The following is a 230,686-nucleotide window of genomic DNA, read 5'->3' as shown; positions in this document are numbered from 1 at the left end:
AGGTCTCGCGCCGGAGCAGCCCGCCCCGGAGTCGAGCCCGACCACCCAGCCCCAGCCGCGACCGGAACCCGAGAAGGAGTCCGGTAGCTGGTGGGAGAACCTCTTCGGTGGAGGAGACAGATGATCTCGCGGAAGGTACGGCTCCAGATCGTCGCGTTCCTCGCCATCGCCCTGGTCGGCGTCGGCTACACCAGCGCCCGCTACGCCGGGCTGGACCGGCTGTTCGGCTCGCGCGGCTATGTCGTGACGATGCAGCTGGCCGACACCGGTGGCGTCTTCGACAACGCCGAGGTGACCTACCGCGGCGTTCCCGTCGGGCGGGTCGGCACCATGCGGCTGACCCACGACGGCGTGGAGGTGCCGCTGGACATCGACTCCGGCACGCGCATCCCCGCCGACGTGGAGGCGGTCGTCGCGCTGCGCTCGGCGGTCGGCGAGCAGTACGTCGACCTGCGGCCCAGGACCGACCGCGGTCCCTACCTGCGGGACGGCTCGGTGATCGCCCAGGAGCGGACCCAGACGCCGCTGCCGGTCGAGCACCTGATGACCAACCTGGACTCGTTCTCCAAGTCGGTGCCGACCGATTCGCTGCGCACCGTCGTCAACGAGCTCGGCACCGCCTTCCGGGACAACGGCGGCAACCTCCAGCGCGTCATCGACACCACCCGCGAGTTCACGACCGCCGCGCAGCAGCACCTGCCGCAGACCAAGCAGCTGCTGGCCGACGGCAAGACGGTGCTGGCGACGCAGAACGAGCAGGGTTCGTCGATCCGCTCCTTCAGCCAGGACCTGCGGCTGCTCTCCGAGCAGTTGCAGCGCTCCGACGGCGACCTGCGCTCGGTGATCCAGCACGCACCCCCGGCTGCCGCGCAGGTCAGCGGCCTGATCCGGGAGAACGACCAGCTCGGGCCGCTGCTGGCGAACCTGACCAGCACCTCGCAGCTGATCTCGGCCCACGTGGACGGCGTCGAGCAGCTCATGACGCTCTACCCGGCCGTGGTCACCGCCAGCAACTCGGTGATGCCCGGTGACGGCCGGGCCCACTTCGGCCTGGTGCTCAACGTTTTCGACCCGCTACCCTGCACCGCCGGTTACGAGTCCACGCAGCGGCGGCCGGGCAACGACATGACGCCGGTGCCGCTGAACACCCAGGCGTACTGCGCCGAGCCGCCGGGCAGCGACACCTCGGTGCGCGGCGCGCAGAACGCGCCGGGGCAGTAGGACGCCGACGAACCGCAAGCAACCGAGAGGAGGAGCGATGGTCATCGAGAATCCGCGGCGCAACCCCCGGTGGGGGGTGGTCGCGGCGTCGGCCGCGCTCGCCGTGTCCGTCATCTCGGCGGGGTTCTTCGGCGTGTCGTGGGCGAGCGTGGCGAACAGCGGCTCGCTGGAGGCCGCCCGCGAGCGCGACGCCGCGCTGGAGGCGGGCAGGCAGGCGGTGGTCAACTTCAACACGCTCGACTTCCGCGACGTCCAGCACGGCCTGGACCTGTGGGTGGACAGCTCGACCGGTCCGCTGCGCGACCAGATCCAGGCCGGCCGCCAGGCCAACGCCGCCAAGATCTCCGAGGCCAGGACGGTGACCGACGGCAAGGTGCTCGACGCCGCGCTCACCGAGCTCGACCCGCAGGCGGGCAAGGCGCGGATGATCGCGGTCGTGGAGGTCACGGTCGCGCCGGAGAACCAGCCCCCCGCGGTCAAGCGCAACCGCTACCAGGCCGAGCTGGCCCGCGACGGCGACCGGTGGAAGCTCAGCAACCTCGGCACCGTGGCGGTCGGCTGACGCGCGCGGCGCGTGCCACCGCAGTTCTAGGAGTGACCCAGTGCCCAATCCCCGCCAGCCCGCAAGCCCCCGAGCCCGCCCCCGCGTCGCCGGGCTCCGCAGGCGCGCCACCGAGAACGGCAGGACCGGCACCGGTGGGCGGTCCGCCGTGGAGGTCGAGGAGACGCCTGAGCGCGTCGAGCCGACCGGGACGGCCGTAGAACCGGAGTCGACCGGGACGGCAGAAGCCCCCGAGTCGACCGAGCCGACCGAGCAGGCGGAGCCGGCTGAGTCCGCGCAGGAAGTCGTCGTGGAGAACGGCGTGGTCGGCGTCGCGCCGGTGCGGTCCGCCGAGCCCGACGATGTCGAGCCCGACGACGCCGCGTCCGACGATGCGTCTGAGGAAGTCGAGTCGGCTGACGCGCAGTCCGCCGACACCCGGCCTACCGAGGAGAAGGCCGAGCGCGCCGCGCAGGAGCCGGTGACCGAGCGGGTGCGCCACGAGCCGCGGACGGAGGCCATCCCGCGTCCGCACGAAGAAGGCACCAACCGCGGCAACCGCGTGCTCATCACCGCACTGCTGGTCGCGACCGCCGTGTTCGCCGTCGTCGCGCTGTTCTTCGGGTTGCAGGTGCGGTCGTTGCAGGAGACCGGGCCCGCCGCCAACGACGCGCTGACCGACGGCCCGGCGACCAGCGAGATCAACGGCCAGGTGACCGACGCCGTGGCGAAGGTCTTCTCCTACGACTTCGCCGACACCGCCAAGACCGAGCGGGCCGCCAACGAGGTCCTCACCGGCCAGGCGGTCGACGAGTACAACCGGCTGTTCGCCACCGTCAAGCAGCAGGCGCCGCTGCAGAAGCTGGTCGTCACCACCACCGTCAAGGCCAGCGGGGTCACCCGGCTGCAGGGCGACCGCGCCGAGGTGCTGCTGTTCGTCGACCAGCAGGCCGTGCGCACCGACAGCGGGCAGACCAACGTCGGTCCGGCGCAGATCGTGGTCGGCGTGGAGAAGCACGGCGACCGCTGGAAGATCAACAAGATCACGCAGCGCTGACGTGACGGCCCGGTGCCCGCCGCACCGGGCCATCGCGGGTGCGATCAGGGGCCGACGTGCACGTGACCGGCCCAGCGGTCGGGCGAGTCCGGGTAGTACTCGCGCAGCCGGCGAGCGCTGTCGTGCAGGGCGTGGGCGCAGTGGTCGGTGGCCGTCGCGTCCTGCCCGAACGCGGTCTCGTAGACGTCGGCGACCGCCTCCACGGCGCTGTCCTCGTCGACCTCCCACAGCGTCCCGACGACGTGGGTGAACCCGGTGAAGGCCAGCGTCGCCGCCAGCGACACCGCCGCCGCCGACGGGGTGTCGGCCGCACTCGCGCACTGGCCCAGGAAGCAGAACTCGGCCTGCTCGAGCGGGAGCTGGCCGATCTCGACCACGCCCAGCGGGCGGTGCGGCGCCTCCCGATCCAGGACCAGTCCCGCCGCGGGCTGCGACGGGTACTGCGTGCTCGGCTCGCACACGTGCAGCCACGGGTGCTGCGGCAGCAGCCGGAGCAGGTCGGTGGGGCTGGTGCTCTCCGTCGACACCACAGCAGCGGTCGGCCAGTACCGCGCCAGCACCTGGTTCTGCCGAGGCAGCTCGCGGCCGACCTGCTCGGCCGAGCCCGCTGCCAGCAGCGGCTTGCCGCCTTCGGGGTGCGGACGCCGCTTGGCGCGGATCAGGCAGCTCAGCGTCGGGGTGTAGGAGGAGATCACGCGATCCAGCGCGCTGTCGCCGGAGCGCCCGGTGGCGGCGTGCACCGGCAGGAACGCCGCCGCGCCCATCACGTTCCACCACATCCGCGGCCAGCGCTGGCCCGCGCCGGGCGAGCCCAGGTAGCCCATCCGGTCCAGGACCGGGCGCGTGATGTTCTGCCACAGCCAGTCCAGGGCCTCGGCCAGCGGCTCGGGGTCCTGGTCCTGGACCGCGGCCAGGGCGTTGGCCGCCTGCGTCGCGGCGAAGTCCGGCGTCGCCTTGGACAGCGGCACGGTCAGCACCCGCCCGCCGAAGACGATCAGCGCGTCGGAGCGGTAGCGGCTGAGGTTGACCAGCACCACCGCGCCCTCGTCGGCCGCCTGCGCGAGCTCGCCGAAGGGCAGCGGCCGCAGGTGGTTCTCGTGGCCGGGGATCGCGCGCACCTCGTCGACCAGCGCCGCCCACGCGGTGGTGAGCCTGCCCAGGTCGGCGTCGACCAGGCCGGCCAGCGCGGGCTCCTCGTCCGGCCGGTCCAGCAGCCTGCGCAGCCGCACCGCCTCGTCGGCCAGGTCGGGGTGGTGGCGGTGCAACTCGCCCAGCTCGCCACCGGTGGGCAGGAAGTCGGCCAGGACCGCCGACCGGCCGTGCTCCAGCAGCTCCACCGCGCGCTCGGGTTCGCCGTTCTCCAGCGCGCACGCCGCCGCGTCCGCGGTGATCAACGCCCAGCGCTGCTGGATGCCGGGTGAGGCGACCACCCGCTTGCCCCGGGTGACCAGCGGCAGCAGCTCCAGCGCCATGCTGAAGGACTCCAGCGCCTCGGCCCAGCGCTGCGCCTGCGCGGCGAGCCGGCCGCACAGGCTGGCCGCGCGAAGCCGCTGGTCGGCGGGCGCGGTGGCCTGCGCCGCCGCCTCGGTGAGGATCCGCCTCGCCCATCGGTAGAGCTTGCGGCGGCCCGAACGCTGGTGCAGCGTCTGCAGCGCCCGGCCCAGGTGCGTGGCGACGGCCGCCCGCGCGGGCGCGTCCTCGGGCATCGCCGACAGCGCCCGGTCGAAGTGGTCGACGGCGGCCTCCAGGTCGCGGGTCCGGGAGGTCTGGCGGAAGCGGTGCATGGTGACCAGCCCGAGCAGCGTCAGCGCGGTGTGCTGCGGCCTGCTCTCCTGCGGCGCGAGCTCGGCGGCCTCCCGCGCGACCTCCTCGGCGCGGTCCAGGTCGGCCAGGTCCGGGCTGTGCTCGTAGCGGGTCACCAGCGTCGTGGCCAGCGAGTTGAGCACCGCGTAGCGCTTGGCCGAGTCCCCGGCCGCGTCCGCGGCGGCCTCGCAGGCGGTGACCGCGGCGTCGATCACCGGCGCCTCGGCTCCGTGCAGGAAGTGCCTGCGCAGCAGGGCCCCGTAGCCGGCGAGCGCGACCGCGCGGTCCGGGTCGTCGCCCGAGATGCCGCGCACCGCCGGGGTGATCGGCCGCAGCACCCGGCGCAGCTGGCTGGGCTCACCGGTGCAGTCGACGTGCTCGATGACGGTCGCGGCGAGGTTCCAGATCGCCTTGCCCAGCAGCGGGTGGCTCGCGTCGAGCACCCCGAGCACGCCGATCAGCTCGTTGATCGCGGCGTTGAGGTCGGCCAGGTCGCCGTTGTGCTGGAACCGCAGCCGCTGCGCGTTGGCCAGGTGGCACAGCGCGGTGCGGCGCGGGTCGCTGTCGGCCATCGCCCCGGCGCCGGTGCTCAGGTGCGTGATGCCCTCGTCCAGGTCCTCGATCGCCCCGGCCCGCTCGTAGCGGCGCAGCAGCGCCGAGCCGAGGTTGATCAGCAGCTCCGGAGCGGACTCGCCGCCCGCGCTGCTGCGGACCGCCTCGCGGAAGACGTTGATCGACTCGTCGTCGGACTTCGGGTCGCCGGCCAGCCGGGCGTGCAGCTTGAGCGCGTTGCCGAGGCGCACCAGCGCCATGCCCCGGCGCTGGTCGCGGCGCGGGGTCTGCTCGACCGCCTCGCGTGCCACCCGGATGCTCTCGGCGGCGCCCTCGGCGTCGCCGCTGCGGCCGGCCTGGTCGGCCAGCGCCAGCGCGAGGTTGCAGCGGTAGAGCACCAGGTCGGGGTCGTCGTCGCGGGCGGTCGACGTGGCCGAGCGGTAGTAGGCCACGGCGTCCTCGAGGTCGGCGCGGTCACCGGTGCGCAGGTGGGTGAGCTGGGCCGCGCTTCCCAGGTTGTTGAGCACGCCCGCACGCGCCGGATCGCTCTTGTGCAGTGCGCTCGCGGTGGTGCGGAAGACGTCGGTGACCCATGGCAGCGCATCGAAGTCCAGCGTCGCGACGATGCGGTTCATCTCGGCGATGGCCGCGGCGTAGCGCTGCTCGGGCGTCCTGGGCTGCTCGGGCGGCTGCTGCGCGGCCTGCGGGGGCGGCTGCTGCGGACCGGTGGATGGGTTCGAGAACCAGGTGGAACCGGAGTCGGTCCCGCTCTGCGATCCGGTGTGCCCGCCTGCCCAGCGCTGCAGCCCGCGAAACCTGTCGCTCTGCCGGTCTGCATCGTCCGTCATCGGCCTTTTCTCCCGTGGGGTTCTCGCGCGCGTGCCAGCCGCTGGCGTGGCGAGGTCGTTTCACGTTACTGGCGTTCGCTTGTGGCGAGTAGCCCGTTCGGACCACACGCGACTGCGCGGGGCCCGGCCCGGCCTCGTCGCCGGCGGCGGCCAGATCATGTCCGCCGCCAGCCTTCCTACCAGGTCGCGGCCACCACCACGCGCGCCTCGTCGGATCGGCGTCCGGATCGGCCGGGGTCGCAACAAGCGTCCCGGACATCGTCGTAGTGGGTACCGCCAGTTGGACGATCCGTCTCGCGAGGCGGGATCCGAGCGGACCGCGCGTCCTGTCCCGCCGGATGCCCGCCGAGGCCCGCTCCGACGTCGTACGGAGCCGCGCGCGGCCGCAGGCGCATCCCGTGACCGGCATCCGTGCACGCGTTCGCTCTGCGAACGCAAGATCGAATGCCTCGCTTCGCGCCGGATTACCAAGATCGAATACCGGTGAATCGTTTCCGGAACGAGCCCGAACCCCACGTGTTGAGATGAACACGAATGGTGACCGAACGGTGCGTTTTTGGGAAATTGCGGCCCTGCGGGGCGAACGTGGCGAATGGGGAATACGCTGGACGCCGCGCGCGTTGTGATCCCCGTCGCGGGGCCGCCGCGCCCGCGGGCGGGTTCCCGCGCGCCCGTTCCGGGCGTGTCGCAGCAAACTGAACAGCGTCTGAAGCTACCGCCGGGTAGTGCCCTGACCAGCCAAGATGTCGCTGAACTTGATCACGTGCGGTGATCGTGTCTTGCGCCACGAGGGTGATCGAAGCGTGATCTCTTGACTGCGGGCCCGCTCGGGTTCACTCTGGTCGTCGACACGGGGCTGGATCGCCGTCGGCGGGTCCCCCTTGAGAGCTGGCGTCATTCCGGCTAGACTGCTACTTTGCGCTGCCCTCTTTCCGTCTACCCCGCATGGGGGTCGTAGGATCGTGGGCGCCATTGCACCCTTGACAGCCGTGTTAGCGGGCCGGGGTCGGCAGTCGAGCCGCCGGACCTCTTCGCTTTCTGATGCGACTGTAGCCAGTTCAGAGTCCCGGAAGGACGCATCTTGGCAGTCTCCCGCGCGACCAAGGTCTCTGCAGCTTCCAACATGATGTCGGGGATCCCTGGGGCACCCAAGCGGGTCTCGTTCGCCAACATCCGCGAGCCGTTGGAAGTACCCGATCTGCTCGATCTGCAGGTCCAGTCCTTCGAATGGCTCGTCGGTGACGAGACCTGGTTCCAGCGCCGGGTCGACGCCGGCGACGAGAACCCCGTGGGCGGCCTCGAAGAGGTCCTGAGCGAGATCTCCCCCATCGAGGACTTCTCCGGATCGATGTCGCTGTCTTTCTCCGACCCACGCTTCGACGAGGTCAAGGCCTCCGTCGAGGAGTGCAAGGACAAGGACATGACCTACGCGGCCCCGCTGTTCGTCACGGCGGAGTTCACCAACCACACCACCGGCGAGATCAAGAGCCAGACGGTGTTCATGGGTGACTTCCCGGTCATGACCGACAAGGGCACCTTCATCATCAACGGCACCGAGCGGGTCGTGGTCTCCCAGCTCGTGCGTTCGCCCGGTGTCTACTTCGACCAGTCCGTCGACAAGACCACCGACAAGGACGTCTACAGCGTCAAGATCATCCCCAGTCGCGGTGCGTGGCTGGAGTTCGACGTCGACAAGCGCGACACCGTCGGCGTCCGCATCGACCGCAAGCGCCGCCAGCCGGTCACCGTGCTGCTCAAGGCCCTGGGCTGGACCGCCGAGGCCATCCGCGAGCGCTTCGGCTTCTCCGAGACGCTGATGGCGACCCTGGAGAAGGACCACACCGCCGGCCAGGACGAGGCGCTGCTGGACATCTACCGCAAGCTGCGCCCGGGCGAGCCGCCGACCAAGGAGAGCGCGCAGACCCTCCTGGAGAACCTGTTCTTCAAGGAGAAGCGCTACGACCTGGCCCGGGTCGGCCGCTACAAGGTCAACAAGAAGCTCGGCCTCGACCTGCCGTTCGAGTCGGGCGTGCTGACCGAAGAGGACATCGTCACCACGATCGAGTACCTGGTCCGCCTGCACGCGGGCGAGGCCGAGATGCCCGACCGCGGCCAGGGCGGCGACGCGACCATCCCGGTCGAGGTCGACGACATCGACCACTTCGGCAACCGCCGCCTGCGCACGGTGGGCGAGCTGATCCAGAACCAGGTCCGGGTCGGCCTCTCCCGCATGGAGCGGGTCGTCCGCGAGCGGATGACCACCCAGGACGTCGAGGCGATCACGCCGCAGACCCTGATCAACATCCGCCCCGTGGTGGCCGCGATCAAGGAGTTCTTCGGCACCTCGCAGCTCTCGCAGTTCATGGACCAGACCAACCCGATCGCGGGCCTGACGCACAAGCGCCGGCTCTCCGCGCTCGGCCCGGGCGGTCTGTCCCGTGAGCGCGCGGGCATGGAGGTCCGCGACGTGCACCCGTCGCACTACGGCCGGATGTGCCCGATCGAGACGCCGGAAGGCCCGAACATCGGTCTGATCGGCTCGCTGGCGACCTTCGCGCGGGTCAACCCGTTCGGCTTCATCGAGACGCCGTACCGCAAGGTCGTCGACGGCCGGGTCACCGACCAGATCGACTACCTGACCGCCGACGAGGAGGACCGCTTCGTCAAGGCCCAGGCCAACACCCCGATCGACGACGAGGGCAACTTCCTCGCCGATCGGGTGCTGGGCAGGCGGAAGGGCGGCGAGGTCGAGCTGCTGGCTCCGACCGAGATCGACTACATGGACGTCTCGCCGCGGCAGATGGTCTCCGCCGCGACCGCGATGATCCCGTTCCTGGAGCACGACGACGCCAACCGCGCCCTGATGGGTGCGAACATGCAGCGCCAGGCGGTGCCGCTGCTGCGCAGCGAGGCCCCGCTGGTCGGCACCGGCATGGAGCTGCGCGCCGCGGTCGACGCCGGTGACGTGGTCACCGCCGAGAAGGCCGGTGTCATCGAGGAGCTGTGCGCCGACTACATCACGGTCATGGCCGACGACGGCACCCGCCGGACCTACCGCCTGCAGAAGTTCAGCCGGTCCAACCACGGCACCTGCACCAACCAGAAGCCGATCGTCAACGAGGGCGACCGGGTCGAGGCCGGGCAGGTCATCGCCGACGGTCCGTGCACCCAGAACGGTGAGATGGCGCTGGGCAAGAACCTGCGCGTGGCCATCATGCCGTGGGAGGGGCACAACTACGAGGACGCGATCATCCTGTCCCAGCGCCTGGTGCAGGACGACGTGCTCACCTCGATCCACATCGAGGAGCACGAGGTCGACGCCCGCGACACCAAGCTGGGCGCCGAGGAGATCACCCGGGACATCCCGAACGTCTCCGAGGACGTGCTGGCCGACCTCGACGAGCGCGGCATCATCCGCATCGGCGCCGAGGTCCAGGGCGGCGACATCCTGGTCGGCAAGGTCACCCCGAAGGGCGAGACCGAGCTGACCCCGGAGGAGCGGCTGCTGCGGGCGATCTTCGGCGAGAAGGCCCGCGAGGTGCGCGACACCTCGCTGAAGGTGCCGCACGGCGAGACCGGCAAGGTCATCGGCGTCCGCGTGTTCAACCGCGAGGACGACGACGAGCTGCCCCCGGGCGTCAACGAGCTGGTGCGGGTCTACGTCGCGCAGAAGCGCAAGATCCAGGACGGCGACAAGCTCGCCGGCCGCCACGGCAACAAGGGCGTCATCGGCAAGATCCTCCCCGCCGAGGACATGCCGTTCACCGAGGACGGCACCCCGGTCGACATCATCCTCAACACCCACGGTGTGCCGCGACGGATGAACATCGGCCAGATCCTGGAGACCCACCTCGGGTGGATCGCCTCCCAGGGCTGGTCGATCGACGGCGACCCCGAGTGGGCCAAGCGCCTGCCCGAGGAGCTCTACGACGTCGATCCCGGCACCAACACCGCGAGCCCCGTCTTCGACGGTGCCCGCGAGGAGGAGATCACCGGGTTGCTGGCCTCGACCAAGCCCAACCGCGACGGCGAGCGGATGGTCAAGGCCAACGGCAAGGCCCAGCTGTTCGACGGGCGCAGCGGCGAGCCGTACCCGTACCCGGTGGCTGTCGGGTACATGTACATCCTCAAGCTGTCGCACCTGGTGGACGACAAGATCCACGCCCGGTCGACCGGTCCGTACTCGATGATCACCCAGCAGCCGCTGGGTGGTAAGGCGCAGTTCGGTGGCCAGCGCTTCGGTGAGATGGAGTGCTGGGCCATGCAGGCCTACGGCGCCGCGTACACGCTGCAGGAGCTGCTGACGATCAAGTCCGACGACGTGGTCGGCCGCGTCAAGGTCTACGAGGCGATCGTCAAGGGCGAGAACATCCCCGAGCCGGGCATCCCGGAGTCGTTCAAGGTGTTGCTCAAGGAGCTGCAGTCGCTGTGCCTGAACGTCGAGGTGCTCTCCAGCGACGGTGCCGCGATCGAGATGCGCGACGGTGACGACGAGGACCTGGAGCGTGCCGCGGCCAACCTCGGCATCAACCTGTCCCGCAACGAGTCGCCCTCCGTGGACGACGTCGTCCAATGACCTCGCCGCCGGTCCGCGTAGCCGAACTGCGCGGACCGGCGTCCGACCCAACCTGGCACCTGCTGCCGCCCGCCGGCAGCACCTTCCGACAAAGGGAGAAGACCCGACGTGCTTGACGTCAACTTCTTCGATGAACTCCGCATCGGCCTCGCCACGGCCGACGACATCCGCCAGTGGTCGTACGGCGAGGTCAAGAAGCCCGAAACGATCAACTACCGCACCCTGAAGCCGGAGAAGGACGGGCTCTTCTGCGAGAAGATCTTCGGTCCGACCCGCGACTGGGAATGCTACTGCGGCAAGTACAAGCGGGTGCGCTTCAAGGGCATCATCTGCGAGCGCTGCGGTGTCGAGGTCACCCGCGCCAAGGTGCGCCGTGAGCGGATGGGCCACATCGAGCTCGCCGCCTCGGTGACCCACATCTGGTACTTCAAGGGCGTCCCGAGCCGGCTGGGCTACCTGCTCGACTTGGCCCCGAAGGACCTCGAGAAGATCATCTACTTCGCCGCCTACGTGATCACCTCGGTGAACACCGAGATGCGGCACAACGAGATGTCGACCCTCGAGGCCGAGATCGGTGTCGAGCGCAAGCAGATCGCCGACCAGCGCGACGCGGACCTCGAGGCCCGCGCCCAGAAGCTGGAAGCCGACCTGGCCGAGCTGGAGCAGGAGGGCGCCAAGAGCGACGTCCGCCGCAAGGTCAAGGAGGGCGGCGAGCGCGAGATGCGCCAGCTGCGCGACCGCGCGCAGCGCGAGCTCGACAAGCTCGACGAGATCTGGGAGACCTTCACCAAGCTGGAGCCCCGCCAGCTCATCGCCGACGAGCTGCTCTACCGCGAGCTCTACGACCGCTTCGGCGAGTACTTCACCGGCGGCATGGGCGCGGAGTCCATCCAGGCGCTGCTGCAGGACTTCGACATCAACGCCGAGGCCGACCAGCTGCGCGAGACGATCCGCTCGGGCAAGGGCCAGAAGAAGCTGCGCGCGCTCAAGCGGCTGAAGGTCGTCGCGGCGTTCCAGGCCACCGGCAACAACCCGAGCGGCATGGTGCTCAACTGCGTGCCGGTCATCCCGCCGGACCTGCGTCCGATGGTGCAGCTCGACGGTGGCCGCTTCGCGACCTCCGACCTCAACGACCTGTACCGCCGGGTCATCAACCGCAACAACCGCCTCAAGAGGCTGATCGACCTCGGCGCGCCCGAGATCATCGTCAACAACGAGAAGCGGATGCTGCAGGAGTCCGTCGACGCGCTGTTCGACAACGGCCGTCGCGGGCGTCCGGTGACCGGCCCGGGCAACCGGCCGCTGAAGTCGCTGTCCGACCTGCTCAAGGGCAAGCAGGGCCGGTTCCGCCAGAACCTGCTGGGCAAGCGCGTCGACTACTCCGGCCGTTCGGTCATCGTCGTCGGCCCGCAGCTCAAGCTGCACCAGTGCGGCCTGCCGAAGGAGATGGCGGTCGAGCTGTTCAAGCCGTTCGTCATGAAGCGGCTGGTCGACCTCAACCACGCGCAGAACATCAAGTCCGCCAAGCGGATGGTGGAGCGCCAGCGCCCCCAGGTGTGGGACGTGCTGGAAGAGGTCATCGCCGAGCACCCGGTGCTGCTCAACCGTGCTCCGACGCTGCACCGCCTGGGCATCCAGGCCTTCGAGCCGCAGCTGGTCGAGGGCAAGGCGATCCAGCTGCACCCGCTGGTCTGCGAGGCCTTCAACGCCGACTTCGACGGTGACCAGATGGCGGTGCACCTGCCGCTGTCGGCCGAGGCGCAGGCCGAGGCCCGCATCCTGATGCTGTCCAGCAACAACATCCTGTCGCCGGCCTCCGGCCGGCCGCTGGCGATGCCGCGTCTGGACATGGTCACCGGCCTGTACCACCTGACCCGTCAGCTGGACGGCGCCAAGGGCGAGGGCCAGTCCTTCTCCTCGGTCGGCGAGGCGATCATGGCCTTCGACCGCGGCGGGCTGGACCTGCAGGCCAAGGTCAAGATCCGGGTCCGCGACCTGGTGCCCAACGCCGAGCAGCGCCCGGAGGACTGGGAGCCCGGTCAGCCCTGGCTGGCCGAGACGACCCTGGGCCGGGTGTGGTTCAACGAACTGCTGCCCGAGGACTACCCGTTCGTCAACGACCTGCTGCCGAAGAAGCGGCAGGCGGCGATCGTCAACGACCTCGCCGAGCGGTACCCGATGGTCACCGTCGCCCAGACGCTGGACAAGCTCAAGGACGCCGGTTTCCACTGGGCCACCCGTTCCGGTGTGACCGTGTCGATCTCCGACGTGGTCGTGCCGCCGAACAAGACCGAGATCCTCGACGGCTACGAGGCCAAGGCCGACCAGGTCGAGAAGCGCTACCGCCGCGGTGCGCTGTCGTACCAGGAGCGCAACGCCGAGCTGGTCAAGGTCTGGACGGCGGCCAAGGACGAGGTCGCCGAGGCCATGGAGGCGAACTTCCCCGAGGACAACTCGATCAGCATGATCGTCAAGTCCGGGGCCGCCGGTAACATGACCCAGGTCGTCCAGCTGGCCGGTATGCGTGGTCTGGTGTCGAACCCGAAGGGTGAGTACATCCCGCGCCCGATCAAGGCGAACTTCCGCGAGGGCCTGTCGGTGCTGGAGTACTTCATCTCCAACCACGGTGCCCGCAAGGGTCTGGCCGACACCGCGCTGCGGACCGCCGACTCGGGTTACCTGACCCGTCGTCTGGTGGACGTCTCGCAGGACGTCATCGTCCGCGAGACCGACTGCGGCACCGAGCGCGGCATCCGGATGCCGATCGCGGAGAAGCTGCCCGACGGCAAGCTGCTGCGCGACGCGCACGTGGAGACCAGCGTCTACGCCCGGACCACCGCCGAGGACGTCACCGACTCCGACGGCAACGTGGTGCTGGCCCGCGGTTCGGACCTGGGCGACCCGGCGATCGAGAAGCTGCTCGCCGCCGGTGTCACCAAGGTCAAGGTCCGCAGCGTCCTGACCTGCGAGTCCGGCGTCGGCGTCTGCGCGGTCTGCTACGGCCGTTCGATGGCCACCGGCAAGCTGGTGGACGTCGGCGAGGCCGTCGGCATCGTCGCCGCCCAGTCGATCGGTGAGCCGGGCACGCAGCTGACGATGCGTACCTTCCACCAGGGCGGTGTCGCCGGTGACGACATCACCACCGGTCTGCCGCGTGTGCAGGAGCTGTTCGAAGCCCGGGTCCCGAAGGGCAAGGCGCCGATCGCCGACGCCCCCGGCCGGATCCGGATGGAGGACAACGACCGGTACTGGAAGATCACGATCATCCCGGACGACGGCAGCGAGGAGATCGTCTACGACAAGCTGTCCAAGCGGCAGCGGCTCGCGGCGATCTCGGTCGACGGCACCGAGCGGCAGATCACCGACGGCGACCACGTCGACGTCGGCCAGCAGTTGCTGGAAGGTGCGGTCGACCCGCACGAGGTGCTGCGGGTCATGGGCCCCCGCGAGGCGCAGCTCCACCTGGTCCGCGAGGTCCAGGAGGTCTACCGCTCGCAGGGTGTGGGCATCCACGACAAGCACGTCGAGGTGATCGTCCGGCAGATGCTGCGGCGGGTCATCATCATCGACTCCGGTGCGACCGAGTTCCTGCCCGGCTCGCCGGTCGAGCGCTCGCAGTTCGAGGGCGAGAACCGGCGCGTGGTGGCCGAGGGCGGCGACCCGGCGTCCGGCCGTCCGGTGCTGATGGGCATCACCAAGGCGTCGCTGGCCACCGAGTCGTGGCTGTCGGCGGCCTCCTTCCAGGAGACGACCAGGATCCTCACCAACGCCGCGATCGAGGGCGCGAGCGACAAGCTGGTCGGCCTGAAGGAGAACGTGATCATCGGCAAGCTGATCCCGGCCGGTACGGGCATCAACCGCTACCGCAACATCCAGGTGCAGCCGACGGAGGAGGCGCGGGCCGCGGCCTACGCGATCCCGTCCTACGACGACGGCTACTACACCCCGGATGTCTTCGGTACCGGCACCGGTGCCGCGGTTCCGCTGGACGACTACGACTTCGGCCGCGACTACCGCTGAAGTTGACGTCACGGCCTGATCCCGGGCCTGCCCGGGATCAGGCCACGAGCCTCAGGGCCCCTGTCCGACTCCTCCGGACAGGGGCCCTTCGGCGTTCCGGGGACCGCGGCCAGGTCGCCCGAACCCCTGTCCGGCGGTGAAAAAGCCCGTGGGGCCTCCCGGCGTCCGCGACCGGAAGGCCCCACGGGCCTTTTTGTTGCTGGGTCAGCCCTCGAGCTCGGCCAGGGCCTTGCGGACCCGCTCGACCTCGGCCTCCAGCTCGGCGAGCTTGGCCTCGTGCTGTTCGCGGGCAGCGCTGATCACGCCGTCGATCGCCTCGGAGATCTCCGAGTGCAGCTCGGCGGCGGCCTTGGACACCGCGGCGGCCGGCACCTGCAGGCCCTGCACGACGCGCTTGCCCTGGTGCATCAGGTCGGCCTGCCACTCACCTTCGGCGGTGCCGGTCACCGTCAGCGTCAGCTCGACCGTGCGGGTCTTCTTGGCGGTGCTCTGCTTGCGGGCACGCGGCTTCTTCGGCGCGGAGTCGGCGGCCTCGGTCGCCGGAGCCTGGCTCGACTCCGAGCCGGCCTCGGCGGAGGACGCCGTCGAGGTGGCCTCGGCGGCGTCCTGCGACTGCTCGGTCCCCGCGGTCTGCTCCTGACCTGTTTCCTGTTCGCTCAACGTTTCTCCCTCGATGTCACCGGCGCGGCTCAGAATAGAACAGGTGTTCCCTGATCCGGTGGTCGCGGCGAGTCAAGATACTGGGCGTCCCCGATGGTGGTGCCGCCAGGGAACGCGTTCAACAGGCGCGGACCGGCGCCCACGTCCGACCCGCATGCGGAAATCCCTGATCATCGCGCTCCCGGCCGTACTATCCATCAGCGAGAGCACCGATGATCGAGGTGAGTCATGGCGTTCCCGACAGCAGAATGCGAGGCCGCTTTCTCCGCGGTGTACGACTCGGTACTCGCCCGGTGGCCCGACGACGTGGAGGCGCTCGACGTCCCGACGCCCTACGGCAGCACCCGGGTCCACGCGTGCGGCGACGGCCCGCCGCTGTTCCTGCTGCACGGTGCCGGGACGACGTCGATGGTGTGGTTCGCCAACGTCGGGGAGCTCAGCCGCAGCCACCGCGTCTACGCCGTCGACCAGATCGGCGACGCCGGCCGCAGCGTCCACGACGGCCGCCCGATCACGGCGCTGGCCGACTTGATGGCGTGGCTCGACGCGGTGCTGGACCACCTGGAGGTCGACCAGGCCCGCATGTGCGGGCACTCCTACGGGGCGTGGATCGCGCTGCACTACGCGCTGCACTCGTCCAGAGTGGACCGGCTCGCGCTGCTGGACCCGACGGCGTGCTTCGCCCGCTGGAAGCTCTCCTACCTGCTGCGCGCCGTCCCGATGCTGCGGCCGAACGCGAAGCGGACCCGCGACTTCCTGCGCTGGGAGACCGGCGGGGCGCCGATGGACCCGGCGTGCCTGGAGATCCAGGCGCTGGCGGCGTCGTTCCTCGGCGCGAAGGTGGTCATCAAGCCGAACCCGAAGCCCGCCGAGCTGTCGGTGCCGACGCTGGTGCTGGTCGCCGAGAACAGCAAGGCCCACGACATCCGCAAGCTCATCGCCCGCGCCCGCCGGATCGTGCCGCACGTGGAAACCGGGGTGCTGCCCGGTGTCAGCCACCACGGCGTGCCCACCGGCAACGCCACCGACGTCAACCGCAGGCTCCTGCGGTTCTTCGGCAAGCCCGCGCCGGTGACGGCCGCGACGGACGAGTCCTAGTGGCAGTGCCGGTGGGGCGGTCATGCCGGGCGGCGGTGCTGCCGCCCGGCATGACCGCCGCGATCTCGGTGTGACGTCGCCGGGATCGCTGCTGCGACCGGTGGTTCGTCGCGCCGCGGGTTCGGGCTAGCGGTCCAGGACCTCCATGAGCACGTCCAGCCCGGGCCGGAAGGCGTCGTCGGCCGGGGCGGCATATCCGATCACCACACCCTTCGGATGCTCGCCCCGCGTCGCCCAGCACGGTCCCAGCAGGTCGAAGTCGACCGAGCGCTTCCGGGCCCTGGCCAGCACCTCCTGCTCCGTCGGCCCCTCCGGGTCGAGCCGGAGGGTCAGGTGCAAACCGGCATCGATGGCCGCCGGATACGGCGAGTGGCGCAGCCGCAGCCCGTCGAGCGCTTCGAGCAGCCGTTCCCGCCGCCACCGGTAGGTCGCCCGCGACCGGCGCACGTGCTGGTCGTAGGCACCGGAGCGGATCAGCTCGGCCAGCGTGAGCTGTTCGAGCATCGGCGCGTGCAGTCCGCCGTGGCGCTTGTGCGTCCGCACCCGCTCCACCAGGTGCGGCGGCAGCACCAGCCAGGCCAGCCGCAGCGCGGGCGCGAGCGTCTTGCTCGCGGTGCCCGCGTACGCGACGTGGTTGGGCGCCATGCCCTGCAGCGACCCGACCGGCTGCCGGTCGAACCGGAACTCGCCGTCGTAGTCGTCCTCGACGACCAGCCGCTCGCCGGTCTTCGCGCCGCGCACGAGTTCGGTGCGGCGGGCCGACTCCATGGTGGTGCCGAGCGGGAACTGGTGCGCGGGCGTGACCACCACGGCGTCGCCGCGCAGCGCCGAGACGTCGATGCCGCCTTCGTCGACGGGCACGCCCCGCACGGTGAGCCCGAGGCTGGCCGGGATGGCGCGCAGCTGCGGCAGCGACGGGTCCTCGAAGTCGATCGCGCCCCGGCCCATGTCCTGAAGGGCCTTGCTGAGCAGCCACAACGCCTGGCTGTAGCCGTTGCATATGACGATGCGGTCCGGTGTGGTCACCACCGCCCGCACTCGGCCCAGGTAGTCGGCGAGCGCCTCCCGCAGTGAGGGATGTCCCTGGACGTCGCCGTAGTCGAGGTCGCCGGGGGAGGCGTCGCGCATGGCGCGCCTGCCTGCGGCGAGCCAGTCGCGGCGCGGGAACGCGCTCAGGTTCGGCCTGCCGGGGCGGAAGTCCCAGTGCGGGACCGACGAGTCCGCGGTCGGTGGCACGTCCTCAACCTCGTCCGGGTCGCCCAACCGGGCCGCCACGGTCGTCGGCGCACCCTGCCTGGACAGCAGGAACCCTTCGACGACGAGTTGTTCGTAAGCGCGGGTGACCGTGCCGCGCGCGATGCCGAAGTCCTGGGCGAGGGCGCGCGTCGAAGGGACCCGGCTGCCCGCCGGGAGCCTTCCGGCGCGGATCGCCGTGCGCAGCGCGGCCGCGAGCCCGCGGCTGTCCGCGCGGCCGTCCCAGTCCAGGTGCAGGTCGAGCTCGGGACTGGACCGCGACATCCTCACGGGACCGGACCATACCCAAGCCCGGTGCAACCGGCGTCGTTCGCGCGAGCAGCCGGCACGGCCGCGCTCGCGGGTGATGCCGGACCGCGTGTTCGTGGTGTCGCCCGCGGTTGTCCCCCGCTCCTGCCGTCGAGGTTCGTCGTTCCTGCCTCCGTGGCTCGTCGTTGTTGCCGCGCCGCGTGTCCCGTCTCCACCTCCGGCGCGTTCTCCGTCTCCGTCCTGCGAGTTGTTTCTCGCTTCGCCCGCTCGGCGTTGCTCCGAACGGGGGTGACCACGGATACATCGCCAATTCGGGGAAGCCGCAGGGCATCGGTGATCGGGTTGGTAGCGTTCTCTGCCGCAACCGGAGTTCGCGACGACGGAAGAGCGTGGGGCATGTTCGGGGACACCAGCGCGACCGAGCGCATGGTCCGGGAGTGGCAGGAACGGGCCACCGAACGTGCCGAGAAGTTCAACCGCATGAGCGAGCAGGTCGAGCAGATCTCGGTCACCGAGTCCTCCCGCGACGGCACCGTCGAGCTCACCGTCGCCTCCAACGGCATCCTGACCGGGATCCACATCGCCGAGAGCGCCTCCGCGCGCCCGATGTCGCAGCTGTCCTCCGAGATCATGCACACCCTGCGGGTCGCCCAGTCACGCATCCCGGAGCTCATGGAGCGGGCGGTCGCCGACACCGTCGGCTCTGACGACTCCGCGGGACAGCACATCGTCGGCCGGCTCAGGGCGCGGTTCCCCGAACCCCCCGAGGAAGACCAGGACGACCAGGTGCGCTCGCGGCGCACGGGAGTCCAGGAGATGGACTACCGCGTCGAGGACGACTACGAGCCGCCGTCGCGGCCCGCGCCGCCGCGCCAGGCGCCCGGGCATGCCCCGTCGCGACCGCCCCAGCGCAGGCGGCCGGACGACGACTTCGACGAGGACTACGGAAGCGGTTCGTTCCTGCGCTGATCTTTCGCATTCGGGGGGAGGCCGTCGTGGCCGATGAGATGAACGTCGTCATCGAGGGACTGCGTTCCCACGCGTCCAAGGTGGACGGTGTGGTGGACCGGCTGAACACGGCTGTCGACGCCTCGCGGGAAGTCACGCTGAACAACGACGCCTACGGGATCCTCTGCCAGCCCTTCGCCCTCATGATCGAGTCGGTGGAGCAGAACGGCGTCGAGACGTTGCGCAAGGCTGTCGACGCGATGCGGGAGGTCGCCGACAACGTCCGCGCCACCGCCGAGGAGTACCAGGCCGTCGACGACGACAACTCCAGCATGCTCGGCGAGCTGGGCCGATGACCGACAACCCGCTCGTCGTCACCGAGAGCACCCTGCCCAAGGACCCCAACGCGACCCCGGACGGCTTCAAGGGCGTCGGGATCCTGGAGTTCTACCACGACGTCAGCAGCCTCAACGACGGCTCCAGCTGGGTGGAGTCGGGCTTCGCCTGGGGCGGCATGGTGATGGAGGGCGTCAGCCTCGCCGTCGACCCCGTCGGCACCCTGCTCTCCTACGGGCTGTCCTGGCTCATCGAGCACGTGGAACCCCTGAAGGAGGCGCTGGACTGGTTCGCAGGCGACCCCGACGGTGTCAAGGCGTACGGGGCCACCTGGACGAAGGTCTCCGAGGCGGTCGGCGAGGCCGCCGCCTCCTACGCCGCCGCGACGGCGGCCGACACCGCGGGGTGGACGGGCGCGGCCGGTGACGCCTACCGCGCGCACGCCGCGGAGAAGGGCCGGGCACTCACCGCGGCCTCGGAGCTGGCGGGCACCATCAGCACCGTCGTGACGATCATGGGCGAGGTCGTCTCGTTCGTCCGGGAGTTCGTGCGCGACCTGGTGGCCGACTGCATCTCCCGGCTGATCACCTACGCGCTCGAGGCGCTCCTGCCGCCGATCGCGTCGCTGGCGTGGGTGGTCCCGCAGGCGGTCGCGTTCATCGGCAAGACCGTCGCCAAGATCGCCGACATCGTGCAGAAGCTGATCAAGACGATCAGCAACGTGGCACCGAAGCTGGCCCGCATGGCCGAGGTGTTCGGCGAGGTCATGAAGGCCCTCGGCAAGCTGACCAAGCCGGTCGCCGACAAGGTGGGCGCCGCCGCCCAGTGGGCGGGCAAGGCCGCCGACAAGGTCGACGTCCCCGGCAGGATGGCCGACAAGCTCGCCGAGAAGTCCTGGGGCAAGGTCGACGACGTCCTCGGCACCGACATCGTCGGCAAGCACCAGGCGAAGTTCGGTGGCCCGGACGCCCCCGGCGGCGACGGCGGGGACGGCGATGGCGACGGCGGCGGCGGTGCCGGGGGTGGCAACGGCGCGGGTAGCGGTGCCGGTGCCGGGGACGGCGCGGGTGGCGGCGCTACGGACGGCGGCGGTGCGGACGGTGCCGGGGATGGCGGCGGCCCGGACGGTGGTAGTGCTGCGGGCGCGGCCGACGCACCGGGCACGGGGGCGGGTCCTGCCTCCGGGGCGGGCCATGGTCCGGATTCAGGTGTTGGTTCGGGGTCGGGTGATTCACCGCAATCCGGTGATTCGCCGCGATCCGGTGGAGATCCGGGGACCGGTGATCGTCCGGGGGCCGGTGATGGTCCGGGGTCGGGCAATGGCAACGGCGCCGCCCACCCCGGCGGAGACTCGCCATCCTCGACGAACTCGTTCGGACGCGACACCGGCGGAGCGTCGAGCACCCCGGACAGCCCGAGCAGCGGCTCCGCCCCGGAAGCCCCAGGACGGAGTTCGACCCCCGACGGTCAGGGCACGGCGTCGGCTCCGGACGCTGGTCAGCCCGCCCGCTCCGCCCCAGAAACTCCGAGTGCGACCGCGTCCTCCGAAGGCCCGCGCTCATTCGGCGACTCCTCGCCCGGTACGGGGTCGTCTCCAGCCGCCGCTGCCTCACCAGGCTCCGGTTCCTCTCCCGATTCCGGTTCTTCCCCTGCGTTCGGTTCGTCGCCGAGCCCTGGTTCGTTCCCTGATTCCGGTTCGTCCCCGGCCTCTGGCCCTTCCCCGCACTCCGGCGCATCGCCGAGCGCTGGGTCTGCTCCAACCGCTGGAGCCGCTCCTTCAGGCGCGGACGTTCCCCGGCGACCAGAAGGCCCCGCCGCCACAACGGCGTCCAATGTGGACGCTCCAGCCCGGCCCGATCTCGGCTCTTCCGCACCCCCGCCATCCGCGCCGCGCACCGACCAGCCCGCCGGTCCCGCGTCAGGCAGCGCGATGGGCGGCGCTCCTGCGGGAGGTCCGGCGGGAGGCGCACCCTCGGCCGGTGGCGCACCTCCGGCCGGACGCGGATCACGCCCCGGCACCGGTGGCGGCTGGACCGGGACGCCGGGAAGCCCCGGCGCAGCCGGGCGCGCCCCGGCGGGCCCGGACAGCCCCCGCGGGCGCGGGCCGGAACGGCCCGGCGCGCCCGCGGGACCGCGGGCAGGCGCAACGCCGTCCCGGCCGCAGGCCGGCCCGGACGCGCAGCGTCCGCACCCGCCGCGGCGCGGCGGGGCGCCGGAGGCGCCGGGCGTCCCCGTGCAGCGGGGGGACGCCCCCGGCCGGAGGCCGGCGGGGCCGGGCCGGGGGCCGGAGGCCCCGGAGGGGCCGCGCGCGGAGGCGCCGCGGCCACAGACGCCCGGCCACCGCCCCGACGGCCCACGCCCGGACTTCCACCGCCCCGGCGGCCCGGTTCCGAACTCACCTCGCCCGGACGCCCCGCGCCCTAACACTCCCCACCCGAACGGGCCCCGCCCGGACGCCCCGCGTCCCGAAGCCTCCCGCCCAGGTGCACCGCGTCCGGATGGCACACGCCCTGAGGCCCTCCGGCCGGGTACCCCGCAGGCCAATGCCCCGCGCCCCGACGCTCCGCGTCCTGATGCGCCGCGCCCGGGCGCCCCTCGCACCGATGCCTCGCGGCCTGATGGGCCTCACCCGAACCGCCCCGAGGGCTTACGCCCGGACGGTCCCCGCTCGGACGGGCCCCGCCCCGAAGTCATCCGCCCGGATGGTCCCCGCCCCGACGCTTCGCGTCCTGATGCCCCCCGCCTCGACGGCCCCCGCCCCGATGCCCCGCGCCCGGACGGCCCCCACCCCGCCGTTTCCCGGCCCGATGCCCCCAACCGGCGGGTCACCGCAGAGCCCGACCAGAACCGATGGGCGTGGGCGGGTATCAAGCCGAACGACTTCGGCCACATCAAGGGTCAGGGCGAACCGCACTGGGGTCCCGGCTGGCAGCGGAGGATGGCCGAAGACGCCAAGATCCGCGCCGAGTCGCTCGGCTACCACCGGCCCCCGGCCGCCGACACCCCCCAGTCCCCGGCCCCGATGCCCGAGCCGGAGGCGCCGCAGCGTTCCACGACGGAGTCGATGGCGGCCGAGGAGCCGCCGGACAACCCGTGGCACCACGAATACGCCCGGCACCTGGGGCACACCCGGCCGCCGAAGCTGCCCGACGACCTCAAGGCGAAGCTGGGCGACGACCGCTTCGACATCCAGCTGAACCAGGCCGGGTTGTCGCTGATCCGCAAGTACGACACCGCGGTGCCCGACGTACGTGCGCAGCGGGTCGGCACCGCGATGCCGGACCCGAAGCGGTTCACCGTCGAGGTGCACGGCAGCCCGACCGGCGTGAAGTTCGGCGGTCACGACCTCAGCGCCAAGGAGCTAGCCGAGGTCATCAGGGCTTCGCCCGGCTACAAGCAGGGCGAGCCGATCCGGTTGCTGTCGTGCCGGACGGGTTCCGACACACCCGACGGCAGCCCGAACTTCGCCGAGCAGCTCTCGAAGGAACTCGGCGTCGAGGTGCTGGCCCCCAAGACCGACGCGTGGGTCGACAACTACGGCAACATGTACGCCAGCGGGGACAGGGCGTCCTTCGACGTCGACTCCTCCGGCGCGCCGCAACCGCACTTCGACGATCCCGGCCAGTGGGTCAGCCACAGCCCCGACGGCACCAAAGCCGTCCACGACAGCCCCTTCCCACCGGGCCACGACCCGCAATGGGTCAAACACGGCGCCCAAGCCCAAGACGCCGTCCGCCGCGGTATCCCTCCCGACCACCCGCAGGCCCCGAAGGAGTTCCAGCACCCAGGCGGCCCGCGCTTCTCGGGCTTCCACTCCCGAAAAGACGCCTACGGCACCGACATCCCCGGACACATCTCGCCGACCGGCGACTTCGTGCCCCACGCCCACATCGACGCCTACGGCAGGTGGCACCCGCACGGCCAGGTCGACGCCCAGGGCCGCTGGGTCCCCGGCCACGTCGAGCCCAACGGCCGCCTGGTCCCCAACGGCCATTTCGACGACCGCGGCCGCTGGATCGCCCACGGCCGGACCGACGACGCGGGCCGCTGGGTCCCGGTCCACTTCGACGGAAACCAGTACCACGACCTGGGCCGTTTCCACCCCCAAACGAACCGGTGGGAGTGGTTCAACCCGCCAGCCCCACCCGGCAACACCCCAGCGGCTACACCCGGCAATGCCCCAGGGGCCGCACCAGGCAACGCCCCAGCGGCACCCGGCACTTCGTCCGCACCAGCAGGCAACGCGCAAGCCGGGCCCGGCGCCTCGCCCGCACCACCCGGCCACACGCCTGCCGCTCCCTCGCGCCCGAACCAGCCCACGGGCACGCCCGCGCCGAACGCAGCCCCGCCGCGCGCCGCAGCTCCAGCGGTCGGACCGCACTCCAACACGCGCCCGCCCGGCGACACCCCACCATCAACGCAGCCCCCTCGCAGCCAGGCGCCGCCCGAGCCCGGTTGGCAGACTGCCGGGGCACCACCGCGCGCTCCGCAGACGCCGCAACCGCCGGCCGTCCCGCCAGCACGAGAACCAGCTCCGAAACCAGCCGACGCCCAGCCGGCTCCCAGCTCGCCCCAAGCGCCTGCTCCGCCGCGCACTCAGCCCCATCCGGGCGATTCGCCGACTGGTCGACAACCTGTCGACCCGCGAGTGCCTCGACCTTCGCCGGCGGCCTCTCCGGATGCCGCACCTGTCGGCCGACCCGTCGAAGAGCCACCGGCTGTCCGCCGCTTCACCGACGCCGCTGGTCATGAAGCTCCCGCGCAGGACGCGAAGGTTGGAGTCAGCGGGACGAAGCCCGACCGGGACGGTGCGGTGGATGCTCAGCCGCTCTCGCCCAAGGACGCCAACCTCGACGCGACGGAACACGCTCCGGGCGGACCCCAGCGTGTGGACCGTGACGGGGAGACGGATGCTCCATCAGGCTCGGATGCGGAACGGGGCACCGAAGACGCCGCCGATCAGTCGAGGGCGGTACAGGACGCCGACACCGATGGCCCCGACGGTGTTCGGGACACCTCCGCCGGTGATGCTCCTGATCGACTGGACGACGGCTCCCACTCGGACGCGACCACGACAGCCGAGCCGGAAAGGCGAACGCTGCTGGAGCGTCTGGGCGACGTCGATGCCGAAGAGATCGAAGCGGAACGCCTCCGGGAGCTGGCCAAGGCAGAAGAGGTGGCCGGCGCGGACGGCGCTGTTCCGCGTGGCGAGGGTGAGCTCTCACGTGTCGCCACTGCTGAGGACGCGGCCGCTTTCGAACGGCTCTGCACGGCAAGACCGGATTTGTTCGTCCCGGCGGCCCCCGACGAACTCGTCCGAGCCCGAGTTGCCCATCCGGACAGGCTGCGCGGGGTCTCGGACGAGGAGATCTCGGCCCTGCTGACCTACACCTACGACCACGGCAGTTGTTACGCGCTGAACAAGTCGATGCGCGAAGGAACGCCTGACAGGGAAGAGATGGAGCCTTATCGCAGGCTTCTGACTTCCGCGCTGAACAAGATCAGAGCCAACGACGAGGCGATGGGTGTACCTGCCACTCAGCTAGTGGAGAGAAAGATCTCGGTTTCCCCGGAAAGCATGGCCGGATTCCGCGAGAAGTACGGAAATTCCGGCGCAACAGTGCGCGAGGAAGCGTTCATGAGTGGCACCGAGGTGGAAAGCAGGCATGTGCCAGACGGGCACCGGGAAGGCGAGGACTACCTCGTCACCATGCAGGTGTGGAACGGGACGAACGTCAACATAGCCAGTCTTTCCCGGCTGCCCGGCGAGGGGGAAGTGCTGCGAATCGGTGACGGGGAGTTCCGTGTGGCGCGGTACGAGGAGAACGGGCTGAAGGTCAACGTCGTGCTCGAAGAGGTAGGTCAGGCAGCTGCTCCTGGGATCTCCCCTGCGGCCGCTGTCCCTACCGCCGATCACGGCACATCCACGGCGCCCCGCAGGTCCAGTAAAATCGAACAGTTGTTGGGTTAGGTCGGCGATATGAAGACCGGATTGCTTTGGTCTCCGTCCGAGGTGGGGTACGCATGATGTCTGCCAATGAGCCGACCGGTGCCGATAGGCCGACGAGAGCCGGTGGCGCGGAAGTGGAAATCGTCGAGTTGACGCCCGACGAGGTGCAGTTCATCGAAGCGTGGCGCATGCACTGGCGGCAAGGGATCAGTTCCAACTCCGCGGCCACCGAAGTCTTCAACGACATAGCGCGGAAAGCACTCGGTGAGAGCTTCGTCCGCAACAACGCGCCGCCGCCACGCGGTACGACGGGGTTTCTCGGCCGGCACCGCGTCGTACCGCGATACGAGGCAGCCAGCTGCGCGGAGATCGCCAGGAACCTACCTGGCGCGGTGCTCGGCGGCATGGTCGGTGACGCGCTCGGCGCTCCAGTGGAATTCGAGTCGCTGGAGAGAATCCCTGCCGATTACGGGCGAAAAGACGGGACCGCGCCGGCGGTTCTGAACATACCGGCAGGCAGGATCACCGACGACAGCCAGATGGCTCTGTTCGTGCTGGAGAGCATGATCATGGCCAGGGTGCGGCTGCGGCGTTCGGAGAACGAGCACCTGGTGCACCCGCGGTTGGAGATGCAGATCGCACTCGCGCAGTGGCTGAGCACGCAGGGCGCGCCGTGGCCTGCTGTGCTGCCCGCATCGATGCGGCAGAACGCGGTGAAGCACTTCGGAACGTTGGTCGATGTTGCCGAGGTGCACGCGCTGCGCTCCACGGACGCGGTCAATCTCCAGGCGTTGCAGAGCTTCGCATGCTCGACCGAGGACCAGCCCGAGCGCGGCCTGAGCACATTCACATCACCGCTGAACAACGAGCAGGGTTGTGGTGGTCTGGGCCGTGCCGCGATGGTCGCCATCTGGACCGACGTGCCGGAGCGCGCGTTCAAGCTCGGCGCGACGGCTTCGCTGATCACGCACGGCCACCCCGACGGCTACCTACCAGGAGGCGTGTTCGCGGTACTCGCCCAGCACCTCCTGCACGAGCGCCCGTTCGAGGAGGCCCTGGACGCTGCTTCGCACCAGCTCTCCCGTTGGCAGGGCCACGAGTCCACCAGCGACGCCCTGCAGCGCGCGGTGGAGCTCGCGCGGAACGGAAACGTCACGCCGGAGACGCTGGACGAGCGTTTCGGTGCGTCGCACCGAGCGCCCGACGTGCTGGGCGTCGCGGTGGCATCCGCGCTGGCCCACCCGCACAGCTTCGAGGACGCCGTGCTCACCGCGGTCAGGCACTCCGGCAACAGCGCTACCGCCGGGGCGGTGTGCGGCACGTTGATGGGGCTCAAGCTCGGGCGGGACGCGCTCCCGGACCGTTTCCTCGCTGACCTGGAGCTGAGGTACACGGCGGAGAGCCTGGTAGACAAGGTTCTCGAGGAGTTCTGCACGCCCGCGCCTCCGGATACCGAGGAATGGACGAGCCGCTACCTGGTGGCGTTGTGAACACCCGCCACCGTCCGACGACAGGACTTTCGTCATGAACGAGCCGAGGGCGCGGCTGCCCCTGGACGCGACCGAGCGGGCCGTGCTGGCGCACTGGCGCTCGATCCAGGGAACGCCCGAAGCACAGACGATCCTCCTCGAAGGCCGTGTGTCCGCTCCGGCGACACGTTTGGATCCGGCACCCGATCTGCGGGCCAAGCGGCTGGATGCCGACGAACGCGCAGCGCTCGCAGAATGGCGGCGCAGGCGCGACGACGTGCGTGCGCAGACCTTCGGCGAGGCCATGCTCTTGCACCGCTTCGAGAACCAGGGCGAGGGGCAGCCGAACGCGGCGGTCAGCCTGGCCAAGACACTTCGCCCGGAACAGCCGTCGGTCTTCCAGCGGACGTGGTCGACGCCTCGGCGCATTCCAGTCCACGCGGTCGGACTGCTGCTCGGCGGGGCGGTCGGGAATGCCTTCGGTGCCACAAGGCTTCGCGGAGGGACATGGGCGGGGGAAGGCCTGAGCGGCACTACAGCGGCCTTCCGCCTGAGCTGTTTCCTCGCCGAAGCGCTCCTCCGCGCGCACGCGCGTCTCCGCCGTAGTGGCGTGGACGCCGTATCCGAGGAAATAGGGCATGCGTTGAGCGTCTGGCGGGCGTTCGAAGATGGTGCGGAGCCGCCTCTCGATGCCCGGAACGTCAGCTGGCTCGCGCGAGAGTTGCCGCGGAGTTCCGCTGACGGACCATCGGCATCCACACCGGGTGGTGCCTCCGCGCTGGTATCGCACGCCACGCTGTCGTTCTGGTGGGGCGGCCTGGGCGCCACTCCCGCGGAAAGCGACCAAGCGCCACTCGCGGACCTGGTGACTGGCATGGTGCTGCGGGGCGGCGGCGACTCGCCGTCGGCTGTGTCGGCTGCAGCGTTGGCGACGCTCCTGCGCGAATCGATGTTCGATGCGCCCGAACTCGCTCTGAGCGAGGCCGAGCGCCATGTTGCGGCTCTTCCCGAAGGCTCTCTGGTGGCGGGCGCCCTGCGCCGGGTCCGGGAACTGCGCGACGGCTGCCGCGCGGGAAACGCCACCCACCGGGACGCGGTGGCGGAACTGGGCGGCTTCGGCGAGGTCGTGGGAGCGCTGGCGATCGGCGTGTTCGCGGCACTGACCTCGTCATCCTGGCAGGAAGCTCTGTCCCTGGCTACCGACTGGGACGGCGACGTGGCCGGCGCCGGTGCGATCTGCGGCTTCGTCAAAGGCGTTCAGGAGGGCCCAGGCCGCATCGGAGAAGACTTGGTCGGAAGTCTTGACGTCGGCGAGCAAGTCCTTCGGCTGGGGCTGGACGCTGCCGAGGAGTTCGGCTCGATGCCGGCGAACTCACCTGAGTGGTTCGCCCGGTATCCGGTTCTCCCGAAGCACCGGACGACCGGAGCGGGTGCTCCACGGGAAGGAGGACAGACCGCCGGTCGGACAACGCGGGGAACGGAGCAGAGCACTGTGGGGACGTCGGATGTCAACATGAACGCGGTCGAACGGGCCATCGCGGACTTCGCTGCCGAAGAAGCACCGGTGTCGCGGGTGTACGAGGAGTTCCTCCGGACACCGATGCTGCTGGTCACCTCGCCGGAATCGTCGGACCCGGTGTTCTTCCACATCAAGGACCAGGAGAAGGAGCAGATCTGGGTCTGCACCCGGGCGGAGGCCGTGCCGGACTTCGCGCCCGGTACGCGGGTTGCGATCGGCTACCAGCTGCTCCCGCTGCTCGGCGGACGCAACGTGCACATCGCCACGCCCGGCGACCAGAACGATCTGATGCTGATCGGGGAGCGAGCGGTGCTGCACTCCCTGCCGGAGCTCACCGACGAGTTCCGCGAAGAGGCTCGACGCCACCCAGGGTCGTGGCTGCCGGTCCCGGACGTGATGTTCCGGTCCTCGCCCGGGGCGGAGCTCGGTGAGCACGCGTTCGTCGGCCAGTTCTGGGTCGACGAGTCCGGCGAGCTGTCCGGTGACTACCGGCCGAACCCGACGTACATGCCGTCTCCGGTCACGCTCGGCTTTCCCGAGCCGGCTTCCCCTCTGGAGCGGGCACTGCACCTGAAGTACACCGGCTACGCGTCGGAGTCGGAACTTGCATCCGTGGTCGCCCGTACCGAGTTCGCGCTCGTGGTCGACGAGGACGGCAGCGTGCCCACGACTACCTCCAGCGGAGAAGATCGGCCAGTGGCCATCGCCGCCTCGGCGGCCAAGTACGTACCGGACATCGGGAAGAACGCGGTCCGGGTCAGGGCGGAATCCCTGCGCTCGTTGCTCCAGGAGGTCGACCTGGTCTTCGACGCCGGTACGGCGCACCAGGTCCGGCTTCCCGGGGCAGCGCTGATCGACGCACTCGACGCAGGACCCGAAAGCGAAGGTGCCGAGCCGGCGCGAGAAGCGCAGCCCCAGCAAGCCGGTGCACCCTCGCCGCAGCCGCAGCCGCAGCCGCAGCCACCGCGCCCGGAGCCGAACGCGCACGAGCGGTTCCTCGGGAGCATGCTCGCCGGGGCGATGGGGGACGCGCTGGGATATGCGATCGAGTTCAACGACATCGAGATGATCCGGCGGCACCACGGGCCGGCGGGGGTGACCGGGCCGGTGTTGCGGGACGGGCTGGCGCACATCTCCGACGACACCCAGATGATGCTTTTCACGCTGGAGGGGCTGATCCGGGCGCATGTGGCGCGGCGGATCAAGCCGGTCGACAGCGATCCGGTGCCCGAGGTGCAGCACGCCTACCAGCGCTGGTACCACACGCAGAACCAGCCGTGGGAGCGGGCGGCCGGCCCCTACGCGCGGCACCTGGCGCAGCCGGACGGGTGGCTGATCACCAACCGCGAGCTGTTCAGCCCGCGGGCGCCGGGCAACACCTGCATGTCGGCGCTGGCGAACTTCGCGCAGACGCACCAGCACGCCACCCCGCGGCACCGGATCAACGACTCCAAGGGCTGCGGCGGCGTCATGCGCGCCGCTCCGGTGGCTGTGTGGTCCAACGACCCGGCCGAGGTGTTCAAGGCCGCCGTCGACACCGCCGCCCTGACCCACAGCCACCCCAGCGGGTTCCTCTCCGCCGGTGTGCTCGCCGTCGTCGTGCACCAGCTGATCCGCTCCGTGCCGCTGGCCGACAGCGTGCGCGTCGCCCGGGATCTGCTGGTCCGCTGGCCCGAGCACGAAGAGCAGCTCCGCGCGCTGGACGCGGCCGTGGACCTGGGCGCCAGGGGCCCGGTGTCGCCGGAGGAGCTGAAGCAGACCCTCGGCGAGGGCTGGGTCGGCGAGGAGGCGCTCGCGATCGGGCTCTACGCCGTCATGGCCACCGGCGATCTGCCGAGCGCACTCCTCTTGTCGGTGAACCACTCGGGGGACTCCGACTCCACCGGCATCGTGTGCGGCAACATTGCGGGGGCGATCTACGGAAACCAGGCCATTCCGCCGGAGTGGCTTGAAAAGCTGGAACTGCACGACGTGATCCACACCCTGGCGCGGGACGCGCTGGCCGAGTTCAGCCCCGGTCCGCCGACCGACCCGGCGTGGAGCAGGCGTTACCCCGCTTGGTGACCCGACAGGAGACATGCCGATGACCGACGCTCGACCGGCCGGGTCCGAACCACCGCGGCTCACCTGGGCCGACCGCTTCCGCGGCGCGATGCTCGGTGGCGCCGTCGGCGACGCGCTCGGCGCCGGGGTCCGCGAGATGTCGACCGGCGAGATCCAGGGCTGGTTCGGCCCGCGGGGCGTCACCGAGTTCATCCCCGTCTTCGGGCGGCGGGGCGCGGTCAGCGACGTCACGCAGCTGAACGTGTTCACCCTCGACGCGCTGCTGCGCGCCAAGGCCGCCGACCCGGCCGGGTCGGCGCAGCCGCCGACGCCGCACGTGCTGGCGAACTACCTGCGGTGGCTGTTCACCCAGGGCGTGCCGTGGGAGTACGCGATGTCGGCGTACGTGCGGTCCGAACCCGAACCGACCGGGTGGCTGCTGCAGCGCCAGGAGCTCTACTCCACCCGCAACCCCGCGGGCAACGCGATGGCGCTGCTGGGGCGGATGGCGATGCGCTCGCCCTACGGTCCCGACGGCATGCTGTACCCGCCGGCGACGAACCCGGGCCTGATCGACACCGCGGCCTGGGCGGCACCGGCGATGGTGTGGTCGGACTCCCCGCAGCTGGTGTACTCGGTGGCGGCCGGCATCACGACGCTGTTCACCACCGGCGTGGACGCCCAGCACGCCGCCGGGATGCACAGCGACATCCTCGCGCAGCTCATCCGCGGTGTGCCGCTGTGGGACGCCGCCGCCGAGGCCGACGGCAAGCGCCTCGGCGTGGCCTACCCGGCGGCCTGGATGCCCGCCGACGTCCGCCGCACCGTGCACGCGGCGATGTTCGCCGGCACCCGCGGCCGCAGGCCGGAGCCGGGCCAGCTGGACATCGAGTTCGACACCGCCAACAAGCCGGGCGAGCTCGGGATCGCGCTTGCCTCGGTCGGCTGCACCTCGGACTTCGCCGACGCGGTGCGGGTCGCTGTCAACCAGTCCGCCGACAGCTCGGTCACCGGCGCGCTCGCCGGGCAGCTCGCGGGTGCGCTGTACGGGCCGGAGGCGATCCCCGCCCACTGGCTCGAGCAGCTCGACCTGCGCGACATCATCGAGCAGCTGTGCGCGGACGCCTCGGAGGCGTTCGCGCCGCCGCCGATGCCCAGGTGGGCGCAGCGCTACGTCGACGAGCGCAGCCCCGGTTACGGCAGTCCGCTCGAACTGACCGCCTCGATGCCCGCGGTGGACGCCGAAGCCGCGGTCGAGACGACGATGGTGCTGCCTCCCATCGGTTCCGACGACGTCGTGCCGGCCGCCGACACCGCTGACGGGGCATCTGGCCGGTTCACCGACCCGGCGGACGAGCCGTCGTGGCGGCGGGACGCTGCGCCCGAGCCCGGGCTGGGCGGTACCGCCTTCGCTCCGGAGGAGCGGCGGGTCGGCTTCGACCCCGACCGGGAGGACTGGCAGGTCGATGCGGCCGCCGCCCCCGGGGACTGGCAGGCCGGTGCGGACTTCGGGGTCGAGGCTGCGAACCCGCCGGACGGGCAGGCCTTCGCCTCGGACGACCGGCAGCCCGGCGAAACCGCCGACCGCGAAGACCCGCGGGTCGGAGTGGTCGGTGACTGGGAAGAGCCGCACGCTGGTGCGACGGCCGTCCGCGAGGACTTCGAGCCCGCGAGCGTTTGGCAGCCGCCCGCGGTACCGGAGCCCTTCGCCGAGGCGCCGTCCGGCGGCGACCGGAACGCGGAGGCGCGGACCGGGTTCGACCCGCAGCCGGTGACCGGCGCGTTCCGCGACTGGACGCCGCAGGACACGGGTGCCGAGGGCGCCGGGGTGCCCACCTTCCCGGAGCCGGAACCGCGGATCCCGGAGCCGGGCGACCACGAGCCGCGGTCCTTCCTGCCGCCGGAGCCGGAACCTCGGACGCGCGCGGAAACCGCGGAGGCGTCGGCCGGAGACTTCGACGAGGAACTGGCGGACGCCGTGCGCGCACACGGCGAAGACCCGCACGGATACGAAGCAGCGACGGCCGCCGCTCCCGCCGACGGCTTCGGCGAAGAAGAGGACGGCGAGCACGGCGTGGAGGAGTCCGCCGCCGACGCTCAGGACGGCCCCGACGTCGTCGACGACGAACCGTCGCTCGCGGATGAACCGCGTGCCGATGAGCTGCGCGCGGATGAACCGCTCGCGGATGAACCGCGTGCCGATGAGCTGCGCGCGGATGAACCGCTCGCGGACGAACCGCGCGTGGATGAGCTGCGCGTGGATGAACCGGTCGTGGCCGAACCGCGCACCTTCGAGCCGGTCGCGGACGAGCCGGACGCGGCCCGGTCCGCCGCCGAGTACGCGCCCGTCGAGGAGCCGGTCGTCGAGGAACCGGTCGCCGAGGACCCCGCCGACTGGAAGTCGGCGGCCGAGGTCGGGGCGTTCCCGGCGGCGGTCGGCGCCGAAGCGTCCGCTCCGGAGGTCGCCGACGGCCCGTCCGATGCCGAGCGGCACGTCGCGGCTGTCACGGCCTACGCGGCATCGGACGTCGCCGAGGACGAGGCGGAGGACACCGCGGACGACGACCTGAACGACGTCGAAGACGACACCGCCGCCTCGGATGCGGCACCGTCGTCGGTCGCCGAGCCAACCCCGGCACCCGCGGACGAAACGCGCGAGCCGGCTGCACCGGAACCGGCGGCAGCCGCGCACGCCGAGCCGCCGGCCCGCGTCGAAGCCGACCAAGCTCCGGCCGAACCGCAGGTCGCAGCCGAGAACGGCACCGCTCCGGCGATCGCCTCCGGCGGCCACGCCAAGCCGGAGGCCCCCGAGTACGTCGCGCCGTCGCTGACCGAGCGCGTGCTGGGCTGTTTCCTCGGCGGCGCGCTCGGCGACTCGTTCGGCTCCGACCTGGAGTTCGTCTCCGCCGACGAGATCACCGCGCGGTTCGGCCCGCAGGGGCCCCGCGGGCTGCGCGCCGCCTACGGCGTGCGGGGTGCCATCACCGACGACACGCAGATGACCCTGTTCACCGCCGAGGGCCTGATCCGGGGCAGCGTCGCCCAGCGCACGCTGGGCGCCGACGACCCGCTGCCCGAGGTGCAGCTCGCGTACCAGCGCTGGCTGCACACCCAGGGCGTGGCGTGGAAGTCCGCGGCGGGCCCGTTCATCGCCGAGCACCCGGCGCCGGACGGCTGGCTCGTCGAGGTCCCCGGCCTGTTCAGCACCCGCGGGCCGGGCAAGACGGTGTTCCGCGCGCTCGCCGGTTTCGGGGACGGGAGGCCCGCGGGTTCGTTCACCGAGAAGATCAACGACTCGAAGGGCTGCGGCGGGGTCATGCGGGCCGCTCCGGTCGCGCTGTACTCGGCTTCGCCTGCCGAGGTGTTCGAGCTGGCCGCCCGCACCGCCGCGCTGACCCACAGCCACCCCGCAGGCTTCCACTCCGCCGGCGCGCTGGCGGTGATCGTCCAGCAGGCGCTGCTGGGCAGGAGCCTGGACGACGGCGTGTGGCTGGCCCTGCAGGTGCTGGAGACCTGGGAGGACCACGACGAGACCACCGCGATGCTCAAGCTCGCGGTGGAGCTGGCCGAGCGCGGGGTGCCGACCCCGCGGCAGCTGGAGGAGGTCCTCGGCGGCGGCTGGGTCGGCGAGGAGGCGCTGGGCATCGCGGTCTGCGCCGCGCTGGTCGGCGGCGACGACGTCGAGCTGGCGCTGCGGGTCGCCGCGCACCACTCCGGTGACAGCGACTCGACGGCCGCGATCTGCGGCAACATCGTCGGCGCGCTGCTCGGCGTCGGCGCGCTGCCGGTGGACTGGCTGGCCGACCTGGAGCTGCGCGACGTCGTGGAGCAGATCGCGCTGGACTGCGTCGCCGAGTTCGGCGTCGGCGCCTTCCAGCCCGACGCCGACGAGTCGGCCCGGCCCGCCGACGAGGACTGGAGCGAGCGCTACCCGGTCCGCCCGCCGCGGTCGGCCCGGCCCGCCACCCCGTCGGCGGCTGGCGAGTTCCCGACCCGCCGCATGCGCGCGGTGAAGCTGGACGAGCCGGGTCAGCAGCGGTCGCCGGAGCCGGTCGCGGATTTCCCCGCGCCGAAGCCCGCGCCCCGGCGGATCAACGGCGTGATGCCGCGGGCGACGAGGCTGGAGGGGGACGACGAGTGATCACCGGTACGCCGGACTGGGCCACGTGGGGCTCGGTCGACGGGCAGCTGCGCAGGCTGGAGGCGGTCCCGGGCGCCGGGCTCCGCGCTGACGGCGAGCCCGTCGAGCCCGAGCGCGTCGAGCGGGCCTTCGTCGACCACCTCCCGGTGCCCGCTTCGCGCTGCCCGACGTTCCCGCAGCCCGCGGGCTACGGGCCGGCCACCGAGCCGGTGCTGCGCGTCGACGTCGAGGCCGAGCTCGTGGGCGCGCTCCGCCGCCTCGCGCCGGAGGGCTGGCAGCGCCTGTCGCTGTCCTGCGCGGCGTTGGGAGAGCGGATCGCGGTGAGCGCGACCGCCGTCGTCGGTGGTGCGGAGCTGTCGTGGATCGCTCCGTTCGAGGTGGTCGAGTGGCTGCGGCGGCACCGCGCCCTCACCTACACCCCCGGCGCGGGTGCGTGGAGCAACCTCGGCATCGAGGTCGCCGACGGCGGCGAACCCGCGTTCACCCCGGACCACGAGCCGCCGCGGTGGCCGCGCGAGACCGGCGACGAGCGCGAGTACTTCGACGAGCTGCGGCACCTGCCGCGCACCGGCGCGCCCGAGTGGCTGCTCGCCCCGGCGATCCGCTACCACCGCGAGCAGCTGGTGTCGGCGGCGGAGCTGCCCGGGCCCGTCCGGATGGCACCGCTGTTCGACGGCAGGGACGCCGAAGGGCGCCCGCAGGTCTTCCGGCCGGTGGTCACCGCCTCGGAGAAGGCGATGCTGGCCGAGTACCTGTGGAACGGCCACGTCGTGCTGTCGGCGCACAGCACCTCCGAGGACGAGGTCGACCCCTCCCGCCCGCCGGAGGTGCCCAAGGTGTTCTGCACCGACGGCGTCTGGGCGTGGCCGCTGTCGATGGCCCACTACCTGGAGCACCACGACATCAGCCCGCCCGCCGAGTTCCTCGACCACATCCGCCGCCACGCCCACCGCGTTCCCGGCAGCGTCGCCGCGCACGCGGTCGACCAGGCCAAGGCGCTGGTCCTGGGTACCGACGCCTACTCGATCGACGGCGGCTACACCGAGAACACCGTCGAGCTGATCCGCAAGCGGATCGCCAGCCTGGGTGTCTCCCGGCGCTTCTACAGCACCGACGGTCCGCTGGAGGGCGGCTGGAGCATGGTGCGCGAGGCCGACGGGTGGTGGTCGGTGTACTGCGTGGACGAGGGCCGCCGCAAGGACGAGTCGCGCTTCCCGATCGTCGCCGAGGCCGGCGCGCACCTGATCGGCTGCCTGACGCTGACCCTGGAGCGCTTCCTGCGCACGCCGGAGGAGGAGCTGGCCGACTACGAGTGCATGATCCGGCCGAGCGAGGTCGACCCGCCGCTGACCGCCTTCGACCGCAAGACGGTCTTCACGCTCCCCGCGGGCGCCGAGGTGGACCGCTTCGGGCCGTCCGAGGGCAACACCGTCTTCGTGGCGGGCACCACGCTGCCGCAGCGGTCGATGCCCGCGCACGCCCCGCCCGGCGAGTACCGCAGGTTCCGGGTGACCACCGGGTTCGAGGTGGTCTCGGCCGTCATCCGGCCGGACCACGGTCAGGTCGGCGGCGGCACCGCCTACTTCCTTCCGCTGCCGGTCGACGACCTGGTGCGGGACGGCTGGCTCGCCCCGGTGTGACGTCCCGGAGCCCTGCGCGGGCGGTGCGGTGATCACGGGTACGCCGCGCTGCTACCGTGCGCGTATGGGTGGGGTGACCCGCGAACTCGACTACGACGGGTCCCCGGTCGTCGTGCTCGACGTCGTCGGGCTGCCGTCGGCGGACGTGATCGCGGCGGGCGTCGCCGTCGTCGCCGCGGGTCCGGGCGACGAGCCTCGCCCGTTGCGGGACGACTGCGGCCCGGTGGTCCGCCGGCCGGGCAGTGGCTCGGCGCGGCCAAGTGGCTCGTGGTCTGGACCGAGCCGTAGTGGTGCGAACGCGCAGCGTGGCCGGTGATGCGACTTTCGGGCGCAGTGCCGCTCGACGCCTCGGTGTGGCGCGCCGCAGTGGGTACAGTGGCGGCTCGGACACGACGAGCCCGGCAACCGGCGACGTCGAAGGAGCGCCGGAGTGATCGGGCAGGTCATGGGTACCCCCGTTTTGACCCTCTCAGAACGGGGCGGGTATCTTTGTTTATCGGACCCGAGACCGATCGGGTCGATCCGCATGCCCGTGCGTGACAGGTGACTGCGTGCAGCTCCATCGCGGTTCGCAGTCCCGGACACCGACGCGGGCGGCGGAACTCCTCCTGACAGCCCACTGGGGTCATTCCCGTTGGGACGCCATCAGCGCCGCAAGGCCGAGGAGCGGGCGACACGCCCGACCTCGTGGTGCGGGGGAGTCCCAAGTACACAGTGCCGCAGGTGCTCGACGCCAGGGGCACTGTGCGTCAAGCGGAGCTCGGACGAGCGGCGCTTGGCCGAGTACCCAGAAGACGCGAACGCTGACAGAAAGCCGGTCCATGCCCACCATCCAGCAGCTGGTCCGTAAGGGCCGCCAGGACAAGGTCGCGAAGACCAAGACCGCGGCGCTCAAGGGGAGCCCGCAGCGGCGTGGCGTGTGCACCCGCGTGTACACCACCACCCCGAAGAAGCCCAACTCGGCACTGCGCAAGGTCGCTCGTGTCAAGCTCACCAGCGGCATCGAGGTCACGGCCTACATCCCGGGTGAGGGGCACAACCTGCAGGAGCACTCGATCGTGCTCGTTCGTGGCGGCCGTGTGAAGGACCTCCCCGGCGTGCGCTACAAGATCATCCGCGGTTCCGCTGACACCCAGGGTGTGAAGAACCGCAAGCAGGCTCGTAGCCGGTACGGCGCGAAGAAGGAGAAGAGCTGATGCCCCGCAAGGGTCCGGCCCCGAAGCGGCCGCTGCACGCCGATCCCGTGTACAGCTCACCGCTGGTGACCCAGCTGGTGAACAAGGTGCTGGTGGACGGAAAGCGTTCGCTGGCCGAGCGCATCGTGTACGCGGCGCTGGAAGGCTGCCGGGACAAGACCGGCACCGACCCGGTGGTCACGCTCAAGCGTGCGCTGGACAACGTCAAGCCGACCCTGGAGGTCCGCAGCCGCCGCGTCGGTGGCGCGACCTACCAGGTGCCGATCGAGGTCCGTGCCGGCCGTTCCACCACCCTTGCGCTGCGTTGGCTCGTCACCTACTCGCGGCAGCGTCGTGAGAAGACCATGGTCGAGCGCCTCATGAACGAGCTCCTGGACGCGAGCAACGGGCTCGGCGCAAGCGTCAAGAAGCGCGAAGACACGCACAAGATGGCGGAGTCCAACAAGGCCTTCGCGCACTACCGCTGGTGACGTCGGGTCGGCTCTTGCCCGCCTCGGCCCACCGCTTCGACAGCTGAATCCGCTGTAGGAACGGGGAAGAATCTCGTGGCACGCGACGTGCTGACAGACCTGACCAAGGTCCGCAACATCGGCATCATGGCCCACATCGACGCGGGCAAGACCACCACGACCGAGCGGATCCTCTACTACACGGGGATCACGTACAAGATCGGCGAGGTGCACGACGGCGCCGCGACGATGGACTGGATGGAAGAGGAGCAGAAGCGGGGTATCACCATCACCTCGGCTGCTACCACGACCTTCTGGGGCGACAACCAGATCAACATCATCGACACCCCCGGGCACGTCGACTTCACCGTCGAGGTGGAGCGGTCGCTGCGGGTGCTCGACGGTGCGGTCGCCGTGTTCGACGGCAAGGAGGGTGTCGAGCCGCAGTCCGAGCAGGTCTGGCGCCAGGCGGACAAGTACGAGGTCCCGCGCATCTGCTTCGTCAACAAGATGGACAAGCTGGGTGCGGACTTCTACTACACGGTGCGGACCATCGAGGAGCGGCTCGCCGCCAAGCCGCTGGTGCTCCAGCTCCCGATCGGCTCCGAGTCCGACTTCCAGGGCGTCGTCGACCTGGTGCGGATGAAGGCGCTGACCTGGCGCGGTGAGGTCAAGAAGGGCGAGGACTACGCGGTCGAGGACATCCCGGCCGAGCTCGCCGACGAGGCCGCCAAGTACCGCGAGCAGCTCGTCGAGGCGGTCGCCGAGACCGACGAGGCCCTGATGGAGGCCTACTTCGGTGGCGAGGAGCTGACCGAGGAGCAGATCAAGAACGGCATCCGCAAGCTCACGATCAACCGGGAGGCCTTCCCGGTGCTGTGCGGTACCGCCTTCAAGAACAAGGGTGTCCAGCCGATGCTGGACGCGGTGGTCGACTACCTCCCCTCGCCGCTGGACGTGCCGCCGGTGCAGGGCCTGCTGCCCGACGGCGAGACCGCCGCCGAGCGCAAGCCCAGCACGCAGGAGCCGTTCGCGGCGCTGGTCTCCAAGATCTCCGTGCACCCGTTCTTCGGCAAGCTCACCTACGTCCGGGTCTACTCGGGCAAGGTCTCCTCGGGCACCCAGGTCATCAACTCGACCAAGGAGCGCAAGGAGCGCATCGGGAAGATGTTCCAGATGCACTCCAACAAGGAGAACCCGGTCGACGAGATCCAGGCGGGTCACATCTACGCGGTGATCGGCCTCAAGGACACCACCACCGGTGACACGCTCTGCGACCCCCAGAACCCGATCGTTCTGGAGTCGATGACCTTCCCGGCGCCGGTCATCGAGGTGGCCATCGAGCCGAAGACGAAGGCCGACCAGGAGAAGCTGTCCACGGCGATCCAGAAGCTCGCCGAGGAGGACCCGACGTTCCAGGTCAAGCTGGACGACGAGACCGGTCAGACCATCATCAAGGGCATGGGCGAGCTGCACCTCGAGGTGCTCGTCAACCGGATGAAGTCCGACTTCAAGGTCGAGGCGAACATCGGTAAGCCCCAGGTGGCCTACCGCGAGACGATTCGCAAGACCGTCGAGAAGTACGAGTACACGCACAAGAAGCAGACCGGTGGTTCGGGTCAGTTCGCCCGGGTCATCATCTCGCTCGAGCCGATCGAGCAGAGCGCCGACAGTGCGACGTACGAGTTCGAGAACAAGGTCACCGGTGGTCGTGTGCCGCGGGAGTACATCCCGTCGGTCGACCAGGGTGCGCAGGACGCCATGCAGTACGGCGTGCTGGCCGGCTACCCGCTGGTGGGCATCAAGGTGACCCTGCTGGACGGCCAGTACCACGAGGTCGACTCCTCGGAAATGGCCTTCAAGATCGCCGGTTCGATCGCCATGAAGGAGGCCGCCGCCAAGGCGTCCCCCGCGCTGCTCGAGCCGATCATGGCCGTCGAGGTGACCACCCCTGAGGACTACATGGGTGACGTCATCGGCGACCTGAACTCCCGTCGTGGCCACATCCAGGCCATGGAGGAGCGCAGCGGTGTCCGCGTCGTCAAGGCCCAGGTCCCGCTGTCGGAGATGTTCGGGTATGTCGGCGACCTGCGCTCCAAGACGCAGGGTCGTGCGAACTACTCGATGGTGTTCGACTCCTACGCCGAGGTTCCCGCGAACGTGGCTAAGGAGATCATCGCGAAGGCGACCGGGGAGTAATCCCCAGTTCGGCGGCGGGTGGCCGGACTCCTGCGGGAGCGCCGGCCACCGGTCACCAACCCGACAGGACTCCGCCTGGCACAACAAGTCGTACGGCGGAAAGTTAACAAGTCCAGGAGGACAATCCAGTGGCGAAGGCGAAGTTCGAGAGGGACAAGCCGCACGTCAACATCGGGACCATCGGTCACGTTGACCACGGCAAGACCACGCTCACCGCGGCGATCACCAAGGTGCTGCACGACAAGCACCCCGAGCTGAACCCCTTCACGCCGTTCGACGAGATCGACAAGGCGCCGGAGGAGAAGCAGCGCGGCATCACGATCCAGATCGCGCACGTCGAGTACCAGACCGAGAAGCGTCACTACGCGCACGTCGACGCCCCCGGTCACGCCGACTACGTCAAGAACATGATCACCGGTGCGGCCCAGATGGACGGCGCCATCCTGGTGGTCGCGGCGACCGACGGCCCGATGCCGCAGACCCGGGAGCACGTGCTGCTGGCCCGCCAGGTCGGCGTCCCCTACATCCTGGTCGCGCTGAACAAGGCCGACATGGTCGACGACGAGGAGATCATCGAGCTCGTCGAGATGGAGGTCCGCGAGCTGCTGTCGGCTCAGGAGTTCCCCGGCGACGACGTCCCGGTCGTCCGCGTCTCCGCGCTGAAGGCGCTGGAGGGCGACGCCGAGTGGGGCGACAAGATCATGGAGCTGCTGGACGCGGTCGACGAGAACGTTCCGGACCCGGAGCGCGAGACCGACAAACCGTTCCTGATGCCGATCGAGGATGTCTTCTCCATCACCGGTCGTGGCACCGTGGTGACCGGGCGCATCGAGCGCGGCGTCATCAACGTGAACGAAGAGGTCGAGATGGTCGGCATCAAGGAGAAGCCGCTCAAGACCACCGTCACGGGTGTCGAGATGTTCCGCAAGCTGCTCGACCAGGGCCAGGCCGGTGACAACGTCGGTCTGCTCATCCGCGGCATCAAGCGCGAAGAAGTCGAGCGCGGCATGGTCGTCGTGAAGCCCGGCACCACCACCCCGCACACCGAGTTCGAGGCGCAGGTCTACATCCTGTCCAAGGACGAGGGTGGTCGGCACACGCCGTTCTTCAACAACTACCGCCCGCAGTTCTACTTCCGCACCACCGACGTGACCGGTGTGGTGACCCTCCCGGAGGGCACCGAGATGGTCATGCCGGGCGACAACACCGAGATGTCGGTGCAGCTCATCCAGCCGATCGCGATGGACGAAGGTCTGCGCTTCGCGATCCGCGAGGGTGGCCGCACGGTCGGCGCGGGTCGCGTCACCAAGATCCACAAGTGATCCGGTAGAGGGCCTGCCTCTCCTCGCGAGGGGCAGGCCCTCTGCGGTTTCCCCGGGAACCGAGATCGAATTCCCGGTGAACCCACCCCCGATTTGGGTTGACATACGGCGTGTGTCATCCTGTATGGGTTGCTCGTTCGGAGCGGTCGGATTTCGGGCGCACGCCCGGCTTCAATCCGGCCGCTTCGCTACGAACAGCCTCGCGCCCTTGGTTCGGACCAGGACCGGTTCTTCCGGGCCTGCGCGTGGCCGCCGTGGAGGCGGCCTGCCGATCAGGGTGGCAAGAGAAGGTGTACGGGCCGAGAGGCCCATCCCACCGGCACAGTTCGGCGGGACCGGTATGTGGTCAACAAGGCGACACGCCCGACCGCGTGTACCGGGCACCAAACACCTGAACAGGGGCGGACCGAGGGCTGTGACCCACCCTGCCGGACACCCGGCATCCGGGGGCGCTCACACGGCTGAGGCCGCGCAGGGCACCAACGCCCAACGGGGGCGGTGAACCCGCTCCCTGCATGCAACCGCGGCACGAGACTAGAGGAACGGCAAGCCACTATGGCGGGACAGAAGATCCGCATCCGGCTCAAGGCCTACGACCACGAGGCGATCGACGCGTCCGCGCGCAAGATCGTCGAGACCGTGACGCGCACCGGCGCTCGGGTCGTCGGGCCGGTGCCGCTGCCCACTGAGAAGAACGTCTACTGCGTCATCCGCTCCCCGCACAAGTACAAGGACTCGCGGGAGCACTTCGAGATGCGGACGCACAAGCGGCTCATCGACATCCTCGAACCGACGCCGAAGACGGTGGACGCGCTCATGCGCATCGACCTGCCAGCCAGCGTCGACGTGAACATCCAGTAGGCGGAGAGACGAGACCCATGTCTGACAGGCAGATCAAGGGGATTCTGGGCACCAAGCTCGGCATGACCCAGGTCTTCGACGACCAGAACCGGGTGGTTCCGGTGACGGTCGTGCAGGCCGGGCCGAACGTGGTCACCCAGATTCGCACCCCGGAGAAGGACGGCTACTCGGCCGTGCAGCTGGCGTTCGGCGCCATCGACCCGCGCAAGGTGAACAAGCCGCGCACCGGCCACTTCACCAAGGCAGGCGTCACTCCGCGCCGCCACGTCGTCGAGCTGCGCACCGCCGACGCCGGCGAGTACGAGGTCGGCCAGGAAGTCACCGCCGAGGTCTTCGAGGCCGGCACGGTGGTCGACGTGGTCGGCACCAGCAAGGGCAAGGGCTTCGCGGGCACCATGAAGCGCCACGGCTTCCGCGGCCAGGGCGCGAGCCACGGTACGCAGGCCGTGCACCGCAAGCCGGGCTCCATCGGTGGCTGCGCCACCCCGGGCCGCGTGTTCAAGGGCATGCGGATGTCCGGCCGGATGGGCTCCGACCGCGTCACCACCCAGAACCTCAAGGTCCACCGGGTGGAGGGCGAGTCCGGCCTGCTGCTGATCAAGGGCGCCATCCCCGGCCCGAAGGGCGGACTGGTGCTGGTGAAGAGTCCCGCGAAGGGTGGTGCGTGATGAGCGTGACGCTGGACGTCCGTACCCCGGACGGCAAGACCGACGGCACCGTCGAGCTGCCCGCCGAGATCTTCGACGTGCAGGCCAACATCGCGTTGATGCACCAGGTCGTGGTCGCTCAGCTCGCGGCGGGCCGGCAGGGCACGCACGCGACCAAGACCCGCGGCCAGGTCTCCGGTGGTGGCAAGAAGCCGTACCGGCAGAAGGGCACCGGTAACGCCCGGCAGGGCTCGATCCGCGCCCCGCAGTTCACCGGCGGTGGCACCGTCCACGGGCCGCAGCCGCGCGACTACTCGCAGCGGACCCCCAAGAAGATGAAGGTCGCCGCGCTCCGCGGTGCCCTGTCCGACCGCGTCCGCGCGGGCCAGCTGCACGTGGTCAGCCACGTCGTCGGTGGCGAGCAGCCGTCGACCAAGCAGGCCAGGACCGCGGTGCGGACCTGGACCGAGGCCAAGCGCGTCCTGGTGGTGCTCAACAAGTCGGAGGAGACCTCCTGGCTGAGCCTGCGAAACCTGCAGAACGTCCACCTGATCGACCCGTCCCAGCTGAACACCTACGACGTCCTGGTCAACGACGACGTCGTGTTCACCAAGGCGGCGTTCGAGCGCTTCGTCGCCGGCCCGGCCAAGGGCAAGACGGCCAAGGCGGCGGCTACCTCTGGTGAGGCTGAGGAGGCGAACCAGTGATCCCCGACCCGCGAGACATCATCCTTGCGCCGGTGATCTCCGAGAAGTCCTACGGGCTGCTCGAGGAGAACCAGTACACGTTCCTGGTCCGCCCGGGCTCGAACAAGACCGAGATCAAGATCGCGGTCGAGAAGATCTTCGGCGTGAAGGTCACCAACGTCAACACGATCAACCGCCAGGGCAAGCGCAAGCGCACCCGCACCGGGTACGGCAAGCGCAAGGACACCAAGCGGGCGATCGTAACGCTCTCCCCGGAGAGCAAGCCGATCGAAATCTTCGGCGGACCGGCCGCCTGACCGGCGCTGATTAGGACGAGGTTGCGTTAAAGATGGGCATTCGCAAGCACAAGCCGACGACGCCAGGGCGTCGCGGCTCCAGCGTGTCCGACTTCGCCGAGATCACGCGGTCGGAGCCGGAGAAGTCGCTGCTGCGCCCCCTGCACGGCCGGGGCGGTCGCAACGCACACGGCAAGATCACCACGCGGCACAAGGGCGGCGGCCACAAGCGGGCCTACCGCCTGATCGACTTCCGCCGCAACGACAAGGACGGTGTGCCGGCCAAGGTCGCGCACATCGAGTACGACCCGAACCGCAGCGCCCGGATCGCGCTGCTGCACTACGCGGACGGCGAGAAGCGCTACATCATCGCCCCGAACAACGTGCGGCAGGGCGACCGGATCGAGAGCGGTGCCCGCGCCGACATCAAGCCGGGCAACAACCTGCCGCTGCGCAACATCCCCACCGGCACCGTGGTGCACGCGATCGAGCTGCGCCCCGGCGGCGGGGCCAAGATCGCGCGCTCGGCGGGTGCCAGGGTCCAGCTGGTGGCCAAGGACGGCCCGTACGCCCAGCTCCGGATGCCCTCGGGCGAGATCCGGAACGTGGACGCGCGCTGCCGTGCCACGGTCGGCGAGGTCGGCAACTCCGAGCACGCCAACATCAACTGGGGCAAGGCCGGCCGGATGCGGTGGAAGGGCAAGCGCCCGACCGTCCGCGGTGTCGTGATGAACCCGGTGGACCACCCGCACGGTGGTGGTGAGGGCAAGACCTCCGGTGGTCGTCACCCGGTCAACCCGAAGGGCAAGCCGGAGGGTCGCACCCGCCGCAACAAGCCCAGTGACAAGCTCATCGTCCGCCGTCGCCGCACCGGCAAGAAGCGCTGAGCAGGGAGGTAGGAGAACATGCCACGCAGCCTGAAGAAGGGCCCGTTCGTGGACGACCACCTGCTCAAGAAGGTGGACGCGCTGAACGAGTCGGGCAAGAAGACCGTGATCAAGACCTGGTCCCGCCGGTCGACGATCATTCCGGACATGCTCGGGCACACCTTCGCGGTCCACGACGGCCGCAAGCACATCCCGGTGTTTGTCAACGAGTCGATGGTCGGGCACAAGCTCGGCGAATTCGCCCCGACCCGCACCTTCAAGGGTCACGTCAAGGACGACCGGAAGTCGCGCCGCCGCTGAGCGGGTCTGTGACACGAACGAACAGCAGCAAGGGGTAGCAGGATGACAGCCCGTATCGACGACACTGCCGCGGAGGAGAACCCGCGCGCAGTGGCGCGGGCCCGCTTCGTCCGCGTGACGCCGATGAAGGCCCGTCGCGTGGTGGAGCTCATCAAGGGCCGTAGCGCCAGCGAAGCCCTGGCCGTGCTCCAGTTCGCGCCGCAGGCCGCCAGCGGTCCGGTGTCGAAGGTGCTCGCCAGTGCGGTCGCCAACGCGGAGAACAACCTCTCGCTCGACCCCGACACCCTCTGGGTGCACCGGGCCTACGTCGACGAGGGTCCGACGCTGAAGCGCTTCCGGCCGCGCGCGCAGGGTCGCGCGTACCGGATCCGCAAGCGGACCAGCCACATCACGGTCGAGGTCGAGTCGCGTCCGAAGAAGGTGGCCAGCAAGTCCAAGAGCCAGAAGGGGAGTGCCCGGTAGTGGGTCAGAAGATCAACCCGCACGGCTTCCGTCTCGGCATCACCACGGACTGGAAGTCCCGCTGGTACGCCGACAAGCAGTACTCGGAATACGTCGCGGAGGACGTCAAGATCCGCCGTCGGCTCTCTCGCGGTATGGAGCGCGCAGGGATCTCCAAGGTGGAGATCGAGCGCACCCGCGAGCGGGTCCGGGTGGACATCCACACCGCCAGGCCGGGCATCGTCATCGGCCGTCGCGGTGCCGAGGCGGACCGCATCCGCGGTTCGCTGGAGAAGCTGACCGGCAAGCAGGTCCAGCTCAACATCCTCGAGGTCAAGAACGCCGAGGCGGATGCTCAGCTGGTCGCCCAGGGCGTCGCCGAGCAGCTCTCGAACCGGGTGTCGTTCCGGCGCGCGATGCGCAAGGCCATCCAGTCGGCCATGCGCTCGCCGCAGGTCAAGGGCATCCGGGTGCAGTGCGGTGGCCGTCTCGGCGGTGCCGAGATGTCCCGGTCGGAGTTCTACCGAGAGGGCCGGGTCCCGCTGCACACGCTGCGCGCGGACATCGACTACGGCTTCTTCGAGGCCCGCACGACCTTCGGCCGCATCGGCGTGAAGGTGTGGATCTACAAGGGCGAGCTCGTCGGTGGCCTGAAGCAGAAGCAGCAGGAGTCCGAGGTGCGCCCGCCCCGCGGTGAGCGCGGCGAGCGCGGTGGCCGTCCCGAGCGCGGCGGCCGTCGCCGTTCGGGTGCCTCCGGCACCACCGGCTCCGGTGGCACCGAGGCCGGTCGCGCCGCGGCGGACAAGTCCAAGGGCTCCGCGCAGAGTCCCGAGCAGGCGCAGACCTCCGGCGACGTGGCCTCGGCCAACGCCCCGCAGGTCGCCGAGCCTCGGGCCGATGAGAAGACGGAGGGCTGAGACGTGCTGGTCCCACGCAGGGTGAAGTGGCGCAAGAGCCACGCGCCGAAGCGGAAGGGCTTCGCCAAGGGCGGCACCCGGATCAACTTCGGTGAGTACGGCATTCAGGCGATCGAGCACGGCTACGTGACCAACCGTCAGATCGAGTCGGCCCGTATCGCCATCACCCGGCACGTCAAGCGTGGCGGCAAGGTGTGGATCAACATCTTCCCGGACCGCCCGCTGACCAAGAAGCCGGCCGAAACCCGTCAGGGTTCCGGTAAGGGCTCCCCGGAGTCCTGGGTCGCCAACGTCAAGCCCGGTCGCGTCATGTTCGAGCTGAACTTCCCGAACGAGAAGACCGCGATCGAGGCACTGACCCGTGCGGCGCACAAGCTCCCGATGAAGTGCAAGATCGTGTCCCGAGAGGCTGGTGACTTCTGATGGCAGCGGGCGTCACCGCCACCGAGCTGCGCGAGCTGGCCGACGACGAGCTCGTGCAGAAGCTGAAGGAATCGAAGGAAGAGCTGTTCAACCTCCGGTTCCAGATGGCGACCGGGCAGTTGGAGAACAACCGCCGGCTGCGCGTCGTTCGCCGGGACATCGCCCGGATCTACACCATCATGCGTGAGCGCGAACTGGGCCTGACGGTTTCTCCCGAAGGCGCTGAGGAGGGCGCGGCATGAGTGACGGAGGACAGGGCGTGACCCGCAACACCCGCAAGGTCCGCGAGGGCTACGTCGTCTCGGACAAGATGGACAAGACGATCGTGGTCTCGCTCGAGGACCGCAAGAAGCACGCCCTCTACGGCAAGGTCATGCGCCGCAACACCAAGGTGAAGGCGCACGACGAGGCCAACACGGCGGGCGTCGGCGACCGGGTCCTCCTGATGGAGACCCGCCCGCTGTCGGCGAGCAAGCGCTGGCGGCTGGTCGAGGTCGTCGAGAAGGCCAAGTAAGTCGGTCGCGGTCGGCCGGCCGTTGGAGGGTTCCGCGGCCGGCCGAATCGCGTGCCGGTTGACCGCGCGCGTCGGGTCGGAAATCCGTCGCGCCAGAGTGCATCCGGGCGGGCGTCCGGATGCTTAGGGTCAGGAGTAAGAAGTGATCCAGCAGGAGTCGCGACTTCGCGTCGCCGACAACAGTGGGGCCAAGGAGATCCTGACGATCCGGGTTCTCGGTGGCTCCGGTCGGCGCTACGCGGGTATCGGGGACATCATCGTGGCGACCGTCAAGGACGCCATTCCCGGTGCCAACGTCAAGAAGGGCGAAGTGGTCAAGGCCGTCATCGTCCGCCAGAAGAAGGAAAAGCGTCGTGCGGATGGTTCCTACATCCGGTTCGACGAGAACGCTGCCGTGCTGATCAAGCCGAGCGGCGAGCCGCGTGGGACCCGCATCTTCGGGCCCGTCGGCCGCGAGCTGCGTGACAAGAAGTACATGAAGATCATCTCGCTCGCGCCGGAGGTGCTGTGATGAAGGTGAAGAAGGGTGACACCGTCGTTGTCATCTCCGGCAAGGACAAGGGCGCCAAGGGCAAGGTGATCCAGGCCTTCCCGCAGCGCGACAAGGTCCTGGTCGAAGGCGTGAACCGGATCAAGAAGCACACCAAGGTCTCCCGGACCGAGCGTGGTGCGCAGTCCGGCGGCATCGTCACGCAGGAAGCGCCCATCCACGTCAGCAACGTGATGGTGGTGGACTCCGACGGCCAGCCCACGCGCGTCGGCTACCGCATCGGTGAAGACGGCAAGAAGGTTCGCATCTCTCGCCGCAACGGTAAGGACATCTGATCATGACCACGACTGAGAAGATCGTCCCCCGGCTGAAGACCCGCTACCGCGACGAGATCCGCCAGGCCCTGAACGAGGAGTTCCACTACTCCAACGCCATGCAGGTGCCCGGCGTGGTCAAGGTCGTGGTCAACATGGGTGTTGGCGACGCCGCACGGGACAGCAAGCTGATCGAGGGCGCGGTTCGCGACCTGGCGACCATCACGGGTCAGAAGCCGGAGATCCGCAAGGCCCGCAAGTCCATCGCGCAGTTCAAGCTGCGCGAGGGCATGCCGATCGGGGCCCGCGTGACGCTGCGCGGCGACCGGATGTGGGAGTTCATCGACCGGCTGGTCACCATCGCGCTGCCGCGCATCCGTGACTTCCGGGGGCTGTCGGGCAAGCAGTTCGACGGCAAGGGCAACTACACCTTCGGTCTCAACGAGCAGTCGATGTTCCACGAGATCGACCCCGACTCGATCGACCGTCCGCGCGGCATGGACATCACCGTCGTTACTACGGCCAACACCGATGAGGAAGGCCGGGTGCTGCTGCGCCGGCTGGGCTTCCCGTTCAAGGAGAACTGAGCCGATGGCCAAGAAGGCGTTGATCAACAAGGCCGCCGCCAAGCCGAAGTTCAAGGTCCGGGGCTACACCCGGTGCCAGCGCTGCGGTCGTCCGCGGTCGGTGTTCCGCAAGTTCGGCCTCTGCCGCGTGTGCTTCCGCGAGATGGCGCACGCCGGCGAGCTGCCGGGCGTGAGCAAGAGCTCCTGGTGACGTCCCGCCCGACGGGGATTCGGCTGCTGCCGGTACCCTCGTCGGGCGTCACCTGGGCGTTCGCCCCTGCGCTGAGGACGCTCGCGCTCGCACGCGAAGAGAACGGCCTGCCGCTGCGGCAGGCGATGACCCCCTAATTCGTCCAGGCCGGGGTCCAGACGGTGCCTCCTGGCACGTGTCGGGACCCGCAGGAACCAGACGAGAAAGGTTGAGAAGGTCACCATGACGATGACCGATCCCATCGCAGACATGCTCACTCGTCTGCGCAACGGCAACTCGGCATACCACGACGAGGTCGTGATGCCGCACTCGAAGCTGAAGGCGAACATCGCCGAGATCCTCAAGCGCGAGGGTTACGTGTCGGGCTACCGCACGGAGCAGGGCGAGAAGGGCCAGAACCTGGTCGTCGAGCTCAAGTACGGCCCGAACCGCGAGCGGAGCATCGCCGGCCTGCGCCGCGTCTCCAAGCCCGGTCTCCGGGTCTACGCCAAGTCCACCAACCTGCCGAAGGTGCTGGGCGGACTGGGCATCGCGATCATTTCGACCTCCGGCGGTCTGCTGACCGACCGGCAGGCCATCAAGCAAGGCGTGGGCGGGGAAGTCCTCGCCTACGCGTGGTAAGGGAGGAGGAACGGCCATGTCGCGCATTGGAAAGCTGCCGATCACCGTCCCCTCCGGCGTCGAGGTGACGATCGACGGCCAGGACGTGACGGTCAAGGGCCCCAAGGGCTCCCTGGTGCAGCGGATCGCGGAACCGATCACCGTCGAGAAGGACGACGACGGTGCCATCCTGGTCAAGCGGCCCGACGACGAGCGCAACAGCCGCTCGCTGCACGGACTGTCCCGCAGCCTGGTGAACAACATGGTGGTCGGCGTCAGCCAGGGCTACCAGAAGGACCTCGAGATCCACGGCGTGGGTTACCGCGTGCAGCAGAAGGGCTCGAACCTCGAGTTCGCCCTCGGCTACAGCCACCCGGTCGTCGTCGAGCCGCCGGAGGGCATCGAGTTCGCCACCGACGGTCCCACCAAGCTGTCGGTCAAGGGGATTGACAAGCAGCTGGTCGGCGAGATCGCCGCCAGGATCCGCAAGCTGCGCCGCCCCGACCCGTACAAGGGCAAGGGTGTCCGCTACGCGGGCGAGAACATCCGCCGCAAGGTCGGAAAGACGGGTAAGTGACCATGAGCGAGACCACCACAGCTACCAAGCGCAAGCCAGTGGGCAAGGGCATCTCGGGCGTGCGTCGGACCGCCCGGGCCAACCGCCACTTCCGCCTCCGCAAGAAGGTCAGCGGCACCCCGGCCCGCCCGCGGCTGGTCGTCACCCGGTCCACGCGGCACATCGTCGCGCAGGTCATCGACGACGTCGCCGGCCACACGCTGGCCTCGGCCTCCACGCTGGAAGCCGACCTGCGTTCGTTCGACGGCGACAAGAAGGCCAAGGCCGCCAAGGTCGGCGAGCTGGTCGCCGCCCGTGCCAAGGAGGCCGGCATCGCCGCGGTCGTCTTCGACCGGGGCGGCAACGCCTACCACGGTCGGGTGGCCGCGCTGGCCGACGCCGCTCGTGACGGCGGTCTGGAGTTCTGAGATGCGTAAGACAGCGAACGGAAGGGACGCCTGATGCCTGGACGCACTCGGCGTGACGGCGGTTCGGAGTCCGGCGGCAAGGACCGCCGGGACCGCCGCGACGGTGGCCGTGGCGGGGCGGCCCAAGAGAAGACCCCGCAGTTCGAGCGAGTCGTGACCATCAACCGGGTCGCGAAGGTCGTCAAGGGCGGTCGGCGCTTCAGCTTCACCGCTCTGGTCGTCGTCGGCGACGGCGACGGCATGGTCGGTGTCGGCTACGGCAAGGCCAAGGAAGTTCCGGCGGCGATCGCCAAGGGTGTCGAGGAAGCGAAGAAGAACTTCTTCCGCGTTCCCCGGCTCGGCGGCACGATCACCCACCCGGTGCAGGGCGAGGACGCCGCGGGCGTCGTGCTGCTGCGTCCGGCCAGCGCCGGTACCGGTGTCATCGCCGGTGGCCCGGTGCGCGCGGTGCTGGAGTGCGCGGGTGTGCACGACGTGCTGAGCAAGTCGCTGGGCAGTGACAACCCGATCAACATCGTGCACGCGACCGTCGCGGCGCTGAAGCAGCTTCAGCGTCCCGAGGAGGTCGCGGCGCGTCGTGGCCTGCCGCTGGAGGACGTCGCACCGGCGTTCATGCTGCGGGCCCGGGCCGGGCAGGGGGCGTGACGATGGGACAGCTGAAGATCACGCAGCACAAGGGTCTGGTCGGCGCCAAGCAGAACCAGAAGGACTCGATGCGGACCCTGGGCCTGCGCAAGATCCGCCAGTCGGTCGTCCGTCCGGACACCCCTGACGTGCGTGGCCTGGTCAACGTCGTTCACCACCTGGTGACGGTCGAGGAGGTCGACTGAGCATGGTCATCAAGATTCACGACCTGCGTCCGGCCCCTGGCTCCAAGCGCGACAAGATCCGTGTCGGTCGCGGTGAGGGCTCCAAGGGCAAGACCGCCGGTCGCGGTACCAAGGGCACCAAGGCCCGCAAGAACGTCTCCCCTCGTTTCGAGGGTGGGCAGATGCCGATCCACATGCGGTTGCCGAAGCTGCGCGGTTTCAAGAACCGCTTCCGCACCGAGTTCCACGGCGTGAACGTCGGCAAGCTCGCCGCCGCGTTCCCGCAGGGTGGCACCGTCGGCATCGACGAGCTGATCTCCGCCGGCCTCGCCAACAAGGGCGAGCTGGTCAAGATCCTCGGCGACGGGGACCTCGAGGGCGTCAAGCTGGAGGTGACCGCGCACGCGTTCACCGGCAGCGCCCAGGAGAAGATCACCGCCGCCGGTGGTTCGGTCACCAAGCTGGACCGCTGACAGCGCCATAGCCGGTGAGGGCCGGTCGACCTCCGGGTCGGCCGGCCCTCGTCGTTTCCGGGGACGGTGTCGCGTCTGCCGATGGAATCGGGTGCCGGGAGGCGGCCGCGCGGGGTGCGCTTATCGCATCTCCCGTGACGGAGTGCTTCTCGAACCTCCGATCACAACCGAGTGCGCTTCTTGAATCTTTCGCCGCGGATCGAGCCGCTCGTCGCAGAGCGCTTTTCGGGTCTCTTGTCGGTAAGCCTTTCGGGTCGGTGGAGCACAGCCTTTCGGCGGTGGTGGGCGCGTCCGTTGGCGGCGCGGGTCAGCGCTCTTCGCCGTGGTCGCCAGCCGCTGTTCGGCGCAGCGGCTTCCGCTGCGGGGCCTCGGTCGAAGGTGCCAGGGGACACCTCCGCATTCAGTTTGGGAGCGCTCCCATTCGTCGGTGTTCCGGGCGGTCCGCGCTTCGTACGTTGATCGTGCCGCCCGTCACAGGACGGCGTCAGCTGACGAGGGAGCCACGGACATGCGACATCGACGAACAGGGCGCGCCGCCCTGGCGGCAGCGGCCGTGCTGGCCGCGACGATCTCCGGCACGGCCACGGGTGTCGCCGCGCCGACAGGCGGGGCGGCCGCTGGCAGCGCGGCAGAGGCGGGGCAGCCCGGCTCCGCGGGAACCGCGGCCGCGCCGTCGGCAACCGGCCAGGCGGGCTCCGCGCAGGCCGCACCCGGGCAGCACTGCTCCTACGACCTGCGCACCGCGGAGCGGCACTGCTTCGCCTCCCAGGACCAGGCGGTGACGGCGGCCCGCGCCAGGTCGGGCGAGGTCATCCAGGCCACGCTGTTCGACAACCGCGACTACGGCGGCGCCAGCTTCACCGTCTACGGCGAGTCGCTGTGCAAGAAGGACGGTGTCGTCAACTACCAGCTCGACCTGCCCGACGACTGGAAGAACCGGGTCTCCTCGGTGCAGCCGTGGGGCAACTGCTGGATCTGGCTCTACCCGGAGCCGGGTCTGGGCGGCGACCGCGACGGGCCGTTCGACGAGAACACCCCGCACGTCGGCGACCTGATGGACGACCGCACCCAGTCGATCGGCCTGAGCTGAAGGAGGTCCGCGCATGCGCGCACGAGTTTCCCTGGCCCTGCTCGCATCGGCGGTCGCGACCGGTGCGCTGGTGTTCCCGTTGCCCGCAACAGCCGCGCAGGCGGGCGTCGCCGAGGACGGCCCGACGGTCCGCGAGCTGCTGGAGAAGTGCGACAACGGCACCGACAGCTGCGTCTTCCACCCGAAGGGCGAGCCGGAGTACTTCACCGGTGAGGCCCACCAGGTCGGCGACCCGGTCTACAACTGCACCTCCAGCCAGCAGCGGTCGTCGGTGAACTGGTCCGACACGACCTCGCAGAGCAACAGCGTCGGGCTCTCCATGACGACCGAGGCCGGTTTCGGCAAGGTCTTCGCGGTCTCCTACGAGCAGACCTTCGAGCACAAGTGGGAGGAGTCGCACACGGAGGCGCAGACGACCTTCGTCGACACCAACCCGAACCAGGTCGGCTGGGTGCAGCGGGCGCCGCAGATGCAGAAGGTCAAGGGCACTTACGAGCTGCACTTCCCGGACAAGTTCCACGACCACTACATCTGGTACGTCGACCTGGAGGTGACCGGCCCGGCGCCGGACTCGTCCTCGGCGGTCAGCCAGCACACCCGCGACATGAGCGAGGAAGAGCAGGCCAACTGCCCGTAGCGGCCGCGCGAACCGCGTTCGGCGCGCCTGCGGGCCGCCGGGAGAGGGAGTCCCGCGATGAGACACGGTGTCACGACCGCGCTCGGGTCGGCGGTGGCGATCGGGCTGCTGCTCGTCCCGCCCGCCCAGGCCGACGACGGGCCGACGGCCCGCGAGCTGCTGGAGAAGTGCGACAACGGCACCGACAGCTGCGTCTTCCACCCGAAGGGTGAGCCCGAGTACTTCCAGAACACCTCGGAGCAGGTCGGGAACCCGGTGTTCAACTGCACCGACCTGCCGCAGACGATGTCGGTGTCGTGGTCGGACACGACCGCCGAGAGCAACAGCCTCGGCCTGTCGATGGCCACCAGCTTCGGCGAGGTCTTCAAGGTGACCTTCAAGGCCACCTACGGCCACGAGTGGCGCGAAGAGCACACCGAGGGCCAGACGACCTTCATCGAGGTCAAGCCGGGCGAGGTCGGCCGCGTGTACCACGGCGCGATGATGCAGAAGGTCAAGGGCACCTACGAGCTGCACTTCCAGGACAAGTTCCACGACCACTACATCTGGTACGTCGACATGGACGCGACCGGACCGGCCGACGAGCAGGGCGGCACCGTCACGCAGTCGACGCAGCCGATGACCGACGAGGAGCGCGAGGCCAACTGCGGCTGAGCGCTCGTGCGGTGCTCCGCGCGAGGCCGGTGGCCCCCGGCCGGTCTCGCGCGGAGCCGTGCGGTTGGGGGCGATCTCGCTTGGAGCCGTGCCGCCGGGTCGGTCTCGCGTGGAAATGCTGCCGGGGGCCGGCCGCGTGCGAAGACATGCCGCCGGGGTCGGCCTCGCGTGGAGATGCCGCCGGGTCGGCCGCGTGCGGTGCCGTGCGGCAGGGATCGACCCGTAGCCCGATGGTGTGCTGAACGCCGTTGCCGGCGGTGCGCTCGACGCGGGTCGCCACGGCGCGATAGCGACCGTCCGTGGTCGGCACCGAGGGCTTCGCATGCGCTCCGCTACCGGGCGAGGGCGACGCCCGATCCAGCGGAAACACAAGCGCCGCATGTGAAAAATGGCAACCGGTGCGGTCGTGCGGTTTCGCCGCAGCGCATTTCGCTGAGGGCGAATCGATGATCAGTGGTGAGCCCTCGGTCGCTGCCTGTGTCCACCGCGCGGCCTGCTAGAGTCGCGCCGTAGCGCCGCGTCCGACGCGTCGCTGCGTGTGAGTTTCCCGCCGTGCCGGCTGCTGGAAGCCGGCCATCGTCCCTGGCCGGTCCCGACCGGCTCGCGTACAGGAGGTTCGCGTGCTCGGCGCCTTCCGCTCGGCTCTGGCGACGCCGGACCTGCGGCGAAAGATCCTGTTCACACTGGGCATGGTCGTGCTGTACCGGCTCGGCGCCACGATCCCCTCCCCCGGGGTGTCGTACCCGAACATCCAGCAGTGCATCGTCCAGCTCCAGGGCAGCGGCAGCCAGAGCGTCTACTCCCTGCTGAACCTCTTCAGCGGTGGTGCGCTCCTGCAGCTGTCGGTGCTCTCGCTGGGCATCATGCCCTACATCACCGCGAGCATCATCATCCAGCTCCTGCAGGTGGTGATCCCGCGCTTCGAGCAGCTCAAGAAGGAAGGCCAGTCCGGCCAGGCGAAGCTGACGCAGTACACCCGGTACCTGGCGATCGCGCTCGCGGTCCTGCAGGCCACCGGTGTCGTGGCGCTCGCCGTCCGCGGCCAGCTGTTCCAGGGCTGCTCGGTCCCGGTGATCCCGGACGACTCGGTGCTCAACCTGATCGTCATCGTCATCGTGATGACCGCAGGCGCGGCCCTGCTGATGTGGATGGGCGAGCTGATCACCGAGCGCGGCATCGGCAACGGCATGTCGCTGCTGATCTTCACCTCGATCGCGGCCCGCGTCCCGGCCGAGGGCGGCAACATCCTCAACTCGCACGGCGGGCTGGTCTTCTCGGTCGTCTGCGCCTTCGCCGTCGCGATCATCGCGACCGTGGTCTTCATCGAGCAGGCCCAGCGCCGCATCCCGGTGCAGTACGCCAAGCGCATGATCGGCCGCCGGATGTACGGCGGGACCTCGACCTACCTGCCGCTGAAGGTCAACCAGGCCGGTGTCATCCCGGTGATCTTCGGTTCCTCGCTGCTGTACCTGCCGCAGCTGCTGGGCCAGCTGGCCGGCAACCAGAACACCTGGTGGGCGCAGTTCATCCAGACCTACATCGTCGACCCGGCGAGCTGGGTGCACATCCTGCTGTACATGGCGATGATCGTCTTCTTCGCCTACTTCTACGTCTCGATCACGTTCAACCCCGAGGAGCGGGCGGACGAGATGAAGAAGTTCGGCGGGTTCATCCCCGGCATCCGGCCGGGGCGGCCCACCGCCGAGTACCTCAACTTCGTGCTCTCCCGGATCACGCTGCCGGGCTCGCTCTACCTGGGCATCATCGCGATCCTGCCGAACTTCTTCCTCGGCATCACCGGTGGTCAGGGCCAGAACCAGAACTTCCCGTTCGGCGGCACCGCGGTGCTGATCATGGTCAACGTCGGCCTGGACACCGTGAAGCAGATCGAGAGCCAGCTCACGCAGCGCAGCTACGAGGGCTTCCTCCGCTAGACTGGACGGTCGGTGCGGATCGGCCCCGGCCCGGCGAGTCCTCCGGCGGAGGTCCCGGAGACCCGGGACGGAGGTCCCGTTCGGCCGCCCGGCTTCCTTGCGTAAGGTGAGCTGGATCGTGATGCCGGTCGCGCGGCCGGCGAACGCCCTGTGACGGATACCGCCAGCGCTCGGCGAAGGTGGCGCGAGGCCACCAGATTGATTCGGAGGCAGACCCTTGGTGCGATTGGTTCTCGTGGGCCCGCCCGGTGCGGGCAAGGGCACCCAAGCGGCCGTGCTCAGCGAGCAGCTCTCGGTGCCGCACATCTCCAGCGGCGACCTGTTCCGGTACCACATCGGCAACAACACCCCGCTGGGAGAAGAGGCCAAGCGCTACCTCGACGCGGGTGAGCTGGTTCCGGACGAGATCACCAACGAGATGGTGCTGGAGCGGCTGGCCGAGCCCGACGCCGCCGAGGGTTTCCTGCTGGACGGTTTCCCCCGCAACACCGCGCAGGCCGACGTGCTGGCGCGCTCCCTCGCCGAGAAGGGCACCGAGCTGACCGCGGTGCTGGAGTTCGACGTGCCGGAGGAGGAGTTGGTCAAGCGCCTGCTCGGGCGCGGCCGGGCCGACGACACCGAGGACGTCATCCGGCGCAGGCTGCAGGTCTACGGCTCGGAGACCGCTCCGCTGCTGAACTACTACCGGGACAAGCTGATCCGGATCGACGCCGTCGGCTCGGTCGAGGACATCACCGAGCGCGCGCTCAAGGCGCTGCGCACGCCGGCCTGAGCCGGAGGGGACTCGCGTGTTGCGGAGAGGGAAGGGCATCGAGCTCAAGTCCACCGGCGAGATCCAGGCGATGCGTGCGGCGGGTCTGGTCGTCGCCCGCGCGCTGGCGGCGGTGACCGCGAAGGCGCAGCCCGGCGTGAGCACCGGTGAGCTGGACGCGGTCGCCGAACAGGTCATCAGGGACGCGGGAGCGGTGCCTTCCTTCAAGGGCTACCAGGGTTTCCCGGCGTCGATCTGCGCGTCGCTGAACGAGCGGGTCGTCCACGGCATCCCGTCGCGCCACGAGGTGCTGGCCGAGGGCGACCTGCTCTCGGTCGACTGCGGGGCGATCCTGGACGGCTGGCACGGCGACTCCGCGGTGACCATCGGCGTCGGCCCGATCAGCGAGCGCGACCAGAAGCTCTCCGACGCGACCCGCGAGTCGATGTGGGCCGGGATCGAGCAGGTGCGGGCGGGCAACCGGCTCAGCGACATCTCGCACGCGGTGGAAAGCTCGGCGCGGGCTTCGGCGGCGGCCGACGGCATCGACTACGGGATCATCGAGGAGTACGGCGGCCACGGCATCGGCAGCGAGATGCACATGGCCCCGTTCCTGCCGAACCTCGGCAAGCCGGGCAGGGGCCCGAAGCTGAAGGTCGGGATGGCCATCGCGGTGGAGCCGATGCTGACGCTGGGCTCGGCCGACACGGTGGAGCTCGACGACGAGTGGACCGTCGTGACCACCGACGGCTCGCGGGCGTCGCACTGGGAGCACACCGTCGCCATCACCGAGGACGGTCCCTGGGTGCTCACCCAGCCCGAAGACTGATCACCGCCCGGGGGCTGAGGCTTCCGTGCTGCTGGACGCACGGGTCTGTTGGCGTCTTCCGGGACTGGTGAGACTGCTGTGGTTCTCGGGGCTGCTGGGTCATCGCAAGCTTCAGGCCCTTCGGGGGCGCTCGTGATCGCTCCTCACGCGGGTTCGCCCCCCGCGTCCGGCTCGATCCGAGGCCGGCGGCACACGTAGACGCGGCTGGGCGGCACGTTGCGCCACACCGCGCTGCGCGGCATCACCTCGTCGAACGTCTCGTGCAGGGCTCCGACGAACTCGCGGGTCGCTGCTCGCCACAGCGTCGTCAGGTAGGTGACCGTGGTGAACACGCCGTCGGGGTTGAGCGCCGCGGCGGCTTCGGACAGGAGTTCCCGCTGCTTCGCCGGGGGCAGCAGGGTCCAGGGGATGCTGCTGATGACGGCGTCGGCCTTCGAGACGCCCACGGCGCTCAGCAGCTCCCGCAGCCTCGCCGCGTCGCCCTCGACGACCTCCAGCCACGGCTTCGCCTGGCGCAGGTAGCGCACCATCGCGGGGTCGATCTCCACCGCCAGGTGCCGCCCGCGCTCGGGCAGCCGGGCCCTGATCTCGCCGCTGAGGGCGCCGGTGCCGGGACCGAGCTCGACCACGACCGGCGCGCCGGTGGTGGGCACCACGGTCGCGACCGCGGCCGCGACGTGGTGCGAGGTCGGCAGCACCGCGCCGACCACCCCGGGCCGGTGCAGGGCGCGTGAGAGGAACGTGCGGTACTCGTGGAGCTTGGCGCGCGTGCTCACGGGTGCTCCTGCCTGTCGGCTCGGGAATGCGACCGACCGTAGCCGCTCCCCGGTGCGCCCATGGTGCAGCTCGCCCGATGTGTCCGCCGGACTTCACCGGATCGTTCCGCGTCGTTGGGGTGCCCGAACGAAGGACGCCCCCGCCGGATGGCGGGGGCGCCTCGTAGGTGCGTGCGTCAGACCAGCGGCCTGCGGCAGAGGTAGTGCAGGATCGGCGGGAAGTTCTTCCACGTGGTGTGGGTGAGCACCTCGTCGAAGGTCTCGGCCAGCCGGACCCGGAACCTGCGCCCGCCCGCCGTGCGGTCGGCGGGCAGGTAGGTCAGCGCGGTGAACGCGGCGTGCGGGGCCATGGCCTCGGTGACCTGCTTGAGGATGTGGTCCTGGACGTCGTCGTCCAGCAGCGACCACGGGATGCTGCTGACGACCGCGTCGACCTTTCCGATCCCGCGCTGGTCGAGGATGGAGAGCAGATCGCCCGCGTCGCCGTGCACGACCTCCATCCACGGCTTGTGCTCGCGCAGGTGTTCGACCATGTCGGCGCCGAGCTCGATGCCGATGTGGCGGGCGCCCGTGGGCAGCCGGTCGTGGATGCCGTTGCTCAGCGAGCCCGTGCCCGGGCCGAGCTCGAGGACGACCGGCTCGCCGGTGGTCGGCACCACCTGGCCGACGGTGGCCGCCACCGCGGACGACGTGGGCGTGGCTGCGCCGACCATGCGGGGGTTGCGGAGCGCGGTCGCGAAGAAGGTGCGGTACTCGTCGAGCATCGTCGCCGCTCCGGCCACGGCCTTGTCGTAAAGGGCTTTCGGCGAGTCCGGGCTGCTTTGGTCGTGGTGGGCGGTCACGTTTCTCCTCGTTGGATTGGCAGTGCGGCCCCGCGAGCGAAGCGATCTCGAAGGTAATGAGCGGCTGATCGGCCCCGCAACCGCCGAGCCGGTCCGGATGGGGTGGTCGCAGACCCCCGCCCGGGCGAACTGCCTGCGCAGTCGGCCTGCCCCGATGTGGAGGCGGTTCCACCGGCCGCGTACAGTGGAGCAACGGCGCACTGGCTGCGTCGGTTCGTTGTGCCTGTGCTCACAGAGGCCGCGCTGATCGGACCGGGTCCTCGTCGACCCGGCCGGACGGGTGATCGCCTTCTCGTGGCACGTTACCCCGGCTCCTCGAACCGAGGTAGTGGTGTGTCCGCCGCGGTACCCGGGAGACCGGGGCTCGCGGTGCGACAAGGAATTGTCGACAAACCGTCACCGTCACGAAACGCGGAGGACATGGGCAAGAAAGACGGGGCCATTGAGGTCGAGGGTCGCGTGATCGAGCCGCTCCCCAACGCGATGTTCCGCGTCGAGTTGGAGAACGGGCACAAGGTCCTCGCACACATCAGTGGCAAGATGCGTCAGCACTACATCCGCATCCTGCCCGAGGACCGGGTCGTTGTGGAGCTCTCGCCCTACGACCTTTCCCGTGGGCGCATCGTCTACCGCTACAAGTGACCTCCACGGTGTCCGGGAGACCGGACACGCGTCCGAGCAGGAGAGCACGACCGTGAAGGTCCAGCCGAGTGTGAAGCGAATCTGCGACAAGTGCCAGGTCATCCGCCGCCACGGGCGCGTCCTGGTCATCTGCGACAACCAGCGCCACAAGCAGCGCCAGGGCTGATCGCGGATCGCGGTGCCAGGCACCGCGAACGCAGGCACAAGTGAAGGAACTCCCTTTCGACCTGCCCGTTCAAGAGCGAGCGGGCCGACCCCCGGGCTCCAGGCCGGGGCTGCGCACCCGATGCGCAGATGGTGAGGGAGCAGACCTGGAGCGACAACGAAGGAGACCTGCCAGATGGCACGGCTCGCCGGCGTCGACCTCCCCCGCGAGAAGCGGATGGAGATCGCGCTGACCTACATCTACGGCATCGGCCGTACCCGCTCGAAGGAGATCCTGCGGGCGACGGACATCTCGTTCGACGTTCGCCCGAAGGACCTCGACGACGACCAGCTCGCGAAGCTGCGCGAGGCGCTCGAGAACTACCGGCTCGAGGGTGACCTCCGCCGCGAGGTCCAGGCCGACATCCGCCGGAAGATCGAGATCGGGTGCTACCAGGGGCTGCGGCACCGCCGCCACCTCCCGGTGCACGGGCAGCGGACCAAGACCAACGCCCGCACCCGCAAGGGCCCGAAGAAGACGGTCGCCGGCAAGAAGAAGGCCGGGAAGAAGTAAGCCTCGCTAGGAGACCACGACAGATATGCCACCCAAGTCTCGCGCCGGCGCCGTCAAGAAGGTGCGGCGCAAGGAAAAGAAGAACGTCGCTCACGGCCAGGCGCACATCAAGAGCACGTTCAACAACACCATCGTCTCGATCACCGACCCCACCGGTGCGGTGATCAGCTGGGCCTCCGCCGGCCACGTCGGGTTCAAGGGCTCCCGCAAGTCCACCCCGTTCGCCGCGCAGATGGCCGCCGAGAACGCCGCCCGCAAGGCTGCTGAGCACGGCATGAAGAAGGTCGACGTCTTCGTCAAGGGCCCGGGCTCGGGCCGTGAGACGGCGATCCGCTCGCTGCAGGCCGCCGGTCTCGAGGTCGGCACGATCCAGGACGTGACCCCGCAGCCGCACAACGGCTGCCGCCCGCCCAAGCGGCGCCGGGTCTGATCGCGGGAAGGGAGAGATAGAAGATGGCTCGTTACACCGGTCCCGCGACCCGCAAGTCCCGCCGTCTGAAGGTCGACCTCGTCGGGGGCGACCAGGCGTTCGAGCGCCGGCCGTACCCGCCCGGCCAGCACGGCCGCGCGCGGATCAAGGAAACCGAGTACCTGCTGCAGCTCCAGGAGAAGCAGAAGGCGAAGTTCACCTACGGCGTGCTGGAGCGGCAGTTCCGCTCGTACTACGAGGAGGCCAACCGGCGTCCCGGCAAGACGGGTGACAACCTCCTGCAGGTGCTGGAGTGCCGGCTGGACAACGTCGTCTACCGGGCGGGCCTGGCCCGCACCCGGCGGATGGCCCGCCAGCTGGTCAGCCACGGCCACTTCACGGTCAACGGCAAGAAGGTGAACATCCCCAGCTACCAGGTGTCGAAGTGGGACATCATCGACGTCAAGCAGAAGTCGCTGGGCACCACTCCGTTCATCATCGCCAAGGAGACCATCGGCGAGCGCCCGGTCCCGGCCTGGCTGCAGGTCGTGCCCTCGAACCTGCGGATCCTGGTGCACCAGCGCCCGGAGCGCGCGCAGATCGACACCCCGGTCACCGAGCAGCTCATCGTCGAGCTCTACTCGAAGTGACGCCTTCCGCCGGCGGCCACCACGTGGTCGCCGGCGGTGGCAGTCGCGGTGGTGGTGGGCCGATACCACCGCCACCGGCCCGCTTCGAGCGGGCACGCGTCCCATCGGCGTCAAATAGCGGGCGCCGTGAGGAAAGGAAACTCAAGTGCTCATCTCCCAGCGACCTTCACTGGCCGAAGAGGCAGTCGCCGAGACCCGTTCCCGGTTCGTCATCGAGCCGCTGGAGCCGGGCTTCGGCTACACCCTCGGCAACTCGCTCCGGCGCACCCTGCTCTCGTCGATCCCGGGTGCGGCGGTCACCAGCCTGCGCATCGACGGTGTGCTGCACGAGTTCACCACGATCCCGGGCGTGAAGGAGGACGTCACCGACGTCATCCTGAACCTCAAGGAGCTGGTCGTCAGCTCCGAGGAGGACGAGCCGGTCACGATGTACCTGCGCAAGCAGGGCCCCGGTGAGGTCACCGCGGCCGACATCGTGCCGCCCGCCGGTGTCACGGTGCACAACCCCGATCTGCACATCGCCACCCTCAACGGGAAGGGCAAGCTGGAGATCGAGCTGGTCGTGGAGCGTGGTCGCGGCTACGTCCCGGCGGTGCAGAACAAGCAGACCGGTGCCGAGATCGGCCGCATCCCGGTCGACTCGATCTACTCGCCGGTGCTGAAGGTGACCTACAAGGTCGAGGCGACCCGTGTCGAGCAGCGGACGGACTTCGACAAGCTGATCCTCGACGTGGAGACCAAGCCGTCGATCACGCCGCGCGACGCGGTGGCCTCGGCGGGGCGGACCCTGGTGGAGCTGTTCGGGCTCGCGCGCGAGCTCAACGTCGACGCCGAGGGCATCGAGATCGGTCCGTCGCCCGCCGAGGCGGACACCATCGCGGCCTACGCGATGCCGATCGAGGACCTCGACCTGACGGTGCGCTCCTACAACTGCCTCAAGCGGGAGGGCATCCACACCGTCGGCGAGCTGGTCTCGCGCAGCGAGGCCGACCTGCTGGACATCCGCAACTTCGGTGCGAAGTCCATCGACGAGGTCAAGCTGAAGCTGGTCGGACTGGGCCTGTCGCTCAAGGACAGCCCGCCCGGGTTCGACCCGTCCGCCGCCGCGGCGGAGTACCCGTCCGAGGGTTGGGCCTCGGAGACCGAGACCGTCGGTGGTCTCGGCCGGGTCGAGGACAACGGCTACGACGACGGCCAGGACTACGCGGAGACAGAGCAGCTGTAGCTGTTTCGCGCGGTGAGGGGAACCGATCCGCGCCTTGAGAGGAGCAACCGATGCCCACCCCGACCAAGGGAGCGCGTCTCGGCGGGTCGCCGTCGCACGAGCGGCTGATGCTGGCCAACCTGGCCACCTCGCTGTTCGAGCACGGGAAGATCACCACGACCGAGGCGAAGGCGAAACGGCTGCGGCCGCTCGCCGAGCGTCTGATCACCAAAGCCAAGAAGGGCGACCTGCACAACCGTCGCGAGGTCATGAAGACCATCCGCGACAAGGACGTCGTGCACAAGCTCTTCGCCGAGATCGGTCCGCACTTCGCCGACCGCAACGGTGGCTACACCCGGATCGTCAAGGCGATGCCGCGTCGTGGTGACAACGCCAAGATGGCCGTGATCGCGCTGGTGACCGAGAAGACCGTCACCGCCGAGGCCGAGGCGGCCCGCGGCACCAAGTTCGCCAAGGACGAGAAGGCCAAGGCGGAGGCCACCGAGGCCAAGGCCGAGGAGACCACCGAGACCACCGAGTCGACCGAGGCCGAGTCCACCGAGGCTCCGGCCGAGGAGGCCAAGGCCGAGGACACTGCCGCGGAGAAGAAGGACGAGTCCTGATCCCTGCGCGCAGCGACGCCGTGGACGAGCCCGCCGCTCCCTCCGGGGAGGGCGGGCTCGTCCGTCTGCGTCTGGAGGTCTCCTACGACGGCACCGACTTCTTCGGCTGGGCCAAGCAGCCCGACCGCCGCACGGTGCAGGGGCTGCTGGAGGACGCGCTGCGCAAGCAGCCCCCGGGCCGTTCGGTGCCGCGCTCGGTCGTCGTGGCGGGGCGCACCGACACCGGGGTGCACGCGACGGGACAGGTCGTCCACGTCGACGTCGTGCCTTCGGCTCCGGACGAGGGCGGGCGGTTGCCGCTCGACGAGCACGGGATCCCCGATCTGGACCGGATGCGCCACCGCTGGAACCGGATCCTGCCCGGTGACGTGCGGGTGCTCGGCGCACGGGTGGCTCCGGCGGGGTTCGACGCGCGGTTCTCGGCAATGCGCAGGCACTACCGCTACCAGGTCTCCGACGCGCCTTGGGGTGTGGACCCGTTGCGGCGCCGGGACACCCTGTCCTGGAACCGTCCGCTCGACGTGGACGCGTTGAACGCCGCTTCCGAGGACCTGCTGGGGCTCAACGACTTCGCCGCGTTCTGCAAGCAGCGCGAGGGCGCGACCACCGTGCGGGAGTTGCAGCGCTTCTCGTGGGAGCGCGCCGAACCGCACCTGCTGGTGGCGCGGGTCAGCGCCGACGCCTTCTGCCACTCCATGGTCCGCAGCCTGGTCGGCGCGCTGCTCATGGTCGGCGACGGCCGCCGCTCGCGGACCTGGCCGGCCGAGGCGCTGCGCGCGGCCGAGCGCACCAGCACCGTGGCGCCCGCGCACGGGCTGACCCTCGTCGGCGTCGACTACCCGTCCGACGAAGAGCTCGCCGACCGTGCCGCCCGCACACGCGCCGTGCGCACCCTCGGGCTCGGCGGATAGCCGAAACCGTTTCGGGTCGTCTGCGGCCAGCTCAGCGCCGGCACGGGCGTGCTGATCGCCGCGGAGTGAGTAGAAGTGCTCACCGCGAAACCCGCGCTCCGATGTTGTACTGGCGGGGATGGGTTTCCTCCCCACAGCTGAAGCTGGGGGAATCCCTTCCGCCTCGCAGCGGAAGCTTCCTGCTTCATCGCCGGTTGCCTCCCCGGTTAAGGCGAGGGACGCAGAAAACGCCCGGAGGTCTTACACCCGCTCCACAGGCCACGTCCCACACCCCGTGGGAACACCGGAAGGGCTTGATCAGCATAGCGCCGAGAGGAGGCAGGCGGCTCGTCAACATGCCCAAGGGCAAGGTTCTCCGCCGCCAACAAATCCCATGAACGAAACGCATCGTCTGTCGCCGGAACAACGTGCACGGCTGGAGCGGCTGGCCGACCGGGGTGTGCTGACCCGCGAGCAGGTGGCGGCCGTTCTCGAGGAACTCGACTCCCCGCGCGCGGCGCCGGAGAGCACCGGGAGCGGGCTTTGGGAGGTGCTCGGCTACATCGGCGGCGCGCTCGTGCTCGGCGGGGCATCCTTGCTGGTGGGCATGTCCTGGGAGGACCTCACCCGCCCGGCTCGCGTCGGTCTGCTCGTCGCGGCGACGCTGGCGCTGGCCGCGGCCGGTCTGGTCATCGCCGGTGGACCGCGCGGTGCGCGCGCGTTCGCCGCCCAGCCGGCGTCACCGCGCGGCCGGATCGTGGGAGTGCTGTTCGCGCTCGGGGCCTGCACGGCGGCGCTGGCGGTCGGCAGCGGCGTGGACGCCTACGAGTCGCTGGCCGCCACGGCGACGGGCCTGCTGGTCGCGCTGCTCGGCTACGCCGTGGTGCGGGGGCTGCCGCTGCTGGTGGTGGCCGTCGGCTTCAGCGTCGGCGTGGTGGTCTCCGCGGGCGAGGAGTGGTTCAGCGAGTCGACGCCGCTGATGACGACGGCGCTGGTGGCGCTGGGCGCGGTGTGGACGGCGCTCGCCGCCACCGGTGCGCTGCGGCACCGCCAGACCGCGCTGGGGGCCGGCGTGGTGATCGCCCTCGCCGGGTCGCAGTACCCGCTGACCTCCGAGCAGCCGTGGTGGGGCTACGGGCTGACGCTGCTGATCGCGCTCGGCTGCTTCGCCGCCTACCTGGCCGAACGCGCCGCCGTCCTGCTCGTGCTGGGCGTGGTCGGCGTGACGGTGTCGGTGCCGGAGGCGGTGTGGGACTGGACGGGTGGCGCGCTCAGCGGCCCGCTCGTGGTGCTGCTGGTCGGCGTCGTCTTCCTGGCCGCCGGCGGCATCGGGCTGCGGCTGCGCCGGAACCCGCCGCCGCTGAAGTCCTGAGTGGACGCACGAAGCCCCGGACCGCGGAGGTCCGGGGCTTCGTCGGTTCCGCGCCCGCTCAGTCGCCGCGGCGGATGGGGCCCAGGATGGCCTGCTCCTTCTCGCGGGTCACCAGCTGGATCGGCGCCCAGGCCATGTTGCCCAGCGCGATGATGGTGTCGTCCTTGAGCTGGGTGAGCTGCTGCACCTGCGGCGGCTGGAGGAACCAGATGCGCTGCGCGAGCTGCGCCTGGTTCAGCGGGAGCCGTTGCAGCAGCACCAGGTCCGCCGCGTTGGCCGCGGTGCCGCTGCCGACCTGCGGGTGCAGGTACGGCAGCACGTACATCGTCGTCTGCCACGCCGCGCGGGGCGGGAACAGCTCCTGCGGGACCGCACCGCCGTCGTGGATCACCAGCAGCGGGGCGTCCTCGCTGGCCCTGGGCAGGTCGAACGGGCTGAGCCTGCGGATCTGTGCCAGCGGCACCGGTTTGCCGTCGGGGGTCTGGCCCGCCGCGCGCTCGAGCACCTTCCACGCCGCGGGGCGCCCGGTGGCCACCACGACCCACGCGCCGGTGGCCATCGCGCGCAGCGCGATCTGGCGGGCCAGGTACAGGCCGCCGACGGTGACCATGCGGGTCGGCTGCGGGCGCAGGATCGAGGCCGCGACCGCCTTGCCCGTCGGGTCCGAACCGATGACCATGCCGCCGCGGTCGCCGGAAGGGCTGACCGCGTCGAGGGTCTCGGGGGTGACCAGGAACTGCGGTGCCGCGCCGCTGTTGCCCGGGGTGTCGATGGTCCTGGTTCGGCTCATGCCGCACCTCCCAGCGGCACCGTCGCGGCGTAGCCGGCGAGCTGCATGCCGCGCAGCGGGGTCAGGGTCAGCCCGAGGCGGCCGCTGATCGACTTGAGCCGGTCGTCGGCGGCGTTGAGCTCGCTGGGCGTGCGGGCGCTGACCCGCACCAGCCCGCGCAGGCCGACCTCGCCGTCCTCGCCGGCCGGGGAGATCGACAGCGCGATGCTGGTCGACAGCGCCCGGATGCCGGTGAGCGCGTTGAGGCTGCCGCTCATCTGGCCCGGCCAGCTGGTGATGGCATAGCTGGAGTGGCCGACACCACCCGCGGTGACGCCGTCCCAGCGCTCCTTGAGTCCGACAGGGCGCTGCGAGCCGAGAACCGACTGCAGCTCCGCCGAGGCCACACCGGCCTGCAGCAGCTCGTCGGGGTCCAGCGGGTGGGTCGGGATCCCCTGCCGCTCCAGCGCGTTCCGCACGCGCGAGAGCGCACCGATCAGCGCGCGCTGGGCGCCGAGGACACCGCCGCCGCGCTCGCCGATGGCCTTGGCGCAGCGCTGCGGGTCCAGCCGGACCGCGACCCACGTGGTCCGCCGCGCCGCGGCGGCCAGCGGGCCGAGGACCTCCAGATAGGAGTTCAGCGCGGGGGAGCTCGACGGCAGCGACGCGCTGCCGGGGTAGCAGTGCCAGATGACCTGGATCGCGTCGAGCACCACGCCGCGGTCCTCCAGGCACGGTGCGAGCACGCCCAGCGGCAGGTTCGGCGCGGAACCGACCGGGTTGAGCAGCGAGGGGGTCGGCTCCACCGCGAGCACCGCGGTCCACTTGCCGTTGTGCCAGGCCATGCCGACCGGGTTGCGGTCGTGGTCCTGGCTGCGGGCGATCACCAGGTCCTCGACGACCAGCCGCAGCAGCGCGACGCGGTGGTTCTCGTCAGGACCGATGATCCCGTCGCCGTCCTTGTCCTCCGCGGGTTCCAGGACGTCGACCGTCAGCGGGTGCGACACCCTGGTGTGGCCGCGCGAGCGGTACTCGAAGACCAGGCCGACCCACTGGGTGAACCAGCGGCCCCGGCGGCGCAGCAGCGCGATGATCAGCGCGAGCGCGGCCACCCCGGCCGAGACCGGCCACAGCGTCTGGTTGATCAGCACGAGGATCAGGCCGATGGCCAGGCCGACCTCGATGAGCACGATGTTGGCCACCGGAATGGCCCCGAGGGTCGCGCCGTTGGTGCGGCGTCGCGCGCGGATGCGCGTGCGCTGCGCACTGGCGGGCCCGGAGGCTTTCGGCTGGGCCGGATGTTGTGTGGTCACGGACATCCGTTCGGTCTCTCCCCCTCGCAGGTAAGTGCGGCACGCGGCAGGCGTGGGTCACTGTCTGGCGCAGCCGCGTGAAGAGAATACTGATGGAGTCGGCGGAACCGTACCCATTCGGTGCCTCTGTGCGGCTAGCATGCCGAACCGTACCTCGGACGGGAGAGCTGTAGGCGAAGAATGGCATCAACACCCACAACCAAGTCACAGGTCCAGGCATATCGGTTCGTGCTGCGCCGAATGGAATCGGCGCTGGTGCGCAAGGACGCGGTGATGCTGCACGATCCGATGGGCTCCCACAAGAGGGCCACGGTGGTCGGTGCCGTCCTCGCGTGCATCGGTTTGATCGGGTTTCTCGTTTGGGGGCTGTTCGCGGGCAAGGGCACCGTGCCGGAACCCGGCTCGATCGTGATCGCGAAGGAAAGCGGAAGTGTCTTCGTCGTTACCGCCGACGACAAGGCGCAGAAACGGCTGATCCCGATGCTGAACATGGCGTCGGCGCGGCTGCTGGTGATGGCGCAGGGCGGCGGTCAGGGCGGCGCGGTGACGCCGACCACGGTCAAGGAATCGGCGCTGGCGGAGTTCCCCCGCGGTCCGAGGACGGGAATCGTCAACGCGCCGACGTACCTGCCCGCGGCGAACAACGGCGCGATGCCCGCGTGGGCGGTCTGCGACGTCGGCCAGGTCAAGGACACCCTGAACTCGGCCGAGATCGAGCGCTCCGCCAAGGTCGAGACCGTCGTGATCGGTGGTGACAACCACCACGGCACGCCGCTGGATCCGGAGCAGTCCCTCTACGTCAAGGACCAGTCCTCCGGCAAGAGCTACCTGGTGTACCGGGTGGAGAACCTGCCGGGCAAGCAGCGCACCCAGGCGGTCAAGTCGGAGATCGACCGCACCGACTCGGTGGTCGCCGACATCTACCGCCTGCGCGGCAAGACGCCGCGCACGATCAGCACCAACATGCTCAACGCGATCCCGAACGCGCCGGGCGTGCCGGTCATGAGGGTGCCGAGCGTGCCGGGCGCCGGAACGCCGATCGACTACATGCAGGGCAAGGAGGTCGGCGACGTCGTCAAGCGGACCATCCCGAACCAGCCCAACGAGTACTTCGTGCTGATGCAGAACGGGAAGCAGCGGATCAGCGCCGGTGCCGCCGGTGTCCTGCACGCTTCCCGCGAGAGCAGCAAGGAGATCCCGGACATGACCGGTGCCGTCACCGACGCGCCGGACGCTCCGAAGCAGCAGGAGATCAACGTCTCGGGCTACCCGATGGCGGTGCCGACCCCGCTGGGCTTCCAGCAGGCCGACACGTCCTGCCTGAGCTGGGAGAACATCAACGGTGAGCACCACATCACCGTCACCACCAACAAGGGCACGCCCGCGGTGAAGCCCGCCGTGAAGCTGGCCCAGTACGACGGTTCCGGCCCGAAGGTGGACTACTTCTTCATGCCGGCGGGCAAGGCCGCGGTGGTGCGCGGGACGGCCAACGAGTCCGGTGCGGGCAGCGGCCCGATCTCGCTGGTGTCCGACCAGGGCGTCACCTACGGCATCAAGGACGTGGCGACCGCGCAGGCGCTGGGTGTGATCGGCACCGCGCTCGACATCAAGGACGCCCCGTCGTGGCTGCTCCGCGGCATCCCGCCGACGCTGCCCAGCGGTGACTTCCTCGACCCGGCGCAGGCGAGCTTCGTCTACGACTCGATCCCGGTGCCGCCGGGTGCGGTCAACCGCCCGCCGCCGCAGAAGAACCAGCAGCAGAGCGGGGCCACCACCGCAGGCAGCTGACACCGCGGACGGGGTGCGAGCACCCCGTCCGCCACGCCGGGGAACCGAACCGGCCCTGACAACGTCCGAGGGAACAGCGAATCCGCCCGCAGCACCTTCCCGGTGCTGCGGGCGGAGCCGCATAATCAGCGACTGACGTGGGAGGTGCCGGGATGCCGGGGATCCAGGTCGACACCGAGTGGTTGACGCGGTATTCGGACGAGGTGCGCGCGGCCGGGGAGGACGTCGCCGAGGCCCGGGCCGGACTCGACGCGGCGGACCTGGAGCCGGAGGCGTTCGGCGAGCTGGGCCGCCGGGCCGGGGCGGTGGACTCCTACCAGCGGCTGGCCACGCTCCTCAAGGACCAGACGCACCGCGCGGCGGAGGTGCTGACCGGCGCGGGTGACGAGCTGCGCCAGGTCGTGGACTTCCACACCGGCGGCGACGACGACAACGCCAGGGACATCGCGCGGAAGCAGGAGTGGTGACCATGCCGAGCGCACGGCGGATCGCCGCGGAGGTCTCGCAGCACCTCGAGTACCTGACCAGGGTCGCGGCCGAACTCGACGCGCCGGAACCCGTTCACGAGCGCTTCGAGGAGGCGGTCGGGCGCGTCGACGCCCTCCGCGAGGCCGCGCGGGTCTGGCACCGGACCGCCGACCGCGTGGAGAAGTCCGCGCAGGGCGTGGCGGGCAAGCTCGGCGGCATCGACAAGTCGTGGCAGGGCGCCGACGCCGACGCCTTCCTGGCCCACATGCGGGAAACCGGACTGGCGGGCAACGACATCGTCGACGCGATGCGCGCGCTGGCAGAGGCCCTCGACCACACCGCCGACGCCGTCGAGGCGCTCGTCGAGGACATCGGGCAGACCGTCACCGACACCGCCGACGCGGTGTCGCAGGCGCTCGTCGTCCCGGTCGACGGCGAACAGCGGGCCCGCAGGCACCTGGAGGACCTGGAAGGCCCGGCGGGTGAGCTGTTCTCGGCGGTCGAGGACGTCTTCGGCGCCTTCGCCCGGTTCTGCGACGAGCTCCAGTCCGGCCGCGAGATCGGCGAGCTTCAGTTCGACAAGCGGATGCCCGCCCAGAACTGGCAGTCCTCCGTTCCCGAGCCGCCCGCACCGCCCGCGGCCGCGCCTGCGCCTCCCGCGCCGGCCGCGCCCGAGGGCGCGGGCGCCGGCGCCGGTGGGGGCACCGGTGGCGGCGGAGCGAGCGCCGCAGGCGCGGCGTCCGCCGCCGGGGGCGTCGGGGGCGGAGCCCCCGACCTGTCGCCGGGCGGCAGCTCCGGCGCGGCGGAGCCGTCGGCGACGCCGCCCGCCGTCGCGGCGAGCGCGGGCGCCGCCGCAGGCGGGGCCGCGGCCGCCGCGGGCGGCGGGATGGCCGGCGGCATGATGCCGATGGGCATGATGGGCGGCGCGATGGGCGCGCAGGGCGGCGCGCAGGAGCGCCAGAACAAGTCGCGGCTCAAGAGCAGCTCGGAGGAGCTGTTCGGCGCCCCGCAGTCGGCACCGCCCGCGGTGTACGGCGAGGACCCCGACAACGCCAAGCAGTCCGAGGACAAGCCCGCGAAGCCGAAGCCGCTCCCCAAGCCCCCGATGCCACCCAAGCGCGGGTCGGCAGGTGTCGGGGACGCCCCGCCCCCGAAGATCTGAAGTTCTGTCTTCGGGCTCATCTCGCGCGGCGGCGCGGGTGGCAGAACCTCAGACGCCCAGGCTCTGAGACGACGAGAAGGCCCGGGACCCTCCACATCGGAGAGTCCCGGGCCTTCTATTTTTCATGCCGATGTTAAAAGGCCCGGTGCCGGTCCTACGTGGACCGGCACCGGGCCTTCGCCGTACGTGGCGCTACTCGCGCCGCGACTTGGTCTTTGCCGCCGCCTCGGCCTGCCGCAGGCGGACGTTGCGCACCGCGTTCACCAGGAAAGCGGTGAAGATCACCGCGGCGACACCGCCGACCGAGCCGCCGAGGGCGACCAGCAGGGCGGGGTAGTCCTTCTGCGGGATCACATCCGCGCTGAGGCGGGTCGGCTTCATCGGCGCCGGCAGCTTGCCGTGCTCGGGCGGCACGATGTCACCCAGCGCCGCCATGAAGTCGATCATGCCGTAGCCGACGATGTCGTTGCGGCCGTTGTTGCCACCCGGGTGCATCGCGGTCGCCTTGATCCGGTCCATGATCTGACCGGCGCTGAGCGGGGTGCCCGCCTTCTCGTACTTCTCCTTGATCAGCACGGCGAGTCCGGAGACGTACGGAGTGGCGAAGCTGGTGCCCTGGATGGGCTGCATCTGCCCGTCCGCGCCCGCCGCGATCTGGCTGGCGAGGCCGCTGCCGCCGCTCCCCGGGTCGAGCGAGATCAGGTTCTCGCCCGGCGCCGCGACGTCAACCCACGGACCGGGAACGGTGAACTCGGACGGCTGGCCTTCCTGCCCGACGGAGCCGACGGTCAGCACGTACTCGTCGAACCAGGCGGGCAGCACCGCGGTGGTCGGGCTGCCCGAAGGGTTCTTCTGGCAGGCGCCATCGGCGTTGCCGGCTGCGGCGACCACGACGACGCCGCGGTCGAAGGCGTTCTTGACCGCCTGGTACAGGCGGTTGTTGTGCTCGTCCGCCGGGTTGCTGGCCTGGGCGATGGTCTGGCACGACGACTGCGAGATGTTGATAACGCTGGCGCCGCTGTTCGTGGCTTGCGTGATCGCCTGCGCCATCGTCTGGGTGTCGCCGACGGTCTTCTTCTCCGCCTTGTTCTGGAAGAGCTTCGAAGACTGCCGGATCGACATGATCTGCGCTTCGGGAGCGACCCCGATGAGACCGGTGCTGTCGTCCCGATGCGCCGCGATGATGCCCGCGACGATCGTGCCGTGCCCGTCGCAGTCGAAGTTTGCTCCCCTGCCGTCCGGGACCGCGCTCCCGCCATTACCCGTGAGGGAGAGCCTCGGGTGCTGGTTCACCCCCGTGTCGATCACCGCGACGGTCTTGCCGGAGCCCGTCAGACCCTGCTCGTGCGCCTGCTCGAAGCCCAGGGCGAGCTGGCTCCACGGCTTCTCCTCGATCGTGGAGTCCCCGGTGTTGGCCTGCATGCACCCCTGGGTCTGCTCGAACCCCGGCTGCGGGGAGAGCGGTCCGCCGACGGTGTTCGTCGGACGCAGCGGTGGCGGGCCGACGAACGGCTGCGCGGAGGCGGCGGGCATCGCGGGTCCGAAGACCGCGATGCCCACCACCGCCGACAGCGCCAAGGTGCGCCGCACGCTCCTGCGGCGCGTCAAGCTGGAGCGCATCACGCCGCCCCTCAGAAGAAGTTCAGGTTGAGGTCGCGAACCGCCATGTAGAGGTCCATCACGCCGAAGGCCAGCGGCAGCACCAGCGCGATCAGCACCGCTTCCAGGATGTCGACCATGCGGCGCTGGACCGGCGAGAACCTGCGGTTCGGGAACACCACGCCGAAGACCAGCGCCAGCACGCCGAGCAGCAGCAGCGGCGGGAAGACCCACGCGACCCACAGCGGCGACAGCGCCACCTGCACGATCAGGCCGATGCCCACGCCCAGGGCGGCGAGCAGACCGCACAGCAGCAGGGCGATGGCCTGGCTGCCGTTGGCGTAGTTGCGGCCGCGCAGCAGCAGCACCGCCGAGACGACCGCGGACATCAGCGGACCCCAGACCGCGGGGCCTGCGGCCGACAGGATCGCACCGATGGCGGCGGTCAGGCCGCAGCCGATGATCAGGCCGGTCATGTAGCGGTGGGCCAGACCGGTCTGGCGCTCGATCTGCCGGTAGTCCGGGAAGCCCTGGTCCTCCTTCAGGTCCTCGGCGCTGCCGGGAACGTGCGGGAGCGGGAGCTTGGCGAGCTGGATCGTGATCCGCGGCAGCAGCGAGATGCCCGCGAGACCGACCGCGGCCGCACCGGCGGCGATGCCCGCGGCGTGCGTCTCGGCACGGGGGACCAGCGTCGCGATGACGAAGGCGATGGTGCCGAAGGCCGACACCGTGGCGGCGGCGATGAAGGTGACGATGCCCGCGCCGATCACCATGATCGAGATCGCGGCGAAGATCAGCACCAGCGCGCTGGCCAGCAGCAGCCTCGGCGCCAGCGACGAGCCCGGCACGATGTTGAAGCCGCCGACGAAGGCCATCGGCAGCCCGCCGGCCGCCGCGATCACGGTGCCGGTCGTGGACGCCCCGTAGGCACGGGTGACCATCGAGCCGACACCGGTCGCCAGGATCGCCACCGCGACGCCGACGACCGCCGCGACGATCTGGTAGACCATCGCCAGCGTGCTGTCGAGCTCAGGGTGCAGCATTCCCGCGGGACCGGCGACGCCGATCGCGGCCGCCGCGGCGACCAGGCCCAGCACGCCGGAGATGTGGCCGAGCTTCTGCGCGGTCTCCTTCGTCCACGGGCGGTAGCTGCCCGGTTCGGCCTCGGCCAGCGCGTCGACGACGTCGTCGTACAACGGCGGCGGGGGGTTGTCCGACCTGCGACGGAGCTGCAGCATGTCGCCGTCGACGATGCCCAGCGACGCCAGCGTCTGGCTGGGGTCGAGCTCGTCGCCGCTGAGTTTGGCCAGGCACCAGCCGCCGTGCCGCGAACCGCCGTCCGGAGTGGCCTCGCGGGCCATTTCCAGCAGCATCGGTAGCAGGTCAGCCACCGAGACGTCTGCGGGCAGCGCCAGGTCGATGCGAGTTGTCGGCGCCACCACTGTCACGCGGCTGAACACCGTGGTCCCGGTCGCCACTTGGGCCCCCTACTCCCTTGGTCCTTGCATTGCAGTATCCGTCCTGTCGGCTCGATCCAGCCGTGGCCTGCATCAAACCAAGCCCGGGGTTTTCCTCGAAACCCGCCCGCCCGGCCGGAGAGCGCCCCTAGTATGGCCGCACCGACCACGGCCGGGTGATGGGTTTGGTCCAAGAAGTGCCAACTAGTTGGTATCTGATTGGTCACGTCTGAGGTCCGATCTCCGGCGACCCCGCTGCCGTCGGCCTCGCTGGCAGTACAGAATGCTGCCTGCGAGCAAAGCATTTCGGGCAATGTCGAACACGGAAAGGGTGCTGCGTCCGGTGAGCACGCTGCAGTTCAAGCGCACGCCACGCCTGGCCGCTCCGAGGCCACCGGGCGGAGAGGTGCACCTCGAACCGCCGCCGGAGATCCCGCGGACCATCCCCGGCAACGTCATTCAGAAGGTTCTTCCGGGCGTCATGATCGTCGCGTCGCTCGGGATGATGGTCTTCATGCTCCAGCGGGCAAAAGACAACCCGATGATGATGATGATGCCGATGATGATGCTCATCTCGACATTCGGGATGATGGCGGGCGGGGGCAAGGACGGCGGCCAGAAGAAGGCCGAGATGAACGAGGACCGCAAGGATTACCTGCGGTACCTCGGCCAGATGCGCGACCGCGCGCGGGAGGCCGCCGAGGAGCAGCGGCTGGCACGCGAGTGGGTGCACCCGGACCCGCAGACGCTGTGGTCGATCGCCGCGGGCAGCCGCCGGATGTGGGAGCGGCGCGGCAACGACAACGACTTCTGCCAGGTGCGCGTCGGCCGCGGCTCGCAGCGGCTGGAGACCCGGCTGGTGCCGCCGCAGACCGGACCGGTCGACGAGCTGGAGCCGATCACGACGCTGGCGCTGCGCCGTTTCGTGCGCGCGCACTCGCTGGTGGCCGGGCTGCCGATCGCGATCTCGCTGCGCGGTTTCGCCGCCGTGGGCCTGCAGGGCGACCGGGAGCTGACCCGGGCCCTGGCTCGCGCCATGATCTGCCAGCTCGCGACGTTCCACACGCCCGACGACGTGATCATCGCGGTCGCCAGCAGCGGGCGCGCCCGCCGCGAGTGGGACTGGGTCAAGTGGCTGCCGCACGCCCAGCACCCCACCGAGACCGACGGCATCGGCCAGATGCGGCTGATGGCCGGTTCGCTGCGCGCGATCGAGGAGATGCTCTCCGAGCAGCTCGCCGACCGCCCGCGCTTCCAGCGCAACGCAGCCCCGCCGGACGGCCAGCCGCACGTGGTGATCCTGATCGACGACGCCGAGATCAGTCGCGAGGAGGCGCTGATCGTCGAAGGCGGCATGGCCGGTGTGACCATGATCGACCTGTCCGACGTGCTCGGCCAGATCACCGCGCGCCGCGGCATGCGCATGGTCGTCGAGGAGGACCGCATCGGTGCCCGCGGCGGCAGCGGTGTCGAGTGGTTCGGCGAGCCGGACACGCTGAGCATGGAGCAGGCCACCTCGCTGGCCCGTTCGCTGTCGCCGTACCGGGTCGCGGGCGGTCCCGCGGTGGAGGCCGACAGCGGCGGCTACGAGCCGCTGACCACGCCGCTGAACTACATCGAGCAGCTCGGCCTGGCCGGTGACGCGGTCACCTTCGACATCCACGAGGCGTGGCGTCCCCGGTCGAGGGACGACCTGTACCGGGTGGCGATCGGCCCCGGCGAGTACGGCGAGATCGTGCACCTGGACATCAAGGAGACCGCCTCCGGCGGCATGGGCCCGCACGGCCTGTGCATCGGTGCGACCGGTTCCGGTAAGTCCGAGTTCCTGCGCACCATCGTGCTCGGCCTGATCGCCACGCACTCGTCGTCGATGCTCAACTTCGTGCTCGTCGACTTCAAGGGTGGTGCGACGTTCAACGGGTTCGACGACGCGCCGCACGTGTCGGCCAACATCTCCAACCTCGGTGACGACTCCACCCTGATCGACCGCATGCAGGACGCGCTGGCCGGTGAGATGAACCGCCGCCAGGAGGTGCTGCAGGCCGCGGGCGCCAAGAACGTCTGGGACTACCGCAAGCAGGGCGAGGCCGGTGACGAGAAGGCGCAGGAACCGCTGCCCGCGCTGTTCGTCGTCATCGACGAGTTCGGCGAGCTGCTGGCCAAGAAGCCGGAGTTCGCCGACCTGTTCAACGAGATCGGCCGGCTGGGCCGTTCGCTGCAGGTCCACCTGCTGCTGGCGTCGCAGCGGCTGGAGGAGGGCAAGCTGCGCGGCCTGGACGCGCACCTGTCCTACCGGATCGGTCTGAAGACCTTCAACGCCGCGGAGTCCCGCGCCGCGATCGGCATCCCCGACGCCGCGGACCTGCCCGCGACCGGTGGTCACGGGTACCTCAAGCACCCCAACGGCATGGACCGCTTCCGCGCCGCCTACGTGTCGGGTTACCTGCACCAGACGACCGGTCGCAAGCCCGCGGGCGCGGCGGCCTCGCCGGTGACCGGTGAGAAGCAGCCGCGCGTCTTCATCCCGGACTACATCGAGAAGCCGCCGGAGCCGGAGAAGCCGGCGGTCGAGGAGGTCAAGGAGGAGCCGCAGGACGAGCTGGCCCCCACCGACTTCCAGGTCATCATCCGCAAGACCATCAACGCGGGTCCGCCGCCGCACCAGGTGTGGCTGCCCCCGCTGGACGCACCGCCCACCCTGGACACGCTGCTGCCGCCGTTGCAGGCCACCGACGACCGTGGTTACACGGCGGCGGGCTTCGCGGGCAGCGGCAGGCTGCAGGTGCCGGTGGGTCTGGTCGACGTGCCGTTCCACCAGCGGCAGGACTACTACATGCTGGACCTGGGCGGCGCGAACGGGCACGGCGCGGTCGTCGGCCGTCCGCAGTCGGGCAAGTCCAACGTGCTGCGCACGCTGGTCGCGTCGATGGCCCTGACCCACACTCCGCAGGAGGTGCAGTTCTACTGCATCGACCTCGGTGGTGGTTCGCTGGCTTCGCTGAAGAACCTGCCGCACGTCGGTGGCTTCGGCGGTCGCCGCGACCCCGACACGGTCCGCCGGACGGTGTCGGAGCTCAAGGGACTGATGGCCGAGCGCGAAGGCCGCTTCCAGGCCCAGGGCATCGACGGCATCAGCGACTTCCGCAACCGCAAGCGGCGCGGCGACATCAGCGACGACCCCTACGGCGACGTCTTCCTGCTCATCGACGGCTGGGCGGCGTTCCGGCAGGAGTTCGAGACGCTGGAGCAGGACGTGCTGAACCTCGCCTCGCAGGGTCTGGCGTTCGGCATCCACGTGTTCGTCTCGGCCAACCGCTGGGCGGAGATCCGCCCCGCGCTCAAGGACCTGCTGGGCACCCGGATGGAGCTGCGGCTCGGTGACCACACCGAGTCCGAGATCCACCGCAAGATCGCGGCCAACGTGCCCGAGGGCCGCCCCGGCCGCGGTCTGCACCCGTCGGAGCTGCATTTCCTTGCGGCGGTGCCGCGCGTGGACAGCGAGAACATCGGGGACCGCGTCAACGTGGAGCTTGCCGCCGCCACCGAGGAGCGCAGGCCCGCCCGCGCCGGGTGGGAGCTCTACAACGACGACCTCGCCGACGGCGTCAGCGACCTGGTCAACCGGGTCAAGAGCTCCTGGAAGGGCCGTCCGGCCCCGCAGGTTCGCCTGCTGCCGGACCTGCTGCCCTACGAGCAGCTGCCGACGCCGGAGCAGCAGCCCCGGCCGAAGCTGGTGCCGATCGGCATCAACGAGGAGGGCCTGCACCCGGTCTACCTGGACTTCCAGCAGGAACCGCACTTCTACGCCTTCGGCGAGCGGGAAGCGGGCAAGACGGCGCTGCTGCGCACGATCGTCCGAGGCATCACCACCCGCTACACCCCGAAGGAAGCGCTCATCCTGCTGGTCGACTACCGGCGGACCATGCTGGGCTTCCTCAACAGCCACCTGCTGGAGTACTCGGTGGGTGCCGACCAGCTCAAGAGCAACGTCAAGGACGTCGTCAACGCGCTGAAAAAGCGGCTGCCGGGTCCCGACGTCACGCAGCAGCAGCTGCGCGACCGCTCCTGGTGGACGGGTCCGGAGCTGTTCGTCGTGGTCGACGACTACGACCTGGTCGCCCCGCAGGGCAACAACCCGCTGGCACCGCTGGCGGACTTCGTCCCGCAGGCGTCCGACGTCGGTCTGCACTTCGTCATCGCACGCAACTCCGGTGGTGCGAACCGCGCGCTGTACGAGCCGATCATCGGCAAGATGCGCGAGGCCTCGGCGCCGGGTCTGGCGATGAGCGCGAACAAGGACGACGGCCAGCTCGTCGGCAACATCAAGTCGCGGCAGCTGCCGCCGGGCCGCGGCACGCTGGTCAGCCGCTCGCTCAAGGGCGGTCCGCAGATGATCCAGACGGCCTTCCTCAGGCCGGAGTGATCCTCGGCTAACGCGCTGAAGCCCTCCCTCGTCTTCGGACGGGGGAGGGCTTCGCTTTTGCGAGGCGTCAGCGGATGTCGCGGTGCCAGGTGAGCGCGATCGGTTCGAGGTCGGTCGGGTTTGCCAGGTCGTAGGGGCGCCATCGCTCGGGGAACGCGTACTCCGAGCGCCTGACGCTCAGCCGCTCGCCGGGGTCCCTCACCTCGCCCGCGCTGTTCAGGACCGGGGTCATGCGCTGGAACGAGTAGGCGGGAAGCGTCGTCGCGGGATCGATGTAGTAGGTGACCTCGACGCCGCTCGCCGCCGCGCCGCCGTTGCTGTAGGGGTAGGTCAGCGGACTGATTCCCGCTGCTTGCAGGGCCCACTGGAAGAGCATCATGCCGGTGTACCCGCGGTCGCGGGTGCGAAGCGGCGTCACTTTGACGGGCAAACGCACGTAGGACTTGCCGTCGTGCCGGAACAGCGTCGGCTTGCCGACCGAGATCGGATCGCCGAACTCCCCGCGCAGGTACCGGAGGTAGCGGTCGGCCTGTTTCGCGCTGAGGCCGCCGGGAGCGATTCCGTCGCCTGAGCCCACCTTGATGAGTTCCGGTATGCAGGACCCCGGCGGGCGTCCGCTCCACGTCCCCGTGTACTCGCTCCACCGGTGCCCTTCCCCGTCGACGCAGCGGCTTTGCGCATGGAGCACCTGGACTCCATCCACCACTTCGTAGTCGGTATCGGCCTCGGTGACGCGGTTGTGCTCGTAGTCGACGCGGGTCTGCCGAACGGTGTGGCCGAGACGTTCGGCGTCCTCGAACCACTGGGGATTCGAGTAGTGTTCGGTGGTGACCTGGTGAACGGGCCGCATGAGCTGGTTGCGCAACATCGCCTCGTAGAGCGCGTCCGGGTCTGTCGCGGCCAGCACTGCCTCGTTGATCTCCATGCCCGGCTTGAAACCTGCCTTCTCGTCGAACGCCGCGGTGCTCCGGCTCGCGGTGCTCAGCCATGCGGCGGATATGGCGCTGATCGTGATCGCGGCTCCGGCCAGAACCAGCGCGACGCCCACCGCCGCCCTGCGACGGCGCGGTTTCCGCACGGCGTAAGGCGGCGGCACATGTGGAAATGACACTCGAACCCCAGTGGTGGTTTCCCCGACGTTCCTGTGTTGGGTGGTGGCCGGGCCCGGGTCGGGGAAGCCGTGCCCGGCCACCGTTCGGTTCGGCGCTGGGGGAGGGCGGCGCCGGACCGGGTCTCACTCCCTCGCGGAGAGGGCTTTCCAGCAGGCAGCGCAGGTCGTTTCGCAGATCCAGTCCATCTCGCTGCGGTCGTGGAGCTGAGCGGCGTCGGCTTCGGCCCTGCAGTAGGCGGTGGCCTTCGCGTCGCCGGCGAGCTTCAGCGCTGCCACGGGAAACGCGTGCCGACCCGCGCCGGGTATGGGCCGCCAGACGAAGGTCAGTGTCACGGTGTCTCCTCGGGTTGGCGATGTGGCAAGTCTTGCCGAATGATCTGCAAGTCATCAATTACCTGATCGAGGGAGATCAACAGAGGTGTCGGTGGTCCGTAAGCTGTCCTCATGTCAGACACGCCGAGGGCACGTGCGTTGGCAAAGGAGCTTCGGGCGGCCCGGGAGGCGGCTGGTCTGACCCTGCGTGAACTGGGCAACCGCCTGGGATGGTCGGAATCGAAGGTCAGCCGGTTGGAGACTGCGCGGCGCGGGCTCAAAGTGGAGCCGGTGACCGCGATCCTGGACACGCTCGGCGTGACGGGGATCGATCGCGACCGACTTCTGAAGATGACGCGCGAGATCCACGAACCGGCGTGGTGGGAGCTTGGTCGACACCTTCCAGCGCAGCTAACGGCACTGATCGATGCCGAACAGCGTGCGACGCGCATTACCAGTGTCGCGCTCAACACGATTCCGGGCCTGCTTCAGACGAGGCCGTACACACGGGAGATCATGCAAGCTGGTGGGGTCGATGCCCAGGACATCGACGACCACGTTTCGATCCGCCAGGTGCGGCAAGGCGTTCTGAGCAAGGTAGACCCGGCTGAGCTGTGGTCTTTCATTGACGAGACTGCGTTGCTGCGGCCGGTGGGAGGGCCACGAGTGATGGCCGAACAGCTCCGGCGGGTCCTTGCGGCGAGCGAGGAGCCCAACGTGACAGTGCAGGTTCTACCGCTCGCGGTCGGCGCGCACGCGGGGTTGAGCGGTACCTTCGTGCTTTTCGAGTTCATCAAGGCCAGGCCAGTGGTCTTCCTCGAAGCCAGGAGTTCTGGTGCGTTCCTGGACGAACCCGACGACGTGAGCCTCTTCCTCGATGCCGTGGATCGCCTCGGCAAACATGCCCTGGCTCCGGGTGCTTCCCGCGAGATACTGAGCGGGTACATCAAGCGGTACGAGAGCGAGGCAACATGACCGGCGAGTTATCCGGATGGCGGAAGTCGAGCTATAGCGGTGCTCAGGCCGACTGCGTCGAGGTCGGCTCCGCTCCAGGTTTCGTCGGGGTACGTGATACGAAGGACCGCGACGGCGGGACGCTGGTCTTCCAGCGCCGTAAGTGGGCTTCGTTCGTGGCCGCGATGCGCGATCAGCGCTGGTGACTGCGCTGTCCGGGTGATTTGAGTGAGATGTTCGGGATCGGGGTCCGCGCCCCCAAGGCTCTCGGTAGTCTCCACGGCGGTGATCTACGGAGGGGTTGATCACCGCCGATCACGGTCGTGGAGGGGGCTCCGTTGACAACGGGGATGGAGGGCTTCGCCCAGCAGGCAGGGGCGTTGGCGGGCCAGGCGCAGGGCCTGCGGGCAGCAGTGGACTCGGGCCACCTGGTCATGGACCCGGAAGCCGCCGAGCGCGTCGCCAAGGTCTACGACGACAAGGCGGACAAGGTACGGACGAAGGTGGCCCGTGCCCAAGAGTTGATTGTCAACGGTGCCTACGGTGACTGCTTCATCGGACGTTCGATGGAGAAGAAGTTCAACGAGAAAGTCCGCGGCACTGAGGGCGACCCAGATGCAGGCTTGATCCAGATTCTCCGAAAGATGGAGACGATCTTGCGGAATATGGCTCAAGCCTATAGGGATTCCGCCAAGGAGATGCGGAACACAGACGAAGAGAGCGCCCGGAATCTGGGACGGAAAATCTGATCTGATGGTGGGTATGCGTACAACACGAACCACGGTCGCCGCCGTGCTCGCTTCTGCGGGTCTTCTGCTCGCTGGGTGCGGTGGACCAAGCGCCGGGCCGACTCCTACCAGTGAAGGGCCGAAAGAGCCCGGATTGGCGAACTTCGACCCGTGCACGGCCTTGAGCGCTGAGCAGTTGCAGGCGCAAGGTGTCGAAGCTCCGGGGGCGCCGGTGGACCAGGGAGTCGGGGAAGTCGGTTGCGACTTCGACAGTGAGGACCTGGTTCTTACGCTCCTCAAGGCCGACGGGCGGGATCTGTCCTATTGGGAAGGACGTCGGAACAACTTCGACAAGTTCGAGAACAACCAGGTGGCGTCCAGGCGGGGGATCAGCGGGGTCGCTGCCGGTGGAATGGGGCAGGGAGTGTGTCGTCAGATCGTCGAAGCTGGCGGTGGCTCTGTTATCGCCCAGGTCACCTACAGCTCCGACCAGATCCAGGGCAACGACCCGTGCGCGAAGGCTCTTGAGATCGCGCAGCAGATCGAGCCGAAGCTGCCGAAGTAAGTAACGCCGGAGGGGGAGGAAGGCGTGGACAACCCGTTCAAGGCTGTTGCCGATGGTGCCTACGACATGTACCAGTCGTTCACCGGCGGCAACACGCGTGCGCAGCAGGCGGACATCGTCGCGCAGAAAGCTGCGCTTGCCGCCGCTGAGAAGGGGCGGGCAGACCTCGCCGCCAAGCAGCGGGGTCTGGAAGTCGCGGGCACCGATCCGGCGTCGATCCAGCAGCACGACAACTGGAAGGAATGGGATCACCAGCGGTTGGCGACCCAGCTCAAGGAGTCGTTGAAGCCCGACGACATCCAGGCGTCCGGCCGCGCGTGGGCGAAGCTCGGCGAGGAGATCGCCGAGGTCTTCGCCGACCTGGACAAACAGGCCCGTGACGCCGCTGGTGACGGGATGCGGGGTCAGGCGGCGGATGCCGGGCTCAACGCCGCACAGCCGTTGCAGCAGTGGGGGCAGTCCTTCGGCGACTCGGTGCGGATGACCGGGCTCAAGGTGCAGGAAGCCGGGCTCGCCGCCGAGCAGACCAAGGCGTCGATCCAGCCGCCGAACGAGGGCGGGACCGCGCGGTCGCTGCTGGCCGGCGGCATGGGCGGGATGACCGGCGGCGGCTTCGCCATGATGGACGCGGCGATGCAGATGAAGGAGCGCTCCGAGGACGAGAAGCGCGCCCGCGCCATCGCGGAGAACGTCTACAGCCCCGGCTACACCGCTGTGGACGGCAGCACTCCGTCGCTGCCGCCTCCGGTCGACCCGCTGAACCCGCCACCGCCTCCGCCCCCGCCGCCGGGCCGGTCGAACATCCCGGCGGGGCAGGACCCGTCGGTGTCCGGGCAAACGCCGGGACGGGCGTTCAACCCGTCCGGCACCACGCCGGGCGGCTCGAATCCGGGAGGGATCGGGTCGGGCGGTGGCGCGCCGAACCTGCCTTCAGTCGATAGTCCCGCCGGTTCCGGATCGCAGTGGGCGGACCAGCCGCGCACCCCGGCCTTCCCGCCGAACGGCCCCGTGCCAGGTGGCCCAGGCGTGCCGGGCTCCCAGCCGCCTGGTGCCTTCGTCACCGGGCCTGGTCCTGGTGGGGGCCCCACCGCCGGTGGCGGTGCGGGTGCGGGCCGCGGCGGTATGGGGTCCGGTGTCGGCGCTCGCGCCGGTGGCGGCCCCGGTGTCGGTGCGGGCGGTCGCGCTGGAGCAGGCGGCCTCGGCGCGGGCGCCGGTGCTGCCGGTGGAGTCGGGGCGAAGGGCGCCGGTGGCGCGGGTGGCCGCGGTGCCGGCGGCGCGATGGGTGGCGGCGCCGGTGCCGGTCGTGGCGGTGAGACCGGCGATGACCTGGAACACGAGCGTCCGAGCTGGCTCATCGAAGACCAGGACGTCTGGACCGACGGGATGCCCAGGACCGCGCCGCCGGTCTTCGGTGAATGAGCTGTGGTCCTCACCAGCCGCATCGGTCGGTGAGGACCACGCTTTCCATTGCTACTAGGGGGAAATGTGTCCGAGCGATGGCGGCTGCCACCGCTTTGGTTCGACCTGTGCTGGGAGATCGGCGGCTTCGACGAGCAGCCGTTCCCGGTCGCGGTCCGCTCGCACGGCCAGACGATGGAAGAGCGGGCCGTGCTAAAACAGCGCACGCTGCCCGAGCTGGAAGCGGCGGGCCTGCTGTCGGGGACCGGCCTGGCTCCGCGTTTCGCCGACGTGCTGGCGCGGATCGCAAAGCCCGGCCTGTGGGTCGAGGGGCTGTGGATGCCTGATGACACCAACCCCTCACCGGCGCGGTTGCTTTCGGTGGTGGCCGAAAGCGCCTCGATCCTGCTGGTTCAGGCTCCCGGCGAGACCGAGTCGCACGGTGGTGATCTCCAGATCTCGGTGCACCAGCGGACGTCGGTCGCCGCCGCCGCGGTGCAGGGGATGCCGGCCGCGCCGCCGGGGCACCGTCCGACCGTTGCGGTGCCGGTCAGCGCGTTCGCGCCCCGGCAGGACGAGAGCTACGAAGACGTCGACCTGATGGACTCCAGCACGCGGCGGCGGCAGCCCGGAGAGCGGGTGCTGCGTGAGATGGTCGACGCCCAGCACTTCCGGGACGGCCAGTTCACCGCCAACCTGCGCGATCGGATGGGCCACACGCGCCGCTCCCGTCCTCTGAAGTGGTTCGACGCCTTCGAGCCGATGGGCCGGTACGGGTTCAGCCAGCGGCAACGCAGCGGCAACGAACCCGAACTGGTCGTCGCGCCGCTGGGGCCGGCCGACATCACCAGCGCGCTGGAGAACCGGGTGGCCGAAGTCCGCGGCGCCGCCCGCTAGCGGCCTGGGAAGACGACGGGCGAGGCTTCGCCCGCAGCGGAGTGCTCCGTGGTCATCGTCGTCTGAGAGCCCGTCAGTCCCCGGACCGCCGTGATGTCCGCCGACATAGACGGTTTGGTGCGATTCGCCTGCTTCGCCTTCCTGCCGCGCATCGGCGCCGCGAGCCCCGGACTTCGCAAGATGCTCGCGAAGGTCACCCGATCCGGGGCAGACTGTTGTAGCGCTCGCACCCGCAACATCTAGGGTGCGCGGGGGAACCGGCCGGGCCGCGTACCGCGGTGGCCGGACGACATACGCCGGGGGAGCTCACGAGCCGCCGGCGGTGAAGGAGTTCTGGGTGTCCCTGCACGTCTCGATCGACTTCGGCACGTCGAGCACCTGCACCGTGGTGTCGGTCGGCGGCGGAGAACCGCATGTCGTCGTGATCGACGGCCAGCCGCTGGTCCCGTCCGCGGTGTTCGCGGCCCCGGACGGCACGCTGTTCGTCGGGCACGAGGCCGAACGGCAGGCCGCCGTCGACCCCTCGCGCTTCGAACCCCACCCCAAGCGGCGCATCGACGAGGGGGAGCTGCTGCTGGGCAGCACCGTCATGAAAGTCGGCGACGTGGTGCGCTCGGTGCTGCAGCGCGCGGTCGGCGAGGCCCGCCGCTACGCCGGCGGCGCGGTGGTCGACCTGCTGGTGCTGACGCACCCCGCCGACTGGGGCGCGGTGCGCGCCACCGAGCTGCGCAACGCCGCGGTCGGACTCGCCAAGGAGCTCGTGCTGGTGCCCGAACCGGTGGCCGCGGCGGTGTTCCACTCCGCGGGCTACGGCCTGCCCGACGGCGGCGCGCTGGCCGTGCTCGACCTGGGCGGTGGCACGGTCGACGCGAGCGTGGTGGCCAAGCAGGGCCGCGCGTTCCAGGTGCTGGCGACCCGCGGCGAGCCGAACTTCGGCGGTGCCGATATCGACCAGGCGCTGCTGGAGCACATCGGCCGCACGGTCTCCGGCACCGACCCGCAGGCGTGGCGGCAGCTGGTCGAGGGCCGCGAGATGGCCGACCGCAGGCGGCGCCGCGTGCTGCGCCAGGACGTGCGCGGCGCGAAGGAGACGCTGTCGCGCCACACCTACACCGACGTGCCGATGCCACCGCCGTTCTCCGACGCGCACGTCACCCGCGCCGACCTGGAGGCGCTGATCGCCGAGCCGCTGGGCAAGGCCGCCGACCTGGTCCCGACCGTGCTGCGCGAGGGCGGCGTGTCCCGGCAGCGGCTCGCCGGGGTCTTCCTGGTCGGCGGCTCGAGCCGGATCCCGATGGTGTCGCGGCTGATCCACGAGCGCACGGGCGTCGTGCCGACCACGCTGGACCAGCCCGAGACCGTGGTCGCCAGGGGCGCCCTGCGCGCGGTGCGACTCGACCCGGAGCGCTCCGGAGGTCTGGCGCCGTCCGGGGGCTGGAGCGGTGGCCGGCAGCGCACGGTCCGCAACTACCCCGTGGGCGCCCCGCCCTCCGGCGGCCACCCGGCGCCGGTCGCCGGGCCGGGCACCACCTCGGGCGACTCGCTGAGCCGCGCCTCCACGATCGTCATCGGCGGCAGCGACCAGACCCGGCCGGTGAGCACCCAGGTGCGGCGCGGCCGCGGGCGCAGGCCGAAGGCGGTGTGGATGGCCGCCGTCGCGGCGGCCGTCGTCGTCGCCGCGGGCGTCGCCACGGCGATCGCCCTCGCGCCGGAACCGGCACCGTCGCAGCCGGTCGACGGCGAACGCCGGATGGCGCTGTACCAGTACGAGTTCAACTACCCCGCCGACTGGCACCAGACCGGCGGCGACCCGCGGAACTGGCAGACGATCATTTCACCGCAGACCGGTCAGGGCAGCATCCTCGTGCAGCAGGGCGAGCTCGGCTACGACACCCAGGCGGGCCGGACCCGGGCGATGCAGGAGATCCGGTCGCTGTACCAGGACGGCATCAACAAGGGTGCGCAGTTCACCGGCCTGGAGGAGAACGCCAGTTTCGCCGGCCGCAACGTGGTCTACTACCGGGAGCACCTGTCGGATTCGACGGTGGAGTGGTACGTCATCCACGAAAAGCAGTACCGGGTCAGCATCGGGTGCCAGTGGACCTCGCAGAGCAGGCAGCAGGTGCTCGCAGCCTGTTCCGACGTCGTCGGTTCCCTCGTGGTCCGCTGAGACAATTCCCGCGGCGCCGTCGCGGTTTTCGAAATGAGGCATTTCCATGGCTGGGTTGGACGATTCCGTGCGGCGTTTGAGGGACGCGCTGGGAACCGCGGTCAGCAGGGGCAGACGCGCCCGTTCCGACGTTCTCGAGCGTTCGGAGACTTTCCGTGCTCGCACGGCCGAACTCGGCGACGGCGTCCGCCGCGGCGAGCTGCGCGCGGTCGCTGAGTCGGAGCGGGCCCGCGCCGCAGCGGAGTTCCGGCACGACGCGGGGCTTCCCGCGGAGGACCTCCGGGTCGTCGCGGAGTCCGATGTGGATGGATCGGGCGGGGCCGCGAAATCCCCGGAATCGCAAGAGCAAACGCCGTCCGACGGTAGCGATCTCGACTTTTCCCAAGCGCAAATCCTGCGTTGACCAGCGGGTTCCCGTCCCGGCGTTTACCTCCGCAACGGCTTGCGCACAAATCCGAGACAAGCGGGAACCGGACGTGGCAATGTCTGCGTCGTAGGTTCATCAGAACTTGAGTGACCACACGCCGACGAAGGGGGTCAACCCGCAATGAGCGGTTTCGCAGGTGACGTTGAGATCATCGACAAGGCTTCGGGTCAGATCGACGAGGTCCGCGGCAACATCGAGCAGGCCGTGAACACCCTGCAGGGCCAGATGGAGCCGGTCCTGGCGAACTGGAAGGGTGGCGCCTCCGACGTCTTCCGGAAGCTGATGGACGCCTTCCAGGAGAACGCGAAGAAGATCAACGACAAGCTGAACGAGCTCAGCGAGAACGTCAAGAGCTCCGGCCAGGACTACGCGCAGCGCGAAGAGGAGCAGGCGCAGGAGATCTCCAAGATCGAGGGCCTGCTGGGCTGACGCCCGCCGCGCGCGAACGGTTCCGAGCGACTTCTTCTTTGATCCGAATCACTTCTTGAGGGGAAAGCAGCAATGGAAATCAAGGTTGACTTCGGCCAGCTGAGCCAGGCCGCCGACGACCTCGGCCAGGCCGCCACCAAGATCCAGGGCGAGCTGGACGAGCTGGAGCAGATGCTCAAGCCGCTGGTCTCCACCTGGGAGGGCCAGGCCCAGGAGGCCTACCGCCAGGCGCAGGAGGAGTGGGACAAGGCCGCGGCCAACATGCAGGAGATCGCCGCCAAGATGGGCATGGCCGTCTCCACCGCGAACGAGGCCTACCAGCAGGGTGAGTCGCGCAACGCCGCCCGCTTCGGTGGCTGATCGCACCAAAGCAGGAAGCCGGCCCCGGGCATCCGGGGCCGGCTTTTTCGCAGCCGGGGCGGGGTCGCGGAGCGGGGAGTCCCCGTACCCGGGGCCGATGCGGGGCGACCAGGGCCACCGGCTATCCTGATCCGGTCGATGACGCAGGTCAGAGATGGGGTTCCGGAAACCACCGGACCCGTTTTGACCCCGCCGTCGGCCACCAAGTACCCTCATTATTTGTTGTGCGGTGCGCGACTGCGATGCCCGATCACCTGCCTTGCGGCGATGGTCCGAAGGCATTGAAGGCGGCGCCGGTTTCTCCGGAGCGGAACAGCTTCGCCAGAGAGGGACCGACCCGGCGCGATTCCGACGGGATCCCCCGTGGGATACACGGGGTCCGCACCGAGATTCCGACGCGAACGACGACGAGGTAGACCCGTGCGCACGTACAGCCCGAAGGCCGGCGAGGTGACCCACGCCTGGCATGTGATCGACGCCGAGGACGTGGTGCTCGGCCGGCTGGCTACCCAGGCCGCGCTGCTGCTGCGCGGCAAGCACAAGCCGACCTACGCTCCGCACGTCGACACCGGCGACTTCGTCGTCGTCGTCAACGCCGAGAAGGTGGCCCTCACCGGTAACAAGCGGGACCAGGCGTTCCACTACCGGCACAGCGGCTACCCCGGCGGTCTGCGGAAGCAGTCCTTCGGGCAGGTGCTGGACAAGCACCCCGAGCGGCTGCTCGAGAAGGCGATCAAGGGCATGCTGCCGAAGAACAAGCTCGGCCGGGCCATGGGCAAGAAGCTCAAGGTCTACGCCGGTCCCGAGCACCCGCACCAGGCCCAGAACCCGCAGCCGTTCGAGATCAACGCGAAGGTCGAGAAGTGACTGACGAACTGCACGAAGAGCAAGTGACCGCTCCGGCCGACGAAGCCCCGGCCGTCGAGGACGCCCCCGTCGCCGAGGACATCGCGCCGGTGCCCGCCGGTCGTCCGGTGCAGACGGTCGGTCGCCGCAAGGAGGCCGTGGTCCGCGTCCGGCTGGTGCCGGGCAACGGTGGCTTCAAGCTCAACGGCAAGAGCCTGGAGCAGTACTTCCCGAACAAGGTCCACCAGCAGCTCATCAAGGAGCCCCTGGTGACCGTCGAGCGGGTCGAGAGCTTCGACGTGGCGGCCACCCTGCGCGGCGGCGGCCCGTCCGGTCAGGCCGGCGCGCTGCGCATGGCCATCGCCCGCGCGCTCGTCGAGCTGGACGCCGACGACCGCCCGGCGCTGAAGAAGGCCGGCATGCTCACCCGTGACTCGCGGGAGAAGGAGCGCAAGAAGTACGGCCTCAAGAAGGCCCGCAAGGCTCCGCAGTACAGCAAGCGCTGACCTGGAGAGCACCACACAATCTGCGGGAGCAGTCGTTCGTCCCCGGGGACGAGGGACTGCTCCCGCAGTTGTATGCACAGGTGTCCACTCCCGTGCGACCCGGCCCCGGCGCTTCGCCTCACCGCTTCTGACAGGAGGATCTGCTGCACATGTCCCGGTTGTTCGGCACTGACGGAGTACGAGGGCTGGCCAACGCCGATCTCACGCCCGAGCTGGCGCTGTCGGTGGCATCGGCGGCGGCGCGGGTGCTCTACGAACGCGACGACTCCCGGCGCAGGGTGGCGCTGGTCGGCCGGGACCCGCGGGCGAGCGGTGAGATGCTGGAGGCCGCGGTGACCGCGGGCCTGACCTCGGCGGGCGCCGACGTGCTGCGGGTGGGCGTGCTGCCGACACCGGCGGTCGCGCACCTGGTCTCGGCGATGCGGGCGGACCTGGGCGTGATGATCTCCGCCTCGCACAACCCGATGCCCGACAACGGGATCAAGCTGTTCGCGGCGGGCGGGCACAAGCTGCCGGACGCGGTCGAGGACGAGATCGCCGACCGGCTCGACGAGCGCGTCGACCGGCCGACCGGGGCCGCCGTGGGGCGCGCGCGCGACGTCCCCGACGCGGGCAGCCGCTACGTCGACCACCTGCTCGAAGCCACCCCGCAGCCGCTGGACGGCCTGCGCGTCGTGGTCGACTGCGCCAACGGCGCCGCCGCCGCGGTCGCGCCCTCGGCGTACCGGCTGGCCGGGGCCGAGGTGATCGCCCTCAACGCCGAACCCGACGGTCTCAACATCAACGAGGGCGTCGGCTCCACCCACCTCGACGGGCTGCGCGCCGCGGTCCGCGAGCACCGCGCCGACCTCGGCCTCGCGCACGACGGCGACGCCGACCGCTGCCTGGCGGTGGACGCCACCGGCTCGGTCGTCGACGGCGACCAGATCATGGCGATCCTCGCGGTGGCGATGAAGGAGGCCGGCGAGCTCGCCGACGACACCCTCGTCACGACCGTGATGAGCAACCTCGGCCTGCACCTGGCGATGCGCGAGCACGGGGTCAAGCTGCGCACCACCGCCGTCGGCGACCGCTACGTGCTGGCCGAGCTGCGCGAGGGCGGCTTCTCGCTGGGCGGGGAGCAGTCCGGGCACGTGGTGCTGCCGGATCACGCCACCACCGGTGACGGCCTGCTCACGGCACTGCGGCTGATGGGCCGGGTGGTGGAGACCGGCCGGTCGCTGGCCGAGCTGGCGGCGACGATGACCCGGCTCCCGCAGGTGCTGGTCAACGTCCGGGTCGCGGACAAGGCGACGGCGTGCGGCGCGCCCGAGGTGGCGAAGGCCGTGGCGGAGGCCGAGGCCGAGCTGGGCGACGAGGGCCGCGTTCTGCTGCGGCCGTCGGGCACCGAGCAGCTCGTGCGCGTGATGGTCGAGGCGCGCAGCGAGGGGACCGCGCAGCGGGTGGCCGGGCGTTTGGCCGAACTTGTTGCCGCGATTCGGTGATTTTTGTGATCTAGGTCTCCGGACGCCCGCAATATGTGAGAGCCTGCTCACATGGGTGCCATCGTTGTCGCCATCACAGTCGGGCTCGTCGCGGTCGGGCTGGTCGCCGCCATGATCATTCTCTCGGCTCTGGTGCTGGTCGGGCTCAAAGCCGCGAACGCGGCCCACGTCGGTGGCTCGTGGATGTCCACCCGGCTGCGCCGCCGCCGCTCGCAGGAGGCGTGATGCGCGGCGAGGCCGTCGGTGGCGTGCTGACCGTCCTGGTCTTGCCCTTGGCGGCCATGGCACTCACGTTCCTGGTCGTCCTCGCCATCGCCCCGTACTGAGCCGTCCCCCGCCGTCCTCCCCCAGCGCGCCCCGGTCTCAGATACCTTCGGGACCAGTCGTCCGAAGGGGAGATTCGCCGTGGGCTTCCAGTTCGTGCTCGCAGTATTGGTGGGCGCTGTCGGCGGTGCGGGCGCGGGCGCGCTCGTCGCCATGCTGATGACCAAGAACCAGTCCGGAGCTGCCCCGCCTCCGCAGGGCTTCGCGTCCCAGCAGGGGTTCGGCCAGCAGTACCCGCCTCAGCAGCAGCCGCCGCAGTACGGCCAGCAGCAGCAGTTCCCGCCGTCGCAGGGCTTCCAGCAGCCGACCCAACAGGTGTATCCGCCGTCTTCCGCGCAGGGTTTCGAGCAGCCCACCCAGCACGTGTACCCGCCCTCTTCGTCTCAGGGCTCCCAGCAGCCTCCTCAGGGTCCGAACCCGTCGCAGTGACCGCGTGCGGGGCGGCCTCGTCGACGGCCGCGCACGTTCGATAGCTTGGGGTTGCCCGACCGGGGAGGTTGTCATGGGGATCTTGTTCAGCGTCGTGCTGCCGCTCATCATCGGCGGCGGAGCGGGGGCGCTCGCCGCTTTCCTGATCGTCAAGAGCAAGTCCGGCCCGGCGCAGCCCCAGGGTGGTTTCGCGCCGCAGCAGGGCTTCGGCCAGCAGTACCCGCCTCAGCAGCAGCCGCCGCAGTACGGCCAGCAGCAGCAGTTCCCGCCGTCGCAGGGCTTCCAGCAGCAGACCCAGCAGGTATACCCGCCGTCTCCTGCGCAGGGTTTCCAGCAGCCGACGCAGCAGGTGTACCCGCCGTCTTCCGCGCAGGGTTTCGAGCAGCCCACCCAGCAGGTGCAGCCGCCGTCTCCTGCGCAGGGTTTCCAGCAGCCTCCGCAGCAGGGCTACCAGCAGCCCCCGCAGGGGCCCTACCCGCCGCAGTAGCACCCCCGCCGCCCTCCGGGCAGGCGTCCCCACCCCGTCTGGTGGCGCAACCCTTCGCTAGTGCAAGTAGATGCGCCGAACCGCGCGGATTCACGCGTGCGATCTGACAGGATCGGGAACGGAACACGACTTGGGGCCGTCTGAACGCCAGGAACGGCCGCGCGCGACGCGGCTCGTTGGGCGACGGTGAGGGGAGATTCGCGGTGACTGGGATCGGTGCCAACACCGGTGAACTCGCATCCGCCGCGACATCCATCAAGGGATGCTCGGATGCGATCGGTGAGCTCAAGAAGGGGATCGAAGCCTCGAAGCTGGGGGCGGGTGATTTCGGGCGCGAGCACAAGGGTGCCGCGCAGCCCTATTTCGACGGGCTCAAAAAGCTCGGCAAGGCGATCGAGAAGAACGCCCAGGTCACCGATGACTACGCGAACAAGCTGAATTCCGCGGCCCGCGGCTACGAGTGGGATGACGCCGCCAACGCCGACACCATCAAGCAGTCGGGCGGTGGGCAGTGAGCGACAACTACCCCGACCACCCGTCGTGGGCCGAGGTCAAGAAGGTCCTCGACGACCCCAACGTTCCGGTAGCCCAGAAGCAGGACCTCATCCGCAATCTCAAGGATGAGTCCCACATCATGCCGCACAAGGAATATCGCCGGGTTCAGGACTCTGATTCCGACGAGAATCCGATGGACGCCAGCGACAAGGTCCGCGACGAGCTCGCCGAGTACGAGAAGAAGTACCCCGTCGATTACGACAAGACTTCTTCGGCGTCCGAGAGCACCGACCTCAAGGGCTCCTACGACGCGGCCAAGAAGAGCGCCGACGCCGAGGGCGGCTACGACAAGGCGGTCAAGGACGGCAAGGGCGCTCTGGAGGACATCAAGCGCAAGTCCTCCGACGGCAGCGCCGGGGTGAGCAACTCCAACGAGCTGCTGGACAAGGGCAAGCCCGCGCTGGAGTACTTCAGTAACTTCTCGCCGATCTACAAGGACGTCCCCGGCCACCTGAAGCAGCCGCCGAAGGGCGACACCTCCAGGGAGGGCGTCGAGAAGCGCTACGACGAGCAGCGCGACATCAACTTCGCCAACTTCCAGGCCGACATCGAAGAGCTGAAAAACGCCGCCAAGACCCAGCGCGACCAGAGCAAGGCCATGGCCGACCGGATGACCGGCGTCTGGAACGGCTGGAGCGGCGGCGCGTCGCAGGCGTCGCAGAAGGCGTTCGCCGACATGAACGCGGGGGCCTCCAAGGTCGGTGACTACCTCAGCGACACCGCGGAGATCGCGGGCCAGGCGATCCACCAGGTGTCCGACCACGTCAACACCAAGACGTCGAAGGTCCTCGACTGCATCAAGGACGTCAGCACGGTCGACGGCAAGGGCAAGGACCAGGTCCGCAAGATCGTCGACGTCGCGACCAACAACTTCGACGACGACAAGCTCAAAGAGGTCTGCGGCTACTTCAACATCGAGGTCGACGACGGCTGCCTCGACGACGACAACTTCAAGACCAAGGTCGCCAACAAGGCCCAGGAATGGATCGGCAGCGTCTTCTCCCCGAACTTCCAGGAGAAGTACAACGGCGTCATCGGTGTCTGCGACGAGGCCAAGAAGGCCGTCGACGACGCGTGGAAGGTGCTGACCGACCACCTCGGCAAGGTCGAGGAGGACCCGTTCAAGAACCCCGGCGGCAATGACAAGCCGGGTGGAGAGCAGAAGCCCGGTGGCGGTGGCCAGCAGGGCGGCGGCTCCGGCGGTGGCGGCGGTACCGGGGGAGGCTCCGGTGGCGGCGGTACCGGCGGCGGAGCCGGTGGTGGCGCGGGTGCCGGCGGTGGCGGCGGCATGGGCGACATGCCGAAACCTCCGGAGATGCCGAAGCCGCCGGAGATGCCCGAGATGCCGCAGCCGGGCGGTCCCGGCGGTGCTGCCGGAGGCGCCGGGGGCGGTGCGGGCGACCAGCCCGAGAAGGTCACCCTCGGCGAGGGCAAGGACGCGGTCAGCATCACCGAGCCCGGCAAGGACGGCACCGTGCCGGTCCAGGTGATCGGCGAGGACGGCAAGCCCAAGACCTACGACGTGCAGTTCCCGCCCGAAGGCGGCGCTCCCGGCCAGCCGATGCCCGGTGTCACGACGATGCCCGGACAGGGCGGCGCCGTGCCCGGCGGGGTCGGGACCCCGGTGGGCGGTATGCCCGGATCCGCTCCCGGCATGCCCGGCCAGGCGCCAGGGATGGGAGGTGGCCTGCCGGGCGGTGTTGGGGCCTCGCCGGGAGTGCCCCCGCAGGTCGGCGGCATGCCAGCCGAAGGCGGCCAGGCCGGCATCCCGGTGCAGCCCGGACCCGACGGCAAGGCCGTCATCCACGAAGGCGACCGCACGATCACGCTGGAGCGCACGCCGGACGGCGAGATCAAGGTCAACATCGACAACGGTGGTGGTCAGCCGCCGCTGAACCAGACCGTCGACTTCGGCGACGACGAGCCCGGAGCCGTCCCGCCGCCGCGGATCGGCGAGGTGCCGGAAACCGCGTCCGCGTTCGCGGGCGGCGCGGCGGCGCCTGTCGGCCCGGAGGGCGCGGGTTTCGCGCCGCCGGTCGGTGCCGAGCCCGCCGCGGCTGCCGCGGCGCCCGGCGCGGGCCCGCTGCCTCCGTTCGACGGCGGTAGCGCGATGCCGGGCTTCGACGGTGGTGCGGTGGGCGCTGCGCCGGGGCATGACGGCGGCGCTCCGTCGTTCGGCGGCGGCAGCGCGATGCCCGCCTACGACGGCGGTGGCGCAAGTGCGGCGCCCGCCTACGACGGCGGTGCTCCTTCGTTCGGCGGTGGCAGCGCCATGCCGACCTACGACGGCGGTGGCGTCGGCGAACCGCAGCCCGCGGGTGCGGCGGCGGGACCGGCCGCGACGGCTCCGCAGTCGGCCAGCACGAACATGTTCAGCAGCTTCGGCGACGGTGGCCAGAACTCCTTCGGCAGCGCTTCCGGCCAGCTCTTCGGCGGGCTCGGCCAGGAGCCCGGCCAGCCCGGCGGACCGCAGCAGCCGGGATTCCAGCAGCCCGGTGGCGTGCCCTTCGGGCAGGGCCCAGGTGGCCACGCCGGAGCAACGGGTCTGGCCTCGATGAGCGACGCCGCGGCGGGCAGCCCGCAAGGTGCCACTGGCCTCGGCTCGATGGCCGACTCCGGCGGTGGGGCCGGTGCGAGCCAGAGCGCCGCTTCCAGCCAGGCCGCCATGGGCGGCGGCATGATGGGCGGCATGGGTGGCATGGGCGGTGGCGGTGCCCAGCAGGGCGGCGACCAGGAGCGGCAGAACTCCAGCCCGTGGCGCACCCAGGGCCAGCTGTTCGACGACGGCGTCGACCCGTCCAACGTGCGGTTCCGTTCGGTCCTCGGCGAAGACAAGGGGCGGTGAGCCATGCCGGCAGGTGAGGTCAGCGAGGCGGTGGCCGCTGCTCGACGCAAGTTCGAGGAGATCAGGGCGACGGCGGCCGCGCGCATGGAGGTCAGCGTCCAGGCGGCCAACGACGCCGACCGCAAGGCGGCGGAGGCGGGCCGGAGCTTCAGCGAGAAGGTCCAGAAGATCGAGCAGCGGGTCCGCGAGCGGATCGCCGAGCGCGAGGCCGCGGCGAACCCCAAGCACGGTGCGGAGGAGATCAAGATCGGGGGTGAGGACGACGACCTGGACGAGCCGAGGGACGACATCGCCGACGAGTTCAGCGACGTCATCGACAACTATTCGATCAAGAAGCCCGCTGAGGTGACCCCGGCCGCCGCCGAGCAGGCTCCGCAGCCCACCGGGCCCGCGGGCTCTGGCGCCGGCGGGTGGCAGACGCCTCGGCACGCGGCCGCTGCCGAGCACGCCGCCCCGCAGCCACCGGCACCTGATCGGCGCTGGCAGGTGCAGTCGGGCCGGTTCGGCCGCCGCAACCAGCAGCCGGCGCAACCGCCTGCCGCGGCTGCGCCGCCGCCGAAGCCCGCACCCAGGCGGGAGCCGCCACCGCGTCAGACGTTCGACGACGATGACGACTACGAGAACCAGAACTGGCTGAGGTGACTCCGCGAAGGGGGTCGGGGTACGGCGCCCCGGCCCCTTCCGCGTTCACGCCCGGTTCACTGCACGCTGCGTTTGAGCTGGGGCAGCAGTCCCAGCACCAGCACGACGGCACCGGCCAGCACGGTGACGATCGAGATCGGCCGGATGATGTCGATGACGTGCTCGAAGCTCATGATCTGGGGCGCGAGAGTCATGGTGCCGACGATGCTGCCCGCCCAGTCCACCGGGAAGCTGAGCAGCGCCAGCGCACCTCCGAGCCAGGTGAAGCGGACCCCGGCTCGCTTCTTCTGGAGGAGTTGCACCGCGCCGAAGCCGAGAACACCGCCCGCGGCGAGCAGGATCAGCGCGGCCAGCGTGGAGAGCAGCTCGCCGGGGACGGACAGGAACTCCGGGTCGGTCCACCCGTCGAGGGACTTGAGACCGAGCAGGACACCCATGACGAGTGCGTAGATCCCGGCGGCGATGTCGACGATCGCCGTCGCGAGGACCAGGCCGGGGCTGGGCTTTCCCGGCGGCGGGGCGCCGAACTGGGGCTGCTGCCCGTACTGCTGGGGTGCGCCGTAGGGCTGCTGGGGGTAGCCGGGTTGCTGCCCGGGCGGTGGCTGCTGCGGGTATCCGGCCGGAGGTTGCTGCTGGTAGCCGGGGGGAGCCTGCGGGGGCGGACCGGGCGGCGGGGCCTGGGGCGGGTATCCGGGCCCCGGCTGCTGGGGTTGGCCGTAGGGAGGCTGCGGCGTGCTCATGGCGCAGATTCTCTCCGATCTCGCCGGTGCGGAGGTCGCTTCCCGAGACTTGACCGCTTCGCCTCCGGCGTCGTGATCGCTGACCTATCCTGTCGCGGGCAACCGGGGCGGCCGCGCCGCGGGCGTTGGGAGGAGAGCGATGACGCAGGGGTTCCCGCAGGGCGGGTGGGCGCCGCAGCCGGCCGGCTGGCAGGGCGGGCCGCCGCCGGGTGCGCCGCGGCCGTCGCGGGCTCCGGTGCTGGTCGCCGGGATCGCGGGCGCCGTGCTCGGGCTGGTGCACGTGGTGGCCGGGCTGTCGGTCCTGGCCGGGCCGGTGGTTTTGTACCGGTTATTCCCGCTGGCCTCGCTGGACTTCCTGTCCCCGGTGCTGACGATGTTGTTCGGTCTTGCCGCGGTCGCGGGTGGGGTGTTGCTGGTCACGCGCTTCGGCTGGGCCCGCTTCGTCGTGGCCGGTGTGGGCGTGGTGGCGGTGCTGGACTCCGTCGCCGCGCTCGCGATCGGGTTCGCCGGTGGCCCCGCGTTCGTGACGCTGCCCGTGTACGCGGTGCTCTGGGTGGCGGTGGCCGTGGTGATGTTGCTCCCCGCGGTCGGCCGCGCGGCGGAAGGCCGGGCGGCTGGTCAGCCGGTGCCGCAGGGCTGGCAGCCCCAGCCGCAGGGCTTCCCGGCGCCGGGCCACCCGCAAGGTCCCGTTCCGGGACAGCAGGGCTTCGCCGGGCCGGGACCGCAGCCGCAGCAGCCGATGGCGCCGGGCCATCCCCAGCAGCCGCAGCAGCCGATGCCGCCGCAGCAGGCGCCCCAGCAGCAGATGCCGCCTCAGCAGCAGATGCCGCCTCAGCAGTGGGGCCGGCAGCAGCCACCGCGCTGACCGGGCGGCCCTACCGGGCGCTCCCGCTCCGCCCGTCACGCCGCCTTGCGCCGGCGGCGTGACTTCCGCTTGTCCGCCGGCTCCACCGACACCAGGCCGCCGCGGGTGTGCGCGTGGTCGATCGCCGCGCCGGGGAGGTCGCCCTCCAGCAGGGCGTCCCCGCGCCGGTCGCCGGTGAGGGTCCGCAGCAGGAAGGCCGTGACCATCGCCTTGGCGATGCGCTGGGTGCCCCACTCCGACCTGCCGTGCAGCAGCAGCTCCGTCCAGTGGCGCCCCTCGGCGAAGCCGAGGTGGCTGGCCTTCTTCAGGGTCCGCAGCTGCACCGGTCCGCCCCACGCCTGCGCGATCGGTTCGGCGTTGGAGACCGGCGGCGCGAGCAGGTCGTTGGCGCCCGCGAGGTGCAGGCCGGGCACGTGCGCCGCCTTGGCCGCCACGAACGCCGAGGGGTGGGTTTCCGACGCGGCCAGGGTCGCCACGGCGCGCACGCGCTCGTCCTCGGCGGCGGCGAGCACGGCGCAGCCGCCGCCCATGGCGTGCCCGGCGAGCGCGAGCCGCTCGCCGTCCACGCTGATGCGCCCCTCGCCGAGCCGGACGTTCACGCAGATGTCCAGGGCCGTGCGCAGGTCCGAGGAGAACAGCCGGTGCGACGGGAACAGGCCGCCCTGCGTACCCGGGGCGGCGACCACGACGCCCCACGACGCGAGGTGCCGCAGCAGCCCGAGGTAGCGTCGCGGCGGCTGCAACCACCCGTGTCCGAAGGCCACGGCCGGCAGGCCGAGACCCTCGCGCGGCGTGCAGACGATCCCCGGCAGGCCGACGACGGCGAGGTCGCCGTGCAGCACCTCGTGCGGGCCCCGCCGGGACAGTTCTTCGAGTGCCTTCTTGGCAGTCCGCGCCATGGTCAGCAACGGTAGCGGACCCGGGTGGTTTCGCGCGGTGTCCACCGGTCCTCGGGAGGTATGGACCAATAGCGGTAGTTACGCTGCCCGGTGTGTGCGGAATCGTGGGTTACGTAGGACATCGCCAGGCGCTGGGCGTGGTGCTCGACGGGCTCAGGAGGCTCGAGTACCGCGGTTACGACTCCGCCGGCGTGGCGCTGCTGGACGGCTCCGGCGGTCTGGCCGTCGAGCGGGCTGCCGGTGCGCTGTCGAACCTCGAGGCGCGGCTGGCCGAGTTCGACGGTGACCGCTTCGAGGGAACCGCGGGCATGGGCCACACGAGGTGGGCCACCCACGGCGCGCCCACCGACCGCAACGCCCACCCGCACCGCGACGTCGCGGGCCGGGTCGCGGTGGTGCACAACGGCATCATCGAGAACTTCGCCGAGCTGCGCGCCGAGCTGGAGGCCGCCGGTGTCGAGATGTCCAGCGACACCGACACCGAGACCACGGCGCACCTGATCGCCGCCGCCTACACCAACGGCAGCACCGCGGGCGACCTCACCGCCAGCGTCTCGGCCGTGGTCCGCCGCCTCGAGGGCGCGTTCACGCTGGTCGTCACGCACGCCGACGACCCCGACCGGGTCGTGGCCGCGCGCCGCAACTCGCCGCTGGTCGTCGGGGTCGGCGAGGGCGAGACCTTCCTGGCCTCCGACGTGGCGGCCTTCATCGAGCACACCCGCGACGCCGTGGAGCTCGGCCAGGACCAGGTCGTGACCATCACCTGCGACGGCTACGAGGTCACCGACTTCGCAGGCGAGCCGGTCGAGGCGCGTCCGTTCACCGTCGACTGGGACCTGTCGGCCGCCGAGAAGGGCGGCCACGACTACTTCATGCTCAAGGAGATCGAGGAGCAGCCGGGCGCGCTGGAGAACACGCTGCGCGGCCACTTCCACGACGGCGGCATCATCCTCGACGAGCAGCGGCTGACCGAGCAGGACCTGCGCGACATCGACAAGGTCTTCGTGGTGGCCTGCGGCACGGCCTACCACTCGGGTCTGCTGGCCAAGTACGCCATCGAGCACTGGTGCCGGATCCCCGTCGAGGTCGAGCTGGCCAGCGAGTTCCGCTACCGCGACCCGGTGCTCGGCCGCGACACGCTGGTGGTGGCGATCTCGCAGTCCGGTGAGACCGCCGACACCCTCGAAGCCGTCCGGCACGCGCGCACGCAGCGCGCCCGGGTGCTGGCGATCTGCAACACCAACGGCGCGCAGATCCCGCGCGAGTCCGACGCGGTGCTCTACACCCACGCGGGCCCGGAGATCGGGGTCGCGGCGACCAAGACCTTCGTCTCGCAGATCGCGGCGAACTACCTGGTCGGCCTGGCGCTGGCGCAGGCGCGCGGCACCAAGTACGCCGACGAGGTCGCCCGCGAGTTCTCCGCGCTGGCCGCGATGCCCGAAGCGGTCCGCCAGACGCTGGGCACCGTCGACCAGATGCGCGCGCTCGGCCAGAAGCTGGCCGACTCCAAGGCGGTGCTGTTCCTGGGCAGGCACGTCGGCTACCCGATCGCGCTGGAGGGTGCGCTCAAGCTCAAGGAGCTCGCCTACATGCACGCCGAGGGCTTCGCCGCCGGTGAGCTCAAGCACGGCCCGATCGCGCTGATCGAGGACGGCCTGCCGGTGGTCGTGGTGATGCCCTCGGCCAAGGGACGGGCGCTGCTGCACTCCAAGATGCTGTCCAACATCCGCGAGATCCAGGCCCGCGGCGCGCGCACCATCGTCATCGCCGAGGAGGGCGACGAGACGGTGCGGCCGTTCGCCGACGAGCTCGTCGAGATCCCGGCGGTGCCGACGCTGCTGCAGCCGCTGGTGTCCACGGTGCCGTTGCAGGTGCTGGCCGCCGAGATCGCGCGTGCGCGCGGCTACGACGTCGACAAGCCGCGCAACCTGGCCAAGTCCGTCACGGTGGAGTGAGCGGCGGGTGATCGTCGGCATCGGCACGGACCTGGTCGGCGTCGTCCGCTTCGGCGAGTCGCTGGAGCGCACGCCCGCGCTGGCCGAGCGCGTGTTCACCCCGGCGGAGCGGCGGACCCGCGACGGCGCGGCGCGTTCGGTCACCTCGCTGGCCGCGCGGTTCGCCGCCAAGGAGGCGGCCGCCAAGGCGCTCGGCGTGCCGTCGGGGTGCCGGTTCACCGACTGCGAGGTCGTGCAGGCCGACGACGGCAGGCCGTCGCTGCGGGTGTCGGGCCGGTTGGCGCGGGCCGCCGAGGTCCGGGGTGTCACCGCCTGGCACGTCTCGCTCACCCACGACGCGGAGATGGCGTCGGCGTTCGTGGTGGCCGAAGCCTGACCGCGTGTCGGCGGTGATCCCGCCGGTGCGGGGGCCGGTGGCTCAGCCAGACTGTAGGCCGCACAACCGCCGCGCCCAGGGGAGCACGCCGATGTACGGAGCATGGACACCGGACCAGATCCGCGCCGCGGAGCAGAAGCTGTTCGCGCGGACCCCTGAACCGCAGGTCATGCGACGCGCCGCGTACGCGGTCGCGGTGCACACCGCCCGCCTGCTCGACGAGAGCTCCGGGTCCGTAGCCGGCCGCCACGCGACGCTGCTGGTCGGTGCGGGCAACAACGGCGGCGACGCGCTGTGGGCCGGGGCGTTCCTGCGGCGGCGCGGCGTCGGCGTCACGGCGGTGCTGCTGTCGCCGGACAAGGCGCACCCGGCGGGGCTCGCGGCGTTGCGCAGGGCAGGCGGGCGCGTCGTCGAGGCCGGAGGGCCGAGTGCCGACACGGCGGGGATCGGCGCCGAGGCGGCCGACGCGGTCGAGCGTGCGGACGTGGTGGTCGACGGGATCGTGGGGCTCTCCGCGCGCGGCGGCCTGCGGCCGACGGCGGCGGAGCTGGTCCGCAGGGTCACCGCACCGGTCGTCGCGGTCGACCTGCCCAGCGGTGTCGACCCGCTCACCGGCGCGGTCGACGGTGCCGCGGTGAGCGCGGAGGTCACGGTCACCTTCGGCGGCCACCGGCCGTGCCACGTGCTGGGCGCGGGCGTCGTGCACTCCCGGCCGGGTCGAGGTGGCCGACATCGGCCTCGACGACTTCCTCGGAGACCCCGAGCTGTACCTGCTGGAAGACGCCGAGGTCGGCGCCTGCTGGCCGGTCCCGAGCGCTTCGGACGACAAGTACAGCCAGGGCGTGGTGGGGATCGCCGCCGGTTCGGCCACCTACCCGGGGGCCGCGGTGCTCGCCGGAGGCGCGGCGGTGCAGGCGACGTCCGGGATGGTGCGCTACGCCGGTCCCGCCGCCGACGTCGTGCGTGCGCACTGGCCGGAGGTCGTGGCCACCGGCTCGGTGACCGACGCCGGGCGCGTGCAGGCGTGGGCGGTCGGGCCGGGGATCGGCACCGGCGGCAGCGGGCGCGAGGTGCTCCGGCACGTCCTCGAAGCGGGCGTCCCGGTGTGCGCCGACGCCGACTCGATCACGCTGCTGGCCGAGGACCCGACGCTGTGGGACGCCCGCGACCCCGACGCGCCGCTGGTGCTGACCCCGCACGCGGGCGAGTTCGCCAGGCTGGCGGGCGAGGTCGGCGCGGACCGGGTCTCGGCGGTGCGGGAGGTCGCGGCCCGCTTCGACGCCGTGGTCCTGCTCAAGGGCAACACCACCGTCGTTGCCGCCCCGGACGGGCGGGTCCTGGTCAACTCGGCCAGGCAGTCCTGGCCCGCCACCGCCGGTTCCGGTGACGTCCTCACCGGCCTGATCGGCGCGCTGCTCGCCGCGGGCATCGACCCGTGGGCGGCGTGCGGCTTCGCCAGCCTCGTGCACTCGCGCGCGGCGCTGCTCGCCGCGACCGGCGGCGCCGACGCCGATGCGGTGGGGGCGCCGATCGGCGCCTCGGCGCTGCTCGCGTCCGTCCCGGACGCGATCCGCGCCGTCCGCGCCGAGGCCCTGTGACCGCACGGCCGCCCACTCGCCGACCCCGCTGCGCGCTCACCCGTCCGGCCCGCGTACCTCACCGTACCGTGACGCCTGGCGTCGACGTGGTGACCGTCCGTCGTGCGGCGTCGCGCGCAGGCGTGGCGCCGGGATGGTCCTCGCTGGTCGCACATGCCGCGACGGGTGGTTTGGTGCCGGTACCACAATGATCGCGACGCGTCGATGTGCGACGATGGCAAAGCCATGAGTGACCAGCACGCGCACCGCGCTGACCTGCGCATCGACGTCGACGCGATCCGCCACAACGTCGGGGTGCTCGCGGCCCGCGCCGCCGGCGCCCGCACGATGGTGATCGTCAAGTCCGACGGCTACGGCCACGGCACGGTGACCGTCGCCAGGGCCGCCCTCGAGGCGGGCGCGGGCCAGATCGGCGTCGCGGCCCTCGGCGAGGCGGTCGCCCTGCGCGAAGCCGGGATCACCGCGCCGCTGATGTGCTGGCTGTACTCCCGCGGCGACGACTTCGCCCCCGCGCTGCGGCACGGCGTCGAGCTGTCGGCCTCGTCGGTGCGCGGGCTGCGCGAGATCGCCGCGACGGCCGCCGAGCTCGGCCTCGTCGCCCGGCTGCATCTGAAGATCGACACCGGGCTGTGCCGCAGCGGCTGCCCGGAAGCCGAGTGGCCGAACCTGGTCGACGAGGCCGCGAAGGCAGAGGCCGACGGGCACGTCGAGGTCGTGGCCGTCTGGTCGCACCTGGCCTGCGCCGACGAGCTCGGCCACCCGTCGATCGACAACCAGGCCCTGCGCTTCCGGCGCGCCTACGAGCGGGCGCGCACCGCGGGGCTGGGCCCGATCCGCCACCTCGCGAACTCCGCCGCGGTGCTGACCCGCCCGGACCTGCACTTCGAGATGGTGCGACCGGGCATCGCCGTCTACGGCCTGGACCCGGTTCCCCAGGACGGCGACCACGGGCTGCGGCCCGCGATGACCTTCCGCTCGTCGGTGTCGCTGACCAAGCGCGTCGCCGCGGGCGAGAGCGTGTCCTACGGGCACACTTGGACGGCCGACCGGCCGGTGAACCTGGCGCTGGTGCCGGTCGGCTACGCCGACGGGGTGCCGCGGACGCTGTCCGGCCGGATGTCGGTGTGGCTGGCGGGCAGGCGCCGGCCGGTCGTGGGGCGGGTGTGCATGGATCAGCTCGTCGTGCTCTGCGACGACGACGTGGTGCGGGAGGGCGACGAGGTGATCCTCTTCGGTCCCGGCGACCGGGGCGAGCCGACCGCCGCCGAGTGGGCGGACGAGCTTGGCACCATCCACTACGAGATCGTCACGGGCATGTACCGGCCGAGGGTGACCCGCACCGTCGTCGGGGAGCGGGCATGAACCCCGCCCGGGCGGGCCGTGCCCGCGCGAGGCACGCACCGCGGCTCGCCGTGCGCGGCCGTGCGACCGAGGTTCCGGCGGCTCCGCTCGCGGCGGTCCCGCTCGGCGTTGCGGAGGTGCCGTGAAACCGCTGTGGCAGGCGTTGGCGTGGACGACCGGCGTGCTCGGCGCCGCGGTCACCGGCGCGGCCGTCGGCGTCGCGGCCCGCAGCTCGCGCATCGCCACGCAACGCAAGGCCGACGACCCCCTCGCCGACGAACCGCTGGGCGCGCTCAAGCCCGACCGGCAGTCCACGGTGGCCGCCGACGACGGGGTGCCGCTGGTCGTGGAGGAGATCAAGCCCTCCGACGGCGGCCACGCCGACCTGACCGTGGTGCTGGTCCACGGCTACACGCTCGACGCCCGCTGCTGGCATTTCCAGCGCCGCGACCTGCCGAAGCTGACCGACCCCAGGGTCCGGCTGGTGCAGTACGACCAGCGCAGCCACGGCCGTTCCGGGCGCTCGTCGAAGAAGCGCAGCACGATCGAGCAGCTCGGCAGGGACCTCGACGCCGTGCTGCGGGCCACCGCGAGCCGCGGGCCGGTCGTGCTGGTCGGGCACTCGATGGGCGGCATGGCGATCATGGCGCTGGCCGAGCGGCAGCCGCGGCTGTTCCGCGACCGGGTGTGCGCGGTCGCGCTGATCGGCACCTCGGCCGGTGAGATCGGCGCCTCCGGTCTCGCGCGCCCGTGGCTGTCCAAGCACAATCCGCTGACCAGGGGGCTCGCGCTGCTCGCGGGGATCCAGCCGGGCCTGGTCGAGCGGGCGAGGAGCACCGGCGGCCAGCTGACCTGGAGCATCATCCGGGGCCTGGCCTTCGGCGACGGCAGCGTCCCCCCGAAGCTGGTCGACCTGATGGCCGACATGATCGGCGCGACCTCGATCGAGGTCGTCACCGACTTCCTGGACACGATCGGTTCCCACGACCGCAAGGCCGCGCTGGCGGGCCTGCGCCACTGCGAGGTGCTGGTGCTCGGCGGCGACGCCGACCGGCTGACGCCGTTCTCGCACGCCGAGGTCATAGCGGCCGAGCTGCCGGAGGCCGAGCTGGTGCGGGTCGAGGGCGCCGGGCACATGGTGATGATGGAGCGCCACGAACTGGTCACCGAGCACCTGGTCGCGCTGGTTCGCAGGTCGGCTCCCGGCAAGGAGGAGGTGACCGGCAGTTGAGGTCGTTGCCGACCGCGGAGCTGGCGACGGAGTCCGCCACGCTGGATCTGGGCGCCAGGTTGGGCGCCGAGCTCAGGGCGGGTGACCTGGTGCTGCTGGACGGGCCGCTGGGCGCGGGCAAGACGGTTCTCGCGCGCGGGGTCGCGGCGGGCATGGGCGTGACCGGGCAGGTCACCTCGCCGACGTTCGTGATCGCCAGGGTGCACCACCCGGCGGAGGGCGACGGACCCGCGCTGGTGCACGTCGATGCCTACCGCCTGGGCGGGCTGGACGAGATCGACGACCTCGACCTGGACACCGACCTCACCGACGCCGCCGTCGTGGTGGAGTGGGGCGAGGGCGTGGCCGAACACCTGTCGGAGGACTACCTCGTGCTGCGCATCCACCGCCGCGAAGACGACGTCCGCGAGATCACCTTCGAGCCGCACGGCGAGCGCTGGGTGCGGTGGCTGGCCGATCACCCGGGCTTCGTGTGATCGAACTGCTGTCCGCGGTACCGGCGCAGTTGCTGCTCGCGGTGGTCGCGGTGGAGCTGATGGCCGAGTCCGGGCTGCTGGTCGGGGTCTTCCTGCCCGGCTCGCCGCTGGTGCTCGCGCTCGGGTTCCTGGCCGGGCAGGGCGTCGTGGAGGTGTGGGCGGCGATCCCGACCGTCGCCGCGGCGTCCGCGCTGGGCGGTCAGCACGGCTTCCTGCGCGGACGCCGCCGCGGCGGACCGCTGGAGCAGCGCGTGACCGCGCGGTTGGGGGAAAGGCGCGCACGGCGTCTTGATGCGGCGCTGGAGGGCAGGGCCGAGGTCGCGGTCGCGGTGGCGCAGTGCTTCGGCGTGGTGCGGACGCTGGTGCCGAGGCTGGCGGCCCGCTCCGGCCTGTCGCACGCCCGCTTCACCGCGTGCAACGTGCCGATGGCGGTGGTGTGGGCGAGCGCGCTTGTGTTGCTCGGCGCCTGGTCCGGAGCGGCCTACGAGCGTGTCGAGTCGGTGGTGGGCCTCATGGGGTTGCCGCTGGTTGCGGCGGCCGCGGCGATCGTGCTGGTGGTCCAGTTGATCCGGCGGCGCCGGGCGGCTCGAGCCGCGTCCGACTCGCCCGGCGTGACGCCCGCCGGCGCTAACGGGCGCCCGGGATCGAGCCGGTTTCGGTGATCCGGCGGGCGATGTCGCGCAGCTTGACGTTGTGCTCCTGCGAGCTGTGCTTGAGCACCTTGAACGCCTCGTCCCCGGTGATCTTGTAGCGCTCCATGATGATGCCGAGCGCTTCGCCGATGTCCTGGCGGGTCGCGATGGCCGCGTGCAGCTGCGCGGCGGTGCGGGCGCTGGAGAACGCCACGGCGGCGTGCGAGGCGAGCAGCCAGCCGACCAGCTCGGAGTGCTCGGTGAACGCGCTGGGACGGGAGGAGTAGAGGTCCAGCGCACCGAGCTCGTCCTCGTCGGTGTAGAGCAGGAAGCCCATCATGCTGCCGATGCCCATCCGGCGGGCGTGCGGGACGTAGCGCGTCCACCGGTACTCCTCGCGGGTCATGTCGGCGATCCGGTAGACCTCCTCCCGGTTCCTGGCGGCGTCCAGGCAGGGCCCTTCACCGAGCTCGCCCTGCAGCCGGTCGGACTCGCGCACCAGGTCGCTGGTGGCGGCCGCGGTCTGGATCTCGCGACCCGGGTGAACCAGCAGGATCCCGGCGTGCTCGCACCCGTCGACCAGCTCGACCGCGAAGGAGGCGATGCGGTCCAGGGTGCTCTGCACGGTGTTCTGGGCGAGCAGGTCACGTGCCATCCTCGCCAGCGCCACGGCCAGCCCCTCGTGCGAACCGTTGTTCATCCGGCCATCCTCCGCCGACTCCGACTCCGACCCCTCCTCGCCCACGCTAGCGCTGGGTGGGGGGATCGACACGCCGCGAGGTGGTCCGTAGGGTCGGTGGTGGCTGGTTGAGCAAACAGCTGGCACAACGGACCCGAGGTGCCGTGTGTTTGCTCCCGATGCCGTTCGTCGCCGACCCGGCGTTTGGGCGAGCACGGCCCTCGCCTTTGGCTCCCCCTCGTCACAAGCGGGCCATTGGGCAATCGACGACGACAAGGAGCAATCGTGCTTGCCAACACGCCCGGCACGCCCCAGTCGGAGACGACGCGTGCGCCTACCGGCGGTGTGAGCGGCCCGACCGCAGGCCTGCCCCTGCGGCTGCGCCTGGACTTCACCGACCCTGAACTGGCCGTGCTCAGCGCTTCCGGCGAACTGGACGCGCTCACCACCCCCGCCCTGGCCGACCTGCTGTGGCCACGCCTGATGAGCAAGCTCTCGGCGATCGTGGTCGACCTCAGCGGGCTCAGGTTCCTCGGCGTCGCCGGTCTTGAGCTGCTCGTCGCGGCCAACCGCTACGCCCAGCACCGGGGCATCGCCTTCGGTGTGGTCAACAACACCCGCACCGTGGACAGGGCGCTGGCCGCCGGCGGCCTGGACCGGACGCTGGTCTGCTACGACAGCGCGTCCGAGGCCCGTGCGGCCGTCCTGACCGACGGATCCGGCACCTCCGAAGCGTTCGTGCCGCAGAGCCGTCGCGCTCCCGTGGACTGATCCGCGGGTCACGGGCCGGCTAGGTCGGCCCGGTCGCCGAGGGCGGGTGCCGCCGGTCAGCCGCTCGAGGCGAGCCGGGCCAGTCTCCGGGGCGTAGGCCACCGGACGTGGCTGACCCAGCCGAGCTTCTCGAAGACCCAGATGAGCCGCGCCGAGATGTCGATCTGGCCGCGCTGGACGCCGTGCCGGGCGCAGGTCGGGTCGGCGTGGTGCAGGTTGTGCCAGGACTCGCCCATGCTCAGCAACGCCAGCGGCCAGAAGTTCGCGGCCTTGTCCCGGCTGCGGAACGGCCGCTCGCCGACCAGGTGGCAGATCGAGTTCACCGACCAGGTCACGTGGTGCAGGAAGGCGACCCGCACCAGCCCGGCCCAGAAGAACGCGGTGAGCGCGCCCCACCAGGTGCCCGCGATGAGCAGGCCCATCAGCGCGGGCAGCAGCAGCGTGGCGATGGTGAGCGGACCGAACAGCCGGTGCACGGTCCGGATGTCGCGGTCGGCGAGCAGGTCGGGGACGAAACGCTGCTGGTTGGTCAGGTCGCGCTCGAAGACCCAGCCCATGTGGGCGTGCCAGAAGCCGCGGGCCAGCGCCAGCGGTGTCGAGCCGAACGCCCACGGCGAGTGCGGGTCGCCCTCCCGGTCGGCGAAGGCGTGGTGGCGGCGGTGGTCGGACACCCAGTGCAGGATCGGGCCCTGCACCGCCATGCTGCCCACGACGGCGAGCGTGATCCGCAGCCAGCGCTTGGCGCGGAAGGCGCCGTGGGTGAAGTAGCGGTGGAAGCCGATCGTGACGCCGAGGATCGTCACCACGTACCAGCCGCCGGCCAGTGCGAGGTCCCACCAGTGCAGCAGACCCCATCCCCAGGCCAGCGGCACGGCGGCGACCAGGGCCAGCAGCGGCACGACGATGAACACGTAGACCGAGATGTGCGGAGCCAGCCGACGCCGGCCTGCCAGCAGCGGTTTCGGGGCGTCGGGCGTCGGAGCGCTCATGCGGACCTCGCATCGGGATGGCGTGGCTGGGAGGAACACCTCGCGTGCGAGGTCCACGAAACCGCCATCCCGCCCGGCGGGCAACGAACCGGTCATCAAGAGGTGGTGAACACGGCGGGCCCGGTCGGCAACGCCCCGGGGAGCCGCCGTCGCTCCACTGTGGACGCGTAAACGCCCGGGACGTGCCGCCGCGGTCTCCAGGTGCAGCCGTCCACGTCGCGGGCGGCAGGCCCGTGCCGACAAGCCCGAGCCGGTCGGCCTGAGCCGGTCAGGCCGAGTGGCCGGACCGAGCCGGTCAGGCCGAGACGCTCAGCTCGTTCGACAGCTCGCGGGCCAGCCGCTGCATGAGCGGGATGACCTCGTCGGTGGAGATGCGCGTCATCCGGCCCTCGGGGCCGCTGATGGAGATGCCGGCCCCGGCCGGCGCTCCGGGCACGGCCACGGCGTAGCAGCGCACGCCGACCTCCTGCTCGCCGTCGTCCAGGGCGTAGCCGTCCTTGCGGATGCGCTCCAGCTCCGCGTGCATGTCATCGATGGTGGTGATGGTGCGCTCGGTCTGCGGCCGCATGCCCGCCCTGGTCAGCATCTGCGTGACCGCCTCGGCGGGCATGCCCGCCATGACGGCCTTGCCCACGGCGGTCGCGTGCGCGTCGACCCGGCGCCCGACCTCGGTGAACATCCGCATCGAGTGCTGCGAGGGCACCTGCGCGACGTAGACGATCTGTTCGCCGTCGAGCACCGCCATGTTCGAGGTCTCACCGGTGGCCTCGGTCAGCTCGGCCAGGTACGGCCGCGCCCACGCGCCCAGCGCGCGGCTGGCGGTCTCGCCGAGCCGGATCAGCCGCGGGCCCAGCGCGTAGCGGCGCGACGGCTGCTGGCGGGCGTACCCGGCGCTGACCAGCGTCCGCATGATGCGGTGGATGGTCGGCAGCGGCAGCCCGGAGGACTCCGCGAGGTCGGAGAGCGCCACCTCGCCGCCCGCGTCGGCCATCAGTTCCAGCAGGTCGAAGGTGCGCTCGACGGACTGCACACCTCCGCCCTGGTTGGCACGGCGCTGCCCGGTCGTCATCGCACACGCTTCCTCTCCACTCGAACTGCCCGACGAGTTTAGTCCGTCGAAGGTGCGACAGCTCATGTTGCTTCGAACGCTATGCGGAAACTAACATCCACGATGCAGAAAACATAACGGGCGTACCGCTAGCGAGCGAGGGCGAGCGCCGTTCAGGTGCGAGGGCGCGCTCCAAGCGGCAAGGTGAGTTTTCAAGCCACCATCTGCGAACCCGGCACTCAGAAAGAGGTGGACTTTCCATGTCCCAAACCACGGCAGAGGGCGTCCAGGTGCTCGGAGGCACGGTCGAGCGCGGGGACGAGATCCTCACCAAGGAGGCTCTCGAGTTCGTCGCCGGACTGCAGCGCGCTTTCGGCGCGCGCCGCGACGAGCTGCTGGAACGCCGCAAGCAGCGTCGTGCCGAGGCCGCTCGCGCGGGCCGTCTCGACTTCCTGGAGGAGACCCGCGAGATCCGCGAGGGCGACTGGAAGGTCGCCGAGCCCCCGGCGGGCATCCGCGACCGCCGCGTCGAGATCACCGGTCCCACCGACCGCAAGATGTCGATCAACGCGCTGAACTCGGGCGCGCGCATCTGGCTGGCCGACCTGGAGGACGCCAACACCCCGCACTGGGCCAACGTCGTCGGCGGCCAGGTCAACCTCTACGACGTCATCCGCAAGCAGGTCGAGCTGACCACGCCGGAGGGCAAGCAGTACAAGCTGCGCGACGACGTGCAGCACGCGGTGCCGCTGGTCCGCCCGCGCGGCTGGCACTTCGACGAGAAGCATGTGCTGGTCGACGGCAAGCCGGTCGTGGGCGCGCTGCTGGACTTCGGCCTGTACTTCTTCCACAACGCCAAGGAGTCCATCGAGCGGGGCACCGGGCCGTTCTTCTACCTGCCGAAGATGGAGAGCCACCTCGAGGCCCGGCTGTGGAACGACGTGTTCACCAAGGCCCAGGCCGACCTCGGCGTCCCGCACGGCTCGATCCGCGCCACGGTGCTGATCGAGACCTTCCCGGCCGCGTTCGAGATGGAGGAGATCCTCTACGAGCTGCGCGACCACTCCGCGGGCCTCAACGCAGGCCGCTGGGACTACCTGTTCAGCGTCATCAAGACCTTCCGCGAGTCCGACTCCTACATCCTGCCGGACCGCAACTCGGTCACGATGACCGCGCCGTTCATGCGCGCCTACACCGAGCTGCTGGTTCGCACCTGCCACAAGCGGGGCGCGTTCGCCATCGGCGGCATGGCGGCCTTCATCCCCAACAAGAAGGACCCCGAGGCCAACGAGAAGGCCATGCAGAAGGTCCACGACGACAAGAAGCGCGAGGCCGGTGACGGCTTCGACGGTTCCTGGGTCGCCCACCCGGGCCTGGTGGAGATCTGCTTCGAGGAGTTCGACGCGGTGCTGGGCGACAGGCCCAACCAGATCGACAACGTCCGCGAGGACGTCCAGATCACCGCCGACCAGCTGCTCGACGTGGCCTCCACCCCGGGTGAGAAGACCATCGAGGGCCTGCGCGCGGCGGTGGACGTCGGCGTCCGCTACATCGTGTCCTGGCTGGGCGGCAACGGTGCCGCGGCGATCCACAACCTGATGGAGGACGCCGCGACCGCCGAGATCTCCCGCTCGCAGATCTGGCAGTGGCTGCACACCGGCGTCGTGCTCGCCGGCGGCCAGCAGGTCACCAAGGACCTGGTCAGGGAGGTCCTCGCCGACACCGAGAAGCAGCTGCGCTCGGAGGAGGGTTTCCCGGTCGACGACCTCGGCCGGGCCGTCGAGCTGTTCGAGCAGGTCGCGGTGGCCGACGAGTTCGTCGACTTCCTGACGCTGCCCGCCTACGAGCAGATCGACTGAGCCGTCGCCGGTGGTGGTCCCGAGGCCCGTGCGTCCCGCGTGGACGCACGGGCCGAACCCCGTCGGCGACCCGTGAGATAGGAGCGAAAGTGGCCAGAACCTCGTTGGAAACCGCGGAAGTCGGCCGTCGCCTCGACCGGCTGTCCGCTGTGGACGACCACATCGCCCGCACCTACCCGGGGGCGCGCGAAGCGCGCCAGCCCGTGCACACCTGCTACGTGCCTGCGGGCAAGGTCGACGCCCAGACCGTGCGGCAGTGGGGGTCGGAGGCTCTGGCGGTGCTCGACGAGCACGCGGGCAGCCCCGGCGCGCTCGCCGCGGTCCTCGGCATCGACGGCGACACCGCCGCCGCGGTGCACCCGCGGGTGCGCGCCAAGCTCCAGCAGGCCCCGGTCGAGGACCTGCGGATCGACTTCGAGGACGGCTACGGCCGTCCCGGGGACGAGGCCGAGGACGCCGACGCCGTCCGCACCGCCGGGATCGTCGCGGACTGGCTGCGCGACGGGGTGGAGCCGGCCAACTACGGGCTGCGGGTGAAGTCCTTCGACACCGCCGAGCTGCGGGCCAGGTCGGTGCGGACCCTCGACGTCTTCCTCACCGCGCTGCTGGAGCAGTGGGGGAGCCTGCCGGAGGGCTTCGTGCTCACCTTCCCCAAGGTCGTCGACGTGCGCCAGGTCGAGGTGTTCGTCGAGCTGCTGGAGCTGCTCGAGCAGCAGCTCGGCCTGCGGGAGCGGTCGCTGCGCTTCGAGATCCAGGTCGAGACCACCCAGTCCATCGTGGACTCCGGCGGGCGCTTCGCGCTGCCGCGCTTCGTCGCGGCGGGTGCCGGCCGGGTCACCGGGCTGCACTTCGGCACCTACGACTACACCGCGAGCTGCGGTCTGACCGCCGCCCACCAGCACCTCGCGCACCGGGCGTGCGACTTCGCCCGGCACGCGATGCAGGTGGCGGCCGCCGGTACCGGGATCTTCCTGTCCGACGGCTCGACGAACGTGCTGCCGGTCGGCGACCAGGTCGAGCACGGCTGGCGCACCCACTACCAGCTCGTCCGGCGCTCGCTGGAGCACGGCTTCTACCAGAGCTGGGACCTGCACCCGGCGCAGCTGGTGACCCGCTACGCGGCGGTGTTCGCCGCGTTCCGCGAGTCCGCTCCGGCCGAGGCCGCGCGGCTCTCGGCGTACGTGTCGGCCAGCGGCGGTGCCGTGCTGGACGAACCGGCGACGGCGCGCGCGCTGGCCGCGTCGTTCGTGCGCGCGCTCGACAACGGCGGCACCGACGCCGAAGAGGTGCAGCGGATGACCGGCCTCTCCGAGGCCGAGGTCCGCAAGCTCGGCAGGCTGTAGGCGGCCGCACCGCCGGTTCCCGGCACCGGCGGTCCCCGGCGCGCGCATCGGCCCGGCCGGCACCGGCGCAGGTCGCCGGACGTGGTCAGCGGCGGCGCCGGAAAGCGATCGCGAAGGCGATCGCGACCGCGGCGAAGGCGAGTTGCCCGCCGAGCACGATCCGGTTGACGTCGACGGCCGGATGCCAGGCGACCTTGCCGTCGCTGGTGACGCCGAACGCGCCTGCCGGGCGAGCCACCACGCCGCCGCCGCCGTTCAGCTCCCGCTTGGCGCGGCCGAAGCCGCTGCCCGCGCGGACGTGGGCCACCGGCACCAGCGTCGTGTCGCCCTGCTGGACCGGGGTGCCGAACACCTGGTGCCTGCCCAGCCGTTCCGAGAGGACCTCCAGGGCCTGCCGGTGCTGCCCGTCCGCGGTCTTGGCGTCGCCGTCGCTCATGGTCGTTCCGTCCTCGCTCGTCCGATACCCGCCGCCGACGTTAGCCGTTCGGCAGGCGCCGCGTCGGCCGATCGTCGATCAGGCTCCGTCCCCGTGCCGTCACCGCTCGTGCGGCTTGCGGAAGCCGAACTGCCACACGTCGAGGTATCCCGAGCGGAATCCGGCCTCGCTGTAGGCGAGGTAGAACTCCCACATCCGCCGGAAGTTGTCGTTGAAACCGAGGGCCGCGGCCTCCGGCCAGCGCTCCAGGAACCCCGTGCGCCAGCGGCGCAGCGTCTCGGCGTAGCTGGGTCCGAAGGAGTGCCGCTGCACGATCTGCATCGAGGTGTGCCGCCGGACGCCGTCCTCGATCGCCGGAACCGACAGCAGCTCCCCACCGGGGAATATGTACTTGTGGATCCAGTTGTGCGAGCGGCGCGTCGCCAGCATCCGGTCGTGCGGCATGGTGATCGCCTGCAACGACGCCCGCCCGCCGGGTACCAGCAGTTCGTCGATGGCGCGGAAGTACCGCGGCCAGTACTCGGAGCCGACGGCCTCGACCATCTCCACGCTGACCACCGCGTCGTAGCGGCCGTCCTCCTCGCGGTAGTCGCGCAGGTGGACCTCCACGCGGTCGGCGAGCCCCGCCGCGGCGATCCGCTGCCGCGCGAGCTTCCGCTGCTCGGCCGACAGCGTCAGCGACGTGACGCGCGCACCGCGCTCGGCCGCGCGCAGCGCCAGCGACCCCCAGCCGGTGCCGATCTCCAGCAGCCGGGTCCCGGCGTGCACCCCGGCCACGTCCAGCGCCCGGTCGATCTTGTGCCGCTGCGCGTCGGCGAGGTCGGTGGTGTCCGGGCGGAACAGCGCCGACGAGTAGGTCATCGTCTCGTCCAGGAACAGCGCGAAGAAGTCGTTGGACAGATCGTAGTGCTGCCGGATGTTGCGGCGCGCACCGGCGCGCGTGTTGCGTTCGAGCTCCGGCCGCCGCGCCTGGACCCACCGGCGCAGGGCCTGCAGCGGGCGCGGCACGAGCGCGGGCAGCCGCTGCGCGAACGGCGTCAGCAGGTCGGCGGGTTCGGAACTGCTCCACTCCCCGGCCATGTAGGACTCGCCGAAGCCGACGTTGGCGTGCGCGCCGAGCCGGTGGAAGAACGACCGGGCGTCGAGCACCCGCATCAGCGGCGAGCCGGAGTCCCCGGCGCCGAGCCGGGTGCCGTCGGCGAACACCACCCGGACCGGCAGCCGGGAGGCGGCCCGGCGGAACAGCGCCTCCGCGGCGCGGGCGCGCGACGGCGAGTGCGGCGCAGCCGCCACCGAGTCCCACAGCGGCGTCACGGCCGACGGCGTGGTGGTGATCATCTGATGCCTTCCTGGTGCACGTGCGGACGTCGGGGGACGACTGGGATCCGCCGCAGCCACAGGGCGATGCCGTGCCGCCGGATCAGCACCGACACCCGCTGGGGCACCAGCGGACGCCGGAGCGCAAGCTGCAGCAGCTCCCGGCGGTTCGCCGGTCGCCTGCGCCCGGCCAGCACGGCCGTCAGCAGCGGTCGGTCGTCGTCGTCGCGGAGCTGCACCCGGACCCGCACGCGTTCACCGGTCAGGTCGAAGCGCATCGCGTACCGGCCGCGTTCGGGGAGGAACGGGGAGACGTAGAACCGCTTGTCCACGCTCGCGCCGCCGGTGGAGTCGGGACGCAGCAGGTAGCAGTGCCGTTCGCCGTAGGTGTTGTGCACCTCGGCGAGGACGCAGGCGAGTTCGCCGCCGCTGTCGTGGCACCAGTACACGGTGAGGGGGTTGAACACGTGGCCCAGCACGCGGGCGTGGGCCAGCATCAGCACCTTCCCGCCGCGCAGGTCGACGCCGTGCAGCGCGAGCCAGGCGTCGACGTTCTCGCGGATCGAGCGGTGCGGTGAGCCGAGGTGGTCGCGGGCGTGGAACCCGGCGAAGGGCCGCAGCCACCAGGGTTGGCGCGGCAGCGCGTCGAGATCGACCAGCCAGGTGTAGAGCCGGTGGCGGAACGTCGTGGTGCGGTCGACGTGCCGGGTGTGGGTGACGATCACGTCGTAGAGCGCGGGTGCCGTCATGCGCCGTCACCATCCGGCCCCGAAGGCGGCCGCGGCGCGCGCGCCCGCCGCACAGCCGTCCTCGTGGAAGCCCCACCCGTGGTAGGCGCCCGCGAAGCGGATCCGGTCGTCACCGAGCTCCGGGAGCCTGCGCTGGGCGGCCAGCGACTCCGGGGTGTAGACGGGGTGGTGGTAGGTCATCCGCGCCAGGACCCGCCCGGGGTCGACGTGCCCTTCGGCGTTGAGGCTGACGACGTGGTCCCGCGGTTCGTCGAGCCGCATCAGCCGGTTCATGTCGTAGCTGACCAGCACCCGCCCGGAGTCCTCGCCGCACGAGGGTTTCAGGTGGTTCCACGACGCCCGCGCTCCGGCGGTTCGCGGCAGCGGCGACGTGTCGGTGTGCAGCCACGCCTCGTTGCGCGAGTAGCGGAAAGCACCGAGGACGGTGCGTTCGGCGGGGCTCGGCTCGGCGAGCATGGCCAGCGCCTGGTCGGCGTGGCAGGCCACGACGACGCGCTCGACCCGGTGCACCACGTCGGCGTCGTCGCGGACCTCCACCCCGTCGGCCAGCCGCCGCACCGAGCGGACCGGGGTGGCGACGTGGACCGCGGTGAGATGCTTGGCGATCCGGCGGACGTACTCCCGCGAACCGCCGACGACGGTCCGCCACACCGGCGACCCGGTTACCGACAGCATCCCGTGGTGGCGCAGGAACTCGAACAGGTAGCGCGCCGGGTACGCCCGGCTGGTGTCGCGGTCCGCCGACCACACCGCCGACACCAGCGGCAGCGCGAAGTGCTCGACGAAGTACGCCGGGAACCGCGCCGCCGCCAGGAACTCGCCGAAGGTCTGCTCCTCGCCGCCGGCACCGCTCTCCAGCGCGCGGCGGGCCAGCCGGTGGAACCTCGGCACGTTCGCGAGCAGCGACAGGTAGGGCGGGCGCACGAGGTTGGCGCGCTGCGCGAACAGCCCGCCGAGCCGTCTGGCGCCCGCGTACTCCAGACCGCAGCCGAGGCAGCGCACGCTCATCGACATCTCGGTGTCCCGCGTGCTGACCCCGAGTTCGCCGAACAGCCGCAGCAACGTCGGGTAGGTGCGGTCGTTGTGCACGATGAAACCGCTGTCGATCCCCAGCACCCGGCCGTCGGCGGTGGGCACCTCGTGCGTGTGCGCGTGTCCGCCGAGCCGGTCGTCGGCCTCGAACAGCAGCACGTCGTAGCGGCGTTGCAGTAGGTGGGCGGCGGTCAGGCCGGAGACGCCGGCGCCGACGACCGCGACCCGCGGCCGGATCATCGCCGCTCCTCCCGGTCCGGGACCAGCGAACCGACGAAGCGCTGGACCAGTTGGTCCCACCGCCCGCGACGGCGCAGCATCGCGTGGCCGGAGCCGGCCACGACCTCGTTGCGCACCGCCGGGGTCACCGCGCACGCGCGGCGCGCGAAGGCTGCCGACGCGGTGGGGGAGGTCATCCGGTCGGCGGTTCCGTGCACGATCAGCACCGACCGGTCGGCGAGGTGCTCGATCGGCTCGTCGTCCTCGATCCAGGGAGCCAGCGCGCAAACGCCGGTCACGCGCTCCGCGTCGGCGACGCGAAGCGCGACGCGGCCGCCCATGGAGTGCCCGACCAGCACGATCTGGGCCCGCGGATGGCGCGTTGAGATCTCCTCCAGCGCCCAGCGGGCGTCGGCGACCGCGTCCAGGACCGGCTCGTTCCAGCCCCGGTAGCGGTTGCGCAGCAGCCACACCGCGGCGCCCGCGGGCGCGCCGGCGCGGTGGATGCCGCGCGCGACGGGCACCATGCGCAGGTAGGCGAGGTGGTGGCCGCGCGCCGGCTCGTGGCTGGCGATCTTGCCACCGTGCAGCAAGAGGACCACCGTGTTCGTGCGCGGTGTACCCGCGGGCAGGACCCGCAGTGCGGGTCGGCGTGCGGGAGTGTTCGAGTCGCCCGTGGGCTCTGCCGAGACATGCATATCCGTTGTCGGATCGGCAGTCCCGCGGTGGCACTTGATATGAAGTCGGTCACGATCGCCGGTGTCGGTGACATCCGCACCGGCCGACATGTCGGCGGCGGTTCGGCAGGGCGGCCGGTGCGCTGGCGGTTACGCCCTTCGTGCCGTGCCGTGCCGTGCCGGTCCCGGCTTCGCGCCTGCTTCGGACTGATCGTGGTTCCGGTTCCGTCTCTCAGGGATCTGTTCCGGTTCCGTCTCTGAGGCGGCTTCCGGTTCCGTCTTCGGCTACGGGACCACGCCCGTCTCCGGCCCTGGTTCCGCGTCCGTCACCGATTCCGCGTCCGTCCCCGCCCCCGTTTCTGTCCCCGCCCTCGTTTCCGTCCCCGCTCCCGTTTCCGTCGGCGCTCCCGTTTCCGCCTTCGTCTCCCGCGTCAGCGGCTACTCCGCGTTGGCCGGGTCGACTCCCGACCAGGTCTGGAGCACGTCGGAAACCTCCTGGACCGTCGGGCGGGAAGCCGGGTCCTGGTCGAGGCAGGCGTCGACCGTCCGCGACAGCACGGCGGGCATCCGCCGGTGCGTGCGCAGCGGCGCGGCCGGCGACTCGGTCTGCGGGTAGCGCCGGGTGCCGTCGCCGCGCTTCTCCCGGTGCGAGAACTCCGCCCACGGCGTGGTGCCGGAGAACGCCTCGTACAGCGTGATGCCTAGCCCCCAGACGTCGGCGGCCGGCGTCATCTCGTCACCGCGCGCCTGCTCCGGAGACAGGTAGTCGAAGGTGCCGCCGGAGCTGCGGTCCCCGACCCGGCACACCAGGCTCAGGTCCAGCAGCACCGCCCTGCCGCCGGCCTCGACCACGTTGGACGGCTTGACGTCGAGGTGCACCCAGCCCTGCCGGTGCAGGTAGCCCAGCGCCGAGCAGAGCTGAATGCCCAGCACCGCGACGTCCATCGCGCGCAGCCTGCCGTGCTGGTCGATGAGGAACCCGAGCGTGAAGCCGGGCAGCGTCTCGGTGACGACGGCCGGACGCGCGGGTTCGGACGTCAGCACGGTCTCGTAGCCGCGCACCAGGTGCGGATGCGTCAGCGTGGTCAGCAGCAGTCCTTCGTTGCGCAACCACCCCGCCGCGGTCTCGTCCGCGGCGCGCTCCGGGCGGAGGGTCTTGCCGACGCACCGGCAGGCCCGTTCCTCGCTCCAAAGGTCGTAGACGTCCAGCCGGCTGCCCCGGCGCAGGTGCTCGACGACCCGGTATCCGGGGGCCAGCAGTTCGCCCGGCTCCAGCGGTTCGCCGGGCGGCCCCCAGTCCCGTTCCTGTTCGCTGTAGTAGTAACTCAGCGAATCGACGAGCACCGGCTCCCCTTCTGCTCGGCCGTCAACTGTGGCTGCGCCTGCGGTAGGAGCGGTGGTCGCTGCTGCTGTGCCTGCGCCTGCGGTGGTCGCTGCTGCTGTGGCGGCGGCGGTGGTCGCTGCTGCTGCCGCGCCTGCGGTGGCCACCACTGCTGCTGTGCGAGCCGTGGACGTGCTTGGCGGGCGATAAGTGCTTGAAGAACTTGCCGAAGCTCATCTGCCTGGCTCCTGTCTCGACGGCTGTGCCGGCGGTGTCGCCGGACATCTCGTGGTGCCAACGGTGGGCACGGTCGGGAGGTTCCCCGGGGTGATCATTGTCGCGGTTTCCGGCGGCTCGGTCGAGGCATTTCGGGCAGGTGGATGCCGGAGGCGGCGCGGCGAGAGGTTCGGCGATGGACCGGGCCGAACGCGAGGAAGGCGGAATCGGTGTTCACGCCAGTCCGGTGAAGCGATGGGTCTCCGACCGGGACCAGCCGGGGTCGCCGGTGCGGGCGAAGCTCACCCACGCGCCGTGCATGCGCGTGGCGAGCCCGGAGGGTGGTCCGGCGCAGCCGAGCAGACCACGGGGGCGTGCAGCGCGGGAAGGTCCAGGCGGTCGAAGACATACGGCAGTTCCACCGCGTGCGCCGCTCCGAGTTCGAGCTCGCAGAACACGCTCAAGCTCCTCGCCCGCTTCGCCGACCGGAGCTCCACCGCACCGGTTCCCGCCGAGTACCCCGACGCGATCGGCTAGACCATGTACTGGTCGTGGCGCCGGTAGAGGTCGGTCCACTCCTCCTCGGTGAGCCGGCGACCTTCGGCCGCGATCGCGGCGAGTTCCTCGAAGTAGGCCTCGCGCGGTGCGCCGGGAGCGAACAGCAGCAGCATCGACGCCGGTTCGCCGGACTCGTTGCGGAAACCGTGCACGCCACCCGGCGGGACGTGCAGGTAGTCGCCCGGCGTGGCGCTGATCGTGCGTTCGCCGTCGAACAGCCGCATCGTGCCGGAGAGGATGTAGAAGGACTCCGAGATCGTCCGGTGGAAGTGCGGCGCGGGCCCGGACGGGTTCGGCCCCATCTCCCACCGGTAGAGGCCGAACCGGCCGTCGGTCGTACCGCCGGTGCCGAGGTAGTGCACCTCGGTGCCCTTGCCACTCTCGGTGCCCGACCGGATGACCAGGTCCGGCGGGGTGCTCGCGGGCCGGAAAGCCGCACTGTGCTCTCCGTTCTCACCGAAGTAGCGGACCTCCGGATACGACATCTCGTCCCCTCCTGCCTTCCCGTTCCAAGGAGCTGTTGGCGCGGTTTCAGTCCGCTTGCGATGGGCTGCCGGCCATGCCACCCGGCCCGTCCTGGCGTCAGCGGTTCTCGCCCCAGTCCTGCATCGCCTGCAGGATCGGGAGCAGCGCACGGCCCCGTTCGGTCAGCTCGTAGCTGACCCGCGGCGGCCAGGACGCCGTCCGCCGCCGTTCGAGGACCCCGGCCGACGTGAGCTGCGCCAGCCGATCGGACAGGACCTTGTCCGAGAGATGGGGAAGCTCACTCGCCAGGTCGGTGTAGCTGCGCTCGCCCCGCACGAACTCCCGGATCAGCAGCGCCGTCCACCTGCCGCGCAGGGCGTTGAGGGTGACCTCGACCGGGCAACTCGGGTTCGGCCGCCTGCGTTCGGGATCGCTGCAGTCGCCGAGGAAATCGTCGTAGTCCGGGGCCACGGCCCGGTGACCAACCGTTTGGTGAGCCACGAAAGCGCCTCCTAGCGTCGTCTTCGGCCAGTCACGGCAACAAGAACTCCGGGAACCATTGTGCGCACACATCACCTGAACTGCGGCACGCTCACCGTCGATCCCTCGACGGACACCGACGCGGCATCCGCGGTCTGCCACTGCTTGCTCATCGAGACCGACGAGACCCTGGTGCTGCTAGAAACCGGGCTCGGCATGATCAACGTCCGGCGGCCGCAGGAGACGCTCGGCGACTTCGTGGACTGGGCCGGGCCGAAGCTCGACCCGGAGGAAACCGCGGTCCGGCAGGTCGAACGGCTCGGCTTCGCGCCCTCCGACGTCGGGCACGTCATCCTGACGCACCTGCACATCGACCACACCGGCGGCCTGCCCGACTTCCCGCACGCGGCGGTCCACGTGCACGAGGTGGAACACCGCCTGGCGACCTCCACGGCGGTGTCGCAGTACCCGCAGGCGCACTTCGCGCACGGCCCGAACTGGGTCGTCTACCCCGACGGCGGTGAGCGGTGGCGCGGCTTCGACGGTGTGCGCCAGTTCGACGGCCTTCCGCCGGAGCTCCTGATGGTCCCGATGCCCGGTCACACCCACGGGCACGTCGGGGTGGCCATCGACCAGGGCGACCGGTGGCTCCTGCACGCGGGCGACACCTACTACAGCCACGTCGAGATCGAGACACCGTCCAAACCGGCCCCGCCGGTGCTGGAAGAACTGCAACGCAGCGTCGAGGACGACCGCGCGAAGCGCCTCGCAGGCGTCGAGCGCCTGCGCGCGATCGCCGGCGACGCCGACCTCACGATCGTGTCGGCGCACGACCCGTGGGAGCTCGACCGGGCGGTCAGAAGTCCCAGTTGATGTCGCGGTACTTCCGCTGGGACACCGCCTCGGTGCAGTTCGGGCAGCGCTCGGTGACGTCCTTCGACTTCGGCTCCTGCCCGATGACGGTCGAGAACGGCACCCGGATCCACACCTCGCACAGCGTCGGGATCCAGTCGCCCGCCGGAGCCGCACCGGGGCGGATGTCGGTGGCGTGCCGCACCTTCTCACCCACCCCGACGATCCAGAACGCCATCGGCGTCTCAACACGGTACGGATTCGGCCACATGGCGACCTTCCTTCGACTCAACCGCACGACGGGGTGATGACGCAGGAGAAGCTAGATCGATAGCCTGCGTTTCAACGAATTTGGGACAGTGCAGGTCAGCGGGCCAGTTTTGGGGTTCTCGTCCCTCTCGTGACACGAGTCGCCGAATGAAGGCCGAGGTCACGCCATGAAGCGATCCGAGAAGCTGCGTCAGATCGGGATAGGCGTGCAACTGCGGAAGTTGCGTGAAGAGGCCGGGATGACCACCCGTTCGGTGGCATCGTCGCTCGGGCTTTCCGCGTCGACGGTCAACAGGACCGAACTGGGGAGCAGAGTCCCGGACCGCGACGAGATGAGTGCGTTGTGCGCCCTGTACGGGGTGACCGGCGAAGCCAAGCGGGAGCTGATCGAACGGGTCGGCGAGGTGGGCGAGGCCGCCGCGTGGCTGGAGAGCGCACGGGTCTCGGACATCGTCGCGAGTCTGATGGTGCTCGAACGTGAGTCGGTCTCCATGACGTATTCCGCGGTCGCGCTCGTTCCCGGGCTGGCCCAAACCGCCGATTACGCCCGCACAGTGCTCGGAACGCATCGCGACGAGACCGAGCGCAAGGTCGCGACTCGGTTGGGGCGACAGGCGGTTCTGTCCCGGCCGAACGCGCCCACCTTGACGATGTTCATCGAAGAAGGGGCGCTGCACCGGACCCTCGGCAACCCGAGAATGCTGCGCGAGCAGTTGGAGCAGTTGCTCGTGCTCCAGCGCCGCAACAACGTCAGCGTGCGTGTGATCCCGTTCGATGCCGTGCAGAGCCCGGCCAACGGAGGCCCGTTCGTGCTCTACGAACTCGCTGACGGAAGTCATTACGTGTTCGTCGAAGCCTTCATGCTCGGCGTGTTCGTCACCGACTCTTCAGAAGTGGCGCCGTTTGTGGAAACGTCGCGGCTGCTGGAGGGCAGTGCATTGGACGAGGCAGGTTCGAACGCCCTCATCCGCAAGATCGCTGAAGGGCTGACGGATGACTGAGCCGAAGTGGCGCATTAGCAGTTACAGCCAGGGGCACGAGTGCGTCGAGACGGCGGTCCTGCCCGAGGTCACGCTCGTCCGCGACTCCAAGGCGCCCGACGCCGGGCACTTCGCCGTGTCGGCCGTGCGCTGGCGGTCCTTCCTCTCCCGCGTGAAGGCGGGCCGCTTCGACCGCTGAGCGCCGACCCGGGTGACGTTCGGCCACGTGCGGGTCACCCGCGTTGCCGTCCGCCGGATGCGTCCCAGAATCGGCTGCGTCGGATGCCGTCCACGATGGGATGCGGGATGACGCAGCGCGAGGATTCCAGGACCGCCGTGACACGACCGTCTTCGCCGGACGGTGAGGTGACGTGGGAGGTCGGCCCGCCCCGGGAACTGCTGACCCGGTCCGGACCGGCGGTGTCGGCCCAGCCGCACTGGTGGGGATTCCGGATCTTCCTCAACCACGAGGCGGCGGAGGCCGTGACCGAGATCCGGGAACTCGTCGGAGAAGCCGTCTCGCTGATCGCCGGGTTGGGTGAAGTGCTGGAGGCGGCCATCATCGCCCAGGGGCTGTGGATCAAGGCGGTCGCAGGCGGGCAGTACGGGGTGGTCCTGAACTCGCCGTGGGTCTCGCCGACGATGCTGATCCCGACCAGGTGGGTCGAGCCGCAGCCGGACGACGAGCACCTGTGGTGGACCGTCTTCGACCAGGAAGAGGGCAATTGGAGCCCGGACACCCGCTTCGCCAACGACCAGGCGTGCTCGTCGGTGCCCGCGCTGGTGTGGCACCAGACCAAGCTGCTCTGCAGCCACCCGGGTGCCGGTGACGACCGGGAAGCCCTGTACGAAACCTCGTTCGACCACGCGGCGGACCCCCACGTGGAGAAGTGGTCGCGCGACCGGAGGGCGGACGACGTCAGCACCAGCACGGGGGTTGCCCTCTCCAAGCACAACGGCACCCTGCGCATGCTCCAACGCGTCGGTTCGGACGGGTTCGGCGACATGATCGTGTGGACCCGCGACGGCGAAGGCTGGGGCAGCCCGGTGAACCTGGGAATCGACTTCCGCACCTCGGCCGTTCCCGCGATGGCGTCGTGGAACTTCCCGCTCATCGCCTACCGGGACGTCGACGGCGACAGGCTGTGGTGGAGCTGGCTCCAGGGCCACGGTGCTTGGGCGCCTCGGCGGGAGATGGGCTTCGGCAGTGCGGACGGCCCCGCCCTCGCGGTGCTGAACGACGTCCCGTACTGCGTTTTCCGGGGAACTGGTGACGACACGCGCCTGTACTGGTCCAAGCTGAACATCGAACCCGTGGAGTGGACGGCCCCGGCGCCGCTGGGCAACCACTTCTCGGCGACGTCGCCCGCGCTCGCGGTGCTCAACGGCACGCTGTACTGCGTGCACCGCGGCAGCAGCGACGAGAAGCTGTGGTGGACGTCCTTCAACGGCGAGACCTGGACCCCCGACCAGGCCCTGCCCAACCACTACAGCAAAGCCACGCCCGCCCTGACCGCCTACCGCGACCCGAAGCACGGGACGAAGGACCAACTGCTGTGCGTCCACCGCGGCCACGGCGCCGGCTGACCTGCAAAGGGCGCCTGGTCAGTGACCAGAACGGGCGCGGGAATTCAAACGTGCACCACGACCACGCGCTCGTCCTTCGGGCGCTCCGGCTCGTCGATGAGCCGGTTGGGATCGTCGGGATCACTGGTCAGGAGGACGACAGGACGGGCGAGGCCGAGAGCTGTAGCAGCCACGATGGAGTCGATCGCGCAGCGATGACCAGACAGCCCGGTCGTGCCCAGGAGTTCGCCCGCCGCGCGAGCGATCTCCGCTGTCACCGGAAGCACGGAAATCCGGGAGAGCACACGGTGCACCGAGGCATCGCGCGGACCGCCCCGGAGTACCTCGGTAAGCGTGATGGCGCTGATCACCACTCTGGCACGCCGCGTGCGCGCGGTTTCCAGGTACGCACGGGCCCGGCCGTCGCCATTCGCGAGTTTCGACAGTCCCTCGCTGTCGAGGACGAGCGTGCCTCCTCCCGCTACTCGACGTCCGGCCATGCCGCCCTTGCTTCCGTGAGGTCTTCTTCGGAGATGGGACCGTGCTCGGCTTCCAGGAGGTCGGAGAGCTCGGCCAGGAGATCGAGCTCCAGTTGGCGCGCGACCGCATCGGTGACGTACTGGCTGAAAGCGCCTCGGCCGACTCGCTCCTGCACGGCGGAGGTCAGCTCTTCGGGCATGGAGACGCTGACCTTGCGCGCCCTGCCGAGAGCGCGGACGTTGCCTGCGGAGGCGGCGACTTGCTCCACCGCTCGTCGGAACTCGGGGGAGATCTTCCCGGCGTCATGAAGCTGAGTCGACAACCACGCCAGGCGGTGAGCCGTCTCAGACAGCTCTCCACCAGGGGGCTCGTGCGGGAGGGCGCTCATGTCTTCATGCTACCGCCGGTGGCAACTTGCTGCTAGGGCTGTCCTGCCCTGCAAGAAGGGCGGGTGCCGGGGAACCAGCACCCGCCCTTCCGTGCCGTGTGCCGCGACGCGGGCGCGGCGTGTCGCTACGCGACCGGTGTCGGCGCGCCGACTCAGCGGCCCGGCCCGGTGCCCTTGACCGGGTCGGCGTCCCTCTCCGACTCGCGCGGGGCCGGGACGGCGTCGGGGTCCTGGACGCCGGGTTCCGGGGAGAGCACGGGAGCCGCCCCGTCCTCCGGCGCGGCCTGCATCTCCCGCCGCTGGCGGGAGCTGTTGAACAGCAGGTTCAGCAGCAGCGCGGCGATGCAGCCGGTGCTGATGCCGGAGTCGAGCACGGTGCGCAGCGCGGCGGGGAAGTGCTCGTAGAACTCCGGCGAGATGACCGGCACCATGCCGACCGCCAGCGAACCGGCGAAGACCAGCGCGTTGAACGGGTCGCCCAGGCCCGCCTTGCTCAGCGTCTTGATGCCGCTGGCGGTTACCGACCCGAACAGCACCAGCGCGGCACCGCCGAGCACCGGCTGCGGCACCAGCGAGACGACCGCGCCCAGCACCGGGAACAGCCCGAGCAGCACCAGCACGCCACCGCCGGTGGCCACCACGAACCGGCTCTTGATGCCGGTCAGCGCCACCAGACCGATGTTCTGCGCGAACGCGCTGCAGGTGAAGCCGCCGAAGACGGCGCTGACCGCGCTGCCCGCGCCGTCGGCGCGCAGCCCGGCGGCGATGAGCTTCTCGTCCGCGGGGCGGTCCACGATCTCACCGAGGGCGATCATGTCCGCGGTGCTCTCCATCATCGCCACCAGCATCACGATGCAGATGGACAGCGTCGCGGTGATGTCGAAGACCGGTGTCCCGAGCTGGAACGGCGTCGGCACGTTGAACAGCGGCGCCTGCTCGAACGTCGTGGTGTCGACCAGCCCCATCGGCCAGGCGGCGAGCGTGCCGACGAGCAGCCCGACCAGCAGCGCGATGCGCTGCAGGAATCCGCGGAGGAAGCGGTTGAGCAGCAGCACCAGCACCAGCGTCGCGGCCCCGATGGCGATCTTGGGCATCGCCGCGTAGTCCGGTGCCTCGGCGTCCTGCCCGGCGATCCACTTGATGCCCACCGGCATCAGCGACAGCCCGATCAGCGTGATCACGGTTCCGTTGACCAGCGGCGGGAAGAACCGGACGAGCCGGGAGAAGTAGGGGGCGGCCAGGAACGCCAGCGCACCGGCGATGAGCACCGAGCCGTAGATGACCGGCAGCGCGTTCTGCTGCTGTTGCTGGGCGACGATCGCCAGGATGGGAGCCACCGAGCCGAACGTGACGCCGTTGACGAAGGGGAGCCGGGCGCCGATGCGCCACACCCCGACGGACTGGAGCACCGTGGCGATGCCCGCGGTCAGCAGGCTCGCGCCGATGAGGAGGGTGAGCTGCACCGGCGGCAGCCCGAGCGCCTCGCCGACGATCAGGGGCGGGGCCACCACGCCCGCGTACATCGCGGCGACGTGCTGGATGCCGGCGAAGAGCATCTTGCCGGGCGGTAACACCTCGTCTACGGGATGCGCGCCGGTTCTGCCGATGCGAATGCCACGGTTTCGGCGGACTTTGAAGAGGGCCATCGGGAACTCCAGGGCCGCTGGGACGAATCAGATCACGTCACTATCAATGCCGGGTGTTGGATGTATTTCCTTGCGTATACGAGGAAATGAGACACCGTTTCCATCGCGGAAGCAGTTGTGGAGAGGTGCCCTTGCCGTTGTGGGTGCCGCTATGGCCGAGGGGGCTGCCAGGTCGTCCCGGCAGCCCCCTCGCGCGCGTCAGAACTCGGCTAGCGAGTACCAGGCCTGCGGGGCCGGGTCCACGTCGTCGCGCAGCACGGTGCCCTCGATGAGCCCGTACGGCCGGTCGGCGGCGTAGAAGACCTCGTTGTCGTTGTCCAGCCCGAAGGGCTTGAGGTCGACCAGGAAGTGGTGCTTGTTCGGCAGCGACAGCCGGACCTCGGCGACCTCGGGGTGCGCGTCGAGCACCTGCTTGCCCATCTCGTACAGGCTCTGCTGGAGCGCGAGGCTGTGCGTGGTGGCGAAGGCCTCCAGCATCGTGGCGCGCACGGACTCGAAGCTCTTGCCCCAGTCCAGGTCGGTGCCCAGGTAGCGCCAGCGGGCGGTGACCGCGGTGGCCAGGATGCGGTCGTCGGTCTCGGCCAGCGTCGTGTACTTGTCCTTCGGGTAGCCCCAGAACTCCGAGCCGGTGGACTTGAGCACGACCAGGTCCTTCAGCCCCGACACCACGTGCGCCTTGTCGCCGTCGATGGTGACCGCGGTGGTCCGCTTCTCGTCGGTGGAGCGGGCGAAGGAGTGGTCGTGGCCGGTGCCGCCGACCGGGATGCGCTCCCAGGAGTACTCGTCGATGAGGATGCGCGCGCCGGTGATGCCCTCGGCGGTGTTGACGAAGTGGCGGCCCAGTCGCAGCGCGAAGTCCTCGATCTCACCGATCGGCGCCTCCTTGGCGAAGGCGTAGACGGTGTTCTTCTGGGTGTCGGTCGGCAGGCAGTTGCTGTTGTCGCCGGTGAGGTGCACCGCGTCGAGGTCGCCGCGCAGCGAGGTCGAGACGTTGAGGTCCTTGATGGTGTGGCGCGGCGTGTCCTTGTTGACCGAGACGATGCGGACCTCGGCCTTGCCGTACTGGTTGGGGCCCATGACGATGCCCATGGGGTGATCAGCTCCCTCGATACGTGGAATAGGAGAACGGGCTCAGCAGCACGGGCACGTGGTAGTGCTGCTCGGGATCGGTGATCCGGAAGGTGATCTGCACCTGCGGGTAGAAGGAGTCGGTGCCCAGCCGCTCGAAATAGGCCCCGGTGGCGAAGGTGAGGCGGTAGTCCCCGGCCTCCAGCTGCTCCGGCCCCAGTTCCCTGACCCGGCCGTCGGAGTCGGTCTCCGCGGCGGCCAGGGAGATCCAGTCGGTGCCGTCGGCGCCCTCCAGCCGGACGGCGACGCCCTGCGCGGGCCGGCCCCTGGCCGCGTCCAGCACGTGCGTGGTGACGTGACTCGTCATCCTTCGACCACCTTCGCCAATCTCAGTCGTGCGATCTTGCGGAGCTCTTCGGCGACGATGCCCAGCTCCTCCTCCGGGTCGTTGCCGAGCCGGGAGCGCAGGATCTCCAGCAGTTCGGCGCCGCTGCGGCCGCTGGCGCAGACGAGGTAGACGTGGCCGAAGCGGCGTTCGTACTCCTCGTTGCCCTCGCGCAGCGCCTCCTGCAGCGCGGCGTCGCCGGCGTCGACACCGGCCTGCTCGCTGCGGGACCACGACGAGGAGGTGTCCGAGCCCTGCACGCGCGCGCCGATGCGGGGGTGGGCGGCCAGGGCGGAGTCGATCTCCTCGCGGGTCAGCTCCCGCGCGGCGTCGTCGGCCGCCTGGTAGATCTCGGCGGTCGAGGCGAACGGCCGCCGGTCGGCGACCTCGTCCGCCCAGCGCTGCACGTCCAGGCAGGCGAGCAGCCGCTTGACCAGTTCCGGGCGTGGCAGGGCGTTGAGCCCGTCCGGCCCGGAACCGTTCCCGGAAGGTGAAGGTGGCATTGGAGTTTCCCCACGAGAGACGCTGGCCTGCGACCGGGTCTGCGTGTCGGCGGCGGACACCGAGGTCCGAACATGCTGGTCGGCGCGGTGGTGTGGCCTCGGTCGCAAGCTTTGGTGAGACGAGAAGCTACGGCCGCCTCGGCAGCGGCGTCAACACTTTGTTGAAATTCCGGGAGTCGGAACTGTGCCACCGCACAACCTCGCCAACGATTAGCGCAGCTAACGGACTGTGCTGCTACCCAAGGTGCACCGACAGTCGCCGAAGGTAATCGAACGGAGAGGTGGCGGCGCGTCGAAACTGCTCGCGGCGTGCTGGAGCGGCCGCCCGTCGAAGAGGCGCGGCGGATGCAAAGGAATGCGGGCGGTCACCGGGTATCCCTCGGTGAGGTGCGATCGCCGACGTGCCCGGCGAGGGCCGCGGGCCGGTCAGCCGGGCCCGGGCTGCTCCCGGTTGAGGTAGTTGTAGACGGTGAAGCGGCTGACGCCGAGCGCCTTCGCGACCGCTTCCACCGACTTGCGCAGGGTGAACGCGCCCCGTTCCTCCAGCAGGCGCACCGCGCGCTGCTTGTCGGCGCGGGGCAGGTCGGGCAGCGCGGCACCGAGCTCGCCCTCGACCTGGGCGATCATGCGTTCCAGGGCGCTGGTCAGCTCCTCGCCGGGGAGTCGCACGGCGACGGCGGGCGCGCCCTCCCAGTACAGGACGACGTCACCGGGCGCGCGCTGCTCGGCGGGTACGGCGGTGGCGCCGATCTGCTCCAGCAGCGGGGCGATCGCGGTAGCGAGCGGATGCACGGCCCTAGGACTCCTCAACTGGGGCACCGTCGACGGTGACTTGCAGGGTGATGCGGTGCGCCCCGGCGTCGAGCACGGTCTCCACCACCGCGGCCAGCGCGGGCAGCAGCGTCTCCCGGTCGGCGGTGATCGACGTGCCCAGCGGGCCGAAGTCGGGCTCCAGGCCCGCCTCGCGCAGGCGGTCGCGCGCGGCCAGGGCGTGCGCGGGCGGCTCACCCTCGCCTTCGAACGGCTCGGTGGTGAACTCGGCTCTCAGGATCATCTCGGGACCTCCGGGTGCACGGTAGGCACGGTAGCCCGCCGCGACCTGGCCCGGGGTCCCGGCGGGAACTGCCCGGACCGGCGTGCGCACTCCGCGTTCAGGTTCGAAAACGGAGTTCCACCATACGGATGAGCTGCGCGCGCTTGACGGCTGGCGGGCGGGCCCGGTTCAACAAGCGGCCACCAGGGCCGGGCGAAGAGGCAGGAGCATCCGCTACCTGCCCCTTTTCGCGTGGACGGACCCGAAAACCCGGTTCAACAAAGCGTTGACCCGGAGGCGGTTGCTCGCTAGTCTATCGCTGTACGAAATAAGCCTTCCGCGATACGGAATCTCTGATCTCGGGGATCGCAGCGGAATCGCACCGGAGGACTCCCGGAGGAGGTGCCCGTGGATCTGAAGTACGCCGTGAACGCGTCCCTGCTGTTCACCGAGCTCGACGTCCTGGAGCGGCCCGCGGCGGTCAAGGCCGCCGGGTTCGACGCGGTGGAGTTCTGGTGGCCCTTCCCGGTCGCCGTCCCGTCCGACCGCGAGGTGGAGCGCTTCGTCGGCGCGGTGAAGGACGCCGGCGTCCAGCTGGTCGGCCTGAACTTCTTCGCGGGCGACATGCCCGCCGGTGACCGCGGAGTGCTGTCCGACCCGGACCGTGCGGGCGAGTTCGCCGACAACGTCGACGTCGTCGCCGGCATCGGCGAGGCGCTCGGCTGCCGCGCGTTCAACGCCCTCTACGGCAACCGCATCGACGGTGTCGACCCGGCCGAACAGGACAAGGTCGCCACGGAGAGCCTGGTCCGCGCCGCGCGGGCAGTCGACGGCACGGTGCTGGTCGAACCGGTGAGCGGGGCGCCCGCGTACCCGCTCAAGACCGCCGCCGACGTGCTCGCCGTCATCGACCGGGTGCACAACGAGGGCGGCGTGGACAACCTGCGCCTGCTGTTCGACCTCTACCACCTGACGGTCAACGGCGACGACCTCGACGCGGTGATCGACCGCCACGGCGGCGTGATCGGGCACGTCCAGATCGCCGACGCCCCGGGCCGCAACGAGCCAGGCACCGGCGAGATCGACTTCGACCACTACCTCGGCAAGCTCCAGGCCGGCGGCTACCGGGGCCACGTCGCGCTGGAGTACAAGCCCAGCGGCGCCAGCGCCGACAGCTTCGGCTGGATCAAGCGCTGAGCGCGAGGAAACACACGGAGGTAAGAGCATGACCACGATCGGATTCGTGGGGCTGGGCATCATGGGCAGCCCGATGGCCGCGAACCTGGTGAAGGCCGGCTACGACGTCGTCGGGACCAACCTCACCCAGGACAAGATCGACCTTCTCGTGCAGCAGGGCGGCCGGGGTGCGGCGAGCATCGCCGAGGCCGTCAAGGACGCCGACGTCGTCATCACGATGCTGCCCGACTCGCCCGACGTCGACGCCGCCGTGCTCGGCGAGGACGGCGTCTTCGACCACATCCGGCCCGGCGCGCTGTTCATCGACTGCAGCAGCATCCGGCCCGACACCTCGGTCAAGGTCGCCGAGGCCGGTGCCGCCAAGGGCGTCCGGGTCGTCGACGCCCCGGTCAGCGGCGGCGAGCCCAAGGCCATCGACGGCACCCTGTCGCTGATGGTCGGCGGTGAGGCCGACGCCTTCGAAGCCGCCAAGCCGATCCTGGAGGCCGTCGGCACCACCATCGTGCACGTCGGCCCTGCCGGCTCCGGCCAGACCGTGAAGATCGCCAACCAGCTCATCGTGGCCGGCAACATCGGCCTGGTCGCCGAGGCGCTGATCTTCCTGGAGGCCTACGGAGTGGACACCGAGGCCGGCCTGCGCGCCCTCGGTGGTGGCCTGGCGGGCAGCACCGTCCTGGACGCCAAGGGCGAGAAGATGCGCAACCGCGAGTTCTCGCCGGGCTTCCGCATCGAGCTGCACAACAAGGACCTCGGCAACCTGGAGGCCGCCGCCCGCGGCGCCGGGCTCGCGCTGCCGATCGGCGCCCTGGTCACCCAGCTCATCGCGGCCGCCAAGGCCCAGGGCGACGGCAAGCTCGACCACTCCGGGCTGTTCAAGCAGATCGCCCAGCTCAGCGGGCGCTCGTGAGACCCGCGGCGCCGTGCGGGGCGGGACGCCTCGTCCGCACACACTCGAACCCGCGCGGCGCCGCTTCCTCACCACGTTCCACGCCAGGGGCTCGGCCGAGACGACTCGGCCCGTGAAGACGGCGGATCCCGCAGCGGATTCGCGGACCCCGGAACTCCCACCGGCCACGGGTGGGCGGCTGCAGCCGCCAAGCATCCAGTACCGCCCACCCGCGCCACAGATCGATGCGGCGACGACCGCACCGCTGCCGATGCGGTGAACCGCGACCGGCGTCGGTGCGCCAGACCGCACCAGCGCCAGTGCGGGAGCACCCGCACCCGAGAGGTGTATACACCATGCCCGAAGTTCCTGTCATGCAGGCCGTCGTCGACGTCCTGGAGTCCGAAGGCGTCGACGTCGCCTTCGGCTGCCCGGGCGCGGCGATCCTCCCGCTCTACGCCGCGATGGAGCACCGCGACATCAAGCACCTGATCGTCCGCCACGAAGAGGGCGCGACGCACATGGCCGACGGCTGGGCGCGCACCAACGGCAAGGTCGGCGTCGCCATCGGCACGTCCGGGCCCGCCGGTACCAACATGATCACCGGTCTCTACACCGCGCAGGCCGACTCCATCCCGATGCTCTGCATCACCGGCCAAGCGGTCTCCACCAAGCTGCACCAGGAGGCGTTCCAGGCCGTCGACATCGTCGAGATCGCCAAGCCCGTCACCAAGTGGGCGGTGCAGGTCAAGGAGGCCGCGCAGGCGCCGTGGATCTTCCGCGAGGCGTTCCGCATCGCCCGCTCCGGCCGTCCCGGCCCGGTGCTCATCGACCTGCCGCTGGACGTGCAGAAGCAGGAGATCGAGTGGGACCCGTCGATCGACGCGCCGCTGCCGGTCACGGCGGTGGAGCCGCACCTGCCGCGCGTCGAGCGGGCGCTGGACCTGCTGCTGGAGTCGGAGAAGCCGCTGATCCTGGCCGGCGGCGGCATCATCCTCGGCGAGGCCCACGAGGAGCTGCGCGAGCTGGCCGAGCTCCTCAACGTGCCGGTGCAGACCACGCTGATGGGCAAGGGCTCCTTCCCGGAGGACCACGAGCTGTTCGCGGGCATGACCGGCATCCAGACCAGCCAGCGCTACGGCAACCAGTCGTTCATGGAGTCCGACCTGGTGCTCGCGCTCGGCGCCCGCTTCGGCGACCGGCACACCGGTGCCATCGACGTCTACCGCGGTGACCGCAAGTTCATCCACGTCGACATCGAGCCCACGCAGATCGGCAAGGTGTTCGGCCCCGACCTGGGGATCGTGTCGGACACCAGGCTGTTCCTGCGGGCTCTGCTCGACGCGGTCAAGCGGCGCGGTGCGTCGAAGGACCGGGCGCAGTGGGTGGCCAGTGTCGTGGAGCTCAAGCGCACCCTGACCCGCCCGGACGACTACGACACGGTGCCGATCAAGGCGCCGCGGGTGTTCCGCGAGATCAACGCCCTGTTCGACCCCGACACCTACTTCGTCACCGCGATCGGGCTCTACCAGATCTGGTCCGGCCAGTTCCAGTCCGCGCACAAGCCGCGGCACTACCAGGTCTGCGGTCAGGCGGGCCCGCTCGGCTGGGAGATCCCGGCGGCGATCGGCGTCAAGGCGGCCAAGCCCGACGCCGAGGTCGCCGCGGTGGTCGGCGACTACGGCTTCCAGTTCCTGGTCGAGGAACTCGCGGTCGCCGCGCAGTACAACGTCCCGTTCGTGATCATCATGCTGAACAACGAGTACCTCGGCCTGATCCGCCAGGCCGAAGGCGACGCGTTCGGCATGAACACCGAGGTCGACATCCACTACGACGAGTTCGGCACCGACAACGTCAAGGTGATGGAGGCCTACGGCTGCTCCGGGCGGCGCGTGATCGACCCCGCCGACCTCGCCGACACCATCGAGTGGGCGCGCAAGGAGGCGGTCGCGACCAGCCGCCCGGTCCTGGTCGAGGTGATGATCGAGCGCGAGGCCAACACCCCGCGCGGCATCCGGATCGACGCGATGATCGAGCCGGAAGAGGTTCCCAACCTGTAGGAGCTCCGGGCTCGGGCGGAGTCCGGAACCGGGTCGCTCGCCGGGACGCGCGGTGGTGTCCCGGCGAGCGCCCCTTCCCCCAGGCGGGGGTATCGGCTGCAATCGGACCGGTACCCCTCGGCGTCCCCCGCCGGACCACGTGCCGGGCGTGTCCGGCGGGGGACGCTCCTACGTCGAACGTGGAGTGTGTTGTGCCAGGTCATGTCCTGATCGCGCCCGACAAGTTCAAAGGCTCGCTGACGGCTCCGGGAGTCGCCGAGGCGGTGGCCGATGGCATGCGCCGGGTGCGCGCCGACGTCGACGTGCAGGTCGCGCCGGTCGCCGACGGGGGTGACGGCACGGTGAGCGCGGCGATCGCCAGCGGCTACCGCCGGGTGCCGGTGCGGGTCACCGGGCCGGTCGGCGAGCCGGTCGACGCCGAGATCGCCGTCGACGGCGACACCGCGGTGGTCGAGCTGGCCTCGGCGTCCGGGCTGGCGATGCTGGACCCGGCGCGGCTCGCGCCGATGACCGCGACGAGCGCGGGCACCGGCGAGCTGGTGCGGGCAGCGCTCGACGAGGGCGCGCACACCATCGTCCTGGGAGTCGGTGGCTCGGCCTGCACCGACGGCGGTGCGGGCATGCTGGGCGCGCTGGGAGCGCGGCTGCTGGCCGCCGACGGCAGCCCGCTGCCGCCGGGCGGCGGCGCGCTGGCGGAGCTGGACAAGCTCGACCTGGGAGACCTGGACCCGCGGTTGAACTCCGCGGAGGTCGTGCTCGCATCCGATGTGGACAACCCGTTGCTGGGTCCGAAGGGGGCGGCCCACGTCTACGGGCCGCAGAAGGGCGCCGACCCCGCGCAGGTCGAGCAGCTCGACGCCGCGCTGGCGCGGTGGGCGCACGCGGTGTCGTCCGCCGGGTGCGGTGACGTCTCGGGCCACCCCGGCGCGGGCGCGGCGGGCGGGGTCGGTTTCGCGGCCATCGCGGTGCTCGGCGCCCGGCGGCGCCCCGGCACCGACGTGGTGCTCGACCTGGTCGGCTTCGACCGCCGCCTGGCGGGCGCGAGGCTGGTGGTCACCGGTGAGGGCTCGCTCGACGAGCAGACCCTGCACGGCAAGGCCCCGGCGGGCGTGGCGTCGCGCGCGTCGACGGCGGGCGTGCCGGTGGTGGCTGTCGCAGGCCGCTGCCTGCTCCCGGCGCAGCGGCTGCACGACGCCGGCTTCGCGGCGGCCTACGCCCTCGCCGACGTCGAGCCCGACCCGGAACGCAGCATGCGCGAGGGCGCGGAACTGCTCGTCGGCGTCGGCGAACGCATCGCACGCGAGTGGCTCTAGGTCCTGTTCCCCAAGCGGTGGCGCCGCTTGCGGGTGTGGGACTCAGCTGGACCACCCGCGGGTTCTCAGCCGTCTTCTCGCGAGGACGGCTTCGACGCCGCGCGGACATACGTCAGTCGGAAATCCCGAATCGAGAAGGCGGCTGAGGTTCCGCCAAGCGACCCACTGCGCAAGCCACATCTGAAACACGTCCTTGGGTGGGTTCGTCGCGTGTGGATCGTTCCGGTTCGGCCAGCCTTGACTGGGGCGACTCGACGACGCAGAATTCCGTAAAACGGCACGTATACTTCACATCGCGGAAAGATCGTGGCCGTTCCGGCGCGCGGCGGACTTCGAGTCTCGCCGGATCGGAGCGCTGCGGCCACAGATCGGAGTCCGGTTGGAGCCGGGGCTGCCTGGCAGGCCGTCGGACACGCCGCGGGCGTGCCGGCGGACGGCTGTCCGCGGCTCCGGTGCGCCGGAGTCGCGGAATCCGCAGTCCCCGCAGGGTCGCCGACCCGGCTCGGGTGGCGAGTCCGCCGGACCGTGGAGTTCGCTCGCGGGGCTTGACCGCGGGCAAGGCAAGGTTCAACACTTTGTTGAACCGAGTGACAGGAGGTACCCGCGTTGGCCGCACCAGCCACCGGATCGCCGGCGTTCGACGTCGTCTTCCGCGCACGACGGCTCATCGGCCCCAACGGCGAGGGCTCCGGCGCAGTGGGCGTGCGCGACGGCCGCATCGCCGCAGTCGAGTCCCTCGACGCCGACCTCGACGCCGCCGAGGTCGTCGAACTGGCCGACGACGAGGTTCTCCTGCCCGGCCTGGTCGACAGCCACGTGCACGTCAACGACCCCGGCCGCGCCGAGTGGGAGGGCTTCGACACCGCCACCATGGCCGCCGCCGAGGGCGGCATCACCACGATCGTCGACATGCCGCTCAACAGCCTGCCGCCGACGATCGACGTCGACGCGCTGGAGGTCAAGCGCAAGGCCGCCCGCGACCGCGTCTTCGTCGACGTCGGCTTCTGGGGCGGTGCCGTGCACGGCAACCGCGCCGAGCTGCGCGGCCTGCACGAGGCGGGCGTGTTCGGCTTCAAGTGCTTCCTGCTGCACTCCGGCGTCGACGAGTTCCCGCCGCTGGCGCCGGACGAGCTCGACGCGGCGCTGCGCACGCTGGCCGAGCACGACGCGCTGATGATCGTGCACGCCGAGGACTCCGACGCGATCGAGCACGCCCCCGCCCCGCACGGCGAGGCCTACTCCGACTTCCTGGCCTCCCGCCCGCGCGGCGCGGAGAACTTCGCCATCGCGCAGGTCATCGAGCTGGCGCGGCGCATCGGCGGCCGGGTGCACATCCTGCACCTGTCCTCTTCGGACGCCCTGCCGATGATCGCCTCCGCGCGGGCCGACGGGGTGCGGGTCACCGTCGAGACCTGCCCGCACTACCTGAGCTTCGGCGCGGAGGAGATCCCCGACGGCGCGACCCAGTTCAAGGCGTGCCCGCCGATCCGCGAGGCCCGCAACCGCGAACTGCTGTGGAAGGGCCTGGCCGACGGGCTGATCGACTGCGTGGTCAGCGACCACTCGCCCTGCACGCCCGACCTCAAGCGCTTCGACATCGGCGATTTCGGGGTCGCCTGGGGCGGTGTCTCCAGCCTGCAGCTCGGCCTGCCGGCGGTGTGGACGCAGGCCAGGGTGCGCGGCTACGGCCTCGCCGACGTGGTGCGCTGGATGGCGCGCCGGCCTGCCGAGATCTCCGGGCTCAAGCGCAAGGGCTCCATCGCGGTGGGCCACGACGCGGACTTCTGCGTGTTCGCGCCCGACGACGCCTTCGTCGTCGACGTCGCGAAGCTGCGCCACCGCAACCCGGTCTCGCCCTACCACGGCAGGCCGCTGTCGGGCGTCGTGCGCGGGACGTGGCTGCGCGGCAAGCGCATCGCGGGCGCGGGCGTCGACACCGCCGGCGCCGCCCAGGGCCGCCTGCTGACCAGAGGAGAAGCCTGACCACCTACGGGTGCTGATGCCGTCGCGCGCGGGAGCAGCCGCGCGCGGTGAAGCCGGTTTCCTGCGACCGGCGGTGCCGGAGGCTGTCTCCGGGGGCCGGGCTCGTCGGCTCCCGGAGGCAGCCTCGCTCTTTCCCCCGGAGCGAGCCGTGAATCCTTCTGGTCGCCATTGGCGGCCAGGGCGACTCACGGCTTTTTCGTCGTGCGCTTGCTCCGTCCAGGCTGTTTTGAAACGGGCATATTGACCTTCGATCGTTGAACCGACAAGCTCCACCGTCAACAGCACAGGTTCAAACAACAAAAAACACAAAGCGTCGCTGTGGAAGCCCAACGGAGGGTTCATGCGAAGCGAGATACGCCGGCCCACGATCGTCGCGACAGTCGCCGCAACCGTTTCGGCGGTCGTGGCGGCCCTGCTCGCCGCTCCCACCGCCGCGCAGCCGCAGCCGCCCGGCGGCCCGACCGATCCCGCGCAGGTCGAGTCCTACCTGGAAGATCCGCGGCGAACCGGTGAAGGCCAGGAACCGCAGCACGCGCTGCTGCGCCCCTACGCCGACGCCGAGCAGGCGCTGCGCAGCGCGCGGCACGACACCGACGCCGCCGCGGACGAGCCGACCCCGTGGACTCTGCCGTTGGACGGGCGCTGGCGGTTCCGCTACGCCGAGCACCACCGCGACCTGCCCGAGGGCTGGCAGAGCGGCGGCGCTGAGGGCGCGGGCTGGTCGGAGGTGTCGGTCCCCGGCGTATGGCAGCAGCAGGGCCACGACCGGCCGATCTACCGCAACGTGCCCTCCGAGGTCGCCCCGTACGACCCTCCGAAGGTGCCCGACGACGTGAACCCGACCGGCGCCTACGTCCGCGAGTTCGACGTCCCCGCCGACTGGGAGGGCCGCCGCCAGCTGCTGCGCTTCGAAGGCGCGACCAGCGGCTGGTTCGTCTGGGTCAACGGCCGCTATGCCGGCTACGACCAGGGCGGCTACACGCCCGCCGAGTTCGACGTCACCGACCACCTGCGGCCGGGCAGGAACACGATCGCCGTCCAGGTGCACCGCTGGGGCTCGGGTTCGTACCTGGAGAACATGGATTTCTGGCACTACTCCGGCATCTTCCGGGGTGTGCACCTCTACAGCGTGCCGCGCACGCACCTGGAGGACGTCACCGTCCGCACCGAGCTCGACGACACCTACACCGATGCCACCCTCCGGCTCGGTGTCGACGTGCGCCGGGCCGCCGGCGGCACGACCGGCCCGCACGCGGTGCGGGCGCGCCTGCACGACCCGAGCGGAGCCGTGGTCGCGGAGTTCGAGCGGGGGATCGAGGTGACCGGGCAGGGCGCGTCGGTCGAGCTCGCGCAGCCGGTGGCGAAACCGGCCCTGTGGAGCGACGAGACACCGGAGCTGTACGCGGTCGTGCTTGAGCTGCTCGACGACGAAGGCGCGGTCCTGCACACGACTCAGCAGCCGGTCGGGTTCCGCGAGGTCGAGGTGCGCGACCGGCAGTTGCTGCTCAACGGCAAAGCCGTCGACCTGCGCGGGGTGAACCGGCACGAGCACGACCCGGCGACCGGCCGGACCGTCGGCCGCGACCGCCAGCGCCAGGACGCCGACCTGATGCTGCGGCACAACGTCAACGCCGTGCGCACCTCCCACTACCCGAACGACCCGTTCTGGTACCGGCTGGCCGACCGGCGGGGGCTGCTGCTGGCCGACGAGGTGGACGTCGAGACCCACTACCGCGAGGACTGCTCGGCCGCCGACGACTGCCTCGCCGACCGCGACGAGTGGCAGCGGGCGTTCGCCGACCGCTTCGCGGCGCTGCTGGAGCGGGACAAGAACCACCCCAGCGTGATCATCTGGGACACCGGCAACGAGGCGGGGTTGGGCAGGACCCACTACGCGATGGCCGAGCACGCCCGCGCCACCGACCCGACCCGGCCGCTGTACCACCAGTCCAACTCGCCCGACGGCGACGCGCCGTTCGCCGACGTCTGGGGTCCGCGCTACCCGTCGCCGGACCGGCTGGAGCAGATCGCCCGCGAGACGACGAAACCCGTGGTCATGGGCGAGTGGCTGCACGCCATGGGCAACAGCCTCGGCCACTACGAGGACATGTGGAAGACCATCCGGCGCGAACCGTCGCTGCAGGGCGGTTTCGTCTGGGACTGGGTCGACCAGGGGCTCGCGCGTCCGCTGCGGTCGACGCCCGACGTCTCCGGCAACGGCATCCCGGTCCACTACGGCGGAAACCCCGAGGTGGTGGAGGGCGTGTCGGGCAAGGGGCTGGAACTGTCCGGTCTGGACGACTGGGTGGAGGCCTACCGCGACCCGAGGCTGGACGTCACGGGCAAGGCGGTGACGCTGGACATCCAGGTCAAGCCGCTGTCCTGGCGGGGTTCGGGCACGTTCCTCTCCAAGGGCGACAAGCAGTGGGCGCTGCAGATGCCCGATCCCGGCCACGTCGAGTTCTTCGTCTACGGCGAAGGCGGGTGGCACACCGCGCGTGCGGCGGTGCCGCCGAACTGGTGGGGCCAGTGGCACCGGGTGAGCGGCACCTACGACGGGTCGCGGGTCAGGCTCTTCGTCGACGGCACCGAGGTCGCCGCGCAGCCCTATTCCGGGGACATCGCGCCGAACACGATGTACACGGTCTCGGTCGGCCGCAACCAGGAGAAGCACACCGACGCCTTCGCCGGGCGCACCACGCACGCGGTGGTCGACTCCGCGCGCGTCTACGACACGGCGCTGACCCCGGAGCGGCTCGCCGCCGACCCGGTGGACCAGGCGGTGCTGGCGCTGGACTTCGACGTGGAGGAACGGCGGGGCGAGTTCCTGGACTACGGTTCGTCGAACTTCCTCGCCAACGGTGTGATCAACGCCGACCGGACCCCGCAGCCCGAGCTGGCGCAGATGGCCTACAGCCACGCGCCGATCAGGTTCGAGGCGGGTGCGGCCGACGGCGAGTTCACCGTCCGAAACCTCAACCACGCGCTGTCCACCTCGGCCTACGAGCTGAGCTGGAAGCTGGTCGAGGCCGGACGCGAGATCGCGGGCGGCCCGGTCGAGGCGGAGGCGGCACCGGGCGAGTCGGCTCCCGTGCGGCTCGCGCTGCCGCCCGCGGGCCGGACCGAACGCTTCCTGGTGCTCGAAGCGCGGCGCGGCGGCCACGTCGTGTCGACCGAGCAGCTCCGGGCTGGCGGCAGCGAGCCGGCGCCACCGCCGGTCGCCCCCGGCCCCGCCGGCGACCTCGTCGTCGAGGACGGGCAGGCGGCGGTGACGGTGCGGGGTCAGGGGTTCACCTACACGTTCGACCGCGCGGCCGGGACGCTGACCTCGATGGATGTCGACGGACGTCAGCAGCTCGCGGGCGGCCCGGTGCTCGACGTGTTCCGGGCACCGACGGGCAACGAGTGGAGCGGCTGGAGCGGGCTCGACGCCGAGGCGCGGTTCCGCGCAGCCGGACTCGACAGGCTCACCACGCGGGTGCGGTCCGTGGAGGTCGAGCAGCCGTCACCGCGCGAGGTGCGGGTCGCGGTCGACACCGATGTCGCGGGTGCGCCCGGCAACGGCTTCGACAGCCGGTGGGTCTACACCGTCGACGGTTCCGGCGAGGTCCGCGTCGACCACGAGGCGGAGGCCTACGGGCAGCAGATGCGGTCGCTGCCGTGGTTGCCGCGCGTCGGCATGCTGCTGCGGCTGCCGGATTCGGCCGGGGACCTCACCTGGTACGGGCGCGGGCCGGGCGAGTCGTACCCGGACCGCAAGGACTCCCAGCACGTGGGGTTGTGGTCGGGAACCGTCGACCAGCAGTGGTTCGACTTCCTGCCGCCGCAGGACAACGGCGTCAAGGTCGACACCGCCTGGGCGTTGCTCTCCGGCGGCGGTGGCGGGCTGCAGGTGTCGGGTGCGGGGATGGCGATCGCCGCGGACCGGCACTCCAACGCCGAACGGACCGCTTTCGCCCACGAACTCGTCCGCGACGGGTTCGTCAACCTGCACGTCAGCGCCGCCGTGACGGGTCTGGGCGACACCCCGGTGCCGGTGCAGGACCGCTACCGCGTCCGCGCCGACCAGAAGCACGGCTACTCGGTGACGCTGCGCCCGGTCCGCCGGTAGCGGGCCTCCCGCGGCACCGCCGGCAGGCGGCGGCGGTGCCGCGGGAGCACCGCCGTCCGGGGCGGTCGCCGCGCGAGATCCGCGCGCCTGCCGCCCACGGGGGCGGAGAACCTTCGTGACCAGGGCTGACGTAACCTGAGGAACCGTGCTCGTCATCGCGCTGGACACCTCGACCCCCGCGGTCACCGCAGGCCTGGTCGCGCTGGAGGACGGCAGCGCCCGGTCGCTGGCCGAGCGCGTCACGCTCAACCCCCGTGCGCACGGTGAGCTGCTGACGCCGCACCTGACCGACGTCATGGCCGAGGCGGGCCGCGAGCTCGCCGAGGTCGACGCGATCGTGGTCGGCTCCGGGCCCGGCCCGTTCACCGGCCTGCGGGTCGGCATGGTCACCGCCGCCGCCCTCGGCCACGCGCTGGACCGCCCGGTGCACCCGGTGTGCGGGCTGGACGCCATCGCCGCGCGCGCCGCGACCGGCGAGCCGCTGCTGGTGGCCACCGACGCTCGCCGCAAGGAGGTCTACTGGGCCGTCTACGGCGCCGACCGCGCGCGGCTGACCGGGCCGCACGTCCAGCGCCCCGCCGACGTGCCCGCCGAGACCGCCGGGCACGGCGTCACCGCCGCGGCCGGTGAGATGGCCGGGCTGTTCGGCCTCGACGTCGTCGAGCCGGGCCACCCCACCCCGCTGGGGCTGGTCGAGGCCGCCGACCTCGACGCCCCGCCGCAGCCGCTGGTCCCGCTCTACCTGCGCCGCCCCGACGCCGAGGCGCCCGGCCCGCGCAAGCAGGTGACCGCGCGGTGAGCGAGCGCGACGGGAACGGGGTGCGCGTCGCCAAGCTGCGGCGGAGCGATCTCAGGCGCTGCGCGGAGCTGGAGCAGGTGCTGTTCCCGGCCGACGACCCGTGGTCGCGCGCCGCCTTCGCCGCCGAGCTCGACATGGGCCACTACTACATCGGTGCCTACGACGCCGGCGAGAACCTGCTGGGCTACGCGGGGCTGGCCCTCGTCGGCCGCCCGCCGGACGCCCAGGCGGAGGTGCACACCATCGGCGTCGACCCGGCGCACCAGCGCAGGGGCATCGGCCGGATGCTGCTGAAGGCGCTGCTGACCCGCGCCGACCAGCTCCGCGCCGAGGTGTTCCTGGAGGTGCGCACCGACAACGACGCCGCCATCGAGCTGTACCGGCGGCACGGCTTCGAGATCGTCGGGCTGCGCAGGCGCTACTACCAGCCCTCCGGTGCCGATGCCCACACCATGCGACGGGCCGCCCCGACCGCCGCCGCGCTGTCCACTGTGGAGGAATCACGATGACCGCCGAGGTCGTCGAGCGCGACCGGATCGTGCTCGGCATCGAGAGTTCCTGCGACGAGACCGGCGCCGGCCTGGTCCGGCTGCGCGGCGACGGCACGGTGCAGCTGCTGTCCGACGCGGTGGCCTCCAGCGTCGACCAGCACGCCCGGTTCGGCGGCGTGGTGCCCGAGATCGCCAGCCGCGCGCACCTGGAGGCGATGGCGCCGACCGTGCGCCGCGCCTTCGACGAGGCCGGGCTCGCGCTGTCCGACGTGGACGCGATCGCGGTGACGGCCGGCCCCGGGCTGGCGGGCGCGCTGATGGTCGGGGTCGCGGCGGCGAAGGCCTACGCCACGGCGCTGGGCGTGCCGCTGTTCGGCGTCAACCACCTCGGCGGCCACGTCGCGGTGGACACCCTGGAGCACGGGCCCCTCCCGCCGCGCTGCCTGGCCATGCTGGTCTCCGGCGGGCACACGCAGCTGCTGCTGGTGGAGGACATCGCCGAGAAGATCACCCAGATCGGCTCGACGATCGACGACGCCGCGGGCGAGGCCTACGACAAGGTCGCCCGCGTGCTCGACCTGCCGTACCCGGGAGGGCCGCCGATCGACCGGATGGCCAAGCAGGGCGACCCGGCGGCGATCGCCTTCCCGCGGGGGCTCACCGGCCCCCGCGACTCCAGGCACGACTTCTCCTTCTCCGGGCTCAAGACCGCGGTCGCCCGCTACGTCGAGCAGGAGCAGCGCGCGGGCCGCGAGATCTCGGTGCCCGACGTGTGCGCCTCCTTCCAGGAGGCGGTCACCGACGTGCTCACCGCGAAGGCGGTGCGCGCCGCCCGCGACCACGACGTGGACACCCTGGTCATCTCCGGCGGCGTCGCGGCGAACTCGCGGCTGTCGGCGCTGGCCGCCGAGCGCTGCGCGGCGGCGGGCATCGAGCTGCGCGTGCCGCGCCCGAGGCTGTGCACCGACAACGGCGCGATGATCGCCGCCCTCGGCGCGCACGTGCTGGCCTCCGGCGCGAAGCCGTCGCCGATGGACATCCCCGCCAACCCCGGCCTGCCGGTGGAGACCGTCGTCCTGCGCTGAACCCGTCGTCGAGGTCAGGTCCGTCGTGTCGGCTGATCCGCACCCGCCAGGCGGGGAGTGGGGCATGATCGATCTCGTGACGCACACCAGCCCGACCTTCGTCCTGGTGACCGGTTCCGGTGCCACGTCGTTCCTGTGGAACCCGCTGGTCACCGAGATCGTGCTGCGCGGGCACCGCGCCCTGCCGGTCGAACTGCCCGGCCACGGCTTCGACGCGGTGTTCCCCGACGGCTACGGCAGTCCGCAGGACACGGAGGTGTTCGCCGGCGCGCCGTCACCGCTGGCCGCGCTGACGCTGGACGACTACGCCGACCACGCGCTCGGCGTGGTGCGCCGGGCCGCCGAGCACGGTCCGGTGGTGCTGGTCGGGCACAGCCTGGGCGGCGCGACCGTCACCCGCGTCGCCAACGCCGCGCCCGAGCTGCTGGCCCACGTCGTGTACCTCTGCGCGTACTGCTGCGTGGACGAGCCGTCGGTGGCCGCCTACGCGCCCTCGGCCCCGGCACCCGGCAGCCCGCTCGAGCGTGCGCGTCGCATCGCCTTCCTCGGTGACCCGCGCGGCACCGGGGTCATGCGCACCAACCCCAGGACCGGCGACCCCGACGTGCTCGCCGTGCAGCACGAGCTGCTGATGGCCGACCTCGACGCGGCGCGCGTGCCCGCGGTCCTGGCCTACGCCACGCAACCCGACGAACCGCTGCGAGTGGTGCTCGCCGACGCCCGGGTGGACCCGGCGACGTGGGGGCGCCTGCCGCGCACCTACGTCCGCACGAGCCGGGACGAGGTGGTCCCGCCCGCGCTCCAGGACCGGATGATCGCCGAGGCCGACCGCCGCACGCCGGGCAACACCTTCACCTCGCACACCGTCGAGGCGAGCCACTTCGCGCCGCTCACCCATCCCGCCGAGATCGCCGACATCCTGGTCGGCGCGCTCCGGCAGGAAGGCTGAAGCCTCTCGCAGTCGCGGTCCTCACCCGGCTCGCCGACCGGTCAGGCCCGCCACCAGAACGCCTTGACCGTGGCGAGCACCTCGCGCCGAGCCCCGCGCGCGGCGACGCGGCGCAGGCCGTCGGCCGCCGCGTCGTGGCCGACGCCGTAGGTGTCGATGCCGGCGCGGCGGAACAGCGCGACCGAACGCCGCAGGTGGAAGTTCGTCGTGACGACCGTGATCGCGCGCAGGCCGAAGGTCCGCGCCGCGGCGCGGGCGGAGCTGCAGGTGTCCACACCGGACTCGTCGAGCAGCACGTCCTCCGGCGGCACGCCGCGCGCCACGAGGTAGTCGCGCATGACGACGGGCTCGCTGTACCCGCGCGAGTGCGGGCTGCCGCTGACGATCAGGCGCCGCACCCGGCCCGCGCGGTGCAGCGCGAGCGCGACGTTGAGGCGGCCCTGGAGGATGCGGCTCGGGCGGCCGTCGTAGCGCACTCCGGCGCCGAGCACCAGGCCGAACTCGGTGGCAGGCACGTCCTCGGCGGTGCGGATCCGGCCGGCGCTGCGGGCCAGCGCCCACTGCAACGGCAGCAGCACGAACGCCGCGAGGGCGAACCCGCCCAGCGCCACCAGCCACCAACGTCCGTGCACGAGATCAAGTGTGCCGTGTGCGCGGCAACGGCACCCGATGCCCCCTCGCCGCAGGTGGAGGCCCGCGAGTCTTCCGGGCTGCCCAAGCGGCCTGGATGACTCACGGGCCGGCGTCCCGGCCGGATCAGGCCGGGTTCAGCGTCGGGTTGCCGTCCTCGACCACGAAGCTCTTCGCGGTCTCGGCCGCCGCGTCGGGCTTGCTCACCTGGCCCAGCACGCGGTAGTCCGCGCGCAGCTGCGTCTCGGTGAACTTCGTGCGGATGTAGCCGCGCCGGTTGGCGTAGAACTTCACGTGCGGGTTCTCGCCGAGCACGTCCTCGTTGCCGTCGTCGTTGCCGTCGCCGCCGCTGGTGACCGACGTGGTGACGAACTCGGTGCCCACGGCGGGGGAGTCGGCGTCGTCGTGGGTCCGCTTGATCTCCGCCGCCCAGTGCCGGTGCACGTCACCGGTCAGCACGACGCCGTTGCGCACCTTGCTCCCGGCCATCGCCCCGGCGATCCGGTCGCGGTTGGCGACGTAGCCGTCCCAAGCGTCCATGTTGTAGCCCTTTTCGGCACCGGGCGTCAGGTCGATCTTGGAGAAGAAGACCTGCTGGCCCAGCACGTCCCAGCGGGCGCTGGTGGCGTTGAACCCGTCGATGAGCCACTTCTCCTGCTCGGCACCGGTCAGCGAGCGGTTCGGGTCCTCGCGGTCCGAGCAGCCGGACTGCACGCCGTCGCCGCAGGCCTGGTCGCTGCGGTACTGCCGGGTGTCGAGCATGTGGAAGTTGGCCAGCGCGCCCCACTGGTAGCGGCGGTAGAGCTGGGTGTCGATGCCGTTGGGCTTGGAGCCGCTGCGCAGCGGCATGTTCTCGTAGTAGGCCTGCATCGCGGCCTTGCGCCGGTCGAGGAAGCCGTCGTCGGGCTTCTCCGGCGTCTCGTCGGCCCAGTTGTTCTCGATCTCGTGGTCGTCCCACACCACCAGCCACGGCGCGACCGAGTGCGCGAGCTGGAGGTCCGGGTCGGTCTTGTACTGGCCGTGGCGCTGGCGGTAGTTGGCCAGGGTCCGCGTCTCCGGCCCCAGCACCTTGCGGACGTCGGAGTCCTTCGCGGCGTACTCGTACTGGTAGTCGCCCAGGTGCAGGATCAGGCCCGGCTCGTCCTCGGCCATCCGGCGGTAGGCGGTGAAGTAGCCCTCGCCGAAGTGCGCGCAGGACGCGAAGCACATCGTCAGCTCGCCCATCGTGCCCGGCGCGGGCGCGGTGCGGGTGCGGCCGACCGGGGAGATGCTGCCCTCGGCGCGGAAGCGGTAGAAGTACTCGGCGCCCGGCTTCAGGCCCTCCAGCTCGACGTGCACGCTGTGGCCGAGGTCCGGCGCGGCGTCCTGCTCACCGGACTGCACGATCCGGGAGAACGCCTCGTCCTCGGCGACCTCCCACTGCACCTCGACGACCTTGTCGGGCATGCCGCCGGTGCCGTCCTCCGCCGTCGGCTCCGGCGCGAGGCGGGTCCACAGCACGACGCCGTCGGCCAGCGGGTCGCCGGAGGCGACGCCGAGCGTGAACGGGTCGGCGATGCGGCGGCCGAGGCCGGCGCCCGGCGAGGACAGGGCGCTGGCGAGCGAGGTGCCGCCGAGCGTCGAGGCACCCAGTGCGGCGGCACCGCCCAGCAGGACGGCGCGGCGGGACACCGCGCGACGGGGACCGGGGTTGGTGGGATCGGACATGCTCTGGTCCTCCGGTGGTCGGTTCGGGTTCGGGTCCGCACACCTTCACGCGAACGGATGGGAAAAGGTACCGATTGTCGGCAAGTGATCCGTGAATTCCCGGCGAAATGATCCTTCGGCCCCAGTTGCCGTTGGCCATTCGGCGGAGCCGCGCAGGGCCGACCGGGTGTGCGGCGGGGTCTGCGATCCGTCGGCAGGCGCCGAACGGGTGCTTCGACAGCCGATCGGCCTCGCGGTGGTTCCGGACTGCCGATCATTGGCTGGTTCGCGAAGTTCTCTGGTTCCACGATGACATCTGGGAGGACGTGGATGAGATCAGTGATCCGCAGAACCGCCACCGGCCTGATCGGCGCCTCGCTGGCGCTGACCGCGGTGGTGACCGCCCCGGCCACGGCGGCCGGGCGGGAAACCGCCGCGATCAAGTGCAACGACAGCGGCGAGGGAGGGAGGGCCTTCTACCACGGTCCTTCCGCCGGGGACGTCTACGACGGCAAGTTCAGGCAGGGCAACCCGATCCCGGGTCTGTCCGAGGGTTACGTACCCCAGGGCCTGGGGGCCTGGAAGAACTGGGACGGCGCCGGCCACGACATGATGCTGGTCAGCATGTACATGGACGGGTACAAGGGGCGCGTCTACGGGATCGAGGCTGGTACCAGCAAGGTCTTCGGCCCGGTCGACATCAGGAGCGCCCACGCGGGCGGCGTCGCCGTCGTCAAGGGCTGGGTGTTCGTGCCCGGTGACAACAACAGGTCCATGAACAAGTACAAGGCCGCCGACCTCGCCGCGAAGTTCAAGGCCGGGGGACGGCAGACGCTCGCGCCGAACGGTCCGGCTCAGAAGGTCGGAGGGGCTTCGTTCCTCACCGGCTACGGCGGTGTGCTGTACACGGGCCATTTCGACGAGGACCGGATGTACACCTACGCCGTGAACGGGGCGACCGGTCGGCTCGAGAAGACCGCGACCTACAAGACGCCCGACAAGACGCAGGGGGTGATGGTCACCCGCACCCACTTCGTCTACAGCACGTCCTACGGCCGGAAGAACCCCAGCAACATCCACGTGGTCGCCCGCGGCAAGAACATCGACCACCGCAGCGCCAAGTGCTTCCAGGCGCCGAGCATGTCCGAGGGCATCGCCGACTACGAGGGCACCGCGTGGCTGCTCTACGAGTCCGGCGCGACGGGGCAGTACCCAGGCGCTCGCAACGTCATCAAGCACCTGCACTGGGCCCGCACCGCCGATCTGCCGAAGTTCACGGCAGGCTGACCGGCTCGGCCGTTCGAACATGTCATCGAGCGGGTCGCGCTCTCCAAAGGTGCTGGTCAGGCCGGTGGGCGGGTACGTACGCGGGAGAACCTAGGTATCGGTACGTGGATTCTCCGGATGTGCGGGGGTGGCCGGGTGCCCGAACCTGGAGAGGTCCGACAGACAACGTCAGAACGGTGAGCGGCCATGCGGCCTCTCCGTCCGGAGGGACCCCCTCCCCCGACCGGGCGAGGGCCGCTCCGGTGGCCGGGCGGGCCTCCCCCGACTTCGCCCGGTCGCATCGCGTGCCGCAGGCCGTTCGGCAACCACGCTCCCCCAGCCCCGAGGAAGTGGTTTCGATGGCCCCGAGATCCGCAGCAGGCGGGTACGCCCCGCCGCGGCCCGCCTGCGCGGCAGAGATCCCGCACCAGCGCCTGCCCTACAGCGCGTCCTGGTTCCTGTCCCTGCTGCACGTGTACCGGGGCTGCGTCCTCTTCGACAACGGCCTGGTGGGCGGGCGGTCCGGCTACGTCGGTGACGAGCACCTGCGCCGGGACTCGGTCGAGCTCGACCAGAAGGCGCTGTTCGAACTGTGGCAGGCGGCCCTGATCGACGTGGACGCGACGCAGGTCTTCGCCCCGGACGGGCACCGGGTGACCATCACCCGCGCCGGTGAGGACCTGCTGGGCAGGTGGCGCCGCATGGCCGAGGGCCACAAGGCCTGACCTGCCCCCTCGCGAGCCCGCCCGAGGGCATCGGCGAGAATCCCGGCCGCCACCGACAGCAGCGGCCGGCTTCCGGAACGAAAGCACGGCAACAACGAGGTTGTAGGCAACAGCGATGGGACTGATCGAGAAGTACACCCTGGCCAGCCGGCAGGAGCGGATCGCCGAGACGCCCGACCGCGTGGACCCCGCGAAACCAGGTCACGCGGCGCGCTTCCACGGGCGGTTCGACTCCAGCGAGCCCCCGAAGCGCGCGCCGTACCGGCGTTGGCGGCTGCCCTGACCGTCCTGCGGCGGCCCTGGCAGGCCCGCGCGGTTTCGGCAGCGACTTTGACCGGACTGCGGCGGCCCTGGCAGGCCCGAGGCGGCTGTGGTCGCCGGTCCTGAACCGGAGACCCCGGCTCCCCGCTGAGTGCGGGGGCCGGGTTCAGCGCGTGCCGGGCGCCTCGCCCGGCATCGCGTACGCGTCGCCGGCGAGCCCCCGACGGCCGGGCGGGGAGGTCACTTCGGGCGCCAGCTGGATCGCCCTGGTGGTCCCGAGGGTCCGGGTGGCCGGGACGGCCGGGGACGGCGCTCCCACGGCCGGTTGGTCGGTCTGGTCGGGGCCATGGTGAGGAACTTAGGGCACCGGAGGGTCTCGATGTGAATTCCCCCGGGGGATTGGTGACATATCCCGCATGCGGATCTACCTGCGAAGATCGGCTTTTCCCACGGGTTTTCCGGCATTCGCGGTGGCCGATGACCGGCAGCTCCGGCTCCACGACCGCTCCCGCCGCGAAGCCGAGGATGCGCGCAGAGCCGGAAATCGCCTGGTAGCAGGGGATTCCGCGCCGCGAGCCTTCCCCTCGGCGGTTACTCCGTCCGCACTCCCGGTCCCCTGCGGCACGCCGAATCCGTCGGCCGCGGAGCCCGGAATCCGTTTTCAGCAACCGATTCCGGGCCCCGCACACCGTCAGCGCGCGAAGGTCGACGCTTCCTGCAACCCCGGCACCCGGTCGGAGACCACGAACGAAGCCTTCGTCTCCGCCGGGGCGTAGGGCCTGGACACGTACGGCAGCACGCGGAAGTCCGCCTTCAGCTCGGTGCTGGTGACCCTGGTCCGCACGTAGCCGCGCATGGTGTCGTGGAAGCGGATGTGCGGGTTCTCCGGATCCCCGCCGAAGTCCTCGCCCGCGGAGTCGCCGTTGGAGGTCACCGACGTGGTCACCAGCTCGGCGCCGACGACCGGGGCGTCCGGGTCGTCGTAGTCGAGCTTCAGGTCGTTGGCGTAGTGCTCGTGGATGTCACCGGTGAGCACGACCGGGTTGCGCACTCCCGCCTCGACCCAGCCGCGGGTGATCCGGTCGCGGGAGGCGGTATAGCCGTCCCAGGTGTCCATGTCGGTGACCTTCAGCGGTCCGGCCAACTTGTCGTGCCGGCCCATCATGACCTGCTGGCCGATCAGGTCCCAGCGCGCGCGGGACTCGCGGAAACCTTCCAGCAGCCAGGATTCCTGCTCGTCGCCGGTGAGCGTGCGGCTCGGGTCCGACTCCTGCCCGCACGGGCCGAGCAGCCCGCCGCAGGCCTGGTCGCTGCGGTACTGCCGGGTGTCGAGCATGTGCAGGTTCGCCAGCGCGCCCCAGCGAACCCGCCGGTAGAGCTGCATGTCGATGCCCTGCGGCACCGACGACCTCCGCAGCGGCATGTTCTCGTAGTAGGCCTGGAACGCGGCCCGGCGGCGCTCCAGGAACTCCTCGGTGTCGCCCCAGAACTCGTGGTGCTCGTCGGCCCAGTTGTTGTCGACCTCGTGGTCGTCCCACACCACCAGCCACGGCGCGACCGAGTGCGCGAGCTGGAGGTCGGGATCGGTCTTGGTCTGGGCGTGCCTGCGCCGGTAGTCGGCCAGCGTGAACGTCTCGCCGCCCTCGACCCGGCGGGCGATGCCAGGCAGCACCGGGTAGCCGAGGTGGCCGAACTCGTACTGGTAGTCGCCCAGGTGCAGAACCAGGTCCGGGTCGTCCTCGGCGATCCGGCGGTAGGCGGTGTAGAAGCCGTGCTCCCAGGCCGCGCAGGAGGCCAAGCACATCGTCAGCGGGGACGTGAGGGTGCCCGCGGCGGGAGCGGTGCGGGTGCGGCCGGTCCGGCTGAGGTGGTTCCCGCAGCGGAAGCGGTAGAAGTACTCGCGCCCGGGACGCAGCCCGGCGAGCTCGACGTGCACGGAGTGCCCGAGCTCGGGCGCGGCCTGCTCGCTGCCGCGGCGGACGACCCTGGCGAAGCGCTCGTCCTCGGCGACCTCCCACTGCACGTCGACCGCGCGCGCGGGCATGCCGCCGAGCCCGTCGTCGGCCAGCGGCTCGGTCGCGAGCCTGGTCCAGAGCACGAAGCCGTCCGGTGCGGGGTCGCCGGAGGCGATGCCGAGGGTGAACGGGTCGGCGCTCGCGCCGGCCCGGGCGGGTCCGGCGGCCAAGCCGATCGCGGCGGTCGCGCCTGCGGCCGCGATGAGGGTCCTGCGGGTCAGGGCGTGGCGTTCACCAGCGGGTTCGGGCATCGGGCTTCCTCCCTTGAGCTCGCGGTGGAGTATGCGCACCAAAAATGAAAAAGATTCGTGTATCCGGTGATCGCATCATGAACACCGCGCGCCGCCGTGTCTGCCGACGAACGGCGCAACCTCGTACGGGTGGTCGTCGCGGGGATGTCCGCAGCCCGTTGTTGAGCGCTGGCACTCGCGTGGGTAGAGTGCTAGACGAACGGCGCCGGAGCGCCCCGGCACCCGCGACGGCGGGGAGTCACGGAGCCGTCGTGAAACCAGCCAACGCTTCGAAGGCCCCAGAAGGTGGAGGTCACACCGTGGCGAGCATCAAGCCGCTTGAGGACAAGATCGTTGTCCAGGCGAGCGAGGCCGAGACGACGACTGCGTCCGGCATCGTGATCCCGGACACCGCCAAGGAAAAGCCCCAGGAGGGCAAGGTCCTGGCCGTGGGCCCGGGCCGCGTCGACGACAAGGGCACCCGCATCCCGGTGGATGTCAAGGAGGGTGACGTCGTCATCTACTCCAAGTACGGCGGCACCGAGGTCAAGTACAACGGCGAGGAGTACCTGATCCTCTCCGCCCGCGACGTGCTGGCCGTCGTCAACTGACGACCCGCCACCGCGAGCAACCACCGCCCCGGCGGTCCCACCGGGACCTCCGGGGCGGTCGCATGCCGGGAGCCGTTGAGCTCCCCTTCTTCGAAACCGAAGGGCTGTTGAACCAATGGCTAAGCAGATCGCTTTCGACGAGCAGGCCCGCCGGGCGCTGGAGCGCGGCGTGAACCAGCTCGCCGACGCGGTTAAGGTCACCCTCGGCCCGCGCGGCCGCCACGTCGTGCTCGACAAGCAGTTCGGCGGACCGCAGGTCACCAACGACGGCGTGACCATCGCGCGCGAGATCGAGCTGGAAGACCCCTACGAGAACCTGGGCGCCCAGCTCGCCAAGAACGTCGCCACCAAGACCAACGACGTCGCGGGCGACGGCACCACCACCGCCACCGTGCTGGCCCAGGCCATGGTCCGCGAGGGCCTGCGCAACCTGGCCGCCGGTGCCAACCCGACCGCGCTGGGCCGGGGCATCCAGGCCGCCACCGACGCGGTCGTCGACGCCCTCAAGGCCAAGGCGACCCCGGTCAAGGGCCGCGACAACATCGCCCAGATCGCCACCGTGTCCTCCCGCGACGAGTCCATCGGCGCCCTGGTCGGCGAGGCGATGGAGCGGGTCGGTGAGGACGGCGTCATCAGCATCGAGGAGTCCTCGACGCTGGCCACCGAGCTGGAGATCACCGAGGGCGTCCAGTTCGACAAGGGCTTCGTCTCCCCGTACTTCGTCACCGACTCCGAGCGCCAGGAAGCCGTCCTCGAGGACGCGCAGATCCTGCTGCACCGGGAGAAGATCTCCAGCATCCAGGACCTGCTCCCGCTGCTGGAGAAGATCGCCCAGAGCGGCAAGCCGCTGCTGATCCTGGCCGAGGACGTCGAGGGCGAGGCGCTGTCGACCCTGGTCGTCAACGCCATCCGCAAGACCTTCAAGGTCGTCGCGGTCAAGGCCCCGTACTTCGGCGACCGCCGCAAGGCGTTCCTGGACGACCTCGCCGCCGTCACCGGTGCCCAGGTCATCGCCCCCGAGGTCGGTCTCAAGCTGTCCGAGGCCGGACCCGAGGTGCTGGGCTCGGCCCGCCGGATCACCGTCACCAAGGACACCACGACCATCGTCGACGGCCGTGGCCCGCAGGACGACGTCAAGGCCCGCGCGGAGCAGATCCGCAAGGAGATCGAGGTCAGCGACTCCGACTGGGACCGCGAGAAGCTGCAGGAGCGGCTGGCCAAGCTGGCCGGCGGCGTCGCGGTGATCAAGGTCGGTGCGGCCACCGAGACCGAGCTCAAGGAGCGCAAGTCGCGCATCGAGGACGCGGTCGCCGCGTCCAAGGCCGCGGCCGAGGAGGGCAGCGTCCCCGGTGGTGGCTCCAGCCTCATCCACGCGGCCAAGGAGCTGAACGGCGACCTGGGCCTCTCCGGTGACGAGGCCACCGGCGTCCGGCTGGTCCGGACCGCCCTGGAGGCCCCGCTGTTCTGGATCGCCAGCAACGCCGGCCAGGAGGGCGCGGTCGTGGTCTCCAAGGTCCGCGACCTGGACTGGGGTCAGGGCTACAACGCCGCGACGCTGACCTTCGGCGACCTTGTCCAGCCGGGCATCGTGGACCCGCTGAAGGTGACGCGCTCCGCCGTCGCCAACGCGGCCTCCATCGCCCGCATGGTGCTCACGACCGAGAGCGCCGTGGTGGACAAGCCGGAGGAGGAGGACTCCGCGGCGGCCGGGCACGGCCACGGCCACTCGCACTGACGTTCGCGACGGTGGTGGCCGTGAACGGCGCACCACGCGAACAGGACTCGGGGCGGCACCCACGCGGGTGCCGCCCCGAGGTGCATCGCCACCCCGCCACGCCGACGAATGACGCCCCTCGTGGTCATTCGGCGACCGGTGCGGCCGGCGATGCCGGGTCCGCCGCTCCGCCAGTTCAGCTGGCCAGGGCGGCGACCCGGCGCTTGCGGGACTTGATGATCACTTCGCGTTCGGATTCGGACAGCCCGCCCCAGATTCCGTACGGCTCCTGCACCGTCAGTGCGTGCCGTCGGCACTGCTCAAGTACGGGGCAACGCTGGCAAACCTCTTTTGCCTTCGCCTCGCGCCGGGCCCGCGCCGGCCCCCGTTCGCCGTCCGGATGGAAGAAGTACGCGCTGTCCATGCCTCTGCAGGAGCCCCGTATCTGCCAATCCCAGATATCGGCGTTCGGTCCTGGAAGACGTCGAGTGTCCGCCATTGCGACAACCACCTCCAGTGGTGGATCCCCTCCCTGCCGCGGCGACCGCCGCGGCCTCGCGCGATCTACGGTAGAACCGCGCCAAAACTTGTTCAACCCTTATCGAGTCAAAAGCTGTTCACCGTTGGAGTGATCTCCTTGATCGGCAAGATCCGCCGCGCACCGGCTTGCTCCGGTCGCCCCGGAACCGGAACATGTGCCGGGTGACGACGCCGGAACCTGCGCAAGGGCAGGACGACTCCACTCGCATCGGCGAATCCGGACATTCCGGCGGTGCCTCCGGCGTCGATGGCGACCAGCCGCGGCTGACCGTCGCGGCCGTCGCCCGCCGGCTGGGCGTGGCCCCGGCGACCCTGCGGACCTGGGACCGCCGGTACGGGCTCGGACCCAGCGACCACACCACCGGCCGTCACCGGCGCTACGGACCCGACGACATCGCGCGGCTGGAGCAGATGCAGCGCGCCCTGCTGCGCGGTGCCTCGCCGGCCGAGGCCGCCCGGTTCGCCCGGTCCACGACCGCGCCGCTGTCGCAGCGCTACCCGGCCGAGGCCGGATCCGCGCCGCGCGTGGAGGGCGAGGCCGACGAGCCGGTGCTGTTCTCCGGCGTCATCGACGGCGACGACGGCGGTGCGATGGCCCTCGACCCCGGCACCAACACCGGTGGCCGGGGCCTGAAGCTTTCCGGCGCCGGGCCGCGGGCGCGCGGGCTGGGCCGGGCGGCCCTGGCGCTCGACTCCTGGTCCATCCAGCGGCTGCTGCTCGAGGCGGTCGCGGCCGAGGGCGTGGTGGCGACCTGGAACGAAGTGCTCCAGCCGGTGCTGCGGGCGATCAGCGAGCGGTGGCAGCGCTCGGGCACCGGCGTCGAGGCCCTGCAACTGCTGTCGGACTGCGCCTCGACCGCGCTGCGGTCGGTCATCGCGGGCGCCGCGGCGCCGCTCAACCCGCGCCCGGTCGTCTTAGCGCCGGTGCCCGGCGAGGGCCAGGAGCTGGAGTTGGTCGCGCTCGCCGCCGCACTGGCGGCCAACCGGGTCGGGCACCGGCTGTTCGGCGCCGCGCTGCCCAGGGAGGGGCTCGACGCGGCCGTCCGCCGCGCCGCCCCGGCGGCGGTGGTGCTGTGGGCGGGGCAGCCGAACTACGCCTCGGCGAAGCTCATCGGCGACATCCCCATCACCCGCCAGCGGGCGCGCGCGTTCGTGGCCGGGGCGGGCTGGGCGCAGGAGCCGCTGCCGGCACATGTCGAGCTGCTCGACTCACTGGGCACGGCGGTCGCACGCGTCTCGGAGACCGTGCTCGCCTGAGTTAAGCTCAGTGTGTCGCAAATCACATAGTGGTGTGCGGGTGAGTGAAGCGATTTCACGAAGACGGGCGACGGCGGCCCGGAACGGGGTGCGTTCGGGTGAATTCCGCAGCTATGGGCCTTGATCACGATCCACTGCTCCGCTCGTGTCGGACCTTGCTCCGTTCCGGTGAACCGGGCCCGTCCGCGGGGCCGCAGAATTTCTTGACGGATTAAGCACCGGATCGTGTCAAGGTTTGGCCCACGGCGTCCGATAGGGGTTATGGAACGTCACTCGCCTGCAGGAAGGAGTTCCCGTGACGACGGTCCTGATCTGCGATGACCGGCGTAGCGTCCGGGAAGGGCTCACTCGTGTGATGTCTGCTGTCCCCGGAGTGAGCCGGATCGATTGCGTAGCACACGGTGACGAGTTGCTCGCCCGTTTTTCGCGGCAAGCCGTGGACGTCGTGCTCGTCGGTACCCAACGCGCTGTCCCCAACGGTGTGGAGGCCACCCGCCGACTTGTCTCGGCCCACCCGCAAGCGAACGTGATCGTGTTCGGTGCCCCGGACGACGCGGGCAGCATCGCGGCGGCGATCGCCGGCGGTGCCCGCGGCTACCTCCGCTGGGACGCCTCGCGGCCCGAGCTGGTCGCGGCCCTGGCGCACACGCTCGCGAGCACCTCGGTGCCCGCTCCCCGGCAGCCGTCGGACCCCGGTGTGCAGCTGACCGAGCGCGAGCTGCAGGTGCTGCGCGGGATGAGCCAGGGCAAGAGCAACGGCCAGATCGGCCGCGAGCTCTACCTCTCGGAAGACACGGTCAAGACCCACGCCCGCCGGCTGTTCCGCAAGCTCGGCGTGCGCGACCGGGCCCAGGCCGTGGCGCACGGGTTCCGGCGCGGTCTGGTCGCCTGATCCGTCGAGCAGGTGCACCTTCCTGCTCTGTGGCTCCGCTCACGACGAGCCTGCTCCGGCACCGGCGATCCGGGAAGCCGCCCGGCAAGACCATGATCCGCGTCACCCTTCCAAGGGCACTCGGTCGTACCGGGCGGGCCCCGGCCACCTTCTCGACGTGGCGGACGCCACGATCGGTCCGGACCAAGAGCGCGGGAGCAGGCTTCGGCGTGTCCGGCGACTGCCGCGGCGATTCGCCGTTCCGGTGGGAGTCGCCAAGATCATCATCTTTTCCGTGGAACTCGGTTCACCCGTTCGCCTGCCTCGGCAAACGTGGGAAACGGCGGCATCTGGTAAGTGTGGAGACGTGACGACCACGGCCGCCTTCCCCCACTCCCTGTTCAGGGAGCGACCTCTGCCCGGTACGGTGAGCTCGGCGCGGCGTGCGGTGCACGCGAAGTTCGCCGGGACAATCCGAGTCGCTTGAACGCGTAACACCAGGGCTGCTGTCTGCGATGACCAACGTGGGGGACGGGCTGGACGCTCTTGTAAGCGCCGCCGTCGACGGCGATCGCCAGTCGATCGAGCGCTTGCTGGCCGAAATCCGTCCTTTGGTGGTGCGGTACTGCCGCGCCAGAGTCGGACGTAACGAGCGTTCGTTCGCTTCGGCGGACGACGTCGCCCAGGAAGTGTGCCTCGCCGTTCTCACGGCGTTGCCCAGTTACCGGGACCAGGGACGTCCGTTTCTGGCGTTCGTGTACGGCATCGCCGCACACAAGGTGGCTGATGCGCACCGCGCGTCGGCCCGCAACCGCTCCGAACCGGTCGCGGACGTTCCGGACACCCCGGAATCCGAGGCCGGACCAGAGCAGCGGGCCATGCAAGGTGAGCTTTCGGGCAGGATGGCGCAACTTCTGCGCGTCCTCCCGGCCAAGCAGCGGGAGATCCTGCTGCTCCGGGTGGTCGTCGGGTTGTCCGCGGAGGAAACCGCCGAAGCGGTCGGTTCGACGCCGGGGGCGGTGCGAGTGGCACAGCACCGTGCATTGGCCCGGCTGAGAAAGACGCTGTCCGCGGAGGAGGTGGTCTGAGTGGCTGAGCGGAAAGGGCCCGGGGGTGAAGAGGCGGGACGCGACCGTGTCGAGTCCGGCCAGCAGGACGACCGTTCGCGCGTCGAGGACGACCGGGAGGCACTTCCCGGCTCCGCCGACGCCGGCGATGGGACTGAACTGAACGAAAACCACCGAGTTTCCGACTCCGCTGAGTCTGGGACCACTGGCACCCGCAACACGGCCTCCGGTCGGGAAGACGCGGCCGGCCTGCACGTCTGCGGACCGCGCGACGCCGTGGAGTCCGGCGGTACCACCGAGCATGCCATCGGTGCGGCCGGCTCGCACGACACGCGGTCGCAGGAGCGGTCTTCCGGCGCCGACGAGCGGATTTCCGTTCCCCAGGAGCAGATTTCCGCGGCGGGCGGTGCCGACGGCGAGCAGCGCGCCGACGCGTCGGTGCGGGACGGTGACCAGGAATCCGCGCAGCGGGCGGAATCCGGCGCCGACGAGACTTCCGGTGGAACGGCCGCCACGGAGCGATTCGACCGGACCGCCGAGGTGATCGCCTTCCGGCCGCGTCCCGACGCCGACGCCGACGAACTGGTCGCGCTGGACGAGGGCGAAGAGGGCGAGCGGGTCGACCTGTCCGAGCTGCAAGCGGACGACGCGCTGCTGGACATGCTCGGCGGCACCAACCCCGACGTCCCGGCCGCCGGCGGTGATCCCACGCTGGACGCGCTGCTGGTCGCGTGGCGCCAGGACATCGACGCCGCGCCTATCGGCGAGCTCGTCGACGTCGACACGGCGGTCGCCACGATCGCCGAGGCCCGGCGGCCCCGGCGCAGGCTCAAGCGCAGGCACCTGGTGCCGGTGGCCTCCGCGGCCGCGGTGCTGATGATCACCTTCACCGGTGTCGGCCTGGCCGCGCGCGACGCCATGCCCGGCGACGCGCTGTGGGGTGTGGCGCAGGTGCTCTACACCGACCACGCCCGGATGGCGCAGGCCGCGTCGTCGGCCAAGGACGACCTGCACCGCGCCGAAGGTGCGCTGGACCTCGGCGACCGCAACGGCGCGGAGGCCGCGCTGGACCGGGCGCACGACATGATGCAGGACGTCGACGCCGAGCACGGTCTGGAGGACCTGCAGGCCGCGCACGCTTCGCTGACCGCGCGGATGGGCGAGGACGGCACCTGGTACCCCGACATGCCGTCGAGCTCGACAGAGCAGTCCTCGTCGTCGTCGCTCCCGCCGCCGAGCGGATCGCTCCCGCCGCCACCGCCGCCCACGCCGCCGACCTCCACGCCGTCGACGACGCCGAGCACGTCGACGCAGCCGACGGAGACTTCGTCGCGGCCGAGCGAGACCAGCGGCAGTGGCAGCACCGACCACCCGTCGAGCAACACCGGCCCGTCGTGGGGCTCGGGACTGTTCCCGTCCAACTGATCGAACCGAGGAGAGGGCCCTGCCGCAGGCGGGGCCCTTCTTCTTTCAGCGGGTGGGTCTCGCGGGCGCATCGGACGGTCCGCCGCTGCGCGTGGGTGAGGTTCTTCGCGCCCGGGCGAGCCCGGTGATCGGGATGGAGAGGAACGTGGCCCCGCTCGCCCTGCGAGGCGCCGGGGGCCCGCCGGTCGGCCGCGAGTGCCGGGCCAGCCAGTCGGACGCGAGTGCCGAGGCCCGACGGTTGGCCACGAGTGCCGAGGCCCGACGGTCGGCCGCCAGGTCAGTGGCTGTTCTCGTTCTCCGCCTCGGTCACGCCGTCGGCGAAGCCGCGGCAGTACTCCCAGGTCACGTACTGCTCGGGGTTGGGGTCGAAGGCGGGCTCGTGCGGACGCATCCGGCCGTCGTTGAGCAGCTGCTCCAGGCTGGCGCGCAGGAGCTCCCAGTCGTGGTAGTGAGATTCACCGCAGTCGGTGCAGTCCACGACGATGCCCCGGACGCCTCTGGGCTCCAGCAGCGCCTGGTAAACCGACAGATCGGTCAGGTCCGCGAGCAGCTCGGCCTGCTCCTCGTCGCCGAGCGGCGGGCCGAACTCGGGATCGTGATCGCCGAGCGTCATGCTCGGGTCGTCCGGGTCACCCGCGAACGGGTCTGGGGGCAACGGATCGTGCGGCACGGCCCGCACGGTACCGGCTGTGTCCAGTCCCGCGACGTTCGGCGTCGGCTGGGCTGCCCCGCGGCATCGGTCGGTGCGGACCTCGGCGGCCGCGTCCGGTGGCCGCCCGCGGACGGGGCATTCGGGCACTGACCAGCGGTCTCTATCATGTTGGAATCCCCCTCGCCGAGTCAGTGTTGCAACGTATGGCGACGACCCGGCGCCACCCAAGACCGCCCGCACCCTTCGGTTGTGGACCGTAGTTTGAAGGAAGGCACGCCCCCGCCATGACCAGCGAACTCACCGCACCCGGCTTTCCCTCGAAGTTCGCGAGCCTCGGGTTGACCTTCGACGACGTGCTGCTGCTGCCCGACGAGTCCGACGTCATCCCCAGCGGCGTCGACACCGGCACCCAGCTCTCGCGCAACATCAGGCTGCGCGTCCCGCTGCTGTCCGCGGCGATGGACACCGTCACCGAGGCCAGGATGGCGATCGCGATGGCCCGCCAGGGCGGCGTCGGCATCCTGCAGCGCAACCTCTCGGTCGAGGAGCAGGCCGCCCAGGTCGAGGTGGTCAAGCGCTCCGAGGCCGGCATGGTCACCGACCCGGTGACCTGCTCGCCGGAGGACACGCTCTCCGACGTCGACGCGCTGTGCGCGCGGTTCCGCATCTCCGGCGTCCCGGTGACCGATCCCGACGGCACGCTGGTCGGGATCATCACCAACCGAGACATGCGCTTCGAGGTCGACCACACCAGGAAGGTGCGGGAGATCATGACCTCCGCGCCGCTGGTGACCGCGCAGGTCGGGGTCACGGCCGAGGCCGCGCTCGGGCTGCTGCGCAGGCACAAGGTCGAGAAGCTGCCGATCGTGGACAACGCGGGCAAGCTGCGCGGCCTGATCACGGTCAAGGACTTCGTCAAGACCGAGCAGTACCCCGAGGCCACCAAGGACCCGGACGGCCGCCTGCTGTGCGGCGCCGCGGTCGGGGTGGGCGCCGACTCGCACGAGCGCGCGATGGCGCTGGTCGACGCCGGGGTCGACGTGCTCGTGGTGGACACCGCGCACGGCCACTCCCGCGCCGTGGTGGACACGGTGGCCACCCTGAAGAAGGAGCTCGGCAACTCCGTCGACGTCATCGGCGGCAACGTCGCGACCCGCGCGGGCGCCCAGGCGCTGGTGGACGCGGGCGCCGACGCGGTCAAGGTCGGTGTCGGGCCCGGCTCGATCTGCACCACCCGCGTCGTGGCGGGCGTCGGCGTGCCGCAGATCAGCGCGATCTACGAGGCCGACCAGGCGTGCCGCCCTGCGGGCGTGCCACTGATCGGCGACGGCGGCATCCAGTACTCCGGTGACATCCCGAAGGCGATCGCGGCCGGGGCGAGCAGCGTCATGCTGGGCAGCCTGCTGGCGGGCACCGCGGAGTCGCCGGGCGACCTGGTGCTGGTCAACGGCAAGCAGTTCAAGGTGTACCGGGGCATGGGCTCGCTGGGCGCGATGCAGTCGCGCGGCCAGGGCCGGTCCTACTCCAAGGACCGCTACTTCCAGGACGACGTGCTCTCCGAGGACAAGCTGGTCCCGGAGGGCATCGAGGGCCGGGTGCCGTTCCGCGGGCCGCTGGCCCAGGTCGTCGCGCAGCTCGTCGGCGGTCTGCGCTCGGGCATGGGCTACACCGGTGCCACCACGATCCCGGAGCTGCAGAACGCCAACCTGGTCCGGATCACCGCGGCGGGGCTCAAGGAGAGCCACCCACACGACATCACGATGACCGTCGAGGCGCCGAACTACACGACCCGCTGAGCGCCGGTGGCGCGGCCCGGCACGGGCCGCGCCACCGGTCGGGCTCGGCCGCTGCTGGTGGCCGAGCGTGCACCGGGTGCTACCGGGTGCCCCGGATGCACGTCACACGGATGCCGTAGAGACAATGTCTCGTTGGACAGCGGTGCCGCGAGGAAGGGACTGACGTGCGGGATCTGGTGGAGATCGGCATGGGCCGTACGGCCATGCGCGGCTACGACCTCGACGACGTGGAGATCGTGCCGTCACGGCGTACCCGCTCGTCCAAGGACGTCTCGCTGGCCTGGCAGATCGACGCCTACCGCTTCGACATCCCGCTGGTCACGCACCCGACCGACGCGATCGTCTCGCCCGCGACCGCGGTCCGCGTCGGTGAGCTGGGCGGGCTGGGCGTGCTCAACGCCGAGGGCCTGTGGGCGCGGCACGAGAACGTCGAAGAGCGCCTGGCCGAGGTGGTGCGCGCCGCCGAGGAGGAGCCCGACCCGGCGGTCGCGCAGAAGCTGCTGCAGAAGCTGCACGCCGCGCCGATCCGGCCCGACCTGCTGGCGCTGGCGATCAAGCAGGTCAAGGACTCCGGGGTCACGGTGGCGGCGCGAGTCAGCCCGCAGCATGCCGAGGAGCTGACCCCGCACCTGCTGGCCGCCGGTGTCGAGGTGCTGATGGTGCAGGGCACCATCGTCTCGGCCGAGCACGTCGCCCGCGACGGCGAGCCGCTGAACCTCAAGCGCTTCATCGCCGAGCTGGACGTCCCGGTGATCGCCGGCGGTGTCGGCGACTACCGCACCGCGATGCACCTGATGCGCACCGGCGCGGCCGGCGTGATCGTCGGCTTCGGCGAGTCCCGGTCGGCGACCACGACCCAGGTGCTCGGCATCGGTGTGCCGATGGCGACCGCGATCGCCGACGCCGCCGCCGCGCGCCGCGACTACCTCGACGAGACCGGCGGCCGCTACGTGCACGTGCTGGCCGACGGTGCGCTGAATTTCTCCGGTGACATCGCCAAGGCGATCGCGTGCGGGGCCGACGCGGTCATGCTCGGCGAGGCGCTGGCGGAGGCGTCGGAGTCCCCGGCGCAGGGCTACTACTGGACCGCGGCCGCGGCCCACCCGAGCCTGCCGCGCAGCGAGATCACCGCGTTCGACGGTGCCGGCGCCGATCTGGAGACCGTGCTGTTCGGTCCCAGCAGCGACCCGCTGGGCGTGCTCAACCTCTTCGGCGGCCTGCGCCGCGCGATGGCCAAGACCGGCTACCGGGAGCTGAAGGAGTTCCAGAAGGTCGGCCTGATGCTCCGCCGCTGAGGCCGGTGGTGCCCGCGGCCGCGCGGCCACGGGCACCGTCGGTGGCCACGCACCGGGTCGGCGGTCAGCGGCGGGCGATCGTGTCAGCGGCTTGCGGCGACCTGCCGCGTGAGCCGTCAGCGGCGGGGCGGCTACCGAGCGGTGGCGCCGGCGGTCGCCCAGCGACCGGGCGCGTCAGGTGTCGCGCAGCGAACTTTCGGTGACGGCCAGCGTCAGTTGTCGCGCCAGGCCAGCGGGGACGTGTCGAGCGCGGCGTCGGCGATCCGCCGGGCGGTACCGGTGACCAGCGCCCGCCGCGACGAGTCGATCCACGCCTGCACGCCCTGATAGCCCGCCGAGCGGTACTCGACCGCCTGGACCAGGCATTCCAGCCGGTCGGCGTCCTTGGCGCACCGCGCCTCGGCGCTCTCCTGAGCCTCGTACTCGGCGACCGCCTCCCGGACGGTCCGCGCCGCGGGGTCCGGCATCCGCGCCACCTGGTCCGCGGTGATCGCCTCGTTGGACGGACCGGCCCCGAGGTAGGGCCGCGCGGTGTGCGGGATGTCCCCGGTCCGCGTCTCCTGGCTGTCGTGCCACAGCGCCAGGAAGGCCGCGCGAGCGGGATCGGCGCCTTCCTGCGCGGCGATGAGCCCGGCGAGCTGCGACACCCGGAGGCTGTGCTCGGCGACCGACTCCGGGTCCCGGACGCCGACGTGCCACCAGCCCGCGCGCCGCATCCGCTTCAGGACCCCGAGTTCGAAGGCGAACTCGGCGATGCCCTCGGCACCGTCGCCGCCGCGAGCGCTGTCGTCGGTCAAGGCGGTGACCTCCTCTGCCGTCGTCCGCCACACGCTAGCCGGTTCCCGCACCCGCGCTCGGCGCAGCGACCGGAAGAACGCGCGGACGTCGTCGACGAGCAGACTCGCAGGGCCCCGAAGTAGCCGCCGCGGTCGAACTCCGACCGGTGCACGGCGTTGTTCTCCCGCTCGGCGCACCGCTGGATGCCGCCGGTTCTCGCCGAGGGCGTCGGCGTCGAACCACTCCAGCAGCTCGGCGTTCCGCGCGAGCTACGCGGTGGGGGAGTCGCGGGTTCAAGCAGGTGCTGGTCGTGGGGCCGGAGAAGCCGAAGCCCGGCACCGAAGGATGACCACGTCGAAGGCGTCGCGCCGCCGGGCGGGTCGGTGAGCGGCTCGACGATGCCCGCGAAGCCGGCGACTGTGCCCGGCCACCCGTGGGTGACCAGCAGCGGCCGCGCGCCCGGGGTGCGGTGAGCGGACGTGCAGGAAGTGCACGTCCTGGCCGTCGATGAGGTGGTGAACTTCGGGACCCGTTCAGCCGCGCCTCGTGTGCCCGCCAGTCGCAGGCTTCGCGCCAGTGCACGGGCGAGGTCGCGGACGTAGTCCAGCGGCACGTCGTGGTCCCACCCAGCGCCGGGCAACTCGTCGGCCCGCTCGGTCGTGGCCAGCCGAGCGCAGGTCGTCGAGGTCGGCTTCGGGGATGCCGATGCGGAAGGGGCGGATCGGCCATGACCGGACGCCAGGGCCGAGCGGGCCGGGACCTACATCGCCGGAACCGACTCCCTACTCGCGGTAGCTTTCACCCTTCAGGTCTATCTACTCGCCAGTAATTATGTTTACTCTGTCGCTCATGTCTTCACGTGACGGGGCGCACGACTACGACGTCGTGGTGATCGGGTCGGGGTTCGGCGGCAGCGTGGCCGCCCTGCGGCTCACCGAGAAGGGCTACCGCGTCGCGGTCCTCGAAGCCGGCCGCAGGTTCGCCGACGAGGAGTTCGCGAAGACCTCGTGGGACCTGCGCAACTTCCTCTGGGCCCCGCAGGTCGGCTGCTACGGCATCCAGCGGATCCACCTGCTGCGTGACGTGCTCATCCTCGCCGGCTCCGGCGTCGGCGGCGGCTCGCTGGTCTACGCGAACACGCTCTACCGGCCGCTGAAGCCGTTCTACTCGGACTCCCAGTGGGCGCACATCACCGACTGGGAGGACGAGCTCGCCCCGCACTACGACCAGGCGAGCCGGATGCTGGGCGTGGTCACCAACCCCACCACCACTCCCTCGGACGTGGTGATCAGGGAGGTGGCCGAGGAGATGGGCGTGGGCGAGAGCTACCACCCCACTCCGGTCGGGGTGTACTTCGGCAAACCGGGGGAGCAGGTCGCCGACCCGTACTTCGGCGGAGCCGGGCCCTCGCGCACCGGCTGCACCGAGTGCGGCTCCTGCATGACCGGCTGCCGCGTGGGGGCCAAGAACACCCTGGTGAAGAACTACCTGCACCTGGCGGAGGCCGGCGGCGCCGAGGTGTGGCCGCTGACCACCGTGCACCGGCTGGCGCAGGGCGCCGACGGCCGCTGGCGCATCGGCACGCGGCGCACCGGGGCGAGGTTCGACCGCGACGCGAAGGTGTTCACCGCCGACCAGGTCGTGGTCGCCGCCGGGACCTGGGGCACCCAGAACCTGCTGCACCGGGCGCGCGAGCGCGGTGACCTGCCGCGCATGTCGGAGCGGCTCGGCGTGCTCACCCGCACCAACTCCGAGGCGATCATCGGGGCGCAGACCTCGAGGGTGCTGCCGGGCAAGGACTTCTCGACCGGGGTGGCGATCACCTCGTCGTTCCACCCCGACGAGGACACCCACATCGAGCCGGTGCGCTACGGCAAGGGCAGCAACGCCATGGGCATGCTGCAGACCCTGCCGACGTCGGGCGGTTCGCCGGTGCCGCGCTGGAAGCAGTGGCTGCGCTTCTTCGGCAAGCACCCGCTCTTCTCGCTGCGGCTGCTGTGGGTGAAGAACTGGAGCGAGCGCACGGTGATCCTGCTGGTCATGCAGAGCCTCGACAACTCGCTGACCACGAAGCTGCGCAAGGGGATCTTCGGCCGCAGGCGGCTGACCTCCCAGCAGGGCCACGGCGCTCCGAACCCGACCTGCATCCCGGCGGGCGAGGAGGCCAACAACCGGGTCGCCGAGAAGCTCGGCGGCATCGCGGGCGGCACGTGGGGCGAACTGCTGGACATGCCGATGACGGCGCACTTCATCGGCGGCTGCCCCATCGGCCAGGACGCCGAGCACGGCGTCGTCGACCCCTACCACCGTGCTTTCGGCTACCCGACGATGTCCATCGTGGACGGTTCGGCGATCTCGGCGAACCTCGGCGTGAACCCGTCGCTGACGATCACCGCGCAGGCGGAGCGCGCCTTCTCGCTGTGGCCGAACAAGGGCGAGCCGGACCCGCGTCCCGCGCAGGAGGAGGGATACCGGCGGGTCGAGCGGGTCGCGCCGAAGTCCCCCGCCGTCCCGGCCGATGCCCCGGCCGCCCTGCGGACGCCTCCGGCGTAGCCGTCAGCGCGCTCTCCGCCACCACAGGACCGCGAGCAGACCGCAGATGGCGACCCAGCCAGGCCAGGCCACCAGTCCGGTTCGAAGCGGGTGCGGCGGCTGGTCGGCGTCGGCGAAGACCCACGGGAGCTGGACCGCCGCGGTGCTGGCGCAGGTGTGGGCGACGACCGCCGGGACGACTGACGCCGACCGCGTCCGCAACCAGGTGAACACCGGCACGATCAGCACGCACGACACCAGGAACGCCCCGATCGACACCGCCCACGGGGCACCGGGGTACTGGCCGCCGAGCAGCAGCGTCGACAGGTGCCAGAGCGCGAAAACCACCCCCGTGCCGGCCAAGGCGAACACCGGACCGCGCGGAGCCAGCCTCGGCAGCAGATAGCCCTGCCAGCCCAGCTCCTCGCCGAAGAACAGCGGTAGCGAAACCGCCATCTGCAGGAGCAGCCCGCCCAGCCACCGCCCGAGCGCCTCCCACGGAATTCCGCGCTCTCCCAGGGGTTCCGGCGCGAAGCGGCTGCGGAAGCCCGACATGTCGGCGAGGTCGACGTGGTAGGTGCCCGCCGCGGCGCCGACCACGAGCGAGACCAGCGTCAGCGCGAGCGGTGCGCACAGCGCCGGCAGGCAATGCCCCGTGGTGCCCTTCGGCCAGGTCAGTGCCACCGCGGCCCGCAGCTTTCCCGCCGGCTCGGTGCGGCGCAGCACGAGCACGGCCGCCAACGCGGGGGTCAGCATCGCCGCCGAGACGCAGACCTGCTCCAGCGCGCCCATCGCCTCGGCGCCGGTGCGCCGGAACCCGGCCAGCCACAACGGCGACATCGACAGCCACATGCCGGAATACGCGAGCGCGGTGAAGGCGAGCACCGGGCGCCGGTGAACACCAGTCCGCCCCTGCGCGGGATCAATCACTGGGATCATGTGGCCGACGCTATGGCGGAGAACCGGCCGCGCATCAGGTGGCGACCACCCCTGCCGAAGGTGTCGTGCACTCCACTGCCGAGGCGCTCCCGGCTCGGCAGACTGCCGATCGAAGCCTTCGACCGCGGAGGCGCTGGACGAAGAGTGGGGCGATGGCTACCGACTTGCGCCGAGGGTTTCCGGTTCCGCGCCGCGCGCTGGCCGACGGGAACTTCCTGCTGCCCGGCCTGCTTTCGGGGCTCACCGCGCTGCTGGCGATCCCGCTGGTGCTGTTCGCGGGCGTCAGCGTCGCGCTGGGCATCGGGTTCTTCCTGCTGCCGGTGGGAACGGAGGCGATCCACCGCTGGACGCAGTGGGAGCGGCAGCGCGCGGGCCGCTTCCTCGGGGTGCCGGTGGCGACCAGCCCGGCGCCGTCGGGGTTCGCCGCCGTGGTCCGCGCGCCCTCGACTTGGCGGCAGCTGCTGTGGCTGCCGGTCCACGGCGTCACCGGCACCGTCTCGGCACTGCTGGCCTTCGCCGGGCTGGTGGCGGCTCCGGTCACGGTGGTGTCGATGCTGATCTGGCCGCTGATCCCCGGTGGCGTGAGCCTGCTGGGCGTCCGGTCGACGTCCTGGCCGGTCGTCCTGGTGACCGGCACCGCGCAACTGGTCATCGCGCTCGTCCTGCTGCTGTGGGGCGTCCCCGCGCTGGCGCGGGTGCAGGCGCGCGCGACGCTCGCACTGCTCTCGCCTTCGCGGCGCAGCGCGACCGAGGAACGGCTGGCCGCGCGGGTGGACGAGCTGGCGCAGACCCGGGCGGGTGCGGTGGAGGCCCACGGCGCCGAGCTGCGCCGCATCGAGCGCGACCTGCACGACGGGGCGCAGGCCCAGCTCGTAGCGCTGGCGATGCGGCTGGGCGTGGCCGAGAAGGCCGTCCGCGACGACCCGGAGACCACGGCCCGGCTCCTGCGCGAGGCCAGGGACGGCGCCGAGGAGGCGATGACGGGGCTGCGCGACGTCGTGCGCACGATCTACCCGCCGATCCTGGCCGACCGCGGCCTTTCCGGCGCGGTGTCGGCGCTCGGCAGCCGCTGCGCGGTGCCGACGGCGGTCAGCGCCGAAGGGCTCGGCGACGTGCCCGCCGCCGTCGAGGCCGCCGCCTACTTCGTCGTCGCCGAGGCGCTGAGCAACGTCACCAAGCACGCCGCGGCCACCCGCGCCTACGCCACGCTCACCCGCGTAGGAGAGGACCTGTTCGTCGAGGTCGGTGACGACGGCGTGGGCGGTGCCGACGAGAACAGGGGCTCGGGGATCGCGGGCATCCGGCACCGGGTCGCCGCGCTGGACGGCACCACCAGCCTGGACAGCCCGGACGACGGGACGACCACGATCCGGGTGAGCCTGCCGTGCGGGTCGTGATCGTCGAGGACAACGTGATCCTCGCCGAAGGGCTCAAGCTGCTGCTGGGCACCGCGGACATCGAGGTGGCGGCGGTGACCGACGACGCGGAGTCGTTCCTCGCCGCCGTCACCGCCGATCCGCCCGACGCCGCGGTGGTCGACGTGCGGCTGCCGCCGACGTTCCGCGACGAGGGTGTGCGGGCGGCGCTGCGGGCCCGCGCGCTGCGGCCCGCGCTGCCGGGTGCTGGTGTTCTCCCAGTACGTCGAGGAGACCTACGCCCGCGAGTTGCTCGCCGACGGCCGCGGCGGCGTGGGCTACCTGCTCAAGGACCGCGTGTCCCGCGTCGACGAGTTCGTCGACGCCCTGCGCCGCATCGCCGCCGGCGGCACCGGGATGGACCCCGAGGTCGTGGCCCAGCTGCTCACCCGCAGGCACGATCCGATCTCCGCGCTGACCCCCAGGGAACGCGAGGTCCTGTCGCTGATGGCCGCCGGACACGCCAACCAGGAGATCGCGGAACGCCTGGTGGTGACCGAGCGGGCGGTGCTCGAGCACGTCGGCAACATCTTCGCCAAGCTCGACCTGCCGGTGGGCGACTCGGGCCACCGCAGGGTGCTCGCCGTGCTGGCCTACCTGGGAGCCTGAGCGCCTGTCTTCGAACTCACCCTGCGTGTCGGTTCCGGCGGCGGAACCTCGGACGGTCCCGATCTGAGACCGGCGTCGATGCCGCGGGGCCGGTGCCGCTGTGGCCTCGGTTACCTGGGACAATGAGGCCAAAGCTTTCGGCAGGAGGTTTCGACGACGTGTCCGGTACCGCTAGCAGCAAGGGGCGGGGCCCCGTCCTCGTCGTCGACTACGGCGCCCAGTACGCGCAGCTCATCGCGCGCCGGGTGCGGGAAACCCAGATCTATTCCGAGGTGGTCCCGCACGACACGCCCGTCGAGGAGATCGTGCGCCGCGACCCGGCCGCCATCGTGCTCTCCGGCGGCCCGGCCAGCGTCTACGCCGAGGACGCGCCCCAGATCGACCCGGCACTGTTCGACGCGGGCGTGCCGGTGTTCGGCATCTGCTACGGCTTCCAGGCCATGACCGCCGCGCTCGGCGGCACGGTCGAGCACACCGGCACCCGCGAGTACGGGCGCACCGAGCTGGCGGTCACCGGCGACGGCGGCACGCTGCACGAGGACCTGCCCGGCCACCACCCGGTGTGGATGAGCCACGGCGACTCGGTGAGCAAGGCCCCGGAGGGCTTCACCGTCACCGCGGGGAGCAAGGACACCCCGGTCGCGGCGTTCGAGAACGTCGAGCGCGGGCTCGCCGGCGTGCAGTACCACCCGGAGGTCGCGCACTCCCCGCACGGCCAGGAGGTGCTGCGCCGCTTCCTGCACGAGATCGCAGGCATCCGCCCGGCATGGACCACCTCCTCCATCGTGGACGACACGGTGGCCGCCATCCGCGAGCAGGTCGGCGACAAGCGCGCGATCTGCGGGCTGTCCGGCGGCGTGGACTCCGCGGTCGCCGCGGCGCTGGTGCAGCGCGCGGTCGGCGACCAGCTCACCTGCGTCTTCGTCGACCACGGCCTGCTGCGCGCCGGTGAGCGCGCCCAGGTCGAGCGCGACTTCGTCGCCGCCACCGGCGTCCGGCTGGTCACCATCGACGCGCGCGACCGGTTCCTCGCCGCGCTGGCCGGGGTGACCGACCCGGAGGAGAAGCGCAAGATCATCGGCCGGGAGTTCATCCGGGTCTTCGAGCAGGCCGCGCGCGACCTGCAGGCCGAGGCCGGTGCCGAGGGCGAGCAGATCGACTTCCTGGTGCAGGGCACGCTCTACCCGGACGTGGTCGAGTCCGGCGGCGGCTCCGGCGCGGCCAACATCAAGAGCCACCACAACGTCGGCGGGCTGCCTGAGGACCTGCAGTTCGACCTGGTCGAGCCGCTGCGCGCGCTGTTCAAGGACGAGGTCCGCCGGGTCGGCCTGGAGCTGGGCCTGCCCGAGACGATCGTGCACCGCCAGCCCTTCCCCGGCCCCGGCCTGGGCATCCGGATCATCGGCGAGGTGACCGCCGACCGGTTGGAGACGCTGCGCGCCGCCGACGCCATCGCGCGCGAGGAGCTGACCGCCGCCGGCCTCGACCGCGACATCTGGCAGTGCCCGGTGGTGCTGCTGGCCGACGTCCGCTCGGTCGGCGTCCAGGGCGACGGCCGCACCTACGGCCACCCGGTCGTGCTGCGCCCGGTCTCCAGCGAGGACGCGATGACCGCCGACTGGACCCGGCTGCCCTACGACGTGCTGGAACGCATCTCCACCCGGATCACCAACGAGGTCTCCGAGGTCAACCGGGTCACGCTGGACGTCACGTCCAAGCCGCCGGGCACCATCGAGTGGGAGTGACCCGCGGGGGTGCGGGCCACGGCTCCCGCACCCCGAGGTCCGACTACTGCTGCTCGACGCGGACCCAGTCGACCAGGTAACGGACCCCGCCCGCGGCGACCTTGTCGACGGTCTCCTGCGGGATGCCCAGGTAGGGCTCGGTCACGCCGTTGACAGCGCTGGGATAGGTGCCGCCCAGCGCGAAGTTCAGGATCATGAACTGCGGGTCGTCGAACACCCAGCTCCAGCCGTTCTGCTGCATCTGCTGCTTGGTGATGCGGTAGATCTCGCGGTCGTCGACGAAGAAGGTGAAGCCCTCGGCGTTCCAGTCGACGCGGTAGACGTGCCAGTCGGCGGGGTCCATGCCCTCGAAGTGCTGGCGCTGGTGGATCGGGGTGTCGCCGTTGTACTCCGGCCCGTGCAGCGAGACGTTCGTCCAGGGCTCGCCGACGTTCTCCATCACGTCGACCTCGCCGCACTGCGGCCACGGCTTGCCGTTGTCGATGTCGGCGCCCAGCGACCACCACGCCGGCCACAGGCCGGAGCCGGTCGCGCCCTCGGGGAGCTTGAGCCGGGCGGCGTAGCTGCCGTAGGTGAACTCGAACTTGTCCTGGGTGCTCAGCCTGCCGGAGACGAAGTCGTAGGTCTGGCCGTCGGGGGCCTGGGTGCCGGGCTTGAAGCGGGGGTGCAGCGCGAGCGCGCCGTTGGATGCGCCGGTGCCCGCGTCGTCGTGGTCGATGTACATCGTCTCGGGGGAGTCGACGTAGGACTGCTGCTCGGAGTTGACCGTCCCGAAGTTCTCGCCGGTGACCTCGATCCTCCACTTCCCGCGGTCGACCTCGGAACCGGAGAAGTCGTCGAAGAAGACCTCCCGCGCCGGAGCCGGGCCCGACGCGGCCGCGTCCGGCGGGCCGGGGAACGGGAACAGCGGCAGCATCGCCAGCGCGGCCCCGGAGACGATCAGGCGCCTTGCCGTCATGAGTACCTCCTCGGTGGTCGTGGGCCGTTGTCGCCGTGTGCGATGGCCCTGACGTGAGAGCGCTCCCAGGCTTGTGGATGTCGATCAGCGTGTGAAGTTCCGTATCGATCAAGGCGCACCGGAATTGCGTCATCCGGCCGCACCGCCGCTCGTACGGGCCCGCTCGCCCGCGGCCGGGCGTGCAACCCCGGGGGGCGGGTGGGCATCTGTACCGGTGGAAGGTCGAAGGATGCGGTAGGGGTGAGCGCGTGGCGGCGTTGCGGGTCGAGGTGGTGGCCGGGTTGTGCTCGGACGAGGTGGCCGAGCGGTTGCGCGAGCACGACGTCGTGGGACTGCTCGACGTCGCGGTCCTGGAACGTCCAGGCGCGGCGGCCGTGGTCGTCGACACCCGGGGCGCGGACGCGGACGAAACCGCGGCCGACGTGGTGCTGCACCCCGACGCGGCCGTCCGCGAGCAGGTGGAGCGGTTGTGGTGCGAGCGGCTGATGCCCTTCGCGCGGCACGCGGCCGGGATCGAACGACTCCGGCCGGGGCCCGCCGTCCTGCACGAGCACGACCCCGACCTGCCCGTCACCGCGCGGCGGCTGCTGACGCGCCTGCGCGAGGCCCTGCGCCAAGCGGGTCTCGACGACGGCAGCTGGACCTACGACCACATGGGTCGACCTCGGTGCCCGGACTGCGCGCCAAGCGTTTCGTCGACCTGCAGATCGGGGTCTCCGCGCTGCCCGAGGAAGGTTCGGCGACGGACGAGGTCCTGGCCGCGATCGGCTACCTGCCGGAGCGGGGCGCCCGTCCGGACTCGCCGGGCGTCCACCGCGACCAGATCAGGGACCCCGGCCGGGCCCCGGCCGACGCCTACCGCAAGCGGCTGTACTCGCGCGGCGACCCGGTACGGCCCTCGATCCTGCACGTGCGCCTGCTCGGCAGCCCGTGGTGGTCGTACACGGTGGCCTTCCGGAACTGGCTGCGCGCCGACCCCGCGGGCCGCAGCGCCTACGAGGCGATGAAGCTGGAGGCCGCCGAAACTCACGCCCACGACGCCGACTACGACGCCTACACCCGGGCGAAGACGGCGTTCTTCGATCTGTACCAGCACCGATACGAGCACACGGGTCGCGGTGTCCACAGGGGACAGTGAGTTACCGGGGCCGCCGCTTCCGCCCGCGTCGCTACGCGGACTCGCGCCGGACCAGCTCCACCGGCAGCACGGTGCGTCCGGTCGGCACCGGTTCGCCCGCGATCAGGCGGGCCATGCGGTCCACCATGTGCTCGGTGCGCAGCGAGGGGTCCTGCCGGATGGTCGTCAGGGGCGGGTCGGTCCGCGGGGCGACCGCGGGCTGGTCGTCGAAGCCGACGACCGCGACGTCCTGCGGTACGCGGCGGCCCGCCGCGTGCAGGGCGCGCAGCGCGCCCGCCGCCATCAGGTCGTTGGCCGCGAACACCGCGTCGAGCTCGGGCACGCGTTGCAGCAGGGCGGTCATGGCGCGCTCGCCGCCGTCCTCGGTGAAGTCGGCGCGCTCGCTGCGGTTCGCCGCTTTCTGGTCGTCGAGTCCGGTCGCCTGGCGCCAGCCGTCGAGCCGTTCGATGCCCGCGTACTCGTCGACCGGTCCGGCCACCGTCACGACGGTCCGCCGTCCGAGCCCGACGAGGTGCTCGGTGGCGAGCCTGCCGCCTCCGACGTTGTCGTGGTCGACCAGGTGCAGCCCGGTCTCGGGTATCCCCACACGCCCGCCGAACACGATCGGCAGCGGCAGGTCCCGCACCGCCTCCGGCAACGGGTCGTCGAGGTGCGGCGCCAGCACCAGCGCGCCGTCGACGTGGCCGCCGGAGAGGTACCGGGCGATCCGCTCGTGGTCGTCCTCCCGGTGCACCAGCAGCAGCACCATCTGCGTGTCGGCGGCCGACAGGTGCTGGGAGACGGTCCGGACGGTCGAGGCGAAGAACGGGTCGTCGAAGAACTTGTTCTCGGGCTCGGAGAGCACCAGGGCGACCGCGTCGGTCCGGCGCGTCACCAGCGTGCGCGCGGCGCGGTTGGGGACGTAGCCGAGCTCCTGCACCGCGACCCGCACGAGCTCCCGCGCCTCCGGACTCACCCGCGGGGAGTCGTTGATGACCCTGGAAACGGTGGCGCGGGACAACCCGGCTCTGGCGGCGACGTCTTCCAGCGTCGGACGCCCGTCAGCCCTGAGCACGCAACCTCCCCCTTCGACGGCTGCGACGAGTGTAGAGAGCGACCGAGGCGCGAAGGGGAGTGCTGCCCGTTCATCACGGTACCTGTGCCCTGACAGTACAAAGCGACACCGATTGACGGACCGAGATCAAAAGCTGGCGGATAGTCCGGGCGTCTGATCAAGAAAGTCCCATGACTTAGCGAGTGTGGAGCGCGCGAGATCTGGTCCGAGGCAACTCGCCCCGGGAGGCGTGCTCCTGGGGCGCTGGTGCCGTCTAGGCCCCGCTCACTTCCTCCGCCGGTCTCGCAGGGAGGCCAGCAGCATCAGCAGTCCGATGCCGACCGAGCCGACCGCGATGACCCACAGCAGGGTCGCGCCCGAGCCGCCGATGAGCACGTGCGCCGCGAGCGCCACCGCGAGCACGCCCGCGGTGAGGGTGATGCCGTCCGGGGTCTGCCGTTTGGCGACCGCTCCGGTGGTCTCGGGGGTGATGTCGTCAGTCACGGATGACCTCCACGCTGCCCGCGCCCGCCCGCAGGTCCAGGTCGATGTTGCCGCCGCCGGGACCGTCGGGACCGGCGTCGAAACCCTCGATGCGGGCGTTCTGCCCGGTCCGCTCCTGGCCGAGGCAGGTGGCGATGCCCTGCCCCGCCGTGCACTTGGCGGTCACGTCGGCGTTGCGCGGCACGTACACGGTGATGGCCCCGAGCTCCACCTCGGCGCTGGTCCGCAGGTTCTGCCCGGTCGTGATCGCCATGTCGTCCATGTGCAGCTCGATGTTGCCGACCGAGGTCGCGTAGTGCGGCCCGACCTCCTCGACCGTCTCGAACGTCCGCTGCATGTCCTCGACACCGCGCCACGGTCCGCCCACCGGGATCGCCGCCATCACCACCGCGAGCGCGGCGACCGGGATGGCGAACGCGATGAGCCCGCGGCCCGCGTGCAGGAACGCTCCGATGATCATGCCCGCACCAAGCACGGCGAGCGTGAGCGCGAAGGTGAAGGACAGCGGGTTGGCGGCCGTGACCGACATCGCGCCGGCGAACGCCGCGATGCCGAGGGTCACCAGCGTGACCCAGCGCCGTTTGGGCCGGGCCGGGGCCGGTTCGGGCTGCGGCTCGGACGGTTCGGGCAGGTCCCAGGCGAACGGTGCGGCGCCCAGCGGGTCCCAGGCGGGTGGCTCCGGGCGGGTGCGCACGTCCTGGCCGAGTTCGCTGAGGGGCTGCTGCGGCGCGCTCGCACCGGGGTAGACCCAGGTGTTGCCCTCCGCCGCAGCGGCGTCGCGCGACGGGGCGGTCACCCCGCGTTCGCGGTAGTTGCGGTGCAGCAGGTAGACGGCGCCGAAGCCGATGACCAGCCCGATCAGCCCCTCCAGCCGCATCGCCCACATCATCGCCGGGATCAGCAGCATGATGACCACCAGCGCGACGATGGCGGAGGTGGAGCGCTTGCCGGCGTTCGCGCCCCCGGTGTCGTCCTCCTTGGGCAGAAGCAACCAGCCGAGCAGGTAGAGCACCAGCCCGGCCCCGGTGTAGAACGCGCCGACCACGAACACGATGCGCACCAGCACCGGATCGATGCCGTAGCGCAGACCGATCGCCTCGCACACCCCGGCGATCTTGCCGCCGCGGCGCGGGCGCACCGGACGGTTCGCCCAGAAGTCCCGGAGCGTCTCCTCGAACTTCGCGGTCGAGGACCGGCCCAAGCCAGCAGTCCCACTCATGGCTCCAACTATCGCCCGGTGGTGGCGCGCCCGGAATCAGGGACGCCCCTGAGGGCGCCCCGAGGGACGCGGGAAGTTCCCTGATGTCCACGCCCCCGCGCACGTGTGACCATCGTTGTTGTGAGAGCCCGTGCCAGGCGCAAGCGGGAGAAGATGCGCACAGCGGAACAGCAGACCCGACCGGACGTCGCCATCCGGCAGCGTGCGGTGCCCGCCGCACCGCCGCCCGAGGTCGAGAGGTTGTGGCGGCGGCGCACCGGCCGGATCGTCGCGGGCGTCAGCGGGGGGATCGCCGACCACCTGGGCATCCCCGTGCTCTGGGTGCGCGCGGTGTTCGCCGTGACCGCGGCTTTCGGCGGCGCGGGCGTCGTGGCCTACGGGATGTTCTGGATCTTCGTGCCGCAGGCCGCGGGCCGGGACACCGACATCTCCGGCAGGGAGCGCCAGCAGGGCGTCGGCCTGCTGATCCTCGGCATCGGCCTGACCGCGCTGGTCTCGGCGCTCGGGACGCTGCCCACGTGGCTGCTGACGCCGTTCGCGGTGGCGCTGGTCGGTGCCGCGGTGATCTGGCGGGAGGCCGACGAGTCGCAGCGCAGGCGCTGGCGGGAGGGCGCGCGGTCCGGGGTCGCCGGGGCGCTGCTCGGCGGCGGGCGCCGCGGTTCGCTGATCCGCATCGTCGCGGGCGCGGTGCTGGTGATCGCGGGCATCGTGTCGTTCCTGGTGGGCAGGATCCCGCTGGGCGACCTGCAGTTCGTACTGACCGCGGTGCTGGCCACGCTGATCGGGTCCGCGGTGCTGACCATCCCGTGGTGGATGCGGCTGGTCCGCGACCTCAACACCGAGCGCGCGAGCCGCATCCGCTCGCAGGAGCGCGCCGAGATCGCCGCCCACCTGCACGACTCGGTGCTGCAGACGCTCGCGTTGATCCAGAAGCAGGCCGACTCCTCGAGGGAGGTGCGGCGGCTGGCCCGCGGGCAGGAGCGCGAGCTGCGCAACTGGCTCTACGGGCCGGACGGCTACGGCCGGTCCGGTGGCACGGGCTCGGTCGGGTCCGGCACTTCGGGTGGTTCCGCGCCCGGGACCGTGCCCGGCACCGGCGAGGGCGCGCAGGCCGAGGCAGAGCCGCGGACGCTCGCGGCGGCCCTCGCCAAGGCGTGCGGCGAGGTCGAGGACGCCTTCGCGATCAAGGTCCAGCACGTGGTGGTCGGCGACTGCGACGTCGACGACCGGCACGCCGCGCAGCTCGCGGCGGCCCGCGAGGCCATCGTCAACGCCGCCAAGCACGCCGGGGTCGCCGAGGTCAGCGTCTACGCGGAGGTCGAACCCGACCAGGTGTCGATCTACGTCCGGGACCGCGGCACCGGTTTCGACCCGGACAGCGTGGCCGGCGACCGGCATGGCCTCGCGGACTCGATCCGGGGGAGGATGGAGCGCAACGGTGGTCGGGTCAGGGTGCGGACGGCACCCGGCGCGGGCACCGAGGTGCAGATGGACATGCCGCGGGCGGGCGCCCAGTGAGCGCGCCGGCCGGTGCGCTGCTGGTGTGCGGGCGCGTGGTTGTGTGCAGGTGTGCGGTATGCGGTGGACGCGGGTGTGTGCCGGTGTGCGGTCGACGCGTGGTGAGAAGGAGAGCCAACGGTGAGTGAACCCAACGACAGCCGTCCCGTCCGGGTGTTCCTGGTCGACGACCACGCGCTGTTCCGCACCGGTGTCCGGGCCGAGCTCGCCACCGCGGCCGACCAGGTGGAGGTGGTCGGCGAGGCGGGGTCGGTCGCGGAGGCGATCGCGGGCATCGGCCACTACCAGCCGGAGGTCGTGCTGCTCGACGTGCACATGCCCGACGGCGGCGGCGCCGAGGTGCTGCGGCAGGTGCGGGGCAAGCAGCCCGACGTGGTCTTCCTGGCCCTGTCGGTGTCCGACGCGGCCGAGGACGTCATAGCGGTGATCCGAGGCGGTGCGCGCGGCTACGTCACGAAGACGATCTCCGGGCGGGAACTGGCGGACGCGGTCTGCCGGGTCGCGGCGGGCGACCCGGTGTTCTCCCCGAGGCTCGCGGGCTTCGTGCTCGACGCGTTCGCGGAGGGGCCGAACTCGGCGCCGGTAGGCGACCCCGAGCTCGACCTGCTCACTCCGCGCGAACGCGACGTCCTGCGGCTGCTCGCCCGCGGCTACGCCTACAAGGAGATCGCCTCGGAGCTGTTCATCTCGGTGAAGACCGTGGAGACGCACGTCTCCAGCGTCCTGCGCAAGACCCAGCTCTCGAACCGCTACGAACTGTCCAGGTGGGCCACCGACCGCCGCCTGGTCTGACGCCGACGGCGGTGGTGGCGGGCTCGCGACGGCGCCCGGCGTCCCGGCGCGGGCGGCGCGTTGGGGGTCGGTGTGCCTGAACGTCGTAGCGGTGTCGGCGAATGCGTTGGGCCACGCTTGGGTGCGGACACGCGCACGGTGAGTCGGTTGTTGGACTCGACGCAACATGCGCCCGCATGTCGGCTCCGGTGTGTCGGTCTTCCGACGCGCGCCCAGTGAGTCGGGCGCCCGACTCACTGGGGCTGTGTTGGTGTCCGAGTCGCTGAGGCTGTGTTGGTGTCCGAGTCGCTGAGGCTGTGTCGATGCCCGACCACACGCGGCAGCGGGGCGGTCCCTCGGAAATGTACGCCCAGCCTCACCGGCAATTGTGGCGGTGCCCGACACGCCAGACCGAACATCGCCTCCCGTGAGTCGGTATCCCGTCCCCTTCCGTACGTGGGGCTACCGCCTCGTCAGGGCTGTGTCGGTGTCCCGACACACCGGGATGAATTGGTTCCGCCACACCTCGGTGAGTCGGGTTGGTCTTCTGACACGCGCTTGGTGAGTCGGGTGTCCGACTCGCCGGGACCGCCTCCCCCGCGAGTGAGCCAGCATCCCGCCACAGGCAAGCCGCCCCCACCACCGCCCGATACGCCCGCGGTCACTTCCCCGGGTGGTTCGTCGCCAGCTCGGCGTAGAGCTTCGAGCCCCGCAGGAGGCCCCGCACGATCCGCGGCTTCTCCGTCGTCGGCCGGTTCGAGCGCCGGAGCAGCAGCACGCCCGCCAGGACCAGGGCCATGCCCGTCAGCACCCGCGCACCGAGCTGTTCGTCGAGCACCAGCCAGCCGAGCAGCACCGAGACGATGGGCATCAGGTACGCGACGCTCGAAGCCGTCGTGGCGCCCTCGTCGGCGATCAGCCGGTAGTTCATCGCGAACGCGATGCCGGTTCCGAGCACGCCCAGCACCGCGAGCGACAGCAGGGCCAGCGGCTCCGGGTGCACAGGCCGCAACCCGTCGATCGGGAGCGCGATCGCCGCGAAACCCGCTGCGGCGATCATCTGCATCGCCGCCAGCGCCAGCGGGGAAAGTCCGTGCTCCCGCAGGCTTTCCCCGGTGAGCTTCCGTCCGATGTAGACGTACCCGACGCCGTAGGACGCCGCTGCGCCGAGGCAGGCCAGCACGCCCGGTGTCAGCAGGTCGCCGCCCTGCCAGGGCGCGAAGATCAGCACGACGCCCGCGAAGCCGACCCCGAGTCCGGCGAGCCGGGACTTCGGCGGCGTCTCACGCGCGAGGAGCATGCCGAACAAGGCGGTCCACAGCGGCGTCGTCGCGTTGATGACGCCGGTGAGGCCCGAGGCGACGGTCTGCTCGCCGACGCCGAAAAGCACCCACGGCAGCGCGCTGGCGAACAGCCCGGCAGTGGCGATCCGCCGCCACAGCGCCGCGCTGCCGCGCAGCCGGATGCCGCGCACCGCGCACAGCGCGACCAGCACCAGTGCCCCGAGCACGATGCGCGTCAGCGCGACCTGGGTCGGCGACAGCGCCTCCAGCGCGACCTTGATGAGCAGGAAGCTGGAGCCCCACAGCAGCGCGAGCGCCGCGAGGCGGTAGTAGCTGGCTGGATTGTTCATCGCCCCTCCGCGTTGCCTCCACCGGTCCGGTACCGGGGACCCGTCCGTTGTATGGCCGGGAAGCTTCGGTGCAGGCCGAACCGATCTGCTCCTCAAGCTTCGGCCCACCAAGCAGTAAGGACAAGTGAAATAAACTCAACCAACCATTCAGAAGTGCTGTAACGTGGTTCCCATGCTCGACGCACGACGGATGCAGGTGCTGCGCGCGGTGGTCACCAGCGGCTCGGTCAGCGCCGCCGCTTCGAACCTGGGGTACACGCCTTCCGCGATCAGCCAGCAGCTTTCGACCCTGGAACGCGAGGCGGGCATCGCGCTGCTGGAGAAGGCGGGCCGCGGCGTCCGTCCCACACCCGCCGGGACCTTGCTCGCCGAGCGCGCGGCGGACCTCGCCGAGCTGCTGGGCCGCACCGAGATCGAGCTGGCCGACCTGCGCGCCGGACGCACCGGGCTGCTGCGGGTCCGGTTCTTCCACACCGCGAGCGTGGCGCTGATCCCGCCCGCGGTCGCCAAGTTCCGCGCCGAACGCCCGGAGGTGCGGCTGGACCTGAAGATGGTGGACGACGACGGAGGACTCGGCGAGGTCGCATCCGGTGCGGCCGACATCGCGGTCATCGTGGTCGGTCGCGAAGCCCCCGAGTTGCGCGGCGTGCGCGTGCTCGAACTGGTCAGGGAGCCGTACCACGTCGTCCTGCCGAAGGGACACCCGATGTGCGGCGAGGAGCGCATCGACCTCGCCCGGCTGCAGGACGAGGAGTGGGTCGACACCGTCATGAACTCGACGGGACCGTGCGGGGAATCCCTCGACGACGCCTTCGCCAGCGCGGGCTTCAAACCGAAGATCGCGCTGTGCACCGACGGCGGGTACTCGGCGCAGGGCTTCGTCGCGGCCGGGCTGGGCATCGCGCTGCTGCCGAGGTTCGCGCTCGACGTCGTGCACCCCGGGGTGGTGGTGCGTTCGGTAGGCCGCCCGGAACCGGTCCGCAAGGTCTACGTCGCGGTTCGGGAGGCGGTGGCGGAGCAGCCGACCACGCGCACGATGCTCGCCGCGCTGGCCGACGCAGGAGCTTTCGCCGGGCCCGCGCAGGATCCCGCGGGCTAGCGAAGAGGGTCAGATTCCCGGGCCGCTGAACCGAAGGGCAACTGCCTGCCCGGCACGGAACCACCGCCGCCGGACCGGACGAGCAACCGTGAGTCTGCGGTTGCCATGGCAGCCGGGGCTCGCCGAAAGGAGCCGGACCTACTGCCTCTGGTCCGTGTTGATCAGCGGCTTGCCGTCGGTCGTGGCGACCATGCCCAGCACGTGCCGCTCGCTGCTGGTGCGGCCGTCCTTGGTGGTGAAGCGGATGCCGACGGCGACCTTGTCGCCGCCGTTGTACTGCGGACCGGCGGTGATCTCGACCTTCTCGATCCGCTTCCAGAACCGCTCGTAGGATTCCTTGCCCTGGGCCTGCAACGACGGCCCGAGCATGTTCCACGCCTGGTCGAGGTGCTTGGGCACCAGCGAGTAGTAGGTGCGCACCGCGCCCTCGATTTCCGCGGCGGACGGCTGCTTCCCGGCCGACGTCGGCGGCTGGGAGCTGGTGGTCGCGGCGGCGCTGGAGGTGGTGGCCGGCGCGGCCGACGTCGTCGCCTTCACCGGGGCGCTGGTGACCGGCGGGGGCGCCGGCGTGCCTGCAGGCGGCGGCGTCTGCTGCTGGCCCTGGTCGCTGGGCGAGCCGCTGCTGAGCGCGTTGGCGACGAGGATGCCGAGCAGTACCGCGATCATGATCGCCATGCCCCACAGCAGCGCCTGCCGGGGCTTGCGCTGCGCGGGCTCGGCAGACGGCTGCGGGGCCGCGGTGGCGGTCGTCTGCGCGGCGGCGGGCTTGCCGCCGCTGGGCGGACCGACCCGCGTGGCGGGCGACTCGGAGCGGCCGACGGTCGTCGGCGGTGGCTTCTGCTGCCAGCCGTTGGGCGCGGGCGCCGGGACCGGCCTGCCGTCGGCCACCGCCTGCAGCAGGTTGCGCGCCTGCGCCATCGTCGGCCGGTCCACCGGGTCCGGGCGCAGCAGCTGCATCAGCGCCGCGGTCATGGGCCCCGCCTGCCGCGGCGGCTCGATCTGCCCGCGCGCCACGCGGTGCAGCAGGCTGATCGCGTTCTCGTCCACGCCGAACGGCGGCTCGCCCTCGATCGCCGCGTACAGGGTCGAACCGAGCGAGAAGACGTCGGAGGCGGGCGCGGGGTCGCGGCCGAGCGCCACCTCGGGTGCGAGGTAGGCCGGGGTCCCGGCCAGGATGCCGCTCTTGGTGACCGAGACGTCACCTATCGCGCGCGAGATGCCGAAGTCGGTGATCTTGGCCATGCCGTTGTCGCCGAGCAGGATGTTGCCCGGCTTGAGGTCGCGGTGCACGATCCCCGCCATGTGCGCCGCCGCCAGCGCGCCGGCGACCTGGGCGCCGATGCGGGCCACCTGCTGCGGCGGCACCAGCCCCTTCTCGCTGATCACCGAGGCGAGGCTCTGCGACGGCAGGTACTCCATGACCAGCACCGGCTGGCCCTCGTCCTCGGCGACGTCGAAGACGACGATCGCGTTCTGGTGCTGCAGCCGCGCGGCGATCCGGCCCTCGCGCATCGCGCGTTGGCGGGCCTCCTCGGTCTCCTCCGGGGTGTACCCCGGCTGGAGGAGCAGCTGTTTGACGGCGACGGTGCGGTGCAGGCGCTCGTCGACGGCGCGCCACACCACGCCCATCGCGCCACTGCCGATCTGTTGTTCCAAGCGGTAGCGACCCGCTATCAAACGACCCTCGGCGCTCACAGGTGTCTCCTGGTAGTGGCTGTGCCTTCGGCTGGACGGTACTGACCGGACCCCCGTGGCCAGCTTTCACCGGACAGTGTTCAACGTTACTGGGCCCGCCCGGACGGTCGTCCCCCGGGAGGGCCCGAGGCGGACGCGGAAAGCCGGGGCGGGTACCCAGCGGTACCCGCCCCGGCCCACGGCGGAGGAGCTCAGCCCGTCGTTCCGTTCGACGACGCGGTGCCGCTCGGAGTGTTCCTGCTGGAGGTCGGCTGCTCCGGCTCGGTGGTGGGTTCATCGTCCTGGGTCGAGGTCGGCCTCCCACTGGTCGAGGTCGGCCTGCTCACCGAGGACGTCGGAGCCTGGGTGCGGGTCTGCGTCTGCCGGGTGGTGGTCGGCTCGTCCTCCTCGGAGGACTCGGTCTCCTCCGGCTCGCTGGTCGGCGGTGGCGGCGGTGCCGCGGACGGCTGGTTGCTCTGCTGGGTGGCAGGCACGGTCGGCGGGTTCTGGGTGAACATCGCCGAGACCACCAGCACCGCGATCACCGCGGCCGCCGCCAGCGCGATGCCGGAGACGATCACCGGCCGCTTGCTGCGGCGGGGCTTCTCGTAGATCGCGGCGTCGCCGCGGGTGTCCGAGCCCATGTACGAGGTGGCGTCCTCGTACTGCCGCTGCTCGGAGTAGGGGTCCTCGTCGTAGGCCGCGACCGCGGTCCCGTCCTGCCCGCCGCCGCCACCGACGACGCTGGTCGGAGCCAGGTCGGGGTGGCTGCTGGAGGCGTCCGGCGCGATGGCGGGCGGGATCGGTGCGGCCACGGTGGGCACCGAGGTGACCGCGTGACCGTCGGCGACCGCCTGCAGCATCTCGCGGACCTGGGCCATGTCCGGCCGGTCCTCGACGCGGTTCTGCATCATCGCCATCAGCGGATCGGCCATCGGGCCCGCCTGCTGAGGCGGGTCGACCTTGCCCGCCGCGACCGCGTGCAGCAGCGCGAGGGTGTTCTCGTTGAGCCCGAACGGCGGCCTGCCCTCGATCGCGGCGTAGAGCGTGGCACCGAGCGAGAACACGTCCGAGGCCGGCGTGGGCTCCTGGCCCATCGCCACGTCCGGCGACAGGTAGGCGGGCGTGCCCGCGAGCATGCCCGTCTTGGTGACCTGGACGTCGCCCTGCGCGCGGGAGATCCCGAAGTCGGTGATCTTCACCGTGCCGTTGTCGCCGAGCAGGATGTTGCCGGGCTTGATGTCCCGGTGCACCACGCCCGCGGCGTGCGCGGCGCCGAGCGCCGCCGCCACCTGGGCGCCGATCCGTGCCACCTCCCGCGGCGGCAGCGGCCCGTGCTCGGACATCATCGCCGCGAGGCTGGTGGATGGCAGGTATTCCATGACCAGCACAGGCTGGCCCTCGTCCTCGGCTACGTCGTAGACCGAGATCGCGTGCGGGTGTTGCAGGCGTGCCGCGATCCGACCTTCCCGCATTGCCCGCTGCCGCGCTTCCTCGGCCTCACCCGGATCAAGTCCAGGCTGCAGCAACAACTGCTTGACCGCGACAGTGCGGTGCAGGCGCTCGTCGACACACTCCCACACCACGCCCATCGCGCCACTGCCGATGCGTCGCTGCACTCGGTAGCGTCCGGCGACCAGGCGACCTTCGTCGCTCACCGACGTCTCCCCGTACTGCTATCGATGTCCTTCGAGCTCCGCTGGCGACCCGGGAGCGATCCCGGGTGCACGGCCCCGCCGAACATCGGCGGATTTGGCGGACCGGGTCCGGCCCTCCGACATGTACACGTTCTCAGCGCGGCCTGGGTTGGCCGGTCGGCTCGACCCGTCCGCGTTAAGGGAGCCTAGCCGACGTCGTATTCGCGTAGGCCCGAAGTCGGCAGATCGATGCCACCGATCACGACGCTACCTCCCGCGCGGGGCTCCGCCGCACCCGGTCGTTGCGAGTCTCACGGTGTTTTCGCAGTTGATCGGGGTTCTGCTGGCTCTTCGTGGCGGACCGAACCCGTTGCGTGCGGCAACCACCGCGGTCCTGCCCGGTTCTCCGGGCGTCCCAGCAGGTGGTGAACCCGGCGTCGTGGGAGCTCCACGTCGTTGCCGCATTGTTGTGGAAAACCACCGCCGGATGCCCCGGACGGGGCGTCAGCCGGCGTCGAAATGCCTGGCCGTGATGAGTTCGGCGCCCGAGATCCGCTGCCGCACGCCCGGTTCCACCGTGAACTGGTGGCGCAGGACGACGCGGTCGCCGCCCTGGTAGCCCAGCTCCACCTCGGCGACCACCGTCCCGGCCTGCGCCGAAACCGGGCGGGCCTGCACCGACGAGGCGTCCCGCCAGGAGGCGGCCAGCTCGGCGCCCTGGCCGTCCACGAGCTCCGGTGCGAGGAGCTCGACCGCGCTGGCAGGGTCGGAGTCCAGCCGCCGGTAGAGCTCGTCGACGAGCAGGACCGCCGACCGGTCGCTGCCCGCGGCCGGGTTCACGGCAGGTGGTGGCATCGGTGGCGCACTGGTGAGCGGCGCCACCGGATCGCCGGCCCTGGCAGTCGCCGTCTCCGGTGCGGGCGAGGTGAACGGCCAGCGCGCGTCCCGGACGAGGTCGGGTCGCAGGGCGAGGGCCCCGTCGACCGGCTCCGTGCGCGCGGCGGGTACCGGGGTCGGCCGGGAGATGATCATCGAGGACATCGCCGCCGAGCCCAGCACCAGCGCCACTCCGAGGACGCCGAAGGCCAGCCGCGCCGCCAGCGGTGGCGGCGGGCCCGCGTCGGCGTCGACCGAGTCCGCCAGCAACTCGTCGGCCCGCTCTTCGTGGCGCGTCCGTTCGTCGTCCTGCGCGGTGCGGGCCTTCGAGCCGAGGACCGTGCGGCGCGCTGCGCCTTGGGGCGCCCGGGCGTTGCCGCTGCGGCCAGTCGCGTCGTGAGTGCTGCGGCCAGTCGCGTCGTGGGTTGCCGTGTTCGGCGCGCCGGGGGCCGCGCGGCCGCCGCGGGCCGCGTGGCGCGTTCCGTCGTGGGAAGTGCGGCCGTGGGAAGGGCGGTCCGGTTCGCGCTTGATCAGCTCCGAGACCGGGATGGAGCCGTCGCGGTCGCGTCTGCGCCCTGTCGATAAGCGGTCCACGGTCTTCCTCGCGCGTCCGGTGGTCAGCGTTGTCCGGATGCACTCGTACCCCGCACAACGCCCCGGGAGGAAAGAACCGGCGACGAGTTCACCTGAAGAGGGCGATCAGTACTACCCGAACGGAGCAGTGATCACGCTCCGTGCGCGGGGCATGGCGCTACCGGGCCAACTCAGGAAACCCGCTCGTCGCTGTGCACCAGCGGGTCGTCGCCGCCGGTGAACCCCAGCCGCCGGCGCTGCGTGGTCACCGCGCCGTCGGCGCCGGTCAGGCGCAGCGTCACCACCGCCCCTCCCGGGACGTCGCGGACCGATACGACCTCGAGGCCCCCCGCGTCGTCGTATCGCGCGGCGAAGGCCCCGAAGCCCGCCTCGCGCAGCTCTCCGGTCGTCATCGCGTAGGCCCCGCGGAGATCGCCGGAGGCGACCGCGGCGTAGTAGCCGTGGGTCCGTTGCGTCACCTGCCCGGTGTCCGCCGCGGCCAGCACCTGCGGACGCTCCGCGCTCTCCGTGCGCTCCGCGGTCCGCGACGGCGCCCGCACGTCGGCGTCCTCGCCGGGCCGCGCGAGCGAGTCTGGCCGCGCCAGCGAGTCGAACGGCGAGGCGGGCCACGCGCTGCGGGCGACCGGCGGCACCGGCACCGGGCTGGACAGGGCCTCGGCGCTGGGCAGCGACCGCACCCATCCGGTCGGCCTGGCCTTCGGGCGGGTCGGGTCGCCGGTCAGGTAGTAGGGATCCAGCGGCGGGTAGTCACCGCCGCGCGGCATCCCGGGCAGGTCGATGCCCTGCACCGTGGTCTGGCCGCCCAGCGTCGAGGTCGCCCACATCAGCCCGCTCAGCGCGGCGGCGGACGAGGCGACCGCGAACCACCCGGCGCGCCGCCAGGTCGGCGGCGGCGTCACCGACGCGGGCACCATGCCGAGGTCGAACTCGTGCAGTCCGCCCACCGGGCCGGTGTCGTCCAGCGGGTCGATCCGCTGGAAGGCGCTGCCGGTGCAGCGCTTCCGCGAGGGGACGACCGGCGTCCAGGCACCGGCCGAGCCGGTCTTGCGGTGCCGTCCGTGCCGTGGTGCTGCGGGCGTGGGCGGCCAGTCGATCTGGCCGGTCCAGCCGGTGGTTCTGCCGCGGTCCATCGGGTCTCGACTTTCTCGGTGCCGGCGGGACCGGCCTTCAGGACGTGTCGACGACGTGGAACGCCTCGGCGAGCCTGCCCACGGTCATGCCGTGGCGCTCGGCGGTGCGCGCCAGGTGTCTGCGGATCGAGCCTTCGAGGTCGTCCAGGTGCCCGGTCTGCGAGCGGTGCGCCGACAGCGCGGCGAGCTTGGCCTCGAAGTGGTCGGTGATGTCCACGGCCCGGTTGGCCCGTTCGTCGGGGGCTTCCGACATCCACAACTCGGGCACCAGCCAGGGGCGCAACCCGTGCTGGAGCAGCAGGTCGGGGTGTGCGAACTCGTTGCGGGCGTCCGGGTACACCGCGGCCAGCGTCGCCTCGCCGACGGCGCGGTGGTCCGGGTGCGACATCGCGATGCGGGCCCAGTTGATCTCGGGTGAGTGCGTGAGCACCCGGTCGGGGCGGACCGTGCGGATCATCCTGGTGATGTCCCGCCGCAGCTGGAGATCGGCACTGACCTGGCCGTCGCGGTAGCCGAGGAAGTGCACGTCGGTGACCCCGACCGCGGCCGCGGCGGCGCGCTGCTCCTGCTGTCGGATCACGGGCATGTCGGCGCGCGCCGTGGCGTCGAAACCGCCGGCGTCGCCGTTGGTGCAGATGCAGTAGGTGACCCGCATGCCCGCGGCGGTCCACGACGCGACCGTCCCGGCGGACCCGAAGTCGACGTCGTCGGGGTGCGCGGCGACCACCAGCGCGCGGCGCGTCCCCGTCGGGGAGTCCGGTGCGGTGGTCATGGCGACCAGACTAGGACGGCCGCGTGGCGGCGACGCTTCGGGGTCGTGTGATTACTTCGAGTAACACACTATCGGTGGTGCACCGCTCGCGCCGCCGACCGGGAAGCTCAGTACTGGCCCTCGCGGAACCGGCTCTGGCTGGTCTGCAGCGCCTTGACCGACCCGACGCCGCCACCCGCGGCGAGCAGCACCGCGAACACGTCCGCCCCCCAGCTCTCACCTGTGCCGATCAGCATGGCCAGCAGCGTCACGCCGAGCATGGCGCCCGCGACCGGCATCCGCTTCTTGGCGAAGTCCACGGCCGGTCCGCCGCCGGGCCGCTTCTTGGCTGCCGACGTCAGCATCGCGAGGTACCCCGCGTATCCGGCGGCCGCGAGTACCGCCACGAGCGTCACGAGGAAGACAACAAGACCCATGTGCCCAGTCTGCCCTGCTCGGGGCGCGCCCGGTATGGGTGATATCCCGGAAATCGTCCCGGGGTGCGCGGGCCGCGTCGCCGAAGTGGACCAAAAGGTTGTGACGATCCTCTGGATTGAGACTCGAATCACGCATAGGTTCCTGGGCTATGAGTGACCGCTCGGACGACCTCGATGCGAACGGTTCCGGGGAAAGCGGGGGTGCAGGCACGACCTTCCTCGCGGGCAGGCGCGCCGTCGTCACCGGTGGGGGCAGCGGCATCGGGGCGGCGGTGTCCCGGCGGCTGGCCGAGGCTGGGGCCTCGGTGCTGGTCGTGGACCGCAACGCCGAGTCCGCGGAGCGGGTCGCGGCCGAGATCGGCGGCGAGGCCAGGATCGTCGACCTCAGCGACCCGGACGCCGCGGCCGAGGTCGGCCCGGGCGCCGACGTCGTGGTCAACAACGCGGGCATGCAGCACGTGGCACCGGTGCACCAGTTCCCGCCGGACACCTTCAGCCGGATGCTCGCGGTGATGCTGGAGTCGCCGTTCCGGATCGTCCGCGCGGCCCTGCCGGGCATGTACGACCGGGGCTGGGGGCGCATCATCAACGTCTCCTCCATCCACGGTCTGCGCGCATCGCCCTACAAGAGCGCGTACGTGACGGTGAAGCACGGGCTGGAAGGCCTGTCCAAGACGATCGCGCTCGAAGGCGCCTCGCACGGCGTCACCTCCAACTGCATATGCCCCGGGTTCGTCCGCACGCCGCTGGTCGAGCGGCAGGTCGCCGAGCAGGCGGTCCTGCACCGCGTGCCGGAGGCCCAGGTCGTCGAGGACGTGCTGCTGGCGCGCACTCCCGTCAAGCGGCTGGTCGAGCCCGACGAGGTGGCCGCGCTGGCGGTCTGGTTGTGCGGGCCGGGCACCAGCTCGGTCACCGGCTCGTCGTTCCCCATCGACGGTGGCTGGGCCGCCCACTGACCCGGAAAGAGGTCGCGATGAGCACCGGTTCCGCGAACGTCCCCACCCGTTCCGCCACGTCGCGGGTCGTCGGCGCGAGCCTCGTCGGCACGACGGTGGAGTGGTACGACTTCTTCCTCTACGGCTCCGCCGCCGCGTTGGTGTTCAACAAGCTGTTCTTCCCGGCTGGCGATCCGCTGATCGGCACGATGCTGGCCTTCATCACCTACGCCGTCGGGTTCGTCGCCCGCCCGCTGGGCGGGCTGGTGTTCGGCCACTACGGCGACCGGCTCGGACGCAAGAAGCTGCTGGTCCTGAGCCTGGTCCTGATGGGTGGGGCCACGTTCCTGATCGGTCTGCTGCCGACGTTCCAGACCATCGGGCTGGCCGCTCCGCTGCTGCTGACGCTCCTGCGGCTCATCCAGGGCTTCGCCATCGGCGGCGAGTGGGGCGGTGCGGTGCTCATCGTCTCCGAGCACGGGTCGGCGAAGCACCGGGGCTTCTGGGCTTCGTGGCCGCAGGCCGGGGTGCCGCTGGGCAACCTGCTCGGCACGGCGGTGCTGGCCGTGCTGGCCGCGGTGCAGTCCGACGAGGCCTTCCTGGCTTGGGGCTGGCGGATCGCGTTCCTGCTCTCCGGTGTGCTGGTGCTGATCGGGCTGTGGGTGCGGCTGGCGGTGGCCGAGTCGCCGCTGTTCGTGGAGGCCGCCCGCAAGGCCGCGGAGGAGGGCACCGAGCAGCACGCGCCGATCATGGAGGTCCTGAGCAGGTACAAGCGCGAGGTGCTCATCGCCATGGGTGCCCGGTTCGCCGAGAACGTCGTCTACTACGTGCTGACGTCCTTCGTGCTGACCTACGTGGCGACGTTCCTCGAGCTACCGCGCTCTGTCGCGCTCAACGCGTCGCTGATAGCGGCGATCGTGCACTTCCTCAGCATCCCGCTGTGGGGAGCGCTTTCGGACCGGGTCGGCCGTCGACCGGTGTACCTGGTCGGCGCGGTCGGCACCGGCCTGTGGGCGTTCGTGTTCTTCACGATGCTCGACACCAAGTCGTTCTTCGTGATCACCTTCGCCACCACGGTGGGGCTGGTGTTCCACGGCGCGATGTACGGGCCGCAGGCGGCCTACTTCGCCGAGCTGTTCGGCACCCGGGTGCGCTACTCGGGCGCCTCCATCGGCTACCAGCTCGCCTCCATCGTGGCCGGCTCGCTGGCGCCGATCATCGCAACCGCGCTGCTCGCGGCCTTCGGCTCGTCGCTGCCGATCTCGATCTACGTGGCCCTGTGCTCGGTGATCACCATCATCGCGGTGGTCGTGTCGCCGGAGACGCGGACGCGCGATCTCGCGGCGGACCACGCCGTGTAGCGCCGCGAGCGGCCGTTGTCGGCGGGATCGACGATGCTCGCGGAAGCGTGGCCGGAGGCCCGGCTGCCGGGGCACTCGGGTGGTGCCCCGGCTGCGAGCCTGCGCCGGCGCGGCTGTGCCGGGCCCGCCGTCAGCGGCCGAGGCGGCCCCGGCCGAGCCGGAGCAGGATCATGGCCAGCTCGCGGCCTTCCGGCCCGAGCTCGCGGTAGCGGGCGAGCACGTCCATCTCGCGGTTGTAGACGATGCGCGGTCCGCCCGCGGCCATCCTGGCCTCACCGACCTGGCGCGAGACCTCCGCCCGGCGCTTGACCAGCCGCAGGATCTCGGCGTCCAGGTGGTCGATCTCGTTGCGGAATCCGGCGATCGCATCCGCCGTGCCCGTCTCGGCGGACACTTCGGATCGCGGCTGGTCACCATCCACGGTGGTGTTCATGAGGTCGCCCTCCGGCTCGTGCGCCCGTGGTTCCCGGACCCCGACGCGCGAACGCCCCGGGGTCGAGGACCCCGGGGCGTTCGTAGTGTGTGTGGAGCTCACGCAGCTACGGGCGCCGGAGTCCCGGGCCCGTAGAAAAACTCGTAGCTCTGCGTCAGCACGCGACCAGTCTGCCACAGCCCGGTTCGGCACTGCCATGTGCTGGGCTGTTCTTCCCGCGAGGTGGGAAATGAGCGGACGCCGACAGTATCGATCGCTTGTTCGAGTGAATCTCCTTGAAGGTGGCCTGAACCGCGGGAAACGTGGACTCGTGAGCGAAGATCACCGGCTTCCCGTACGTGCCCGCCGTGGCCCCACCCGCCATGTCGCTGTCCGTCATGTCACGGCCCGCCGTGACCCCGCCCGCCGTGACCCCGCCCGCCGTGGCCCAGAACTCCGCGTCGCAGCCCTCCGCGTCACGGACTTCCGTGGCACGGCGTTCCGCGTCGTGGACGCCACGGCGTTCGGCGCCTCGGACGGCAGCGCTGTCACGAGGTCCGTCGCCGCCGCGCGGCCCGGAACAGCACGACACCGGCCCCACCGCCGCCGACGCACGTCAGCAGCAGCGCCATCCAGCCGTAGCCGACGACGCGCGCCGCCTCGCCGAGCGCCACCGCGGCCGTGGTCAGCACCGCCGCCCACAGCGCGGCGCCGACGGCGGCCAGCAGCAGGAAGCGGCGGAACGGCATGCGCAGCGTGCCGACCACGGCGGGCACCACCGCGTGCACCACGGCCACGAACCGCGTGGTGATCAGCGCCCGGCCGCCCGAGCCGTGGACGATCGCTTCGGCCGCGGCCCAGCGCCGCTCGCCGATCTTGCGCCCGGCCCACGTGCGGCGCAGGCCCGGTCCGAGCGTTCGGCCGAGCCAGTAGCCACCGGTCTGCCCGATCAGGTTGGCCAGCACCGCGACGCCGAACAGCGGCAGCGCCCACCGCGCCCCGAGCACGCCGACGGCCAGCAGCAGGGCCGCTTCGCCGGGCACCAGCAAGCCGACGAACAGGGAGGTCTCCAGGGAGAGGACAATGAGAACCGCCAGCACGCACAACCAGGGATCGAGCGCGGACGCCCAGGCCACGAAGTCCCGTATCGCGGTGTCGATCTCGGCAAACCAGGTCATGCGGACGGCTCGTTTCTGCCTCGGTTCGGTTCCGGGTGGCCGGCGGTCGCCGGACCGACCCGGTGCTCGAAGCGTCCGGCTGCGACGTGTCCCGAGACCCGTGGCGGTCCGGCCGCGCGCCGCCGACCCGGAGGCGGTGTCGCGGGAGCGGGTGCCCGACCACGGTCGCGGTCGGCGCCCCCTCGGCGGATCGGGGAAGTCCCCAGCCGGTCCCCGGATGCGGGCCGGTGCGGGTGCGGGCCGGGACCGCACGGGCTGTCAGGGAGTGCCGGTAACGTGGAGCGGCGATGAGCACCCTTTTCGATCTCCCGCAGGACGGATCGTCCGGACCGGCGGAAACCCCGTCCCAACGGCGCGGACCCGATCCGCAGGACCTGCTGGCGGGGCTGAACCCGCAGCAGCGCGACGCGGTCGAGCACAGCGGTTCGCCCCTGCTGGTCGTGGCGGGCGCGGGATCGGGGAAGACCCGGGTGCTCACCAACCGCATCGCCTACCTGCTGGCCCGGGGCGTGCACCCGGGGCAGATCATGGCGATCACGTTCACCAACAAGGCCGCCGCCGAAATGAAGGAGCGGGTGGCCGACCTGGTGGGCCGCCGGGCGAACGCGATGTGGGTGTCGACGTTCCACTCGATGTGCGTGCGGGTGCTGCGGCGCGAGGCCAAGACGCTCGGCATGTCGTCGAACTTCTCGATCTACGACGCCGACGACTCGCGGCGGCTGATCACGATCATCGCGCGGGAGCTGGAGCTGGACTCCAAGCGCTACCCGGCGCGCACGCTCGCGGTGCACATCTCGAACCTGAAGAACGAGCTGCTCACCCCCGAGGACGCCGCCGAACGCGCGGGCAACGACGTCGAGCGCAAGGTCGCGCAGGTCTACACCGCCTACCAGCGCAGGCTCGCCGAGTCCAACGCGATGGACTTCGACGACCTGATCATGCGCACGGTCGAGCTGCTGCAGGGCTACCCGGCGGTGGCCGAGCACTACCGGCGCCGGTTCCGGCACGTGCTCGTCGACGAGTACCAGGACACCAACCACGCCCAGTACGTGCTGGTCCGCGAGCTCGTCGGCACGAACCGGCCCGGCGAGCCCGACGCCGACTCCGAGGCGGACGCCGACGAGTCCGGCGAGGAGACCGTCGAGCCCGGTGAGCTGTGCGTGGTCGGCGACGCCGACCAGTCGATCTACGCCTTCCGCGGCGCGACGATCCGCAACATCGAGGAGTTCGAGCGCGACTACCCGGAGGCCAGGGCGATCCTGCTGGAGCAGAACTACCGCTCCACGCAGACGATCCTCTCCGCGGCGAACGCGGTGATCCGGCGCAACCCCAACCGCCGGGACAAGCGGCTGTGGAGCGACGCGGGCGACGGCGAGCAGATCGTGGGCTACGTCGGCGACAACGAGCACGACGAGGCCGCGTTCGTCGCCGGGGAGATCGACCGGCTGGTCGACGAGGGCGAGGCGACCTTCAACGACATCGCCGTGTTCTACCGGACCAACAACCAGTCGCGGGTGTTCGAGGAGGTGTTCATCCGCCTCGGCCTTCCGTACCGGGTGGTCGGCGGGGTGCGCTTCTACGAGCGCCGCGAGGTCCGGGACGCGTTGGCCTACCTGCGAGTGCTGGACAACCCGGAGGACACCGTCAGCCTCCGGCGGATCCTGAACGTGCCCAAGCGCGGCATCGGCGACCGCGCGGAGGCGGTGGTCGCCGCGCACGCCGAGCAGGAGCGGATCTCCTTCGCCGCGGCGCTGCGCAAGGCCGCGGCCGGCGAGGTGCCGTTGCTGAACACCCGGTCGCAGCGGGCGATCGCGGGCTTCGTCGAGATGCTCGACGAGCTGCACGGGATCGCCGCGGAGTCCGACGTCGCCGACGTGCTGGAGGCGGTGCTCGACCGCACCGGGTACCGGGCCGAGCTGGAGGACAGCGACGACCCGCAGGACGCCACCCGGGTGGAGAACCTGACCGAGCTCGTCACGGTGGCGCGGGAGTTCATCGAGGCGCGGTCGCCGGAGCCGGCGGCGGCCCCGGGCGACAACGCTGAGGACTTGGACGATGCGGCGGGAGACCTGGGCGAAAACACTTCGGACCTGGGCAACTCCGCGGAGGACGCTGCCGCACCCGGCGACGGCGCGACCGGGGACGAGGATGCGCACGCGTCCGCGGAGGCGGTGGTCGCACCCGCCGAGCCCGCCGCGGAGGACGACGACGAGGCCGCGCTCGGGCTGCCCGCCGACGACTCGCTCTCAGCGTTCCTGGAGCGGGTCTCGCTGGTGGCCGACGCCGACTCGCTCCCGGACTCCGGCGACGGCGTGGTCACCCTGATGACCCTGCACACCGCGAAGGGACTGGAGTTCCCGGTGGTGTTCTGCACCGGCTGGGAGGACGGGATCTTCCCGCACATGCGCGCGCTCGGGGAGCCCGCGGAGCTGGCGGAGGAGCGGCGCCTGGCCTACGTCGGAATCACCAGGGCCCGGCAGCGGCTCTACCTGTCGCGGGCCCTGATGCGCTCGGCGTGGGGCCAGCCGATGACCAACCCGGCGTCCCGGTTCCTCACCGAGATCCCGGACGAGCTGGTGCACTGGCGACGCATCGAGCCTGAGCGCGCGGCGCCGCAGGTGCGCAGCACCTGGGGTCGGCGCAACAGCGGCTTCGACCGCGGCGGCTCCGACTCGGCGCAGGCGGGGCTGGCCGAGCGCGGTATGCGCTCGACCCCGGCGAAGGGCTGGAAGGACGCCGTCGCGATCAAGCTCGATGCCGGCGACCGGGTCACCCACGACAAGTACGGACTCGGCACGGTGATCGCGACCGAGGGCGAGGGGCCGCGCGCGACGGCGACCATCGACTTCGGCAGCTCCGGCACGGTCCGCCTGATGCTGATCGGCAGCGTCCCCCTGACCAAGCTCTAGCCGAGTCCTTCCTGAGCAAGCCCTAGCCGAGTCCACTGACCAAGCCCTGACGACGACCTCCGGTCGGGGCTCACGTTCGGGCCCGGAAGACAGTGCTTGGCCACACCCCGCGGCTCCGAACGGCGGGGTTCTGGGACGGACGCGCGATGTGCGGCCGGGGGGTCACAGCAGCCGCAGCGAGGTCACGGCTTCGCGGATGTGGTCGCGAAGCCACCGGTGCGCGGGATCGGCGTCGTTGCGCGGATGCCACGCCATGCCGACCTCCACCGGCGGGAGTTCCAGCGGCACCTCGAAGGTGTGCAGGCCGAGGGCCTCCGCGGTGCCGTTGCCGCTGATCGCCGGGGTCAGGCACACGAGGTCGGTGTCGCGTGCCAGGAACATCGCCGCCGTGTGGCTGGGCAGCACGACCGCGACCCGGCGCCGCAGGCCGATGGCGTCGAGGCGCTCGTCGATCGGGCCCCACGCCCGGCCCCGCCGCGACACGCTGATGTGGGCGGCGGCGCTGAAGCGGTCGGGCGTCACCCGGCCCCGAATCAGCGGGTGTCCCGGCCGCACCGCCGCGACCAGGCGTGCCGAGGTCAGCGCCTCCGACCGGGTTTCCGGGTCGACGTGCTCGATGACGCCGATCTCGACGTCCACCCGGCCTTCGCGCAGCGCGGGCGTGCCCTCGGCGGCCTCCGCGGCGAACCGCAGCGTGACCTCCGGCGCCTCCGCGCCGACCCGCGCGAGCAGCACCGGTGTGAGCGCGGCACCCAGCATGTCGCTGGTCTGCAGGGTGAAGGACCTCGAAAGCGACGCCGGATCGAGCGGCTTGCCGAGGGTGAGCAGGGCGCGTGAACGGGAGACGACCGCCTTGACCTCGTCGCGCAGTTCGACCGCCCGGGGCGTCATCACCATGGACTGCCCGGCCCGCACCAGCACCGGGTCGTCGAGCACGCGCCTGATGCGGGCCAGCGTCCGGCTCATCGCCGCGGGGGAGGTCCGCAGGCGTTCGGCGGCGCGCGTGACGCTCTGCTCTTCGAGCAGCACGTCCAGCGCCAGCAACAGGTTCAGATCCATCCGCGCTCTCCTCGGCCTGCGATGCCGGTCACAGATGGCATCGATGACCACCATTATTCCGATTCAAGCAATGACCCGTTGCCAGCTTTGCGCTGGCGGCAACAGCCGGGGCGGTCGAACGTGGCAGTGAGCCCGCACGGCAGCGGGACCCACAGAACTCCGGAGGAGCTTCGGATGCGACGCGGTGACGTCCTCGCGGTGGCCAGCCAGAGCGGCCCCACCGTCACCTTCTTCGACGCGGTCACCCACGAGCAGCTCGACGTGCTCGAGGTGACCGCGGAACCCCACGAACTGTGCTTCGACCCCGTGCGCCGGGTCGTCTACTGCACCAGCGCCTACCGCTCGGGTTATTACGGCGACAACGCCGGTCGCGGTCGCGAGGTCACGGTCATCGACGCCGACACCCGCCGGATCGTCGACGTGCTCGACCTCGCGCCCGAGCACGGGCCGCACGGCCTGGCCCTCGACACCCGGCGGCACCGGCTCTACGTCAGCGTCGAGGCCGGCGACAGCAGGCCGGGCGGCGTCGTCGTGATCGACACCCGCACGCGCCGGACGGTCGGGCGGATCGACACGATGGCGCCGGGGCCGCACTGGTTCGCCATCACCCCCGACGGTCTCAGCGGCTACGCCACGAACAAGGAGGCCCCGTACGTCTCGGCCGTCGGGCTCGACGGCGACGGCGACGGGCTGCACAGAATCGAAGTTCCGGGCAGCGAGGGGCTGGCGGTCACCCCGGACGGCGCGCACGTGTGCGTGGCGGCGCCGAAGGGCGACTTCGGAAAGCCCCCGGCAGCGCCGCCGGGCATCCGCGTCATCGACACCGCGACGAACGCCGTCGTGCGGACCGTCCCGACCGAGCACCTGGTGTTCCCGGTGCACGTGACGTCGACCGGGCTGCTGCTGGCCGGCGAGCTGGTCGTGGACACCTCCGAGGGCGTATCCGCGCTCGGCGGCCACGACTTCGGCCGCCTGTCGGTATTCGCGGCGGGAACCTACGAGCCGCTGGGCGGCGTCGGCGTGGGTCGCTTCCCTCTCACCATCACCTCGTCCCCCGACGGATCCCGCGCCTACGTCTCGGCCGTCGCGTCGTCGACGGTCTCGGTGGTGGACCTGACGAGCCGGGAACTCCTCGACACCCTGCACGTCGATCGCCGCGGCGAACCCGGCGCGCACGGTCTGGCCTACATCCCGGCGCCGGGTGACGGCACACGCGGCGGGTGAGCGTGGCGGGCGCCAGCGCCGGGCGAGCGCGCAGGTGAGGGCGCCCTCGCCGAGCGCCCGCGCAGGTCACGGGCGCGACGGGGACGAGCGGCCGGTGCCGGCGAGAAGCGCACGGCCTCTCGCGGGCACGCGGCAGCGACCGCTGCTCACCGACGCGCCCCCGCCAGCATGGGAGAGCCCGGTCTCACCCGAGGCGGTCGAGGGCTGCCAGGACCCGGCCCGCGCCGTCCTCGTGGCGCACCCGCCGCGCCAGCGCTTCGGCGTTGTCGCGGTAGGGCCGCTCGTGCACGGCGGCGCCGATCAGGGAGCCGAGCCTTTGGGCCTTCAGTCTGGTCAGCGGCACTGATCCCGGACTGATCCCCGCCCGCCGGGCTGCTTCGCCCAGAACGGCTGGTCGGCGATGACAGGCGTGATCACTGCGGGTACCCCGGCCCGCACGCCCGCCCCCGTCGTGCCCGCGCCGCCGTGGTGGACGACGGCTGCCGTGCGCGGGAAGAGCCAGTCGTGCGGGACGTCGCCGATGCCGAGGACGTCGTCGCCGGTGTCCGTCAGTCCCGTCCACCCGGCCTGCCCCGCTCGGACTCGAGAGCGGAGCGGATGTCGCCCGGCATCAGCCGGAACTCCAGCCCTCGCTCGGCGACCAGGGGCGCGAACGCCTCCTGGGTGGCGATCACGACTTCGTGGCCGGCCTGCCGCAACCGCTCGCCGAGGCCCACGACGACGCCATGTCGCCGCGCGACCCGACCGACATGAGCACGGTCTCATCGGCTCGCATCCCCGAACCGGTAGTGCAACATCCGCCCCATCCGGCGCACGACTGGGATGCGCCCCATGGCCTGCAGCAGCATCCGGGTCGGCCACGCGTAGCGGTCGAGCTCGGGCGCGTCGGTGAACTGCCATTCCGCCACCAACCGCAGCCCGGGTACGGCCGACTCCAGGTCGCTCGGGTCGTCGACGGCGAACTCCAGGTGCGCCTTCGCCGCCACCACCGCCGGGTTGAACCGGTTGGAGAGCTTGACCCCGAAGGTGTTGAACGCGTCGAAGATCAGCTCCCCGGACGGGAACCGCCCGGTGATGCCACGCAGCAGCCCCAGACCGTCCTCTTCGGACAGGTACATGGTCAGGCCCTCGGCGACGACCAGCACCGGCCTGTCGTCGGGAATCCGGTCGAGCAGCCCGGGCTCGGTCACCGACGACGCGACGGTCTCGTAGCCGTCGCGCTCGGGGAACACCTTGCGCCGCAGGTCGATGACCTCGGGGAAGTCGATGTCGTACCAGCGGACGCTCGCAGGCGGATCGATCCGCCACACCCGCGTGTCCAGGCCGCAGCCGAGGTGCAGCACGGTGACATCGGGCTGCCGCGCGAGGCACTGCTCGGTCCACCGGTCGAGGGCCTTGGCCCGGATGGCGACCGACGGTGCCTGCCGGGCTCGCATCCGGAACTTCGAGTAGTCGTAGTCGATGCGGCGCACGGCGTCCTCGGCCTGCGCGTCACCGAGAATCGGCTTGTCCGAGCGGTTGTCGAGAGCCCGCAGGTAGAGCGTGGCGAGCATGGTCTCCGGTGCGCCGGAGAGGTTGACCTGTTCGCTTCCCATCACTGCTTCCCCGTCGTAGTCGCAAGTTCCGCCACCGCTTCGGCCACTCGGCCCGCGCCGTCCTCGGCGCGCACGCCGTCGGCCACCTCCCGCGCGCGGCGGCGGTAGGCGGGGTCGGAGACGGCCTGGCCGATGAGCTCGGCGAGCCGCTGGGCGCTGAGCTGCTTCAGCCGCACCCACCCCGGACTCACCCCGGCCCGGGCCAGCCGGTCGGCCCAGAACGGCTGGTCTGCCAGCACCGTCACGGTGACGGCGGGTACGCCCGCACGCAGTCCGGCGCCGGTGGTGCCCGCGCCGCCGTGGTGCACGACCGCGGCCATCCGCGGGAAGAGCCATTCGTGCGGCACGTCGCCGATCGCCAGCACGTCGTCGCCGGTCGCGGTGAGCTCCGACCACCCGGCCTGCACGACGGCGCGGACGCGGGCCGCGCGCACGGCCTCGGTGACGATCTCGGAGAGCCGTTCCCCCTCGCCCTGGGCCATGCTGCCGAAGCCGACGAACACCGGCGGTGGCCCGGACTCCAGGAAGTCGACCAGTTCGGCGGGTGGCTGCCAGTCCGGGTTCCAGTGCGGCCACCAGTACCCGACGACATCGATGCCCGGGCGCCAGTCCGAGGGCCGCGGCAGGATGCGGGGGCTGAAGCCGTGCAGGATCGGCCAGCGCACCCGCTCGATCTCCCGGTACAGCCCGGCGAGCCCGTTGGAGGGCACGCCCATCCGGCGCTGGAAGTCCTTGACGAACCCCACGAACGGGCCGGCGGCCACCGGCATCACCCGGCCGACGGCGCGGTTCCCCCAGCGCCCGAACGACACCGGGCCGAGCTTGACCGGCGGGAAGTCCCCGGTGGCCGCGAACTGGCTGGGGAACAGCTCGGTCAGCATGCTCGGGATGCCCATCGCCTTGGCGACGGTGTAGCCGTGGATGAGCGTGCCGCTCTGCAGCAGCAGGAGGTCCGCGTCGCGCGCGGCCTCGACGACGCTCTCGCCGAGCTCGTTCATCGTCTCGGTGAAGTCGCCGACGTGCCGCAACTGCTCGGCGATCCCGCGTACGCCGCTGCCGTAATCGCGCAGGCGCTTGCCGACCTCGCCGGCGAGCAGCGCCCGGGCGTCGGCGGCCAGCGGCCGGTGTTCGAGCCCGGCCTCCCGGACCATCGGCGCGAACGAGTCGTGCACGCCGACGACGACCTCGTGCCCGGCCTCCCGCAGCCGCGCCCCCAGGCCGGTGAAAGGTGCGACATCGCCGCGCGTGCCGAAGGAGAAGATCGCGATCCGCATCGGTCCCGCCCCTCAGTACTCGTAGCGCAGCAGGCGCAGCGCGTTGCTCAGCAGCGGGGTGGTGTTCATGATGCGCGCGGTCAGCCGGTCGCGGGCGGGCATCCGCTCCACCTCGGGAAGCTCCAGCAGCGACTGCTCGACGACCAGCCGCAGGCCCGGCACCTGGCGCTCCAGGTCACGAGGGTCGGCGATGCCCCAGCCGAACGACGCGCCGGTTGCCCGCAAGAGGCCGGAGTACTTCGCCGCCCGGACCGTCCACGGCAGCACCGCGTCGAACATCATCTCTCCGCCGGGGAACCGGTCGACGATGCGTCGCAGCAGGTTCAGCACGTCGGAGGGCTGGAGGTACATCGTCAGGCCTTCGGCCACGACCAGCGTCGTGCGGTCGGCCGGTACCCGCTCCAGCCAGCCGGTGTCGGTGACCGAGCTGCCGATCAGGTCGTAGTCGTCCGGTGACGGGTACAGCCGCTGCCGGAGCTCGGCCACGTCGGGCTGGTCGACGTCGAACCAGCGCACGCCCGGGGGCAGCGCGAGCCGGAACGCCCGGCCGTCGAGGCCGCAGCCCAGGTGAAGCACCGTGGCGTCGGGGTGGGCAGCGAGGTAGTCGCGCACCCAGTCGTCGAGATGCTTGGCGCGCAGGACCACCGACATGCGGTCGCCGGAGCTCATCTTCAGCCTGCGGAAGTCGTAGCGGACGCGGTCCATCACGTCGGTCGCCGTGGTGTCGCCCAGCACGGGATCGGACCGCGCGGCGTCCAGGCCCTTGGCGTAGAGGGTGCCGAGCAGGGTCTCCTGCGCACCCGTCAGCCGTATCTCCTCGGTCATGGACGCAAAGCTACACTCGTTTCACGAATTCGTGAAATAAAGAAATCGTATAAAATCCTTGGCGAAGGTGAACGCCGATGACGAGGATGGCCGCATGGAGCAGCGAGAGCAGCAGACCGGTGACGAGGACGAGGGTGCCGTCCTGCGGTTCGTCGAACGGTTCGCGCTCGACCTGGCCAACGCGGGTGTGCCGCGGATGGCCGCGCGTGTGTTCGTGGGGATCCTGGTCGCCGAGAGCGGCAACCGGACCGCCGCTGAGCTCGCGGACCTGCTCGGCGTGAGCGCGGCGGCGGTCTCGGGAGCGGTCCGCTACCTGGAGCAGGTGCGGCTGGTGGTGCGCGAGCGGGAACCCGGCCAGCGGCGCGACCATTTCGTCGTCCGGGACGACATGTGGTACGAGACGCTGACCAACCGCGACGAGCAGCTCGGTCGCCTGATGCGCACGCTGGAGGAAGGGGTGCGGGCCGTAGGCGAGGAGACCCGCGCCGGGGCCAGGCTCGAGGACACCCGGAGTTTCTTCGAGTTCTTCAGCCGCGAGATCCCGCTGCTGATGCAGAAGTGGCGGGCGCTGCAGGACGAGCGGTCCTGAGCCCGCCGCGGGCAGCGGAAGGCCCGGCCGGATCGGGGGACCGGCCGGGCCTTCCGCGCGGGATGCGGTCGATCAGGCGACGGAGACGCCGCGCTCCGTCAGCCAGGGCAGCGGGTTGACCTTCTTGCCGCTGGCGTTCCACACCTCGAAGTGCAGGTGGGTGCCGGTCGAGAAGCCGCGGTTGCCCATCGTGGCGATCTGGTCGCCCGCCTTGACCTTGTCGCCCTCGCTGACCGTGATGGTGTTGACGTGGCCGTAGACGGTGATCGTGCCGTCGTCGTGCTGCACGCGAACCCAGAGGCCGAAACCGCTGGCCTGGCCGGCCTCGATGACGATGCCGTCTGAGACCGAGACGATCGGCGTGCCCTTGCTGTTGGCGATGTCGATGCCGTAGTGCGTGGTGCCCCAGCGGCCACCGAAGCCGGAGGTGAACCGGCCGGCGGCGGGAGCGACCACCTTCGGCCGCTTGGCGGCCTCCTCGGCCGCGACCCGGGCGGCCTCGGCCTGGGCCATCGCCTCGGTGACGCGCGAGCTGCGGTTGAGCTTCTCCAGCTCCATGCTCGCGCTGGTGCTCTTGGTGACCGGCAGGACCTCGGGAGCCGGTGCCGCGCCGCCCATCCCGGTGCGGGAGTCGGCTGCGGTGCCGAACGACGCCGAGGCGTCGTTGGCGGTGAACTCGAAGTCGTCGGAGTCTGCGGCGTGTCCTTCGCCTGCGGCCATCGACTGGCCCGCGGCGACGAAGGCGCCTGCGGCGACCGCGGCGACTACGACCCGCCCGCGCAGCACCGACGGGGGTGAGGGGATCCGGTGCGCACCCCGCGTTGCGGACGCGGCGCCGGGGCGCGCCGCTTCGGCAACGGGGGAGTGTTGTTCGCCGCCGGGGGAGCGGTGTCGAGCCAATGCCTGCCCTTCCGTCTCGGGGAGCCTGAGCACGCGGGCCGGACGGGGTTCCGGGCCGGTCGGGGAACCGGCGTCGTGATCAGACCGTGACAACGGACCGGAGGACAGTAACCAAGCTGATCCCCTAGGGGCAAATCCCGATCAGTCACCGCGCCTGCACGTTGAGTGTTCGGCGGAGGCGCGCGGGGAGTGGTCACCAACCGTCATCGGGGGTCGGTCGGGTGGATTACGCAGGGGTACTGCCTGGTGCTTCGTGATCGAGGAAGACTGTCCCATTAGGAGGACAGGGGGCGGCTCATTTCCTCGATCCAGATACCCGCGAGTAGTTATCTGTGATGCAGGTCACCCGAAAAAACCATTTTGACGGCGTCCTAGACTGCTCCATCCGGGTGTCACTGCTAGGGGTGAACCCCGACCGCGGCGGCTCGATCACAGGTTCAGACGCGCGTGGGCGCCGCCTTATTCCCGTCGCAGCCCGACCTTTGCGGGTGAACTCCTGGGGAACCGGAAGCGACGAGTGATCGACACGGCCCGCCGGTGCTGAGGCGGACCGCGCGAGTTCGCGGGAGGGCTGCCCGCGGGCGGGCGGAGGTTGCTAGCTTCGCCCGGTGACTGCGCGGCCCGACGTCTCATCCGGCGCGAGCTCCACGGGGACTCCGCACCAGCCGAACATCGCGATCGCCGTCTCCGCGGTCGGCGCGCTGCTCGTCGGCGCGGCACCGCTGCTGGGGGTGGTCGAACCCGCGGCTCCCGCGGCTTTCCCGTCCTGGCCCCTGCTCCTGCTGCTCGCGGCGCTGCCCGCCGTGCTCGCGGTGCTGTTCGGCCGGCGGGACAGGCCCGGTGCGGCCGCCGCCGTCCTGATCGGCCCGGCGGTGCTCGCGCCCGCTCGCATCGTCATCGACCTGCAGCTCGCCGTCGACGCCGGGCTCGCCGCCCGGCCGGAGCTGCTCCTGCCGTTCACCCTCGACCCGCTCTCGCCTGCCACCGGCCTCTGGCTGCTGCTGGCCGGTCACGTCGCGGCGGTGGTGGCCGGAGTGCTGGCCTTCCGCGGCCGGGAATCGGGCGATTCGGGCGTCGAGCACGGTCCTCGCAAGCAGGGTCTGCTCGCGCTCGTGCTGTGCGCGTCGGTGGTCGCGGCGGTCGGCGCGCTCATGGCGCCCTTCGGCTCGGACGACCCCTACCTGCTGCCGCGCGCCGCGCTCGACTCGCCGGTCGCGGTGCTGGCGGGCAGCGTCCTGCTGGCGCTGGCGATCCCGAGCGTCGCCGGTTTCGCGGCCAGCTCGCCCGATCCCGACGTCGCGCGCGGCGGCCTGGTCGGCCTCGCCGCCGCGGTGGCCGGGGTGGCGGTCCCGCCGCTGTTCGCCGCGACCGTCGTGCCGACGCTGCACTTCGCCGCCGGGCCGGTGCTGATGCTGCTCGCCGCGCTCGCCGCGGCCGGTCTGGCGGTGCCCGCCGGAACCACCGCCACTTCGGCGGAGTCCTCCGAGGTCAGGCTCCCCGCGCTCACCCGGCTGTTGACGGCCGCCGGTGTGCTCGCGCTGGTGGCCGGGGCGCTGTGCGTGCTGGCCGCGCTCACCCCGCAGCTGGAAATGCCGTCGTGGCTGAGCGCCCCACCGCTGTACTCGGCCCGGATGCTCTGGCCCGCCGGAGCCGTGCTGCTCCTGCTCGGTGCGGGAGTGCTGGTGCCCGGCATCGCGCTGCTGGTCCGCCCGGCGCTCGTCGTGGCGTAGGCGGTGCTGCCGCTGACGGCGGCCGCCGTGCTCGACACGGTGTTCACCGCGGTGCAGGGCGCGGGCGCGCATGCCGAGATCGGGGCGTGGGCGACCGGAGCGGCGGTGCTGCTCGGCCTGGCGTCGGCCGTCGTGGCCGGACTCGCCGGCGGCGTCGAACGTGACGACGTCGACCTCACCGAGACCACCGCCGACCGCACCGTCCTGGTGCTCAGCGCGTGCGCCGGGCTGGTCGGCGCGCTGGCCTTCGTCCTGCCGGTCGTCACGGCACCGGACTACACCCCGCCGGGGATCTTCACCGACTTCGCCACCACCTCGTGGGGCCTGGTCGCGGCCCTGGCCGCGGTGGCCGGAGCCGCTGCGCTCGCCCACCGCTGCCGTCCCGCCCGCGGCGCCGCGCTGCTGTGCGGGGCGGCCCTGGTCGTGCTCGTCCGGGTCCTCGAGCTCCCGCTGACCGCCGCCCGCGCCGAAGGCTCGGCGCCCGGCCTCGGGCTGTGGTTCGGGATCGGCGGCGTGCTGCTGTTCGTGTGCGCTGCGTATGCGGCGGCGCGACGCAGTGCAGCAACGTCGGCTGGGACGTTCGGCGCCTCCTGAGGCCCCGCAAGACCCAGTCCCGCTGTTCCGTTCGTCACTGGAATGGCCGTGCGGCGAGTCCGCCCGGTCACAAAAGCGCTGGCCTGTATCCATTCACCAGGCCAGACTGGGCCTTGCGGGTGAGCCAGTTCACCGGATGCGCCGCCCCAAGCGTTACCGCTGGTCGATATCGTCACCCGAGTCCGACACCGACGTCGCAGGAGACTCGCGTGGACCTGTACGAGTACCAGGCGAAGGAACTCTTCGCCTCCCACGGCGTGCCGACGCTGCCCGGCTCCGTGGCTACCGATTCCGATGGGGCCAAGGCAGCCGCCGAGCAGCTCGGCGGGCCCGTGGTCGTCAAAGCCCAGGTGAAGACCGGGGGCCGGGGCAAGGCCGGCGGCGTGAAGCTGGCCGAGAACCCCGATGAGGCCAAGACGAAGGCCGAGGCGATCCTCGGCCTGGACATCAAGGGGCACATCACCCGCCGGGTGCTGATCACCACCGCGTCCGACATCGTCGACGAGTACTACTTCTCCTTCCTGCTCGACCGCGCCAACCGCAACTTCCTGGCGATGGCCTCGGTCGAGGGCGGGATGGAGATCGAGGAAGTCGCCGCCACCAAGCCCGAGGCGCTGGCCAAGATCGCCATCGACCCGATCCAGGGGGTCGACGAGGCCAAGGCGCGCGAGATCGTCGACGCGGCGAAGTTCCCGGCCGAGATCGCCGACCAGGTGGTCGAGGTGGTCGTGAAGCTGTGGGAGACCTTCGTCGCCGAGGACGCCACCCTCGTCGAGATCAACCCGCTGGTCAAGGACCCGCAGGGCAAGATCATCGCGCTGGACGGCAAGGTCACCCTCGACGAGAACGCCTCCTTCCGCCAGCCGAAGCAGGCCGAGCTGGTCGACAAGGACGCCGAGGACCCGCTGGAGGCCAAGGCCAAGGCCAAGGACCTCAACTACGTCAAGCTCGACGGCGAGGTCGGCATCATCGGCAACGGCGCCGGGCTGGTCATGTCGACCCTCGACGTCGTGGCCTACGCGGGTGAGAAGCACAACGGCGTCAAGCCGGCCAACTTCCTCGACATCGGCGGCGGTGCTTCCGCCGAGGTCATGGCCGCCGGTCTGGACGTCATCCTGGGCGACCCCGCCGTGAAGTCCGTGTTCGTCAACGTCTTCGGCGGCATCACCGCCTGCGACGCGGTCGCCAACGGCATCGTCCAGGCGCTGAAGATCCTGGGCGACGAGGCCACCAAGCCGCTGGTGGTCCGGCTCGACGGCAACAACGTCGAGGAGGGGCGCCGCATCCTGGCCGAGGCGAACCACCCGGCCGTGACGATGGTGGACACCATGGACGGCGCGGCCGACAAGGCCGCCGAACTTGCTGCTGCGGGGGCGTGACCGATGGCTATCTTCCTCAACGACAACAGCAAGGTCATCGTCCAGGGCATCACCGGTTCCGAGGGCACCAAGCACACCGCGCGGATGCTGCGCGCCGGCACCAACATCGTGGGTGGTGTCAACGCCCGCAAGGCCGGCCAGGTCGTGGAGATCGAGGGCAAGCAGCTCACCGTCTTCGGCTCCGTGCAGGAGGCGATGAAGGAGACCGGCGCCGACGTCTCGGTGCTGTTCGTGCCGCCGAAGTTCGCCAAGGACGCCGTGATCGAGGCCATCGACGCCGAGATCCCGCTGGCGGTCGTGATCACCGAGGGCATCCCGGTGCACGACTCGGCCTACTTCTGGGCGCACGCCAACGCCACCGGCAACAAGACCCGCATCGTCGGGCCGAACTGCCCCGGTGTCATCTCGCCCGGCAAGTCCAACGCCGGCATCATCCCGGCCGACATCACCGGCCCGGGCAAGATCGGCCTGGTGTCCAAGTCGGGAACGCTGACCTACCAGATGATGTACGAGCTGCGCGACATCGGGTTCTCCACCTGCGTCGGCATCGGCGGCGACCCGATCATCGGCACCACCCACATCGACGCGCTCCAGGCGTTCCAGGACGACCCGGAGACCGAGGCGATCGGTGGCGACGCCGAGGAGCGGGCCGCGGACTACATCAAGGCCAACATCACCAAGCCGGTGGTGGGCTACGTCGCCGGTTTCACCGCGCCGGAGGGCAAGACGATGGGCCACGCGGGCGCCATCGTCTCCGGTTCGTCGGGCACCGCCGCGGCGAAGAAGGAGGCCCTGGAGGCCGCCGGCGTCAAGGTCGGCAAGACCCCCAGCGAGACCGCCAAGCTGATGCGCGAGGTCATCGGGGGCTGAGCGCTCCCGCCGAGCTCGTCCGCCGGGGCCGGGCGCCGATCGCGGCGCCCGGCCCCCGCTTTTGTTTCGGGGGTCGGCGTTCCGCCCTGCTCCCGCTTCCGCCGGCGGTTCGGCGCGGACGCTCCGCGCCCGGCCGGACCCGCGCAGTGCCGCGGACGCCCCTTCCCGCGTTGCCCAGGAGTGAGATGAATCGTCCCCGGGCCCTGCCTCGCGCCGGTGTTCGATAGCGTCGAGGCAGTCGGGGTTCCGTCTTCGTCTCCCGCTCCAGGAGGATCCTCCAATGTCCGTGCCGTTCGGAACGCCACCGCCCGCCTCGCAGCGGGAGGCGTCTTCGGGCCCAGACCTGAGCCGCATCCTCACCCTGGTGGTGGCCGGTGCCGGCGCCATCGCCTACCTCCTCGGCTTCTTCGACCCCGCGGCCGGCGCCGAGATCTCCGGCATCACCGGGTTCGCGCTGATCGCGTCGGCCGTTCTCGGTGCGCTGCGCCTGCTCCCGAAGGCCCCCAACACCATGTACGCCGCGGCGCCGCTGTCGGCCTACGCCGCGCTCGCGCTGCTGCAGGGCCTGATCGGCGGCCTCGCGGGCGGTGTCGTCGTGGTCGTGCTGCTGGTGGCGCTGGTCCAGTCCGGCGCGGTGGCCTACCTGCTGCTGGTGGAGAACGAGGTCGTCGCGCCGCCGAAGCAGTTGAAGTCGCAGCCTTCGAAGCCCGGCGACTCCCCGTCCGCGCAGCCGCCGCAGGGCCAGTCCCACCCGGGCAAGCCGCAGCCGGGCCAGCCGCAGTCGGGTTCGTTCCCGCAGCCCCCGCATTGGGGCGCCCCGGCCGGTGGCCACCCGCAGCAGCCCGGCGGTGCGCAGCCGCCGCAGCCGGCCGGTGGACCTCCGCCGCCGTGGAGCCCCGGCGGCCAGCCGCCGCAGCCCGGTAGCTGGACCCCTGCCGCGGGTGGTGCGCCGCTGCCCGGCAGCGGCGGTCCCGCGTCGAGCGGTACCGGGCCCCAGCCGCGCGTGCCCGGTGGTCCCGGTCCGCAGTCGAACCCGCCGTCCGGCAACACCGGCCCCCAGCCGAGCGTCGGCGGCAACCAGCCCGGTGGTAACCAGCCCAGCGGAAATCAGCCTGGTGGTAACCAGTCCGGCGGCAACCGCCAGGGCGGCGATGCTCCGGGCGACAGCGGTACCTCGCAGCCCGGCGGCGCGCAGGGCACGCGGCAGATGCCGCACCCGGGCTTCGAGTAGTCCCGACCGGCAGGTGGAGGGCGCCGCTCACGACGTGGGCGGCGCCCTTCGCGCTTCCCGGCCGCGGCATAGCCCGATGGACGGAGCCGGCGGCGTGTTGGGCCCGTTCGGTCTAATGGCAGTGCGACATTCGGGCCCGTGTCAGTGCTCGACTCGATCCCCCACGGCATCGCCGACGGCGAGTCCGACGGGCGCCTGGGCGTCCGGTGGCGGCTGCTCGGCACCGCCGTCGCGGGTGTCGTCCTGACCGGTTACCTCGGCACTGCGGGGCTCCTCGCGCTGGTCGTGGCGACCGCCGAAGGCACCACCGCGCCTGCCGCCACCGCCTTCGCCGCCGCGCTGCCGGGCTGGCTGGCCGCCCACCAGGTGCCGCTGTCGATCTCCGGCGCGCCGCTCGGCGTGTTCCCGCTGCTGCCGACGTCGTTGCTGGTCCTGCTGAGCGCGGCGGCGTCGGCCAGGGTGGCGCGTCGTTCCCGGCTGCGGCGACCGGGCCAGGCGGCGTGCGTGATCGCCACGATGGGCCTCGCCCACGCCGCGGTGGGCGCCGGCATCGCGCTGACCATCGCCGACACCGTCGGCGCGTCCCCTGTGGACGCGTTCATGCGCTGCGGCCTGACCGCGGCGGTCGGTTCGACGGCGGGCGTGGCCAACCGCTGCGGCCTGGCCTACCTGCTGTGGGAGCGGATGGAGGCCGAGGTCTGGTCCGGATTGCGGGCGGGTCTGCTGGCGCTCGCGGCGGTGATCGGCATCGGAGCGCTGATCTCGTTCGCCGCGGTCTGCCTGTCGGTCGAGGAGATCAACGGCGTGCTGTCGGCCACCGGCCCCGCGGGGGAGGCGTTCGGCAGCATGCTGCTGTCGATCCTGTACCTGCCCAACGCGGTGGTCGCGGGCTGGTCCTTCGCGGCCGGAACCGGCCTGGCCATCGGTGACTACGCGCTCAACCCGCTGCACTTCGCCCCAGGCGGGCTCCCCGAACTCCCGCTCGCCGCGGCCCTGCCGGCGGACGCGCCCGGGTCCTGGTGGGCCTTGGTCCTGCTCCTGCCCCCGGCGACGGGTTTCGTCATCGGCGTGAGCTGTCGCCGCGCGCACCCGCAGCGCACGCGCGGCCTCATCTCGGCCGCAGTTGCCGCGCTGGTCGCGGGCATCGGAACGGGCGTGCTCGCGGCCCTCTCCGGCGGTCGCCTGGGAACGGCGTTCGACCCGGTGACCCTGCGGCCGGTCCTGCTGGGCGTCGCCACCTCGCTCTGGTTCGCCGTTCCGGCGGGCCTGGTCGTGTGGTTCACCGGCATCCGCGAGGACGGCGAGCCGCCCGAGACCCCCGACGACCTGGAAGAAGCCGGCGACGAGCAGGCCTACGCCGACGAGCCCGGGGACGAGGTCGAGCCGGACGCCGACCTGGATACCCACCCCGACTGGGGACCAGACGGCGGAGAAGTCCCCGGTGAGACCGCATCCGCGGATCACACCGCGGAACCGCCGTTCCCGGACACCGATCCCGACGACGAGCTCTCGGGCGGCGACCCTCCGCGGTGAGGGATGCGCCACTCGGCCCGGGGCCTGACGATGTCAGCGGAACCGCCGACGCATAAGGTCTGTGCGAGATCGTGCCCAGGCATGTCAGGAGCGAGAAGCTGAACCCGAGCACCGCTGAACCCCCCGAGCAGCCGGAACCGCTCCGGATCCGCACCGCAGGTCCGGCCCGGGTCGTCGTCCTGGTCTCCGGTTCCGGCACCCTGCTGCAGTCCCTGCTCGACGCCACCGCGGACCCCGCCTACCCCGTGCGCGTCGTGGCCGTCGGAGCGGACCGGCCGGGCATCGAAGGCCTCGCCCGCGCCGAGCGCGCCGGGATCCCGACTTTCGTGCGGCGCGTCAAGGACCACCCGAGCCGGGCCGACTGGGACCGCGCGCTGGCCGAGGCGTGCGCCGAGCACGAGCCGGACCTGGTGGTCTCGGCTGGTTTCATGAAGCTGGTCGGTGAGGTGTTCCTCGACCGCTTCGCAGGCCGCTACCTCAACAGCCACCCGGCGCTGCTGCCGTCGTTCCCCGGCATGCACGGCGTCCGGGACGCCCTGGAACACGGCGTCAAGGTCACCGGCTGCACGCTGTTCGTCGTCGACGCGGGGGTGGACACCGGGCCCATCCTGGCGCAGGAGGCGGTGGAGGTCCGCCCGGACGACGACGAGGCGAGCCTGCACGAACGGATCAAGGAGGTCGAGCGGCGGCTGCTGGTCGACACCTTGGCACATCTTGCATCGCACGGGTGGACCGTGCAGGGACGGAAGGTGAGTATCCCGTGACCGCGAACTCCCAGCAGCGGCGGCCGGTCCGGCGCGCGCTGATCGGCGTGTCGGACAAGTCCGGCCTGCTCGAACTGGCCACCGGACTGCATGCGGCCGGGGTGGAGATCGTCTCCACCGGCGGCACCGCGAAGACGATCGCCGCGGCCGGGGTGCCGGTCACGCCGGTCGAGGAGCTGACCGGCTTCCCGGAGGCGCTGGACGGCCGGGTCAAGACCCTGCACCCGCGGGTGCACGCCGGGCTGCTCGCCGACCTGCGCAAGCAGGAGCACGCCGACCAGCTCGCCGACCTCGGCATCGCCCCGTTCGACCTGCTCGTGGTGAACCTGTACCCGTTCGTGCAGACCGTCGCCTCCGGCGCGGACCAGGACGAGGTCATCGAGCAGATCGACATCGGCGGCCCGGCGATGGTGCGGGCGTCGGCGAAGAACCACGCCAACGTCGCGGTCGTGGTCGACCCCAACCGCTACGAGTGGGTCCTGGAGCAGGTCCGCGAGGGCGGGTTCAGTCTCGCCGACCGCGTCGAGCTGGCCGCCGCGGCCTTCCGGCACACCGCGTCCTACGACGTCGCGGTCGCGAGCTGGATGAGCCGCACCCCGGCGGGCGACGACTCGGTGTTCCCGGGCTGGATCGGCGAGACCTGGGAGCGCCGCTCGGCGCTGCGCTACGGCGAGAACCCGCACCAGCCTGCCGCGCTGTACGTCTCCGGTGGTGAGGCGACCGGTCTGGCCGCCGCCGCGCAGCTGCACGGCAAGGAGATGTCGTACAACAACTACGTCGACGCCGACGCGGCGTGGCGCGCCGCGCACGACCACGCCGACCCCTGCGTCGCGATCATCAAGCACGCCAACCCGTGCGGCATCGCGGTCGCGGGCGACATCGCCGACGCCCACCGCAAGGCCCACGAGTGCGACCCGGTCAGCGCCTACGGCGGCGTGATCGCCACCAACCGCGAGGTGTCGGTGAAGCTCGCCGAGCAGATCTCGGAGATCTTCACCGAGGTCGTGGTGGCCCCCGGCTACGCAGAGGGCGCCGTCGACGTGCTCTCGCGCAAGAAGAACGTCCGCATCCTCACCGCGCAGCCGCCGAAGTCCGGCCGGGTGGAGATGCGCGCGATCTCGGGCGGCATGCTCGTGCAGGGCTCCGACGCGGTCGACGCCGAGGGCGACGACCCGGCCGCGTGGCGGCTGGTCGCGGGCTCCGCGGTCGACGAGGCGACACTGTCCGACCTGAAGTTCGCGTGGCGCGCCTGCCGCGCCGTGAAGTCCAACGCGATCCTGCTCGCCGCCGACGGCGCGACCGTCGGCGTCGGCATGGGGCAGGTCAACCGGGTCGACTCGGCGCGGCTGTCGGTCGCCCGCGCCGGCGACCGGGCGAAGGGCTCGGTGGCCGCCTCCGACGCGTTCTTCCCGTTCCCGGACGGCGCCGAGGTGCTGATGGAGGCCGGGGTCCGCGCCATCGTGCAGCCGGGCGGCTCGGTCCGCGACGAGTCGGTCATCGCCGCGGCCGAGGCCGCAGGCGTGGCCATGTACTTCACCGGCACGCGGCACTTCGCGCACTGACGCGGTGGGGTGGGCGGGGCCGTCCCCGCCCACCTCTCACACCCGCGGTGCGACCTCCTCGGCCACCGCCTTGACGGCCGCCTCGGACTCGGCCTCCGGGATGGGGCTGCTGTCGAAGAGCCCCTTGTCCGATCCGTGGTAGCTGATCGTGACGACGGTGTACCCCTTGCGGAAGACCAGTTCCGCGCCGCTCCAGTCCTCGGTGGTGACGGCCACGAACGCCTGGTCTCCGAATCCCTCGACGTCGGTCACCCGAGCCGGGGTGGAGCCTGATGCGGCGGACTCCTTGGCGTACTCGTAGTCCATCCGCGCCTCGTCCAGCGAGTCCTCGTCGGGCTGCGGCTTGGTGTTGATGCCGACGCTCAGCGAGCGCGGGTTGTTCCCGTCCTTGCCCAGCGTCTGCTCCCAGTTGCAGTTGTAGCCGCCGGTCTCGGGGTCCTCGTAGCTCGTGGAGTCGGGGTTGGTGGTGCGCAGGCGCTGCAACGTCGGCGCGCTGACCAGGTCGCAGGCCGCGGGCAGGGCGGCGTTGGACGGCGGGTCGCCCACCGGTTCGGAGTACTCGCCGTACAGGTAGTAGAAGATCACTCCGCCGACCACCAGGACCGGGGTGAACAGCACCGCCAGGATGATCGAGACGATGCAGCCGGCCCTGCTCTTCTTCTTCGGCGGCTGCGGCGGCATTCCCGGCCCCCACGGCTGTTGCGCGGGGTGTGGCGGCTGGGGAGCACCCCAGTACTGCGGCTGTTGCGCCGGGGGGTGTTGCGGGTGGGGTTGTTGCGGTTGCACGGATGAAGCCTAAGCGTGCTCGATCACGCGTTCGCGTCCATCCTGGACACGGTCCGAGCTGCGACTCCTCTCCGCAGCCGTCACCCGAACCGGCGAAGTTCGAACTCGTGTTCGTCAAGTGCTTGACGGCGGCCGCCCGCGCGGGGTTTACTTGCCTTGTTCGAACTGAGGTTCGAAGATCCGGATAACTACGAAGTGGCCGGCGTCGGGGGCCGGCTGCTTCACCGGGTGGTGCTGCGTTCGCGGGGTGCAGGCGCGGCGCCGTCCGGACGCTGTCTTCCCCGCAGCGACCAGTGGACGTCCGAGCCGGGGCCGGGACGTCCGAGGAGCCGAGTGAGGGGAGGCGGCGATGTCCGTGGCGTCGTTGACGGCGCTGGGCGGGGTCACCACGGCGGACGGGGTGTCCGTGGCGACTCCGGCCGTCGATGGCGGGGGCGGTCCTGTTGCGGGACGGGTGCTGCCCACGCGGGCGGAACTCGCCGCCGTGCTGCCATGGCCGGGACTCCGGCGTGGCAGCACGGTGGCGGTCCACGGATCGGTGTCGCTGCTGTTCGCGTTGCTGGCCGAGGCCACGGATCAGGGCTCCTGGGCCGCGGTGGTCGGCCTGCCGGGGCTCGGGCTGGTCGCGGCGGCCGAGGCGGGCGTGGAGATCGCGCGGCTGGCGCTGGTCCCGCAGCCCGGAGACGACCCGGTGGGCGTGATCGCGGCCCTGCTGGACGGCGTCGACCTCGTGGTGGTGGGCGGACCGCACCGGCTGCTCGAGTCGGACGCGCGCAGGCTCTCGACCCGGGCGCGCAACCGCGGTGCGGTGCTCGTGCCGTTCGGTGAATGGCCGGGAGTCGAGGTGCGTCTGCAGTGCGTGCGGGGCCGCTGGCTCGGCCTCGGCAACGGCCACGGTCACCTGCGGGAACGCGAGGTCACGGTCCAGTCGAGCGGACGCGGCGCGGCGTCGAGGCCGCGTTCGTGCCGCCTGCTGCTGCCCGGCGAGGGCGGCGCGCTCGCCGCGGCGCGGCCGGAAGACGAGCGCTCCGCGATAAGAGCGCTGCATCCGGAACCGGCGCCCGAGCACTCCGAGGAGCGCCCCGACGCCTTTGCTGGGAGCCCCGATGCTTTCGCGGCACCGTCCGAACCTTCCGGTGCGGGACCGGATACCCCGGACACCCCCGATGTGCGAACGCCGCACCGCCGGCCCTCCACCAGGCCGTTGCCCTCGGGGCCGGCCAACGCCCACCCGGGCGGCCGCCCGCAGCCCTCCGAACCCCGCGACGACCGCTCCGCCGTGCGTCCGCTTCGACCGGTGGCGGGGTGAGCGCGATGCCACCGCCCCGTCGTCTCGTCGTCTGGTGCCCGGACTGGCCGGTGGTCGCGGCGGTGCTGGCGGCCGGGCTCGATCCGGTGGCGCCCGCCGCGGTCTTCGTCGCGAACCGGGTGCTGGCCTGCTCGCAGACCGCGCGCGACAACGGGGTGCGCCGCGGGATGCGCCGCCGCGAGGCGCAGGGGCGCTGCCCGGACCTGGCCGTCTGCGAACACGATCCGGCGCGGGACGCGCGGCTGTTCGAGCCGGTGGTGGCGGCGGTGGAGTCGCTCGCGCCGGGCGTGGAGGTCGTGCGCCCGGGGCTGGTGGCCGTCCCGGCGAAGGGGCCCGCGGGCTACTTCGGGTCCGAAGTGGACGCCGCGGAGCGCGTCGTGGACGAGGTGGCCGCGCGGGCCGACGCCGAGTGCCAGGTCGGCGTGGCCGACGGCCTGTTCGCCGCGATCCTCGCCGCCCGCAGGGGCGTGGTCGTCGAACCGGGCGGTGGCCCCGGGTTCCTGGCCCCGATGCGCATCGACGAGATCGACTACCCCGGTGTGGACCGCGGTGAACTGGTGGATCTGCTGCGGCGGCTGGGAATCCGGACGCTCGGCGACTTCGCCGCCCTGCCCGCGTCCGACGTGGCGACCCGGTTCGGGCGGGACGCCCTGGTGGCGCACCGAGCCGCGAGCGGCCGGGAGGAGCGCCCGCCGGAGCGCAGGGCGCTGCCGCCGGACCTGGTGGTGTCGGAGAGCCTGGATCCCCCGGTGGAGCGGGTGGATGCCGCCGCGTTCGTGGCGAAGGCGCTGGCCGAGCGGCTGCACGTCAGGCTCGGCGAGCTGGGGCTGGCCTGCACCCGGCTGGGGATCTCGGCGCGGACCGAGCACGGCGAGGAGCTGCACCGGATGTGGCGCTGCGCCGAGCCCCTGACGCCGTCGGGCACCGCCGACCGGGTGCGCTGGCAGCTCGACGGCTGGCTCAGCGGGCGGCGGGGCGCCCAGCGGCCGACCGCCGGGGTGGAGCTGCTCTCGCTGCATCCCGACGAGGTGGTCGGCGCGGGAGCGCTGCAGCTCGACCTGGTCAACTCCGCGACCGGCGAGGCGGACGCCCGCGCGGGGCGCGCCTTCGTGCGGGTGCAGGGGATGCTCGGGCCGGACGCGGTGCTGGTCGGAGTGCTCGGCGGGGGACGTGACCTGCGGGACCGGGTCCGCCTGGTGCCGTGGGGTGACGAACGCGTGCCGACGCTGGACCCGGAGCGGCCGTGGCCGGGCCGCATCCCGGCTCCTTCGCCCGCGGTGCTCCCGGATTCGCCATGGCCCGCCGCGGTTCTCGACGCGGACGAGCAGCCGGTGCGGATCACCGACCGGCATCGGCTCACGGCGGCGCCCGTGCGGGTGGTGGTGTCCGGCGGCCGGTCGCGGACCGTCCGCGGCTGGGCTGGTCCGTGGCCGGTCGAGGAGCGGTGGTGGTCGGAGTCGGCTGCCCTGGCCCCGCGCCTGGTGACGCGCGTGCAGGTCGTGCTGGAGGCGGAGGGCGAAGTCGGCGAGGTCGCCCTGCTGCTGGTGCACGAGGACGGCCGCTGGTGGGTGCAGGGCGCCTACCGGTGACCGCGGGAACGCTCGACGAACACTCGTTCGAGTGGATGCGGGCGGTTTTGGTGGCAACGCTGTTTCGAACGGGAGTTCACTGGGTTCATGAGCTGGTTCAACCCCCCGCAGACTTGGTCCGAACTGGAAAAAGCGCTCTCCGGCCGCCCGGGGCCGCGCGACGAGCCGTACCCCGGCGACGGTGGTGACAGTCCGGCGTGGACGCGGAAACGAGCGGCGTACGAAGTCCCCGAGGATCCGCCGACACCGCCGTCGGCCGACCCTCCGACACCCGCGTCCGCTTCCGAGCCGGAGTCTTCGGAAGCGCCTGATGCCGAGCCGGAGTCAGGAGAGACGTCCGCATCCGTGGAAGCGCCCGCACTCGAGTCCGAGCCGGCCACCGCTTCCGCGGCATCACTCCTGTCCCCGGCCGCCGAGTCGCCGGGGACCACGTCCCCAGGGCTCCGGGCCGTGCCGTCCGGTTCCGCCTCGGGGCGTCGTCCGTCCCGATCGGTCGCCGTCCCCTACGCGGAGCTGCACGCGCACTCGAACTTCAGCTTCCTCGACGGGGCCAGCCACCCGGAGGAGCTGGTCGCGGAGTCGGCGCGGCTCGGCCTGGAGGCCATCGCCCTCACCGACCACGACGGCATGTACGGCGTGGTGCGGTTCTCCGAGGCCGCCGCCGAGCACGGGGTCCGGACGGTCTTCGGCGCGGAGCTGAGCCTTGGGCTCACCGCCGCGCAGACCGGTGTCCCGGACCCCGAGGGCAACCACCTGCTGGTCCTGGCCCGTGATCCCGGTGGGTACGCGCGGCTGTGCCGGGAGATCAGCTCGGCCCAGCTCGCCGGTCAGGAGAAGGGCAGGCCCACCTACCGGCTGGAGCAGCTGGCAGAGGCGGCCGAGGACCACTGGCTGGTGCTGACCGGGTGCCGCAAGGGCGCGGTGCGCTCCGCGCTGGCCGAGGGCGGTCCGGCGGCCGCCGCCGCGGAGCTCGACCGGCTGGTGGCGCTGTTCGGCGGGGAGAACGTCGCGGTGGAGCTCACCGACCAGGACCTGCCCACCGACTCCGAACGCAACGACGTGCTGTTCGCCCTGGCCCGCGACGCCGGCCTGCCCGCGGTGGCCACCAACGGCGCGCACTTCGCCGGCCCGTGGAACGGCCGGATGGCGAGCGTGGTCGCCGCGATCCGGGCCCGGCGCGGCCTGGACGAGATGGACGGCTGGCTGCCCGCCTGGGCGGGCAACCACCTGCGTTCGGGCGAGGAGATGGCCGAGCGCTTCGCCCGCTATCCCGGTGCGGTCGAGACGGCGGCCCGGCTGGGCCGGGAGTGCGCGTTCGACCTGCGGCTGGTGGCGCCGCGGCTGCCGCCGTTCGACGTGCCGGAGGGGCGCACCGAGGCGGAATGGCTGCGCGAGCTGACCTACCGGGGCGCGCTGCGCCGCTACGGGCTCCCGCAGGACAACCCGGCGGCCTACGCGCAGATCGAGCACGAGCTGGCGGTGATCGAGAAGCTCGACTTCCCCGGGTACTTCCTGGTGGTGCACGACATCGTGTCGTTCTGCGGCGAGATGGGGATCCTGTGCCAGGGCCGGGGATCGGCGGCGAACTCCGCGGTGTGCTTCGCGCTGCGTATCACCAACGCCGACCCGGTGCGCTACGACCTGCTCTTCGAGCGGTTCCTCGCCCCGGAGCGCGACGGTCCACCGGACATCGACCTGGACATCGAGTCCGACCGCAGGGAAGAGGCGATCCAGTACGTCTACCGCAAGTACGGCCGCACGCACGCCGCCCAGGTGGCCAACGTGATCAGCTACCGGCCGAAGTCGGCGGTGCGGGACGTCGCCAGGGCGCTGGGCTACTCGCCGGGGCAGCAGGACGCCTGGAGCAAGCAGATCGAGCACTGGGGTCCGCTGCCCGACGACGGCGAGGTGCCCGACCAGGTCCGGGAGCTGGCCGGAGAGCTCATGGGTTACCCGAGGCACCTCGGCATCCACTCGGGCGGCATGGTGATCTGCCACCAGCCGGTGAGCGAGGTGTGCCCGGTGGAGTGGGCGCGGATGCCCGGCCGCACGGTGCTGCAGTGGGACAAGGACGACTGCGCGTCGGTAGGGCTGGTCAAGTTCGACCTGCTGGGGCTGGGGATGCTCTCGGCGCTGCACTACGCGATCGACCTGGCCCGCGAGCACCACGGCATCGAGGTCGACCTCGGCGAGCTGGACCTCGCCGACGACGAGGTGTACGCGATGCTGCGACGTGCCGACGCCGTCGGGGTCTTCCAGGTGGAGAGCCGGGCCCAGCTGGCGACCCTGCCCAGGCTGAAGCCGCGCAAGTTCTACGACCTGGTGGTTGAGGTGGCGCTGATCCGGCCGGGGCCGATCCAGGGCGGGTCGGTGCACCCCTACATCCGCCGCCGCAACGGGGAGGAGGACTGGGACTACGAGCACCCGCTGATGGCGGCCGCGCTGGAGAAGACCCTCGGCGTGCCGCTGTTCCAGGAGCAGCTCATGCAGCTCGCGGTGGACATCGCGGGTTTCTCGGCGGGGGAGGCCGACGAGCTGCGCCGGGCGATGGGCTCGAAGCGCTCCGAGGAGCGCATGGCCCGGCTGCGGGGCAGGTTGTTCGAGGGGATGGCCGTCAACGGCATCACCGGGGAGCTCGCCGAGCGCATCTACCAACAGCTGCTGGCCTTCGCGAACTTCGGCTTCCCGGAGAGCCATGCGCTCAGCTTCGCGGTGCTGGTGTTCGCCAGTTCCTGGTTCAAGCGCTACTACCCGGCGGTGTTCTGCGCGGCGCTGCTCAAGGCGCAGCCGATGGGCTTCTACTCGCCGCAGTCGCTGGTGGCCGACGCGCGCAGGCACGGGGTCCGGGTGCACGGGCCCGACGTCAACGCCAGCCGGGGGCAGGCGGACCTGGAACCCGACGCGGAGAGCGAGGGCGGGCAGGCCGTGCGGCTGGGACTGGCCTCGGTCCGCACCCTCGGCGACAGCGTGGCCGAGCAACTCGTGGCCGAGCGCACCGAGAACGGCCCGTACACCGGCATGGCGGACCTGAGCAGGCGGATGTCGTTGAACGCCGCGCAGATGGAGGCGTTGGCCACCGCGGGAGCCTTCGGGTGCTTCGGGCTGTCGCGTCGCGAGGCGTTGTGGAACGCCGCCGCGGCGGCCGGGGACCGCCCGGACAGGTTGCCGGGCACCACGGTCTCGGCGGACGCCCCACCGCTACCCGGCATGGACGGGGTCGAGCTGGCCGCCGCGGACGTCTGGGCCACGGGGATCTCCCCGGACAGCTACCCGTTGCAGTTCCTCCGCTCCCGGCTGGGGGAGATGGGGGCGCTCTCGGCGGCGGATTTGTCCGAAGTGGACAACGGGGAGCGCGTTCTGGTCGGCGGAGCGGTCACGCACCGGCAACGCCCGGCCACCGCGGGCGGCGTCACGTTCCTCAACCTGGAGGACGAGACCGGGATGATCAACGTGGTGTGCACTCCGGGCCTGTGGGCGCGCTACCGCAAGATCGCCCGCACCAGCGCCGCACTGCTGGTGCGCGGAACCATCGAATGCGCGGAGGGGGTGATCAACCTGCGAGCCGACCGACTCCAGCACCTCGACATGCGCGTGCCATCGACGTCGAGGGACTTTCACTGACCGGCGCCCGGACCTGCTTCCTGCGGCTGGCGCCCGGACCTGCTCCTTGCGGCCGTGGGCAGGTCGGCGGCCTCCTCCCGGTGGCGTGGGCGAGAGCACGACGGTGCCACCGGGCGTCTGCGGCGGCTCGCACGGGCGAGGCCGACGCCCTGTCTTGAGCCAATTCCGATGCGCCGCAGCGGCAGGTCTGCCATCTTGGCGTGCTGTGAACCCCGGTGACCTGGTCATCCGCCGTGCGCTGAGTTCGGACTCCGCCGCGGTGGCCGAACTGTGGCTGCGCTCGTTCGCCGCCGCGCTACCGAGCGTCCGCCGGGCGCACACCGATGAGGAAGTGCGGGAGTACTTCCGCGACGTGGTGGTTCCCCGGTGCGAGACGTGGGTCGCGACGGCGGACCGCTCGGTGATCGGCTTGCTGGTGCTCGACGGTGATCTGCTCAGCCAGCTCTACCTCGCGCCCGAGTGGCGGGGGCAGGGCGTCGGGGATCTCCTCGTCGAGCTGGCGAAGCAACGCCGGCCCGACGGGCTGGCGCTGTGGACCTTCCAGGTCAACGGACCGGCGCAGCGCTTCTACGAACGGCACGGCTTCGTCGAGGCCGAGCGCACCGACGGCAGGCACAACGAGGAACGCGAGCCCGACATCCGCTACGTCTGGCAGCCCGAGCCCTCGCAGCGCGACTCACTGGGGCAGGCCGCGCGCCGGTAGGGACGGGTGGCCTCCGACCAGTGCCGTCCGCGTGGGTGACGTCCGATGCGGTGATCATCCGGCGCTCCGAAGATCGACTGGTGCAAGTTGTCATCACGCCTCCGGTCGGGGGCGGGTGGACGACGAGCAGGAGTTGATCACGGTGCGACGCGCGATTTCGGCGGCTTTCATAAGCGGTCTGTCATTGGTCGGGGCACTTGTGGTGGTGGGAACGGCGCACGGGCAGGAATCCGTCACCATGGACGACTGCTTCACGGGTGGCGGTGGGGTCGTGGTCGACCTGCTGTTACACCAGACGAAGTGCTTCGGCGGCGTGCACCACGGCGCGACCATCATCGACTGACGCGGGCTCGCGGCAGTGAGCTTCCCGGCGGCCGTCAACAGCCGCCGGAAAGCCCGACCGGCGGACGAACCTCGGGACGCTGGACCGAACCTCGACCCGCGGATTGAAGCTCGACGGGCAGACTGAACCTCGACCCGCAGGCTGAACCTCGGTCGACTCGGCTGGGTGGACGGGCAGCCCGAGCTGCGGACGACGACGCGCGCCTCGTGGGTGGGCCCTGCATCTCCGACCTGGCACATCGGGCACCACGCCCGCCCCGCCGCGTAGACGGATTCCCCACACCGGCCAGGAACGCCGTGTCCGGCTGACAGCCCCGGCACACCGCTTCCGGCTGGACAGACGCGGCAGCGTCTCCCACCGGCGGCCGCCGCCTCGTCCCAACCGGCTGCTGCCGTCGGCGGCCTTCGTCCGCCACCTGCCAACTGGCTGCTGCCACCGGTGCCCGCATGCCGGTTCCGGCTGCCACCGAATTCGCCTGCCACCGACGGCCTCCGCCACCGACGGCCTCCGCCGCCAGCGGCCTCCGCCGCGCGCCACCGACGTCGTCCGCCATCGACGTCGTCCGCCATCGACGTCGTCCGCCATCGACGTCGTCCGTCACCCGCCACCGACGGCCTCCGCCGCCTGCCACCGACGGCCTCCGCCGCCTGCCACCGATGGTCTTCGGCGCCGATCCCGCCGACCGACCGAAGTCAGGGCACTACGACCACAGGGCGTACGGCCTCCACGACCAGCGTGGCGGGCACCGTGCCGAGCAGGCCCCCGCGCCGGCGCGAGCGGCCGACCACGATCAGATCCGCCCGGTACTGCTCGGCGACCTGTTCCAGCCCGACGGCCGGGTCGCCGCGCTGGTGCACGAAGTCCCAGTCGATGTCGATCCACTTCAGGTGGTTGACGACTTCCTTCTTCAGCTCCTCCACGAGGCTTTCGGCGGCTTCGCTCGCCACCGCCACCCCCATCGGTGACCAGTAGGCGACGCCGCCCACGGCCTCTACGTAGACCAGCACCAGGCGCGCGCGCTCGCGGCGCGCCAGCCCCGCCGCCCACGCGGCGGCGTGGAAGCTCGCCGGGCTGCCGTCCATCCCGACGACGATGCCGCCCAGCCCGTCCTTGCCGATCTCGAACTCCCGCTCGGTTCCGTCGCCTTCGGCCACGCGGCGATGGTAGTGGGCGCCCGTCGTTCCGCTGGACGGATGCGACACACTCGCAACGTGGACATCCCGGACGCCCCCTCCGACCTCGAACGCCGCGCCCTCGACGCCGTCGACGTCGACGGCGTGCTCGCGGGCCTCCGCGAGCTCGTCGCCATCCCCAGCGTCGGCGGTACCACGGCCGAGCAGGACGCGCAACGCTGGTGCGCCGACCGGCTCGCCGGCCTCGGGCACCGCGTCGACCACTGGCGCATCGACGTCGCGGAACTGCTGGACGACCCGGAGTTCCCCGGCCAGGAAGCCGACCGCGACATCGCCTACGGCTGCGTCGGCGTGCACGGCGACGGCGATCCCGCGCTGGTGTTCTGCGGCCACACCGACGTCGTGCCGCCGGGCGACCTCGACCGCTGGCCCGATCGCGACCCGTACGCGCTGCGCGTGCACGACGGGATCGCCGCGGGACGCGGCACCTGCGACATGAAGGGCGGCATCGCCGCGTTCCTCGGCGCGCTGGAGGCTCTGCGCAGCGCCGGAATCCGCCTGCGGCGACCGGTGGGCGTGCACACCGTCAGCGGCGAGGAGGACGGCGGGCTCGGGGCGTTCGCGACGCTGCGGCGCGGCCATCGCGGGGACGCCTGCGTGCTCGCCGAACCGAGCGCGGGCACCATCGTGGCCGCCAACGGCGGCTCGCTGACCTTCCGGCTGGAGATCCCCGGCCAGGGCACCCACGGCTCCACGCGGACCCGGGGCGTGAACGCGCTCGAGAAACTCGCGGAGCTGCTGCCGGCGCTGCGCGACCTGGAAGCGCGGCGCAACGCAGACCCCGATCCGCTGGTCGCGCACCTCGACGTGCCGTACCCGCTGTCGGTCGGCATGGCCCGCGCGGGGGACTGGGCGAGCACCGTGCCGGACCTCGCGATCGCCGAAGGCCGCTACGGCGTCCGGCTCGACGAAGGCATCGACGACGCCAAGGCCGAGTTCGCCGAAGCCGTCCGCCGCGCGTGCGAGGCCGACCCGTGGCTGTCGCGGCACCCGGTGCGGGTGAGCTGGCCGGGCGGGATGTTCGCCAGCGGCCGTCTCCCCACCGGTCACCCGCTGCTCGATGAGACGACGCAGGCCGTCGTCGACGCGGGCGGCCCGAAGCCGGAGGCGCTCGGCGCGCCGTACGGCACGGACCTGCGCCTGTACGCGGCCGCCGGCGTGCCGACGCTGCAGTACGGCCCCGGCGACGTCCGCTACGCCCACGCGCACGACGAACACGTCGCGGTCGCCGAACTGGAACAGGCGACCCGCGCGTACGTCCTACTGGCCATGCGCCGCTGCGGGGTCGAGGGCTGACCGGGAAAGCGGAGGGCACGGCCCTGCGGCTTGGACGCACATGACAGCAGTGGCAACCAATCGCTAATACCACTCACGAATGCATGAGGGTGTTGGTCCTCTGGCTCGCGGACGATCGCCGTGGCCGAGGAGCCCGCAGGTCGGACTGCCTGCTGGCAGAGGCGGTCGTGGCGGTGTGGCAGGCTCGCCGCATGACGATCGCGGTGGGTGAGGACTTCAGCGACGCGGTGCTGACGGGTCAGGAGTGGGACGGCCGCAGCTTCGAGCGTTGCGACTTCACCGACGCCGACCTGCGCGGCCTGCGCACCACCAGCTGCGTCTTCACCGAGTGCACCTTCACTGGCACCGACCTGGGGGAGAGCGTTCACCGCGCGACGGCGTTCCGGTCGTGCCGCTTCGAGCGCACAGTGCTCCAGCACTCCACTGTGGAGGGATGCACGATGCTCGGCTCCGGGTTCGTCGACTGCCGTTTCCGCCCGCTCACCGTCCGCGAGACCGACATGACGCTGGTCGGCATGGGCCGCAGCGACCTCCGCGGCACTAACCTGAGCGGAATCCGCTTCCGCGAGGCCAATCTCGGCGAGTGCGACCTGCGCGAGTGCGACCTGCGGGAGGCCGACCTCAGCGGAGCGCGGCTGCTCGGCACCCGGCTGGAGGAGGCGGATCTGCGCGGCGCACGCATCGACGCCGACGGCCTGGTGCAGGCCGTGCTCAGGGGCGCGCGGGTGGACTCGATGACCGCGCTCGCCTTCGCCGCCGCCCACGGCCTCCACGTCGACTGACGCCCGAGCCGAAGCGGCGGTCCGAAGGGCCGAAGCGGCGCGGGTCCCGCGCCCCAGCCCGGACTTCGCCCCGTCCGATCCCGAACCCGTGGGGGATCTCGGTGAGGCGGCCTGAACAAGACCGGGCGGATTGCGGTCAGGCGACCCGATCCCGGACAGGCAGCCCGGTCCGGGACAGGGCGGCCAGGCTCCGGATACGGCGGCCCGGACACGAACTGGCGAGCCGATCCAAAACAGGCGCACCAAAATCCCGGAGAAGCAGCCAAGCGACCCGAACCCGAACCGGCGACCCGAACCCAAACCGGCGGGCTGATCCCGAACCGGCGACCCGAACCTGGATAGGCGGGCCAATCCCGGACAGTGCGGCCCGGTCACAGAGAGGTTGGGCGATCCCGGGAAGGCGGTCTCGTGCAGGAAGGCGTCCCGGTCTAGGGAAGGCGTCCCGGTCCCGGAAGGCGGCCCGATCCCAGATAGGCGGTCCGAACACGAACCGATTGGCCGATCCCGGACCGGTGGGCCGGTGCCGGATATGCGGGCGAATCCCGAACAAACGGCCCGAATTCGAATCGCCGCGAACCCCGCAAGCGCCTCTGGATTGCGCGCACCGGCGGCCTCCGCCCTGAGCCCAGGCCGTCCGCGTCGCAGGGCACCACGCGCTTCTCACCCCCGTTGTTGGGCGCCGCGCGATTTCCCGCCCCCGTTGTTGGCGCCGCGCGCGCTCTTGCCCCGCTTGTCGGGCGGCCGTGCGCACTCTTGTCCCCGCGTTGACGAGACGTTGTCGCGTCTGTCCCCGCGCTGGGCGAGACGCTGCCGCGTCTGCCCCCGGCGGCCTGCGGCCCCAGCCCCGTACGCGCTCGGCCCGCGAGCCCGGATCACCTGCTCCGGGCCCCAAAAGCAGTTCGGGGTGCTCGCGGCTTCGCCGCGGGCACCCCGAACTCGGGACTTGCGTCCTGGTCACTCCATGGACGGGCGAGGCGGTGCCTCGTTGCCCGTCAGCTCGATCAGCGTTCCGTCGGCGACGAGGTCGCTGACCGCGGCGGGCAGCACGTAGGCCGTGCCGCCGCCCGGCTGCTCGAACCACGGCACCGCCGTGCCCCGCAGCACCTGCACCGGCCGCTGCACGCGGTAGGCGAAGTACGCGCGGTTGGCCCACTGCGGCGGCAGCGAACGCTGCGTGTAGGGCGTGCGGATCGCGTAGGCGACGTTGCCGTTGGGGTCGCCGAAGCGGTCCAGGTCGGTGCCCGGCTGGAGCACGACGTGGCGCCGGTCCCGGTACAGCGTCAGCGGCGGCTCACCACCGAGCGGCTGGATCTGCTGGCCCGCGCCCTGCGGCGGACGCCCCTGCTCCGGCCCGCCGCCCTGCGGCGGACGGCCTCCGGCCGCGCCGGGCGGGATCGGCGGCCCCTGCCGGGGTGGCCCCGCCATGCCCGGCCCACCGGGGCCGGGGCGTCGCTCCGCGCCACCGGCCGGGCCCTGCTGCGCAGGCCCGCCCGGGGGCGGCGGCACCGCCGCGCCCTGCTCCGGGCGCGAGCGCTTCGGCAGCGGCGGCGGGCCCTGCCCCGGTCCGGCCGGACCGCCGGGCCGCGGGCCGCCCTGCGCGGGCATGCCGCCGGGCGGCGACGGCGGGTGCTGCGGCGAGGCGGGCGGCGAGGCGGGCGGACCGGCCGGCGGGACCGGGCGGTCCATCCGCGGGGCGGGCTGGAACCGGGTCGGCTCCTCGACCGGAGCACCGGGCGCGGCCTCCTGCGGGGGAGACTGCGCCGGCTGCGGATCCTGGTTGGCGGTGAACAGGAAGTGGCCGCCCGCGCTCTGCTCCTGGCGGCGCGGTTCGGGTTCCTGGCGCTGCGGCTGCGGGGGCTGCTCGGCGGCGGCCGGAACCTCGGGCGCGACCGGGTGCTCCGGGGCGACCGTCGGCTGGGCGACCTTCGTGTCGCTGTCGAACTGCGGCTGCTGGGCGACCTTCGTCTCGCTGTCGAACTGCGGCTGCCGCGCGGCCGTGTCCTCGCTCGATGCGGCCGCGTCATGCGGCTCCCGTGCGTCCACCTCGGCGTCGGCCGACGCCTCGACGTCAGCGTCCGCCTCGGTTTCCGGCTCGGGCTCGGCGACCGGACGTGCCGGCTCGGCGTCCTGCGGCGCCTGGCCGCCCGGCCTGGACAGCAGGAGGCTGCCGAGCAGGTAGGCGGCGGCCTGGTCGGGGCGGGAGAACCGGACGTCGGAGCCGAACTCGTCGTCGGCGCCCGCCGTGACGATCCAGTCCGGGCCCTCCTGCACCAGCGAGCGCGCGTCGCTGCTGTGGCTGCCGATTCGGTAGGCGGAGCCGTCGACGGCGTACTCGGTGAGCTTGTCGTGCAGCTTCGCGAAGACTTCCTGCGCGTCGGGCTGCGAGTCGTCGTCGGCGGCGCTCCGCGTCTCCGGCTCCGGCGACCACGAGTCCGCGGTGTCCGCGCGCTCGTCGCGCGCCACGTCCTCGTCGAACGACTCGCGGCCGAAGGACCGGTCGTCGAGCTCGTCGGTGAACGACCTGTCGTCGAACGACTCGTCCTCGTACTCGCGCCGGTGGCCCGGCTGGTCGTCGCTCACCGGCTCCCCGGCACCGGGGTCCGCCGGATCCGCCACCGCAGGCGTGTCCGCGATCTGCGCGACCGCCGGGCTCTCGGAGTACCCGGTGGACTCGGAGAAGGAGTCCGCCCGCTCGGCCCGCTCGTCGGCGAAGTCCGCACCGGAGTCACCCTGCTCACCGGATTCGCCGAAGTCGTCGTCGCCGGGCTGGTCGAGCAGCTCGCTGACGGCCGCGTCGCGGGTGGCGTCGTCGACCTCGGCGAGGGTGAAGCGCCGGGCGCGGATGTGCTCGACCAGGTCGGCCTCCGGCGGCACGCCGTACTGCGCGAGGTAGTAGGCCACCGCGCCCTGCCACAGCCAGGAGCCGTCGGTGTGCCAGGTGCCGGGGACCGTGGCCGCGCGGTCGGGGGCGAGCAGGTCCTCCTCGTTCTCCCGGGAGGCCAGCACGATCGGCGCGTTCTCCAGGTACTGGCGCAGCGCGGCGACCTCGTCGGGCTGCACCGGGTTCCTGGTCGCCACCAGCGGGCGTCCCTGCTCGTCGAAGTCGTCGAACGTCTCCGCCGTGCGGAAGTGCGGCGTGCCGCCGGTGCCCGGCTCCGCGGGTGCGGGGGTCTGGGCGACGGCTTCCTGCGCGGCGGTGGGGGTGTCGGCGGTGTCCTGGGCCTCGGAGGGGTCCCGGCCGTCGATCTTCTCGCGCAGCCAGTCGGGCACGTTCTCCTCGGCACGCGGGTACCGGCGGAGCTCGTCGGCGTAGGCGGCGCGGGGGAGGGGGCGCTGCCACCTCGGCTCGGAGTCGAAGTTGATGTCGATGCGGTAGCTGGACGGGCGTTCCACGACGTAGAGCGCGCTGAGCCACGTCCCCACGTCGGGGCGGTACATGCCGTCGCGGAGCTGCTCGAAGATGCCGCGCAGCTCCTCCGGCGGTTCCCAGGAACGCGCGGTGCCGTCCGGCGTGGTGACCTCACCCAGCAGGTCGTGGTACTCACCGGTGGCGCGGTACTCCACCGTGATCTCCTGCCAGTCCTCGGGGGCGGCTTGTAAAAGCAGGACCCCGATCCTGCGGGCCGCCTGCTCCTGCTCCTCCGGACTGATCGCTGTCGGACGCGACATGGGTGACATCCTCCCCCTCTCAACCAGGCACATCGACTCCACCCCGGCCCAGACGCTACTCGACGGGGTGTCCGTGGTGGGTCCGCTGTGCCAGTTCTGTCCCGTTGTCCCAGCACACGAGCGGGCGCCGAGATCATCTCCGTCCGCCGCGGTTCCCAAGCCTGCCGTGTCGGCAGCCCGCACAACATCACACCACCAGGTGCGATTCCGCCAGAGGTCTCCCGGCTGCGGTGGGTGGTTAATCACTAGCGGCACGCCCGTGCCAGAAGGCAGAGTGAGATCGTGCTGCGCCCCTACCGCCTGCTGGCCGCCGTCCCGAACGCCACGAGCCTGATGGTCTGCAGCCTCCTGGGGCGCCTGCACATGCCGGCGATCGCCATGGTCATGAGCTTCCTGATCGCCGACTGGACGGGTTCCTACGCCGCCGGCGGCGTCCTCGGCGCGGCGCTGACGATCGGCCAGGGCATCGCGGGACCGTTGCGCGGCCGCGCCGCCGACCGCAGCTCGGCGCCGAAGCTGCTGCTGGTCTCGGGCGCGCTCTACGGGCTGGGGCTGGTGGTGATCGCGCTGCTGGCGCGGCAAGACGGCCCGCTCGACCCCGCGCTGTGGTGGGTGCTGCTGCCGCTGTGCGTGCTCACCGGGCTCGCGCACCCGCCGGTCACCCAGGTGGGCCGGGCGATCTGGCCGCGGATCTCGCGGGGGCCGGCGCGGGAGGCCGCTTATGCCGTCGAGGCGACCATGCAGGAGTTGCTGTTCGTGGTCACCCCGGTGCTGGCCGCGTCGGCAGTGGCCTTCTGGAACCCGGTGGTCGCGACGTTGCTGTGCGCGGTTGCCTCCGCGGTCGGGCCCGCGGTGTTCGCCGCCGCGCTGTGGCGGGCGGGCCTGCGCGACGCCCCGATCCGCGCGGAGGGCGACGGCGGTGGCGCGTCGCTGTTCCGGCTTCCCGGGTTCGTGCCGATGCTCGCCTTCTCCGCGTTGATCGTGGGCGGTCTGGTGTCGGTGGACCTGGTGCTGGTCGGCTGGTCCCGCGAGCGGGAAACGCCGGAGCTGGCGGGAGTCCTCGCGGCGGTCTGGGCGGTCGGCTCGCTGGTGGGCGGACTGCTCATGGGCGGGGTGACGGGCAGGCCGAGGCTGTGGCTGCGTGCGCTGCTGGCAGCGCTGGGCCTGGTAGCGCTGGTCCCGGCACTGCCTCCGGTGGCGGAGCCGGCCTCGCCGTGGCTGGTCGGGCTGATCCTGTTCGCCGGCGGTACCGCGATCGCGCCGACGCTGGCGGCGGTCAACGGCAGGCTCGCCGAGATCGCGCCGGACGAGCGCCGCTCGGAGGCGTTCGGATGGTTCTCCACCGCCACCACGGCCGGTGTCGCGGTGGCGTCCCCGGTGGCGGGCTCGATGCTGGACACCGCGGGACCGGCCGCGGCCGCCGCGGCGGCGGGAGCGGCGGCCCTGCTGTCGGTGTCGCTTGTCGCACGTCACAGCGTCCGCGGATCGCGCATCCCCAGGGTGGCGGAGGAGACTGCACCCACGTGACGACCCGTGCCGACACCACCACAACACCATCGCGGACGCACCCGATGCGCAAGGTCCTCGGCCTGGCCGGGGCGACCGCGGTCGGGGTCCTGCTGGCCCTGCAGTCCCGGATCAACGGCACGCTCGGCGTGCGCATGCACGACGGCATCGCGGCGGCGGTGATCTCGTTCGGCTCCGGTCTGGTGGTGCTGGTCGTCTGCACGGCGGTGCTGCCGAAGGCCCGCAACGGGGTGAAGCGGGTGCTCGCCGAGGTCCGCTCCGGCGGCGGTCTGCGCTGGTGGCAGTGCCTTGGCGGGGTTTGCGGCGGCTACCTGGTGATCAGCCAGGGCACGGCCGCCATCGAGCTGGGCGTCGCGCTGTTCACGGTCACGGTGGTGGCGGGGCAGGTCAGCAGCGGGCTGCTGGTCGACCGGCTCGGTCTCGGTCCCGCGGGCCCGCAGCCGGTGACCTTCCTCCGGGCGCTGGGCGCGGGCCTGGCGGTGGTGGCCGTGCTGGTCGCGGTGTCGGCGCAGCTCGGGACGGCCCGGGCGAGCTGGCTGGTGCTGCTGCCGCTGTTCGCGGGCATCGGGCTGGCCTGGCAAGCGGCGGTCAACGGGCGGGTGCAGCAGACGTCCCGGTCGTCGGTGATGGCGGCGACGCTGAACTTCGGCACCGGCACCCTCGCCCTGCTCGTGGTGTTCGCCGTGGAGGTGGCGCTGCGCGGGCTGCCGCACGGCGCACCGCCGGAACCGTGGCTCTACATCGGCGGTTTCCTGGGCATCTTCGTCATCGGCGGTGCCGTCGCCCTCGTGCGCCACACCGGGGTGCTGCTGCTGAGCATGGGCATGATCGCCGGCCAGCTGCTGGGGGCGCTGCTGCTGGACCTGCTGGTCCCGGTTCCCGGCCAGACCGTGCCGATGTCCACAGTGGCCGGGGTCGGGCTGACCCTGGTCGCGGTCTGCGTCGCGGCGTTGCCGGACCGGGCGGTGCGCCGCCCGCGCGATCTGGGACGATGAGCAGCCGTGAGCGCGACGATTCTCGACGGCAAGGCCACCAAGAACACCATCTTCGAGGAGCTGCGACCCCGGGTCGCACGCCTCGCCGAGCAGGGCCGGACCCCGGGCCTGGCGACGGTGCTGGTCGGGGACGACCCCGCCTCGCACTCCTACGTCCGGGCCAAGCACAACGACTGCGCGAAGGTCGGCATCAACTCCATCCGCAAGGAGCTGCCCGCCGACGCCTCCCAGTCCGACGTCGAGGCCGTCGTGGACGAGCTCAACGCCGACCCGGCCTGCCACGGCTACATCATCCAGCTTCCGCTGCCCGAGCAGCTCGACGCCGGGCCGCTGCTCGAGCGCATCGCGCCGGAGAAGGACGCCGACGGCCTGCACCCGATCAGCCTCGGCCGCCTGGTCCTCGGTGAGCAGGCGCCGCTGCCGTGCACGCCGCGCGGGATCATCGAGCTGCTGCGCCGCTACGACGTGCCGCTGGCGGGCGCCCGCGTCGCCGTCGTCGGCCGCGGCATCACCGTCGGCCGCCCCATCGGCCTGCTGCTCACCCGCCGCAGCGAGAACGCCACGGTCACCCTCTGCCACACCGGCACCAAGGATCTGGCCGAGGAGGTCCGCCGCGCCGACATCGTCGTGGCCGCCGCCGGACGTCCGCACCTGATCACCGCCGACATGGTGCGCCCCGGTGCCGCGGTGCTCGACGTGGGCGTGACCCGCACCGACTCCGGGCTGGCCGGGGACGTGCACCCCGACGTCGCCGAGGTGGCCGGGTTCCTGTCGCCGAACCCGGGCGGCATCGGCCCGATGACGCGCGCGATGCTGCTGAGCAACGTCGTGGAAGCCGCCGAGCGCGCGGCGAGCTGAAGCGGCGCCGCGACCGTCGGGAGCTCGGGAACGAGGAGGACGCCATGACCGGTGGGTTCGGCGGGAAGAGCAGGGCGTCGGTGCACTTCCCCTTCGCCGCGGTGGTGCTGGTCGCCCTGATCGGGTTCCTGCGCATCGCGATGCAGCACTGGCGGCAGGGCTCGGTGCTGATCGGCGTCGCGCTGGTGCTGGCGGCGGTGCTGCGCGCGCTGCTCACCAACGAGCAGGCGGGACTGCTGGCGATCCGCAGCCGGGCGATCGACATCCTGCTCTACGGCGGGCTGGGTGTGGTGATCGTCGTGGTGGCGATGACGATCACGCGTGGGCCGTTCTGAGCGCGGTCGCGCTCTAGGCTGCGGACCCGTGCGAAACGACATCCCGCCGCACCGCGCAGGCGAACCGATCCGGGCCGGTGTCCCGGAGCATGGCCGCATCCCGCGCTACTACGCGGTCAAGACCGAGCTGCTCGTGCTGATCGAGGAGATCGGCGAAGGGGCCTGCCTGCCCGCCGAGCGCGAGCTGGCCGAGCGCTACGGCGTGTCGCGGGTGACGCTGCGCCAGGCGGTCGGCGAGCTGGTGCTCGAAGGCAGGCTGCTGCGCAGGCAGGGCAGCCGGACCGTCGTCGCGCCCCCGAAGCTGCTGCAACCGCTGGCGCTGGTCAGCTACACCGAGGGCATCCGCACGCAGGGCCTCGAGCCCGGCCGGACCGTGATCAGCGCCGAGGTGCTGTCCGCCGACCCGCAGCTCGCCGCCGATCTCGGGGTC

General features: G+C 71.3%; 210 protein-coding genes and 2 pseudogenes (2 of these 212 cut by a window edge). 147 read left to right on the top strand and 65 right to left on the bottom strand.

Annotation, left to right across the window (positions count from 1 at the left end):
- The 4 genes in view from SACE_RS33040 to SACE_RS33025 are tightly spaced (at most 40 nt apart) and all read left to right on the top strand, a layout consistent with a single transcriptional unit that may run on beyond the window.
- Positions 1-124 carry the 3' end of an MCE family protein gene (locus SACE_RS33040; protein WP_011875178.1) on the top strand. The gene continues 1,088 nt to the left of window position 1, outside the view, so only the last 124 of its 1,212 coding nucleotides appear in the window; its start codon lies beyond the left edge, outside the window; its stop codon occupies positions 122-124.
- Positions 121-1,221 (top strand): MCE family protein, encoded by a 1,101-nt coding sequence (locus SACE_RS33035; protein ID WP_009944103.1) that lies wholly within the window; start codon positions 121-123, stop codon positions 1,219-1,221. Before SACE_RS33040 ends, SACE_RS33035 begins: the two co-directional genes overlap by 4 nt.
- Before the next feature lie 37 nt (positions 1,222-1,258).
- A complete protein-coding gene (locus SACE_RS33030) occupies positions 1,259-1,783 on the top strand; it encodes a hypothetical protein (protein WP_009944105.1) in 525 nt (174 codons plus the stop codon).
- A gap of 40 nt (positions 1,784-1,823) precedes the next feature.
- The gene (locus SACE_RS33025; protein ID WP_011875177.1) at positions 1,824-2,819 is read left to right on the top strand and encodes a hypothetical protein; all 996 of its coding nucleotides are present in this window, start codon (positions 1,824-1,826) and stop codon (positions 2,817-2,819) included.
- A gap of 44 nt (positions 2,820-2,863) precedes the next feature.
- On the opposite strand, the gene SACE_RS33020 is transcribed toward SACE_RS33025, so the two are convergent.
- On the bottom strand, positions 2,864-6,022 hold the full coding sequence (locus SACE_RS33020; protein ID WP_009944107.1) for a CHAT domain-containing protein: 3,159 nt from the start codon (positions 6,020-6,022) through the stop codon (positions 2,864-2,866).
- Between the two features lie 1,081 nt (positions 6,023-7,103).
- Between SACE_RS33020 and rpoB the strand changes: the two genes are divergently transcribed.
- Together rpoB and SACE_RS33010 are read left to right on the top strand one after the other, a co-directional pair.
- Positions 7,104-10,598, top strand: a complete 3,495-nt coding sequence (gene rpoB, locus SACE_RS33015; protein ID WP_011875176.1) for a DNA-directed RNA polymerase subunit beta — start codon at positions 7,104-7,106, stop codon at positions 10,596-10,598.
- Positions 10,599-10,706: 108 nt separating this feature from the next.
- A complete protein-coding gene (locus SACE_RS33010; protein ID WP_009944110.1) occupies positions 10,707-14,618 on the top strand; it encodes a DNA-directed RNA polymerase subunit beta' in 3,912 nt (1,303 codons plus the stop codon).
- A gap of 204 nt (positions 14,619-14,822) precedes the next feature.
- On the opposite strand, the gene SACE_RS33005 is transcribed toward SACE_RS33010, so the two are convergent.
- On the bottom strand, positions 14,823-15,278 hold the full coding sequence (locus SACE_RS33005) for a DUF6319 family protein (protein ID WP_009944112.1): 456 nt from the start codon (positions 15,276-15,278) through the stop codon (positions 14,823-14,825).
- Positions 15,279-15,506: 228 nt separating this feature from the next.
- On the opposite strand from SACE_RS33005, the gene SACE_RS33000 reads away from it, so the two are divergent.
- Complete coding sequence (locus SACE_RS33000) at positions 15,507-16,376, top strand: alpha/beta fold hydrolase (RefSeq protein ID WP_009944113.1); 870 nt, start codon at positions 15,507-15,509, stop codon at positions 16,374-16,376.
- A gap of 126 nt (positions 16,377-16,502) precedes the next feature.
- On the opposite strand, the gene pdxR is transcribed toward SACE_RS33000, so the two are convergent.
- Positions 16,503-17,894: a MocR-like pyridoxine biosynthesis transcription factor PdxR gene (gene pdxR, locus SACE_RS32995; protein ID WP_009944114.1), complete on the bottom strand. Its 1,392-nt coding sequence runs from the start codon at positions 17,892-17,894 to the stop codon at positions 16,503-16,505.
- 381 nt (positions 17,895-18,275) lie between these two features.
- Here pdxR and SACE_RS32990 point away from each other — a divergent pair, with 381 nt between their 5' ends.
- From SACE_RS32990 to map, 39 genes are all read left to right on the top strand, one after another.
- Positions 18,276-18,848 (top strand): YbaB/EbfC family nucleoid-associated protein, encoded by a 573-nt coding sequence (locus tag SACE_RS32990; protein ID WP_009944116.1) that lies wholly within the window; start codon positions 18,276-18,278, stop codon positions 18,846-18,848.
- Between the two features lie 26 nt (positions 18,849-18,874).
- Positions 18,875-19,183: an ESX-1 secretion-associated protein gene (locus SACE_RS32985; RefSeq protein ID WP_009944117.1), complete on the top strand. Its 309-nt coding sequence runs from the start codon at positions 18,875-18,877 to the stop codon at positions 19,181-19,183.
- On the top strand, positions 19,180-25,134 hold the full coding sequence (locus SACE_RS39875) for an ADP-ribosyltransferase domain-containing protein (RefSeq protein ID WP_011875174.1): 5,955 nt from the start codon (positions 19,180-19,182) through the stop codon (positions 25,132-25,134). The genes SACE_RS32985 and SACE_RS39875 overlap by 4 nt, the downstream gene beginning before the upstream one ends.
- Before the next feature lie 53 nt (positions 25,135-25,187).
- Positions 25,188-26,603, top strand: a complete 1,416-nt coding sequence (locus tag SACE_RS32965) for an ADP-ribosylglycohydrolase family protein (RefSeq protein ID WP_143538262.1) — start codon at positions 25,188-25,190, stop codon at positions 26,601-26,603.
- 34 nt (positions 26,604-26,637) lie between these two features.
- Complete coding sequence (locus SACE_RS35825) at positions 26,638-30,165, top strand: type VII secretion system-associated protein (protein ID WP_011875172.1); 3,528 nt, start codon at positions 26,638-26,640, stop codon at positions 30,163-30,165.
- A 19-nt stretch (positions 30,166-30,184) separates the two neighbouring features.
- Positions 30,185-34,285 carry an ADP-ribosylglycohydrolase family protein gene (locus SACE_RS32955; protein WP_011875171.1) on the top strand — a complete coding sequence of 1,367 codons (4,101 nt, stop codon included), beginning with the start codon at positions 30,185-30,187 and terminating at the stop codon, positions 34,283-34,285.
- The gene (locus tag SACE_RS32950; RefSeq protein ID WP_009948617.1) at positions 34,282-35,925 is read left to right on the top strand and encodes a TNT domain-containing protein; all 1,644 of its coding nucleotides are present in this window, start codon (positions 34,282-34,284) and stop codon (positions 35,923-35,925) included. Before SACE_RS32955 ends, SACE_RS32950 begins: the two co-directional genes overlap by 4 nt.
- Before the next feature lie 64 nt (positions 35,926-35,989).
- A complete protein-coding gene (locus SACE_RS32945) occupies positions 35,990-36,241 on the top strand; it encodes a hypothetical protein (protein ID WP_011875170.1) in 252 nt (83 codons plus the stop codon).
- Positions 36,242-36,746: 505 nt separating this feature from the next.
- Positions 36,747-37,121, top strand: coding sequence for a 30S ribosomal protein S12 (gene rpsL, locus SACE_RS32940; protein ID WP_009948619.1), 375 nt, complete (start codon positions 36,747-36,749; stop codon positions 37,119-37,121).
- Positions 37,121-37,591 (top strand): 30S ribosomal protein S7, encoded by a 471-nt coding sequence (gene rpsG / locus SACE_RS32935; protein WP_009948621.1) that lies wholly within the window; start codon positions 37,121-37,123, stop codon positions 37,589-37,591. The genes rpsL and rpsG overlap by 1 nt, the downstream gene beginning before the upstream one ends.
- A 75-nt stretch (positions 37,592-37,666) precedes the next feature.
- A complete protein-coding gene (fusA, locus tag SACE_RS32930) occupies positions 37,667-39,769 on the top strand; it encodes an elongation factor G (RefSeq protein ID WP_009948622.1) in 2,103 nt (700 codons plus the stop codon).
- A 128-nt stretch (positions 39,770-39,897) separates the two neighbouring features.
- Positions 39,898-41,091 (top strand): elongation factor Tu, encoded by a 1,194-nt coding sequence (gene tuf / locus SACE_RS32925; protein ID WP_009948624.1) that lies wholly within the window; start codon positions 39,898-39,900, stop codon positions 41,089-41,091.
- Between the two features lie 555 nt (positions 41,092-41,646).
- A complete protein-coding gene (rpsJ, locus tag SACE_RS32920) occupies positions 41,647-41,952 on the top strand; it encodes a 30S ribosomal protein S10 (protein ID WP_009948626.1) in 306 nt (101 codons plus the stop codon).
- Positions 41,953-41,969: 17 nt separating this feature from the next.
- The gene (gene rplC / locus SACE_RS32915; RefSeq protein WP_009948627.1) at positions 41,970-42,620 is read left to right on the top strand and encodes a 50S ribosomal protein L3; all 651 of its coding nucleotides are present in this window, start codon (positions 41,970-41,972) and stop codon (positions 42,618-42,620) included.
- Entirely contained in the window at positions 42,620-43,306 is a 687-nt protein-coding gene (gene rplD, locus SACE_RS32910) for a 50S ribosomal protein L4 (protein ID WP_009948628.1), read from the top strand. The genes rplC and rplD overlap by 1 nt, the downstream gene beginning before the upstream one ends.
- Complete coding sequence (gene rplW / locus SACE_RS32905) at positions 43,303-43,602, top strand: 50S ribosomal protein L23 (protein ID WP_009948629.1); 300 nt, start codon at positions 43,303-43,305, stop codon at positions 43,600-43,602. The genes rplD and rplW overlap by 4 nt, the downstream gene beginning before the upstream one ends.
- Before the next feature lie 32 nt (positions 43,603-43,634).
- Positions 43,635-44,468 carry a 50S ribosomal protein L2 gene (gene rplB, locus SACE_RS32900; protein WP_009948630.1) on the top strand — a complete coding sequence of 278 codons (834 nt, stop codon included), beginning with the start codon at positions 43,635-43,637 and terminating at the stop codon, positions 44,466-44,468.
- A gap of 18 nt (positions 44,469-44,486) precedes the next feature.
- Complete coding sequence (rpsS, locus tag SACE_RS32895; RefSeq protein ID WP_009948631.1) at positions 44,487-44,768, top strand: 30S ribosomal protein S19; 282 nt, start codon at positions 44,487-44,489, stop codon at positions 44,766-44,768.
- A 42-nt stretch (positions 44,769-44,810) separates the two neighbouring features.
- On the top strand, positions 44,811-45,230 hold the full coding sequence (gene rplV, locus SACE_RS32890; RefSeq protein WP_029621862.1) for a 50S ribosomal protein L22: 420 nt from the start codon (positions 44,811-44,813) through the stop codon (positions 45,228-45,230).
- Complete coding sequence (gene rpsC, locus SACE_RS32885) at positions 45,230-46,126, top strand: 30S ribosomal protein S3 (protein WP_009948634.1); 897 nt, start codon at positions 45,230-45,232, stop codon at positions 46,124-46,126. The genes rplV and rpsC overlap by 1 nt, the downstream gene beginning before the upstream one ends.
- Positions 46,127-46,129: 3 nt before the next feature.
- Positions 46,130-46,549, top strand: a complete 420-nt coding sequence (rplP, locus tag SACE_RS32880) for a 50S ribosomal protein L16 (protein WP_009948636.1) — start codon at positions 46,130-46,132, stop codon at positions 46,547-46,549.
- A complete protein-coding gene (rpmC, locus tag SACE_RS32875; protein ID WP_009948638.1) occupies positions 46,549-46,791 on the top strand; it encodes a 50S ribosomal protein L29 in 243 nt (80 codons plus the stop codon). Before rplP ends, rpmC begins: the two co-directional genes overlap by 1 nt.
- Entirely contained in the window at positions 46,788-47,063 is a 276-nt protein-coding gene (gene rpsQ, locus SACE_RS32870) for a 30S ribosomal protein S17 (protein WP_011875169.1), read from the top strand. The genes rpmC and rpsQ overlap by 4 nt, the downstream gene beginning before the upstream one ends.
- A gap of 142 nt (positions 47,064-47,205) precedes the next feature.
- Positions 47,206-47,574: a 50S ribosomal protein L14 gene (gene rplN / locus SACE_RS32865; RefSeq protein WP_009948641.1), complete on the top strand. Its 369-nt coding sequence runs from the start codon at positions 47,206-47,208 to the stop codon at positions 47,572-47,574.
- Positions 47,574-47,888 (top strand): 50S ribosomal protein L24, encoded by a 315-nt coding sequence (rplX, locus tag SACE_RS32860; protein WP_009948642.1) that lies wholly within the window; start codon positions 47,574-47,576, stop codon positions 47,886-47,888. The genes rplN and rplX overlap by 1 nt, the downstream gene beginning before the upstream one ends.
- A 2-nt stretch (positions 47,889-47,890) precedes the next feature.
- Positions 47,891-48,454: a 50S ribosomal protein L5 gene (gene rplE, locus SACE_RS32855; RefSeq protein ID WP_009948643.1), complete on the top strand. Its 564-nt coding sequence runs from the start codon at positions 47,891-47,893 to the stop codon at positions 48,452-48,454.
- 4 nt (positions 48,455-48,458) lie between these two features.
- Complete coding sequence (locus SACE_RS32850; RefSeq protein WP_009948644.1) at positions 48,459-48,644, top strand: type Z 30S ribosomal protein S14; 186 nt, start codon at positions 48,459-48,461, stop codon at positions 48,642-48,644.
- Positions 48,645-48,866: 222 nt separating this feature from the next.
- Complete coding sequence (gene rpsH / locus SACE_RS32845) at positions 48,867-49,265, top strand: 30S ribosomal protein S8 (protein ID WP_009948647.1); 399 nt, start codon at positions 48,867-48,869, stop codon at positions 49,263-49,265.
- A 16-nt stretch (positions 49,266-49,281) separates the two neighbouring features.
- Entirely contained in the window at positions 49,282-49,821 is a 540-nt protein-coding gene (gene rplF, locus SACE_RS32840) for a 50S ribosomal protein L6 (RefSeq protein ID WP_009948648.1), read from the top strand.
- Between the two features lie 2 nt (positions 49,822-49,823).
- Positions 49,824-50,228, top strand: coding sequence for a 50S ribosomal protein L18 (gene rplR, locus SACE_RS32835; RefSeq protein WP_011875168.1), 405 nt, complete (start codon positions 49,824-49,826; stop codon positions 50,226-50,228).
- A 33-nt stretch (positions 50,229-50,261) separates the two neighbouring features.
- Positions 50,262-50,873, top strand: a complete 612-nt coding sequence (gene rpsE / locus SACE_RS32830; protein ID WP_009948650.1) for a 30S ribosomal protein S5 — start codon at positions 50,262-50,264, stop codon at positions 50,871-50,873.
- A 2-nt stretch (positions 50,874-50,875) separates the two neighbouring features.
- The gene (rpmD, locus tag SACE_RS32825; protein ID WP_009948651.1) at positions 50,876-51,058 is read left to right on the top strand and encodes a 50S ribosomal protein L30; all 183 of its coding nucleotides are present in this window, start codon (positions 50,876-50,878) and stop codon (positions 51,056-51,058) included.
- A gap of 2 nt (positions 51,059-51,060) precedes the next feature.
- The gene (gene rplO, locus SACE_RS32820) at positions 51,061-51,510 is read left to right on the top strand and encodes a 50S ribosomal protein L15 (RefSeq protein WP_009948652.1); all 450 of its coding nucleotides are present in this window, start codon (positions 51,061-51,063) and stop codon (positions 51,508-51,510) included.
- Between the two features lie 508 nt (positions 51,511-52,018).
- Positions 52,019-52,600, top strand: coding sequence for a hypothetical protein (locus tag SACE_RS39615; RefSeq protein WP_011875167.1), 582 nt, complete (start codon positions 52,019-52,021; stop codon positions 52,598-52,600).
- Positions 52,601-52,613: 13 nt separating this feature from the next.
- On the top strand, positions 52,614-53,237 hold the full coding sequence (locus SACE_RS32810) for a hypothetical protein (protein WP_009948654.1): 624 nt from the start codon (positions 52,614-52,616) through the stop codon (positions 53,235-53,237).
- Positions 53,238-53,294: 57 nt separating this feature from the next.
- Positions 53,295-53,891, top strand: a complete 597-nt coding sequence (locus SACE_RS32805; RefSeq protein ID WP_009948658.1) for a hypothetical protein — start codon at positions 53,295-53,297, stop codon at positions 53,889-53,891.
- Positions 53,892-54,511: 620 nt separating this feature from the next.
- Positions 54,512-55,825, top strand: a complete 1,314-nt coding sequence (secY, locus tag SACE_RS32800) for a preprotein translocase subunit SecY (protein WP_009948659.1) — start codon at positions 54,512-54,514, stop codon at positions 55,823-55,825.
- A 217-nt stretch (positions 55,826-56,042) separates the two neighbouring features.
- Positions 56,043-56,597 (top strand): adenylate kinase, encoded by a 555-nt coding sequence (locus tag SACE_RS32795; RefSeq protein ID WP_011875166.1) that lies wholly within the window; start codon positions 56,043-56,045, stop codon positions 56,595-56,597.
- 16 nt (positions 56,598-56,613) lie between these two features.
- Positions 56,614-57,405: a type I methionyl aminopeptidase gene (map, locus tag SACE_RS32790; RefSeq protein ID WP_009948661.1), complete on the top strand. Its 792-nt coding sequence runs from the start codon at positions 56,614-56,616 to the stop codon at positions 57,403-57,405.
- Positions 57,406-57,548: 143 nt separating this feature from the next.
- On the opposite strand, the gene SACE_RS32785 is transcribed toward map, so the two are convergent.
- Positions 57,549-58,181 carry a class I SAM-dependent methyltransferase gene (locus tag SACE_RS32785; RefSeq protein WP_009948662.1) on the bottom strand — a complete coding sequence of 211 codons (633 nt, stop codon included), beginning with the start codon at positions 58,179-58,181 and terminating at the stop codon, positions 57,549-57,551.
- 176 nt (positions 58,182-58,357) lie between these two features.
- Positions 58,358-59,023, bottom strand: a complete 666-nt coding sequence (locus SACE_RS32780) for a class I SAM-dependent methyltransferase (RefSeq protein WP_009948664.1) — start codon at positions 59,021-59,023, stop codon at positions 58,358-58,360.
- Between the two features lie 420 nt (positions 59,024-59,443).
- Here SACE_RS32780 and infA point away from each other — a divergent pair, with 420 nt between their 5' ends.
- The 9 genes from infA (at position 59,444) to SACE_RS32735 (ending at position 65,531) form a co-directional block, all read left to right on the top strand.
- Positions 59,444-59,665, top strand: a complete 222-nt coding sequence (infA, locus tag SACE_RS32775; protein WP_009948665.1) for a translation initiation factor IF-1 — start codon at positions 59,444-59,446, stop codon at positions 59,663-59,665.
- Positions 59,666-59,717: 52 nt separating this feature from the next.
- Complete coding sequence (gene rpmJ, locus SACE_RS32770; RefSeq protein ID WP_009948666.1) at positions 59,718-59,831, top strand: 50S ribosomal protein L36; 114 nt, start codon at positions 59,718-59,720, stop codon at positions 59,829-59,831.
- Positions 59,832-60,005: 174 nt separating this feature from the next.
- Complete coding sequence (rpsM, locus tag SACE_RS32765) at positions 60,006-60,383, top strand: 30S ribosomal protein S13 (protein WP_009948667.1); 378 nt, start codon at positions 60,006-60,008, stop codon at positions 60,381-60,383.
- A 25-nt stretch (positions 60,384-60,408) separates the two neighbouring features.
- Positions 60,409-60,813 carry a 30S ribosomal protein S11 gene (gene rpsK / locus SACE_RS32760; protein WP_009948668.1) on the top strand — a complete coding sequence of 135 codons (405 nt, stop codon included), beginning with the start codon at positions 60,409-60,411 and terminating at the stop codon, positions 60,811-60,813.
- A gap of 23 nt (positions 60,814-60,836) precedes the next feature.
- On the top strand, positions 60,837-61,442 hold the full coding sequence (gene rpsD, locus SACE_RS32755) for a 30S ribosomal protein S4 (protein ID WP_009948669.1): 606 nt from the start codon (positions 60,837-60,839) through the stop codon (positions 61,440-61,442).
- Between the two features lie 145 nt (positions 61,443-61,587).
- The gene (locus SACE_RS32750; RefSeq protein ID WP_009948670.1) at positions 61,588-62,667 is read left to right on the top strand and encodes a DNA-directed RNA polymerase subunit alpha; all 1,080 of its coding nucleotides are present in this window, start codon (positions 61,588-61,590) and stop codon (positions 62,665-62,667) included.
- A gap of 50 nt (positions 62,668-62,717) precedes the next feature.
- Positions 62,718-63,269, top strand: a complete 552-nt coding sequence (gene rplQ / locus SACE_RS32745; RefSeq protein WP_009948672.1) for a 50S ribosomal protein L17 — start codon at positions 62,718-62,720, stop codon at positions 63,267-63,269.
- Between the two features lie 20 nt (positions 63,270-63,289).
- Positions 63,290-64,180 carry a tRNA pseudouridine(38-40) synthase TruA gene (gene truA / locus SACE_RS32740; RefSeq protein ID WP_009948674.1) on the top strand — a complete coding sequence of 297 codons (891 nt, stop codon included), beginning with the start codon at positions 63,290-63,292 and terminating at the stop codon, positions 64,178-64,180.
- 373 nt (positions 64,181-64,553) lie between these two features.
- Positions 64,554-65,531: a DUF2157 domain-containing protein gene (locus tag SACE_RS32735; protein WP_009948675.1), complete on the top strand. Its 978-nt coding sequence runs from the start codon at positions 64,554-64,556 to the stop codon at positions 65,529-65,531.
- A gap of 58 nt (positions 65,532-65,589) precedes the next feature.
- Here the strand turns inward: SACE_RS32735 and SACE_RS32730 are convergent, their stop codons facing one another.
- A complete protein-coding gene (locus tag SACE_RS32730) occupies positions 65,590-66,321 on the bottom strand; it encodes a hypothetical protein (RefSeq protein WP_009948676.1) in 732 nt (243 codons plus the stop codon).
- Complete coding sequence (eccE, locus tag SACE_RS32725; RefSeq protein WP_011875162.1) at positions 66,318-67,619, bottom strand: type VII secretion protein EccE; 1,302 nt, start codon at positions 67,617-67,619, stop codon at positions 66,318-66,320. Before eccE ends, SACE_RS32730 begins: the two co-directional genes overlap by 4 nt.
- A gap of 174 nt (positions 67,620-67,793) precedes the next feature.
- Between eccE and eccB the strand changes: the two genes are divergently transcribed.
- From eccB to SACE_RS32710, 3 genes are all read left to right on the top strand, one after another.
- Complete coding sequence (gene eccB, locus SACE_RS32720) at positions 67,794-69,401, top strand: type VII secretion protein EccB (RefSeq protein ID WP_081468359.1); 1,608 nt, start codon at positions 67,794-67,796, stop codon at positions 69,399-69,401.
- Positions 69,402-69,553: 152 nt separating this feature from the next.
- A complete protein-coding gene (locus SACE_RS32715) occupies positions 69,554-69,868 on the top strand; it encodes a hypothetical protein (protein WP_009948679.1) in 315 nt (104 codons plus the stop codon).
- Between the two features lie 2 nt (positions 69,869-69,870).
- Positions 69,871-71,031, top strand: coding sequence for a WXG100 family type VII secretion target (locus SACE_RS32710; RefSeq protein WP_011875161.1), 1,161 nt, complete (start codon positions 69,871-69,873; stop codon positions 71,029-71,031).
- A 192-nt stretch (positions 71,032-71,223) separates the two neighbouring features.
- Here the strand turns inward: SACE_RS32710 and mycP are convergent, their stop codons facing one another.
- Both mycP and eccD read right to left on the bottom strand, forming a co-directional pair.
- Positions 71,224-72,651 (bottom strand): type VII secretion-associated serine protease mycosin, encoded by a 1,428-nt coding sequence (gene mycP / locus SACE_RS32705; RefSeq protein WP_031334448.1) that lies wholly within the window; start codon positions 72,649-72,651, stop codon positions 71,224-71,226.
- An 11-nt stretch (positions 72,652-72,662) separates the two neighbouring features.
- Positions 72,663-74,108, bottom strand: a complete 1,446-nt coding sequence (eccD, locus tag SACE_RS32700) for a type VII secretion integral membrane protein EccD (protein WP_009943253.1) — start codon at positions 74,106-74,108, stop codon at positions 72,663-72,665.
- Positions 74,109-74,430: 322 nt separating this feature from the next.
- Between eccD and SACE_RS32695 the strand changes: the two genes are divergently transcribed.
- Positions 74,431-78,510, top strand: a complete 4,080-nt coding sequence (locus SACE_RS32695; RefSeq protein WP_011875159.1) for a type VII secretion protein EccC — start codon at positions 74,431-74,433, stop codon at positions 78,508-78,510.
- A 67-nt stretch (positions 78,511-78,577) separates the two neighbouring features.
- Here the strand turns inward: SACE_RS32695 and SACE_RS32690 are convergent, their stop codons facing one another.
- The gene (locus SACE_RS32690; protein WP_231849869.1) at positions 78,578-79,588 is read right to left on the bottom strand and encodes a hypothetical protein; all 1,011 of its coding nucleotides are present in this window, start codon (positions 79,586-79,588) and stop codon (positions 78,578-78,580) included.
- Between the two features lie 156 nt (positions 79,589-79,744).
- A complete protein-coding gene (locus tag SACE_RS32685) occupies positions 79,745-79,954 on the bottom strand; it encodes a hypothetical protein (protein WP_009943256.1) in 210 nt (69 codons plus the stop codon).
- 111 nt (positions 79,955-80,065) lie between these two features.
- Here SACE_RS32685 and SACE_RS35945 point away from each other — a divergent pair, with 111 nt between their 5' ends.
- The 19 genes from SACE_RS35945 (at position 80,066) to SACE_RS32590 (ending at position 95,979) form a co-directional block, all read left to right on the top strand.
- Complete coding sequence (locus SACE_RS35945; protein ID WP_044547696.1) at positions 80,066-80,908, top strand: helix-turn-helix domain-containing protein; 843 nt, start codon at positions 80,066-80,068, stop codon at positions 80,906-80,908.
- Entirely contained in the window at positions 80,905-81,093 is a 189-nt protein-coding gene (locus SACE_RS32675) for a DUF397 domain-containing protein (protein WP_009943259.1), read from the top strand. The genes SACE_RS35945 and SACE_RS32675 overlap by 4 nt, the downstream gene beginning before the upstream one ends.
- A 132-nt stretch (positions 81,094-81,225) precedes the next feature.
- Positions 81,226-81,636: a hypothetical protein gene (locus tag SACE_RS32670; RefSeq protein ID WP_231849868.1), complete on the top strand. Its 411-nt coding sequence runs from the start codon at positions 81,226-81,228 to the stop codon at positions 81,634-81,636.
- A 4-nt stretch (positions 81,637-81,640) separates the two neighbouring features.
- Entirely contained in the window at positions 81,641-82,180 is a 540-nt protein-coding gene (locus tag SACE_RS32665) for a DUF3558 domain-containing protein (protein ID WP_173401327.1), read from the top strand.
- A gap of 24 nt (positions 82,181-82,204) precedes the next feature.
- Positions 82,205-83,599, top strand: coding sequence for a hypothetical protein (locus SACE_RS32660; protein ID WP_009943263.1), 1,395 nt, complete (start codon positions 82,205-82,207; stop codon positions 83,597-83,599).
- Positions 83,600-83,665: 66 nt separating this feature from the next.
- A complete protein-coding gene (locus tag SACE_RS32655; RefSeq protein ID WP_009943264.1) occupies positions 83,666-84,475 on the top strand; it encodes an ESX secretion-associated protein EspG in 810 nt (269 codons plus the stop codon).
- 337 nt (positions 84,476-84,812) lie between these two features.
- Positions 84,813-86,645 carry a type VII secretion-associated protein gene (locus SACE_RS32645; RefSeq protein ID WP_011875156.1) on the top strand — a complete coding sequence of 611 codons (1,833 nt, stop codon included), beginning with the start codon at positions 84,813-84,815 and terminating at the stop codon, positions 86,643-86,645.
- Positions 86,646-86,691: 46 nt separating this feature from the next.
- Complete coding sequence (locus SACE_RS32640; protein WP_009943269.1) at positions 86,692-87,048, top strand: hypothetical protein; 357 nt, start codon at positions 86,692-86,694, stop codon at positions 87,046-87,048.
- 144 nt (positions 87,049-87,192) lie between these two features.
- On the top strand, positions 87,193-87,501 hold the full coding sequence (locus SACE_RS32635) for a WXG100 family type VII secretion target (RefSeq protein ID WP_009943270.1): 309 nt from the start codon (positions 87,193-87,195) through the stop codon (positions 87,499-87,501).
- 72 nt (positions 87,502-87,573) lie between these two features.
- The gene (locus SACE_RS32630) at positions 87,574-87,861 is read left to right on the top strand and encodes a WXG100 family type VII secretion target (protein ID WP_009943271.1); all 288 of its coding nucleotides are present in this window, start codon (positions 87,574-87,576) and stop codon (positions 87,859-87,861) included.
- A gap of 420 nt (positions 87,862-88,281) precedes the next feature.
- A complete protein-coding gene (gene rplM / locus SACE_RS32625) occupies positions 88,282-88,728 on the top strand; it encodes a 50S ribosomal protein L13 (protein ID WP_009943272.1) in 447 nt (148 codons plus the stop codon).
- 23 nt (positions 88,729-88,751) lie between these two features.
- Positions 88,752-89,213: a 30S ribosomal protein S9 gene (rpsI, locus tag SACE_RS32620; protein WP_011875155.1), complete on the top strand. Its 462-nt coding sequence runs from the start codon at positions 88,752-88,754 to the stop codon at positions 89,211-89,213.
- 149 nt (positions 89,214-89,362) lie between these two features.
- Positions 89,363-90,697, top strand: a complete 1,335-nt coding sequence (gene glmM, locus SACE_RS32615) for a phosphoglucosamine mutase (protein ID WP_009943274.1) — start codon at positions 89,363-89,365, stop codon at positions 90,695-90,697.
- Positions 90,698-90,748: 51 nt separating this feature from the next.
- Positions 90,749-90,922, top strand: a complete 174-nt coding sequence (locus SACE_RS38510; RefSeq protein ID WP_009943275.1) for a hypothetical protein — start codon at positions 90,749-90,751, stop codon at positions 90,920-90,922.
- A gap of 180 nt (positions 90,923-91,102) precedes the next feature.
- The gene (locus SACE_RS32610) at positions 91,103-91,450 is read left to right on the top strand and encodes a hypothetical protein (protein ID WP_009943278.1); all 348 of its coding nucleotides are present in this window, start codon (positions 91,103-91,105) and stop codon (positions 91,448-91,450) included.
- Between the two features lie 73 nt (positions 91,451-91,523).
- Positions 91,524-91,937, top strand: coding sequence for a hypothetical protein (locus SACE_RS32605; protein WP_009943280.1), 414 nt, complete (start codon positions 91,524-91,526; stop codon positions 91,935-91,937).
- 203 nt (positions 91,938-92,140) lie between these two features.
- Positions 92,141-92,452 carry a type VII secretion target gene (locus SACE_RS32600; RefSeq protein ID WP_009943281.1) on the top strand — a complete coding sequence of 104 codons (312 nt, stop codon included), beginning with the start codon at positions 92,141-92,143 and terminating at the stop codon, positions 92,450-92,452.
- Positions 92,449-95,337 (top strand): WXG100 family type VII secretion target, encoded by a 2,889-nt coding sequence (locus SACE_RS38100; protein ID WP_011875153.1) that lies wholly within the window; start codon positions 92,449-92,451, stop codon positions 95,335-95,337. Before SACE_RS32600 ends, SACE_RS38100 begins: the two co-directional genes overlap by 4 nt.
- Before the next feature lie 3 nt (positions 95,338-95,340).
- Positions 95,341-95,979 carry a hypothetical protein gene (locus SACE_RS32590; RefSeq protein ID WP_009943284.1) on the top strand — a complete coding sequence of 213 codons (639 nt, stop codon included), beginning with the start codon at positions 95,341-95,343 and terminating at the stop codon, positions 95,977-95,979.
- 56 nt (positions 95,980-96,035) lie between these two features.
- Here SACE_RS32590 and SACE_RS32585 read toward each other — a convergent pair whose 3' ends face one another.
- On the bottom strand, positions 96,036-96,719 hold the full coding sequence (locus SACE_RS32585; protein WP_009943285.1) for a hypothetical protein: 684 nt from the start codon (positions 96,717-96,719) through the stop codon (positions 96,036-96,038).
- A 139-nt stretch (positions 96,720-96,858) separates the two neighbouring features.
- Between SACE_RS32585 and SACE_RS32580 the strand changes: the two genes are divergently transcribed.
- Entirely contained in the window at positions 96,859-97,584 is a 726-nt protein-coding gene (locus tag SACE_RS32580; protein WP_009943286.1) for a hypothetical protein, read from the top strand.
- Between the two features lie 35 nt (positions 97,585-97,619).
- Here the strand turns inward: SACE_RS32580 and SACE_RS32575 are convergent, their stop codons facing one another.
- Positions 97,620-98,483, bottom strand: a complete 864-nt coding sequence (locus SACE_RS32575; protein WP_044548079.1) for a dienelactone hydrolase family protein — start codon at positions 98,481-98,483, stop codon at positions 97,620-97,622.
- Positions 98,484-98,575: 92 nt separating this feature from the next.
- On the opposite strand from SACE_RS32575, the gene glmS reads away from it, so the two are divergent.
- From glmS to SACE_RS32540, 7 genes and pseudogenes are all read left to right on the top strand, one after another.
- Positions 98,576-100,438 carry a glutamine--fructose-6-phosphate transaminase (isomerizing) gene (gene glmS / locus SACE_RS32570; protein WP_009943288.1) on the top strand — a complete coding sequence of 621 codons (1,863 nt, stop codon included), beginning with the start codon at positions 98,576-98,578 and terminating at the stop codon, positions 100,436-100,438.
- 7 nt (positions 100,439-100,445) lie between these two features.
- Positions 100,446-100,814, top strand: a complete 369-nt coding sequence (locus SACE_RS32565) for a holo-ACP synthase (RefSeq protein ID WP_009943290.1) — start codon at positions 100,446-100,448, stop codon at positions 100,812-100,814.
- Between the two features lie 91 nt (positions 100,815-100,905).
- Positions 100,906-102,412: pseudogene (locus SACE_RS32560) on the top strand (NAD(P)H-hydrate dehydratase).
- 225 nt (positions 102,413-102,637) lie between these two features.
- The gene (alr, locus tag SACE_RS32555) at positions 102,638-103,774 is read left to right on the top strand and encodes an alanine racemase (protein ID WP_011875150.1); all 1,137 of its coding nucleotides are present in this window, start codon (positions 102,638-102,640) and stop codon (positions 103,772-103,774) included.
- Positions 103,775-103,895: 121 nt separating this feature from the next.
- Positions 103,896-104,984 (top strand): alpha/beta fold hydrolase, encoded by a 1,089-nt coding sequence (locus SACE_RS32550; RefSeq protein ID WP_009943295.1) that lies wholly within the window; start codon positions 103,896-103,898, stop codon positions 104,982-104,984.
- A 5-nt stretch (positions 104,985-104,989) separates the two neighbouring features.
- On the top strand, positions 104,990-105,460 hold the full coding sequence (tsaE, locus tag SACE_RS32545) for a tRNA (adenosine(37)-N6)-threonylcarbamoyltransferase complex ATPase subunit type 1 TsaE (protein ID WP_009943296.1): 471 nt from the start codon (positions 104,990-104,992) through the stop codon (positions 105,458-105,460).
- Positions 105,457-106,122, top strand: coding sequence for a DedA family protein (locus SACE_RS32540; protein ID WP_009943297.1), 666 nt, complete (start codon positions 105,457-105,459; stop codon positions 106,120-106,122). Before tsaE ends, SACE_RS32540 begins: the two co-directional genes overlap by 4 nt.
- On the opposite strand, the gene SACE_RS32535 is transcribed toward SACE_RS32540, so the two are convergent.
- Complete coding sequence (locus SACE_RS32535) at positions 106,088-106,792, bottom strand: GAF and ANTAR domain-containing protein (RefSeq protein WP_011875147.1); 705 nt, start codon at positions 106,790-106,792, stop codon at positions 106,088-106,090. The two genes, SACE_RS32540 and SACE_RS32535, sit on opposite strands and share 35 nt — an antisense overlap.
- A 264-nt stretch (positions 106,793-107,056) precedes the next feature.
- Between SACE_RS32535 and SACE_RS32530 the strand changes: the two genes are divergently transcribed.
- Positions 107,057-107,542 (top strand): STAS domain-containing protein, encoded by a 486-nt coding sequence (locus SACE_RS32530; RefSeq protein WP_011875146.1) that lies wholly within the window; start codon positions 107,057-107,059, stop codon positions 107,540-107,542.
- 56 nt (positions 107,543-107,598) lie between these two features.
- Here the strand turns inward: SACE_RS32530 and SACE_RS32525 are convergent, their stop codons facing one another.
- Together SACE_RS32525 and SACE_RS32520 are read right to left on the bottom strand one after the other, a co-directional pair.
- Positions 107,599-108,531 (bottom strand): acyl-CoA desaturase, encoded by a 933-nt coding sequence (locus tag SACE_RS32525; protein WP_009943301.1) that lies wholly within the window; start codon positions 108,529-108,531, stop codon positions 107,599-107,601.
- 295 nt (positions 108,532-108,826) lie between these two features.
- Complete coding sequence (locus SACE_RS32520; RefSeq protein ID WP_009943302.1) at positions 108,827-109,600, bottom strand: IclR family transcriptional regulator; 774 nt, start codon at positions 109,598-109,600, stop codon at positions 108,827-108,829.
- Positions 109,601-109,839: 239 nt separating this feature from the next.
- On the opposite strand from SACE_RS32520, the gene aceB reads away from it, so the two are divergent.
- Both aceB and SACE_RS32510 read left to right on the top strand, forming a co-directional pair.
- Positions 109,840-111,438, top strand: a complete 1,599-nt coding sequence (aceB, locus tag SACE_RS32515) for a malate synthase A (protein ID WP_009943303.1) — start codon at positions 109,840-109,842, stop codon at positions 111,436-111,438.
- A gap of 89 nt (positions 111,439-111,527) precedes the next feature.
- Entirely contained in the window at positions 111,528-112,781 is a 1,254-nt protein-coding gene (locus tag SACE_RS32510; protein WP_011875143.1) for a DUF6986 family protein, read from the top strand.
- Between the two features lie 85 nt (positions 112,782-112,866).
- Here the strand turns inward: SACE_RS32510 and SACE_RS32505 are convergent, their stop codons facing one another.
- The 8 genes from SACE_RS32505 to SACE_RS32465 form a co-directional block, all read right to left on the bottom strand.
- On the bottom strand, positions 112,867-113,217 hold the full coding sequence (locus tag SACE_RS32505) for a hypothetical protein (RefSeq protein WP_009943305.1): 351 nt from the start codon (positions 113,215-113,217) through the stop codon (positions 112,867-112,869).
- A gap of 99 nt (positions 113,218-113,316) precedes the next feature.
- Positions 113,317-114,555, bottom strand: a complete 1,239-nt coding sequence (locus SACE_RS32500) for a class I SAM-dependent methyltransferase (protein ID WP_009943308.1) — start codon at positions 114,553-114,555, stop codon at positions 113,317-113,319.
- Positions 114,552-115,283 carry a DUF1365 domain-containing protein gene (locus tag SACE_RS32495; protein WP_009943309.1) on the bottom strand — a complete coding sequence of 244 codons (732 nt, stop codon included), beginning with the start codon at positions 115,281-115,283 and terminating at the stop codon, positions 114,552-114,554. Before SACE_RS32495 ends, SACE_RS32500 begins: the two co-directional genes overlap by 4 nt.
- A 6-nt stretch (positions 115,284-115,289) precedes the next feature.
- Positions 115,290-116,555, bottom strand: coding sequence for an NAD(P)/FAD-dependent oxidoreductase (locus tag SACE_RS32490; RefSeq protein WP_009943310.1), 1,266 nt, complete (start codon positions 116,553-116,555; stop codon positions 115,290-115,292).
- Positions 116,552-117,136: an alpha/beta hydrolase gene (locus SACE_RS32485; protein ID WP_009943311.1), complete on the bottom strand. Its 585-nt coding sequence runs from the start codon at positions 117,134-117,136 to the stop codon at positions 116,552-116,554. Before SACE_RS32485 ends, SACE_RS32490 begins: the two co-directional genes overlap by 4 nt.
- Positions 117,137-117,649: 513 nt before the next feature.
- Entirely contained in the window at positions 117,650-118,555 is a 906-nt protein-coding gene (locus SACE_RS32480; protein WP_009943315.1) for a serine/threonine-protein kinase, read from the bottom strand.
- Positions 118,556-119,281: 726 nt separating this feature from the next.
- On the bottom strand, positions 119,282-119,791 hold the full coding sequence (locus SACE_RS32470; RefSeq protein WP_009943317.1) for a cupin domain-containing protein: 510 nt from the start codon (positions 119,789-119,791) through the stop codon (positions 119,282-119,284).
- Positions 119,792-119,888: 97 nt separating this feature from the next.
- Entirely contained in the window at positions 119,889-120,272 is a 384-nt protein-coding gene (locus SACE_RS32465; protein WP_011875139.1) for a winged helix-turn-helix transcriptional regulator, read from the bottom strand.
- A gap of 60 nt (positions 120,273-120,332) precedes the next feature.
- On the opposite strand from SACE_RS32465, the gene SACE_RS32460 reads away from it, so the two are divergent.
- The gene (locus SACE_RS32460; RefSeq protein WP_009943319.1) at positions 120,333-121,124 is read left to right on the top strand and encodes an MBL fold metallo-hydrolase; all 792 of its coding nucleotides are present in this window, start codon (positions 120,333-120,335) and stop codon (positions 121,122-121,124) included.
- On the opposite strand, the gene SACE_RS32455 is transcribed toward SACE_RS32460, so the two are convergent.
- On the bottom strand, positions 121,108-121,341 hold the full coding sequence (locus SACE_RS32455; RefSeq protein ID WP_009943320.1) for a hypothetical protein: 234 nt from the start codon (positions 121,339-121,341) through the stop codon (positions 121,108-121,110). The two genes, SACE_RS32460 and SACE_RS32455, sit on opposite strands and share 17 nt — an antisense overlap.
- A gap of 199 nt (positions 121,342-121,540) precedes the next feature.
- On the opposite strand from SACE_RS32455, the gene SACE_RS32450 reads away from it, so the two are divergent.
- The 3 genes from SACE_RS32450 to SACE_RS32440 all read left to right on the top strand — a co-directional run bounded on the left by SACE_RS32450 (position 121,541) and on the right by SACE_RS32440 (position 123,940).
- The gene (locus SACE_RS32450) at positions 121,541-122,374 is read left to right on the top strand and encodes a helix-turn-helix domain-containing protein (protein WP_009943321.1); all 834 of its coding nucleotides are present in this window, start codon (positions 121,541-121,543) and stop codon (positions 122,372-122,374) included.
- Positions 122,367-122,552: a DUF397 domain-containing protein gene (locus SACE_RS32445; protein ID WP_009943323.1), complete on the top strand. Its 186-nt coding sequence runs from the start codon at positions 122,367-122,369 to the stop codon at positions 122,550-122,552. Before SACE_RS32450 ends, SACE_RS32445 begins: the two co-directional genes overlap by 8 nt.
- Before the next feature lie 137 nt (positions 122,553-122,689).
- Complete coding sequence (locus SACE_RS32440) at positions 122,690-123,940, top strand: hypothetical protein (protein ID WP_011875138.1); 1,251 nt, start codon at positions 122,690-122,692, stop codon at positions 123,938-123,940.
- Positions 123,941-123,984: 44 nt separating this feature from the next.
- Here SACE_RS32440 and SACE_RS32435 read toward each other — a convergent pair whose 3' ends face one another.
- From SACE_RS32435 to SACE_RS32400, 8 genes are all read right to left on the bottom strand, one after another.
- On the bottom strand, positions 123,985-124,419 hold the full coding sequence (locus SACE_RS32435) for a type II toxin-antitoxin system VapC family toxin (RefSeq protein ID WP_031334196.1): 435 nt from the start codon (positions 124,417-124,419) through the stop codon (positions 123,985-123,987).
- Entirely contained in the window at positions 124,401-124,787 is a 387-nt protein-coding gene (locus tag SACE_RS32430; RefSeq protein WP_011875136.1) for an HD domain-containing protein, read from the bottom strand. Before SACE_RS32430 ends, SACE_RS32435 begins: the two co-directional genes overlap by 19 nt.
- A gap of 152 nt (positions 124,788-124,939) precedes the next feature.
- Positions 124,940-126,343 (bottom strand): nucleobase:cation symporter-2 family protein, encoded by a 1,404-nt coding sequence (locus tag SACE_RS32425; protein WP_009943327.1) that lies wholly within the window; start codon positions 126,341-126,343, stop codon positions 124,940-124,942.
- A 288-nt stretch (positions 126,344-126,631) separates the two neighbouring features.
- Positions 126,632-127,522, bottom strand: a complete 891-nt coding sequence (gene pucL, locus SACE_RS32420) for a factor-independent urate hydroxylase (protein ID WP_009943328.1) — start codon at positions 127,520-127,522, stop codon at positions 126,632-126,634.
- A 7-nt stretch (positions 127,523-127,529) separates the two neighbouring features.
- Complete coding sequence (gene uraH / locus SACE_RS32415) at positions 127,530-127,868, bottom strand: hydroxyisourate hydrolase (RefSeq protein WP_009943330.1); 339 nt, start codon at positions 127,866-127,868, stop codon at positions 127,530-127,532.
- On the bottom strand, positions 127,865-128,389 hold the full coding sequence (gene uraD / locus SACE_RS32410) for a 2-oxo-4-hydroxy-4-carboxy-5-ureidoimidazoline decarboxylase (RefSeq protein ID WP_009943331.1): 525 nt from the start codon (positions 128,387-128,389) through the stop codon (positions 127,865-127,867). The genes uraH and uraD overlap by 4 nt, the downstream gene beginning before the upstream one ends.
- A gap of 426 nt (positions 128,390-128,815) precedes the next feature.
- On the bottom strand, positions 128,816-129,181 hold the full coding sequence (locus SACE_RS32405; protein ID WP_009943332.1) for a helix-turn-helix domain-containing protein: 366 nt from the start codon (positions 129,179-129,181) through the stop codon (positions 128,816-128,818).
- Positions 129,182-129,185: 4 nt separating this feature from the next.
- Positions 129,186-129,443, bottom strand: a complete 258-nt coding sequence (locus tag SACE_RS32400; protein WP_009943333.1) for a thiamine-binding protein — start codon at positions 129,441-129,443, stop codon at positions 129,186-129,188.
- Positions 129,444-129,830: 387 nt separating this feature from the next.
- Between SACE_RS32400 and SACE_RS32395 the strand changes: the two genes are divergently transcribed.
- The 10 genes from SACE_RS32395 to SACE_RS32350 all read left to right on the top strand — a co-directional run bounded on the left by SACE_RS32395 (position 129,831) and on the right by SACE_RS32350 (position 144,296).
- Complete coding sequence (locus tag SACE_RS32395; protein WP_009943334.1) at positions 129,831-130,619, top strand: hydroxypyruvate isomerase family protein; 789 nt, start codon at positions 129,831-129,833, stop codon at positions 130,617-130,619.
- A gap of 28 nt (positions 130,620-130,647) precedes the next feature.
- Positions 130,648-131,526, top strand: a complete 879-nt coding sequence (locus SACE_RS32390; protein ID WP_009943335.1) for a 2-hydroxy-3-oxopropionate reductase — start codon at positions 130,648-130,650, stop codon at positions 131,524-131,526.
- Between the two features lie 335 nt (positions 131,527-131,861).
- The gene (gcl, locus tag SACE_RS32385; RefSeq protein ID WP_011875135.1) at positions 131,862-133,565 is read left to right on the top strand and encodes a glyoxylate carboligase; all 1,704 of its coding nucleotides are present in this window, start codon (positions 131,862-131,864) and stop codon (positions 133,563-133,565) included.
- Between the two features lie 191 nt (positions 133,566-133,756).
- Positions 133,757-134,878, top strand: a complete 1,122-nt coding sequence (locus SACE_RS32380) for a glycerate kinase (RefSeq protein WP_011875134.1) — start codon at positions 133,757-133,759, stop codon at positions 134,876-134,878.
- 606 nt (positions 134,879-135,484) lie between these two features.
- Positions 135,485-136,861 (top strand): allantoinase AllB, encoded by a 1,377-nt coding sequence (gene allB, locus SACE_RS32375; RefSeq protein ID WP_009943337.1) that lies wholly within the window; start codon positions 135,485-135,487, stop codon positions 136,859-136,861.
- A gap of 340 nt (positions 136,862-137,201) precedes the next feature.
- Positions 137,202-140,972, top strand: a complete 3,771-nt coding sequence (locus tag SACE_RS32370; RefSeq protein WP_009943338.1) for a glycoside hydrolase family 2 TIM barrel-domain containing protein — start codon at positions 137,202-137,204, stop codon at positions 140,970-140,972.
- A gap of 145 nt (positions 140,973-141,117) precedes the next feature.
- Positions 141,118-141,771: a tRNA (adenosine(37)-N6)-threonylcarbamoyltransferase complex dimerization subunit type 1 TsaB gene (gene tsaB, locus SACE_RS32365; RefSeq protein ID WP_009943340.1), complete on the top strand. Its 654-nt coding sequence runs from the start codon at positions 141,118-141,120 to the stop codon at positions 141,769-141,771.
- A gap of 20 nt (positions 141,772-141,791) precedes the next feature.
- Entirely contained in the window at positions 141,792-142,280 is a 489-nt protein-coding gene (gene rimI, locus SACE_RS32360) for a ribosomal protein S18-alanine N-acetyltransferase (protein ID WP_011875132.1), read from the top strand.
- Entirely contained in the window at positions 142,277-143,347 is a 1,071-nt protein-coding gene (tsaD, locus tag SACE_RS32355) for a tRNA (adenosine(37)-N6)-threonylcarbamoyltransferase complex transferase subunit TsaD (protein WP_009943342.1), read from the top strand. The genes rimI and tsaD overlap by 4 nt, the downstream gene beginning before the upstream one ends.
- Before the next feature lie 64 nt (positions 143,348-143,411).
- Positions 143,412-144,296 carry an alpha/beta fold hydrolase gene (locus tag SACE_RS32350; protein WP_009943343.1) on the top strand — a complete coding sequence of 295 codons (885 nt, stop codon included), beginning with the start codon at positions 143,412-143,414 and terminating at the stop codon, positions 144,294-144,296.
- A gap of 41 nt (positions 144,297-144,337) precedes the next feature.
- On the opposite strand, the gene SACE_RS32345 is transcribed toward SACE_RS32350, so the two are convergent.
- A complete protein-coding gene (locus SACE_RS32345) occupies positions 144,338-144,928 on the bottom strand; it encodes a SanA/YdcF family protein (RefSeq protein ID WP_011875131.1) in 591 nt (196 codons plus the stop codon).
- Positions 144,929-145,052: 124 nt separating this feature from the next.
- Positions 145,053-146,633 carry an alkaline phosphatase D family protein gene (locus tag SACE_RS32340; RefSeq protein WP_011875130.1) on the bottom strand — a complete coding sequence of 527 codons (1,581 nt, stop codon included), beginning with the start codon at positions 146,631-146,633 and terminating at the stop codon, positions 145,053-145,055.
- 309 nt (positions 146,634-146,942) lie between these two features.
- On the opposite strand from SACE_RS32340, the gene SACE_RS32335 reads away from it, so the two are divergent.
- From SACE_RS32335 to SACE_RS38505, 3 genes are all read left to right on the top strand, one after another.
- Entirely contained in the window at positions 146,943-147,899 is a 957-nt protein-coding gene (locus tag SACE_RS32335) for a hypothetical protein (protein ID WP_231849867.1), read from the top strand.
- Positions 147,900-148,237: 338 nt separating this feature from the next.
- Positions 148,238-148,603 carry a hypothetical protein gene (locus SACE_RS32330; protein WP_009943346.1) on the top strand — a complete coding sequence of 122 codons (366 nt, stop codon included), beginning with the start codon at positions 148,238-148,240 and terminating at the stop codon, positions 148,601-148,603.
- A gap of 115 nt (positions 148,604-148,718) precedes the next feature.
- Complete coding sequence (locus tag SACE_RS38505; RefSeq protein WP_009943348.1) at positions 148,719-148,886, top strand: hypothetical protein; 168 nt, start codon at positions 148,719-148,721, stop codon at positions 148,884-148,886.
- A 669-nt stretch (positions 148,887-149,555) separates the two neighbouring features.
- Here the strand turns inward: SACE_RS38505 and SACE_RS32325 are convergent.
- The gene (locus SACE_RS32325) at positions 149,556-151,130 is read right to left on the bottom strand and encodes an alkaline phosphatase D family protein (protein ID WP_009943350.1); all 1,575 of its coding nucleotides are present in this window, start codon (positions 151,128-151,130) and stop codon (positions 149,556-149,558) included.
- 299 nt (positions 151,131-151,429) lie between these two features.
- Here SACE_RS32325 and groES point away from each other — a divergent pair, with 299 nt between their 5' ends.
- Positions 151,430-151,720 (top strand): co-chaperone GroES, encoded by a 291-nt coding sequence (groES, locus tag SACE_RS32320; protein WP_009943351.1) that lies wholly within the window; start codon positions 151,430-151,432, stop codon positions 151,718-151,720.
- Between the two features lie 115 nt (positions 151,721-151,835).
- Positions 151,836-153,455: a chaperonin GroEL gene (groL, locus tag SACE_RS32315; protein ID WP_009943352.1), complete on the top strand. Its 1,620-nt coding sequence runs from the start codon at positions 151,836-151,838 to the stop codon at positions 153,453-153,455.
- Positions 153,456-153,630: 175 nt separating this feature from the next.
- Here the strand turns inward: groL and SACE_RS32310 are convergent, their stop codons facing one another.
- Complete coding sequence (locus tag SACE_RS32310) at positions 153,631-153,933, bottom strand: WhiB family transcriptional regulator (RefSeq protein ID WP_021341378.1); 303 nt, start codon at positions 153,931-153,933, stop codon at positions 153,631-153,633.
- A gap of 203 nt (positions 153,934-154,136) precedes the next feature.
- On the opposite strand from SACE_RS32310, the gene SACE_RS32305 reads away from it, so the two are divergent.
- The 4 genes from SACE_RS32305 to SACE_RS32290 all read left to right on the top strand — a co-directional run bounded on the left by SACE_RS32305 (position 154,137) and on the right by SACE_RS32290 (position 158,594).
- Entirely contained in the window at positions 154,137-155,231 is a 1,095-nt protein-coding gene (locus SACE_RS32305) for a MerR family transcriptional regulator (protein ID WP_009943355.1), read from the top strand.
- Positions 155,232-155,526: 295 nt separating this feature from the next.
- Positions 155,527-156,123 carry a response regulator transcription factor gene (locus tag SACE_RS32300; protein WP_029621413.1) on the top strand — a complete coding sequence of 199 codons (597 nt, stop codon included), beginning with the start codon at positions 155,527-155,529 and terminating at the stop codon, positions 156,121-156,123.
- Positions 156,124-156,617: 494 nt separating this feature from the next.
- Positions 156,618-157,190 (top strand): sigma-70 family RNA polymerase sigma factor, encoded by a 573-nt coding sequence (locus tag SACE_RS32295; protein WP_021341376.1) that lies wholly within the window; start codon positions 156,618-156,620, stop codon positions 157,188-157,190.
- A complete protein-coding gene (locus tag SACE_RS32290) occupies positions 157,191-158,594 on the top strand; it encodes an anti-sigma-D factor RsdA (protein ID WP_009943360.1) in 1,404 nt (467 codons plus the stop codon).
- Positions 158,595-158,871: 277 nt separating this feature from the next.
- On the opposite strand, the gene SACE_RS32285 is transcribed toward SACE_RS32290, so the two are convergent.
- The gene (locus SACE_RS32285) at positions 158,872-159,273 is read right to left on the bottom strand and encodes a DUF5319 domain-containing protein (protein WP_021341375.1); all 402 of its coding nucleotides are present in this window, start codon (positions 159,271-159,273) and stop codon (positions 158,872-158,874) included.
- A 257-nt stretch (positions 159,274-159,530) separates the two neighbouring features.
- Between SACE_RS32285 and guaB the strand changes: the two genes are divergently transcribed.
- On the top strand, positions 159,531-161,042 hold the full coding sequence (gene guaB / locus SACE_RS32280) for an IMP dehydrogenase (RefSeq protein WP_009943363.1): 1,512 nt from the start codon (positions 159,531-159,533) through the stop codon (positions 161,040-161,042).
- Positions 161,043-161,206: 164 nt separating this feature from the next.
- The gene (locus SACE_RS32275; RefSeq protein ID WP_009943364.1) at positions 161,207-162,337 is read left to right on the top strand and encodes a GuaB3 family IMP dehydrogenase-related protein; all 1,131 of its coding nucleotides are present in this window, start codon (positions 161,207-161,209) and stop codon (positions 162,335-162,337) included.
- A 212-nt stretch (positions 162,338-162,549) separates the two neighbouring features.
- On the opposite strand, the gene SACE_RS32270 is transcribed toward SACE_RS32275, so the two are convergent.
- Both SACE_RS32270 and SACE_RS40330 read right to left on the bottom strand, forming a co-directional pair.
- A complete protein-coding gene (locus SACE_RS32270; protein ID WP_009943365.1) occupies positions 162,550-163,134 on the bottom strand; it encodes an HD domain-containing protein in 585 nt (194 codons plus the stop codon).
- On the bottom strand, positions 163,131-163,754 hold the full coding sequence (locus tag SACE_RS40330) for an epoxide hydrolase N-terminal domain-containing protein (RefSeq protein WP_162131628.1): 624 nt from the start codon (positions 163,752-163,754) through the stop codon (positions 163,131-163,133). Before SACE_RS40330 ends, SACE_RS32270 begins: the two co-directional genes overlap by 4 nt.
- 209 nt (positions 163,755-163,963) lie before the next feature.
- Here SACE_RS40330 and SACE_RS32265 point away from each other — a divergent pair, with 209 nt between their 5' ends.
- Positions 163,964-165,667, top strand: a complete 1,704-nt coding sequence (locus tag SACE_RS32265; RefSeq protein ID WP_009943366.1) for an FAD-dependent oxidoreductase — start codon at positions 163,964-163,966, stop codon at positions 165,665-165,667.
- A 3-nt stretch (positions 165,668-165,670) separates the two neighbouring features.
- On the opposite strand, the gene SACE_RS32260 is transcribed toward SACE_RS32265, so the two are convergent.
- On the bottom strand, positions 165,671-166,585 hold the full coding sequence (locus tag SACE_RS32260; protein ID WP_143538258.1) for a CPBP family intramembrane glutamic endopeptidase: 915 nt from the start codon (positions 166,583-166,585) through the stop codon (positions 165,671-165,673).
- Positions 166,586-166,737: 152 nt separating this feature from the next.
- Between SACE_RS32260 and SACE_RS32255 the strand changes: the two genes are divergently transcribed.
- The 3 genes and pseudogenes from SACE_RS32255 to guaA all read left to right on the top strand — a co-directional run bounded on the left by SACE_RS32255 (position 166,738) and on the right by guaA (position 170,354).
- Positions 166,738-167,982: a sensor histidine kinase gene (locus SACE_RS32255; RefSeq protein WP_009943368.1), complete on the top strand. Its 1,245-nt coding sequence runs from the start codon at positions 166,738-166,740 to the stop codon at positions 167,980-167,982.
- A pseudogene (locus SACE_RS32250) lies at positions 167,970-168,609 on the top strand (response regulator transcription factor). Before SACE_RS32255 ends, SACE_RS32250 begins: the two are co-directional and overlap by 13 nt.
- A 158-nt stretch (positions 168,610-168,767) precedes the next feature.
- Positions 168,768-170,354: a glutamine-hydrolyzing GMP synthase gene (gene guaA, locus SACE_RS32245; RefSeq protein ID WP_009943371.1), complete on the top strand. Its 1,587-nt coding sequence runs from the start codon at positions 168,768-168,770 to the stop codon at positions 170,352-170,354.
- A gap of 43 nt (positions 170,355-170,397) precedes the next feature.
- Here the strand turns inward: guaA and SACE_RS32240 are convergent, their stop codons facing one another.
- On the bottom strand, positions 170,398-171,312 hold the full coding sequence (locus SACE_RS32240) for a glycoside hydrolase family 16 protein (protein WP_009943372.1): 915 nt from the start codon (positions 171,310-171,312) through the stop codon (positions 170,398-170,400).
- 667 nt (positions 171,313-171,979) lie between these two features.
- Here SACE_RS32240 and SACE_RS32235 point away from each other — a divergent pair.
- Positions 171,980-172,450, top strand: a complete 471-nt coding sequence (locus tag SACE_RS32235) for a GrpB family protein (RefSeq protein WP_009943373.1) — start codon at positions 171,980-171,982, stop codon at positions 172,448-172,450.
- Between the two features lie 31 nt (positions 172,451-172,481).
- Here the strand turns inward: SACE_RS32235 and SACE_RS32230 are convergent, their stop codons facing one another.
- The 3 genes from SACE_RS32230 to SACE_RS32220 all read right to left on the bottom strand — a co-directional run bounded on the left by SACE_RS32230 (position 172,482) and on the right by SACE_RS32220 (position 175,206).
- Positions 172,482-173,504: a LacI family DNA-binding transcriptional regulator gene (locus tag SACE_RS32230; RefSeq protein WP_011875125.1), complete on the bottom strand. Its 1,023-nt coding sequence runs from the start codon at positions 173,502-173,504 to the stop codon at positions 172,482-172,484.
- A gap of 264 nt (positions 173,505-173,768) precedes the next feature.
- Entirely contained in the window at positions 173,769-173,987 is a 219-nt protein-coding gene (locus tag SACE_RS32225; protein ID WP_009943375.1) for a hypothetical protein, read from the bottom strand.
- Entirely contained in the window at positions 173,980-175,206 is a 1,227-nt protein-coding gene (locus SACE_RS32220) for a PspC domain-containing protein (protein WP_231849865.1), read from the bottom strand. The genes SACE_RS32225 and SACE_RS32220 overlap by 8 nt, the downstream gene beginning before the upstream one ends.
- Positions 175,207-175,359: 153 nt before the next feature.
- Between SACE_RS32220 and SACE_RS32215 the strand changes: the two genes are divergently transcribed.
- Positions 175,360-176,724: an ATP-binding protein gene (locus SACE_RS32215; protein WP_021341372.1), complete on the top strand. Its 1,365-nt coding sequence runs from the start codon at positions 175,360-175,362 to the stop codon at positions 176,722-176,724.
- Between the two features lie 120 nt (positions 176,725-176,844).
- The gene (locus tag SACE_RS32210; protein WP_009943379.1) at positions 176,845-177,516 is read left to right on the top strand and encodes a response regulator; all 672 of its coding nucleotides are present in this window, start codon (positions 176,845-176,847) and stop codon (positions 177,514-177,516) included.
- Positions 177,517-178,156: 640 nt separating this feature from the next.
- Here SACE_RS32210 and SACE_RS32205 read toward each other — a convergent pair.
- Positions 178,157-179,128: a DMT family transporter gene (locus SACE_RS32205; protein ID WP_009943381.1), complete on the bottom strand. Its 972-nt coding sequence runs from the start codon at positions 179,126-179,128 to the stop codon at positions 178,157-178,159.
- A 172-nt stretch (positions 179,129-179,300) separates the two neighbouring features.
- Between SACE_RS32205 and SACE_RS32200 the strand changes: the two genes are divergently transcribed.
- The gene (locus SACE_RS32200; protein ID WP_009943382.1) at positions 179,301-180,227 is read left to right on the top strand and encodes a LysR family transcriptional regulator; all 927 of its coding nucleotides are present in this window, start codon (positions 179,301-179,303) and stop codon (positions 180,225-180,227) included.
- Between the two features lie 138 nt (positions 180,228-180,365).
- On the opposite strand, the gene SACE_RS32195 is transcribed toward SACE_RS32200, so the two are convergent.
- From SACE_RS32195 to SACE_RS32170, 6 genes are all read right to left on the bottom strand, one after another.
- The gene (locus SACE_RS32195; RefSeq protein ID WP_009943383.1) at positions 180,366-181,856 is read right to left on the bottom strand and encodes a serine/threonine-protein kinase; all 1,491 of its coding nucleotides are present in this window, start codon (positions 181,854-181,856) and stop codon (positions 180,366-180,368) included.
- Between the two features lie 257 nt (positions 181,857-182,113).
- On the bottom strand, positions 182,114-183,559 hold the full coding sequence (locus SACE_RS32190; protein ID WP_009943384.1) for a serine/threonine-protein kinase: 1,446 nt from the start codon (positions 183,557-183,559) through the stop codon (positions 182,114-182,116).
- Positions 183,560-184,042: 483 nt separating this feature from the next.
- Positions 184,043-185,008: a hypothetical protein gene (locus SACE_RS32185; protein ID WP_009943385.1), complete on the bottom strand. Its 966-nt coding sequence runs from the start codon at positions 185,006-185,008 to the stop codon at positions 184,043-184,045.
- 170 nt (positions 185,009-185,178) lie between these two features.
- Complete coding sequence (locus tag SACE_RS32180) at positions 185,179-186,138, bottom strand: hypothetical protein (RefSeq protein ID WP_009943386.1); 960 nt, start codon at positions 186,136-186,138, stop codon at positions 185,179-185,181.
- 37 nt (positions 186,139-186,175) lie between these two features.
- The gene (locus tag SACE_RS32175; RefSeq protein WP_009943387.1) at positions 186,176-186,910 is read right to left on the bottom strand and encodes a PIG-L deacetylase family protein; all 735 of its coding nucleotides are present in this window, start codon (positions 186,908-186,910) and stop codon (positions 186,176-186,178) included.
- A gap of 107 nt (positions 186,911-187,017) precedes the next feature.
- A complete protein-coding gene (locus tag SACE_RS32170; protein WP_011875121.1) occupies positions 187,018-187,326 on the bottom strand; it encodes a hypothetical protein in 309 nt (102 codons plus the stop codon).
- Positions 187,327-187,475: 149 nt separating this feature from the next.
- Between SACE_RS32170 and SACE_RS32165 the strand changes: the two genes are divergently transcribed.
- Together SACE_RS32165 and SACE_RS32160 are read left to right on the top strand one after the other, a co-directional pair.
- Entirely contained in the window at positions 187,476-188,282 is an 807-nt protein-coding gene (locus tag SACE_RS32165; RefSeq protein ID WP_009943390.1) for a 3-hydroxybutyrate dehydrogenase, read from the top strand.
- Between the two features lie 17 nt (positions 188,283-188,299).
- Positions 188,300-189,622, top strand: coding sequence for an MFS transporter (locus SACE_RS32160; protein WP_009943392.1), 1,323 nt, complete (start codon positions 188,300-188,302; stop codon positions 189,620-189,622).
- A gap of 130 nt (positions 189,623-189,752) precedes the next feature.
- Here the strand turns inward: SACE_RS32160 and SACE_RS32155 are convergent, their stop codons facing one another.
- Together SACE_RS32155 and SACE_RS32150 are read right to left on the bottom strand one after the other, a co-directional pair.
- Positions 189,753-190,055, bottom strand: coding sequence for a chorismate mutase (locus tag SACE_RS32155; RefSeq protein WP_009943393.1), 303 nt, complete (start codon positions 190,053-190,055; stop codon positions 189,753-189,755).
- Between the two features lie 527 nt (positions 190,056-190,582).
- Positions 190,583-191,212, bottom strand: coding sequence for a DedA family protein (locus SACE_RS32150; protein WP_009943394.1), 630 nt, complete (start codon positions 191,210-191,212; stop codon positions 190,583-190,585).
- A gap of 287 nt (positions 191,213-191,499) precedes the next feature.
- Between SACE_RS32150 and SACE_RS32145 the strand changes: the two genes are divergently transcribed.
- Positions 191,500-194,121: a UvrD-helicase domain-containing protein gene (locus SACE_RS32145; protein ID WP_009943395.1), complete on the top strand. Its 2,622-nt coding sequence runs from the start codon at positions 191,500-191,502 to the stop codon at positions 194,119-194,121.
- Positions 194,122-194,283: 162 nt separating this feature from the next.
- On the opposite strand, the gene SACE_RS32140 is transcribed toward SACE_RS32145, so the two are convergent.
- On the bottom strand, positions 194,284-195,180 hold the full coding sequence (locus SACE_RS32140) for a LysR family transcriptional regulator (protein WP_009943396.1): 897 nt from the start codon (positions 195,178-195,180) through the stop codon (positions 194,284-194,286).
- A gap of 174 nt (positions 195,181-195,354) precedes the next feature.
- Here SACE_RS32140 and SACE_RS32135 point away from each other — a divergent pair, with 174 nt between their 5' ends.
- Positions 195,355-196,404, top strand: a complete 1,050-nt coding sequence (locus tag SACE_RS32135) for a YncE family protein (RefSeq protein WP_009943397.1) — start codon at positions 195,355-195,357, stop codon at positions 196,402-196,404.
- A 184-nt stretch (positions 196,405-196,588) separates the two neighbouring features.
- Here the strand turns inward: SACE_RS32135 and SACE_RS38500 are convergent, their stop codons facing one another.
- Genes SACE_RS38500 through SACE_RS32120 form a run of 6 tightly spaced genes read right to left on the bottom strand, consistent with a single transcriptional unit; the run spans position 196,589 to position 200,098 of the window.
- Complete coding sequence (locus SACE_RS38500) at positions 196,589-196,747, bottom strand: hypothetical protein (RefSeq protein WP_009943399.1); 159 nt, start codon at positions 196,745-196,747, stop codon at positions 196,589-196,591.
- Complete coding sequence (locus SACE_RS39605) at positions 196,738-196,926, bottom strand: nucleotide disphospho-sugar-binding domain-containing protein (RefSeq protein WP_408005364.1); 189 nt, start codon at positions 196,924-196,926, stop codon at positions 196,738-196,740. The genes SACE_RS38500 and SACE_RS39605 overlap by 10 nt, the downstream gene beginning before the upstream one ends.
- A gap of 26 nt (positions 196,927-196,952) precedes the next feature.
- Entirely contained in the window at positions 196,953-197,120 is a 168-nt protein-coding gene (locus SACE_RS38495; protein WP_009943400.1) for a hypothetical protein, read from the bottom strand.
- Between the two features lie 45 nt (positions 197,121-197,165).
- Positions 197,166-197,999 (bottom strand): class I SAM-dependent methyltransferase, encoded by an 834-nt coding sequence (locus SACE_RS32130; protein ID WP_009943401.1) that lies wholly within the window; start codon positions 197,997-197,999, stop codon positions 197,166-197,168.
- Positions 197,999-199,273, bottom strand: coding sequence for a glycosyltransferase (locus tag SACE_RS32125; protein ID WP_009943402.1), 1,275 nt, complete (start codon positions 199,271-199,273; stop codon positions 197,999-198,001). Before SACE_RS32125 ends, SACE_RS32130 begins: the two co-directional genes overlap by 1 nt.
- 12 nt (positions 199,274-199,285) lie before the next feature.
- Positions 199,286-200,098, bottom strand: a complete 813-nt coding sequence (locus SACE_RS32120) for a class I SAM-dependent methyltransferase (RefSeq protein WP_009943403.1) — start codon at positions 200,096-200,098, stop codon at positions 199,286-199,288.
- A 94-nt stretch (positions 200,099-200,192) separates the two neighbouring features.
- On the opposite strand from SACE_RS32120, the gene SACE_RS32115 reads away from it, so the two are divergent.
- Entirely contained in the window at positions 200,193-200,687 is a 495-nt protein-coding gene (locus SACE_RS32115; RefSeq protein WP_009943404.1) for a GbsR/MarR family transcriptional regulator, read from the top strand.
- 72 nt (positions 200,688-200,759) lie between these two features.
- Here the strand turns inward: SACE_RS32115 and SACE_RS32110 are convergent, their stop codons facing one another.
- Complete coding sequence (locus SACE_RS32110; protein WP_009943405.1) at positions 200,760-201,473, bottom strand: M23 family metallopeptidase; 714 nt, start codon at positions 201,471-201,473, stop codon at positions 200,760-200,762.
- Positions 201,474-202,195: 722 nt separating this feature from the next.
- Between SACE_RS32110 and SACE_RS32105 the strand changes: the two genes are divergently transcribed.
- The 8 genes from SACE_RS32105 to purH all read left to right on the top strand — a co-directional run bounded on the left by SACE_RS32105 (position 202,196) and on the right by purH (position 211,250).
- Complete coding sequence (locus SACE_RS32105; protein WP_009943407.1) at positions 202,196-203,317, top strand: hypothetical protein; 1,122 nt, start codon at positions 202,196-202,198, stop codon at positions 203,315-203,317.
- 3 nt (positions 203,318-203,320) lie between these two features.
- Positions 203,321-203,911 (top strand): hypothetical protein, encoded by a 591-nt coding sequence (locus tag SACE_RS32100; protein WP_009943409.1) that lies wholly within the window; start codon positions 203,321-203,323, stop codon positions 203,909-203,911.
- A 209-nt stretch (positions 203,912-204,120) separates the two neighbouring features.
- Positions 204,121-205,290, top strand: coding sequence for an ADP-forming succinate--CoA ligase subunit beta (sucC, locus tag SACE_RS32095; RefSeq protein ID WP_009943410.1), 1,170 nt, complete (start codon positions 204,121-204,123; stop codon positions 205,288-205,290).
- 3 nt (positions 205,291-205,293) lie between these two features.
- Positions 205,294-206,160, top strand: a complete 867-nt coding sequence (sucD, locus tag SACE_RS32090; protein ID WP_011875119.1) for a succinate--CoA ligase subunit alpha — start codon at positions 205,294-205,296, stop codon at positions 206,158-206,160.
- A 280-nt stretch (positions 206,161-206,440) separates the two neighbouring features.
- Positions 206,441-207,391 (top strand): DUF5336 domain-containing protein, encoded by a 951-nt coding sequence (locus tag SACE_RS32085; RefSeq protein ID WP_009943413.1) that lies wholly within the window; start codon positions 206,441-206,443, stop codon positions 207,389-207,391.
- Between the two features lie 138 nt (positions 207,392-207,529).
- Complete coding sequence (locus SACE_RS32080; RefSeq protein WP_009943415.1) at positions 207,530-208,924, top strand: cell division protein PerM; 1,395 nt, start codon at positions 207,530-207,532, stop codon at positions 208,922-208,924.
- A gap of 71 nt (positions 208,925-208,995) precedes the next feature.
- On the top strand, positions 208,996-209,688 hold the full coding sequence (purN, locus tag SACE_RS32075; protein ID WP_009943416.1) for a phosphoribosylglycinamide formyltransferase: 693 nt from the start codon (positions 208,996-208,998) through the stop codon (positions 209,686-209,688).
- Positions 209,685-211,250 carry a bifunctional phosphoribosylaminoimidazolecarboxamide formyltransferase/IMP cyclohydrolase gene (gene purH, locus SACE_RS32070; RefSeq protein ID WP_009943417.1) on the top strand — a complete coding sequence of 522 codons (1,566 nt, stop codon included), beginning with the start codon at positions 209,685-209,687 and terminating at the stop codon, positions 211,248-211,250. The genes purN and purH overlap by 4 nt, the downstream gene beginning before the upstream one ends.
- 36 nt (positions 211,251-211,286) lie before the next feature.
- Here the strand turns inward: purH and SACE_RS32065 are convergent, their stop codons facing one another.
- The gene (locus SACE_RS32065; RefSeq protein ID WP_009943418.1) at positions 211,287-211,931 is read right to left on the bottom strand and encodes a hypothetical protein; all 645 of its coding nucleotides are present in this window, start codon (positions 211,929-211,931) and stop codon (positions 211,287-211,289) included.
- Positions 211,932-212,385: 454 nt separating this feature from the next.
- Between SACE_RS32065 and SACE_RS32060 the strand changes: the two genes are divergently transcribed.
- The 5 genes from SACE_RS32060 to SACE_RS32040 all read left to right on the top strand — a co-directional run bounded on the left by SACE_RS32060 (position 212,386) and on the right by SACE_RS32040 (position 219,601).
- Entirely contained in the window at positions 212,386-213,345 is a 960-nt protein-coding gene (locus tag SACE_RS32060; protein ID WP_009943419.1) for a hypothetical protein, read from the top strand.
- A 5-nt stretch (positions 213,346-213,350) separates the two neighbouring features.
- Positions 213,351-214,934: a DNA polymerase Y family protein gene (locus SACE_RS32055; protein WP_011875117.1), complete on the top strand. Its 1,584-nt coding sequence runs from the start codon at positions 213,351-213,353 to the stop codon at positions 214,932-214,934.
- A gap of 87 nt (positions 214,935-215,021) precedes the next feature.
- Entirely contained in the window at positions 215,022-218,555 is a 3,534-nt protein-coding gene (locus SACE_RS32050; protein ID WP_029621416.1) for an error-prone DNA polymerase, read from the top strand.
- Between the two features lie 205 nt (positions 218,556-218,760).
- Complete coding sequence (locus SACE_RS32045) at positions 218,761-219,258, top strand: GNAT family N-acetyltransferase (RefSeq protein WP_009943422.1); 498 nt, start codon at positions 218,761-218,763, stop codon at positions 219,256-219,258.
- Positions 219,259-219,373: 115 nt separating this feature from the next.
- Positions 219,374-219,601: a hypothetical protein gene (locus SACE_RS32040; RefSeq protein WP_009943423.1), complete on the top strand. Its 228-nt coding sequence runs from the start codon at positions 219,374-219,376 to the stop codon at positions 219,599-219,601.
- Positions 219,602-220,293: 692 nt separating this feature from the next.
- Here the strand turns inward: SACE_RS32040 and SACE_RS32035 are convergent.
- On the bottom strand, positions 220,294-220,755 hold the full coding sequence (locus SACE_RS32035) for a universal stress protein (protein ID WP_021342087.1): 462 nt from the start codon (positions 220,753-220,755) through the stop codon (positions 220,294-220,296).
- Between the two features lie 39 nt (positions 220,756-220,794).
- On the opposite strand from SACE_RS32035, the gene SACE_RS32030 reads away from it, so the two are divergent.
- Complete coding sequence (locus SACE_RS32030) at positions 220,795-222,090, top strand: ArgE/DapE family deacylase (RefSeq protein WP_009943425.1); 1,296 nt, start codon at positions 220,795-220,797, stop codon at positions 222,088-222,090.
- 191 nt (positions 222,091-222,281) lie between these two features.
- On the top strand, positions 222,282-222,872 hold the full coding sequence (locus SACE_RS32025; RefSeq protein WP_011875112.1) for a pentapeptide repeat-containing protein: 591 nt from the start codon (positions 222,282-222,284) through the stop codon (positions 222,870-222,872).
- Between the two features lie 954 nt (positions 222,873-223,826).
- Here SACE_RS32025 and SACE_RS32020 read toward each other — a convergent pair.
- Positions 223,827-226,541 carry a glycohydrolase toxin TNT-related protein gene (locus SACE_RS32020; protein ID WP_011875111.1) on the bottom strand — a complete coding sequence of 905 codons (2,715 nt, stop codon included), beginning with the start codon at positions 226,539-226,541 and terminating at the stop codon, positions 223,827-223,829.
- Positions 226,542-226,823: 282 nt separating this feature from the next.
- Between SACE_RS32020 and SACE_RS32015 the strand changes: the two genes are divergently transcribed.
- The 5 genes in view from SACE_RS32015 to SACE_RS31995 are tightly spaced (at most 44 nt apart) and all read left to right on the top strand, a layout consistent with a single transcriptional unit that may run on beyond the window.
- Entirely contained in the window at positions 226,824-228,068 is a 1,245-nt protein-coding gene (locus SACE_RS32015) for an MFS transporter (protein WP_009949961.1), read from the top strand.
- Complete coding sequence (locus tag SACE_RS32010) at positions 228,065-229,063, top strand: DMT family transporter (protein WP_231849864.1); 999 nt, start codon at positions 228,065-228,067, stop codon at positions 229,061-229,063. Before SACE_RS32015 ends, SACE_RS32010 begins: the two co-directional genes overlap by 4 nt.
- Before the next feature lie 6 nt (positions 229,064-229,069).
- Positions 229,070-229,921 carry a bifunctional methylenetetrahydrofolate dehydrogenase/methenyltetrahydrofolate cyclohydrolase gene (locus SACE_RS32005; protein ID WP_009949963.1) on the top strand — a complete coding sequence of 284 codons (852 nt, stop codon included), beginning with the start codon at positions 229,070-229,072 and terminating at the stop codon, positions 229,919-229,921.
- A 44-nt stretch (positions 229,922-229,965) separates the two neighbouring features.
- Complete coding sequence (locus SACE_RS32000) at positions 229,966-230,256, top strand: DUF3017 domain-containing protein (RefSeq protein WP_009949964.1); 291 nt, start codon at positions 229,966-229,968, stop codon at positions 230,254-230,256.
- Between the two features lie 28 nt (positions 230,257-230,284).
- On the top strand, positions 230,285-230,686 hold the 5' portion of the coding sequence (locus SACE_RS31995) for a GntR family transcriptional regulator (protein WP_009949965.1). 363 nt of this gene lie beyond the right edge of the window; only the first 402 of its 765 coding nucleotides appear in the window; the start codon lies at positions 230,285-230,287; the stop codon falls past the right edge of the window.

It is taken from the genome of Saccharopolyspora erythraea NRRL 2338, from assembly GCF_000062885.1.
Classification (GTDB): Bacteria; Actinomycetota; Actinomycetes; order Mycobacteriales; family Pseudonocardiaceae; genus Saccharopolyspora_D; species Saccharopolyspora_D erythraea.
The sequence above is the reverse complement of the archived record's forward strand: the minus strand, read 5'-3'. Positions and strand labels throughout refer to the sequence as shown.

Excerpts from the sequence above, each read along its gene's own strand:
- SACE_RS32060 (WP_009943419.1), top strand. The coding sequence starts at position 212,386 with ATGTCCGTGGCGTCGTTGACGGCGCTGGGCGGGGTCACCACGGCGGAC.
- SACE_RS38510 (WP_009943275.1), top strand. The coding sequence starts at position 90,749 with ATGGGTGCCATCGTTGTCGCCATCACAGTCGGGCTCGTCGCGGTCGGG.
- SACE_RS32030 (WP_009943425.1), top strand. The coding sequence starts at position 220,795 with ATGCGACACACTCGCAACGTGGACATCCCGGACGCCCCCTCCGACCTC.
- SACE_RS32390 (WP_009943335.1), top strand. The coding sequence starts at position 130,648 with ATGACCACGATCGGATTCGTGGGGCTGGGCATCATGGGCAGCCCGATG.
- alr (WP_011875150.1), top strand. The coding sequence starts at position 102,638 with ATGAGTGACCAGCACGCGCACCGCGCTGACCTGCGCATCGACGTCGAC.
- SACE_RS32585 (WP_009943285.1), bottom strand. The coding sequence starts at position 96,719 with ATGAGCACGCCGCAGCCTCCCTACGGCCAACCCCAGCAGCCGGGGCCC.
- SACE_RS32140 (WP_009943396.1), bottom strand. The coding sequence starts at position 195,180 with ATGGATCTGAACCTGTTGCTGGCGCTGGACGTGCTGCTCGAAGAGCAG.
- SACE_RS32495 (WP_009943309.1), bottom strand. The coding sequence starts at position 115,283 with ATGACGGCACCCGCGCTCTACGACGTGATCGTCACCCACACCCGGCAC.
- SACE_RS32965 (WP_143538262.1), top strand. The coding sequence starts at position 25,188 with ATGATGTCTGCCAATGAGCCGACCGGTGCCGATAGGCCGACGAGAGCC.
- SACE_RS32710 (WP_011875161.1), top strand. The coding sequence starts at position 69,871 with ATGCCGAGCGCACGGCGGATCGCCGCGGAGGTCTCGCAGCACCTCGAG.
- SACE_RS32735 (WP_009948675.1), top strand. The coding sequence starts at position 64,554 with ATGAACGAAACGCATCGTCTGTCGCCGGAACAACGTGCACGGCTGGAG.
- SACE_RS32400 (WP_009943333.1), bottom strand. The coding sequence starts at position 129,443 with ATGATCCTGAGAGCCGAGTTCACCACCGAGCCGTTCGAAGGCGAGGGT.
- SACE_RS32130 (WP_009943401.1), bottom strand. The coding sequence starts at position 197,999 with ATGGGAAGCGAACAGGTCAACCTCTCCGGCGCACCGGAGACCATGCTC.
- SACE_RS32155 (WP_009943393.1), bottom strand. The coding sequence starts at position 190,055 with ATGAACACCACCGTGGATGGTGACCAGCCGCGATCCGAAGTGTCCGCC.
- SACE_RS33035 (WP_009944103.1), top strand. The coding sequence starts at position 121 with ATGATCTCGCGGAAGGTACGGCTCCAGATCGTCGCGTTCCTCGCCATC.
- SACE_RS32525 (WP_009943301.1), bottom strand. The coding sequence starts at position 108,531 with ATGAGCGCTCCGACGCCCGACGCCCCGAAACCGCTGCTGGCAGGCCGG.
- SACE_RS32500 (WP_009943308.1), bottom strand. The coding sequence starts at position 114,555 with ATGATCACCACCACGCCGTCGGCCGTGACGCCGCTGTGGGACTCGGTG.
- rpsK (WP_009948668.1), top strand. The coding sequence starts at position 60,409 with ATGCCACCCAAGTCTCGCGCCGGCGCCGTCAAGAAGGTGCGGCGCAAG.
- eccB (WP_081468359.1), top strand. The coding sequence starts at position 67,794 with ATGGCATCAACACCCACAACCAAGTCACAGGTCCAGGCATATCGGTTC.
- SACE_RS32170 (WP_011875121.1), bottom strand. The coding sequence starts at position 187,326 with ATGGGTCTTGTTGTCTTCCTCGTGACGCTCGTGGCGGTACTCGCGGCC.
- SACE_RS32145 (WP_009943395.1), top strand. The coding sequence starts at position 191,500 with ATGAGCACCCTTTTCGATCTCCCGCAGGACGGATCGTCCGGACCGGCG.
- tsaD (WP_009943342.1), top strand. The coding sequence starts at position 142,277 with ATGACCGCCGAGGTCGTCGAGCGCGACCGGATCGTGCTCGGCATCGAG.
- SACE_RS32990 (WP_009944116.1), top strand. The coding sequence starts at position 18,276 with ATGTTCGGGGACACCAGCGCGACCGAGCGCATGGTCCGGGAGTGGCAG.
- SACE_RS32350 (WP_009943343.1), top strand. The coding sequence starts at position 143,412 with ATGATCGATCTCGTGACGCACACCAGCCCGACCTTCGTCCTGGTGACC.
- uraD (WP_009943331.1), bottom strand. The coding sequence starts at position 128,389 with ATGCCACCTTCACCTTCCGGGAACGGTTCCGGGCCGGACGGGCTCAAC.
- SACE_RS32590 (WP_009943284.1), top strand. The coding sequence starts at position 95,341 with ATGCCGGCAGGTGAGGTCAGCGAGGCGGTGGCCGCTGCTCGACGCAAG.
- SACE_RS32065 (WP_009943418.1), bottom strand. The coding sequence starts at position 211,931 with ATGCCGCCGCAGCCGCCGAAGAAGAAGAGCAGGGCCGGCTGCATCGTC.
- rpsD (WP_009948669.1), top strand. The coding sequence starts at position 60,837 with ATGGCTCGTTACACCGGTCCCGCGACCCGCAAGTCCCGCCGTCTGAAG.
- SACE_RS32435 (WP_031334196.1), bottom strand. The coding sequence starts at position 124,419 with ATGGCCGGACGTCGAGTAGCGGGAGGAGGCACGCTCGTCCTCGACAGC.
- SACE_RS32575 (WP_044548079.1), bottom strand. The coding sequence starts at position 98,483 with ATGGCGCGGACTGCCAAGAAGGCACTCGAAGAACTGTCCCGGCGGGGC.
- infA (WP_009948665.1), top strand. The coding sequence starts at position 59,444 with ATGGGCAAGAAAGACGGGGCCATTGAGGTCGAGGGTCGCGTGATCGAG.
- SACE_RS32805 (WP_009948658.1), top strand. The coding sequence starts at position 53,295 with ATGAGACACGGTGTCACGACCGCGCTCGGGTCGGCGGTGGCGATCGGG.
- SACE_RS32635 (WP_009943270.1), top strand. The coding sequence starts at position 87,193 with ATGAGCGGTTTCGCAGGTGACGTTGAGATCATCGACAAGGCTTCGGGT.
- groL (WP_009943352.1), top strand. The coding sequence starts at position 151,836 with ATGGCTAAGCAGATCGCTTTCGACGAGCAGGCCCGCCGGGCGCTGGAG.
- rpmC (WP_009948638.1), top strand. The coding sequence starts at position 46,549 with ATGGCAGCGGGCGTCACCGCCACCGAGCTGCGCGAGCTGGCCGACGAC.
- SACE_RS32120 (WP_009943403.1), bottom strand. The coding sequence starts at position 200,098 with ATGACCGAGGAGATACGGCTGACGGGTGCGCAGGAGACCCTGCTCGGC.
- SACE_RS32850 (WP_009948644.1), top strand. The coding sequence starts at position 48,459 with ATGGCCAAGAAGGCGTTGATCAACAAGGCCGCCGCCAAGCCGAAGTTC.
- SACE_RS32205 (WP_009943381.1), bottom strand. The coding sequence starts at position 179,128 with ATGAACAATCCAGCCAGCTACTACCGCCTCGCGGCGCTCGCGCTGCTG.
- guaB (WP_009943363.1), top strand. The coding sequence starts at position 159,531 with ATGACCAGCGAACTCACCGCACCCGGCTTTCCCTCGAAGTTCGCGAGC.
- rpsL (WP_009948619.1), top strand. The coding sequence starts at position 36,747 with ATGCCCACCATCCAGCAGCTGGTCCGTAAGGGCCGCCAGGACAAGGTC.
- sucD (WP_011875119.1), top strand. The coding sequence starts at position 205,294 with ATGGCTATCTTCCTCAACGACAACAGCAAGGTCATCGTCCAGGGCATC.
- SACE_RS33000 (WP_009944113.1), top strand. The coding sequence starts at position 15,507 with ATGGCGTTCCCGACAGCAGAATGCGAGGCCGCTTTCTCCGCGGTGTAC.
- rplB (WP_009948630.1), top strand. The coding sequence starts at position 43,635 with ATGGGCATTCGCAAGCACAAGCCGACGACGCCAGGGCGTCGCGGCTCC.
- SACE_RS32180 (WP_009943386.1), bottom strand. The coding sequence starts at position 186,138 with ATGGACCGCGGCAGAACCACCGGCTGGACCGGCCAGATCGACTGGCCG.
- rpsG (WP_009948621.1), top strand. The coding sequence starts at position 37,121 with ATGCCCCGCAAGGGTCCGGCCCCGAAGCGGCCGCTGCACGCCGATCCC.
- SACE_RS35945 (WP_044547696.1), top strand. The coding sequence starts at position 80,066 with ATGTCAGACACGCCGAGGGCACGTGCGTTGGCAAAGGAGCTTCGGGCG.
- SACE_RS32520 (WP_009943302.1), bottom strand. The coding sequence starts at position 109,600 with ATGACGACCGGGCAGCGCCGTGCCAACCAGGGCGGAGGTGTGCAGTCC.
- pdxR (WP_009944114.1), bottom strand. The coding sequence starts at position 17,894 with ATGTCGCGGTCCAGTCCCGAGCTCGACCTGCACCTGGACTGGGACGGC.
- rpsE (WP_009948650.1), top strand. The coding sequence starts at position 50,262 with ATGCCTGGACGCACTCGGCGTGACGGCGGTTCGGAGTCCGGCGGCAAG.
- SACE_RS32535 (WP_011875147.1), bottom strand. The coding sequence starts at position 106,792 with ATGAACAACGGTTCGCACGAGGGGCTGGCCGTGGCGCTGGCGAGGATG.
- SACE_RS32640 (WP_009943269.1), top strand. The coding sequence starts at position 86,692 with ATGGCTGGGTTGGACGATTCCGTGCGGCGTTTGAGGGACGCGCTGGGA.
- SACE_RS32340 (WP_011875130.1), bottom strand. The coding sequence starts at position 146,633 with ATGTCCGATCCCACCAACCCCGGTCCCCGTCGCGCGGTGTCCCGCCGC.
- SACE_RS32335 (WP_231849867.1), top strand. The coding sequence starts at position 146,943 with ATGAGATCAGTGATCCGCAGAACCGCCACCGGCCTGATCGGCGCCTCG.
- rplR (WP_011875168.1), top strand. The coding sequence starts at position 49,824 with ATGAGCGAGACCACCACAGCTACCAAGCGCAAGCCAGTGGGCAAGGGC.
- SACE_RS35825 (WP_011875172.1), top strand. The coding sequence starts at position 26,638 with ATGAACGAGCCGAGGGCGCGGCTGCCCCTGGACGCGACCGAGCGGGCC.
- rplQ (WP_009948672.1), top strand. The coding sequence starts at position 62,718 with ATGCCCACCCCGACCAAGGGAGCGCGTCTCGGCGGGTCGCCGTCGCAC.
- SACE_RS32730 (WP_009948676.1), bottom strand. The coding sequence starts at position 66,321 with ATGAGCCGAACCAGGACCATCGACACCCCGGGCAACAGCGGCGCGGCA.
- SACE_RS32450 (WP_009943321.1), top strand. The coding sequence starts at position 121,541 with ATGAAGCGATCCGAGAAGCTGCGTCAGATCGGGATAGGCGTGCAACTG.
- SACE_RS32055 (WP_011875117.1), top strand. The coding sequence starts at position 213,351 with ATGCCACCGCCCCGTCGTCTCGTCGTCTGGTGCCCGGACTGGCCGGTG.
- SACE_RS32125 (WP_009943402.1), bottom strand. The coding sequence starts at position 199,273 with ATGCGGATCGCGATCTTCTCCTTCGGCACGCGCGGCGATGTCGCACCT.
- SACE_RS32240 (WP_009943372.1), bottom strand. The coding sequence starts at position 171,312 with ATGACGGCAAGGCGCCTGATCGTCTCCGGGGCCGCGCTGGCGATGCTG.
- SACE_RS32325 (WP_009943350.1), bottom strand. The coding sequence starts at position 151,130 with ATGCCCGAACCCGCTGGTGAACGCCACGCCCTGACCCGCAGGACCCTC.
- SACE_RS32445 (WP_009943323.1), top strand. The coding sequence starts at position 122,367 with ATGACTGAGCCGAAGTGGCGCATTAGCAGTTACAGCCAGGGGCACGAG.
- SACE_RS32220 (WP_231849865.1), bottom strand. The coding sequence starts at position 175,206 with ATGAGTGGGACTGCTGGCTTGGGCCGGTCCTCGACCGCGAAGTTCGAG.
- SACE_RS32000 (WP_009949964.1), top strand. The coding sequence starts at position 229,966 with ATGACCGGTGGGTTCGGCGGGAAGAGCAGGGCGTCGGTGCACTTCCCC.
- SACE_RS32160 (WP_009943392.1), top strand. The coding sequence starts at position 188,300 with ATGAGCACCGGTTCCGCGAACGTCCCCACCCGTTCCGCCACGTCGCGG.
- gcl (WP_011875135.1), top strand. The coding sequence starts at position 131,862 with ATGCCCGAAGTTCCTGTCATGCAGGCCGTCGTCGACGTCCTGGAGTCC.
- SACE_RS32580 (WP_009943286.1), top strand. The coding sequence starts at position 96,859 with ATGACGCAGGGGTTCCCGCAGGGCGGGTGGGCGCCGCAGCCGGCCGGC.
- SACE_RS32430 (WP_011875136.1), bottom strand. The coding sequence starts at position 124,787 with ATGAGCGCCCTCCCGCACGAGCCCCCTGGTGGAGAGCTGTCTGAGACG.
- rplO (WP_009948652.1), top strand. The coding sequence starts at position 51,061 with ATGGTCATCAAGATTCACGACCTGCGTCCGGCCCCTGGCTCCAAGCGC.
- SACE_RS39875 (WP_011875174.1), top strand. The coding sequence starts at position 19,180 with ATGACCGACAACCCGCTCGTCGTCACCGAGAGCACCCTGCCCAAGGAC.
- SACE_RS32150 (WP_009943394.1), bottom strand. The coding sequence starts at position 191,212 with ATGACCTGGTTTGCCGAGATCGACACCGCGATACGGGACTTCGTGGCC.
- SACE_RS32505 (WP_009943305.1), bottom strand. The coding sequence starts at position 113,217 with ATGAGCGACGGCGACGCCAAGACCGCGGACGGGCAGCACCGGCAGGCC.
- SACE_RS32470 (WP_009943317.1), bottom strand. The coding sequence starts at position 119,791 with ATGTCGTATCCGGAGGTCCGCTACTTCGGTGAGAACGGAGAGCACAGT.
- rplX (WP_009948642.1), top strand. The coding sequence starts at position 47,574 with ATGAAGGTGAAGAAGGGTGACACCGTCGTTGTCATCTCCGGCAAGGAC.
- SACE_RS32665 (WP_173401327.1), top strand. The coding sequence starts at position 81,641 with ATGGTGGGTATGCGTACAACACGAACCACGGTCGCCGCCGTGCTCGCT.
- SACE_RS32630 (WP_009943271.1), top strand. The coding sequence starts at position 87,574 with ATGGAAATCAAGGTTGACTTCGGCCAGCTGAGCCAGGCCGCCGACGAC.
- SACE_RS32425 (WP_009943327.1), bottom strand. The coding sequence starts at position 126,343 with ATGCTCTTCGCCGGCATCCAGCACGTCGCCGCGATGTACGCGGGCGTG.
- aceB (WP_009943303.1), top strand. The coding sequence starts at position 109,840 with ATGTCCCAAACCACGGCAGAGGGCGTCCAGGTGCTCGGAGGCACGGTC.
- SACE_RS32215 (WP_021341372.1), top strand. The coding sequence starts at position 175,360 with ATGCGCACAGCGGAACAGCAGACCCGACCGGACGTCGCCATCCGGCAG.
- SACE_RS32165 (WP_009943390.1), top strand. The coding sequence starts at position 187,476 with ATGAGTGACCGCTCGGACGACCTCGATGCGAACGGTTCCGGGGAAAGC.
- SACE_RS32200 (WP_009943382.1), top strand. The coding sequence starts at position 179,301 with ATGCTCGACGCACGACGGATGCAGGTGCTGCGCGCGGTGGTCACCAGC.
- SACE_RS38505 (WP_009943348.1), top strand. The coding sequence starts at position 148,719 with ATGGGACTGATCGAGAAGTACACCCTGGCCAGCCGGCAGGAGCGGATC.
- uraH (WP_009943330.1), bottom strand. The coding sequence starts at position 127,868 with ATGACGAGTCACGTCACCACGCACGTGCTGGACGCGGCCAGGGGCCGG.
- SACE_RS32945 (WP_011875170.1), top strand. The coding sequence starts at position 35,990 with ATGGGTGGGGTGACCCGCGAACTCGACTACGACGGGTCCCCGGTCGTC.
- rplC (WP_009948627.1), top strand. The coding sequence starts at position 41,970 with ATGTCTGACAGGCAGATCAAGGGGATTCTGGGCACCAAGCTCGGCATG.
- SACE_RS32490 (WP_009943310.1), bottom strand. The coding sequence starts at position 116,555 with ATGATCCGGCCGCGGGTCGCGGTCGTCGGCGCCGGCGTCTCCGGCCTG.
- SACE_RS32195 (WP_009943383.1), bottom strand. The coding sequence starts at position 181,856 with ATGGGCGTGGTGTGGCGCGCCGTCGACGAGCGCCTGCACCGCACCGTC.
- SACE_RS32025 (WP_011875112.1), top strand. The coding sequence starts at position 222,282 with ATGACGATCGCGGTGGGTGAGGACTTCAGCGACGCGGTGCTGACGGGT.
- SACE_RS32295 (WP_021341376.1), top strand. The coding sequence starts at position 156,618 with ATGACCAACGTGGGGGACGGGCTGGACGCTCTTGTAAGCGCCGCCGTC.
- SACE_RS32330 (WP_009943346.1), top strand. The coding sequence starts at position 148,238 with ATGGCCCCGAGATCCGCAGCAGGCGGGTACGCCCCGCCGCGGCCCGCC.
- SACE_RS32605 (WP_009943280.1), top strand. The coding sequence starts at position 91,524 with ATGGGGATCTTGTTCAGCGTCGTGCTGCCGCTCATCATCGGCGGCGGA.
- SACE_RS32085 (WP_009943413.1), top strand. The coding sequence starts at position 206,441 with ATGTCCGTGCCGTTCGGAACGCCACCGCCCGCCTCGCAGCGGGAGGCG.
- SACE_RS32135 (WP_009943397.1), top strand. The coding sequence starts at position 195,355 with ATGCGACGCGGTGACGTCCTCGCGGTGGCCAGCCAGAGCGGCCCCACC.
- rpsH (WP_009948647.1), top strand. The coding sequence starts at position 48,867 with ATGACGATGACCGATCCCATCGCAGACATGCTCACTCGTCTGCGCAAC.
- SACE_RS32175 (WP_009943387.1), bottom strand. The coding sequence starts at position 186,910 with ATGACCACCGCACCGGACTCCCCGACGGGGACGCGCCGCGCGCTGGTG.
- SACE_RS32050 (WP_029621416.1), top strand. The coding sequence starts at position 215,022 with ATGAGCTGGTTCAACCCCCCGCAGACTTGGTCCGAACTGGAAAAAGCG.
- rpsJ (WP_009948626.1), top strand. The coding sequence starts at position 41,647 with ATGGCGGGACAGAAGATCCGCATCCGGCTCAAGGCCTACGACCACGAG.
- SACE_RS32310 (WP_021341378.1), bottom strand. The coding sequence starts at position 153,933 with ATGGCGGACACTCGACGTCTTCCAGGACCGAACGCCGATATCTGGGAT.
- SACE_RS32370 (WP_009943338.1), top strand. The coding sequence starts at position 137,202 with ATGCGAAGCGAGATACGCCGGCCCACGATCGTCGCGACAGTCGCCGCA.
- SACE_RS39615 (WP_011875167.1), top strand. The coding sequence starts at position 52,019 with ATGCGACATCGACGAACAGGGCGCGCCGCCCTGGCGGCAGCGGCCGTG.
- SACE_RS32255 (WP_009943368.1), top strand. The coding sequence starts at position 166,738 with ATGGCTACCGACTTGCGCCGAGGGTTTCCGGTTCCGCGCCGCGCGCTG.
- SACE_RS32260 (WP_143538258.1), bottom strand. The coding sequence starts at position 166,585 with ATGATCCCAGTGATTGATCCCGCGCAGGGGCGGACTGGTGTTCACCGG.
- SACE_RS33030 (WP_009944105.1), top strand. The coding sequence starts at position 1,259 with ATGGTCATCGAGAATCCGCGGCGCAACCCCCGGTGGGGGGTGGTCGCG.
- SACE_RS32265 (WP_009943366.1), top strand. The coding sequence starts at position 163,964 with ATGTCTTCACGTGACGGGGCGCACGACTACGACGTCGTGGTGATCGGG.
- rpmD (WP_009948651.1), top strand. The coding sequence starts at position 50,876 with ATGGGACAGCTGAAGATCACGCAGCACAAGGGTCTGGTCGGCGCCAAG.
- SACE_RS32955 (WP_011875171.1), top strand. The coding sequence starts at position 30,185 with ATGACCGACGCTCGACCGGCCGGGTCCGAACCACCGCGGCTCACCTGG.
- rplF (WP_009948648.1), top strand. The coding sequence starts at position 49,282 with ATGTCGCGCATTGGAAAGCTGCCGATCACCGTCCCCTCCGGCGTCGAG.
- rpsS (WP_009948631.1), top strand. The coding sequence starts at position 44,487 with ATGCCACGCAGCCTGAAGAAGGGCCCGTTCGTGGACGACCACCTGCTC.
- SACE_RS32115 (WP_009943404.1), top strand. The coding sequence starts at position 200,193 with ATGGAGCAGCGAGAGCAGCAGACCGGTGACGAGGACGAGGGTGCCGTC.
- glmM (WP_009943274.1), top strand. The coding sequence starts at position 89,363 with ATGTCCCGGTTGTTCGGCACTGACGGAGTACGAGGGCTGGCCAACGCC.
- SACE_RS32675 (WP_009943259.1), top strand. The coding sequence starts at position 80,905 with ATGACCGGCGAGTTATCCGGATGGCGGAAGTCGAGCTATAGCGGTGCT.
- eccE (WP_011875162.1), bottom strand. The coding sequence starts at position 67,619 with ATGTCCGTGACCACACAACATCCGGCCCAGCCGAAAGCCTCCGGGCCC.
- rpsQ (WP_011875169.1), top strand. The coding sequence starts at position 46,788 with ATGAGTGACGGAGGACAGGGCGTGACCCGCAACACCCGCAAGGTCCGC.
- pucL (WP_009943328.1), bottom strand. The coding sequence starts at position 127,522 with ATGGGCATCGTCATGGGCCCCAACCAGTACGGCAAGGCCGAGGTCCGC.
- SACE_RS32455 (WP_009943320.1), bottom strand. The coding sequence starts at position 121,341 with ATGGCGTTCTGGATCGTCGGGGTGGGTGAGAAGGTGCGGCACGCCACC.
- rplE (WP_009948643.1), top strand. The coding sequence starts at position 47,891 with ATGACCACGACTGAGAAGATCGTCCCCCGGCTGAAGACCCGCTACCGC.
- SACE_RS32810 (WP_009948654.1), top strand. The coding sequence starts at position 52,614 with ATGCGCGCACGAGTTTCCCTGGCCCTGCTCGCATCGGCGGTCGCGACC.
- mycP (WP_031334448.1), bottom strand. The coding sequence starts at position 72,651 with ATGCGCTCCAGCTTGACGCGCCGCAGGAGCGTGCGGCGCACCTTGGCG.
- SACE_RS32020 (WP_011875111.1), bottom strand. The coding sequence starts at position 226,541 with ATGTCGCGTCCGACAGCGATCAGTCCGGAGGAGCAGGAGCAGGCGGCC.
- SACE_RS33020 (WP_009944107.1), bottom strand. The coding sequence starts at position 6,022 with ATGACGGACGATGCAGACCGGCAGAGCGACAGGTTTCGCGGGCTGCAG.
- SACE_RS32715 (WP_009948679.1), top strand. The coding sequence starts at position 69,554 with ATGCCGGGGATCCAGGTCGACACCGAGTGGTTGACGCGGTATTCGGAC.
- rpsM (WP_009948667.1), top strand. The coding sequence starts at position 60,006 with ATGGCACGGCTCGCCGGCGTCGACCTCCCCCGCGAGAAGCGGATGGAG.
- rplD (WP_009948628.1), top strand. The coding sequence starts at position 42,620 with ATGAGCGTGACGCTGGACGTCCGTACCCCGGACGGCAAGACCGACGGC.
- rplV (WP_029621862.1), top strand. The coding sequence starts at position 44,811 with ATGACAGCCCGTATCGACGACACTGCCGCGGAGGAGAACCCGCGCGCA.